204 protein-coding genes, 1 tRNA gene, 1 pseudogene and 1 riboswitch (2 of these 207 only partly in view) are annotated in these 230,686 nt (G+C 71.0%); of the genes and pseudogenes, 139 read left to right on the top strand and 67 right to left on the bottom strand.

Annotated features, from left to right (window positions below; translation table 11 throughout):
* The 12 genes from IF04_RS35830 to IF04_RS0118915 form a co-directional block, all read left to right on the top strand.
* Positions 1–105, top strand: partial view of a conjugal transfer protein gene (locus IF04_RS35830; RefSeq protein WP_078600465.1) — the 3' end only. The gene continues 1,443 nt to the left of window position 1, outside the view; 105 of the gene's 1,548 nt are visible here — the last part of the coding sequence; the start codon falls outside the window, past its left edge; the stop codon is at positions 103–105.
* An 81-nt stretch (positions 106–186) separates the two neighbouring features.
* The gene (locus IF04_RS0118965; RefSeq protein WP_030258718.1) at positions 187–447 is read left to right on the top strand and encodes a TrbC/VirB2 family protein; all 261 of its coding nucleotides are present in this window, start codon (positions 187–189) and stop codon (positions 445–447) included.
* A gap of 65 nt (positions 448–512) precedes the next feature.
* On the top strand, positions 513–1,049 hold the full coding sequence (locus IF04_RS0118960) for a hypothetical protein (protein ID WP_245654437.1): 537 nt from the start codon (positions 513–515) through the stop codon (positions 1,047–1,049).
* A 7-nt stretch (positions 1,050–1,056) separates the two neighbouring features.
* Entirely contained in the window at positions 1,057–4,041 is a 2,985-nt protein-coding gene (locus tag IF04_RS0118955; protein WP_030258716.1) for an ATP-binding protein, read from the top strand.
* A gap of 32 nt (positions 4,042–4,073) precedes the next feature.
* Positions 4,074–4,712, top strand: coding sequence for a hypothetical protein (locus tag IF04_RS36665; RefSeq protein WP_157847679.1), 639 nt, complete (start codon positions 4,074–4,076; stop codon positions 4,710–4,712).
* Positions 4,713–4,800: 88 nt separating this feature from the next.
* Positions 4,801–6,948, top strand: a complete 2,148-nt coding sequence (locus IF04_RS0118945; protein WP_157847678.1) for a hypothetical protein — start codon at positions 4,801–4,803, stop codon at positions 6,946–6,948.
* 69 nt (positions 6,949–7,017) lie between these two features.
* A complete protein-coding gene (locus IF04_RS0118940; protein ID WP_030258704.1) occupies positions 7,018–7,647 on the top strand; it encodes a hypothetical protein in 630 nt (209 codons plus the stop codon).
* 133 nt (positions 7,648–7,780) lie between these two features.
* Positions 7,781–8,392, top strand: a complete 612-nt coding sequence (locus IF04_RS0118935) for a hypothetical protein (protein ID WP_030258701.1) — start codon at positions 7,781–7,783, stop codon at positions 8,390–8,392.
* On the top strand, positions 8,389–9,387 hold the full coding sequence (locus tag IF04_RS0118930) for a hypothetical protein (protein ID WP_051831363.1): 999 nt from the start codon (positions 8,389–8,391) through the stop codon (positions 9,385–9,387). Before IF04_RS0118935 ends, IF04_RS0118930 begins: the two co-directional genes overlap by 4 nt.
* Before the next feature lie 97 nt (positions 9,388–9,484).
* On the top strand, positions 9,485–10,027 hold the full coding sequence (locus IF04_RS0118925; RefSeq protein WP_245654436.1) for a hypothetical protein: 543 nt from the start codon (positions 9,485–9,487) through the stop codon (positions 10,025–10,027).
* A 274-nt stretch (positions 10,028–10,301) separates the two neighbouring features.
* Complete coding sequence (locus IF04_RS0118920; RefSeq protein ID WP_051831362.1) at positions 10,302–11,720, top strand: WhiB family transcriptional regulator; 1,419 nt, start codon at positions 10,302–10,304, stop codon at positions 11,718–11,720.
* 216 nt (positions 11,721–11,936) lie between these two features.
* On the top strand, positions 11,937–12,200 hold the full coding sequence (locus IF04_RS0118915) for a hypothetical protein (protein ID WP_030258693.1): 264 nt from the start codon (positions 11,937–11,939) through the stop codon (positions 12,198–12,200).
* Positions 12,201–12,224: 24 nt separating this feature from the next.
* Here the strand turns inward: IF04_RS0118915 and IF04_RS0118910 are convergent, their stop codons facing one another.
* Both IF04_RS0118910 and IF04_RS0118905 read right to left on the bottom strand, forming a co-directional pair.
* Positions 12,225–13,682, bottom strand: a complete 1,458-nt coding sequence (locus IF04_RS0118910) for a peptidoglycan D,D-transpeptidase FtsI family protein (RefSeq protein WP_030258691.1) — start codon at positions 13,680–13,682, stop codon at positions 12,225–12,227.
* A complete protein-coding gene (locus tag IF04_RS0118905) occupies positions 13,679–15,118 on the bottom strand; it encodes an FtsW/RodA/SpoVE family cell cycle protein (protein WP_051831361.1) in 1,440 nt (479 codons plus the stop codon). Before IF04_RS0118905 ends, IF04_RS0118910 begins: the two co-directional genes overlap by 4 nt.
* A gap of 183 nt (positions 15,119–15,301) precedes the next feature.
* Here IF04_RS0118905 and IF04_RS0118900 point away from each other — a divergent pair, with 183 nt between their 5' ends.
* The 8 genes from IF04_RS0118900 (at position 15,302) to IF04_RS0118865 (ending at position 23,451) form a co-directional block, all read left to right on the top strand.
* Positions 15,302–16,588, top strand: a complete 1,287-nt coding sequence (locus IF04_RS0118900) for a cytochrome P450 (RefSeq protein ID WP_030258686.1) — start codon at positions 15,302–15,304, stop codon at positions 16,586–16,588.
* Positions 16,589–16,696: 108 nt separating this feature from the next.
* Positions 16,697–17,470, top strand: coding sequence for a FadR/GntR family transcriptional regulator (locus IF04_RS0118895; RefSeq protein WP_030258684.1), 774 nt, complete (start codon positions 16,697–16,699; stop codon positions 17,468–17,470).
* A 114-nt stretch (positions 17,471–17,584) separates the two neighbouring features.
* A complete protein-coding gene (locus tag IF04_RS0118890) occupies positions 17,585–18,364 on the top strand; it encodes a (Fe-S)-binding protein (protein WP_030258681.1) in 780 nt (259 codons plus the stop codon).
* Positions 18,361–19,920, top strand: a complete 1,560-nt coding sequence (locus IF04_RS0118885; RefSeq protein ID WP_030258679.1) for a lactate utilization protein B — start codon at positions 18,361–18,363, stop codon at positions 19,918–19,920. Before IF04_RS0118890 ends, IF04_RS0118885 begins: the two co-directional genes overlap by 4 nt.
* Positions 19,917–20,552 carry a LutC/YkgG family protein gene (locus tag IF04_RS0118880; RefSeq protein ID WP_030258677.1) on the top strand — a complete coding sequence of 212 codons (636 nt, stop codon included), beginning with the start codon at positions 19,917–19,919 and terminating at the stop codon, positions 20,550–20,552. Before IF04_RS0118885 ends, IF04_RS0118880 begins: the two co-directional genes overlap by 4 nt.
* A 59-nt stretch (positions 20,553–20,611) precedes the next feature.
* Positions 20,612–21,730, top strand: a complete 1,119-nt coding sequence (locus tag IF04_RS0118875; RefSeq protein ID WP_030258675.1) for a hypothetical protein — start codon at positions 20,612–20,614, stop codon at positions 21,728–21,730.
* A gap of 8 nt (positions 21,731–21,738) precedes the next feature.
* Entirely contained in the window at positions 21,739–22,926 is a 1,188-nt protein-coding gene (locus IF04_RS0118870; RefSeq protein ID WP_157847677.1) for a hypothetical protein, read from the top strand.
* A 51-nt stretch (positions 22,927–22,977) separates the two neighbouring features.
* Positions 22,978–23,451 carry an MSMEG_6728 family protein gene (locus IF04_RS0118865; RefSeq protein WP_030258669.1) on the top strand — a complete coding sequence of 158 codons (474 nt, stop codon included), beginning with the start codon at positions 22,978–22,980 and terminating at the stop codon, positions 23,449–23,451.
* 20 nt (positions 23,452–23,471) lie between these two features.
* Here the strand turns inward: IF04_RS0118865 and IF04_RS0118860 are convergent, their stop codons facing one another.
* A complete protein-coding gene (locus tag IF04_RS0118860; RefSeq protein ID WP_030258665.1) occupies positions 23,472–25,583 on the bottom strand; it encodes a restriction endonuclease in 2,112 nt (703 codons plus the stop codon).
* Between the two features lie 1,229 nt (positions 25,584–26,812).
* On the opposite strand from IF04_RS0118860, the gene IF04_RS35820 reads away from it, so the two are divergent.
* From IF04_RS35820 to IF04_RS0118855, 4 genes are all read left to right on the top strand, one after another.
* The gene (locus IF04_RS35820) at positions 26,813–28,114 is read left to right on the top strand and encodes an RNA-directed DNA polymerase (protein WP_245654435.1); all 1,302 of its coding nucleotides are present in this window, start codon (positions 26,813–26,815) and stop codon (positions 28,112–28,114) included.
* A 91-nt stretch (positions 28,115–28,205) separates the two neighbouring features.
* Entirely contained in the window at positions 28,206–28,913 is a 708-nt protein-coding gene (locus tag IF04_RS36660; RefSeq protein WP_051831377.1) for an SMODS-associated NUDIX domain-containing protein, read from the top strand.
* 462 nt (positions 28,914–29,375) lie between these two features.
* The gene (locus IF04_RS40405; RefSeq protein ID WP_157847676.1) at positions 29,376–31,673 is read left to right on the top strand and encodes a zinc-ribbon domain-containing protein; all 2,298 of its coding nucleotides are present in this window, start codon (positions 29,376–29,378) and stop codon (positions 31,671–31,673) included.
* 141 nt (positions 31,674–31,814) lie between these two features.
* Positions 31,815–32,081, top strand: a complete 267-nt coding sequence (locus IF04_RS0118855) for a hypothetical protein (protein WP_030258662.1) — start codon at positions 31,815–31,817, stop codon at positions 32,079–32,081.
* Between the two features lie 8 nt (positions 32,082–32,089).
* On the opposite strand, the gene IF04_RS38775 is transcribed toward IF04_RS0118855, so the two are convergent.
* The 3 genes from IF04_RS38775 to IF04_RS0118840 form a co-directional block, all read right to left on the bottom strand.
* Positions 32,090–32,242: a hypothetical protein gene (locus tag IF04_RS38775; protein WP_157847675.1), complete on the bottom strand. Its 153-nt coding sequence runs from the start codon at positions 32,240–32,242 to the stop codon at positions 32,090–32,092.
* 105 nt (positions 32,243–32,347) lie between these two features.
* Complete coding sequence (locus IF04_RS35815) at positions 32,348–32,560, bottom strand: LexA family protein (RefSeq protein WP_037959894.1); 213 nt, start codon at positions 32,558–32,560, stop codon at positions 32,348–32,350.
* Positions 32,557–32,796 carry a hypothetical protein gene (locus IF04_RS0118840; RefSeq protein WP_030258657.1) on the bottom strand — a complete coding sequence of 80 codons (240 nt, stop codon included), beginning with the start codon at positions 32,794–32,796 and terminating at the stop codon, positions 32,557–32,559. Before IF04_RS0118840 ends, IF04_RS35815 begins: the two co-directional genes overlap by 4 nt.
* A 104-nt stretch (positions 32,797–32,900) precedes the next feature.
* On the opposite strand from IF04_RS0118840, the gene IF04_RS0118835 reads away from it, so the two are divergent.
* Positions 32,901–33,362, top strand: coding sequence for a GntR family transcriptional regulator (locus tag IF04_RS0118835; protein ID WP_245654434.1), 462 nt, complete (start codon positions 32,901–32,903; stop codon positions 33,360–33,362).
* 9 nt (positions 33,363–33,371) lie between these two features.
* Positions 33,372–33,938, top strand: a complete 567-nt coding sequence (locus IF04_RS0118830) for an HD domain-containing protein (RefSeq protein WP_030258651.1) — start codon at positions 33,372–33,374, stop codon at positions 33,936–33,938.
* Here IF04_RS0118830 and IF04_RS0118825 read toward each other — a convergent pair.
* Positions 33,926–34,399 (bottom strand): NUDIX hydrolase, encoded by a 474-nt coding sequence (locus IF04_RS0118825; protein WP_030258649.1) that lies wholly within the window; start codon positions 34,397–34,399, stop codon positions 33,926–33,928. The two genes, IF04_RS0118830 and IF04_RS0118825, sit on opposite strands and share 13 nt — an antisense overlap.
* Positions 34,396–35,166 (bottom strand): helix-turn-helix domain-containing protein, encoded by a 771-nt coding sequence (locus IF04_RS0118820; RefSeq protein ID WP_030258646.1) that lies wholly within the window; start codon positions 35,164–35,166, stop codon positions 34,396–34,398. Before IF04_RS0118820 ends, IF04_RS0118825 begins: the two co-directional genes overlap by 4 nt.
* A gap of 751 nt (positions 35,167–35,917) precedes the next feature.
* On the opposite strand from IF04_RS0118820, the gene IF04_RS0118815 reads away from it, so the two are divergent.
* The 15 genes from IF04_RS0118815 (at position 35,918) to IF04_RS0118745 (ending at position 48,374) form a co-directional block, all read left to right on the top strand.
* Complete coding sequence (locus IF04_RS0118815; RefSeq protein WP_030258643.1) at positions 35,918–36,175, top strand: DUF6284 family protein; 258 nt, start codon at positions 35,918–35,920, stop codon at positions 36,173–36,175.
* Between the two features lie 2 nt (positions 36,176–36,177).
* Complete coding sequence (locus IF04_RS0118810; protein WP_030258640.1) at positions 36,178–36,618, top strand: Pycsar system effector family protein; 441 nt, start codon at positions 36,178–36,180, stop codon at positions 36,616–36,618.
* Positions 36,615–37,151 (top strand): hypothetical protein, encoded by a 537-nt coding sequence (locus IF04_RS0118805; protein WP_030258637.1) that lies wholly within the window; start codon positions 36,615–36,617, stop codon positions 37,149–37,151. Before IF04_RS0118810 ends, IF04_RS0118805 begins: the two co-directional genes overlap by 4 nt.
* Entirely contained in the window at positions 37,148–38,158 is a 1,011-nt protein-coding gene (locus IF04_RS0118800) for a hypothetical protein (RefSeq protein ID WP_030258634.1), read from the top strand. The genes IF04_RS0118805 and IF04_RS0118800 overlap by 4 nt, the downstream gene beginning before the upstream one ends.
* Positions 38,158–38,526, top strand: a complete 369-nt coding sequence (locus tag IF04_RS0118795) for an RRQRL motif-containing zinc-binding protein (RefSeq protein WP_030258631.1) — start codon at positions 38,158–38,160, stop codon at positions 38,524–38,526. Before IF04_RS0118800 ends, IF04_RS0118795 begins: the two co-directional genes overlap by 1 nt.
* A gap of 11 nt (positions 38,527–38,537) precedes the next feature.
* Positions 38,538–40,424, top strand: coding sequence for a hypothetical protein (locus IF04_RS38340; RefSeq protein ID WP_030258627.1), 1,887 nt, complete (start codon positions 38,538–38,540; stop codon positions 40,422–40,424).
* A 104-nt stretch (positions 40,425–40,528) separates the two neighbouring features.
* Entirely contained in the window at positions 40,529–42,724 is a 2,196-nt protein-coding gene (locus tag IF04_RS0118785; RefSeq protein ID WP_030258623.1) for a hypothetical protein, read from the top strand.
* Positions 42,725–42,951: 227 nt separating this feature from the next.
* Positions 42,952–43,146, top strand: a complete 195-nt coding sequence (locus tag IF04_RS0118780) for a hypothetical protein (protein ID WP_030258619.1) — start codon at positions 42,952–42,954, stop codon at positions 43,144–43,146.
* Positions 43,147–43,173: 27 nt separating this feature from the next.
* A complete protein-coding gene (locus tag IF04_RS0118775) occupies positions 43,174–43,644 on the top strand; it encodes a hypothetical protein (RefSeq protein WP_051831359.1) in 471 nt (156 codons plus the stop codon).
* 10 nt (positions 43,645–43,654) lie between these two features.
* Positions 43,655–43,957 carry a hypothetical protein gene (locus IF04_RS0118770; protein WP_030258612.1) on the top strand — a complete coding sequence of 101 codons (303 nt, stop codon included), beginning with the start codon at positions 43,655–43,657 and terminating at the stop codon, positions 43,955–43,957.
* Between the two features lie 83 nt (positions 43,958–44,040).
* Positions 44,041–44,967 (top strand): bifunctional DNA primase/polymerase, encoded by a 927-nt coding sequence (locus tag IF04_RS0118765; RefSeq protein WP_030258609.1) that lies wholly within the window; start codon positions 44,041–44,043, stop codon positions 44,965–44,967.
* Positions 44,964–45,332, top strand: coding sequence for a hypothetical protein (locus IF04_RS38770; protein WP_157847674.1), 369 nt, complete (start codon positions 44,964–44,966; stop codon positions 45,330–45,332). The genes IF04_RS0118765 and IF04_RS38770 overlap by 4 nt, the downstream gene beginning before the upstream one ends.
* A complete protein-coding gene (locus IF04_RS0118755; RefSeq protein WP_030258601.1) occupies positions 45,329–46,576 on the top strand; it encodes a DUF3631 domain-containing protein in 1,248 nt (415 codons plus the stop codon). Before IF04_RS38770 ends, IF04_RS0118755 begins: the two co-directional genes overlap by 4 nt.
* Before the next feature lie 143 nt (positions 46,577–46,719).
* A complete protein-coding gene (locus IF04_RS0118750; RefSeq protein WP_030258598.1) occupies positions 46,720–46,914 on the top strand; it encodes a helix-turn-helix transcriptional regulator in 195 nt (64 codons plus the stop codon).
* Between the two features lie 5 nt (positions 46,915–46,919).
* Complete coding sequence (locus IF04_RS0118745) at positions 46,920–48,374, top strand: tyrosine-type recombinase/integrase (protein ID WP_211259832.1); 1,455 nt, start codon at positions 46,920–46,922, stop codon at positions 48,372–48,374.
* A 134-nt stretch (positions 48,375–48,508) separates the two neighbouring features.
* Here the strand turns inward: IF04_RS0118745 and IF04_RS0118740 are convergent.
* Positions 48,509–48,580: transfer RNA gene (locus IF04_RS0118740), tRNA-Arg, on the bottom strand.
* Positions 48,581–48,778: 198 nt separating this feature from the next.
* Here IF04_RS0118740 and IF04_RS0118735 point away from each other — a divergent pair.
* The 25 genes from IF04_RS0118735 (at position 48,779) to IF04_RS0118615 (ending at position 75,351) form a co-directional block, all read left to right on the top strand.
* A complete protein-coding gene (locus IF04_RS0118735) occupies positions 48,779–49,240 on the top strand; it encodes a response regulator (protein ID WP_037959890.1) in 462 nt (153 codons plus the stop codon).
* Positions 49,241–49,379: 139 nt separating this feature from the next.
* Complete coding sequence (nrtL, locus tag IF04_RS0118730) at positions 49,380–50,423, top strand: ArgS-related anticodon-binding protein NrtL (RefSeq protein ID WP_030258591.1); 1,044 nt, start codon at positions 49,380–49,382, stop codon at positions 50,421–50,423.
* A 25-nt stretch (positions 50,424–50,448) separates the two neighbouring features.
* Positions 50,449–51,840 (top strand): diaminopimelate decarboxylase, encoded by a 1,392-nt coding sequence (gene lysA / locus IF04_RS0118725; RefSeq protein WP_030258587.1) that lies wholly within the window; start codon positions 50,449–50,451, stop codon positions 51,838–51,840.
* Positions 51,841–51,960: 120 nt separating this feature from the next.
* Positions 51,961–53,253 (top strand): homoserine dehydrogenase, encoded by a 1,293-nt coding sequence (locus IF04_RS0118720; RefSeq protein ID WP_030258583.1) that lies wholly within the window; start codon positions 51,961–51,963, stop codon positions 53,251–53,253.
* An 8-nt stretch (positions 53,254–53,261) separates the two neighbouring features.
* Positions 53,262–54,344 carry a threonine synthase gene (gene thrC, locus IF04_RS0118715; RefSeq protein WP_030258580.1) on the top strand — a complete coding sequence of 361 codons (1,083 nt, stop codon included), beginning with the start codon at positions 53,262–53,264 and terminating at the stop codon, positions 54,342–54,344.
* Positions 54,345–54,713: 369 nt separating this feature from the next.
* Positions 54,714–55,631, top strand: coding sequence for a homoserine kinase (thrB, locus tag IF04_RS0118710; protein ID WP_030258577.1), 918 nt, complete (start codon positions 54,714–54,716; stop codon positions 55,629–55,631).
* Positions 55,632–56,013: 382 nt separating this feature from the next.
* Entirely contained in the window at positions 56,014–58,074 is a 2,061-nt protein-coding gene (gene rho, locus IF04_RS0118705; RefSeq protein ID WP_030258574.1) for a transcription termination factor Rho, read from the top strand.
* 411 nt (positions 58,075–58,485) lie between these two features.
* Positions 58,486–59,610: an LCP family protein gene (locus tag IF04_RS0118700; RefSeq protein ID WP_030258571.1), complete on the top strand. Its 1,125-nt coding sequence runs from the start codon at positions 58,486–58,488 to the stop codon at positions 59,608–59,610.
* 167 nt (positions 59,611–59,777) lie between these two features.
* Complete coding sequence (gene rpmE / locus IF04_RS0118695) at positions 59,778–60,002, top strand: 50S ribosomal protein L31 (RefSeq protein ID WP_030258568.1); 225 nt, start codon at positions 59,778–59,780, stop codon at positions 60,000–60,002.
* Between the two features lie 132 nt (positions 60,003–60,134).
* Positions 60,135–61,205: a peptide chain release factor 1 gene (gene prfA / locus IF04_RS0118690; RefSeq protein ID WP_030258566.1), complete on the top strand. Its 1,071-nt coding sequence runs from the start codon at positions 60,135–60,137 to the stop codon at positions 61,203–61,205.
* A 136-nt stretch (positions 61,206–61,341) separates the two neighbouring features.
* The gene (gene prmC / locus IF04_RS0118685) at positions 61,342–62,181 is read left to right on the top strand and encodes a peptide chain release factor N(5)-glutamine methyltransferase (RefSeq protein ID WP_030258563.1); all 840 of its coding nucleotides are present in this window, start codon (positions 61,342–61,344) and stop codon (positions 62,179–62,181) included.
* A gap of 85 nt (positions 62,182–62,266) precedes the next feature.
* Positions 62,267–62,914: an L-threonylcarbamoyladenylate synthase gene (locus tag IF04_RS0118680; RefSeq protein WP_030258559.1), complete on the top strand. Its 648-nt coding sequence runs from the start codon at positions 62,267–62,269 to the stop codon at positions 62,912–62,914.
* Positions 62,911–63,570 (top strand): arsenate reductase/protein-tyrosine-phosphatase family protein, encoded by a 660-nt coding sequence (locus IF04_RS0118675; RefSeq protein ID WP_030258556.1) that lies wholly within the window; start codon positions 62,911–62,913, stop codon positions 63,568–63,570. Before IF04_RS0118680 ends, IF04_RS0118675 begins: the two co-directional genes overlap by 4 nt.
* Positions 63,571–63,775: 205 nt before the next feature.
* On the top strand, positions 63,776–65,116 hold the full coding sequence (locus tag IF04_RS0118670) for a serine hydroxymethyltransferase (protein ID WP_030258553.1): 1,341 nt from the start codon (positions 63,776–63,778) through the stop codon (positions 65,114–65,116).
* Between the two features lie 99 nt (positions 65,117–65,215).
* Positions 65,216–66,565 carry an MraY family glycosyltransferase gene (locus tag IF04_RS0118665; protein WP_030258549.1) on the top strand — a complete coding sequence of 450 codons (1,350 nt, stop codon included), beginning with the start codon at positions 65,216–65,218 and terminating at the stop codon, positions 66,563–66,565.
* A 316-nt stretch (positions 66,566–66,881) separates the two neighbouring features.
* Positions 66,882–67,319, top strand: a complete 438-nt coding sequence (locus IF04_RS0118660; RefSeq protein ID WP_030258545.1) for a Cg1360 family ATP-synthase-associated protein — start codon at positions 66,882–66,884, stop codon at positions 67,317–67,319.
* Between the two features lie 264 nt (positions 67,320–67,583).
* Positions 67,584–68,399, top strand: a complete 816-nt coding sequence (gene atpB / locus IF04_RS0118655; protein WP_030258541.1) for a F0F1 ATP synthase subunit A — start codon at positions 67,584–67,586, stop codon at positions 68,397–68,399.
* A gap of 75 nt (positions 68,400–68,474) precedes the next feature.
* A complete protein-coding gene (gene atpE / locus IF04_RS0118650) occupies positions 68,475–68,717 on the top strand; it encodes an ATP synthase F0 subunit C (RefSeq protein WP_030258535.1) in 243 nt (80 codons plus the stop codon).
* 42 nt (positions 68,718–68,759) lie between these two features.
* The gene (locus IF04_RS0118645) at positions 68,760–69,332 is read left to right on the top strand and encodes a F0F1 ATP synthase subunit B (RefSeq protein ID WP_030258530.1); all 573 of its coding nucleotides are present in this window, start codon (positions 68,760–68,762) and stop codon (positions 69,330–69,332) included.
* Entirely contained in the window at positions 69,329–70,144 is an 816-nt protein-coding gene (locus IF04_RS0118640; protein WP_030258525.1) for a F0F1 ATP synthase subunit delta, read from the top strand. The genes IF04_RS0118645 and IF04_RS0118640 overlap by 4 nt, the downstream gene beginning before the upstream one ends.
* A 154-nt stretch (positions 70,145–70,298) precedes the next feature.
* Positions 70,299–71,888 (top strand): F0F1 ATP synthase subunit alpha, encoded by a 1,590-nt coding sequence (atpA, locus tag IF04_RS0118635; protein WP_030258522.1) that lies wholly within the window; start codon positions 70,299–70,301, stop codon positions 71,886–71,888.
* Positions 71,889–71,908: 20 nt separating this feature from the next.
* Positions 71,909–72,829 (top strand): F0F1 ATP synthase subunit gamma, encoded by a 921-nt coding sequence (locus IF04_RS0118630; RefSeq protein WP_030258520.1) that lies wholly within the window; start codon positions 71,909–71,911, stop codon positions 72,827–72,829.
* Positions 72,829–74,271, top strand: a complete 1,443-nt coding sequence (gene atpD / locus IF04_RS0118625) for a F0F1 ATP synthase subunit beta (protein WP_030258517.1) — start codon at positions 72,829–72,831, stop codon at positions 74,269–74,271. Before IF04_RS0118630 ends, atpD begins: the two co-directional genes overlap by 1 nt.
* A 109-nt stretch (positions 74,272–74,380) precedes the next feature.
* Complete coding sequence (locus tag IF04_RS0118620; protein ID WP_030258514.1) at positions 74,381–74,764, top strand: F0F1 ATP synthase subunit epsilon; 384 nt, start codon at positions 74,381–74,383, stop codon at positions 74,762–74,764.
* 119 nt (positions 74,765–74,883) lie between these two features.
* Positions 74,884–75,351, top strand: coding sequence for a DUF2550 domain-containing protein (locus IF04_RS0118615; RefSeq protein ID WP_030258508.1), 468 nt, complete (start codon positions 74,884–74,886; stop codon positions 75,349–75,351).
* 59 nt (positions 75,352–75,410) lie between these two features.
* Here IF04_RS0118615 and IF04_RS0118610 read toward each other — a convergent pair whose 3' ends face one another.
* Positions 75,411–76,115, bottom strand: coding sequence for a response regulator (locus tag IF04_RS0118610; protein ID WP_051831357.1), 705 nt, complete (start codon positions 76,113–76,115; stop codon positions 75,411–75,413).
* Positions 76,112–77,317 carry a sensor histidine kinase gene (locus tag IF04_RS0118605; RefSeq protein WP_051831356.1) on the bottom strand — a complete coding sequence of 402 codons (1,206 nt, stop codon included), beginning with the start codon at positions 77,315–77,317 and terminating at the stop codon, positions 76,112–76,114. The genes IF04_RS0118610 and IF04_RS0118605 overlap by 4 nt, the downstream gene beginning before the upstream one ends.
* A 148-nt stretch (positions 77,318–77,465) precedes the next feature.
* On the opposite strand from IF04_RS0118605, the gene IF04_RS0118600 reads away from it, so the two are divergent.
* On the top strand, positions 77,466–78,056 hold the full coding sequence (locus tag IF04_RS0118600) for a hypothetical protein (RefSeq protein WP_030258499.1): 591 nt from the start codon (positions 77,466–77,468) through the stop codon (positions 78,054–78,056).
* A gap of 20 nt (positions 78,057–78,076) precedes the next feature.
* On the opposite strand, the gene IF04_RS0118595 is transcribed toward IF04_RS0118600, so the two are convergent.
* The gene (locus tag IF04_RS0118595) at positions 78,077–78,649 is read right to left on the bottom strand and encodes a cob(I)yrinic acid a,c-diamide adenosyltransferase (protein ID WP_030258495.1); all 573 of its coding nucleotides are present in this window, start codon (positions 78,647–78,649) and stop codon (positions 78,077–78,079) included.
* Between the two features lie 332 nt (positions 78,650–78,981).
* Between IF04_RS0118595 and IF04_RS0118590 the strand changes: the two genes are divergently transcribed.
* The 3 genes from IF04_RS0118590 to IF04_RS0118580 all read left to right on the top strand — a co-directional run bounded on the left by IF04_RS0118590 (position 78,982) and on the right by IF04_RS0118580 (position 83,159).
* A complete protein-coding gene (locus tag IF04_RS0118590; protein ID WP_030258491.1) occupies positions 78,982–79,830 on the top strand; it encodes a 3-hydroxyacyl-CoA dehydrogenase family protein in 849 nt (282 codons plus the stop codon).
* A 147-nt stretch (positions 79,831–79,977) separates the two neighbouring features.
* A complete protein-coding gene (locus IF04_RS0118585) occupies positions 79,978–80,301 on the top strand; it encodes an STAS domain-containing protein (protein WP_030258489.1) in 324 nt (107 codons plus the stop codon).
* Between the two features lie 287 nt (positions 80,302–80,588).
* Positions 80,589–83,159: an ATPase AAA gene (locus IF04_RS0118580; protein WP_030258487.1), complete on the top strand. Its 2,571-nt coding sequence runs from the start codon at positions 80,589–80,591 to the stop codon at positions 83,157–83,159.
* 90 nt (positions 83,160–83,249) lie between these two features.
* On the opposite strand, the gene nucS is transcribed toward IF04_RS0118580, so the two are convergent.
* The gene (gene nucS, locus IF04_RS0118575) at positions 83,250–83,912 is read right to left on the bottom strand and encodes an endonuclease NucS (protein ID WP_030258485.1); all 663 of its coding nucleotides are present in this window, start codon (positions 83,910–83,912) and stop codon (positions 83,250–83,252) included.
* A gap of 282 nt (positions 83,913–84,194) precedes the next feature.
* Between nucS and IF04_RS0118570 the strand changes: the two genes are divergently transcribed.
* The gene (locus IF04_RS0118570) at positions 84,195–84,587 is read left to right on the top strand and encodes an SCO5389 family protein (protein WP_030258482.1); all 393 of its coding nucleotides are present in this window, start codon (positions 84,195–84,197) and stop codon (positions 84,585–84,587) included.
* A gap of 237 nt (positions 84,588–84,824) precedes the next feature.
* Here IF04_RS0118570 and IF04_RS0118565 read toward each other — a convergent pair whose 3' ends face one another.
* Entirely contained in the window at positions 84,825–85,853 is a 1,029-nt protein-coding gene (locus IF04_RS0118565) for an LLM class flavin-dependent oxidoreductase (protein WP_030258479.1), read from the bottom strand.
* 192 nt (positions 85,854–86,045) lie between these two features.
* On the opposite strand from IF04_RS0118565, the gene IF04_RS0118560 reads away from it, so the two are divergent.
* Positions 86,046–86,363 carry a hypothetical protein gene (locus IF04_RS0118560; RefSeq protein ID WP_030258476.1) on the top strand — a complete coding sequence of 106 codons (318 nt, stop codon included), beginning with the start codon at positions 86,046–86,048 and terminating at the stop codon, positions 86,361–86,363.
* A gap of 36 nt (positions 86,364–86,399) precedes the next feature.
* Here IF04_RS0118560 and IF04_RS35810 read toward each other — a convergent pair whose 3' ends face one another.
* From IF04_RS35810 to mce, 8 genes are all read right to left on the bottom strand, one after another.
* Positions 86,400–87,404: an ABC transporter permease gene (locus IF04_RS35810; RefSeq protein WP_078600453.1), complete on the bottom strand. Its 1,005-nt coding sequence runs from the start codon at positions 87,402–87,404 to the stop codon at positions 86,400–86,402.
* Positions 87,401–88,636, bottom strand: coding sequence for an ABC transporter ATP-binding protein (locus IF04_RS0118550; RefSeq protein ID WP_030258471.1), 1,236 nt, complete (start codon positions 88,634–88,636; stop codon positions 87,401–87,403). Before IF04_RS0118550 ends, IF04_RS35810 begins: the two co-directional genes overlap by 4 nt.
* Before the next feature lie 98 nt (positions 88,637–88,734).
* Positions 88,735–89,625 carry a hypothetical protein gene (locus IF04_RS0118545; protein WP_051831355.1) on the bottom strand — a complete coding sequence of 297 codons (891 nt, stop codon included), beginning with the start codon at positions 89,623–89,625 and terminating at the stop codon, positions 88,735–88,737.
* Positions 89,625–90,398, bottom strand: coding sequence for an ABC transporter permease (locus tag IF04_RS0118540; protein WP_030258465.1), 774 nt, complete (start codon positions 90,396–90,398; stop codon positions 89,625–89,627). The genes IF04_RS0118545 and IF04_RS0118540 overlap by 1 nt, the downstream gene beginning before the upstream one ends.
* A gap of 2 nt (positions 90,399–90,400) precedes the next feature.
* Positions 90,401–91,423 carry an ABC transporter ATP-binding protein gene (locus IF04_RS0118535; protein ID WP_037959881.1) on the bottom strand — a complete coding sequence of 341 codons (1,023 nt, stop codon included), beginning with the start codon at positions 91,421–91,423 and terminating at the stop codon, positions 90,401–90,403.
* Positions 91,424–91,637: 214 nt separating this feature from the next.
* Positions 91,638–92,573, bottom strand: coding sequence for a coiled-coil domain-containing protein (locus IF04_RS0118530; RefSeq protein ID WP_030258459.1), 936 nt, complete (start codon positions 92,571–92,573; stop codon positions 91,638–91,640).
* 114 nt (positions 92,574–92,687) lie between these two features.
* The gene (gene scy, locus IF04_RS0118525; protein WP_037959878.1) at positions 92,688–97,115 is read right to left on the bottom strand and encodes a polarized growth protein Scy; all 4,428 of its coding nucleotides are present in this window, start codon (positions 97,113–97,115) and stop codon (positions 92,688–92,690) included.
* A 162-nt stretch (positions 97,116–97,277) separates the two neighbouring features.
* Positions 97,278–97,706 (bottom strand): methylmalonyl-CoA epimerase, encoded by a 429-nt coding sequence (gene mce / locus IF04_RS0118520; protein WP_030258452.1) that lies wholly within the window; start codon positions 97,704–97,706, stop codon positions 97,278–97,280.
* Positions 97,707–97,842: 136 nt separating this feature from the next.
* On the opposite strand from mce, the gene IF04_RS0118515 reads away from it, so the two are divergent.
* Positions 97,843–99,048, top strand: a complete 1,206-nt coding sequence (locus IF04_RS0118515; RefSeq protein WP_030258448.1) for an acetyl-CoA C-acetyltransferase — start codon at positions 97,843–97,845, stop codon at positions 99,046–99,048.
* 41 nt (positions 99,049–99,089) lie between these two features.
* The gene (gene meaB / locus IF04_RS0118510) at positions 99,090–100,049 is read left to right on the top strand and encodes a methylmalonyl Co-A mutase-associated GTPase MeaB (protein WP_030258443.1); all 960 of its coding nucleotides are present in this window, start codon (positions 99,090–99,092) and stop codon (positions 100,047–100,049) included.
* 132 nt (positions 100,050–100,181) lie between these two features.
* Here meaB and IF04_RS0118505 read toward each other — a convergent pair whose 3' ends face one another.
* On the bottom strand, positions 100,182–100,880 hold the full coding sequence (locus IF04_RS0118505) for a PepSY domain-containing protein (RefSeq protein ID WP_030258441.1): 699 nt from the start codon (positions 100,878–100,880) through the stop codon (positions 100,182–100,184).
* A 198-nt stretch (positions 100,881–101,078) separates the two neighbouring features.
* Here IF04_RS0118505 and IF04_RS0118500 point away from each other — a divergent pair, with 198 nt between their 5' ends.
* Positions 101,079–101,741, top strand: a complete 663-nt coding sequence (locus tag IF04_RS0118500; protein WP_030258438.1) for a response regulator transcription factor — start codon at positions 101,079–101,081, stop codon at positions 101,739–101,741.
* A 4-nt stretch (positions 101,742–101,745) separates the two neighbouring features.
* Positions 101,746–103,161 (top strand): sensor histidine kinase, encoded by a 1,416-nt coding sequence (locus IF04_RS0118495; RefSeq protein ID WP_051831354.1) that lies wholly within the window; start codon positions 101,746–101,748, stop codon positions 103,159–103,161.
* 102 nt (positions 103,162–103,263) lie between these two features.
* On the opposite strand, the gene IF04_RS0118490 is transcribed toward IF04_RS0118495, so the two are convergent.
* The 4 genes from IF04_RS0118490 to IF04_RS0118475 all read right to left on the bottom strand — a co-directional run bounded on the left by IF04_RS0118490 (position 103,264) and on the right by IF04_RS0118475 (position 105,933).
* Positions 103,264–103,740, bottom strand: a complete 477-nt coding sequence (locus IF04_RS0118490; protein ID WP_030258432.1) for a MarR family winged helix-turn-helix transcriptional regulator — start codon at positions 103,738–103,740, stop codon at positions 103,264–103,266.
* A 137-nt stretch (positions 103,741–103,877) separates the two neighbouring features.
* On the bottom strand, positions 103,878–104,648 hold the full coding sequence (locus IF04_RS0118485; RefSeq protein WP_030258430.1) for an AIM24 family protein: 771 nt from the start codon (positions 104,646–104,648) through the stop codon (positions 103,878–103,880).
* On the bottom strand, positions 104,645–105,295 hold the full coding sequence (locus IF04_RS0118480) for an AIM24 family protein (protein ID WP_030258428.1): 651 nt from the start codon (positions 105,293–105,295) through the stop codon (positions 104,645–104,647). The genes IF04_RS0118485 and IF04_RS0118480 overlap by 4 nt, the downstream gene beginning before the upstream one ends.
* On the bottom strand, positions 105,295–105,933 hold the full coding sequence (locus tag IF04_RS0118475) for an AIM24 family protein (protein WP_037959875.1): 639 nt from the start codon (positions 105,931–105,933) through the stop codon (positions 105,295–105,297). Before IF04_RS0118475 ends, IF04_RS0118480 begins: the two co-directional genes overlap by 1 nt.
* Before the next feature lie 210 nt (positions 105,934–106,143).
* Here IF04_RS0118475 and IF04_RS0118470 point away from each other — a divergent pair, with 210 nt between their 5' ends.
* From IF04_RS0118470 to IF04_RS0118440, 7 genes are all read left to right on the top strand, one after another.
* Entirely contained in the window at positions 106,144–106,503 is a 360-nt protein-coding gene (locus IF04_RS0118470; protein WP_030258423.1) for a DUF3817 domain-containing protein, read from the top strand.
* On the top strand, positions 106,500–106,802 hold the full coding sequence (locus tag IF04_RS0118465) for an MTH1187 family thiamine-binding protein (protein WP_030258420.1): 303 nt from the start codon (positions 106,500–106,502) through the stop codon (positions 106,800–106,802). The genes IF04_RS0118470 and IF04_RS0118465 overlap by 4 nt, the downstream gene beginning before the upstream one ends.
* Before the next feature lie 97 nt (positions 106,803–106,899).
* On the top strand, positions 106,900–107,409 hold the full coding sequence (locus tag IF04_RS0118460; protein WP_030258416.1) for a MarR family winged helix-turn-helix transcriptional regulator: 510 nt from the start codon (positions 106,900–106,902) through the stop codon (positions 107,407–107,409).
* Positions 107,410–107,497: 88 nt separating this feature from the next.
* Positions 107,498–107,839, top strand: a complete 342-nt coding sequence (locus IF04_RS0118455; protein WP_078600481.1) for a DUF3817 domain-containing protein — start codon at positions 107,498–107,500, stop codon at positions 107,837–107,839.
* A gap of 7 nt (positions 107,840–107,846) precedes the next feature.
* A complete protein-coding gene (locus tag IF04_RS0118450; protein WP_030258409.1) occupies positions 107,847–108,920 on the top strand; it encodes an acyl-CoA dehydrogenase family protein in 1,074 nt (357 codons plus the stop codon).
* A 98-nt stretch (positions 108,921–109,018) separates the two neighbouring features.
* On the top strand, positions 109,019–110,719 hold the full coding sequence (gene icmA, locus IF04_RS0118445; RefSeq protein WP_030258407.1) for a coenzyme B12-dependent isobutyryl-CoA mutase large subunit: 1,701 nt from the start codon (positions 109,019–109,021) through the stop codon (positions 110,717–110,719).
* Between the two features lie 98 nt (positions 110,720–110,817).
* Complete coding sequence (locus IF04_RS0118440) at positions 110,818–111,927, top strand: alpha/beta fold hydrolase (RefSeq protein ID WP_030258404.1); 1,110 nt, start codon at positions 110,818–110,820, stop codon at positions 111,925–111,927.
* Between the two features lie 19 nt (positions 111,928–111,946).
* Here the strand turns inward: IF04_RS0118440 and IF04_RS0118435 are convergent, their stop codons facing one another.
* Together IF04_RS0118435 and IF04_RS0118430 are read right to left on the bottom strand one after the other, a co-directional pair.
* A complete protein-coding gene (locus IF04_RS0118435) occupies positions 111,947–113,341 on the bottom strand; it encodes a HAMP domain-containing sensor histidine kinase (RefSeq protein ID WP_030258401.1) in 1,395 nt (464 codons plus the stop codon).
* The gene (locus tag IF04_RS0118430; RefSeq protein WP_051831353.1) at positions 113,338–114,066 is read right to left on the bottom strand and encodes a response regulator transcription factor; all 729 of its coding nucleotides are present in this window, start codon (positions 114,064–114,066) and stop codon (positions 113,338–113,340) included. The genes IF04_RS0118435 and IF04_RS0118430 overlap by 4 nt, the downstream gene beginning before the upstream one ends.
* A 64-nt stretch (positions 114,067–114,130) precedes the next feature.
* Between IF04_RS0118430 and IF04_RS0118425 the strand changes: the two genes are divergently transcribed.
* Complete coding sequence (locus IF04_RS0118425; protein WP_037959873.1) at positions 114,131–115,297, top strand: UDP-N-acetylglucosamine--N-acetylmuramyl-(pentapeptide) pyrophosphoryl-undecaprenol N-acetylglucosamine transferase; 1,167 nt, start codon at positions 114,131–114,133, stop codon at positions 115,295–115,297.
* Positions 115,294–116,307 carry a GDP-mannose 4,6-dehydratase gene (locus IF04_RS0118420; RefSeq protein WP_030258392.1) on the top strand — a complete coding sequence of 338 codons (1,014 nt, stop codon included), beginning with the start codon at positions 115,294–115,296 and terminating at the stop codon, positions 116,305–116,307. Before IF04_RS0118425 ends, IF04_RS0118420 begins: the two co-directional genes overlap by 4 nt.
* A gap of 21 nt (positions 116,308–116,328) precedes the next feature.
* Here IF04_RS0118420 and IF04_RS0118415 read toward each other — a convergent pair whose 3' ends face one another.
* A complete protein-coding gene (locus IF04_RS0118415; protein ID WP_030258389.1) occupies positions 116,329–117,006 on the bottom strand; it encodes a TetR/AcrR family transcriptional regulator in 678 nt (225 codons plus the stop codon).
* Between the two features lie 359 nt (positions 117,007–117,365).
* Between IF04_RS0118415 and IF04_RS0118410 the strand changes: the two genes are divergently transcribed.
* The 4 genes from IF04_RS0118410 (at position 117,366) to IF04_RS0118395 (ending at position 121,542) form a co-directional block, all read left to right on the top strand.
* Positions 117,366–118,334: a tetratricopeptide repeat protein gene (locus IF04_RS0118410; RefSeq protein WP_030258385.1), complete on the top strand. Its 969-nt coding sequence runs from the start codon at positions 117,366–117,368 to the stop codon at positions 118,332–118,334.
* A 578-nt stretch (positions 118,335–118,912) separates the two neighbouring features.
* Positions 118,913–119,530, top strand: coding sequence for a DUF6230 family protein (locus tag IF04_RS0118405; RefSeq protein ID WP_030258381.1), 618 nt, complete (start codon positions 118,913–118,915; stop codon positions 119,528–119,530).
* 142 nt (positions 119,531–119,672) lie between these two features.
* Positions 119,673–120,269: a DUF6114 domain-containing protein gene (locus IF04_RS0118400; protein WP_030258378.1), complete on the top strand. Its 597-nt coding sequence runs from the start codon at positions 119,673–119,675 to the stop codon at positions 120,267–120,269.
* The gene (locus tag IF04_RS0118395; protein WP_030258374.1) at positions 120,259–121,542 is read left to right on the top strand and encodes a hypothetical protein; all 1,284 of its coding nucleotides are present in this window, start codon (positions 120,259–120,261) and stop codon (positions 121,540–121,542) included. Before IF04_RS0118400 ends, IF04_RS0118395 begins: the two co-directional genes overlap by 11 nt.
* A 113-nt stretch (positions 121,543–121,655) precedes the next feature.
* On the opposite strand, the gene pyk is transcribed toward IF04_RS0118395, so the two are convergent.
* From pyk to pta, 3 genes are all read right to left on the bottom strand, one after another.
* Positions 121,656–123,074, bottom strand: a complete 1,419-nt coding sequence (gene pyk / locus IF04_RS0118390; RefSeq protein WP_030258370.1) for a pyruvate kinase — start codon at positions 123,072–123,074, stop codon at positions 121,656–121,658.
* 61 nt (positions 123,075–123,135) lie between these two features.
* Entirely contained in the window at positions 123,136–124,347 is a 1,212-nt protein-coding gene (locus IF04_RS0118385; protein ID WP_030258367.1) for an acetate kinase, read from the bottom strand.
* Between the two features lie 40 nt (positions 124,348–124,387).
* Entirely contained in the window at positions 124,388–126,478 is a 2,091-nt protein-coding gene (gene pta, locus IF04_RS0118380) for a phosphate acetyltransferase (RefSeq protein ID WP_030258364.1), read from the bottom strand.
* Between the two features lie 277 nt (positions 126,479–126,755).
* On the opposite strand from pta, the gene IF04_RS0118375 reads away from it, so the two are divergent.
* A complete protein-coding gene (locus IF04_RS0118375; RefSeq protein ID WP_030258361.1) occupies positions 126,756–127,781 on the top strand; it encodes a 6-phosphofructokinase in 1,026 nt (341 codons plus the stop codon).
* A 68-nt stretch (positions 127,782–127,849) separates the two neighbouring features.
* Here the strand turns inward: IF04_RS0118375 and IF04_RS0118370 are convergent, their stop codons facing one another.
* Positions 127,850–128,551 (bottom strand): transcriptional regulator, encoded by a 702-nt coding sequence (locus tag IF04_RS0118370; RefSeq protein ID WP_030258359.1) that lies wholly within the window; start codon positions 128,549–128,551, stop codon positions 127,850–127,852.
* Positions 128,552–128,840: 289 nt separating this feature from the next.
* Between IF04_RS0118370 and IF04_RS0118365 the strand changes: the two genes are divergently transcribed.
* Positions 128,841–129,710: an AraC family transcriptional regulator gene (locus IF04_RS0118365; RefSeq protein ID WP_030258357.1), complete on the top strand. Its 870-nt coding sequence runs from the start codon at positions 128,841–128,843 to the stop codon at positions 129,708–129,710.
* Positions 129,711–129,839: 129 nt separating this feature from the next.
* On the opposite strand, the gene IF04_RS0118360 is transcribed toward IF04_RS0118365, so the two are convergent.
* The 6 genes from IF04_RS0118360 to IF04_RS0118335 all read right to left on the bottom strand — a co-directional run bounded on the left by IF04_RS0118360 (position 129,840) and on the right by IF04_RS0118335 (position 136,053).
* Entirely contained in the window at positions 129,840–130,385 is a 546-nt protein-coding gene (locus IF04_RS0118360; RefSeq protein WP_030258354.1) for a hypothetical protein, read from the bottom strand.
* Positions 130,386–130,532: 147 nt separating this feature from the next.
* Complete coding sequence (locus IF04_RS0118355; RefSeq protein WP_030258350.1) at positions 130,533–131,372, bottom strand: carbohydrate ABC transporter permease; 840 nt, start codon at positions 131,370–131,372, stop codon at positions 130,533–130,535.
* 12 nt (positions 131,373–131,384) lie between these two features.
* Positions 131,385–132,308 carry a carbohydrate ABC transporter permease gene (locus IF04_RS0118350; RefSeq protein ID WP_030258347.1) on the bottom strand — a complete coding sequence of 308 codons (924 nt, stop codon included), beginning with the start codon at positions 132,306–132,308 and terminating at the stop codon, positions 131,385–131,387.
* On the bottom strand, positions 132,305–133,639 hold the full coding sequence (locus IF04_RS0118345; protein ID WP_106975631.1) for an extracellular solute-binding protein: 1,335 nt from the start codon (positions 133,637–133,639) through the stop codon (positions 132,305–132,307). Before IF04_RS0118345 ends, IF04_RS0118350 begins: the two co-directional genes overlap by 4 nt.
* An 84-nt stretch (positions 133,640–133,723) precedes the next feature.
* Positions 133,724–134,440 carry a response regulator gene (locus IF04_RS0118340; RefSeq protein WP_051831351.1) on the bottom strand — a complete coding sequence of 239 codons (717 nt, stop codon included), beginning with the start codon at positions 134,438–134,440 and terminating at the stop codon, positions 133,724–133,726.
* Complete coding sequence (locus IF04_RS0118335; protein WP_030258338.1) at positions 134,437–136,053, bottom strand: sensor histidine kinase; 1,617 nt, start codon at positions 136,051–136,053, stop codon at positions 134,437–134,439. Before IF04_RS0118335 ends, IF04_RS0118340 begins: the two co-directional genes overlap by 4 nt.
* Before the next feature lie 152 nt (positions 136,054–136,205).
* Here IF04_RS0118335 and IF04_RS0118330 point away from each other — a divergent pair, with 152 nt between their 5' ends.
* Positions 136,206–137,627, top strand: a complete 1,422-nt coding sequence (locus IF04_RS0118330; RefSeq protein ID WP_037959869.1) for a cation:dicarboxylate symporter family transporter — start codon at positions 136,206–136,208, stop codon at positions 137,625–137,627.
* A gap of 293 nt (positions 137,628–137,920) precedes the next feature.
* On the opposite strand, the gene glgB is transcribed toward IF04_RS0118330, so the two are convergent.
* From glgB to IF04_RS0118305, 5 genes are all read right to left on the bottom strand, one after another.
* A complete protein-coding gene (gene glgB / locus IF04_RS0118325; RefSeq protein ID WP_078600451.1) occupies positions 137,921–140,668 on the bottom strand; it encodes a 1,4-alpha-glucan branching enzyme in 2,748 nt (915 codons plus the stop codon).
* Between the two features lie 52 nt (positions 140,669–140,720).
* Entirely contained in the window at positions 140,721–142,346 is a 1,626-nt protein-coding gene (locus IF04_RS0118320; protein WP_157847673.1) for a maltokinase N-terminal cap-like domain-containing protein, read from the bottom strand.
* Positions 142,347–142,728: 382 nt separating this feature from the next.
* Positions 142,729–144,432, bottom strand: a complete 1,704-nt coding sequence (gene treS, locus IF04_RS0118315) for a maltose alpha-D-glucosyltransferase (RefSeq protein WP_030258325.1) — start codon at positions 144,430–144,432, stop codon at positions 142,729–142,731.
* Positions 144,429–146,420: an alpha-1,4-glucan--maltose-1-phosphate maltosyltransferase gene (locus IF04_RS0118310; RefSeq protein ID WP_030258322.1), complete on the bottom strand. Its 1,992-nt coding sequence runs from the start codon at positions 146,418–146,420 to the stop codon at positions 144,429–144,431. The genes treS and IF04_RS0118310 overlap by 4 nt, the downstream gene beginning before the upstream one ends.
* Before the next feature lie 330 nt (positions 146,421–146,750).
* A complete protein-coding gene (locus IF04_RS0118305; RefSeq protein WP_030258320.1) occupies positions 146,751–147,980 on the bottom strand; it encodes a S8 family peptidase in 1,230 nt (409 codons plus the stop codon).
* A 417-nt stretch (positions 147,981–148,397) separates the two neighbouring features.
* On the opposite strand from IF04_RS0118305, the gene glgP reads away from it, so the two are divergent.
* Positions 148,398–151,037, top strand: coding sequence for an alpha-glucan family phosphorylase (gene glgP / locus IF04_RS0118300; RefSeq protein WP_030258316.1), 2,640 nt, complete (start codon positions 148,398–148,400; stop codon positions 151,035–151,037).
* A gap of 14 nt (positions 151,038–151,051) precedes the next feature.
* Positions 151,052–151,837, top strand: a complete 786-nt coding sequence (locus IF04_RS0118295) for an alpha/beta fold hydrolase (RefSeq protein WP_030258313.1) — start codon at positions 151,052–151,054, stop codon at positions 151,835–151,837.
* A 158-nt stretch (positions 151,838–151,995) separates the two neighbouring features.
* Here IF04_RS0118295 and IF04_RS0118290 read toward each other — a convergent pair whose 3' ends face one another.
* The 6 genes from IF04_RS0118290 to glgX all read right to left on the bottom strand — a co-directional run bounded on the left by IF04_RS0118290 (position 151,996) and on the right by glgX (position 163,098).
* Positions 151,996–153,624, bottom strand: coding sequence for a M4 family metallopeptidase (locus IF04_RS0118290; RefSeq protein WP_030258309.1), 1,629 nt, complete (start codon positions 153,622–153,624; stop codon positions 151,996–151,998).
* A gap of 221 nt (positions 153,625–153,845) precedes the next feature.
* Positions 153,846–155,834, bottom strand: a complete 1,989-nt coding sequence (locus IF04_RS0118285) for a M4 family metallopeptidase (protein ID WP_030258305.1) — start codon at positions 155,832–155,834, stop codon at positions 153,846–153,848.
* Positions 155,835–156,163: 329 nt separating this feature from the next.
* Complete coding sequence (locus tag IF04_RS0118280) at positions 156,164–157,006, bottom strand: hypothetical protein (RefSeq protein ID WP_030258302.1); 843 nt, start codon at positions 157,004–157,006, stop codon at positions 156,164–156,166.
* A 33-nt stretch (positions 157,007–157,039) separates the two neighbouring features.
* On the bottom strand, positions 157,040–158,917 hold the full coding sequence (locus IF04_RS0118275) for an ABC transporter ATP-binding protein (RefSeq protein WP_030258299.1): 1,878 nt from the start codon (positions 158,915–158,917) through the stop codon (positions 157,040–157,042).
* The gene (locus IF04_RS0118270) at positions 158,914–160,776 is read right to left on the bottom strand and encodes an ABC transporter ATP-binding protein (RefSeq protein WP_051831349.1); all 1,863 of its coding nucleotides are present in this window, start codon (positions 160,774–160,776) and stop codon (positions 158,914–158,916) included. The genes IF04_RS0118275 and IF04_RS0118270 overlap by 4 nt, the downstream gene beginning before the upstream one ends.
* A gap of 102 nt (positions 160,777–160,878) precedes the next feature.
* Positions 160,879–163,098 (bottom strand): glycogen debranching protein GlgX, encoded by a 2,220-nt coding sequence (gene glgX, locus IF04_RS0118265; protein ID WP_030258292.1) that lies wholly within the window; start codon positions 163,096–163,098, stop codon positions 160,879–160,881.
* Positions 163,099–163,263: 165 nt separating this feature from the next.
* Here glgX and IF04_RS0118260 point away from each other — a divergent pair, with 165 nt between their 5' ends.
* The 9 genes from IF04_RS0118260 (at position 163,264) to IF04_RS0118220 (ending at position 171,144) form a co-directional block, all read left to right on the top strand.
* The gene (locus IF04_RS0118260; RefSeq protein ID WP_030258290.1) at positions 163,264–164,481 is read left to right on the top strand and encodes a L,D-transpeptidase; all 1,218 of its coding nucleotides are present in this window, start codon (positions 163,264–163,266) and stop codon (positions 164,479–164,481) included.
* A gap of 225 nt (positions 164,482–164,706) precedes the next feature.
* Positions 164,707–165,933, top strand: a complete 1,227-nt coding sequence (locus IF04_RS0118255) for a L,D-transpeptidase (RefSeq protein ID WP_063829492.1) — start codon at positions 164,707–164,709, stop codon at positions 165,931–165,933.
* An 89-nt stretch (positions 165,934–166,022) separates the two neighbouring features.
* The gene (locus IF04_RS0118250) at positions 166,023–166,790 is read left to right on the top strand and encodes an enoyl-CoA hydratase/isomerase family protein (RefSeq protein WP_030258286.1); all 768 of its coding nucleotides are present in this window, start codon (positions 166,023–166,025) and stop codon (positions 166,788–166,790) included.
* Between the two features lie 276 nt (positions 166,791–167,066).
* Positions 167,067–167,615, top strand: coding sequence for an ATP-binding protein (locus IF04_RS0118245; protein ID WP_030258284.1), 549 nt, complete (start codon positions 167,067–167,069; stop codon positions 167,613–167,615).
* A gap of 384 nt (positions 167,616–167,999) precedes the next feature.
* Positions 168,000–168,386: a hypothetical protein gene (locus IF04_RS0118240; RefSeq protein ID WP_030258280.1), complete on the top strand. Its 387-nt coding sequence runs from the start codon at positions 168,000–168,002 to the stop codon at positions 168,384–168,386.
* 97 nt (positions 168,387–168,483) lie between these two features.
* Positions 168,484–169,251, top strand: a complete 768-nt coding sequence (locus tag IF04_RS0118235) for a DsbA family protein (RefSeq protein WP_030258277.1) — start codon at positions 168,484–168,486, stop codon at positions 169,249–169,251.
* A complete protein-coding gene (locus IF04_RS0118230) occupies positions 169,248–170,078 on the top strand; it encodes a cytochrome c biogenesis CcdA family protein (RefSeq protein ID WP_030258273.1) in 831 nt (276 codons plus the stop codon). The genes IF04_RS0118235 and IF04_RS0118230 overlap by 4 nt, the downstream gene beginning before the upstream one ends.
* 111 nt (positions 170,079–170,189) lie before the next feature.
* The gene (locus tag IF04_RS39105; RefSeq protein WP_169746139.1) at positions 170,190–170,354 is read left to right on the top strand and encodes a DUF5993 family protein; all 165 of its coding nucleotides are present in this window, start codon (positions 170,190–170,192) and stop codon (positions 170,352–170,354) included.
* Positions 170,355–170,424: 70 nt separating this feature from the next.
* Positions 170,425–171,144 (top strand): disulfide bond formation protein B, encoded by a 720-nt coding sequence (locus tag IF04_RS0118220; protein WP_245654432.1) that lies wholly within the window; start codon positions 170,425–170,427, stop codon positions 171,142–171,144.
* Positions 171,145–171,186: 42 nt separating this feature from the next.
* On the opposite strand, the gene IF04_RS0118215 is transcribed toward IF04_RS0118220, so the two are convergent.
* From IF04_RS0118215 to gcvT, 7 genes are all read right to left on the bottom strand, one after another.
* The gene (locus tag IF04_RS0118215; RefSeq protein WP_037959864.1) at positions 171,187–171,543 is read right to left on the bottom strand and encodes a hypothetical protein; all 357 of its coding nucleotides are present in this window, start codon (positions 171,541–171,543) and stop codon (positions 171,187–171,189) included.
* Between the two features lie 190 nt (positions 171,544–171,733).
* Positions 171,734–172,564, bottom strand: a complete 831-nt coding sequence (gene nadE / locus IF04_RS0118210; protein ID WP_030258264.1) for an ammonia-dependent NAD(+) synthetase — start codon at positions 172,562–172,564, stop codon at positions 171,734–171,736.
* A gap of 87 nt (positions 172,565–172,651) precedes the next feature.
* Positions 172,652–173,209, bottom strand: a complete 558-nt coding sequence (locus tag IF04_RS0118205) for a GH25 family lysozyme (RefSeq protein ID WP_030258263.1) — start codon at positions 173,207–173,209, stop codon at positions 172,652–172,654.
* A 473-nt stretch (positions 173,210–173,682) separates the two neighbouring features.
* A complete protein-coding gene (locus IF04_RS0118200; RefSeq protein WP_030258260.1) occupies positions 173,683–175,065 on the bottom strand; it encodes an L-serine ammonia-lyase in 1,383 nt (460 codons plus the stop codon).
* Between the two features lie 273 nt (positions 175,066–175,338).
* Positions 175,339–176,601, bottom strand: a complete 1,263-nt coding sequence (gene glyA, locus IF04_RS0118195) for a serine hydroxymethyltransferase (protein ID WP_030258256.1) — start codon at positions 176,599–176,601, stop codon at positions 175,339–175,341.
* A 64-nt stretch (positions 176,602–176,665) separates the two neighbouring features.
* Positions 176,666–177,043, bottom strand: coding sequence for a glycine cleavage system protein GcvH (gene gcvH / locus IF04_RS0118190; RefSeq protein ID WP_030258252.1), 378 nt, complete (start codon positions 177,041–177,043; stop codon positions 176,666–176,668).
* A gap of 141 nt (positions 177,044–177,184) precedes the next feature.
* Positions 177,185–178,309, bottom strand: coding sequence for a glycine cleavage system aminomethyltransferase GcvT (gene gcvT, locus IF04_RS0118185; protein WP_030258249.1), 1,125 nt, complete (start codon positions 178,307–178,309; stop codon positions 177,185–177,187).
* 151 nt (positions 178,310–178,460) lie between these two features.
* Positions 178,461–178,557: riboswitch (glycine riboswitch) on the bottom strand.
* A 211-nt stretch (positions 178,558–178,768) separates the two neighbouring features.
* Here gcvT and IF04_RS0118180 point away from each other — a divergent pair.
* From IF04_RS0118180 to IF04_RS0118135, 10 genes are all read left to right on the top strand, one after another.
* Positions 178,769–179,473: an AAA family ATPase gene (locus tag IF04_RS0118180; protein ID WP_030258246.1), complete on the top strand. Its 705-nt coding sequence runs from the start codon at positions 178,769–178,771 to the stop codon at positions 179,471–179,473.
* 118 nt (positions 179,474–179,591) lie between these two features.
* Positions 179,592–180,416, top strand: a complete 825-nt coding sequence (locus IF04_RS0118175) for an enhanced serine sensitivity protein SseB (RefSeq protein WP_051831347.1) — start codon at positions 179,592–179,594, stop codon at positions 180,414–180,416.
* 162 nt (positions 180,417–180,578) lie between these two features.
* Positions 180,579–181,367, top strand: coding sequence for an enhanced serine sensitivity protein SseB C-terminal domain-containing protein (locus tag IF04_RS0118170; protein WP_030258240.1), 789 nt, complete (start codon positions 180,579–180,581; stop codon positions 181,365–181,367).
* 405 nt (positions 181,368–181,772) lie between these two features.
* Positions 181,773–182,771, top strand: coding sequence for an ABC transporter permease (locus IF04_RS0118165; protein WP_030258236.1), 999 nt, complete (start codon positions 181,773–181,775; stop codon positions 182,769–182,771).
* 77 nt (positions 182,772–182,848) lie between these two features.
* Complete coding sequence (locus IF04_RS0118160; RefSeq protein WP_030258231.1) at positions 182,849–184,600, top strand: ABC transporter substrate-binding protein; 1,752 nt, start codon at positions 182,849–182,851, stop codon at positions 184,598–184,600.
* 71 nt (positions 184,601–184,671) lie between these two features.
* Positions 184,672–185,682, top strand: a complete 1,011-nt coding sequence (locus tag IF04_RS0118155; protein WP_030258228.1) for an ABC transporter permease — start codon at positions 184,672–184,674, stop codon at positions 185,680–185,682.
* On the top strand, positions 185,679–186,851 hold the full coding sequence (locus IF04_RS0118150; protein ID WP_425428427.1) for an ABC transporter ATP-binding protein: 1,173 nt from the start codon (positions 185,679–185,681) through the stop codon (positions 186,849–186,851). The genes IF04_RS0118155 and IF04_RS0118150 overlap by 4 nt, the downstream gene beginning before the upstream one ends.
* Positions 186,848–187,918 carry an ABC transporter ATP-binding protein gene (locus IF04_RS0118145; RefSeq protein ID WP_051831346.1) on the top strand — a complete coding sequence of 357 codons (1,071 nt, stop codon included), beginning with the start codon at positions 186,848–186,850 and terminating at the stop codon, positions 187,916–187,918. Before IF04_RS0118150 ends, IF04_RS0118145 begins: the two co-directional genes overlap by 4 nt.
* A 97-nt stretch (positions 187,919–188,015) precedes the next feature.
* Positions 188,016–188,861, top strand: a complete 846-nt coding sequence (locus IF04_RS0118140) for a thioesterase family protein (RefSeq protein WP_030258215.1) — start codon at positions 188,016–188,018, stop codon at positions 188,859–188,861.
* Between the two features lie 166 nt (positions 188,862–189,027).
* On the top strand, positions 189,028–190,197 hold the full coding sequence (locus IF04_RS0118135) for a cysteine desulfurase family protein (protein ID WP_030258209.1): 1,170 nt from the start codon (positions 189,028–189,030) through the stop codon (positions 190,195–190,197).
* 107 nt (positions 190,198–190,304) lie between these two features.
* Here the strand turns inward: IF04_RS0118135 and IF04_RS0118130 are convergent, their stop codons facing one another.
* Complete coding sequence (locus IF04_RS0118130; RefSeq protein WP_030258207.1) at positions 190,305–190,997, bottom strand: N-acetylmuramoyl-L-alanine amidase; 693 nt, start codon at positions 190,995–190,997, stop codon at positions 190,305–190,307.
* A gap of 144 nt (positions 190,998–191,141) precedes the next feature.
* Here IF04_RS0118130 and mnmA point away from each other — a divergent pair, with 144 nt between their 5' ends.
* The 3 genes from mnmA to IF04_RS0118115 all read left to right on the top strand — a co-directional run bounded on the left by mnmA (position 191,142) and on the right by IF04_RS0118115 (position 193,670).
* A complete protein-coding gene (mnmA, locus tag IF04_RS0118125) occupies positions 191,142–192,266 on the top strand; it encodes a tRNA 2-thiouridine(34) synthase MnmA (RefSeq protein ID WP_030258204.1) in 1,125 nt (374 codons plus the stop codon).
* A gap of 253 nt (positions 192,267–192,519) precedes the next feature.
* Positions 192,520–192,867 (top strand): DUF4333 domain-containing protein, encoded by a 348-nt coding sequence (locus IF04_RS36650; protein WP_030258201.1) that lies wholly within the window; start codon positions 192,520–192,522, stop codon positions 192,865–192,867.
* Between the two features lie 149 nt (positions 192,868–193,016).
* The gene (locus tag IF04_RS0118115) at positions 193,017–193,670 is read left to right on the top strand and encodes a hypothetical protein (RefSeq protein WP_030258198.1); all 654 of its coding nucleotides are present in this window, start codon (positions 193,017–193,019) and stop codon (positions 193,668–193,670) included.
* Between the two features lie 61 nt (positions 193,671–193,731).
* Here the strand turns inward: IF04_RS0118115 and IF04_RS0118110 are convergent, their stop codons facing one another.
* Both IF04_RS0118110 and IF04_RS0118105 read right to left on the bottom strand, forming a co-directional pair.
* Positions 193,732–193,932 (bottom strand): DUF397 domain-containing protein, encoded by a 201-nt coding sequence (locus IF04_RS0118110; RefSeq protein WP_030258195.1) that lies wholly within the window; start codon positions 193,930–193,932, stop codon positions 193,732–193,734.
* The gene (locus IF04_RS0118105; protein WP_030258193.1) at positions 193,929–194,744 is read right to left on the bottom strand and encodes a helix-turn-helix domain-containing protein; all 816 of its coding nucleotides are present in this window, start codon (positions 194,742–194,744) and stop codon (positions 193,929–193,931) included. The genes IF04_RS0118110 and IF04_RS0118105 overlap by 4 nt, the downstream gene beginning before the upstream one ends.
* Before the next feature lie 128 nt (positions 194,745–194,872).
* Here IF04_RS0118105 and IF04_RS0118100 point away from each other — a divergent pair, with 128 nt between their 5' ends.
* Positions 194,873–195,175: a hypothetical protein gene (locus tag IF04_RS0118100; RefSeq protein ID WP_030258191.1), complete on the top strand. Its 303-nt coding sequence runs from the start codon at positions 194,873–194,875 to the stop codon at positions 195,173–195,175.
* 30 nt (positions 195,176–195,205) lie between these two features.
* Here the strand turns inward: IF04_RS0118100 and IF04_RS0118095 are convergent, their stop codons facing one another.
* On the bottom strand, positions 195,206–195,502 hold the full coding sequence (locus IF04_RS0118095; protein ID WP_030258188.1) for a hypothetical protein: 297 nt from the start codon (positions 195,500–195,502) through the stop codon (positions 195,206–195,208).
* Between the two features lie 232 nt (positions 195,503–195,734).
* On the opposite strand from IF04_RS0118095, the gene gdhA reads away from it, so the two are divergent.
* The 10 genes from gdhA to gatB all read left to right on the top strand — a co-directional run bounded on the left by gdhA (position 195,735) and on the right by gatB (position 207,936).
* Positions 195,735–197,135: an NADP-specific glutamate dehydrogenase gene (gene gdhA, locus IF04_RS0118090; RefSeq protein WP_030258186.1), complete on the top strand. Its 1,401-nt coding sequence runs from the start codon at positions 195,735–195,737 to the stop codon at positions 197,133–197,135.
* Between the two features lie 108 nt (positions 197,136–197,243).
* Positions 197,244–197,786: an LOG family protein gene (locus IF04_RS0118085; RefSeq protein ID WP_030258183.1), complete on the top strand. Its 543-nt coding sequence runs from the start codon at positions 197,244–197,246 to the stop codon at positions 197,784–197,786.
* Between the two features lie 66 nt (positions 197,787–197,852).
* On the top strand, positions 197,853–198,542 hold the full coding sequence (locus IF04_RS0118080) for an SDR family oxidoreductase (protein ID WP_030258179.1): 690 nt from the start codon (positions 197,853–197,855) through the stop codon (positions 198,540–198,542).
* A gap of 31 nt (positions 198,543–198,573) precedes the next feature.
* A complete protein-coding gene (locus IF04_RS0118075) occupies positions 198,574–199,602 on the top strand; it encodes a methionine synthase (RefSeq protein ID WP_030258176.1) in 1,029 nt (342 codons plus the stop codon).
* A gap of 71 nt (positions 199,603–199,673) precedes the next feature.
* Positions 199,674–201,872 (top strand): NAD-dependent DNA ligase LigA, encoded by a 2,199-nt coding sequence (gene ligA, locus IF04_RS0118070; protein WP_030258172.1) that lies wholly within the window; start codon positions 199,674–199,676, stop codon positions 201,870–201,872.
* Positions 201,873–202,029: 157 nt separating this feature from the next.
* Positions 202,030–204,135 carry a putative bifunctional diguanylate cyclase/phosphodiesterase gene (locus tag IF04_RS0118065; protein ID WP_030258168.1) on the top strand — a complete coding sequence of 702 codons (2,106 nt, stop codon included), beginning with the start codon at positions 202,030–202,032 and terminating at the stop codon, positions 204,133–204,135.
* Between the two features lie 226 nt (positions 204,136–204,361).
* On the top strand, positions 204,362–204,658 hold the full coding sequence (gatC, locus tag IF04_RS0118060) for an Asp-tRNA(Asn)/Glu-tRNA(Gln) amidotransferase subunit GatC (RefSeq protein WP_030258164.1): 297 nt from the start codon (positions 204,362–204,364) through the stop codon (positions 204,656–204,658).
* A 5-nt stretch (positions 204,659–204,663) separates the two neighbouring features.
* On the top strand, positions 204,664–206,172 hold the full coding sequence (gatA, locus tag IF04_RS0118055) for an Asp-tRNA(Asn)/Glu-tRNA(Gln) amidotransferase subunit GatA (RefSeq protein WP_030258161.1): 1,509 nt from the start codon (positions 204,664–204,666) through the stop codon (positions 206,170–206,172).
* Positions 206,169–206,411: a hypothetical protein gene (locus IF04_RS0118050; protein ID WP_030258159.1), complete on the top strand. Its 243-nt coding sequence runs from the start codon at positions 206,169–206,171 to the stop codon at positions 206,409–206,411. The genes gatA and IF04_RS0118050 overlap by 4 nt, the downstream gene beginning before the upstream one ends.
* 16 nt (positions 206,412–206,427) lie before the next feature.
* Positions 206,428–207,936, top strand: a complete 1,509-nt coding sequence (gene gatB, locus IF04_RS0118045) for an Asp-tRNA(Asn)/Glu-tRNA(Gln) amidotransferase subunit GatB (RefSeq protein ID WP_030258156.1) — start codon at positions 206,428–206,430, stop codon at positions 207,934–207,936.
* Between the two features lie 72 nt (positions 207,937–208,008).
* Here gatB and IF04_RS0118040 read toward each other — a convergent pair whose 3' ends face one another.
* Complete coding sequence (locus IF04_RS0118040; RefSeq protein ID WP_030258153.1) at positions 208,009–208,842, bottom strand: NAD(P)H-binding protein; 834 nt, start codon at positions 208,840–208,842, stop codon at positions 208,009–208,011.
* An 82-nt stretch (positions 208,843–208,924) separates the two neighbouring features.
* Positions 208,925–210,010 (bottom strand): LacI family DNA-binding transcriptional regulator, encoded by a 1,086-nt coding sequence (locus tag IF04_RS0118035; RefSeq protein WP_030258150.1) that lies wholly within the window; start codon positions 210,008–210,010, stop codon positions 208,925–208,927.
* Between the two features lie 216 nt (positions 210,011–210,226).
* Here IF04_RS0118035 and IF04_RS0118030 point away from each other — a divergent pair, with 216 nt between their 5' ends.
* The 10 genes from IF04_RS0118030 (at position 210,227) to IF04_RS0117985 (ending at position 224,383) form a co-directional block, all read left to right on the top strand.
* Complete coding sequence (locus IF04_RS0118030) at positions 210,227–211,255, top strand: SIS domain-containing protein (protein ID WP_030258146.1); 1,029 nt, start codon at positions 210,227–210,229, stop codon at positions 211,253–211,255.
* 80 nt (positions 211,256–211,335) lie between these two features.
* Positions 211,336–212,145 (top strand): PfkB family carbohydrate kinase, encoded by an 810-nt coding sequence (locus tag IF04_RS0118025; protein WP_030258142.1) that lies wholly within the window; start codon positions 211,336–211,338, stop codon positions 212,143–212,145.
* 31 nt (positions 212,146–212,176) lie between these two features.
* Positions 212,177–213,508: an ABC transporter substrate-binding protein gene (locus IF04_RS0118020; RefSeq protein ID WP_051831345.1), complete on the top strand. Its 1,332-nt coding sequence runs from the start codon at positions 212,177–212,179 to the stop codon at positions 213,506–213,508.
* Between the two features lie 43 nt (positions 213,509–213,551).
* Positions 213,552–214,433, top strand: coding sequence for a carbohydrate ABC transporter permease (locus IF04_RS0118015; RefSeq protein WP_030258134.1), 882 nt, complete (start codon positions 213,552–213,554; stop codon positions 214,431–214,433).
* On the top strand, positions 214,430–215,326 hold the full coding sequence (locus IF04_RS0118010; protein WP_078600449.1) for a carbohydrate ABC transporter permease: 897 nt from the start codon (positions 214,430–214,432) through the stop codon (positions 215,324–215,326). Before IF04_RS0118015 ends, IF04_RS0118010 begins: the two co-directional genes overlap by 4 nt.
* Before the next feature lie 127 nt (positions 215,327–215,453).
* Positions 215,454–217,571: a phosphocholine-specific phospholipase C gene (locus tag IF04_RS0118005; RefSeq protein WP_030258128.1), complete on the top strand. Its 2,118-nt coding sequence runs from the start codon at positions 215,454–215,456 to the stop codon at positions 217,569–217,571.
* A gap of 212 nt (positions 217,572–217,783) precedes the next feature.
* The gene (locus tag IF04_RS0118000; protein ID WP_051831343.1) at positions 217,784–220,054 is read left to right on the top strand and encodes an MMPL family transporter; all 2,271 of its coding nucleotides are present in this window, start codon (positions 217,784–217,786) and stop codon (positions 220,052–220,054) included.
* Between the two features lie 107 nt (positions 220,055–220,161).
* Positions 220,162–220,734, top strand: a complete 573-nt coding sequence (locus IF04_RS0117995) for a hypothetical protein (RefSeq protein ID WP_030258122.1) — start codon at positions 220,162–220,164, stop codon at positions 220,732–220,734.
* Positions 220,735–220,926: 192 nt separating this feature from the next.
* A complete protein-coding gene (locus IF04_RS0117990; RefSeq protein ID WP_030258118.1) occupies positions 220,927–221,112 on the top strand; it encodes a hypothetical protein in 186 nt (61 codons plus the stop codon).
* A gap of 103 nt (positions 221,113–221,215) precedes the next feature.
* Positions 221,216–224,383 (top strand): helix-turn-helix transcriptional regulator, encoded by a 3,168-nt coding sequence (locus IF04_RS0117985; RefSeq protein WP_030258115.1) that lies wholly within the window; start codon positions 221,216–221,218, stop codon positions 224,381–224,383.
* Positions 224,384–224,411: 28 nt separating this feature from the next.
* On the opposite strand, the gene IF04_RS38765 is transcribed toward IF04_RS0117985, so the two are convergent.
* From IF04_RS38765 to IF04_RS0117970, 3 genes are all read right to left on the bottom strand, one after another.
* A complete protein-coding gene (locus IF04_RS38765) occupies positions 224,412–224,582 on the bottom strand; it encodes a DUF6191 domain-containing protein (protein WP_245654439.1) in 171 nt (56 codons plus the stop codon).
* 67 nt (positions 224,583–224,649) lie between these two features.
* Positions 224,650–225,831: a PQQ-dependent sugar dehydrogenase gene (locus tag IF04_RS0117975; protein ID WP_030258113.1), complete on the bottom strand. Its 1,182-nt coding sequence runs from the start codon at positions 225,829–225,831 to the stop codon at positions 224,650–224,652.
* A gap of 228 nt (positions 225,832–226,059) precedes the next feature.
* Positions 226,060–227,052 carry an aldo/keto reductase gene (locus tag IF04_RS0117970; protein ID WP_030258110.1) on the bottom strand — a complete coding sequence of 331 codons (993 nt, stop codon included), beginning with the start codon at positions 227,050–227,052 and terminating at the stop codon, positions 226,060–226,062.
* Between the two features lie 88 nt (positions 227,053–227,140).
* On the opposite strand from IF04_RS0117970, the gene IF04_RS0117965 reads away from it, so the two are divergent.
* Entirely contained in the window at positions 227,141–228,100 is a 960-nt protein-coding gene (locus IF04_RS0117965) for a 2-hydroxyacid dehydrogenase (protein WP_030258106.1), read from the top strand.
* A gap of 318 nt (positions 228,101–228,418) precedes the next feature.
* Positions 228,419–230,686, top strand: a pseudogene (locus tag IF04_RS35800) (putative bifunctional diguanylate cyclase/phosphodiesterase) (it continues 721 nt past the right edge of the window).

Genomic DNA, 230,686 nt, shown 5'->3' with positions numbered 1-230,686 from the left:
GACGACGCGGAGACCGAGCCGTCCACCGAGCCCACCAGCGAGCCCACCAGCAAGAGGGACAAGGAGTCCGCCGGCGGCAAGAAGCGCGCCGGCAAGGACGACTGACCCGCACACCACAGGCCGGCGCCGTGCCGTCCCGGGCCGCCGGCCGCCCGCTCTCCCCTCAGTACTTGAAAGGAACACGCCATGTATCTGGCAGCCACCACCATGAACGAGATGTTCGGCAACATCCAGGACATCCTCCGCAACGCGGGCACGATGGTCGCGGTCATCGCCCTGCTGATCCTCGGTATCCGCATGCTGCTCTCGATGAAGCGCGGCGACGGGATGCGCGAGGCGTTCCAGGGCTTCGGCATGATCGCGCTGGCCGCGCTCATCATCGGTGGCGCCACCGGCCTCGCGTCCGTACTGATCGGCCTCGGCGAGCAGATCGGCGGCAAGGGCTGACCCGTTGGGCCCCCGGGCCCGCAGGATCACCCGATTCCGACCGCCAGACCTGAGGGGAGCGGCTGATGGCGCCCGAAGCACCCGAGTCCATGGTCGCCTACGACCACACCGATCTGCTGAACCGCCCCAAGCGGATCTGGAACTGGGGCAACATCCCGCTTCCCGGTCTGCTGCTGCCCGCCCTCGGCGCGGCCTTCGGCTTCGGCCTGGTGTGGCTGATCGCGCTGCTGTCGCTGTCGGCCTTCCTCCCCTTCCTCGGCCTGTCGATGTGGACGTCGATCCTGTACTTCGGACCGCCGTTCGCCATCTACTTCATCTGGGGACGCCCGCTGCCCTCGGCGCTCACGCTGAGCCAGCAGATCGTGGTCTGGGCCGACTACTGGTTCCAGCCCAAGCGGCTGCAGGGACTCTCCGCCGACCGCGAGCCGGAGGAGCTGCACTGGCAGGTCATCCTCTGGCAGCCGGGCTCACCACGCTGGCACTCGCGTTACGACCAGGCGCGCCGGGCCGCCGCCGAGCGCGGCACCCCTTTCTCGGCTTTCTCCGCAGGCACCGCCCGCAGCACGGCGGCCGGTGGCCTGACCGACACCACCGCAGGATGACTTCTCCATGTTCATGCTGATCCTTCTGGGCGGGGCGGCCGCCTTCTTCGTGGTCGCCATGATCATGGCGGCTGCCTCCAAGGGCAAAGGCCAGGGCCAGGGCACCCGTAAGCAGGCCGCGACACAGCGCACCAAGACGGCCCGCGAAGAGCTGCGGCTCCCGTACCGCTACGCCGACGACATGATCTTCGTCCACGGCAATTCCGTGTGGACGGGGCTCGTGCTGCCCACCGCCATCGACGAGTACCTCAGCGCCGCCGAGCTGCAGTCGATGGCCGAGGGGCCGGCGCGCGGGCTGCTCAGCCTCGCGCGCGGCGACCGCAACGTGGAGTGCCACTACCGCAAGGTCTACCAGCCCATCACGGCCCTGAACTGGGCCGAGGAGCTGAACGCGGTGGCCTGGGACCCGACCGAGAACTACAAGGCGTACAACCTCCGCAAGGCGGAGTACCAGGAGCGCATCGGCGCGATGCGCGAGCGCAACATCCTGCTGGTCAAGCTCGGTTCGCTCAAGCGCGGCGACAGCGGTGTGGTCGCCGAGGAGGACGAGCCGCACGAGGACCCGGGTCTGCTGCGCGGCGTGCGCGGCGTGGCCGACCAGGCCGCGGCCACCGCCACCGGCGTGAACGACGAGTACCTCTCGCCGATGGCGCTCGCGGAGTGGACGCAGGTCGCCACCGAGGTCCACGAGAGCCTGGAGGGCCTGCACGGCACCCCGCTCACCCGCGAGGAACTGGTCTGGCTCATCCGCAAGCCGCTCCACGGCGAGCTGCCCGTGCCGCCGGAGCCGGTGCTCGGCAGCCGCGCCTGGGGCCCCGACCAGTTCGACCTGGTCGTCGACTTCTCCGGCGAGAACCGCAAGACGCACATCGTGCTGCACCAGTACGACGAGGTCACCGGCGAGCGCCAGACCAGCTACACCACCACCCTGGTCGCCGCCAACTGGCCGGCCGAGACGCGCTTCCGGCAGAGCACCGCGTGGGCCCGGTACGCCGCCCAGCACGTCGAGTTCCCCGTCGAGATCGACATGCGGTTCACCCTGATCCCGTATCCGAAGTTCAAGGACCGCGCCGACAAGATCCGCGGCAACCTCGTCGACGAGATGAACGACATGGCGAACTCCGGCCGCCAGCCGGACACCAAGCTCGCCCACCAGGTCACCCGCGCCCAGAACCTCTGCGACGACATCGACGAGCACAAGATGCCGGGCATGGAGGCGCAGATCCGCTTCACCGTCTCCGCTCCGGACGTCAAGGAGCTGGAGCGCCGCCGCCGCATCCTGGAGATGCAGTTCAAGCAGGACCTGAAGGTGACGCTGCTGCGCCCGACCCGCCAGCAGTGGCGGCTCCTGCAGTCGCAGCTGCCGGGCGACGCGCCGAAGCTGCCCATCGCGCCCTACCTGCGCCTGCAGGAGGTCGAGCAGCTCGGCGCAGGCCTGCCCACGGCCGGTACCGAGCTGGGGGACAACCCCGAGCACCGCTCCGGCAAGCGGCTCGGCTGGGTGGGGAACCTCGTCGGCTGGGCGGGCAAGATGCCCGTGCACTACTCGCTGCACGTGGGCCCGGCCCGCAACGACGGCGGTGGGCTGGCCATCGTCGGCGCGTCCGGCGGCGGCAAGTCCTCGCTGGCGCTGCAGAAGTTCTACGAGGAGTCCGAGTCCGGCGTCCGCTGCCTGGTCATCGACCCCAAGACCGACTTCGCCCAGATGTGTTACTACCTGGGCTTCGGGGCCCAGGTGAACGATCCGGGGTTCGCGGGCGACGCGGAGGCCGGCATCCTCGGCACGCCGCAGAGCCGCTTCCAGCCCGTCAACCGGGAGTTCTGGAACGAGACCGAGGTCGTCGACCTCCTCAAGGGCCAGGCCGGCGTCCTCGATCCCTGGGTGATCGCCCGGGACGTCGCCTCCGGCCGGCTGCTCGCGGAGAGCATGCTGCGCGGCTTCCTCGGCGACGAGGACTACCAGCGGGTCCGGCTGCCCGTCATCGAGGCGATGGCGACCGTCGTCGGCTGGTACAACTCCGCCGTGCGCCAGGCCGTGGAGCAGGGCATGACCGCGCGCGACGCCGCGCAGCAGGTGCCGCGCCCGACGCTGTGGCAGGTCGTGGACGAGGTCGTCCGGGCTTACGACAATGCCGTCGCCTCGGGGGACCGGGAGGCCATCAAGGACCTCAAGCTGGCCCAGATGCTGCTGACCGAGCTGCGCACCCTGCCGTACGCGCGGCTCGCCTTCGCCGAGCGGCCGCAGCCGCTGTCCAGCATGCGCAAGCGCCGCACGGTGATCACCCTGCGCGGATTCCAGTCCCCGTCGGCCACGGACCCGCGCAACTGGAACCCCGCCGAACGCCTCGCCGCCACCGCGCTGATGGCGGTCGTCGAGCTCGGCAGCCAGATGCTGGACGTCGGTTACGAGAAGAACCCGGTCACCGGCGAGGTCGGGCTGCGCCCCAAGGCGCTCTTCGTCGACGAGGCGTACGTCGTCACCGCGACCGAGAGCGGCCGCGACCTCATGCGACGGGCGCTCAAGCAGGGCCGTTCGTACCTCGCCGTCACCGTGCTGATCACCCAGCAGGCCATCGACCTGGTCCAGATCGAGGACTCCGAAGCGCGCAGCGGTGGCGCCAACCAGATCCACACCGTCTTCGCCTTCAAGCAGAAGTCCGCACAGGAGGCCGCTCTCGTGGCCCCGCTCCTCGGCCGCGCCGAGGACGACCGGAAGGTCATCGACGCCCTGCAGGACCTGCGTACCGGTGTCTGCCTGCAGCGGGACGCGGACAAGCGGGTCGGCACGGTGGCCGTCGACCTGGTCTTCCAGGAGATCCTCGCCGCCACCGACACCAACGGCACCACCCGCCCGGCCCGCCAGGGCAAGAACCCACCCCTGAGCGTGTGGGAGTGGACGTATCTGCAGGAAGCGGCGGCGGACCCGGCCGCGACGGCGCGCGCCGCGGAGCCTGCCCCCGCGGGCACGCCGGGCAGCACGTCCGCCGCCTGAGCCGGACCACCCGAACGAAAGAGGTAAGAGCCATGCGGATGAAGCGAATGCTCCTGATCGGCGCCGCTCTGACCGCCCTGACGACGGTCGCCGCCTGCGACGGAGGCGACGCGAAGAGCGGCGGCGGCACGCACAGCGGTGCGGACCAGCAGAACGAGGGAAAGCAGGACGGCGGGCTGCCCAGCGCCTCGTCGCTCAAGAAGGCACAGGAATTCCTCCAGCAGCACGTCGACTGCTCGAATCTGAGCAACGACCCCAATGACGACCGTCTCAACGACCCGTTCGTCGACGACGTGTCCGACTCGGCGTCCGCCGAGGACAAGCGGGAAGCGGCGGCCTGGACGATCCAGGAAGAGGCGGTGTGCGGCACCGACTGGACGTCCAGCTATCTGATCTACCGCCCCAAGGACATGACGGCCTTCGAGCAGGCGTACAAGAACGACCGCGAGAAGAAGGTGAAGCGCGGCGTGATCGACGCCGGGCGCACCGACGGCAAGTTCTTCATGGGCAAGGACTTCGTCGTGGATTTCGCCGGTGAGGGTTCGGGCGGCCTGGAGAAGACCGGCCTGCTGCAGCTCAACTGCGCGCCGTCCTTCGCCCCGCCGAGTGGCTACAAGAAGGAGAAGGCCCATATCTCCGGATGCGTTCTGACCAATTACGTGGAGAACTGAGCCGGCCCCGGCCGGTACCGCCCTCTTCGCTCACTCATTCTCATTCGGGGGACTCCTTATGCTTCCGCGGCGCGCCATACGCTGGCGATTGATCAAGGTCGGCACGGCCGTGCGGGCCGGCCTGTTCGTGCTGCTGGCCCTGGCGGCCGTGCTGCTGGCCACCCCCGCGCCGGCCCAGGCCATGGCGTTCGCGTGCGACATCACCGGTGACGACAGCTACCAGATGGACACGCCGGGCAACAACGGTGAAGCGCTGATGCCGGCGGTCAAGCAGTGGGACCGCAACGCGAAGCCGGACGAGGGCTCGCTGACCGAGCGGGTGCGCGGCGGCACGGTCAGCGGTTCGGTGGAAATGCCGGGCCCGGCCGCGAATTACACGCTGTACGAGCTCAACGGCATGCGCGGCCTGAACTGGTCCATGACCTTCAAGGGGAAGGGCGATGCGGCCGAGGACAACGGCGAGTGGGGCAGTGGCGCCGATGAGTGCAGCGTCATGGACTACGTCAACAACGGCATCGCCGACAGCATTTTCAACGGCACCAAGATCCTCACGCGCGCGGCCATCTCCATCAAGGAATCGGCGTCCAACCCCAGCCCGCTGGCCGGCCTTTACGAGGGCCGCGACAACGTCGTACAGACGCTGAAGAAGAACGTCCTGCGGCCCGCCGTCCCCGTCATGATCGTGCTGACCGGTCTCTGGGTGTTCGGCAAGTGGCGCAAGGGCGATATGCGCGAGGTCTGGTCGGGCGTCGCATGGGCCGGCCTCACCGTGGTCGCCGTGATGGCGTTCCTGACGGGCGGCAATTACGACAAGGTCGTCAGTACGGCCGACTCGGGTATCGCACAGGCCAATTCGCTGCTGACCGAGGCCGTGCTGTCCGGCATTTCCGGCACGATGCAGCCGCCGTGCGACCTGCCGAAGGGCGTGCACAACCGCGGTATGCGGGTGTCGAGTTGCGCCATGTACGACACCCTGGCATTCCGGCCCTGGGCCCTCGGGCAGTTCGGTGACGCGGGCAAGGACTGCATCATCGACGACAAAAAGGGCTGCACCGCCGCGGACCCCGGCGAGACCTGCGACTGGGGCAAGGGAGCGCGCTGCCAGGACCTGCGCGTCCGCCATGCCGTCGCCCAGTCCGAGACGAACAAGGACCGCGGTAAGGACCTCAATAAATTCGAGGACGACTGGACCCCGATCCGCAAGGAAGTCGCCAGCGGAGACCACGGTGACATCTTCAAGGACTGGTCGGGACAGAACGCGGGCAACCGCGTCGGCATGGCCTTCTACTCCATTGTCGCGGCGCTGATCGTGGGCCTGATGGTCATGGTGCTCAGCGTGCTGACGCTGCTCTGGCACGCCGTCACGCTGATCCTCGTCGTGCTGCTGCCCCTGGTCGCGACACTCGGTATCCATCCCTCGCAGCAAAAACTGCTCAAGGGCTGGCTGGAGACATTCATCCACAGCTTTGTGCTGCGCGCCGGATTCGGCGTCATCCTCACGGTACTTCTGGTGCTTTACCAGATGATTCTCCCCGCGCAGATCGCGCTGGGCATGCAGCTTCTGCTGCTGCTTCTGGTGACCGTCGCGGTGGTGATGATGCTCAAGAAGCTGCTGTCCGGGAACTTCAGCCCCAAGATCGCCGGGGCCGAGGACGCGCTGGGCGTCGGAGACATGGCGAACGCCGCCACCAGCAAGTTCATCGACAAGAGCCAGAGCGGCGCGGGGACCGCCGGACGCGTCGGCGGGCGGGTCGCCGGCGGCGCCGCGGGCGCCGCCACCCGGTTCGCCGACCGCAAGCTGCTCGGCGGGAAGCTGGAGAAGGGCGGCTGGACGAACCCGACCAAGCGCCAGCAGCGGCAGAACGCCTACCAGGCGGCGGAAACCAGCAAGCGGCAGGCGGCACAGCTCGACGAGCAGACGCCGAAGCCGTCCTCGCCGCAGCAGCCGACGGCACCGACGGCACCGGCGACGGAGCAGACCGGCCCGAAGAAGTCCGCCCGGCCCCGGCTGAGCAGCAGCGGCCAGCAGCCGGCGCAGCCGTCCGCACCGCAGCAGCAGTACCAGGCACCTGCCCAGCAGCCACAGCCACAGCCGCAGCCGCAGCCGCAGCCGCAGCCGCGACCGGCACCGCAGCCGCGCCAGACGCCGCCGCTGCCGCCACAGCCGCACCCGCAGCCCCAGCAGCAGCCCCCGCAGCCGCCTCCGCCCCGCTCCGACGGCCGGATCCAGCACTAGGCGTCCGCCCCGGCCCGAATGAGGCCGCCCACCGACCCCTTTCCCACCCGCGTCCCAAGGAGGAGACCGTTGCCGAGTCTGATCGCCAATCGCCGCCCGCAGGAGCTGGGTGCGGAGCTGTGGTCGCTGACCGGACTCAACTGGGACGTCGTGTGGGCGGGGCCGCCGGCCGAGGAGGCCGCACGCCGGGAGTGGTGCGCGGCGTTCGGCTGGCAGCCGCTGTGGTTCGAGGCCGGCCAGTACGTCCGGACCCGGCAGGGCGGAAAGCTGCGGCTCGGTTCGACGGCGTACGGGCGGCCGGTCACCCGCGTCGACTACACCTCGTGGGCCGTCCGGTCGACCTCCGTCGAGGAGAACGCGCAGGTGACCGAGGCACTGCTGGAGCGCTGGCCGTCCTGCCTCGCCGCCGCCACGACCGTTCTGGGGCCGCCGGTCTGGAGCGGCGCCTGGGACACGGAAGGCTTTCCGCAACTGCCGGGCCACGGCTTCGACGGCGACGGGACATGGCGACGGGAGAACCAGGACCCGCACCGCCTCGCGCTGTGGTCCTTCCGGACGCCCGGCGCCCCCCTCTTCTCCCTCCGGGCGAACCTCGGGGCGGGCGTCGCGACCGGCCAGGGTCCCGGTGAGGCGCGGATCTCTCTCGTCTGCCACGGCCCGGAGGCCCCGGACGACCAGGGACCGGGGTGGCTGCTGTGACGTACGACGGAGGGGGCCGGCCGAAGCTACCGGCCGACGGGGCCATGGTGCGAGGATCTTCCGAGCCGGGCAGAAACCGGCGAATCCGGCCGGTCCGGGCCGATGTGACGTACGAGTGGAAGGCAGTGACAGGATGCCGACGGTGACGGAGGAGCGTCCGCCGCAGGCTCTCGCCGAAGAGCTGCGCGGGCTGACCCATGTCGACTGGCCCGCGGTCTGGGCCGGTCCGCCCAACCCCGGCCAGGCGCTGGACGACTGGTGCGCGCTCTTCGGCTGGCGGCCGCTCACCGTGGAGCGCGTCCTGCGGGTGCGAACCTCGACGGGAGCGGACCTCACCCTGGAGCCCCTCGTCTCCGGCGGCTGGAGCCCCGTGCGCTCCGTGACGTTCACGGTCCGGCACCTGAACGCCGACACACAGGACGAGAACGACCTGGTACTGGAGCAGACGGCCGACGTGTGGCCGGCGTACGAGGCGGCTGCCCGCGAGGTGCTGGGCGCGCCGGAATTCTCCGGGACCTGGGACGATCCCGCCTTTCCCGAGCCGCCGAACGACCGGCACTGGCTGCCGTCGCGCGACTTCCGGCTGGGACGTCGTGACCCGTACCGGATGGCCGTGTGGAGCGCCAAGGACCCGGAGGGGCCGGTGACCGTGCTGACGGCGAAGAGCGGCGGGGTCACGCGCAGGGGAGTGGGGAAACGAGGCGTCATGATCAATGTGCACTGCTATCCGCAGGACTCGCTGTGAGCGCGCCGTACATCCCGGAGGACATCGGCAGACGCGCCCTCGGCCTGCGCGATGCGGACACCCCGGCGACCGATGAGCAGGCCGGGCGGATCGCCGACCGCATCATGACGGCGGCCGACCGGGTGGGCATGAGCGTCCCGGAGTACGTACGCGAACGCGCCCGGCGGCTGAACGTCACCCCGGAGAACCCCGACGTGAAGTCGGCCTTCTGGTCCTTCGAAGTACCGCACCCCGACCTCCCGCCGGGCAAGGCGCTGTCGAACATGTACATCGCCGAGGCCTGGGCGGAGTCCGAGAACGAGAAGGTGCCCGGGTCGGCCCGCTACCTGGAAGGGACGCGCGGCGGCCGGGCCCTCGGCAACCTCCGGCTGTGGGACACGGCGGTCCACCGGGAGCTGAACCTCCAGGGCGACGAGGGCTGGGACCTGGCGAAGTCCGCCTGGTCCACCCTCTCCCAGCGGTACGCCGAGGCGGCCAAGGGCGAGGTCGTGGTGTTCGCGCAGACGGCCTTTCCCGGCACGGTGCTGCAGACCACCGAGCTGCCCGCGCTGCGGACCAATCCCGAGGTCGGGCTGGACAACATCAAGTTCGCGTACGCGGCACCGGACGACTGGCCGCCGGTGGCGCGCGAGGAGCTGGGTACGGACGCGGTGCGCGCCCAGGCGCAGTTCGCCCTCAAGGACAAGCCGCTGCACGTCGACCCGGCGGAGTACGCGGCGAAGCCGGCCGAGGAACGGACTGCGGTACTGGGCAAGCTGTCGGCGGATGTCGCGGAGGCCGACGCGTCGCACGTACGCCTCACGCCGCCGACCGCGGGAACGGAGCTCGCCGGCGCGCAGCAGGAGGGCCCGACTGCTCCGACTCCCGTATGGCAGATGGGCTTCACGCCGCGGCCGACAGCGGCGGCGAAGGGCACCTCCGCCGCGCCGGTGGCCGCCCCGGAGCCCGCGGGGCCGGTCGTGGGCAAAGCCGTGACCGGAACGGGACTCGGATGACCCGCGGGCCGATGGGAAGCATATGAAGACCACGGAAAAGACCGTCGGAGCACTGCTTCGCCGACTGGTGCGCCAGGACCGGGAGGACCACCTCGCGGTGAAACTCCTGCCGCGCATCGTCTTCGGAATCGCCGCCGCGTTCACCCTGTTCCATGTCGCGTCCTCCAGCGTCGCCGCCTTCACCGGTGTTGCCGTGCTGCTGGCTGTCGCACTGCTCTGCTGGCTGCTGCGGCACCGGAAGCAGTTGCTCCTCGCGCTGATCGCCACCCCGGTCACCGCGGCCGTGACCGGGTACCTGACCGCGGTCGGTGATACGGCACGCGGTGTCACGGGCGATATGATCGGTGGTCAGGCGGTGTTCGGCTACTGGGCGCTGGCCGGCATGGCCCTGCTCGGCGCCTGGATGCTCAAGGAGCACCCGGGACGGCGCGGTGTCACCGTTCTGCTCGCCGACGGGGTGCTGATCATCGCGTCGTTCGTCGGAGCGCTGGTGCCGTCGGTGGCCGTGCCGATCGGTTTCCTGGGCGTACTCACCGTACTGGCGCTGCGGGGCCGGGGAATCGCGGTATTGCGTCGCCGCTTGTCGGCATGCGCGGCCTTTCTGCGACGTGTCGGAACTCACGCGCGCACCGGCGACTGAGCCCGTCGTGAGAATTCTGTTACCAATTTGTACGCAGAACTCTGATCGTTTGCAGTCGCGTTGTACTTCGGAAAGGGCATGCCCTAGAGTCCCGTCGAACATTAGATTGTTTCGGGGGATTCAACTTATGCGTACGGTCGACCGTACGGCGCCTGCTGCGCTGTCCGCGCCATCCGATGATTCGCCGGCTCTGCCGTGTCAGCGACGCTCCGACCTCTTTCACCATCCCCTCCTGGAGAATCCTCCGGTGGGGGACGGAGTTTCGCGTGCGCAGATGCGGGAATTCGAAGCGCTGGCCGCAACGGCCCGCGAGATGTGCGCCTCGTGTCCGCTGTGGGCCGAGTGCCTGCAGAGCGCCGTCGTGCATGCCGATCCTTATGGGTACGCGGCGGCCACCACCGCCGACGACCGCCGCTGGATGCGGCGTGCGCTGAAGATCGGAGACGCCGGAGGAAGCCTGCGGCCGTCGGGCACGGACCCGGGCACGCTCGGCGAACTGACGCGGGAACAGCGCCGTCATCCGGACGCCAGCCAGCGCGAAATGGCTGTTCGGCTGGGGTGCAGCCGCAGCACCGTCTCCCGTCGGCTGGCCCAGGTGAGGGCCCGGACGGACGACTTCACCCGGCGCCCGCGCCGCGGCGAAACGCCCGGGCCCGAACTCGGCGCGATACTCGACGCCTTCGACGCGCTGCAGGAACACCTGGCCGCGGACCGCGGAATATCGGTACGCGTCGGAGGGGCCCGGAGCACCCGCACCGGAGCCGCGGGAACAGACGCGGCTCTGCATTTGCGATTTCATGAAGCGAACGGGGGATTCATGTCCGGAGAGAGCGAGCGAAGAATCGCGTTCTCACTGGGAGACCCGGCGGCGGCGGTACGCCAGGCGGTGCTGTGGCCGCTGGCCCGTACGGCCGCACCCGCGCTGGCGGGCGCCGAGAATCTCGTCGCCATGCTCATCGCCGCCCCGGGCAGCGGGGTACGGCCGGAGACGCTGACCAGCGTCCGGCTGGCGCGCCGGGCCGTCGAGTCGCTGCTGCCGGACGAGCCGGAGCCGGCCGCCGACGCGGAGAGCCTGCTCCAGGGGTCGGTGTCGGTGGAGCTCGCGACGACGAACCCCATGGCCGCGCTGCGGCAGGCATTCCTCGTACCGCTGCTGCGCCACCTGGTGAGCTCGCTCGCGAACATCGAGACGGTGGGCACCATGCTCGCGGCGGTGCCCGGCGCCCAGGACGCCGTGAAGGAGATCGGGACGATACGCACCGCCCGGCAGTACCTGGAGCGCCAACTGGCCGCGGGGGGCTGGGAGGACGAAGCCGCCGGGCTTCCGGCGGCCGTGCCGTCCGGCCCCTCGGCGTCCCGGACCGCCGGTGCGGCAGACGGCGAAGTACGCACGGGCCGGGACCTGTTGCAGGCCATCCCGGCGCAGCTCCGTACCCTCAGCATCCGGGCGGCCGTCGAGCAGGCGGTGACCACCGTCCCCGAGCCCTTCACCGGGCGGGATCTGATCGAGGAGGTCGCCGCACGGAGCGGTACGACGCTGCCCGGTGAGTCCGCCAAGGCCGTGAGCAATGTACTCTCCGCCATGGTCAAGTCGGGGCGTCTGCGGCGGCTTTCCCGGGGGACGTACGTGCGTGCTCAGGGGCCGGCCGCCGATGCCGGGGCCGCCGGGGCTCCGGACACGCCCGAGACCTGAGAGCCTGTGTCATAACCCCGGCCGGGCGCCCGCCGCCTGGCACGCACTCTCGCGGCGTTGCCAAAAGGCCCTAGTAGCTCCGCTACGAGGACCTTCCGGCGCCTTGCGATAGCACGCACCAGACGACGTTCGCTGACCCGACCAGGGTTATGACACAGGCTCTGATCCGCGAGGTGGCCCGCGCCCCCGCCGGCCCGGAAGAAGGACGACTGCAGCATGAGTGAGATGGCCCAGCCCTCGGTCCCCGCCCACCCGGGCGACGCGCAAGTACGGGTGTTCTCCCCGAACGCCGGACTGATCGACGGGGTACCGATCACCGCGCCGCCGTACGGCGACATCCAGGAGGTCGTCATCTCGATCCTCCAGCAGCGGGCACAGCAGCTCGGCGGCCCGACGCCGGCGCTGATCATGGACGACCGCTTCGGCAGCCAGATCCGGCTCCTCGTCCACCCCGACGGCGCCACGGAACCGCTGGACTGACGCGCGGCGCGGACGCAACTGCCGTTACCGGTCGAGCGCCGCCTGCATCACGGCCCGGGCGACCGGGGCCGCGTTGCCGCCGCCGCTGATGTCGTCGCGGTCGGCCGCCGCGTCCTCGACGACGACGGCGACCGCGACCGCAGGGCGTTCCGCGCCGTCCGCCTGGGCCCAGGAGAGGAACCAGGCGTACGGCGTACCGGAGTTGCCGACGCCGTGCTGCGCTGTACCGGTCTTGCCGCCGACCGTCGCGCCGGGGATCGCCGCCTTCGTACCGGTGCCGCGGGTGACCACGCCGGTCATCAGCTCCCGCAGCCGCTCCGCCGTGTCCTCGCTCATCGCCCGGTGCAGCCGGCGCGGCCGGGTGCGCGCGAGGGTGTCGCCGTGTGCGTCGGTCAGCCGCTCCACCAGGTAAGGACGCCGCAGGTCACCGTGGTTGGCGACCGCGGCGGCGACCATCGCCATCTGGAGCGGGGTGGCGGCCGTGTCGTACTGGCCGATCGAGGACAGCGCGAGCTGCGCGTCGTTCATGTCCGTATCGAAGGTGCTCTCGACCACCCGGGACGGGATCGTGAGCCTGTCGTCGTTGAAGCCGAACTTCTCGGCCGTCTCCGCCATGTCGTCCAGGCCGACGTCCACGCCGAGGTGGGCGAAGACGGTGTTGCAGGAGACCTCGAACGCGCGCCGCAGACTCGCGTTCTGGCAGCCGCCCGCCTCGTTGGTGAGCCGGGTGGCGGTGCCGGGCAGGGTGTACGGGCTCGGCGTGTCCGTGGCCGTGTCCGGATCGTCCACCACGCCGTGCTCCAGCGCGGCCGCCGCGGTGACGACCTTGAAGGTCGAGCCGGGCGGATAGGTCTCCTTCAGCGCCCGGTTGAGCATCGGACGGTCGGCGGACGCGTTGAGCCGGGTCCAGGCGTCGGTGGTGCCCGAGCCGCTGCCGGACAGCTCGCCCGGGTCGTACGAGGGCGTGCTGACCAGCGCGAGGACCTTGCCGGTCGCCGGTTCCACGGCGGCCACCGCGCCCTTCTTGCCGCCCAGGCCCTCGTACGCGGCCCGCTGCAGCGCCGGGTCGATGGTGGTGACGACGTCGCCGGCGGGCTGCTGTTCGCGGGTGAGCGCGGTCCACAGGGGGAGGGGCGCGAGCCGGGGGTCGGTGCCCGAGAGGAGCTCGTCCTCGGCGTTCTCCAGCAGGGACGTGCCGTAGACCTGCGAGGCGTAGCCGGTGACCGGCGCGTACAGCGGGCCCTGGGAGTACGTACGGGCGTACCGCAGCGACCCGCCGCTGTCCCGGGAGCCGGTGACGGACCGGCCGCCGACGACGATGCTGCCGCGCGGCTGGTTGTACCGCTTGAGGTCGGCGCGGCGGTTGGCGGGGTTGTGCGCGTACTCGTCCTCGTTGAGGAGCTGGACGCGGGCGGCGTTCAGGAGCAGGAGGACGAGCAGGAGCAGGCAGAAGGCCGAGGTGCGGCGGATGTGCCGGATCACCGGGGACCACCCCCGTTCCGGCCGCCTCCGTGGCCGCTGCCGCCGCGCTCCTCCTCCGGTACCACGATCCGTGCGATGACTCCGGTGTCCGCGCGGGCCGGCCGGGGACGCCGGGCCCGGTCGCTGATGCGGATCAGCAGCGCGACCATGATCCAGTTGGTGACGACGGAGGAGCCGCCCTGCGCGAGGAACGGCATCGCCATGCCGGTCAGCGGGATCAGCCCCATCACCCCGCCCGCGATCACGAACACCTGGATGGCCAGCAGCGAGGACAGCCCGACCGCGAGCAGCCGGCCGAACGGTTCGCGGATCGCCAGGCCCGCGCGGTAACCGCGGGCGACCAGCAGGGTGTAGAGGAGGAAGAGCGCGGTCAGCCCGGCGTACCCCAGCTCCTCGCCCGCCGTGGCCAGGATGAAGTCCGACTTCATGGCGAAGCCGATGAGGGCCGAGTGGCCCTGCCCGAGCCCGGTGCCGAGCAGGCCGCCCGCGCCGAAGGCGAAGAGCGACAGGGCCAGTTGGCTCGCGCCCTCGCCCCGCTGGATGCTCGCGAAGGGATGCAGCCAGTCGGCGACCCGGCTGTGCACATGCGGTTCGAGGCTGCCGACGACGGCCGCGCCGACCGCGGCGAGCAGCAGCCCGACGGCGATCCAGCCGGTGCGCCCGGTGGCCGCGTACAGCAGCACGACGAAGACGCCGAAGAAGAGCAGCGAGGTGCCCAGGTCCCGCTCCAGGACCAGTACGGCCACGCTGACCAGCCAGATCGCGACGATGGGGCCGAGCACCCGGCCGGTGGGCAACTGGAGCCGCCACAGCCGGCGGCCGGTGTACGCCAGCGCGTGCCGGTTCGCCGCGAGGTACGCCGCGAAGAAGACGCTGATCAGGATCTTGGCGAATTCGCCGGGCTGGATGGAGAACCCGGCGAAGCGGATCCAGATCTTCGCGCCGTTCACCGCGGGGAAGAAGATCGGCACGATCATCAGGACCAGCGCGGCGGCCGCGCTGAGATACGCGTACCGCTGCAGCACCCGGTAATCGCGCAGCAGCGCCACCACCCCGATGAACAGCGCCACCCCGACCGCGGACCAGACGAGCTGGGTGGGCGCCGCCTGGTCCTTCGGGGTCTCCTGGTCGAGCCGGAAGATCAGGACCAGCCCGAGGCCGTTGAGCAGGACGGCGATGGGCAGCAGCAGCGGGTCGGCGTACGGCGCGCGGAGGCGCACGGCGAGGTGGCCGAGGAGCGCGAGCACGGCCAGCCCCGCGCCGTAGCGCGCGGCGCCGGCGGGCACGGTGCCGTGCCGGGCGAGGCCCACCTCGACGTATCCGTAGACGCTGATCAGCACGGCCGCGGCGAGCAGCAGCAGTTCGACGCCCCGGCGTCTGGGCAGCCGGAGACCGGGGGGAGGGGCGTCAGCCGTCGCGGCCGTGGTCGCGGTCATGTCAGGCAAAGTAGCAAGAGGCCGGGCGTAAGCCACCGAGGACGATCATGTTCCGGTCGCCGGGTCGGTGGTGGCAGGGGAGGCGAGTGGTACGTCCCAGACGTACCGGTCGTTTCATCTCGTTACCTGTTCGCTGCCAGGTCGCTTGGTCAGCACGGGTATCGGCCAGGCAGTATTGCGGGCATGACCAAAATCCGCTCGGGCGTCACCGCTTGGCTGGCCCGCAGATATCTCGCGCGGACTCAGAAAAAGGGCTTCGATCTATCCCGTATGCCCTTCTTGCCCGAGTCCACCCTCATGCCGCTGCGTCGCCACGGCCTTGACCCGGTGGCCGACTTGTCGGCAGTGCGGCAGAAGTCCCCGGTGAGCATGCTTCCCGTGCCGCTCGCCTCCAAGGTGTGGTTGGTCACGGGGTACGACGAGGTGAAGGAGGTGCTGGGCAAGGCCAAGGCGTTCAGTACCGATTACACCAACCTCGTCGGCAATGCCGGCGCCGACGCCGGGAAGAACCCCGGCGGCCTCGGTTTCGCCGATCCGCCGGACCACACGCGGCTGCGCCGCCTGCTGACCCCCGAATTCACCATGCGCCGGCTCGGCCGGCTCACCCCGCGCATCCACGAGATCGTCGAGGAACGGCTGGCGGAAATGGAGCGCCTCGGGCGCTCGGGCGAGCCCGTCGACATCGTCCATTCCTTTGCCCTGCCCATTCCTTCCCTGGTGATCTGCGAACTGCTGGGCGTTCCGTACGAGGACCGCGCGGACTTCGAGCGGCTGAGCGCGGCCCGCTTCGACCTTTTCAGCGGCGCGAACGCCTCGTTCGGCGCCATATCGGAATCGCTCGCCTATTTCCAGGAGATCGTCAAGAAGGAGCGCAAGGACCCCGGTGACGGCCTGCTCGGCCAGATCGTGCGGGACCACGGCGACACCGTCACCGACGACGAGCTGGCCGGTCTCGCCGACGGCGTGCTCACCGGCGGCTTCGAGACCACCGCGAGCATGCTCGCGCTCGGCGCCCTCGTCCTGCTCCGCGACCCCGACCACTTCGCGGCGCTGAAGGACGGCGACGACGCCACCGACCAGTACGTCGAGGAATTGCTGCGCTATCTCACCGTCGTCCAGGTCGCCTTTCCCCGGTTCGCCCGGGAGGACCTGGAAATCGGCGGCGTGCCGATCGCCGAGGGCGATGTCGTACTGTGCTCGCTCAGCGGCGCCGACCGGGACGGAAAGCTCGGCCCGGACATGGAGCGCTTCGACCCGCAGCGCAACGTCCCCTCGCACCTCGCGTTCGGATACGGAATCCACCGCTGCGTCGGCGCGGAACTTGCCCGGATGGAACTCCGCGCCGCCTATCCGGCACTGGTCCGGCGTTTCCCGAACATGCGCCTGGCGGTCCCGGAACAGGAACTGGCATTCCGCAAGCTGTCCATCGTCTACGGGGTGGAATCACTGCCGGTGCGGCTGCACGGCTGAGGGGGCGGCCGGCGCCGGCGAAAGCACCCGGTCCGACCACAATCACGGTGTGACCTGCCGTGTGACATAGTTTTTCGGTGAGAGCGTCGGCCGACCAGGGAGTGACGGATGGCTGTCGAGTGGCGACCCGTACGGCAGTCCCGTACGCACGAGCTCGTCCTCGAAAGCATCGAGGAGCGGGTGCTGGCCGGCGAGCTCAAGGCCGGCGACCGGCTGCCGCCCGAGCGTGAGCTCGCCCCGGTGCTCGGGGTCAGCCGCTCCGCTCTCCGCGAGGCGCTCCGCGTCCTGGAGACGATCGGCGTCCTGGTCGCCCAGGCCGGCCGCGGTCCCGACGCCGGCGCCCGCATCGTCCGGAACCCCGACGACGCGCTCGGCCGCCTCCTCCGCCTGCACTTCGCCCTCGGCAGCTACAGCCTGGAGGACGTACTGGAGGCCCGCGTCACCCTGGAACGCTCCAGCTTCCGGGCGGCGGCGGAGCACGCGACGGCGGCCGGCGCCGACGAGTCGACGGCCGGCCCGGATGAAGCGGCGGCCGGTCTCGACGAGGCGGCGAAGCTGGTCGCGCGCATGGGCGAGCCCGACGTGGGTGTCCCGGAGTTCAACGACCTGGACACCCGCTTCCACGTCCAGATCGCCCGCAGCTCCGGTAACGCTCTCACCTCCACCCTCACCTCGGCCGTCCGCGAATCCGTACGCCCGCTGATCCTGCGCGCCCTGGAGGCCGCCGAGGACTGGCCGGCCACCGCGGCCGCGCTCAATGCCGAGCACACCGAACTGCTGCGCCTGGTCCGCGCCGGCGACGGCGCCCGCGCGGCCGACCTCGCCGAACAGCACATCCGCGGCCTGCACGGAACGCTGGTGGAGCAGGACCCGGAGGACTGACGCTCGTACGCTGCCCGCCCTCCCCGAGGGCGGGTCTTTTCTTCTCGCTACTATGGTCCGACCATAAAAAGGTAGAAGGAAAGCCGAAGGAAGTAGGCCCGTACGGGAGGCACCATGCGCATCGGACTCTTCGCCACCTGCCTGGGTGACACGCTCTTCCCCGACGCGGTGCGCGCCACCGCCGTCCTGCTCGCCCGCCTCGGTCACGAGCTGGTCTTCCCGCCGGACCAGACCTGCTGCGGCCAGATGCACGTCAACACCGGTTACCAGCGCGAGCCCGTCCCCCTCGTCCGCGGCTTCGCCGAGCAGTTCGGCGACCCGTCGATCGAGGCGGTCGTCATGCCCTCCGGCTCCTGCGCCGGCTCCGTGCGCCACCAGCACGGCATCGTCGCCGAGCGCTACGGCGACGCGGCCCTCCGAGCCGGCGTAGCGGCCGTCCAGTCCAAGACGTACGAACTGTCCGAATTCCTGGTCGACGTACTGGGCGTCACCGACGTCGGGGCGTACTTCCCCCACCGGGTGACGTACCACCCCACCTGCCACTCCCTCCGGCTGCTGCGGGTCGGCGAGAAGCCGCTGCGGCTGCTGCGCGCCGTCGAGTCCATCGACCTCGTCGAGCTGCCCGAGGCCGACGCCTGCTGCGGCTTCGGCGGCACCTTCGCGGTCAAGAACGCCGACACGTCCTCGGCGATGCTCGCCGACAAGATGCGGCACGTCACCGGCACCGGAGCCGCGGTCTGCACGGCCGGCGACTCCTCCTGCCTGATGCACATCGGCGGCGGACTCTCCCGCATCAAGGCCGGCACCCGCACCCTCCACCTGGCCCAGATCCTCGCGTCCACGCGCACGTCGCCGTACGTGCTCCCGAGCACCCCGCTGGAGGCCACCCGATGAGCACCCCCACCTACCTGGGCATGCCTGCCCTCCCGCCGCGCTCCCCGTACGGCACCGGCAACCTCCGCGGCGACCGCACGTTCCCCAAGGCCGCCCACGACGAGCTGCGCAACGACCAGCTGCGCCGCAACCTCGGCAAGGCCACCCACACCATCCGCGCCAAGCGGCTCGCCGTCACCGGCGAACTCCCCGACTGGGAAGCGCTGCGGGACGCCGGCTCCGCGATCAAGACCGACACCATGAACCGCCTCCCCGAACTCCTGGAACAGCTGGAGGCGAAGGTCACCGAGGCCGGCGGCACGGTCCACTGGGCCCGCGACGGCGCCGAGGCGAACGACATCGTCACCCGCCTCGTCCAGCAGACCGGCTCCGACGAGGTCATCAAGGTCAAGTCCATGGCCACCCAGGAGATCGGCCTCAACGAACACCTCGCGGACCAGGGCATCAAGGCCCACGAGACGGACCTCGCCGAACTGATCGTCCAGCTCGCCGACGACAAGCCCTCCCACATCCTCGTCCCGGCCATCCACCGCAACCGCGACGAGATCCGCGAGATCTTCCGCGCCGGAATCCCGGGCGTCGATCCCGAACTGGACGCCGTACCGGCCCACTTGGCGGCCGCGGCCCGCACGTACCTCCGCGAGAAGTTCCTGACCACCCCCGTCGCCGTCTCCGGCGCCAACTTCGGCATCGCCGAGACCGGCACCCTCTCGGTCGTCGAGTCCGAGGGCAACGGCCGCATGTGCCTCACCCTCCCCGACACCCTGATCACCGTCATGGGCATCGAGAAGGTCCTCCCGCGCTACGCCGACCTGGAGGTCTTCCTCCAGCTCCTGCCGCGCTCCTCGACGGGCGAGCGGATGAACCCGTACACGTCCCTGTGGACGGGCGTGACGCCCGGCGACGGCCCGCAGAACTTCCACCTCGTCCTCCTCGACAACGGCCGGACGGCGGCGCTCGCCGACCGGATCGGCCGCCAGGCCCTGAACTGCATCCGCTGCTCGGCCTGCCTGAACGTCTGCCCGGTGTACGAGCGGGCGGGCGGCCACGCGTACGGCTCGACCTACCCCGGCCCGATCGGCGCCGTCCTCACGCCCCAACTGGCCGGCATGGACGCCTCCGCCGACGACCCCAACAGCTCCCTCCCGTACGCCTCCACCCTCTGCGGCGCCTGCTACGACGCCTGCCCCGTAAAGATCGACATCCCGTCCCTCCTCGTCGAACTCCGCCACCAGCACACGGAGGCGGTCGGCCGCGCGCCCGAGAAGCTGGCGATGAAGGCGGCGGCCGCGGTGATGGGCAGGCCGGGGGTGTACCGGACGGCGCAGAAGGCGGCGGGCCTGGGCCGCGCGCTGGCGGGCCGCGATGGTCAGATCTCCCACCTACCACCGCCCTTCAACGGCTGGAGCGCCAGCCGCGACACCCCCGCCCCGCCACGGCAGTCCTTCCGGGCGTGGCTGGGGTCTGCGGAGGGCGCGGAGGCGCTGCGCGCTGCGGCGGAGGAAGGCGTGCGATCCCGTACCGAAGCCGACGGCCCCGACGAGGAGGAACAGTGACAGTGACCGCCCGCGAAACGATCCTCGCCCGCATCCGCGACGCCCAGGCTCTCGCACCCGCCCCCGCCGTGGACATCCCCCGCGACTACAGAACCGACCGCACCCTCCCCGACGCCGACCGCCTCGCCCTCCTCGCCGACCGCCTGGTCGACTACAAGGCCGAGGTCCATACGTGTACGGCGGACCGCACCTCCGAGGTGATCGCCGACGTACTGCGCGAACGCGGGGTGTGCCGCCTCGGCATCCCACCCGGCCTCGACCGCACCTGGCTCTCGGCGTACGAAGGCGAGGTGCACACCGACTCCGCCGACACTCCGGCCCCCGAACTCGACGCCCTCGACGCCGTGTTGACCTCCTCCGCCGTCACCTGCGCCGAAACCGGCACCATCTTCCTCGACGCCTCCCCCGACCAGGGCCGCCGCGCCCTCACCCTCGTCCCCGACCTCCACGTGTGCGTCGTGGACCTCTCCTCCGTAACGGCCGGCGTCCCGGAGGCCGTCTCCCGCCTCACCCCGACCCGCCCCACCACCCTCATCAGCGGCCCCTCCGCCACCTCCGACGTCGAACTGGAACGGGTGGAGGGGGTACATGGGCCCCGGACCCTGGCGGTGGTGATCAGGACGGACGTCTGAGCCACGCGCCGCCCGCTCCGCGGATAAGATCGCCGCCCACAGAGGCAAGGGGGGCGGAAGTGGCGGGGGAGTGGTGGCGGCGCGGGCGGTCGTCGGTGTGGGGCGGGGCCGTCGCGATCCTGCTGGTCGCAGGCGGGCTCGGGACATGGGCCACGGGCAGCCGGCCGTTCGCGGGTGACCCGGACCGGTACTGCTGGGGCGCCTGGGAGACGGGGAGCGGGCCCGAGTTCCTGGCGGACTCGGCGGTCGAGGACGGTGGCAGCCGGACGGCGCATGAGACCGCGCCCACGCCGGAGCGGCCGCGTGGCAGCTGTACCGTCGCCCTCCGCACCGACGAGAGCAGCGGCTCGGAGACCCGGACAGAGGTCACGGTCGCGTACGGGCCGGCTCCCCGGGACGCCGCCCGGCGGATGGAGTGGATCCTCAGGTACCTCGGCGACCGCGCCGTACCGCTGCCCGACGGGCTCCCCGGAGCCACCGACGGCAGCCGCGCGCTCCTCGTCCTGCCGAAGCGCTGCGACACCCGCGACGGCCGGCCGACGGCGGTCACGCTCGACTCCGACGCCCGACGGACCTGGCACGGCGGAACGTCGCGGACCAGCGCGGGTATCGGCGGTGCCCGTTCGGCCGCCGGACTGGTCGTGGCGGCGGCCAACCGCGGGATGCAGGCGGCGGGTTGCGCGCCTCCGCGCGACCTGCGCTTCACCTCGCCCGTGCTCACGCTGCCCGAGGGCGACGAGATCGTCTTCACGCGCGCGTGCCGCATCCGGGGCATGGAGTTCGACGACGACGCGACGCAGGGCATGAGGTACCAGGTCGGAGCGGTCACCCGGGACCTCCAGTCCTGCTCGGTCGGGACCTGGGGCCGCGACGGCGGGCCCGTCCTCGACGCCCTGATGGTCGCGCAGCCGCGGCTGAACGCGCTGTTCGACGGCGCGGTGGGCGACGCCCCACCGGCGCGCGGCTGGCGCGGCACGGGCACCCTCGCCGACTCCCACCAGATCCTCCGGGCCGACTGTGCGGGCCGGCCCACGACGTTCCTGCTGCGCGCCCCGTCCTCCGGCAAGGCCGCGGCCACACCGTACTTCGCTGCCTTCGCCAACGCCGTGGCCCAGCGCCTGGGATGCGCAGCCGTCGCACCCGCCACCGACGCCGCACCCGGGGGGACCGGCCGATGACCGCCGACATGAGCAAGCAGACCGAGAGCGGCGCACCGGACGACAGCGCCCGTAGCGGCGTTCTCGGAACCGTCCCCTTCGTGCCACGTACCCCCTGGTGGCACCGGTGGCACTGGCGGCGGCTGATGCGTGGCCGGCTGCGGCCCGCGCTCGCCGCCGGGCTCGCCGGGGTACTGCTCGGCGGTACGGCCGTGGCCTGGCAGACGGACACCGGCCCGTTCGCGGGCGGGCGACGGGCGTGCTGGTCGGCGCTCGACAGCGCGGACGTATCGGCGCTGTTCGGCGGCGGTGAGGACATCGAGAGCGCCGACACGCCCCTCGCCGGCGACCCGATCGGGTCCGAGGGCCCGTCGGGCCAGTGCGTCCTGCGGTCCACCGACGGCAGCCGGGTCACCGCGCAGGTCCACGAGCTCGACACCCGCTTCGGGGGCGCGGGCGACCAGTGGGCGGACGAGTTCCTGTCCGCCCGCCTGACCCCCTTGGGCGGCGGCCTGCTGGGCATGGCGTCCGACACCCGCGCCTGGCTGGCCGTACCGGACGGCTGTACCGGCAGGTCGCAGACCGGCGACGGGCCACTGGTGATCGACGTGGCGACAGGCTGGACCTTGTACGACGACGTGGTCGACGGCACGGAGCGCGACCGGCTCGCTCGTACGGTGGTCAAGCTCGTCAACCACTACATGGCGGGCCAGGGCTGCGAAGGGACCCTCGCCGACCCGGTGCCCCGACTCCCGCGGCCGACCCGCTTCCTCGACGAGCAGCCCGACGCCTTCTGCGGCATCAAGGGGCTGCGGACGTCCGGCAAGGAGTGGGCCGCCGCGTACCGCCCGATGGTGACGCGAGGCCCGGGCCCCGTCCGCACCTGCGACCGCCACGTCTCCTTCGACCACCCCGCGCTGCGGCTGATGACCATCGAGGACCCCCGCCTCGCCGTCCTCTACCACCGCCAGGCGCTACAGAACGGCCACCGGATCAAGGCCACCCACCCGGAAGCCGGCCACGGCTTCTACCACCCCGGCTTCGCCCTCTTCCAGGCCAACTGCCAGACCGGCGACGTCACCTTCCTCATCCGCGCCGACAGCACATCCCACGCCTACATCGTCCGCACCCTCTTCCCCCGCTACGTAACCGAGGAAGCCACCCGCCTCGGCTGCGGCCCACTCCGCATCACCCTGCCCCCGGACCCGGATCGGTGACCGGCGGCCGCGCCACCCGGCGGGGGTCGGTCCCGGCGGTTACTCTCCGGCATGCAGACATTCCTGCCCTGGCCGGACTTCGCGGCCTCCGCCGCGGTCCTCGACCCGCGCCGGCTCGGCAAGCAGCGCGTGGAGGCGCTCCAGATCCTGCGGGGACTCACCGTCCCCGGCTACGGCTGGCGCCACCACCCGGCGGTCCGCATGTGGGCGGGGTACGAGGAGGCCCTCGTCCGGTACGGCCTGGAGATCTGCGGCGCATGGACCGCGTCCGGCCGCCAGGACACCTGCGCCCTGACCCTCACCCAGGACTACACCGCCCACTTCCCCGGCGCTCCGCCACGTGACTACGCCGCCCTGGCCGCCTCCCACGACCTCCCCAACTGGCTCGGCGACCCCGCCTTCCACCGGAGCCACCGGTCCTCCCTCCTCACCAAGGACCCGGACCACTACCGCCAGTACTTCCCGGACACCCCCGCCGGCCTGCCCTACGTATGGCCACGCTCCGACCGCGCCGTACAGCGGTAGAGCCTGGACACTTCGCAGTGCTAGTCCACCTCGATTCCGTACTCCTCGACCAGGTCGACCAGGCCACCCGGATAGCCCTTGCCGCCGGTCACGAAGGTCCAGTCGCCATTGGCCCGTCTCCGGAACGAACCCAGGACGAGAGCGGTCTCACCGGGGCGGCCGTCGGAGACGTCCAGTTCGTCGATCGCTGTGCCCGAGGGGTCCGACAGGCGGATCCGGGCGTCCGAGAAGCCGGACAGGTCCGCTTCGGGATTGACCTCGGGGTCGGTGGCAGCGACCAGGACGAGCCGGTCCGCCTGCGAGGGCAGCTGTTCGAAGCGCACCCACACAGCCGCTTTGTCCGGGCTGACGGCAGGCATCATCCGAACAGTGCCGTCGGGGGTACGCGGGTTGTTGAAGAAGACGAACCGGTCCTCGCTGAGGATGCGGTTCCCCTGACACACGAGCGCGCACACGTCCAGGGCCACGTCTCCGGTCCACGTCAGCCCCAGCACACTGGTCTCGTCCCTGTCGGCGTCCAGATCGGCATCCAGGTCGGTATCGGGGCCCGCGGCAGCTTCCTGCCGTTCGGGGATGCCCCCGAGGCGCCCGTTCAGGCCATGGCGGCGCAGGAGATCGACCAGTTCGGTGCCGGCGATGAGCGTCAGCGGTTTGCCGTTGGCGAAGGCGTGCGAGCCCGGCCCGAAAGCGGAGGTGGTGATCAGTACGCCCTTGTTCGCGCCGACGTCCTGCACCGTGCCGTACAGATCGCGCACCGCGCTCGGCGGCACGGTGTTGCGGTACCGCTTCACCTGCACGACGATCTTGCCGCCGCGGATCGGGTCGGGGTCCAGCGCGTCCACGTCCACACCCCCGTCACCCGACCGCTCCGTGGTGACCGCCTGCATCCCCATGGCCCGGAACAGATCCGCCACGAGCTCCTCGAACTCCAGCGGGTCCATCTCGTACAGATCCGGCTCCTCGCCGCCTCCGTGGGAGACCACACTGCCTCCGACCTCGCCGGGCAGTCGGCCGGGGCGCACCTGGGTGCGCCGCTCCGGGCGGTCCGACAGCCGGCCGCGGAGCCCGCCCACCAGGCAGTCCGGAGCGCTCACCTGTGTCAGGTTCAGCCTGGCGAAGTCGGCGCGCGGGACCGTCACCGTGGCCACGAAGACCTGCGTCCGGTGCCCGGTGGCCGGGTCGGTGTCGTCCACGAATCCGTTCAGGACGACCGAGTCCAGTACGCCGAACCGGTCGGCAGCGAAGAGATCGTGCAGCGCCAGGAGCACGCACTGTGCCAGCACGTCGCGGTACAGGCTCCGGCGTTCGACGGCCGGCCGCAGGACCTCCTTCTCCCGGTCGGCACCGGGCATGTACCTCACCAGCGATACCTCGGGGACGACCGCGTAACCGGGCAGCTCCCAGTTCAGGACGAGCTGGCGGCCGGCGGAGTCGAACGAGGCGGACACCTGACGGGGCAGCTCTGGTGGCCAGCCCTGCGAGGCGTAGAGCGCGGCGGTGAAGTACTCCACCACCGATTCCGGCTCACCCCGCTGCAGGGCGGCGGTCAGCCCCTCGACCGCGGCATTGTGCCGACGAATCGTCGCCAGCTGTTCGCCAGCCCACTCCTGATACTGCTGGTGATACACCGCAAGCTGCTGCTGCCGCTGAGCTTCCGCTGCCTGGGCCGCCCGCCAGTCGTGCTCGTACCGAGCGCGTGCCTGCTCCTGCGCCTGGCGACTCGCCCCGAATCCCCACCCGCCCTGGGATGGGGGCTGGTAGGCGTTCGGGTCCGGCATGGGTATGGGCACGCCGAGCCGGCCCGGAGCAAAAGGCTCCACCTGCTCGGGGCGGACCAGCGCGGCAGGCGTGAACGCAGGGGCGTCACACCCTGCCTTCAGGAGGTTTTTCAGAACCTCGACCCCCGCGTCCAGCTCCTCGGTACGCCGACGTGCATCGGCTTCCCGCTGCCGCCTGTAGGCCGCCTGCTGCTCCCGCTGACTGCGCGCGGCCGCCCGCTCCGCCGCTCGCTGCCGGCGCTCCTGCTCCCGCTGATGCTGTACCGAGGCGCGTTGCTGAGCCTCCTCCTGACGCCGCTGCTGACGCTGGATCTCCGCCCAGGTGCCGATCAGTCCGGCGGAACGACGGCTCATATGCGCCCTGGCCTCTCCGAGCCCCCCACAGGCTCCCCCGCGACGTGGTGCAGACCGCAACCTCGTCCCCGTTTGCCACAACCAACCCACTATGCGCGGAAGTTGATGCGACATACATACTGCACAGTTCGCGTGGGATCTACCGGAGGTGCATCACTCCGCTCGAAAAGCCACAACGATTAGCGGCAAGGGAGCGCAAGAGGGGGCGCGCGAGAGGGCGCAACGGGCCGCCGTAGAACGACGAAGGGCCGGACCCAGTACTACTGGGTCCGGCCCTTCGTCATTCGGCACTCACGCAGTTCAGCGGCTTGATCACGCTGACTCACTACGAAGTGCCCCCGGCAGGATTCGAACCTGCGCACACGGCTCCGGAGAGATTGCGCCGATCAATCTCTCTAATGCCTCTGACCTGTGGTGGAGCGTGTCACGGTGTCCGCTGCCGCACAGAGTGTGTCGGAGGTGTGTCGGACGCCTCGCGAACAGACCGCTGAACGGTCTCCTGGAGGGGGCAGCCGGCTGGTTGCCGTGACACCTGAGCCTGTTCCGGCTGCGAAAGCAGCGGTTCAGACCTGGCGACGGAGTTCTGCGAGCCCTGATCCATGCACAGTGGAGGCTGCGCCGAGGTGCTTAGAAGAGAGTGATCCACTATCCGGTAAGCAAGGCTCTGAACTGGCACTTAGCGCGCTGTGAGCGACATCTTGGTGACGACGCCACCGCGTATTCACTGGAGGGCGCGCTCCGGGCAAACGATGCAAAGAGCGAGCCACTTGACCAGTGTCCGGGGGCAAGAGGACGCGGTGCCAGGGTCCGCAGCGTCAATGAAGACGGATGCCGGCAGGCGCGATGGCGATTGCACTCGCATGACCGCTGGTTCCGGAGGCGGACGTCAGCTCACGCTGGTGGTGCGCAACGCAGCCACAGTCTGCCTGCGCCACGGTGGACTGGGGCCTTGGGCCGACATCAAGCTGCCGACTGCCCTGGGCGCTCCCATCTAGCTACGCTTGGGGTGCGAACTTTGGGGTTGTTGAGACGGGGGAAGAACACACGCGATGAGACGCCGCCGCCCTTTTTTGTCCTACCTTGATGAGGCGTGGACCCGTCTCCTCCACGGTCGAGGAAGATCAGAGATTCCTGACATCATAAATTGGGCGGATATAGAAGCATCTTGGGGAGACGTTCGCGCGAACGTAATCTCTGCGCTTCGAGAGGGGCGAGTCGGCCCCGATTATGTGGAAATCCTCGACCTGCCGAAGAATCCCGTTGCCGTGCGTCCCATTGCTCGCCTTACCGTACACGACCGGCTTGTCTACGACACTCTTGTCTTTTCTATCGCAGAATTAGTTGAGGAGCAACTTCACAGTAGCGTACATAGTGCGAGATGGGGTAATAACGGGAAGTCGTTCTGGTCGCCAGTTAACTCCTGGGTAACTATGCAGAAGCGCGGCGTGGGGTTCATGTTAAAGGCCCCGTACCGCTTGGCGCGTAGCGATGTTGTCTCTTTTTACGAGCACATAGATGTCGGCACCTTGTCGATCGATATTCAGTCCATCGGCGCCATACCGTGGGTCACGGAACATCTCATAAAGTTTCTTCGAATGTTTCAATCGTCCAGCCATGCCTGGGGAATACCTCAAGGGCCCGACTCATCGGCAATTCTGGCTAATCTATACCTGCTCCCTGTGGATGAATTTGTGCACCGGGTGGGTCTGGACTACCTGCGCTACTCAGACGACATGATGATTTTTGATACGGAAAGGGAGTCGCTGCGTAACGCTCTGCTGGAGATCAATGCGATTCTGCGATCACGCCGCTTGACCATGTCTACGACGAAGACGAACATCTATGACCCGGCACAGGCGCTGTCGCAGCTCGAAAGCCTGGAAAAAGACGCCATTAATTATGGTATTAAAATCGGCGAGCCAGATGCTGAGGAGAGGCTCTACAAGCTTTTCTTAGAAGCGACGGCGGGGGAACAAATAGACCGCGACGTGAAATTCTCACTCTTTCGCATGGGTAACGTTAAAGACGATAGGGCGTTGGGGTGGGCGCTTCGGAACCTTAAGGAAAGCCATCATCTAGCCAACGAGATTCTTAGATACTTGGGATGTTTCCCGGAAAGGCGATCGGCTATCGGTAGAGCTTACATCTCCACTATGCGCCTCGTTGAGGATCATAAATACGACAATCTTGAACAGCGTATCCTGCAGGCTGCCATACGGCAGAGGGTTCATTCCGCAAAAATCCGAGACATGGCATGGGCCATACTGCAGAACAAAAATAAACCCAGCCTACCGCGCGAGTTCGCGTCTCGGTATCTGGGGAGGGTGAGCACTATCGCCGACGGACAATTGCTGCGTCGGCAGTTCGAGAATGAGTCCGATGTGAACGTTAGGCGAGCCTTGTTGGTGGCCATGTATGAAGCTCACTCTATATCGCGCCCTCTCCTCGAAAGCCTTGCGCGTTCCTCATCACGGCTTACCTGGGTGAGCAGATACCTGCTCACGCATCCCCGCATCCCGCTGCCTCGCTAGGAGAAAAATGCTGCGACTTGCCCTGTACGGATTTGTGGCAATCTCTGCGGGAGTTGCTAGCTTCTTCATTCAGAATTCCACAATAGTCAGCATGACGACTGGCCTGAGCATTGGCCTCTTTGTTCCTGTGGTTGATGAGGTTGCACAGAACTGGGGGAATATTCGTCACCTGTGGTACTCATTGCGTTACAGAGGGCGCTCCATTAGAGTCTCAACATCCTATTTGTTCAAAATTAAAATCGACGGCAAATACCTTCTTATTCGCGGATCGAGGTACCCCAACCAATTTCAGCCCGTCGGTGGAGTGCACAAACGGTCGCCGCAGGGAAGTGCGGTTCTGGCCGATATGGGCGTAACAGATGATAATCTGATACCTCTCGATGCTGTTAGCTATGGAGATCTGCGCCTACGGGTCCCGGGTAAAAAGATCGGCCACTTCTTTAGATGGTTCGATTCAAGGTCGGGTCGTGAAGACTCGCCTTGGCGCGAATTTCAAGAAGAGTTGCTTGAGGGTGGTATTCTTCCGCAGGGCAAGTTTCCTCACATCATGCACAACTACCTGAGGCGTGAGGTAGATCGAATTCGCTACAGCGAGTGGGCGGACTCGTTGGAGATCCTGGTGCGTGACATTTATGAGCTCGTGCCCAACCAAGAACAAGAAGATGCCCTACGCCAGACTATGGTATCGGGCCATACGGACGTGATTTGGGTAACCTCGGAGCAGATCAAGCGTCGCGGCGCTATCCCAGGGCAGGCCCATACGGTCGAAGTCTCAGCGCATAGCAAAGCGGTGCTGTAGCAATTTCCGGTGAGCTCCCGCCTGGGTTCCTGTCGCTCGTGCACACAGACGCCGGAGGGATCTCCGCCAGATCCAGTCTTGCGCTTCCGAGGCCGTCGGCCGCCGCGTGTCTTCACGGTTGGCTTCCACGGGGAGGCGGTAGCGCAGTGTCGGAGTTGGCGGGGCCCGTCTTCGGGGGCAAGCGGCTGGCGCACGGCTTTGGCTGGCATAGATGCCCGCGGTCGGGTAGTAGTCACCGGGCTGCACGTAGACGGCGGCAGCAAGGGATCGGGTGCTAAGAGCATCGGTCGACTCGGGGCGGTCGGGGCTGCCGCCGGACGGTCTCGGGTACGGCCCACGCGCGCCCCGAGAAACAGGCAGTTGGGCTGCCGCCCGTGCCCGTGGACACTTCGGTGCGCTGCCCCGCTGCGAGTTGACCGGAGACTCCATTCGGTTGTCAGTGGGGCGTTGCATGATGAACCCATGAGGCCACGCACGCTGCTCGCCGACACCCTCCCAGACGTCTTCGCTGAGGCGCTGGCGGTGGTGGACCGACCTGAGTACGCGCTCGCAGCACTCGGCTCGTCGAGCAACCTGAAGGTGGTCTGGGAGTGCCGTGCCTGCCGGCATACATGGACTACCTCTCCTGCAGCCCGATCTCGCGGGACAGGCTGCCCGGCATGTGCCGTGGGGAAGAGAGGTACCAGTCGCGCTCGTGCCCCGCAGGGGAAATCTCTGGCTGATCTGTATCCGCAAGTCGCTGGGGAGTTCGTGAGCAATGCCTCCCGTCCCGGCCTGGGCCCGCTAGAGCTTCGTTGCGGGTCTGAGCAGCGTTGTATATGGCGTTGTTCCGCCTGCGACCACGAGTGGGTCGCCGCAGTGGTCGACCGCAGGAATGGGCGTGGTTGTCCAAGTTGTGCTAACGCTAAGCGCGCAATCAGACGCCGAACCGTAATCGACGGCAACAGTGCTGCGCTCAGAGCGCCCCATCTCGTGGATGAATTGGTCAGCAACCTCACGTCGCCGGGCTCTGGGCTGGAAAGTAGGCGCCCCGCGTCGGTGGATCGCTGTCTCTGGCGATGCAGTGAGTGTGCCTACGAGTGGCAGGCCACCATCGTGAATCGCGTATCCAAGAATAGCGGTTGCCCACGTTGCGCTAGAGAGAGAAACCGCGCGGCTCGCCTTACACCAAAGCCGGGCCGATCCCTATCTGACACACATCCGCACATCGCAGCGCAGTTGGTGTATACCGTTTCGCCCCTGGATATGGATGGCGCCCAACTGTCGAACGGTTCCAACGTCATGTGTCGCTGGCGATGCAATCGCGGTCATGAATGGCAGACGACCGTCGCGGCACGGACGTACAACAACTCAGGTTGTCCGCGCTGTAGAGGTTTTGGACGCTCACGTTTCGAATTGGAAGTGGCTGAACTATTGAGCTTGGGCGGCCAACTGACCGTCGAAGTAGATGTGGAGACGGTCGCCGGAGGCCGACGATGGCGGGTCGACTTACACATCGTCGAGCTATCCCTCTATATCGACTTGGATCCGGCCCGATGGCACAGCGACACTGAACGGGATGCTCGCAAGGTTGCCGCGATGAAAGAGGCCGACTATCTGCGGGTGCGACCTGCCTCTCTGCGGAAGGTTGCCGGTCAGGTCTGCTACGTACACGGGAACGACGATGGCACCGACCCTCTGTCTTGGGCGGCTGCAATAGGATCTTGGCTCGCTAGGCGTGAAGTCGCTTGGCGTAAACCTGGCCCCGATGCAGTGGGAGCGTCTTTGAATGCAGCGGCGAGGAAGTGGATCGAAGTTGCTGTCGCACGACCCCGATATTCTGCTCTAGATGCTGCGCCGCATCTAGCTGGAGAGTTCATCGAGAACTTGTCCCGACCTGACATTGACTTGCAATGGCTCTCCCCTAGTTCGAAAGATCAGGTGAGTTGGCATTGCTCAACTTGTGATTGGGCATGGACAACGTCGGTGGCCTCCCGGGCGGCAGCGAAATCCGGGTGCCCGAGATGTGCGACACGCCGCATAAGCCTTAGGCGCTCTGCCGCCAAACCAGGAAGATCGTTAGCTGAGCTCTACCCTGCTATTTCAGCAGAATTCGTTACCTGTCTCCGTGACCCAGCGAGGACACCCAACGACCTGTCCCCGTCAAGCAACTATCTCTGCTCCTGGCGCTGCGATTCTTGCGGTCATCAGTGGGAGAGTAAGCCTGCTGCGCGAATCCGTGGCAGAGGATGCGTCGTCTGCCACAGAGAGAAGGCGCGCAACGCTCGCAGTAAAGCCCCGACCGAGAAAAGCCTTGTAAAAGTCAACCCCAGCCTCGCTGAGGAGTTCATCGACTGCATAGACGCCCCCGAGCGAACGCCACACGATCTGTACGCCAACTCCAATAAAAAGTGTCGATGGCGTTGCAAATGTGGGAACGAGTGGGTCACCACTGTCGCTTCACGCATCTCAGGTACGGGGTGTGCGCTCTGCGGTCGCCTCCGTACCGCCGAAGCTCGCGCATCGGCTCGCCCCGGTGGCAGCCTAGCCGACCTATTCCCTGCGCTATCGGCTGAGGTCATCGAGAACGTAACGCAACCCCAGCGCGACCCGCGCGGCTTAAAACCAGGTAGTCACAGTCGTTGTCGTTGGCGGTGCAGTACGTGCAGCCACGAGTGGGTGACCTCTGTGAAGAATCGCACCCGCAACGGCACAGGATGTCCCTCCTGTTACAGACACCGTTCGCGATCAGGCGGCCACGTGAATGAATCTGCTTCGTGAAGGTATGGCGTCCCCTATGTGGGATCGACGCGGCGGAGGGGCGGTTCCTTGCGCTGTACCGGTGAAGGTTCCGCTATGCCCCTGGTGGTCATTGGCGGGGAGCGTGACGATGGAGGTCGGCCTCGGCGAGTGGAGGCGGCCATGGGCTGGGTGGATCCGAAGTACATCCCCGCGCTGCGTGAGGACGGGCGGTACACACGCCTGCTGAACCTGACAGAGCGCCTCTTGGCGGAGAGGGAGACGACGGTCGTCGTGCCGACGTGCGGCTCGTGCCAGAACGGACAGGTCACGGTCACCGACGCCGAGACCGGCCAGACGTACACGATCCCGTGCGAGCGATGCGACGGAACCGGCACGGTGCCCGAGTACGCCGACAACGAGGACAACGGCCGCGCCAGCGACCAATGACCCGACGCTCAGTCATCGGGCGTGGTGTTGAGGGCGCCGCACGACCAGCACTCGAACTCACCCGGCAGCTCGTAGTGCGTCGTGCTCCAGAAGCCCTTGGGCCGCCCCTGGATGACGTTGGTCTCTAAGCACCGCCAGCACTCGAACTCGAAATCCTCCATCCCCCGAGGATGGCGTCTCGCCTCTGCACCCGGTAGGGGGCTTCGGGAAAGACCGCTGCTCAAGCCCTATTGCCCCTATCGGGCGCGGCAAGGGCAATGCTGCGGTCAGCGGCCGCAGTGCGGGCAGCGGGCCCTGCGGCCGCGGGTCTCGACCAGCACGCCCTGCTCACGCATCCGGCGCAGCTGGTAGGAGACCGAGGAGGGGGAGGAGAGGCCGGCCGCGGTGGCGAGCTCGCGCATGCTGGGCGGCTCGCCGTATGCGGCGAGCCATTCGCGGGCGCTGCGGGCGATGCGCTCCTGGCGGACGGTGAGGCTCACGGTCGTCGCCCGCGCACGGCGGCTGCGCGGGCCTGCTCCTTCAGCGCCACGCGGGCCGCGGGCGTGCCCTGTGGAGTCTGCCAGTAAGGGTGGTCGGCAATGCGCCGAGAGAGCTCCAGCAGGCGCCGACGGTAGGGAGCCACCTGGGTCGTCGGCGCCGTGGCAAGCCGACCGTAGGTGAGGTACCAAGCGGTCTGGACCTCCAGGAGGTCATGGGGGAATTCGGGGCGATCCATACTCCCGATTAGATCGCTTGTTCGATTTTCGAGGCAAGGTGGACCCGCCGCACGAAGACTGCAAACGAGCGACCGTGCGAGGCTAGGCAGGCAAACTCATGTGGATGAGAGGGGACCAGATGCCGGGGGCGAGCCCGCGCGGTACGTATCTGCTGATCGCGGATGCGCTCCGCAAGGAGATCAGGGAGGGGCGCATCACCAAGGAGCTCCCGTCCGAGTCCGCCCTGATGCGTGACCACGGCGTGGCGCGCACTACCGTTCGGCGCGCCCTGGACATCTTGCAGAAGGAAGGTCTCATCCAGTCGGCGCCGGGCGTCGGCCGGGTGGTCAGCGACGGTACTGAGCGGCGCCCCTTGGTGGAACGGATGAGGGACCTGATTGCGGAGCGGGATCTCGCGGTGGGTGACGCCTTCCCGTCCGAAGCGCGGCTCTGTGAAGAGTTCGGTGTCTCTCGGACTGCCGTGCGCGCGGCTCTGTCGTCGCTGGAGGGTCAGGGCTTGCTGGAGGCCGTGCACGGTAAGGGACGCTTCGTACGCGCTCTCCCGCGTCCTGCGGTGAATTCGTAGGCTGGCTGTATGGGACTCACCGAGCGGGCATACGCGCTCTCCGAATCGCTACTCGCCGAACCTCTCCCGCGCCGATGGGCGCACTCGCTCGGAGTCGCGAAGCGCGCGGCCTCACTGCAACCGATCCTCGGCCCCGACGCTGAGCTGATGGAGGCCGCTGCGGTCCTTCACGACATCGGGTACTCGCCCTCGATCGCCACCACCGGCTTCCATCCGCTCGACGGCGCGCGCTTCCTGCGCGACCAGGAAGGGATGGACGAACGAGTCGTTCGGCTCGTGGCCCATCACTCCTGCGCGCTGCTGGAAGCTGAGGAGCGGGGGCTGCGGGAGGAGCTGGCGGGCGAGTTCGAGCTGGAGCGGCCGGACCTCGTTGACGCGCTGATCTTCTGCGACATGACGACGACACCGGACGGTGGCCACACCACATCGGCCGGTCGACTGGAGGAGATCGTGTCCCGGTACGGCCCTGACACGATCGTGGGCCGCTTCATCCAGCGGGCAGCACCGGAGATTCACGCGGCCACGGCCCGGATCGAAGAGCGTATGGCCATGGCTGGTGCAGATCAGCCGATGTAAGGCGTCGGCCGTGAGTCATCCAGGCCGTGCGTGATGCGCAGCCGCATCGAAGGGTGGATGTCGAGAGAGTCAAGGTCCGCTGGGGCAACCCAGCGGACCTCTTTGGATTCGTCGCTCGTACGCAGCGAGCCGCCCGTGGGGTGCGCGCGGAAGCAGATGGAGAACTGCTGGCGGACCTCTCCGTCGTCGTACGCCATGACGTGCCGCGGGTCGGTGTAGAGCCCGCTCACGTTATCGACAGCGACCGTGATGCCGGTCTCTTCTTCCACCTCGCGTACGACGGTGTCAGCGATCGATTCACCGATGTCGTGGCCGCCGCCGGGAAGGGCCCACAGGTCGTTGTCCGTCTTGTGGATGAGGAGCAATCGCCTGTCTGCGTCGCGGACAACCGCGGTCACTGAGGGCACGACAGAGTTCGCCTTCGGGGCGGCTGGGTCGTCGTAATAGTCGATACGGCTCATACGTGGGTCTCTGCGCAATCCGTAGGTGACGAGATCGGACGGGCGCTTTCCCACACCCGCTCGACGCTCTCGGCGTACGTGTCGAACAGCTCCCCGCCTGGGACCCGCTGAAGGTGCAGCACGGGCGCGAGGTACGCGCCGACGCCGTAGACGTGACCGTTGGCGAGCAGCTCGTTGTCGGTCCGGTAGATGGAGTTGTAGAGGGTCGTGCTGTGGAGGCGGAATTCCACGCCGGGCAGGCCGAAGAGCGCGCTGTAGTTCATCAGCGCATTGCGAATCTTGCTGGCCATAGCCCCGCCGATTCCCTCGTCGGCGCCGCGGGTCGCCACCTCGGGACTGTCCGGGTCCCCGAGCATGAAGCGGACCGGTACGCCGGCCGCCGACTTCTCCTTGACCAACCGCAGGAACGCGGGATCTTCCGTGAGCCAAAACCCGGAGTAGACCAGCACGTCGAAGTGGGTCTGAGACTTCGCGTAGAGCTGCGGCCAGAGGCTTTGCGGCACCGCCGATCGGTGGGGGTACAGCTTGACCAGCTCCGCGCCGCCGGATGCGGTCACCTCCGCCATCGTCCGCTCATCAGGCCAGAGGTAGGAGATCTCGTACCGGAGCAACGAGGCGAGCGCGTACTGGTAGCGGCGGTACGGCTTGCGGTCCGAGTTGCTGACCCAGCGCTCGACCGTCTTGCCGGCTACGCCGAGCCGTTCGGCGACTTCCTCGAAGGTGAGCCCCCGCTCGACTATCGCGCCTCGGAGTCTTTCGTTCGCCACGCTCCGCCCTTCCCCGCACTGGGACGTCCTGGGACGACTTCGACCTTAGTGAGACGTCCCTGAGCCGTCCACCAGCGCAGTCGTCTGTCTGACGCTCTGCCAGCAATCTAGAAGCACATCGAGAGAACGCCCCTTCGGGGGCAGGTCTCTTGACGGCATGAGAGATACACGTGTTACATGTATCTCGCGACGCCCTGCAGGGCCCGGAAACGGGGCCAAGCGGCTGTCGCACCTGCACGACCAATGGGGGCCACGTCCACTGGCGTGGCCTCAAGGGGCCCGGGACAGAGCGGGCCGAGGGCGCACCCGACCCTGGGCATTCGGGAGGGCTTAGACCGAAAGGTCATGTCTCCATACGCCTACAACGGGGTCATGCCGCGCTACCTGATACGGGCGCCGCACCCCCGAAGGAGACCTGTCCACGTCCGCTTCCGAACAAGGAGGCACCGTGCACAGCACACGAAGAACCTGGGCGCCGCCGTGATCGACCGGCACCGCGGCGCCTGAGCAACACCACGGTTCGCGCGAGATCACCCGTCGACGGACAACCCGGTCGCCCTTCTTCCTGCCATCGCAGCGGCTAGCGCTGCGGCCGGTTGCCTCCTCCGCCCGTCCAGGCCGCACACATGCGGGTCCGTACGGGCGGGGCTGAGGGGAGCCGGATTCACCTGCTCTAACGGCGCGCGCCCCCGGAGCTGCAACTCCGGGGGCGCTGTTCGGGCCGTTCCCATCTGCGAGAGGACCACGACCCATGAAGCACATCGTTGCTGATCAGGCGGTTGTTACCGCCGTCGCGTTCGTCGGGGAGCCGTCGGCCGCTGAGCTGGACGCGATCGAGCGCGAGATGCCCGTCATTGAGGCGGAGGTCGAGCTGCTGGACGTGCAGATCAGCCTGCTGGACCGGCCGGTGTCTGAGCTAGGCACCCGCCGTCTGCGGCGGGCCGCCAACAAGGTGCTGGCCGCCCGTGCCGAGCTGGCCAACCAGGCGGGGACGGGGGAGGCCGCGTGAGCATGCTGACCACCAACCTCACCGCGGCGCACGCCGAGGTGAAGGCGGAGATCTCGCGGACGGACAGCAAGACGGCGCTGCTGCTGGCCTTCGTCGGTGCGGTGCTCGCCGGGGCCTGGACGGTCGCCCGCGATCTGCCCCTGACCTTGCCTGCCCTGGTGGTGGGCGGTCTCGGTATGACGCTCCTGGTTGCGGCGGCCGGGCTACTGCTGCGCTCTGTACGGCCCAACATTCGCGGCCGGCACGGCTTCCCGCTGTGGGCCACCCTCACCGCGGAGGAGGTCACCACGGCTGTCGACCGGGACTTGGCCGCCGACATCGCCGGACTGTCCCGGCTCGCGGTCGCCAAGTTCACCTGCCTGCGCCGCGCGGTCGACCTCACCTGCGTCGGCGGGGCACTGCTGATCGCTGCTGTGGTGATCGCGGCAGGGGGTGCGGCATGATCCGCCTCATCACCCGAGCCCGTCTCCTGCATCTGGCAGCCGCGGTGGACGCCGCGCGCGCCCGGACCCGTGAGGTGGAGAAGCAGGCGGACGCCGCGTACGGCTCCCACATCCGGGAGACGTTCGCGCTCACGGCCCGCGCCGAGGCCGCCGAGAAGACGGCCGAGACCACCCGTCAGGAAGTCCGGTCGCTCCAGATCACGCTGGAGGACACGGCCGCCGAGCTGGCCGAGGCCCGTACCGAGCTGGCCGACATGGCGAAGCGCCTCAAGGAGCTGAGCCAGACGCCGGCGGACGCGTCCATGTGGCTGCTGCTCCACTACGGAGAGCCCCACAGCATCCACCCCGGCCAGTCGGCCGCCTTCGCCTATGTGGCCACCCTGGGAGTCCCGCTGAGCAATTGGGGACCGATGGATGAACGCCCCGTGGCGGAGGTCCGGTGGCGGTGCGTGCCGTTCATCTACGACGTCGGCCGTGACCATTTCCAGAGCGTCATCGCGCCCGCCGTCGAGCCATCAGGGGGTGCTCGGTGAACAGTGTTCAGGTGCGTTCAGCTGAGCGCGCGCTGTCGGCCGGCACGTGGCTGATCGTGGGCGGCGCGATGCTCTACTCGATCCTGACCGTAACGCCGCTGATGGCCGCCCACACGCCCAAGGCGTGGGTCTGGACTGCGCCGATCCTGCCGCTGGTGGTCGACGCGGCGGTGGTCATCGTCGTCCGGCTGGACTCGGTGCTGGCCCGCCTGGGCGGGCACGGCGGCCGGTGGCCCATCGCCCTGCGGTGGATGACCGGCGCCATGACCCTAGCCCTGAACATCGCCGACTCCGCCCTGAAAAAAGACCTGGTGGGCGTGGCCGTCCATGCGGTCGCGCCTCTCCTGCTGATCGTCACAGCCGAGACCGGACTCGCCTACCGGCGCGCCATCACCCATGCCGTGACCGCGCTGGAGGACAAGAAGCAGGCCGAGCGCGAACGCCGGGAGCAGGTCGCCCGGGAACGGGCGGAGGCCGTCCGCCGGGAGCGGGCGGAGGAGCGGGAGCATGCTGCCGCGCTGGCCCGTGAACAGCGCGAGCATGAAGCCCAGCTCGCCCGTGAACAGGCCGAGCGCGAGGAACGCCGCCGACGCGAGGAGCGCGAGCGGGCCGCCGCCCGCGAGCGGGCAGAGCGGGAGGCTCGTGAACAGCGTGAGCGCGAGCGTGAACAGCAGCGCGTCGAGCGTGAACGCCGTGAACGCGAGGCTGCCGAGCGGCGTGAACGCGAGCGGCAGGAGCGCATCGAGCGTGAACGCCGTGAACGCCAGCAGCGCGAAGAGCGGGCCGCGCGTGAACGCGACGCTCTCCTCGCCGCCGGGCCGGCCACGGAGAAGCTGCCGGAGGACCAGGCCCGGGCCACCGTGCAGGCCGCGTTCGCGGCCGAGCTGCCGGTACGGACCGCAGCCGAGCTGACCGGCTGGTCAGTGGGCTGGGTCTCCACCCGCTACCAGGAGCTGCGCGACGCGCCCCGGCCCATCAACGGCACCGCGCTCGCCGGTAGGCCCTGATGCGGTTCTACGACCCCCAGGGTCTGCGCTACGGCATCCCTACCTACCCCTTCTGGCTCGCCCCCGACGGGCTGGCCACCCGGCGGCAGCTCCGCGCTCGCGGGCTGCGGCCGGGCGGTCAGGAGGTCGCCGCGCAGATCTTGTGGCGCTCGCGCCGCTACCGCGCCGGTCTCCGCGTCGCCTATCTCTACCGCCTCGATCTGGCGCTGCCCGTCCGGCCGATGACGCCGGCGCGGTGGGCGGCGCTGGCCAAGGCGAACGCCGCCCGCCGTACCTGCCCCGAATGCGGGCGGGACGCGGGCTACCCCCTCCCCACTTCACTCGGCATGTGCCTGGCCTGCGCGGATGCTCCCGCGCGGGCCGCATAAAGGAGGCTTCGATGCCCTCAACGGCAACCGAGACCAAGCCCCCCACCACCACAACCACCCCCGAACCCGTCACGCGGCAGCAGAAGGAGCCCGTGGCTCAGACCAAGGAACCGGCCTCCGCCCCGGGGCAGACGCTGGCCGGAGTGCTGATCCCCGGCGGCGCACTGACCGGCCTGATCGGGTTCTGCTGGCTGTCCCACCAGTTCGGCCTGCCCGCCGTCCTGCTGGCCGTCGTCGCCTGCTCCGCGGTCGCCACCGCCACCCTGGTGGTGAAGACCGGTCGACGCATCCGTCGGTCCGGCACTGGCCGCCTGGGGCGGGCGTCCTCACGCTCACCCGGCACCGGACACCGCCGTCCCTCGAACTCCGGCTCTGCGGGGCGTACGTCGGGTGGGAGCGGGAGGGTTCCGGCGGCCCGCACTGGCTCCGGCTCCTCCCTGCGCAAGCCCGCCGGGGCCGCCGCGGCGGGTGGTGGCCGCATGGGCGACTCGTCGCACAAGCCGGGCGGCTCGATGGCGAAGAAGAACAGGCCGTCGACCGTCGCCCCGAACACGGCCGGCGGAAACCCCGCTCGGCTGGGGCGGAATGCGGCTGCCACCGGCGGCACCGGCCGCAGCCTCACCCCGCCCAAGACGCCGCGGACCACCGCCGGTTCCGGCGGGGGCACGTCGCCACTCAAGCGCTCCGGTGCGGCTGGTGGCGGTGGGCGGACGGGGCCGGTGGAGCGGCTGTCGCGGACGCTGCGCCGCAAGTCCCCCACCACGCCCACCTCACCGGCCGGTGCCGGAAGCTCGCGGTCGCAGTCCAGCGATGTGAAGGGCAGGCACAAGCACCGGGCGCCGTCCTCCTCGTCTCCGTCGGTGTCCAGCCGGGCGTGGAAGGCGGCCAAGGCCCTGCAAAGGGCTGTCAACCGCGACCGCACGGGCGGCAAGGACCCCAACCCCAGCAAGCTCAAGCCCCAGCCCAAGGCGAAGAAGCCGAACAAGGCTCAGGGCAGCAGGGACACGGGCCAGGGCGCCGGGGCCAAGGCCGCTCAGCGGTCGTTCGGTGCGGCGATGGGTGCCTGGCGGCGAGGCCGGTACTGGGCGGGGCGCAAGCTTCGCCAGCACACCAGCGCCCTGACCCGCCAGCGCCTGCGCAAGGCCGCCGCACCCGTCCGCGCTACCGCCCACGCGATCGCCCGGCACGGTTCGCCGCTGCTGGCCCACGCCTGGCGCCACGGCTCCCGCGCCCTGCTCAACGCCCACCTCGCGCTGGGCTCGGTGCGCTACTCCTCCATCGGCCCGAACTGGCTGCGGCCCCTGGCCCGCGTCTTCCACACCCTGACCACCCCCGCGGCCCGCGCTTTGGCCTGGGCGGGCACGTGGGGCTGGCTGAACCGCTGGATGTATCGGCACACCGGCGGCGGGAGCTCTCCCACCCCGCCGCGCCGCAAGACCCCGGTCGGCCGCCGCACCTCCGGTGTGCACCGGCCGGTGCACAGCCCCACTCGCATCATCACCGCCCCCGCAACGAAGGGAGTCCCCGTGGGCTCGATCGAACCGGCCCTGCCGCTGCAATACGCCGCCGACGCCGTGCGCACCGCCGGCGCCATGATGGTCCTCAACCCGGCCGGGAACATGGTCGGTTACGAGGCGACCATCAACAGCCTGGCGGAGATTCAGCGCGCCATCGGCGATGTGATCTCCATGGCGGCGCACTCCAGCCGGGAGAACTTCAAGGTCAACGAGGCCATCCCCGAGGCGTACGACGACACCGCCGTCTACGCGCACGCGCTCGCCGGGCGCCTGGACTCGATCCCGACCCTGTACCGGATCATCCACGCCGAGCAGATCGACAACATCGAGAACCCCACCATCCAGGGCGCCAAGTGGGACCAGTCCGCCAACTGGCAGTAACCCCCTGACCGGCTCCGCCAACACCGCAGGCCAGGCACCGACCGCCGGTGCCTGGCCTGCGGCCTTCCGGCTCACCCCGACCGATCGAACGGAGACCTCTTCTCATGCTGAGCCGTCCCAGCAATCACGAGCCGATCCCCTGGCGGCACGGCGTGGTGTCCACCCCGCTGTTCACCGCCGCCACCGTCTACGCCGGCGGCCTCGGCCTGGGCCTGGCCGCAGATGCGGGTAATGCGCTGCCGCTGGGCTGGATCGGCGTCGGCTCTCTGACCGGCATCGCCGCCGCGGCCGCCTCCCGCTTCATCCGCACCTCCGGTCAGTCGGCGTTCCGCCGTTGGTTCCACACCGGCTTCACCGCCACCTGGACCAGCGCCGCCTACGCCTGGATCAACTGGACCGCCCACGGCAGCCCCTGGACCCTCGCCTCCGCCGCGGTCGTTGGCGCCGCCACCGCCGCCCTGACGCCGTTCTACGCGATCGACCGGGGCCTACGGGCGGAGGAGATCGCCGCTCAGTGGGCCGCCGAGGCGGGCACCGGATACGGGGACCGCGCCGAGTGGGCGCGCCTGTTCGAGGAGGTCGGGGCGCGGGGTGTGGAGGTCGGCAAGAGTCAGCGCACCCGCGGCGGCTACGCCATGCCGCTGCGGCTGACCAGCACCTCTTTCGAGCAGCTGCTGACGATGCTGCCCGCGCTGGAGACCCGCAAGGGCGACATCCGCCCCGGCGCCCTTCGTCTGGTCCGCAGCGACTCCGGTCTCGCCTCGGAAGCGATGCTGCACGTCACCACCCGCAACGTGCTGGCCGAGACCATCGACCTGCCGGACGACGCCCACCCGCTGACCATCCGGGAACCGCTCACGCTGGGCTTGTTGGAGTCGGGGGAGCCGATCGAGATCCTGTTCCGCCAGGTCAGCATCATGATCGCGGGCATGAAGGGGTCGGGTAAGAGCGTCCTGCTCCACGTCATCATCTCCCTGCTGACCCGCTGCACGGATGCGGTGATCTGGATGATCGACATGGCGCAGGGCAACACCGCCAAGCGCTGGCTGCGGCCCTGGGCCCAGCAGTGGAAGGACGCCGACGGCCGCCTGATCGACCGCCCGATCCTGGACTGGGTGGCCACCGACCCGGCGGAGGCGGTACGGCTGCTGAACGCCGCACTGGCCATCACCGACGGCCGCGCGCGCCGCATGAAGGGCGGGAAGATCCAGCCCAAGGACACCGAGCCCGCCGTCATCGTGCTGTCGGACGAGAACTCGGACCTGATGGCGTGGACGCCGGAAGCTTTGAAGGCGAAGATCCGGCTGTTGAAGAAGGGACGGAAGGCCGCGGTGGACGTGGTCGATGCCGTCCAGCGCGGCACGGGCCCCAACACCGGCGGCGGCGAGGTCGATTCGCAGTACGACATCGCCATTGGCATGCGCTTCGCCAAGAAGCAGGAGGGCCAGTTCGTCTTCCCCGGCCACTACCAACAGGTCGACCTGTCCAAGCTCCCCGGCAAGGGCGCCCTCTACATCCTCGACCAGGCCCGCGCCCAGGAAGGCGGCATCGGCCCGGAGCGCGGCAAGGTCTACTTCGCCAACGACGAAGACGAGCACGCCGACGGCACCCCGCGCCACGACATCGAAGAACTCGCGGTGGCCCGCTGGGACATCCGCCCCGACCTCGACCAGGCCGCCCAGGAGGACGCCGCCCCATTCGGCTACCACGAGCGCTGGAACGACCCCGAACGGATCGCCTGGCTGCTGGACGCCCTCGGCCTGCCCACCCCGGCCGGCACCGGCACCCGCACCGCGACGGGCGGGGCCAGCGCCGCGGGCGGCAACGCCGCACCGGGACAGGCGGGGGGCATCGGGACGCTCACCCCGATGAAGCCCATCGACTACTACATCGACAAGGCCAAGAACCCGCAGGCCGAACCGCCGCAGGAACCCGCGGCCCCGGCCGCTGAGCCCTCCACCGGCGGAGGCTCGGGCGGCGGTGAGGATGACCCGCAGGTGGCCGCGGCGATCGCGCGGGCCCTGGCGGAGTTCGAGCGCATCACCGAACAGGCCGCCGAAACCGCCCCCGAGGAGGAGCCGTCCGAGGCGGCGCCGGCCGGGCCGGAGTGGCTGCCCACCGCGATCGACGCAATCGAGTCCGCCGGCGCGATGGGCATGAAGCCGGCCGCCATCGCCGAGATGGTCGGCCGGGACCGCAAGACCGTCCGCGAAGCCCTCAAGGCCGCCGCCGAACGCGGCGAACTGGTCTACCGCGACCGCGGACCGCACTCGGTCTACGTCCACCCCGACCACACCTGACACTCACACACGGTTACCGGGTAGTGGGTAGTGGGGCGCGGCACCCCACTACCCACTAACCCTGCAAATCGCTCACCTGGGGGTTCTCAACAGGCGCTCCCCAGTAGACGCCCCACTACCCACTACCCAGTACTCACTACCCACTACAGCTACACACCGTGACCACCGCGTGGGCGGCTCTTCCTCTCCGAAGGGCCGCCCACCGCCGTACCGACGGGAGTCCCCCTGTGGCCCTGACCGTCTCCGCCGCCGTCCTCTTCGGCGCCCTCACCTTCTTCCTCATCCGCGGCCGCCAGGTCGGCGCCGGCACCGCCCTCGTGCTCTTCCTCTTCGGCTTCTTCGCCGCCGAGACCGGAGCCGCCCGACCCATCTACGCCGCATGCCAGGCGATAGCCGGCGCCCTCAGCCAGCTCACCGCCTGACCCCGCCCGCCCGTTGGAGGAGGAACCGTGGACCACCCGCGCGTCTACCCGATCACCACCGCCCCCGCTCAGCAGGCTCCCGTCCCCCTCCATCAGCCCCCGGCGCTCCGGATGCCGGTGAACGAGATCCCGCCCGGCGTACAGGTGGTCACTCTGCCCGGCGGCGTCCGCACTCTCGCCTACACCGAGCCGACCACCCCGACGGCGCCCGTTGCCCTGGCCGCGCAGCCCATCCCGGCCTGGGCCAAGACCACGGCCCTGCTCGTGCCCACCACCGGCTTCGGCATTGGCGCCGCTGGAGTCGGGCTCTCCTATGCCGCACCGGGACTGATCGCCATGAGTCATGCCCTGTGGGCCGCCGTCGCCCTCATCGCCACCGGTGGCACCGCGGCTGCCGCCCTCATCCGGCGCTGCCGGCGCCCCGCACCGGCCCAGATCACGCAGAACATCACCGCCACCGGCCTCTTCGGCCGCGCCAGCGGAACCATCAACCACTGAGGAGCACCACATGCGACGCCCTCGCCTGGCCCTGCGCTACCACCCCGTCTGGTACTTCCACCCCTTCGGCGGACGGCTGATCGGCCCGCGCCCCATGCTCGGCCTGCACCGCACTCCGGACCCCAACTGCCGCACCTGCGACGGACACGGCGAAATCATGACCGGCAGCTCATATCAGCCGGAGGAGCCGGACTTCGACGACTGCCACTGTGCGCCGTACCTGCCGCTGGTGAGGATCTGGCTCCCCAAGTGGGCCGACACCACGCGCTACCGCCGCAGCAAGCACGGCTACAGCGACGAACCGCCCTTCTAGATACGCCAAGAGCGGCCCTTCACGCCAATGAAGCGGGCCGCCCTCAGCTACCAGAACTCCCCAGAGAACTGGAGGACTCCAGCATGACCCAACTCACCGCGTCCCGGCGAGCCTCCGACACCCAGAGGCACCTGCTGACCTCTGCTCTGACCGCAGCCGACCGCGGCTGGCACATCTTCCCCCTGCGGACCGGCGAGAAGGCTCCCGCCCTGCACGGTGAGGCCGCCTGCCGCCTGACCGGTGACTGCGCGGACGGGCATCGCAAGTGGGAGCAGCGCGCCAGCCTCGACCCCCACCGCATCCGTATCGCGTGGGAGACGATGCCGTGCAACATCGGCATTGCCACCGGTCCCTCTGGGTTGGTCGTCATCGACCTGGACAAGCCCAAGGACAAGAGCAGTTCGGGCACGCCTTGCGGCGTGGAGACCTTCAAGGCGCTCTGCGAGCGCGCCGGGCAGCCCGTCTCCACCACCTACCGGGTGCGGACCGCGAGCGGTGGCGAGCACTTGTACTTCACCGCCCCGGACGGTGTCCGGCTGTACAACACCGCAGGCAAGCTCGGGCCCCTGATCGACACCCGCGCCTGGGGCGGCTACGTCGTCGCCGCCGGCAGCACCGTCCACGGCGGGGCGTACGAGGTCATTGACGACGCTCCGGTCGCGCCGCTGCCCGGCTGGTTGCTCACCGCCCTCACGCCCCCGGCCCCGCGCCGCAGTCCGGTGCCGGTGACGGCCCCGCGGGATGTGCCGGCGTTCGTCGCGGCGGCGCTGCGCAACGAGACGGCCAACGTCACAAGGGCGGCAGAAGGCACGCGGAACTGGACGCTCACCCGGGCCGCCCGTGCCCTGGGCCGGTTCGTTGCCTCCGGGGACCTGCCCCGTCAGGTGGTGGAAGAGGCTCTTAAGCAGGCTGGCGAGTCGGCCGGCCTGTTGGAGCGCGAGTGCACGCCGGTCATCACCAGTGCTCTGAACTGGTCCATCGCCCACAACCCGCAAGGGAGGGGCGCATGACCGGCTCCCCGCGTCCCCGCCTTAAGAGCCCTTCTCCTGCACCGACCGGCCCCGACTCCGCCGAACCGGCCGCGGCTTCCTCCGGGCGTGGGGCGCCGAAGGGCGTCGGCCGTCAGGCCGTCCTTTCAGCTCTTCGCCCTGACCCGCACGACCTCCTCCCGGCCGAGCCGGAGCGGGTGCTGTTCGGGCTGCACATCGTCGCCCCGCCGGAATGGAGCGCCATCTGCCGTGCCACGGCCACCTGCCGCTGCGGCTACGAGCGCCAGGCCAAGGGACGCGCCGCCGTCCTGCGGCTGGTTGAGGAGTGGACCGTCCACCCCGAGCAGTGCCCGGTGAAGAACCCGAAGATGAGGAAGGCAGCATGACCACCACCCCCACCCCAGCCATCGACGGGGCCGCGCTGCTGGAGGAGATCGAAGCCTTCCACCGGCGCTTCAACGCCTTCCCCACCGAGGCCGCCTACGTCGCGGTTGCCCTGTGGGACGCCCACGCGCACCTGCTGGACTGCTTCGACTCCACCCCGCGCCTGGCCTTCCTCTCCCCGGAGCCGGGTTCGGGGAAATCGCGGGCGCTGGAGATCGTGGAAACTCTGGTGCCGCAGCCGATGGTGGCCGTCAACGCCTCCGCCGCCGCCCTCTTCCGCGCCGTCTCCGGCCTGGAGGGGCGGCCCACCATCCTCTTCGATGAGATCGACACCGTCTTCGGCCCCAAGGCCGGCGACAACGAAGAGCTGCGCGGCTTCCTCAACGCCGGGCACCGCCGCTCCGGCGTCACCTACCGGTGCGTCGGCGACGGCTCCTCCCAGAGCGTGCAGGCGTTCCCCTCGTATTGCGCGGTGGCCATGGCGGGACTGGGGTCGCTGCCGGACACGATCCTGACCCGCTCGGTCATCATCCGCATGCGCCGCCGCGCCCCCAACGAACGCGTGGAACCGTTCCGGCAGCGCATCCACGAGAAGGAAGGCCACGCCCTGCGCGACCGGCTCGGCCGCTGGGCCGACAGCGTCCGCAAGCAGGTGGAAGGCACCTGGCCCACCATCCCCGAAGGCGTCACCGACCGGCCCGCGGACGTGTGGGAGCCGCTGCTGGCGGTCGCCGACGCGGCCGGCGGCGCCTGGCCCGAGCGGGCCCGTGCCGCGTGCGTGGAGCTGGTCACCGCCGCCAAGGAGGACGACAAAGCCTCCCTCGGCATCCGGCTCCTCACCGACCTGCGCGACCAGGTGTTCTGCGGCTCCGACCGGATGCCCACCGCGGTCATCCTCGAATGCCTCAACGCCATGGAGGACGCCCCCTGGGGCGACATGAACGGCAAGCCCCTCACCTCCCGCGGCCTGTCCCGCATGCTCGGCGAGTACGTCACCGGGGACAACAAGCCCATCAAGCCTCGGCCCATCCGGACCGCGGCTGGCGTTCCGCGCGGCTACTACGCCGAGGATCTGACGGACGCCTGGACCCGCTATTGCCCCCCGCCCCCTTCAAAGTCCGCTACAGCCGCTACATCCGCTACAGCCCAGGTCAATGAGGGTGCAGATGTAGCGGATGAGCTTCCTGGTATCCGCTACATCACCGAAGAAGCCGCTACAGCCGCACTCGCAGCCCGCCCCGCGTAGCGGCAGCTATCCGCTACATCGCGCGCATCCGCTACACAAAACAGGCCCCTGACCTGCGGTGTAGCGGATGTAGCGGATGTAGCGGAGCCCTGAGAAGGAAGAAGCTCGCCCTCGGTGATCAAAAAAGAAGAGAGGACGGCTGCATGAGCGCCCGTGTGCGGGACGAGAAGATGACGATCAAAGAGATTCTCGCTGACCTCAAAGTGGCCCCGGCGACCTTTCATCGGTGGCGCCAGCTCGGGAAAGCTCCCCGCGCGATCAAGCTGCCGAACGGGGACGTGCGCATTCGCCGGTCCGAGTACGAGCGGTGGCTCGCGGAGCGGGAGGACGCTGCGTGAGCAAGGTGAACGACACCTCGACCGGGCCGACTCGCGGGTCGGCCCGGCCGGGCTTTTCCCTGGACATCAAGCTGTGGAAGGTCTCGAAGACCGGGCGAAAATCCCGTCCGTACCGCCTGCGGTGGGTGGTCGCGGGGCGAGTTCACAGCGACACATTCGCCACGTCTGCGCTCGCCGAAAGCCGGCGGTCGGAGCTGTGGCAGGCCATGAACCGACGTGGTGAGGCATTCGACGTCGAGTCCGGCTTGCCGGAGTCCGAGGTGCGCGCCGCGGCCGAGGCAGCAGAAGCGGCTGACGCCGAAGCGCCGTTGCGGTGGTTCGAGTTCTGCCGGAAGTACGTGGCCGGGCGGTGGCGTACGAGCGCGGCCAAGACCCGCGAGGGCATGGCGGACGGTCTTGCGGCTGTGGCGCTCGCCATGGTCCATCGCGGAAACGGAGTCCCGCAGGACACAGAGCTGCGGTTGGCGTTCCGCTGGGGCATCGTGCCTGCGAATGCAGGAGAGGAGCCGCCGGCCGATCTGAAGGTTGCTTACGACTGGCTCACGACGGAGGACCGGCCGGTCGCCGACCTGGTGGACGCCGAGGTTTTCGAGGACGTGCTGTACCGCCTCAGCTACCGATTGGACGGCACCCCGGCAGCGGGCGATACGTATAAGCGACGCCGCCGCGCACTGAATACCGCCCTCGAATACGCCGTAGTCGCCGGAGAGCTTCCCGAAAATCCTCTCTCCCGCGCCCGCCGGAAGCATGCGGGTTCTAATGACGTGGTCGATCGTCGCGTTCTCGTGAATGCCGTGCAGGGGCGCCAGTTGCTCACCGCCGTCTCGTACGTCGGGTCGTGGGATCGCTGTCGTGGCCGGCGGCTCGTGGCCTTTTACGCGGCTCTCTATTACGCGGGGCTGCGGCCGGCGGAGGCGGTCGGGCTGAGGTGGTCGGACTGCCACCTGCCGGAGAGGGGGTGGGGCACGCTCACGCTGCGGGAGACGCGGCCTGTCTCCGGCAAGCAGTGGACCGATTCCGGTGAGCGGCATGACCGCAGGGGCCTGAAGGCGCGGGAGGCGTCCAGCGACCGGCCAGTCCCTATCCCGCCTGTCCTCGTCGCGATCCTCCGGGCTCACCTGAAGGAGTTCGGGACAGCCAAGGAGGGGCGCGTGTTCGGGAACGAGCGTGGGGGAGTGGTCGGCTCATCGACGTACTGGCGTGTGTGGGAGGAGGCCCGGCCGTACGCCTTGCCGCCGGAGCGAGTCGATTCGCCCCTGGCCGGGCGCCCGTACGACCTGCGGCACGCGTGCATCACGCGGTGGTTGAACGCCGGCGTGCCCATTGCCGAGGTGGCTCGACGGGTCGGTAACTCGCCGGAGGTGATCCACCGTCGGTACCACGGCTGCATCGACGGTCACGAGGAAGCCGCCAACGCGAAGATTGCCAAGGCGCTGGAGGAGGAGGGCGACACAGCCTGACGAGTGTGTCGGAGGTGTGTCGCGATCACTGGGAGAGAACGAGAAAGGGCGAGAGTCAGTGAGACTGACTCTCGCCCTTTCGAAGTCGGCATCCGCCCTGGTCAGAGCTTGATTCTTGCTGTCTGACTGGCGAGTGCCCCCGGCAGGATTCGAACCTGCGCACACGGCTCCGGAGGCCGTTGCTCTATCCCCTGAGCTACGGGGGCGTGTCGGGCGCTGTGCGCTTGCGACGGGTAGAACACTACCAGCTCGGAGGGGGTGGTCATGAACGGGTTTCGGGAAGTGGTGGGTGGCCGTAGCGCATCGGGGTGGGGTGGCCCGGGTGATCGGCGAAAGGTCCCTCGCACGGGGCGGAAGTGGGGAAAACCCGGACGCAGCAGGTGGCACGCGCCTAGTCTCAATATGTGCCTGGCTTGTCCGGCCGGGTCCTTGTTGTCGACGACAACAAGGTCATCCGGCAGTTGATCAGGGTCAATCTCGAGCTGGAGGGCTTCGAGGTCGTGACCGCGGCTGATGGTGCCGAGTGCCTCGACATCGTGCACGAGGTGTGCCCCGACGTCGTGACGCTGGACGTCATGATGCCGCGGCTCAACGGACTGCGTACGGCCGAGAGGCTGCGCGCCGATCCGCGGACCAGGGAGCTCCCCATCGCCATCATCAGCGCGTGTACGCCGCTGGAGGTGGACAACGGGGAAGCCGTCGGGGTGGACGCCTTCCTCGCCAAGCCGTTCGAGCCGGTCGAGCTCATACGGACCGTGCGCCAGTTGTTGAACGGGATTCGCGGCTCCGGGCCCGGAGGCGGGCCGGCGGACGGGGCGGCCGATGCCGATCCGGATTCCGAGCCCGCCGTCCGGCCCACGGGGTGACACGGCCGGTACGGCGGGCGGTGTGAGGGGATGAGAAGCGCGGGCGAGGGGTGGGTGAGGGGCGGGAGGCGGTGCGGCGAGTGTCCGCGGTGCGAAACCCGTTCGCATACCCACCCCGGTTCTCCCATACGCTTGTCCTGTGACTCCCGCTGAGCTCTCCCGCACCGTCCTGCGCTCCGTGCGCGGGGCGCTCGAGGCGCGGGAGCTTCCGCTGGGCGAATCCGATGTGCCGGCGACGGTCGATGTGCGGGTGCCGCCCCGGCCGGGTTGTGGGGATTACGCCACGAATGTCGCGTTGCGGCTGGCCGGTCCTGCTGGGCTGTCGGCGCGTGAGGTGGCCGGGGTCGTACGGAAGCGGCTGGCTGCTGCGCCGGGGATCGCCCGGGTCGAGATCGCCGGGCCCGGTTTTTTGAACATCACGCTGGGGGGCGATGCCCCTGCCGCGGTCGTACGGGAAGTGCTGGAGGCGGGGTCGGCGTACGGTCGCCGAGCCGGCGCCGCGGACGGAAGTACCGTCGACCTCCGCCCCGCCCCCGGCCCCCGGGCCGCCGTCGTCGCCGAGGCCTTGCGGGCGATCATGGAAGCGGTGGGGGAGGGGACTGCCTCCGAGGGGGAGGTCGTCCGGCCCGTTCCCGTGAAGGACGCGGCGGGGCGGTATGCGACCGCTGAGGGGCTGGTCGCGCGGCTCGGCGTGGATGAGATGCGGTGGGTGTTGTTGTACCCCGCCGCGCACGATCATGTGCGGGTGCCGGAGCGGCCGGTGCAGCGGGAGGGCAATCCGCGGTTCCTGGTGCAGTACGCGTACGCTCGTACGTGCGCAGTGTCGCGCAACGCCCGTGACCTGGGGGTCGACGACCCGACGCCCGTCCACGACACCCCGGCCGACCACCATGCCGGTGAGTCGTACGACATCCCCCACACCCCCCTCCACGCCGCCCTCGCCGCCTACCCCGCGGTGCTCGAAGCCGCAGCTCGGTTGCGGGCGCCCGATCGGCTGGCGCGGCATCTGGAAGTGACGGCCGAGGCGTGCCTGAGCTTCCTTGCCACCTGTCCGCCGCTGCCCGTCGGAGAGCAGAAACCCATGGCCGTTCACCGCGCCCGGCTGGCCGTTGCCCAGGCCGCCGGTACGGTGCTCGCGAACGGCCTCACCCTGCTGGGCATCTCCGCACCCGAACATCTGTGAACTTCCGAGGGGATCTCCCACCGCCATGAGCCGTTCCGCGCACCCCGCAGGGCCCCGTCACGCCGACGTACTGCCCGAGGGCCACTACACCGCACCCCCCGCCGACCTGAACAGCCTCGACCCCCGGGTCTGGTCCCGTACGGTGCGCCGCGACGAAGACGGTGTCGTCTCCGTCGGCGGCATCTCCGTCGCCGATCTGAAGGAGGAGTTCGGTACTCCTGCCTACTTCCTCGACGAGGACGACTTCCGGGCGCGGTGCCGGGCGTGGAAGGACGCGTTCGGGGACGACGCCGATGTCTTCTACGCCGGGAAGGCGTTCCTGTCGCGGGCGATCGTGCGGTGGCTGTACGAGGAGGGGCTGAACCTCGACGTCTGTTCCGGGGGCGAGCTGGCCACCGCGCTGGCGGCCGGGATGCCCGCCGAGCGGATCGCGCTGCACGGCAACAACAAGAGCGAGGCGGAGATCCGGCGGGCCGTGGAGGCCGGGGTCGGGCGGATCGTGCTGGATTCGTTCCAGGAGATCGCGCGGGTTGCGCACATCGCCGATGAGCTCGGCAAGCGGCAGCCCGTACAGATCCGGGTGACGGTGGGCGTCGAGGCGCACACGCACGAGTTCATCGCGACCGCGCACGAGGACCAGAAGTTCGGGATCGCGCTGGCCGACGGGCAGGCCGCCGAGGCCGTGCGCCGGGCGCTGAAGCTCGACGGGCTGGAGCTCATCGGGATCCACTCGCACATCGGGTCGCAGATCTTCGACATGGCGGGATTCGAAGTCTCCGCGCGGCGTGTCGTGCAGCTGCTGGCAGACGTGCGTGAGGAGCACGGGGTCGAGCTGCCGGAGATCGACCTGGGCGGCGGGCTCGGCATCGCCTACACGCCGGACGACGACCCGCGGGAGCCGCACGAGATCGCCAAGGCGCTGGGCGAGATCGTCCGCCATGAGTGCGAGGCCGCGGGGCTGCGCGTGCCGCGGCTGTCCGTCGAGCCCGGGCGCGCCATCGTGGGCCCGACGGCGTTCACGCTGTACGAGGTCGGCACGGTCAAGGAGCTGGAGGGTCTGCGGACCTATGTGAGCGTCGACGGCGGGATGTCGGACAATATCCGTACGGCGCTGTACGACGCGGAGTACAGCGTGGCGCTGGTCTCGCGGGCTTCGGACGCCGCGCCGATGCTCTCGCGGGTGGTCGGCAAGCACTGCGAGAGCGGCGACATCGTCGTGCGGGACGCGTTCCTGCCGTCGGACGTCGCGCCGGGTGACCTGCTGGCGGTGCCCGCGACCGGTGCGTACTGCCGGTCGATGGCCAGCAACTACAACCACGCGCTGCGGCCGCCGGTCGTGGCGGTGCGCCAGGGCGAGGCCCGGGTGATCGTCCGCCGCGAGACGGAGGAAGATCTCCTGCGGCTCGATGTCGGATAAGTGAAATAGATGTCTCGGCATCTGGACGAAGGACAGGAATTCCCGTTCGGTGCATGAGACTGGTCCATTGCGAACACGGAAATGGCCGACGTGGCCATATCGAGGAAGAGCAGAGGTCGAATGATGCGTACGCGTCCGCTGAAGGTGGCGCTCCTGGGCTGTGGTGTGGTCGGCTCAGAGGTGACGCGCATCATGACGACGCACGCGGACGACCTCGCCGCGCGCATCGGCGCGCCCGTGGAGCTCGCGGGCATCGCGGTGCGCCGTCCCGACAAGGTGCGCGAGGGCGTGCCGGCCGAACTGATCACCACCGACGCGACCGCGCTGGTCAAGCGCGGCGACATCGATGTGGTGATCGAGGTCATCGGCGGCATCGAGCCCGCCCGGAAGCTGATCACCACCGCCTTCGAGCACGGCGCGAGCGTCGTCTCCGCGAACAAGGCGCTGGTCGCCGCGGACGGCGCCGCGCTGCACGCGGCCGCCGAGGAGCACGGCGCCGACCTGTACTACGAGGCCGCCGTGGCGGGCGCGATTCCGCTGGTCAGGCCGCTGCGCGAGTCGATGGCCGGGGACAAGGTCAACCGGGTGCTCGGCATCGTCAACGGCACGACCAACTTCATCCTCGACAAGATGGACACCAGCGGCGCCGGCTACAGCGAGGCGCTGGACGAGGCCACCGCGCTCGGGTACGCCGAGGCCGACCCGACCGCCGACGTCGAGGGCTTCGACGCCGCCGCCAAGGCCGCGATCCTCGCCGGTATCGCCTTCCACACCCGCGTGACCATCGACGACGTGCACCGCGAGGGCATCACGGAGGTCACCGCCGCCGACATTGCCTCCGCCAAGCGCATGGGCTGCACGGTCAAGCTGCTGGCGATCTGCGAGCGCGCCGCGGACGGCGAGTCGGTCACCGCGCGGGTCCACCCGGCGATGATTCCGCTGACCCACCCGCTGGCGTCCGTCCGCGAGGCGTACAACGCGGTCTTCGTGGAGTCCGACGCGGCCGGCCAGCTGATGTTCTACGGTCCGGGCGCGGGCGGCTCGCCGACCGCCTCGGCCGTCCTGGGCGACCTGGTCGCCGTGTGCCGCAACAAGCTCAGCGAGGCCACCGGGCCCGGCGAGTCCGCGTACACGCAGCTGCCGGTCAGCCCCATGGGTGAGGTCGTCACCCGCTACCACATCAGCCTCGATGTGGCCGACAAACCCGGCGTCCTGGCCCAGGTCGCCATGGTCTTCGCCGAGCATGGCGTATCGATCGATACGGTGCGCCAGCAGGGCAAGGACGGCGAGGCGTCCCTCGTCGTCGTCACCCACCGCGCCGCCGACGCCGCGCTGTCCTCGACCGTCGAGGCGCTGCGCAAGCTGGACACCGTCCGGGGCGTCGCCAGCATCATGCGGGTCGAAGGGGAGTAAAGGAACCCATGTCTGCCAATACGAGCGCCGGTACCACTCATCAGTGGCGCGGCATCATCGAGGAGTACCGCGACCGCCTGCCGGTCAAGGACACGACCGAGGTCGTCACCCTGCGCGAGGGCGGTACGCCTCTCGTGCCGGCGCAGGTGCTCTCCGAGCGCACCGGCTGTGAGGTGCACCTCAAGGTCGAGGGTGCCAACCCCACCGGTTCCTTCAAGGACCGCGGCATGACGATGGCCATCACGCGGGCCAAGGAAGAGGGTGCGCAGGCCGTCATCTGCGCCTCCACGGGCAACACTTCGGCCTCCGCCGCCGCGTATGCCGTGCGGGCCCGCATGGTCAGCGCCGTTCTCGTCCCGCAGGGCAAGATCGCGCTGGGCAAGATGGGCCAGGCCCTGGTGCACGGGGCGAAGATTCTCCAGGTCGACGGGAATTTCGACGACTGTCTGACGCTCGCCCGCGGCCTCTCGGAGAAGTACCCGGTCGCACTTGTGAACTCCGTGAACCCGGTGCGCATCGAGGGCCAGAAGACCGCGGCGTTCGAGATCGTGGACATGCTGGGCGACGCGCCCGACATCCACGTGCTGCCGGTCGGCAACGCCGGCAACATCACCGCGTACTGGAAGGGCTACAAGGAGTACGCGGCGGACGGGATCTCCTCCCGCGCGCCGCGTATGTGGGGCTTCCAGGCGTCCGGCAGCGCGCCGATCGTGCGCGGCGAGGTGGTCAAGGACCCGAGCACGATCGCCACCGCGATCCGCATCGGCAACCCGGCCTCCTGGTCCTTCGCGGAGGCCGCGCGGGACGAGTCCGGCGGCGCCATCGATGAGGTGACCGACCGTCAGATCCTCGCCGCCTACCGGCTGCTGGCCTCGCAGGAGGGCGTCTTCGTGGAGCCGGCCTCGGCCGCTTCGGTGGCCGGTCTGCTCAAGGCCGCCGAGGAGGGCAAGGTCGACCCGGGCCAGAAGATCGTCTGCACGGTGACCGGCAACGGCCTGAAGGACCCGGACTGGGCGGTGGCCGGTGCGCCGCAGCCGGTGACGGTCCCGGTCGACGCGGACGCCGCGGCGGAGCGCCTCGGCCTGGCGTAGGCCGGGCGTCCGGGCCCGCTGGGTCCAGGACAAAAATTCGGCCGGAAAGAGCCGGTCGGAACGGGTTCCGCGGGACCGGCGCGACTGTCGCACCGGTCCCGTTCCGCCCCACAGGGCAAACCCTGCAAAGGCTGCAAAGTGAGTGGTGTGGCATGAGAGGGCGCGCGACACGCATCGTGCGCCTCCCGTGCGCCCTATGTCGCCACTGAACCTTCCTTCGATAGGCTGGCAGCCAACTCCCCTCCCCGCGGCATAGTGCAGTGGTGTGCAGGGCAGGTCAGAACGGACCCCATGAGTCGATCAGGTGCCTCGGTACCGCGGCGCTTCGGGGCAGTACCGCAGTTTCACATCAAGGAGAGTCATCGAGCGATGGCCGGTCCAGCGTTCCGCGCCGCCGCCGTCCGGGTGCGCACCCCCGCCACCAGCGCCAATCTCGGTCCCGGCTTCGACGCCCTCGGCCTGTCCCTGGGTCTGTACGACGACGTCGTAGTACGCGTCGCCGACTCCGGACTGCATGTCGACATCGCGGGTGAGGGGGCCGACACCCTGCCGCGCGACGAGAGCCACCTGCTCGTACGGTCCCTGCGTACCGCCTTCGACCTGCTGGGCGGGCAGCCGCGCGGCCTCGAGGTCGTGTGCGCCAACCGCATCCCGCACGGCCGGGGCCTCGGCTCCTCCTCGGCGGCCATCTGCGCCGGCATCGTCGCCGCACGGGCGGTGACGATAGGCGGCGAGCAGAAGCTCGACGACGCCGCGCTGCTGGAACTGGCCACCGAGATCGAGGGCCACCCCGACAATGTCGCCGCCTGTCTGCTCGGCGGATTCACGCTGTCCTGGATGGACGCCGGTGCGGCGCGTGCCATCAGGATGGAGCCCGCCCGTTCCGTCGTTCCGGTGGTTTTCGTGCCCGGTAAGCCGGTGCTCACCGAAACCGCGCGCGGCCTGCTGCCGCGCACCGTGCCGCACGGGGACGCGGCGGCGAACGCCGGTCGCGCAGCGCTGCTCGTCGAGGCCCTGACCAGGCGCCCCGAGCTGCTGCTGGCGGCGACCGAGGACCGACTTCACCAGGAGTACCGCGCACCGGCCATGCCGGAGAGCCTCGCCCTGGTGAACCGACTGCGTGCGGACGGTGTCCCCGCGGTCGTCTCCGGTGCGGGCCCGACGGTGCTCGCGCTGGTCGAGGAGGGAGCGGCCGACAAGGTCGCGCGCCTGGCGGGCGAGGGATGGGCGGCCAACCGGCTGTCCCTCGACGCGGCGGGGACGAGCGTCCTGCCGCTCGCGGGGTGACCGACGGATTGCCGGTCTGAGAGAGGGGGAATGTTTGTTGGATCCGGTAGTGTTAACCTCAAGTGAGTACCCGACGCCGCAGCGGCGTGGTGCTTCGTGTCCCCAGTCGGGACCACTTTTCTTCCGGGAGCCTCCCAACCTGCTTGGAGCTACGACCTAAAGCAGAAGCGAGCACGCTCCGGAAATCGGCGTGATGTGCATGAAGCGTGACCTGCATGAATGCGCAGCATCTTTCGCGTCGGAATCATGAACTGATCTCTCCGCCGAATTCGGCGGGACCACCGCCCCGGCCCGGTCCGTGAACGTCGAGGGACCGCGGTCGGACAGCACAACCGGTCGCCGAGCCAGACAGGCCGACGCCCGCTCCAGGGAAGGACCCTTCGTGAGCGACACCACCGATCTGATGGGCGTACGCACCGATGGCAGTGCCGCAGCGCCCGCCACGGACGCTCCCGCCGCGCCTGCCACCGGGGCCGCCACTGGTGCCTCGCGGCGACGCCGTTCCGGCACCGGCCTCGAGGGCATGGTCCTGGCCGAGCTGCAGCAGGTAGCCTCCAGCCTCGGCATCAAGGGCACCGCGCGGATGCGCAAGAGCCAGCTCATCGAGGTCATCAAGGAGAAGCAGGCCGCCGGCGGAGCCGGTGCGGCCAAGGCCGCCGAGGCCCCCGCCGACGCGCCCGCAGAGACCAAGCCGAAGCGCCGGGCCACCTCCAAGGCCCGTACCGGCGAGGCGGCGGCCGAGAAGACCGCCGAGAAGCCCGCCAAGGCCGAGAAGCCCGAAAAGGCCGAGAAGGCCGCGGACACCGCCGGCCAGCAGCAGATCGAGATCCCCGGCCAGGGCGCCGGCGACGAGCAGCCGGCCGGCGAGCGCCGCCGGCGCCGCGCCACCGCCGCCGCGGGGAGCCCCGAGTCCGCCGCCGGCGAGGCCAAGGCCGAGCAGAAGACCGAGGTCAAGGACGGTCAGAAGGACGGTTCCGGCCAGGAGGGCGAGGGCCGCAAGGGCGGCGAGGGCCGTCAGGACCGCGGTGACCGCCAGGACCGTGGCGACCGTCAGGACCGTGGCCAGAAGGGCGACCGCCGCGGCGGCCGCGACCGCCGCAAGGGCAACGACGGCAACGACGGCGGCCAGCAGGGTCAGGGCCAGGGCCAGCAGGGCGGCGGCAACCGCCAGCAGGGCGGCCGTCAGGACGACTTCGACGACGAGAGCGGCGGCCGGCGCGGGCGCCGCGGCCGTTACCGGGACCGCCGTGGCCGTCGCGGCCGCGACGACTTCGGTGCCGAGCCGCAGGTCGCCGAGGACGACGTCCTGATCCCCGTCGCGGGCATCCTGGACATCCTGGACAACTACGCGTTCATCCGGACCTCCGGCTACCTGCCCGGTCCGAACGACGTGTACGTCTCCCTCGCCCAGGTCCGTAAGAACGGCCTCCGCAAGGGTGACCACGTCACCGGCGCGGTCCGCCAGCCCCGCGAGGGCGAGCGCCGCGAGAAGTTCAACGCGCTGGTGCGCCTGGACTCCGTCAACTCCGTCGCCCCCGAACAGGGCCGCGGCCGCCCGGAGTTCGGCAAGCTGACGCCCCTGTACCCGCAGGAGCGGCTGCGCCTGGAGGGCGAGGCCGGCCAGCTGACCACGCGGATCATCGACCTCGTGTCGCCGATCGGCAAGGGCCAGCGCGGTCTGATCGTGGCCCCGCCGAAGACCGGTAAGACCATGATCATGCAGGCGGTCGCCAACGCGATCACCCGCAACAACCCCGAGTGCCACCTGATGGTCGTCCTCGTCGACGAGCGTCCGGAAGAGGTCACCGACATGCAGCGGTCGGTCAAGGGCGAGGTCATCTCCTCGACCTTCGACCGCCCGGCCGAGGACCACACCACCGTCGCCGAGCTCGCCATCGAGCGTGCGAAGCGCCTGGTGGAGCTGGGCCACGACGTCGTCGTCCTGCTGGACTCCATCACCCGTCTGGGCCGCGCGTACAACCTCGCGGCGCCCGCCTCCGGCCGCATCCTGTCCGGTGGTGTCGACTCGACCGCGCTGTACCCGCCGAAGCGCTTCTTCGGTGCCGCGCGCAACATCGAGGACGGCGGCTCGCTGACCATCCTGGCCACCGCGCTGGTCGAGACCGGCTCGCGGATGGACGAGGTGATCTTCGAGGAGTTCAAGGGCACCGGCAACATGGAGCTCAAGCTCGACCGGAAGCTCGCGGACAAGCGCATCTTCCCCGCGGTGGACGTGGACGCGTCCGGTACGCGTAAGGAAGAGATCCTCATGTCCAGCGACGAGCTGGCGGTCGTGTGGAAGCTGCGCCGGGTGCTGCACGCCCTGGACCAGCAGCAGGCCATCGAGCTGCTGCTGGACAAGATGAAGCAGACGAAGTCCAACGCGGAGTTCCTGCTGCAGATCCAGAAGACGACGCCGACCCCGGGCAACGGCAACGACTGACGCCCGCCGGCACGTCCACGAGCCCTCCCCGTCACTCCGGTGGCGGGGAGGGCTTCGTCGTACCGCCGAACCGTCGTCGTACAGCCCTCGTGCGACCGCCGTGAAAATGGTGTGACGCATTCCGCGTCATGGAGGCACCCGAAGGCGCCCTCCTGAGACCTTCCGCACAGACATAAAGTCCGGTTACGTCCCGTTGCGCGGCCGATGAGCCGGACAAAAGCCCTGGTGAGCGAGGTGCGAACGGCCGTACGGCGCATCCGGCACGCCCGGCCGGCGCAGCCGTGCCCGCCCCGCCGTCTGTGCAACCCTTCCCGGATGCCTCCCGTCTGAAGGGGTGCGAGACCACCACCGGTGAGAGGACGTGACAGCCGGGGACGGCGAGGCCGGCCGAGCAAGAGGACTGAGGAGCAGATGGCGGACAGCAGCAGGGCCGCGCGGACGGCCGCGAGCCGTTCCCACGGCATACGCGCCACCGGCCGCCGGCGCAAGGGACCCACGAGGCGCCGCAGGGCGCTGACGATCACGCTGTGCGCACTGGTGAGCTGTGTGCTGCTGGCCGGCGCGGGGCTCGGATTCGTCTACTACCAGCTCAACGGCAACCTCAAGGGCGTCGACATCGACGCGGCGCTGGGCGCCGACCGTCCGGACGACGTCGACAACGGCTCGATGGACATCCTGGTGCTCGGCTCGGACTCCCGGGCCGGGGACAACGCCAAGTACGGCTCCGACGGCGGCGGCGCCCGTTCCGACACCGCGATGGTGGTGCACGTCTACAAGGGCCACAAGAAGGCCAGCGTGGTGAGCATCCCGCGGGACACCCTGATCTCGCGGCCCTCGTGCACCAAGGGCGGGCAGCAGACCCCGGCGGCGCAGCACGTCATGTTCAACACCGCGTACGAGGTCGGCGGCCCGGCCTGTGCCGTCAAGACGGTGGAGTCCATGAGCGGCATCCGTATGGACCATTTCGTCGAGGTCGACTTCAGCGGCTTCAAGAAGCTGATCACCGCCCTCGGCGGCGTCGACATCACCACGACGAAGCCCATCCACGACCCGGACAGCCACCTCGACCTGGACCCCGGTACGCACAAGCTGGACGGCGAGCAGGCTCTCGGCCTGGTCCGCACCCGGCACGGCGTGCCCGGCGGCGACGGCAGTGACCTGGGCCGCATCCAGCTGCAGCAGACCTTCATCAAGGCGCTGATGGACCAGTTCAAGCAGCTCGGTGTGCTGTCGAACCCGGCGAAGCTGTACGACATCGGGAACACCGCCACCAAGGCGATCACCACCGATACCAAGCTGAATTCGGTGAACGCGCTGGTCGACCTGGCCAAGAGCGTCGGCGGCATCGGCTCGGACCACATCAACATGGCCACGCTGCCGGTGACGTACGACCCGCAGGACCCGAACCGGGTGCTGCCGCTGGAGGCCGCGAACAAGCAGGTCTGGAAGGCGCTGCGGCACGACAGGGCCATCCCGAAGTCGGCCCTGAAGGACTCGGCGGGCGACAAGGGCGGTACGAGCAACTACGTACGGTGAAGGAGGCGGCTCCCGATGTCCGGCCCCGCGCGGGCCGGGAATATCGGGAGCCGCCCCCCGGTTTGGGGAGATGCGGCCAGTACTGGCAAACTGGACCGTCGGCCCCGGTTCACGTGACGCATCCCGCGAGCACGACCCGGTGCCCTCCCGATACATAGGAGATTCCCTTGAAGCGCGACATCCACCCGGAGTACGTCGAGACCCAGGTCAGCTGCACCTGTGGCGCCTCGTTCACCACCCGTAGCACCGTTGCCGGCGGCGCCATCCGCGCCGACGTCTGCTCCGAGTGCCACCCGTTCTACACGGGCAAGCAGAAGATCCTCGACACCGGTGGCCGCGTGGCCCGCTTCGAGGCCCGCTTCGGCAAGGCCGCCGGGTCCGCCAAGAAGTAGCGACCCACAAGGCGCCGGTTCTCGGTCGCCCCTGCGCAGGGGCGACCGGACCGGCGTTTTGCCTTCCCTTACCCGCCGGTCCGCCGGCCGCGGGCACCCCCGGTACACCCCAGCCAGCAGAGGAACACCACGATGTTCGAGGCGGTCGAGGAACTGATCGGCGAGCATGCCGACCTCGAGAAGCGGCTCGCCGACCCCGCGGTCCACGCAGACCAGCGCGAGGCGATGCGGCTCAACAAGCGTTACGCCGAGCTGACCCCGATCATCGCCACGTACCGCGCCTGGAAGCAGACCGGCGACGACATCGAGACGGCCCGGGAACTGGCCGCCGACGACCCCGACTTCGCCGACGAGGTGAAGGAGGGCGAGGTCCGCCGCGAGGAGCTCACGGACAAGCTCCGGCTGCTGCTCGTGCCGCGCGACCCCAGCGACGACAAGGACGTCATCCTCGAGGTCAAGGCCGGCGAGGGCGGCGAGGAGTCCGCGCTGTTCGCCGGCGACCTGCTGCGGATGTACCTGCGCTACGCCGAGCGGATCGGCTGGAAGACCGAGATCCTCGACGCCAACGAGTCCGACCTCGGCGGCTACAAGGACGTCCAGGTCGCCGTGAAGACCAAGGGGCAGACCGAGCCGGGCCAGGGCGTGTGGGCCCGCCTGAAGTACGAGGGCGGCGTGCACCGCGTGCAGCGCGTGCCCGCGACCGAGTCGCAGGGCCGCATCCACACCTCCGCCGCCGGCGTGCTCGTCACGCCCGAGGCCGAGGAGGTCGAGGTCGAGATCGGCCCGAACGACCTGCGGATCGACGTCTACCGCTCCTCGGGCCCCGGCGGCCAGTCGGTCAACACCACCGACTCCGCCGTGCGCATCACCCACCTGCCCACCGGCATCGTCGTCTCCTGCCAGAACGAGAAGAGCCAGCTCCAGAACAAGGAGCAGGCGCTCCGCATCCTGCGCTCCCGGCTGCTCGCGGCGGCGCAGGAGGAGGCCGAGCGCGAGGCGTCGGACGCCCGCCGCAGCCAGGTACGTACGGTCGACCGCTCCGAGCGCATCCGGACGTACAACTTCCCGGAAAACCGGATCTCCGACCACCGGGTGGGCTTCAAGGCGTACAACTTGGACCAGGTGCTCGACGGGGAGCTCGACCCGGTCATCCAGGCGTGTGTGGACGCCGACTCGGCGGCCAAGCTCGCCGCTGCCCAGTAAGCCCCGCGGCGGGCGGCCCTGCCCGCCCCGACACACCGCACGACCGAAGTACGTACCGGCTGGAGGACCAGTGCAGCAGTCTCCCGGGGGACACGGCACCCCTCAGCGGCCCGGCCGCGGGCCCAAGGCCCGGTCCGTGCTGCTCGCCGAGGTGGCCCAGGCGACCCAGCGGCTGGCCGACGCGGGCGTGCCCTCGCCCCGCTTCGACGCCGAGGAGCTCGCGGCCCACGTGCACGGCGTGAAGCGGTCCCAGCTGCACATGGTGGCGGACGCGGACTTCGACGCCCGGTACTGGGAGGCGATCGCCCACCGCGAGGCCCGCGAGCCGCTGCAGCACATCACCGGGCGCGCCTTCTTCCGGTACCTCGAACTGCACGTCGGCCCGGGGGTGTTCGTGCCCCGGCCGGAGACCGAGTCCGTGGTGGGCTGGGCGATAGACGCGGTGCGCGCGATGGACGTCGTCGAGCCGCTGATCGTGGACCTGTGCACGGGCTCCGGCGCCATCGCGCTCGCGCTCGCGCAGGAGGTGCCCCGCTCGCGGGTGCACGCCGTGGAGCTGTCCGAGGACGCCCTGGTGTGGACACGCAAGAACGTCGAGGGGTCCCGCGTCGTTCTCCACCAGGGAGACGCGCTGACCGCGCTGCCCGAGCTGGACGGCCAGGTCGACCTGGTCGTCTCGAACCCGCCGTACATCCCGCTGACCGAGTGGGAGCACGTCGCACCGGAGGCCCGCGACCACGACCCCGAGCTCGCGCTCTTCTCCGGCGAGGACGGCCTGGACACGATCCGGGGCATCGAGCGCACCGCACACCGCCTGCTGCGGCCCGGCGGCGTCGTCGTGATCGAGCACGCCGACACCCAGGGCGGCCAGGTGCCGTGGATCTTCACCGAGGAGCGCGGCTGGGCGGACGCGGCCGACCACCCCGACCTGAACAACCGGCCGCGCTTCGCGACCGCCCGCAGGGCGACGCCGTGACCGTATCCGCAGTTCCCGACCGGGCCCCGGCCGCCGCCGGGCGCCGTTCCACCCCCAACACCGTTCCGCACCAGGAGGCCCGCTAATGGCACGGCGATACGACTGCAGCGACGCGACCGACCGCGCGACCGGCCTGCGCGAGGCCGCCTCGGCGGTCCGGCGTGGGGAGCTGGTCGTGCTGCCGACCGACACCGTCTACGGGATCGGCGCCGACGCCTTCAACTCGGAGGCCGTCGGCGACCTGCTGGAGGCCAAGGGCCGCGGCCGGAACATGCCCTCGCCGGTCCTGGTCGGCTCGCCGAACACCCTGCACGGCCTGGTCACGGACTTCTCCGAGCAGGCGTGGGAGCTGGTCGACGCCTTCTGGCCGGGTGCGCTGACCCTGGTCGCGCGGCACCAGCCCTCGCTCACCTGGGATCTCGGCGAGACCGGCGGCACGGTGGCCGTGCGGATGCCGCTGCACCCCGTGGCCATCGAGCTGCTGACCGAGTTCGGCCCGATGGCCGTCTCCAGCGCCAACCTCACGGGACACCCGTCCCCGCAGGACTGCGACGCGGCCCAGGACATGCTGGGCGACTCCGTCTCCGTGTACCTGGACGGCGGGCCCACCCCCGCCGCCGTGCCGTCCTCCATCGTCGACGTCACGGGCAAGATCCCGCGGCTGCTGCGGGCCGGCGCCCTCGACGCCGACGAGCTCCGCAAGGTCGTACCCGAGCTCGAGGTGGCCAATTGATGGCCCCGCAGGGGCGTGGCATAGCGGGAACGCACGACGACTACACCTTCCGCATCCTCCACGTCAGCACCGGCAACGTCTGCCGCTCGCCGATCACCGAGCGGCTGCACCGCCATGGCCTGCAACGCAGACTCGGTACCGAGCTGACCAGCGGGATCGTGGTGGAGAGCGCCGGCACCTGGGGCCACGAGGGCGCCCCGATGGAGACCCACGCCGCCACCGTCCTGGCCGACTACGGCGCCGACCCGGCCGGCTTCATCGGCCGCGAGCTGCTGGACGAGCACGTCATCCGCGCCGACCTGGTGCTGACCGCCACCCGTGACCACCGCGCCCAGGTCATCTCCATGGGCCACTCGGCGGGCCTGCGCACCTTCACGCTCAAGGAGTTCAACCGGCTGGTGAAGGCCATAGACCCGGCCACCCTGCCCGGGCCGGACCCGGCGCTGCCGGACGGCGGCCTGGTGGCCCGTGCCCGCGCCCTGGTCGGCGCGGCCGCCGCGCTGCGCGGCTGGCTGCTCGCGCCGAACGCCGAGGCCGACGAGGTGCACGACCCCTACGGCGCGCCCATCACGTTCTTCCGCTCCATCGGCGACGAGATCAACCAGGCCCTCGACCCGGTCGTCACGGCCCTCACCGGGGTCCCCGCACGCGCCTGAGCCGCCCTCACCGCGCCTGAGCCGCCTCACCCGCCGCACGGCGCCCGAGCCGCCTCACGGCCCGCGTGGCCGCCCTGTGCCGCCCCGTGGCCGTAAGACGCCCCCGACACCCGCCCGGCCGCTCCGTCACGCCGTACACCGCGCCCGGACGCCGTTCCGCACCTACATTGGACGTACGTCCCCCGTACGAGGCCCGGAGCGAGCGATGCCAGCGACTCCCGCGTCCACCCGCAGCGCCACCCCGCACTCCCGGCCGGCCCGGCAGCAGAGCGACGGGCCGCCGGCCGCGAGCCCGCCGGGCGCCTGGAGCGGGCCCGGCTTCGAGCAGCTCCGCGCCCAGGACCCGCAGATCGCCGAGGCGCTGCTCGGCGAGAGCGCCCGGCAGGCGGCGGGCCTCCAGCTGATCGCCGCGGAGAACTTCACGTCCCCGGCCGTCCTCGCGGCGCTGGGCTCCCCGCTCGCGAACAAGTACGCCGAGGGGTATCCCGGCGCCCGCCACCACGGCGGCTGCGAAATGGTGGACTTCGCCGAGCGGACGGCCATCGAGCGCGCCAAGGCCCTCTTCGGCGCCGAGCACGCCAACGTGCAGTCCCACAGCGGCTCTTCGGCCGTACTGGCCGCCTACGCGGCCCTGCTGCGCCCCGGGGACAGCGTGCTGGCCATGTCGCTGCCGCACGGCGGTCACCTCACGCACGGCTCGCCGGCCAACTTCTCCGGACGGTGGTTCGACTTCGCCGGGTACGGCGTGGACCCGGACACCGGCCTGCTGGACTACGACCGCATCCGGCAGCTGGCGATCCGGCGCCGTCCCAAGGCCATCGTCTGCGGCTCGATCTCGTATCCGCGCCACATCGACTACGCGGCCTTCCGGGAGATCGCCGACGAGGTGGGCGCGTACCTCATCGCGGACGCCGCGCACCCGATCGGGCTGGTGGCCGGGGGAGCGGCGCCGAACCCGGTCCCGTACGCGGATGTGGTGTGCGCGACCACCCACAAGGTCCTGCGCGGCCCGCGCGGCGGCATGATCCTGTGCGGCGCGGACCTGGCCGAGCGGATCGACCGGGCGGTGTTCCCGTTCACCCAGGGCGGCGCGCAGATGCACACGGTGGCGGCGAAGGCGGTGGCGTTCGGGGAGGCCGCGACGCCCGCGTTCGCGGAGTACGCGCACCGGGTAACGGCCAACGCGCGGGCGCTCGCCGAGGCGCTGGAGGGGGAGGGCCTGACGGTCACGACCGGGGGCACCGACACCCACCTGATCACCGCCGACACCGCGCCGGTGGGCCTGGACGCGCGGACGGCGCGCGGCCGGCTGGCCGCGGCCGGCATCGTCCTGGACACCTGTGCGCTGCCCTGCCCGGCGGACGCCTCGGTACGCAGGACCGGCATCCGCCTCGGTACCGCGGCCGTTTCCACGCAGGGAATGGGGGAAGCCGAGATGGCACGTGTCGGTGCGCTGATCGGAGCGGCACTGCGGGAGGACGGCGCGGTCCGTGCCGCGACCACGGAACTGGTCCGGCACTTCCCGCCATATCCCCCGCACGCCTGAATCCGGGAACCGCTCACGCGCGAGGAACGTCCATACCTACATTCACGGCTGGGGGTCGGACACGCATATGGTGTGTGGCTGTGATGGCCAGCGATACCAATGGGGCAGCCCGTGCGTGAATACCTGCTGACGCTGTGCGTCACGGCCGCGGTCACTTACCTGCTGACCGGGCCGGTACGGAAATTCGCGATCGCGGCCGGCGCGATGCCGGAGATCCGCGCCCGTGACGTGCACCGCGAACCGACGCCGCGGCTCGGCGGCATCGCGATGTTCGGCGGTCTGTGCGCGGGTCTGCTGGTCTCGGCGCACCTGACGAACATCAAGAGCGTCTTCGAGTTCTCCAACGAGCCGCGCGCGCTGCTCTCGGGCGCCGCGCTCATCTGGATCCTCGGCGTCCTGGACGACAAGTGGGGCGTGGACGCGCTCATCAAGCTCGGCGGCCAGATGATCGCCGCGGGCGTGATGGTCCTGCAGGGTCTGACGATCCTGTGGATCCCGGTGCCCGGCATCGGCACGGTCTCGCTGACCCCCATGCAGGGCACGCTGCTCACCGTCGCGCTGGTCGTCATCACCATCAACGCGGTGAACTTCGTCGACGGCCTGGACGGCCTCGCCTCCGGCATGGTGTGCATCGCGGCCGCCGCGTTCTTCATGTACGCGTACCGCATCTGGTACGGCTACGGCCTGGAGGCGGCCGCCCCCGCCTCGCTCTTCGCGGCGATCCTGATGGGCATGTGCCTGGGCTTCCTGCCGCACAACATGCACCCGGCGCGGATCTTCATGGGCGACTCGGGCTCGATGCTGATCGGGCTGGTGCTGGCCGCGGGCGCGATCTCGGTCACCGGCCAGGTGGACCCGGACGCGATGCAGCTGTTCGCGGGCTCCGAGCGGCTCGCGGTGCACACGATGGTGCCGGTCTACATTCCGCTGCTGCTGCCGCTGACGATCATCGCGGTGCCCTTCGCCGACCTGGTCCTCGCGATCGTGCGGCGCACCTGGAACGGCCAGTCGCCGTTCACGGCCGACCGCGGCCACCTGCACCACCGGCTCCTGGAGATCGGCCACTCGCACAGCCGCGCGGTGCTGATCATGTACTTCTGGTCGGCGCTGATCGCGTTCGGCGCGGTGGCGTACTCGGTGAACAACGCCAGCGTCTGGATCGTCCTGGGCATCGTCGTGCTGAGCGCGGTGGGCCTCGGCCTCCTGCTGCTCCCGCGGTTCCGGCCGCGGGCGCCGCGCTGGGCGCACTGGATGGTGCCGCCGCGCTACCGGCGGCAGGCCGGCACGGACGTGGCGGACGGTGCGGCTGCGGAAGCCGGTCCGTCCGGTGCGGCGGCCGCGTCGGAGGAGGAGCAGCGGGAGCCGGTGCCGGCGGGGATCCACGGGGCCACCGCGATCGGCGACCGGTCCCGGTTCAGCGACTGGCGCGGGGTCGGCAGCCGGCGCTGAAGCACTGGTTCCGGAAAATTACCGGAGCTTTTTTCGAGATTATGTTCGCCACATCTAAAATCGGGCCATTCCGGCCGCATAGCACACAAAGCGGCGGCCGTCAGTGCACCAACGCGCGGGGTACTGCTCACGTGTGACAGGTAGCACACGAAGTAGGTAAAGACCTCATCAAATAGTTTGTGATACCGTTCACGAGACCCGGTGATAGAGCCGTAAGTCCCGAGTCGGACAGACCATTCGGCTCGTCAGCTCGCCGTCGTGCCGGGTCTACGCTCGTCCGCGAGCACACCTGCCCCCACCCCGCCGGAGCGCCGCTATGCAGTCACATGACGCTCGCCTGTTTCTTCGTGCCCTCGTTCCTACGCTTGTCGTCGGCGCCCTCGCTGTCGTCGTCAGTGCGCTGGTCGCCGGCGGAAAGGGCGCGATCGGTGCCGTGTTCGGTGTGGTGCTGGTGCTCTTCGTGATGGGTGTCAGCCTCGTCGTCCTGCAGCAGACCGCCAGGAAGTACCCCGGGCTGTTCCAGATGATGGGGCTCATGCTGTACGCCGTGCAGATCCTGTTCGTCGCGGTCTTCCTCATGGCGTTCAAGGACACCTCCCTTTTCGACACCAAGGCATTCGCGTTCACGCTGCTCGCGTCGACCCTTGTGTGGATCGCCGCACAGGCCCGCGCGTACATGAAGGCGAAGATTCTCTACGTCGACCCCGACTCCGCCGAAGCGAAGCGCGCGGAAACGGCGGGGTCCGCGACGTGAGACGTAGGGCCGGGATAAACGCAGCCACGCAAGCCTGCTATCGTCCGGTGCCATCTGCGGCACAGTTGGCGCAGGCGGCGCGGCTCCCGAGTCCCCCGGGGCAGGACGACCCTCTCCTGCGGCCCCCGCCTGTGACGCGAACCGGCCCAGTGCCGAAGTGCCGCCCCCAAATCCGTAAGACCAGTCCAGTGCCGTTCCGCGGATCAACGCCGCGCCGACACAACGAGGTTGCCGTACCTATGCGCCACGCTGAAGGAGCTCGCGGTGAGTGCTGACATGAATACGCTCGCCTTTAACACCGAGTGTCACCTCTTCATTCCAGGGTGTGGCTTCGAGGCTCCCGGCCTGCACTCGTTCGTCTTCGAGCCGCTCTTCTCGATCGGCAGCTTCAACTTCAACAAGCCGATGCTGCTGGCCCTGGTCAGCACCGTCGTCGTGGTGTGGTTCTTCTGGGCTGCTTTCGGCCGGGCGAAGGTCGTGCCGGGCAAGATGCAGATGATCGCCGAAGCGGGTTACGACTTCGTGCGCCGTGGGCTCGTGTACGACGCGCTCGGCAAGAAGGAGGGCGAGAAGTACGTCCCCTTCATGGTGTCGCTCTTCTTCTTCGTGTGGGTCATGAACATCTGGTCGATCATTCCGCTCGCCCAGTTCCCGGTGACATCGGTCATCGCCTTCCCCGCCGGACTCGCCATCATGGTCTGGGTCCTGTGGGTGTTCCTCACCTTCAAGAAGCAGGGCTTCGTTGGCGGCTGGAAGAACATCACCGGCTACGACAAGTCGCTCGGTGCGGTGCTGCCGCTGCTGATGGTCATCGAGTTCTTCTCGAACCTGATCATCCGCCCCTTCACCCACGCGGTCCGGCTCTTCGCGAACATGTTCGCGGGCCACATGCTGATCGTGATGTTCACCATCGCCAGCTTCTACCTGGCGAACGGCGTCGGCTTCGTCTACGCGGGCGCCTCCTTCGTGATGACCATCGTGATGACCGCCTTCGAGCTGTTCATCCAGGCCGTCCAGGCGTACGTCTTCGTGCTGCTGGCCTGCAACTACGTCCAGGGCGCGCTCGCCGAGCACCACTGAGCCCCCGTCTCCCCCAATCCACAGTCGTCCGGTGGCCAACCCCCACCGGTCCTTGAAAGAGAAGGAAGAACCGGCATGTCCGCTCTCCAGACCCTCGCCTCCGCCGAAGCGTTCACCGGCAGCGCCAGCGCGATCGGTTACGGCCTGGCCGCCATCGGCCCCGGCGTCGGCGTCGGCATCATCTTCGGTAACGGCACCCAGGCGCTGGCCCGTCAGCCCGAGGCCGCCGGCCTGATCCGCACCAACCAGATCATGGGTTTCGCCTTCTGTGAGGCGCTCGCCCTGATCGGCATCGTCATGGGCTTCGTTTACAAGTAAACCGAGCCACATCGACGAACCCCTTAGACGGAAGGCATTGATGTGAACGCCCTGGTCACCCTGGCGAATGAGGTGGAGGTTCCCCAGAACCCCCTCATTCCGCCGATCCCAGAGCTTGTCATCGGCCTGGTCGCCTTCTTCATCGTCTTCGGCTTCCTCGCCAAGAAGCTCCTCCCGAACATCAACAAGGTTCTGGACGAGCGCCGCGCGGCGATCGAAGGCGGGATGGAGAAGGCGGAGGCCGCGCAGGCCGAGGCCCAGCAGGTCCTGGAGGACTACCGGGCCCAGCTCGCCGACGCCCGCCACGAGGCCGCGCGTCTGCGCCAGGAGGCGCAGGAGCAGGGTGCCGCGCTCATCGCCGAGATGCGCGCGGAAGGCCAGCGGCAGCGCGAGGAGATCATCGCCGCCGGTCACGCCCAGATCGAGGCGGACCGGAAGCAGGCCGCGCAGGCGCTGCGTCAGGACGTGGGCAAGCTCGCCACCGACCTGGCCGGCAAGCTCGTCGGTGAGTCCCTCGAGGACCACGCCCGGCAGAGCCGCACGATCGACCGCTTCCTCGACGAGCTCGAGGCGAAGGCGGCGACCGACTCGGCGAAGGCCGAGGCCGGCCGATGAATGGAGCGAGCCGCGAGGCACTGGCCTCCGCACGCGAGCGTCTCGACGCGCTGACGGACAACGCGACCGTCGACGCGGCGAAGCTCGCCGAGGAGCTGGCTGCCGTTACCGCGCTGCTCGACCGCGAGGTGTCGCTGCGTCGGGTCCTCACCGACCCGGCGCAGGCCGGCGAGGCCAAGGCCGAGCTGGCCGGGCGCCTGCTGGGCGGCCAGGTCGGCGGCGAGACCGTTGATCTGGTCTCCGGCATGGTCCGCTCCCGCTGGTCGCAGTCGCGTGACCTGGTGGACGGCATCGAGGAGCTGGCGTACAGCGCCGACCTCGTCGCCGCGCAGCGGTCCGGTGCGCTCGACGACGTGGAGGACGAGCTGTTCCGGTTCGGCCGGATCGTGTCCTCCTCGCCCGAGCTGCGCTCCGCACTGGTCGACCGCCGGGCGGACAACGCGGCCAAGGCCGGGCTGATCCGCTCGCTGCTGGGCGGCCGCGCCAACGCGGTCACCGAGCGGCTGGTCGTCCGACTCGTCGCACAGCCGCGGGGCCGTAGCCTGGATGCAGGGCTGGACGCCCTGTCCAAGCTCGCCGCGCACCGCCGGGACCGGCTGGTCGCGGTGGTCACCTCCGCGGTGCCGATCAGCGAGACGCAGAAGCAGCGCCTGGGCGCCGCACTCGCCTCGCTGTACGGCCGGCGGGTCCACCTCAACCTCGACGTGGACCCCGAGGTCCTCGGCGGCGTGCAGGTGCGCATCGGTGACGAGGTCATCAACGGGACCATCTCCGAGCGCCTGGACGAGGCGTCGCGGCGGATGGCCGGCTGAGGCAGCCAACCAACTCAACAGCATGAGCAGCGGCCCGAGTTGGGCCGTAACGCAGGGAACAGCAACAGGGGGCGAACCCGCCCTCTGCCTGCGGCGGGGGAGCCCATGCCCCGCAACAAGACTTCGGGCCCAACAAGGAGAGCAGGGAACCCAGATGGCGGAGCTCACGATCCGGCCGGAGGAGATCCGGGACGCGCTGGAGAACTTTGTCCAGGCGTACAAGCCGGACGCGGCCTCGCGCGAGGAGGTCGGGACGGTCAGCGAGGCCGGTGACGGCATCGCGAAGGTCGAGGGACTTCCCTCGGCGATGGCGAACGAACTGCTGAAGTTCGAGGACGGCACCCTCGGCCTCGCGCTGAACCTCGAAGAGCGCGAGATCGGTGCGGTTGTCCTCGGTGAGTTCAGCGGTATCGAGGAGGGCCAGCCGGTGCAGCGCACCGGTGAGGTGCTCTCGGTCGCCGTGGGCGAGGGCTACCTCGGCCGCGTCGTCGACCCGCTGGGCAACCCGATCGACGGCCTCGGCGAGATCGAGTCCGAGGGCCGCCGCGCCCTGGAGCTGCAGGCTCCGGGCGTCATGGTCCGTAAGTCGGTCCACGAGCCGATGCAGACCGGCTACAAGGCCGTCGACTCGATGGTGCCGATCGGCCGCGGTCAGCGTCAGCTGATCATCGGCGACCGCCAGACCGGTAAGACCGCGCTGGCCGTCGACACCATCATCAACCAGCGCGACAACTGGCGCTCGGGCGACCCGAAGAAGCAGGTCCGCTGCATCTACGTCGCGGTCGGCCAGAAGGGCTCCACCATCGCGTCCGTGCGCGGCGCCCTGGAGGAGGCCGGCGCCCTGGAGTACACGACGATCGTCGCGGCTCCGGCGTCCGACCCGGCCGGCTTCAAGTACCTCGCCCCCTACACCGGCTCGGCCATCGGCCAGCACTGGATGTACCAGGGCAAGCACGTCCTGATCATCTTCGACGACCTGTCGAAGCAGGCCGACGCCTACCGTGCCGTGTCGCTGCTGCTGCGCCGTCCGCCGGGCCGTGAGGCCTACCCGGGCGACGTCTTCTACCTGCACTCGCGTCTGCTGGAGCGCTGCGCGAAGCTGTCGGACGACATGGGCGCCGGCTCGATGACCGGTCTGCCGATCGTCGAGACCAAGGCGAACGACGTGTCGGCGTTCATTCCGACCAACGTCATCTCCATCACCGACGGCCAGTGCTTCCTGGAGTCCGACCTGTTCAACGCGGGCCAGCGCCCGGCGCTGAACGTCGGTATCTCGGTCTCCCGAGTCGGTGGCTCCGCCCAGCACAAGGCCATGAAGCAGGTCTCCGGCCGCCTCCGTGTGGACCTCGCCCAGTTCCGTGAGCTGGAGGCGTTCGCCGCCTTCGGTTCCGACCTGGACGCGGCCTCCAAGGCGCAGCTGGCCCGCGGTCAGCGCATGACCGAGCTGCTCAAGCAGGGTCAGTACCAGCCGATGCCCGTCGAGGAGCAGGTCGTCTCCATCTGGGCCGGTACCACCGGCAAGATGGACGACGTCCCGGTGGAGGACATCCGCCGCTTCGAGCGCGAGCTGCTCGACTGGATGGGCCGCGAGAAGAAGGAACTGCTCACCGGCATCGTCGAGGGCGGGAAGATGTCCGACGACACCATCCAGGCCCTCACCGACTCGGTCGCCACCTTCAAGCAGCAGTTCGAGACCTCGGACGGCAAGCTGCTCGGCGAGGACGCTCCGGGCGCCGGCAAGTGACGACGGAAGGGACCTGATCCATGGGAGCCAAGCTCCGGGTCTACAAGCGTCGCATCCGCTCCGTCACCGCGACCAAGAAGATCACCAAGGCGATGGAGATGATCGCCGCCTCGCGCATCGTCAAGGCGCAGCGCCAGGTGGCGGCATCGACGCCGTACGCGAGTGAACTGACCCGCGCGGTGACGGCGGTTGCGACCGGCTCGAACACCAAGCACGCCCTGACGACCGAGGTGGAGAACCCGACCCGGGCCGCGATCCTGCTCATCACGAGCGACCGCGGTCTCGCGGGCGGCTACTCCTCCAACGCCATCAAGGCCGCCGAGCAGCTCACCGAGCGGCTCAAGGCCGAGGGCAAGGAGGTCGACGCCTACATCGTCGGCCGCAAGGGTGTGTCGTACTACGCCTTCCGCGAGCGCAAGGTCGTGGATTCGTGGACCGGCTTCACCGACAGCCCGACGTACGCGGACGCCAAGGCGGTCGCAGCGCCCCTCATCGAGGCCGTACAGCGGGACACGGCCGAGGGCGGCGTGGACGAGCTCCACATCGTCTTCACCGAGTTCGTGTCGATGATGACGCAGACGCCGGTCGACAACCGGCTGCTGCCGCTCAGCCTCGACGCTTCGGCGGACGAGCAAGAGACGTCCAAGACCGAGCTGCTGCCGCTGTTCGACTTCGAGCCGTCGGCGGAGGACGTCCTGGACGCCCTGCTGCCGCGGTACGTCGAGTCGCGCATCTACAACGCGCTGCTGCAGGCCGCCGCCTCCAAGCACGCCGCCACCCGGCGTGCGATGAAGTCGGCGACCGACAACGCGGAAGAGCTCATCAAGTCGCTCTCGCGGCTTGCCAACGCGGCCCGACAGGCCGAAATCACCCAGGAAATCAGCGAGATCGTCGGTGGCGCCAGCGCCCTGGCCGACGCGACCGCGGGGAGTGACAAGTAATGACGACCACTGTTGAGACGGCCGCCGCCACGGGCCGCGTCGCCCGGGTCATCGGCCCGGTCGTCGACGTGGAGTTCCCCGTCGACGCGATGCCGGAGATCTACAACGCGCTGACCGTCGAGGTCGCCGACCCGGCCGAGGCCGGCGCCAAGAAGACGCTGACCCTCGAGGTCGCCCAGCACCTGGGCGACGGCCTGGTCCGCGCGATCTCGATGCAGCCCACCGACGGTCTGGTCCGCCAGGCCGCGGTGACCGACACGGGCGAGGGCATCACCGTCCCCGTCGGCGACGTCACCAAGGGCAAGGTGTTCAACACCCTCGGCGAGATCCTCAACAAGCCGGAGGCGGCTTCCGAGGTCACCGAGCGCTGGCCCATCCACCGCAAGGCCCCCGGCTTCGACCAGCTCGAGTCCAAGACCGAGATGTTCGAGACCGGCGTCAAGGTCATCGACCTGCTGACCCCGTACGTCAAGGGCGGCAAGATCGGTCTGTTCGGTGGTGCCGGTGTCGGCAAGACCGTTCTGATCCAGGAAATGATCTACCGCGTCGCCAACAACCACGACGGTGTGTCGGTGTTCGCGGGCGTCGGTGAGCGTACCCGTGAGGGCAACGACCTCATCGAGGAGATGACGGAGTCCGGCGTCATCGACAAGACCGCGCTGGTCTTCGGTCAGATGGACGAGCCCCCGGGCACCCGTCTGCGGGTCGCGCTGGCCGGTCTGACGATGGCGGAGTACTTCCGTGACGTCCAGAAGCAGGACGTCCTCTTCTTCATCGACAACATCTTCCGGTACACCCAGGCGGGTTCCGAGGTGTCCACCCTGCTGGGCCGCATGCCCTCCGCGGTGGGTTACCAGCCGAACCTGGCGGACGAGATGGGCCTCCTGCAGGAGCGCATCACCTCGACCCGTGGTCACTCGATCACCTCGATGCAGGCGATCTACGTCCCCGCGGACGACCTGACCGACCCGGCGCCGGCCACCACCTTCGCGCACCTGGACGCCACGACGGTTCTGTCGCGTCCGATCTCGGAGAAGGGCATCTACCCGGCGGTGGACCCGCTGGACTCGACGTCCCGCATCCTGGACCCGCGCTACATCACGCAGGAGCACTACGACTGCGCCTCGCGTGTGAAGACGATCCTGCAGAAGTACAAGGACCTGCAGGACATCATCGCGATTCTCGGTATCGACGAGCTGGGCGAGGAGGACAAGCTCACCGTCCACCGTGCCCGTCGTATCGAGCGCTTCCTGTCGCAGAACACCCACGTGGCGAAGCAGTTCACCGGTGTCGACGGCTCCGACGTGTCGCTGGACGAGTCCATCGCCGCGTTCAACGCCATCGCCGACGGTGAGTACGACCACTTCCCCGAGCAGGCGTTCTTCATGTGCGGTGGCCTGGAGGACCTCAAGGCCAACGCCAAGGAGCTGGGCGTCTCCTGACCCCGGCTTCCGGATCCGGGGGCGGCCGTGGCCGCCCCCGGGCCCGACGCCCACTAGTATTTGACCCGACATCTGCTGTACCCGGCAGGTGGAGACCCGAGGAGCCATCGTGGCTGAGCTGCACGTCGAGTTGGTCGCCGCGGACCGTCAGGTCTGGTCCGGCGAGGCCAGCCTGGTCGTCGCGCGCACCTCGTCGGGCGACATCGGCGTCATGCCCGGTCACCAGCCGCTGCTCGGCGTGCTGGAGTCCGGTCCGGTGACGATTCGTACGACCGGCGAAAGCGGCGACGGCACGGTCGTCGCCGCGGTGCACGGCGGCTTCATCTCGTTCGCCGACAACAAGCTTTCTCTGCTCGCGGAGATCGCCGAGCTGTCGGACGAGATCGATGTCCAGCGCGCGGAGCGGGCCTTGGAGCGGGCGAAGTCGGAGGCCGACGCGGCCGCCGAGCGCCGCGCCGATGTCCGGCTGCGTGCGGTGGCAGGCGTTCACTGAACCCTGTCACAGACGAGCTTTACCCTCAGCCGCGGGCTGCGCTGGAATTCTCCAGAGCGGTCCGCGGCTGAGCCGATGCAGGTGCGTTTCCCGTATTCGAGGCGAGGAGGTCGGTGGAGATGGTCCTCGCTCTGTGTGTGAGCGCCGCGGTCGTCGTCCTGGTACTACTGGGGCTCTTCGTCTTCGGACTGCGACGGCGGCTGATCCAGCGGTCCGGCGGCACGTTCGACTGCAGCCTGCGCTGGGACGTGCCCGCCGCGGCGGCCGTCACGTCGCCGGACGGCGAGCCCAGCGGCAAAGGCTGGATCTACGGTGTGGCCCGGTACAACGGCGACCGCATCGAGTGGTTCCGGGTCTTCTCCTATGCGCCACGCCCGCGGCGCGTCCTGGAGCGGGCCTCCATCGAGGTGCTGGAGCGGCGCAGCCCGGAGGGCGAGGAAGAGCTCGCCCTGCTCTCCGACTCCCTCGTCCTCGCCTGCCGGCATCGCGGAACGCGCCTGGAGCTGGCGATGAGCGAGGACGCGCTCACCGGCTTCCTCGCGTGGCTGGAGGCGGCACCACCCGGACAGAGGGTCAACGTGGCCTGACGACTGTCCGGGTTTTGTGTTTTCCGGAGAGCTTCGTCAGGAGCGGGGCCCGGCGCGCGTCAGTGGGCACCGCGGCGGGCTGACCCGAGGCCCAGCTCCTGGGCGAGCACGGCGGCCTGTACCCGGCTGCGCAGCTCCAGCTTGCTGAGCAGCCGGCTGACGTGTGTCTTCACCGTGGCCTCCGCCATCTCCAGGCGCCCCGCGATGTCCGCGTTGGACAGCCCTTCGCCGAGACAGCCCAGCACTTCGCGCTCCCGGGGCGTGAGCACGTCGAGCGCCGCGGTGTCCGCGGCCGGGGCGGCCGTACGCGGCGCCGCGAACTCCGCGATCAGCCGCCGGGTGACGGCAGGCGCGATGATCCCTTCCCCGGCCGCGACCGTACGGACCGCCGCCAGCAGCGTCGCCGCGTCACTGGTCTTGAGCAGGAACCCGGCAGCGCCCGCCCGCAGTGCCCCGAAGACGTACTCGTCCAGGTCGAACGTGGTCAGCACCAGCACGTCGGCCAGCCCCTGCCCGGTGATCTCCCGGGTGGCCGAGACGCCGTCGAGCCGGGGCATCTGTACGTCCATGAGCACCAGGTCGGGGCGGAGCGCGGCGGCCAGCCGTACCGCCTCCTCGCCGTCGGCCGCCTCGCCCGCCACCTCGATGTCGGGCGCCGAGCGCAGGATGAGGACCAGGCCCGCGCGGACGGCCGACTGGTCCTCGGCGACCAGGACCCGGATCGGACGGTCGGTGCGGTCGGTGCGGTCGGTGCGGTCGGTCATGGAGTCTGCTCCTTCTCGTCGGCGGGCAGGGTCGCCCGTACGCGCCATACGGCACCGTCGGGTGCCGCCTCGAACGTGCCGCCCAGCAGCGCCGCCCGTTCGCCCATCCCGACCAGTCCGGAGCCGGAGCCGGGCGCGCGCGGGCCGGGATGGCGGCCGTAGGGGCTGGTGACGGCGAGGGACAGGGCGCCGTCGGACCGGCTCAGGCGTACGGTCACCTCGCCGGGCGCCGCGTGCTTGAGCGCGTTGGTCACGGACTCCTGGACGATGCGGTACGCGGCGAGCTCCACCGGCGCGGCGAGCGGCGGGCCGCCGGGCGGCCGGTCGTCCGTGAGGGCGAAGGTGAGGCCGCTGCCGGTGCCGTGGCCCCGGGCCCGCTCCAGGAGGGCGTCCAGGGCGTCGAGACGGGGCGTGGCGGCGGATGTCTCCTGGCCGCCGGCGTTCCGCAGCAGGCCGATCAGGCGGCGCATCTCCGCCAGGCCCTGCACGCTGTTCTCGCGGATGACGCCGAGCGCCTCCCGGGTGGCGGCGGGCTCGTCGAGGGCCTGCGCGGCGGTGGCGTGCAGGGCGATGGCGGAGAGGTGGTTCGCGACCATGTCGTGCAGCTCGCGGGCCATCCGGGCGCGTTCGGCGAGTACCGCCTCGCGGCGGTCCAGTTCGGCCAGCAGCGCGGTCTGTTCGGCGCGCAGCCGGGCGGCCCGGGCGGCCTCGCGGTGGTTGCGAATGATGACCGCGGTCCAGGCCGGGCCGATCGTGCCGACGCCCACGGCGACGCCGATGAGCAGCGCCTGCGGGTCGCGGAGCAGGGCGACGGGCAGCAGCGTGGCGAGGACGGTGGCCAGCACGCAGGCGCGCGGGATGCGGCGGGCCGCGGCCGGGGAGCCGTACATGACGGCCGCGTAGACCACGTCGGTGAACATCAGGACGGTGGCGATCACCGTGCCGGTGAGCACGTCGAGGGTGAGCGCGGCGACGGCGACGGCCAGTGCCGTACCGGGCGCGGTGCGGCGCAGCAGCTCGGCGCCGGCCATCGCGGCGAGGGCGAGCAGCGCGAGCCGCGCGGGCAGGCCGAACAGCGGCGGGCCGCCGTGCAGGCCCAGGAACCACAGCAGGACGCCGCCGAGCAGGCCGGAGACCGCGATGAGGACGTCGTCGCGGTGCGGGCGGCCGGGGGCGTGGAAGGGGCTCACCCGGCCATCCAACAACGCCGCGGCGCCCTGGACCTCCCCATCGGCGACGATCCGCCGCCGGCGCCGGGTACATCGAAGGATGCAGTACGGGATCGTCACGCGCGACGACGAAAGGGGCGTACGCGGCGGCGAGGCTGGAGGGGAGGGAAGGGAGCGCGCCGTGATCGTGACGCTGGTCGTGCTGTGCGAGGTCGGGTTCTGGGTGCTGCTGGCCGTGGGGCTGGCGCTGCGCTATCTGGCGCGGATGCCGCGCACCGGGGCGGCCGTACTGCTGACGGAGCCGCTGCTGGAGCTCGTACTGCTCGTCGTGACGGTGCTCGACCTGCGCAACGGTGCGCAGGCGGACTGGAAACACGGGCTGGCCGCGGTCTACATCGGCTTCACGGTGGCCTACGGCCATTACACGATCCGGTGGGCGGACGGGCAGTTCGCGTACCGCTTCGCGGGCGGCCCGAAGCCGCCGGGCCCCGGCTACGGCCGGGCGCGCGCGGTCCACGAGTGGAAGCTGTGGCTGCGCACGGTGGTGGCTGCGGCGGTGGCGGCCGGACTGCTGCAGGCCGCGGTCTGGTACGTCGGGGACGGCGACACCGCGTCCCTGCGGATGTGGCAGACCGGCGTGGCCCGCGCCGTGGGGATCCACGGGCTGATCGCCCTCACGTACACGATCTGGCCCAAGCAGCCGAAGAAGACCGGGCAGGACCCGTCCGGGGCCGTCGCGGGGGAGCGGCCCCGGACCCTGACCAAGCCCTGATCAGCGCCGGGCCCTGGCGGTCAGCGCTCGCCGCCCGGCACCCAGAGCACGTCACCGAGCTCCTTGTTCGCGGTCCGCGCGAGGATGAACAGCAGGTCGGAGAGGCGGTTGAGGTAGGTAGCGGTGAGCGCGTTCATGGTCTCGCCGTGCACCTCCAGGGCCGCCCACGTGGACCGCTCGGCACGGCGCACGACCGTGCACGCCTGGTGCAGCAGGGCCGCGCCGGGCGTGCCGCCGGGCAGGATGAAGCTGCGCAGCTTCTCCAGCGGCTCCAGGAAGCGGTCGCAGTCCGCCTCCAGCTTGTCGATGTAGCTCTGCTCGACCCGCAGCGGCGGGAACTCGGGGTTCTCCACGACCGGCGTCGAGAGGTCGGCGCCCACGTCGAAGAGGTCGTTCTGGACGCGGACGAGGACCTTGACGACCTCCTCGGAGAGGTCGCCGAGGGCGATGGCGCTGCCGATGACGGCGTTGGCCTCGTTGGCGTCGGCGTAGGCCGCGATCCGCAGATCGGTCTTGGCGGTCCGGCTCATGTCGCCGAGGGCGGTGGTGCCCTGGTCGCCGGTGCGGGTGTAGATGCGCGTCAGATTGACCATTCCGTCAGCGTAGTTATGCCCCGGCCTCCCGGAAGCCACGTGTGCCGACCGTCACGGCGAGCCGCCTACGATGCAAGTCATGGTTGAGGGTCCGCCGAGCGAACGGATCCTCAATTACGCGGTACGGGGCGTCGCATGAGGCCCCTGAGGGGCGAGCTCGTGTGATGTCCGTCATGGAAAATCAGCGCTTCGGCCCGAAGGGCCTCGTTGAGGGGCGGTGGTCGGGCGACGGGCGGGCGTGACGCGCATCTCCAAGTCTCCAAAAGGCGGCGAACGAGCGCTAACGTCGCTCGGAAGAAGCCGTGAAGTGCACAGGTGTGAGGGGTCATTCAGTGGCAAAGAAGCTCGCCGTCATCGGGGCCGGACTCATGGGGTCCGGTATCGCGCAGGTCTCCGCCCAGGCGGGCTGGGACGTGACCCTCCGGGACGTCACCGACGGCGCGCTGGCCCGCGGCAAGGCCGGTATCGAGGCGTCGTACGAGAAGTTCGTCGCCAAGGGCAAGCTGGACGCGGCCGCCGCCGAGCAGGCGCTGGCCCGCATCACCACCACCACGGATCTGGAGGCGGCGGCCGACGCCGACATCGTCGTCGAAGCCGTCTTCGAGAAGATCGAGGTCAAGCGGGAGATCTTCCAGACGCTGGACAAGCTGGTCCGCGAGGACGCGGTACTGGCCTCCAACACCTCCGCCATCCCGATCACCAAGATCGCGGCGGCCACCGCCCGCCCCGAGCGGGTCGTGGGCACGCACTTCTTCTCGCCGGTGCCGATGATGCAGCTCTGCGAGCTGGTGCGCGGTTACAAGACCAGCGACGAAACCCTCACCAAGGCACGGGAGTTCGCCGAGTCGGTCGGCAAGACCTGCATCGTCGTGAACCGTGATGTGGCCGGTTTTGTCACCACGCGCCTGATCTCCGCGCTGGTCGTCGAGGCTGCGAAGCTGTACGAGTCGGGCGTGGCCACCGCCGAGGACATCGACACCGCCTGCAAGCTGGGCTTCGGTCACGCGATGGGCCCCCTGGCCACCGCCGACCTCACCGGCGTCGACATCCTCCTGCACGCCACGGAGAACATTTACACCGAATCGCAGGACGAGAAGTTCGCGCCGCCGGAGCTCATGCGCCGCATGGTGGACGCCGGAGATATCGGCCGCAAGAGCGGGCAGGGATTCTACGAGCACTGAGGAACCGGTCCGCGGCACACCCGTTCAGCCGTCACTCCTGGGAGTGATTTCGGTATCGGTTCGCTTACAGGCGGCAACTTCGTCGCGTGAGGGGCAGTCAGTTCTGTAGACGCAAAAACATTTTTCGCATCACCACGGGGAGCGCATATGCACATCAAGGGCGACCACGCCGAGCTGGTCGTCGGGGGCCGCCTCGACGTCCGCAGCGCGGCGGACGCCCGTACGGCCCTGCACAGCGCCGTCGACTCCGGTTGCGGCGATCTCGTGCTGGACCTGACCGAGCTGGATTCCTGGGATGCCACCGGGCTCGGCGTGATCATGGGAGCGCACCGCCGCGCGGGCCGGGTGAACCGCAGGCTCGTGCTGCGCGGGGTGCCGCCCCAGATGCAGCGCCTGCTCGTGGCCACACGGTTGCACCGCATTCTGGCCATTGAGGGCGGCCTCGAAGCGGAGTCGCTGCCCCGCGTCTGAGGCCCGCGTGACCTGCGGGGGACCGCGCGGCCGCCGGTAACTGAGAGGCGCAAGCGGTACATACGGCACTGATCCTCACGAATCCGTGACGTACCGGTCAGGGCAGGGCCCCGGCGCATCGTAGATACTGTCGGAAGGCTTAATGTTCGGTTCTCGTCGCGCCCCGAGCGGCCGCGGCGGACACCGGACCAGAAGCGGCGGCCGGGGCCACCCGCCCCGGCCCGGTCGGGGAGTGCGGACGGCCGGAGGAGCAGTCGGCACGCCACGCATCTGGGGGGCTTGAGTCCATGGATCCGCACAACGGCCGGCGGCCGGAGGAGCACAGCGCGCAGGACCACCCTGCCGACCCGCTGCCGTCCGGCGCCGACAGCCCGCAGTTCGTGCCGGACGGCCCGGCCCGCACCGCGCGGCTGGTCACCGGCGACTATCTGCTGACCGTCAATCCCGTCGACGGCAGCGAGATCGAGCCCACCCCGCCGGGCGAGGAGCCGGGCACACCGCAGAAGCACTCGCCCAAGGAGCGCGCCGAGCGGGCCCGCGCGCTGAGCGCCCCGCCCGTGCCGCCCGGCGGCCTCGGCCACCCCGTGGACCGGCTCCCGCTGCTGGAGCGCCAGGAGGAGACCGAGCGGCTGACCCGGCTGCTCACCCGCGGCCGCTCCGTACGCCTCACCGGCCCCTCCGGCGCGGGCCGCACCCGGCTGCTGGACGCGGTCGCCACCGGCTGTGCCGACCTCGCGCCCGACGGCGTCGTCCGGCTCTCCGGATACCGCCGCACGGCCACCGACCTGATGTACGACCTCTTCGCCGCCGTGTACCGCGCGCCGCACTACCGCCCCGGCCGCCCCGAACTGCTCGCGGCGCTGGCCGGCGTCGGCGCCGTGGTGGTCGTGGACGACCTGGAGTTCGGCGGCGACACGCTGGAGGAGCTGCTGGGTGCCACCCCCGAGTGCGCCTTCCTGCTCTCGGCCACCCCCGACGTGCCCGCGCCCTCGGCCGCCTCGCACATCGAAGAAGTCTTCGTCTCCGGCCTCGGCCGCGCCGCCTGCCAGGAGCTGCTGGAGCGGGCGGCGGGCCGGCCGCTGACCGACGAGGAGGCCGCCTGGGCGGGCGACCTGTGGTTCGAGTCCGAGGGGCTGCCGCTGCGCTTCCTGCAGGCGGGCGCGGTCCTTCGGGAGCGCGACCGGCGGAGCGCCGAGGCGGCCGCCGACTCGGCCGCTGATGCTGCGGGGGACGGCACAGCGGACGACGCCGAGTCCTCCGACGGTACGGACGTGACCGATGACGCGGCCGTCGACGAGGGCGAGGCACAGCCACCGCTCCCCGGCATCCCCCAGGCCGCCTCCTTCGCCGCGATGATCGCGGAGCGGCTCTCGCCGGCCGCGCAGGACGCGCTGCGGCTGGCCGTCGCCCTCGGCGGCGACCTCCCGCACCCCACCCACCTGCCCGCGCTCTTCAAGGACGCCCGCGCGGACGCCGCCCTCGGCGATCTGCTGGCCTGCGGGCTGATCAGCCCGGCCGGCACCCACTACCGCCTCGCGGCGACCGTACTGGACCAGCTCACCGCCGCCGGGTACGCCGAGGGCGCGGCCGGCCACGCGCACGCGGCGGCCCAGCACTACTCCTGGTGGGCCGGGCACCACTCGGTCGCCCCCGAGCGGGCCGCCGCCGAGGCCGACGCGCTGCTCGCCGTGATGGCCCGGCTCACCGCGAGCCGGGAGTCCGGGCACGCCAGCGCCGCCGTGCTGCTCGCCCGTACGGCAGCCCCCGCGTTCGCCGCTGCCCTGCAGTGGAACGCCTGGGAGCGCAGCCTGCGGTACGGCCAGGAGGCCGCCAGGGTCGCCGGCGAGGTCGGCGAAGAGGCGTACTTCCACCACGAGTTGGGCGTCCTCGCGCTCTGCCTGGGCCACCTGGACAAGGCGCGCGCCGAGCTGGAGGCGTCCATCGGGCTGCGCGGCGCGCTCGCCGACCGGCGCGGCGCCGTCGCGGGGCGGCGCGCCCTCGCCCTGGTCGCCGACCGCACCGGCGTCCCCGTGTCCCCGGAGATCACCGCGGCCGCGGTGACGGCGGCGGGCGAGGAGATCCCGCACACGGGGACCGACGAGTCCGCCTCGCCGCCCGGCTCACCGACCGCCATCACCACGCCGATACCGCAGGTGGACGAGGTCGCGGCGACCGTGGTGACCCCCGCGGTGGTCACCGCGGCGGGTCCGGCGGGGTCGGCGGGTCCGGCGGGCGCGAAGAAGAAGCGCGCCGCGGGGTTCACCGGCGCGCGCCGCAAGCTGGCCGCGGCCGGCGCGGGCACCCTGCTGGCCGCCGTCCTCGGCACGATCGTCACGCTCGGCGCCACCTCCGGCGGCGACGCCCCGGCGGACAAGGTCAAGTCCGGCCAGTCCGCCGAGGAGAGCAAGGACAGCGACGGCCTGACCGCCGACGAGCCGACCCGCGACGCGACCGGCCCGGGCGCCTGGGACAGCAGTACGGGCACGGGGGCCGGCGTGCCCGCCACGTCCGGCAGCGCACGCCCCGACGACCCGGCCACCAGCCCGAAGCCCGGCAGCCCCGGCTCCACGCAGCCGACCGAGCCGACGGACTCGGGCAAGCCGACGGCGCCGACCGGCAAGCCGACCGGCGGCACGACCAAGCCGCCGACGAGCAAGCCCACGCCGCCGACGACACCGCCCACCGAGCCGACGGACCCGAGCATGCCGCCCCCGGACCCGGACCCGACCACCTCCGAGCCGACGCCCGGTACCTCGGATTCCCCGTCGCAGTCCGAGGGCGACCCGTCCGCGAGCAGCCCGATGAGCGACGGAACGGGCAGCGGGACCGCGTCCGACCCGGCTGAGCCGACCGCCTGACCGGCCCGTACGTCCGTACATGTAGCACCGGCCCGCCCGCGGAACGTCTCGCGGGCGGGCCGGTGCGTACGCACGGGGCGGCGGAGTGCCTCAGAACAGCCGCAGCTTGTCGTCCTCGATGCCGCGCAGCGCGTCGTAGTCCAGGACGACGCAGCCGATGCCGCGGTCGGTGGCCAGCACCCGGGCCTGCGGCTTGATCTCCTGGGCCGCGAACACGCCCTTCACCGGCGCCAAGTGCGGGTCACGGTTGAGGAGTTCGAGGTAACGGGTGAGCTGCTCGACGCCGTCGATCTCGCCGCGCCGCTTGATCTCCACGGCGACCGTCGCACCGTCCGCATCCCGGCACAGGATGTCCACCGGGCCGATCGCGGTGGGGTATTCACGCCGAATCAGGGAGTACCCCTCGCCGAGCGTGTCGATCCGGTCGGCGAGCAGCTCCTGGAGGTGTGCCTCCACGCCGTCCTTGATGAGACCCGGGTCCACGCCGAGCTCGTGGGAGGAGTCGTGCATGATCTCCTCCATCGTGATGATGAGCTTCTCGCCGCCCTTGTTCTCCACGGTCCACACGTCGCCGTCGCCGCCCTTGAGGGTGCACGGCGGGGACATCCAGTTGAGCGGTTTGTAGGCCCTGTCGTCAGCGTGGATGGAGACGCTGCCGTCTGCCTTGACCAGGATCAGACGGGGAGCGGAGGGCAGGTGGGCGGTGAGCCGGCCGGCGTAGTCCACGGAGCAGCGGGCGATGACGAGACGCATGGTGCGCCACGCTACTCGACGCCGGGTGGTCCACGCGATTCGCCCATGGGTGTACGCGGTGTACACGTATGGCGCCGGGTCCGGGCGTGGGGCGACGTTGCGGGGGAAACCAACGCAGCTCCGGCGGGTTCGCGTGGCCGGTTGTGTGCCCAATCTCCTGGTGCGGTCAAGAAAGGCGGAATACCGTTGACGCGGGGGGTCGTGACGCGGACACGCTGCGTGGCGATCCCTCGTACTGTCCCTGAGGCTCCGCCCCTTATGGAGCCGCGAGAGGAGAACCTCATGTCGCTCGACGTCTCACCGGCCCTCCTCGAACAGGCCGAGCGAGGCGAGGTCGACGAAGCCGCATTCGTCGACTGCGTCCGGACCTCTCTGCCCTATGCATGGGAGATGATCAGCTCGCTGGTGGCCCGCCTGAAGGTGGACGGCGGGGAGTTCGCCGACAACCTGACCCCGCCGCCCGACGAGCAGGCGCGCGGCCAACTGCTGCGAGCACTGGCGAGTGACGCGATACGCGGGTCGCTCGAACGGCACTTCGGCGTGCGGCTGGCGTTCCAGAACTGTCACCGGGTCGCGGTCTTCCCGCTCGACCCGTCGGCGGACGACCGCCTGGCCCGTTTCACCTCCGTGCGCGGCCAGCTGCTGAACCAGTCGCCCGAACTGCGCGACTGCTGATGGGAGTTGCCGCCGCCGACGTGCTTGGGATGTGACGCCGGAGCGGCGTCAGTACGCGAGCGGCGGCATCGGTAACGGTCCGCCGGCGGGGCTCTCGGGCCCCGTCGGCGGACGGACCGCCCGTCGGGCACATGAAGGCTCTCTCCGGACCCCCCAGCCCCCGGGGTCCTCTCGTTCACACCCCGCGCAGCGGCGCGCTCAGGGCAGTCGCACTCGCCGCGCTCAGGACAGCGGCATTCAGCGCAGCATCGGCAGTACCTCTTTGCCCAGCCGGCGGATGTTCTCCTCCGTCGTGGCGAGGTCGCCGGACCCCTCCACCAGCAGTGCGTGCCGCCTGATGCCCGTCCTCTCCGCCGTCGCGGCGAGCCGGTCCGCACAGTCCTCCGGCGTCCCGACCGGGTGCAGCCCGCAGAGCAGCTCGGTATAGGCCAGCGGGTCCCGCATGGCGCGGCGCCGGCCGTCGACCGTGACATGGGCCGCGAGCCCCTGGCGCAGCCAGCCGGGCATCGACTTCAGCAGCGTCTCCCTGGCGTCCTGCCGGGCGTCGGCGATCTGCACCACGCCCGCCGAGACATGCCCGACCGCCGCGACCTCGTCCGGATCCCGCCCCGCGGCCAGCGCCGTGCGCCGCCAGCAGTCGACCATCTCGGCCTTTTCCTCGTCCCCCGAGTGCATCCCGAGCAGCATCGGCAGGCCGCGCTCGGCCGCCAGCCGCACGGAGCGGGTGGAAGTGCAGGCCACCACGACCGGCGGGCCGTCCCGCCCGGCCGGCTCCTCGGTGGGGCGCGGCACTACCGCCACGTCCCGGAAGGCGTACCGCCCGCCGGACGCACCGACGCGCGGCTCGCGCAGCCAGCGCAGCAGCAGGTCCAGGGACTCCGGGAATCCTTCCTCGAACGCCGCGAGGCCGCACCCGAAGACCTCCAGGTCGACCCAGGGCCCGCCCCGCCCGACGCCGAGCGTGAACCGCCCGCCGGACGTCAGATGCAGCAGCGCCGCCTGCTCACCGACCGCGACCGGATGCGCGGTCGGCAGGACGCTCACGGCCGTGCCGACTCCGATGCGGTGCGTACGCCCCAGCAGCTGTGCTGCCAGGGTCACCGCCGACGGACAGATGCCGTACGGCACGAAATGGTGCTCGGCCACCCACACGTCGTCGAGCCCGGCCTCCTCGGCCACCTCGGCGGACCGGACGGCCCGGTGCAGTGTCTCCCCCTCGCCCTGGCCCGGAAACTGGGCGGCCAGGATAAAAGCCCCAACGCGCATCGCTCTTCTGCCTCCTCGCAGCCGACGCGACATCCCCCTTACAGGCAACAACGGCTGACACGTGCCAAGGGCACGGCTCCCGCCGAAGTTTCCTGATGATCGCAGCATTGCGACGGAGGGTCCGGGACTCCGGCCGGTCGTCGTAGGCTGGTGACAGCCCGTTACTCCCCCCGAGAAGTCCCGAGGTGCCCAGTGTCCCCCCGTCGAAACCGTCCGCGCGGCGGTGAGAACCTGTCGGCTCGCGTGGGTGGCCCGCGCTACGGACTGGAGCGTACGGAGGAGTGGCGCGGCGAGGAGTGGTACGTACGGCAGATCGGCGGCGGCGCGGCGGCCAAGCACTACCGCTGCCCGGGCTGTGACCAGGAGATCCCGCCCGGCGTGCCGCACGTGGTGGCCTGGCCGCAGCACAGCGACGGCGACGACCGGCGGCACTGGCACAAGGCGTGCTGGAACGCGAGGGACCGCCGGAGCGCCCGGCTCCAGCGGTCCCGTAACGCGCCCAGATACTGACCCCGGGCGCGGCGCTTTTCGGACTCCCTGCGGTGACTAGACGTCCCGATGGTGCAGCGCCACGAAGGCGCCGCCGAGGACGACGGCCGTCAGCCCCGTCACGATCCACAGCGGGTCCCAGCCCGAGGGGCCGGACGCGGCGACGGCGTTGCTGTACATCACACCGAGCTGGCTCGGGATGGAGTACTCGAACAGGAACTCCCGCAGGTCCTGCAGGCTCTCCGCCATCATGAACAGCGCCAGCACCAGCGGCAGCAGCACCAGCCCGATCATGATCGTGATGGCGCCCGCCGAGTGCCGGAGCAGCGCGCCGACGGCCAGCGCGAGCAGGCCGAGCATCGCGACGTACAGGCTCACGCCGACCGTCGCCTTGAACCACTCCGAGCCGCTCGGCGTCGCGCCGCCCTGGCCGCTGAGCAGGCCGGTCTCGATCAGCGCGACCAGCGTCGTGGTGACCGCGGTGACCACGAAGGACAGCAGGAAGAAGACGATCGCCTTCGCGGCGAGCACCCGCGCCCGGCTGGGGCAGGCGGTCAGCGTCGTACGGATCATGCCGGTGCCGTACTCGGAGGAGACGCACAGCACGCCCAGCGTGATCACGCACATCAGGCCGAGCAGCATGCCGAACATGCCGAAGCCCAGCGGCGAGGCGCCGCGCAGGTCGGTGCCGCTCGCGGAGATGCCGAAGCCGGTGAGCGTGCCGACGCCGAGCACGAGGACGATCATCACGCCGAGCGTCCACACGGTGGAGCGGACCGACTTGATCTTCGTCCACTCCGAGGCCAGCGCGTGCCCCAGGTGCGTCGGCCGCACCGGTATGGGCGAGACGTAACCGCCCCCGGAGAACTGCGCCTGCGGGGGAGCGGGGGCGTACGCGGGCTGCTGCTGGGGCTGTGCCTGCTGGGGCTGCTGTGCGGGCGCCTGCTGGGGCTGTGCGCCCGGCTGCGGTCCGCCGGCCCGCGGTCCGACGGCGTTCAGCATCATCGTGCCCTCGTCCTGGCGGGGCGGCTGCGGCTGCTGCGGCTGGTCGGGGCTGGTCATCGGGCGTCCTCGCTGTGCTGCTGGGTCGGGTCGGCGGGGGCGGCGTGCGGCTGGGGCTGTGCCTGCGGCTGCTGGGGCGGCGCCGGGGGCGCTCCGTACGGCCCGGGGACCGGCGCGCCCTGCGGCTGCGCTCCGTACGGGCCGGGCTGTCCCGCGTACGGACCGGGCGCCCCGCCCTGCGGCCCGTACGCACCGGCGTACGGATCACCCGCGTACCCCTGCGGCGGCATCCCGCCGGGCACGGCACCAGGCACCCCACCGGGCACGACGCCAGGCACAGCACCGGGCATCATGCCCGGCACTGCCTGCGGCGGCACCGCCGAGCGGTAGTCCACCGCCCCCTGCGTGAGCTGCATGTACGCCTCTTCCAGCGACGCCTGGTGCGGCGACAGCTCCCACAGCCGGACGTCCGCCTCGTGCGCCAGATCGCTGATCCGCGGCAGCGCCAGCCCGGTCACCCGCAGCGCGCCGTCCGGCTCGGGCACGACCTGGCCGCCCGCCTCGCTCAGCGCCGAGGTCAGCTTCTCGGCGAGCCCCGGCTCGGTGTCGGGCGTGCGGACGCGCGCGAAGCCGGTGGAGTTGGCCGCGATGAAGTCCTTGACGTTCATGTCGGCGAGCAGCTGGCCGCGGCCGATCACGATCAGGTGCTCGGCCGTCAGCGCCATCTCGCTCATCAGGTGCGAGGAGACGAAGACCGTACGGCCCTCCGACGCCAGCTGCTTCATCAGGTTGCGGACCCAGAGGATGCCATCCGGGTCCAGGCCGTTGACCGGCTCGTCGAAGAGCAGCACCTGAGGGTCGCCGAGCATCGCGGCGGCGATGCCGAGCCGCTGCCCCATGCCCAGCGAGAAGCCCTTGGACCGCTTCTTGGCCACGTCCTGCAGCCCGACCAGGCCCAGCACCTCGTCCACCCGGCTCGCCGGGATCCCGGAGAGCTGCGCCAGCGACAGCAGGTGCTGGCGGGCGCTGCGGCCGCCGTGCACGGCCTTCGCGTCGAGCAGCGCGCCCACCTGGCGCGGCGCGTTCGGCAGCTTGCGGAAGGGGTGGCCGCCGATCGTCACGTGCCCCGAGGTCGGGGTGTCCAGCCCCAGGATCATGCGCATGGTCGTGGACTTCCCGGACCCGTTGGGCCCCAGGAAGCCGGTGACGGTCCCCGGCCGTACTTGGAACGACAGGTTGTGCACGGCCGTCTTGGCGCCGTAGCGCTTCGTCAGGCCGACTGCCTCGATCATTCTCCGCCCCTCGCGAGATGGTGTCGGGGCACGGCATGCCGAAATGACCTCATGCCCCCGTGAGGGTTAGGAGGCTATCGAGCCATTGACGGTTCCGCTCAATCCCCGCGTGTCGGTGACCGGCGAAGACCCGCTTCGCCCCCGATGGGCGGCAGATCGTCGTACGTCCGGACCTCCGCGTCATCGTCCACATACGGGGCGAACTCCTCCTGCGGCAGCACCCGGCCCTCCGCGCGGAAGATCCGCCGCGCCTCCGACCGCACCGCGCCGTCCGCGGCGGCCCGCGTCACCCACGCCTCCGGATCGGGCCCGAGGATCCGCCGCAGCGCGGCCGACCCGGCCAGCAGCGCGGCGAGCAGCGCCGGTTGCGGCCCGGCGGGGCGCGGTCCGCCGTCCGGCCCCGCCAGCACGCCGTGCCGGCTCACGTACAGGTACGCGCCGCTCAGCCGCTCCCCGGACGGCAGCGTCATGGGGAACCGGTCGCCGGGCAGCAGGACGCGGTGGTAGTGGGCCTCCGTGGCGTCCACGACCGCCAGTTGCGCGGCGTCCAGCCACCCCGCCACGAGCGTCACTTCGGAGTGCGGGTCGGTGAACGGCGCGGCGGCCACGTAACCCGGCGTACCGATGTGCGCCGAGCTGCCCACACGGATGCCGCGCAGGCGTACCGGGACCATCGGCACGGCCGCGGGGACTTCGCGCCGGGTGAGCTTGTACGAGACCTGCGCGGGGCAGGCGTTGGAGCCGACGGCGAGGACGGGGTGGCGCTGCCCGGCGGGCGGCAGACCGCGGGCCCGCAGTACGTCGTCGAGGGTGCGGTCCGGGTCCGGGCCGAGCCGCCAGCCGCCGACCCGGTGCGGGCCGGGGACCGCGGTGAGCGGCAGCAGCGTCCCGCCGTCCAGCAGCACGGGCGCCGTCACCGGCCGCCCCGGATACGTCAGCGGCTCCAGGGCCGGAACGGGGCCGAGCCCCGGCGCACCCGTGGGCAGCACTACGCGTCCCGTTTCTTCAGGAAGAGATACCCGGCGATCAGCGCGGCGATGACCCAGAGGGCCATGATGCCGAGCCCGCCCCACGGGCCGTACGGGACGTCGTCGCCGGTGGTCACCACCTTCATGACCTTCTGGCCCGCCTGGTCGGGGAGGTACCGGCCGAGCTTCCGGGTGGCCGAGACGGCGCCGAGGATGTTGGAGATCAGGAAGAAGAACGGCATCAGGATGCCCAGCGAGAGCATCGGACTGCGCAGCACCGCGGCCACGCCCATGGAGAACAGCGTGATCAGCGTCATGTAGAGCGCGCCGCCGAAGACCGCGCGCAGCACGCCCGGGTCGCCGAGCCCCACCCGGAGGTCGGGGCCCAGCAGGGACTGGCCCACGGAGAAGGCCACGAAGCTGGTCACCAGGGACACGACGAACGCGAGCAGGGTGGCCACCGCGATCTTGCTGAAGAGGAAGGTGCCGCGCTGCGGCACGGCGGCCAGCGAGGTGCGGATCATGCCGGTGCTGTACTCGCCTCCGACCACCAGCACCCCGAAGACGATCATCGCGAGCTGGCCCAGGCCCATCCCGGCGAAGGCCGTGCTGGTGGCGTCGAAGGTGAGCCGCTCGCGGACCGGCATGGACTCGAAGTCGTTCTTGACGAGCAGACAGATCGCCGCGCCCATGACGACCGTGACGACCACGGCGATGCCCAGCGTCCACACCGTGGAGCGCACCGACCTGATCTTGGTCCATTCCGAGGTGAGGACCTGCGAGGCCACTGCCATCGTCAGCGCCCCTTCTTCCGCTGCCAGTCGGCACCCCAGGCCTCGGCAGGCTGGGGCGGCGGTGGCGGGGCCGCGTCCGGACCGGGAGCCGGTCCCGCCGGTACGGCCGGACCCGCCGTGTCCGAGTGCGCGTGGTACTCCACCGACTCCGCGGTGAGCTGCATGAACGCCTCCTCCAGTGACGCCTGTTGCGGACTGAGTTCGTGCAGCACGAGGCCGTGCCCGGCGGCCAGCTCGCCCAGGTCCCCGGCGCTCACCCCGTCGATCTCCAGCGCGCCGTCCGCGGCCGGTACGGCGGTGTGCCCGGCCGCCGCGAGCACGTCCCGCAGCCGCTCGTGCTCCGGGGAGCGCATCCGGACGTAACTCCGCGAATTGCGCCGGATGAACTCGGCCATGGAGGTGTCGGCGAGCAGCCGGCCCTGCCCGATGACGACGAGGTGGTCAGCGGTCAGCGCCATCTCGCTCATCAGGTGCGAGGAGACGAAGACCGTACGGCCCTGGGCGGCCAGACTCTTCATGAGATTGCGGATCCAGTGGATGCCCTCGGGGTCGAGACCGTTGACCGGCTCGTCGAACATCAGGATGCGCGGATCGCCGAGCAGCGCGGCGGCGATGCCGAGCCGCTGCCCCATGCCCATCGAGAACCCCTTGGCCCGCTTCTTGGCGACGGCCGTCAGCCCCACGGTGTCCAGCGCCTGATGGACGCGGGCACGCGGAATGCCGTTGCTCTGCGCCAGGCAGAGGAGGTGGTGGTACGCGCTGCGCCCGCCGTGCATGGCCTTGGCGTCGAGCAGCGCACCGATGTACTTGAGCGGGTCGCGCAGCTGGCGGTAGTGCCGGCCGTCGATCCGGACCGTCCCGGCGGTGGGGTTGTCCAGGTCGAGCATCATCCGCATGGTGGTGGACTTCCCGGCCCCGTTGGGCCCGAGAAACCCGGTGATGATCCCGGGCCGCACGGCAAAGGTCAGCCCGTCAACAGCAAGCTTCTCCCCGTACCGCTTGGTCAGCCCCTCAATCTCGATCATGCGGCCACGGTAGGCGCGCCGGCGCGCCTCCGCCCCCTGGACACACCCAATCAAGCCCGTCCGGACCTGTGAGCACGACCGGCCAAATCAAGCCCGTCCGGCGATTGAGGACGAGCGGCCGCCAGGCCGCGATACGCACCCGCACGCACGACCGCCCCGCACCACACAACGCGGCGCGGGGCGGACGGAGCGAACGGATCGGCTCGGCGCCGCGTTAGCGACCCTGCTGGGCCGGCACACCCCGGGACGACTCCTCCTCGCCCGGCGTACCCGCCGCAGCCACCGCCGCACCGGTCAACGTCGCGAGCATCTCGCGCACGTTGGTGAGCTGCGCGTTGATGGAGTCGCGACGGTTCGTCAGCGCCGCCAGCTCGCGCTCGGATTCGCTGCGGATACGGTCCGCCTTCGCGTTCGCGTCGGCCACGATGTCCTCGGCCTGGCGCTGCGCGGTCTCCACCGTCTGGCGGGCCCGGCGCTCCGCGTCCGTACGCAGCTTCTCGGCCTCCAGGCGGAGCTGCTCGGCGCGGTGCTCGATCTCCGCGAGCCGCTTCTCGGCCTTGGCCTGGCGCGAGGCGAGGTCCCGCTCGGACTGCTCGCGGCGCTTGGCGAGGTTGGTCTCGAAGTCGGCCGCGGCCTGGGCGGCCTTCGCGCGGGTCTCCTCGAAGAGGGAGTCCGCCTCCTCGCGCTTTGACTGCGCGTCCTTCTGCGCGTCGGCCCGCAGCGTCTGCGCCTCGCCCTTGGCCTTCTCGACGATCCGGGCGCCCTCGTCCTCCGCCTTGGCCTTGCGGTCGGCGGCGAACGCCTCGGCGTCGTTACGGACCTGCTGCGCGGCCGACTCGGCCAGCTCGCGGTGCTGCTCGGCGGCCCGGCGCGCTTCCTCGCGCAGATCCTTGGCCTCCTCCTCGGCGAGACGGAGGATCTTCTCGACCCGGGCACCGAGGCCCGCGTAGGACGGCTCGGCGTCGTTGACCTGGGCCTGGGCATTCTGCGTTTCGAGGTGCAGCTCCTCGATGCGCTTTTCCAGCGAGGTGATACGCGCAAGCGCGCTGTCGCGGTCGGCGACGAGCTTCGTAATGCGGTCGTCGACCTGACCGCGGTCGTACCCACGCCGCACGAGCTCGAAACCGAAGGGGGAGGAAGTGTCGCTCATGGGGTTCCTGTCGAAAGAGACCGGTGAGGTGATAAGGGGAATCCTAGGGGCCCGAGCGGCGTGTCATCGAGTCATTGACCGTTTGAAGTGGAGAATGAACCCTCATTTGAGTGGCTAAGCATCAGACTGCTTGCCACCCGAACGAGTTGCTCCCGCGCCCGCCGCGGCCTTGACGCCCCCCGAACCGGAACCCTGCCCCGAGCCGCCCTTGCCGCCGCCCGAGCCACCCGGTCCCTCGAACGACTCCAGCGCCTCCAGCACGTCCTGGACCCGCGAGATCTCGGTGTTGATGTCCTCCCGACGGCGGACCAGCACCTCCAGCTCGCGCTTCCCGTCGTCCACGATCCGCTGGGCCTCCTGCTCGGCCTCCGTACGCAGCGCCTCCGCCTCCCGTACGGCCTGCGCCTTCTTCTGCTCGGCCTCCTTGATCAGCCCCTCGGCCTTCTTCACCGCCGCGATGCGGACCTTGCTGGCCTCGCTGCTCGCGTCCGAGAGCATCTCCTTGGCCTTCTCCTCGGCCTCCACCCGCTGCGCCTCGGCCTGCGCGAGGAGCTTGTCCACCCGCTCGCCGGCGTTCTTCATCGCCTCGGCCGACTCCCGGCGGGCCCGGTCGTGCAGCTCCTCGACCTCGGCCTCGATGCGGGCCCGCAGCTCCTCGGCGCGCTCCCGGATCGCGGTCGCGTCCCCGCGTGCCTCGCTGAGCAGCGTGTCGGCGTCCGTACGGGACTTCTCCACCCGTGCGTTGCCGTCGGCGGTGGCCTCCGCGACGATCCGCTCGGCCTCCTTGCGGGCCACGCCGACCATCGTGTCGGCCTGCTCCTCGGCGGCGGTGGCGGCCTTCAGCGCCTCCTCCTGCGCCCTGGCGATCAGCTGGTCGGCCTGCTCGGCGGCGTCCGCGCGGCGCTTGGCCGCGTCCTTGCGCGCCTCGTCCAGCGTGCGCTCGGCCTCCTCCAGCGCCTCGTTGCGGAACCGCTCGGCCTCGGCCTCGGCGTCCGCCTTGACCTGGTCGGCCTCGTTACGGGTGCGCTGCGCGTGCTGCTGCGCGGAGGTAACCGTTTCGGCCGCCTCGCTGCGCATCCGGTCCGCGTCCGCCGTCGCCTCGGCGAGCATCCGGTCGGCCTGCTCGCGGGCGTCGGCCCGGGTGCGGTCCGCCTCCCGCTCCGCCGTCGCGGTGGCCTCCGCCGCCTCCGTACGCAGCCGCTCGGCCTCCGTACCGGCCTCGGAGATCAGGCTGTCGGCCTGCTCGGCGGCGTCGGCGCGGCGCTTTGCCGCGTCCTTGCGCGCCTCGTCCGCGGTCCGGTCCGCCTCCGCGCGGGCGTTCTCCAGCGCCTCGGCGGCCTCGGCGCGGAGCTGCTCGGCCTGCGCCGTGGCGTCCGCGACGAGCCGCTCGGCGTGCTCGGCGGCCTCGGCCCGCAGCCGGTCGGCGGTCTCCTGGCCCTCCCGGACGGCGCGGTCGGCGTCCGCCTGGGCCGAAGAGGTCAGCTCGGTCGCCTCGTTGACGATCCGTTCGGCCTCCGTGCGGGCCTCGGCGATCAGCCGGTCCGCCTGCTCGGCGGCCTCGGTCCGCATCCGGTTGGCGTCCTCGCGCGCCTCGGCACGGGCCCGGGCGGCGTCCTGCTCGGCGGCGGCCAGCGCGTCCGAGGCGTTCGTCCGCAGCTGCTGCGCCTTCTCCGTGGCGTCCGCGACCAGCTTCTCGGCCTGCGCGGTGGCCTCCGTCAGCAGCTCGTCCGCCTGCTCGGCGGCCTCGCTGCGGCGCTTGTTGGCGGCCTCGCGCGCCTCGTCCAGCGTGCGGTCGGCCTCCGCGCGCAGCCGCTCGGCCTCGGCGCCCGCCTCGGCCACCGTCCGTTCGGCCTCCTGCGTGGCCTCGGCCAGCAGCTCGTCGGCCTGCTCGGCGGCGTCCGCGCGGCGCTTGTCCGCGGCCTGCCGCGCCTCGTCCAGCGCGCCCCGCGCCTCCGTGCGCAGCCGCTCCGCCTCGGCGATCGCCTCCGAAACCGTGCGCTCCGCCAGCGACTTGGCGGCCTCGGCCTCCGTCTGCGCGTCCTGCCGGATACGGCCGGCGTCCTGCGAAGCGCGCTCGCGCTCGTCGTACGCGTCGGAGCGGAGCCGGTCCGCCTCCTGCTGCGCGTCCTCCTTCGTACGCTCCGCCGCGTGCTCGGCGGCGGACCGCAGCCCGGCGATCTCCTCCTCGGCCTGCTCGTGCAGCCCGGCGACCGCGTCGCGTACCTGCTGCGCGGTCTGCTCGGCGGTGGCCACCAGCTCCTCGGCGCGCCGGTCCGCCTCCTCGACCAGCCGCTCGGCCTCGGCCTGCGCCTCCGCCACCCGGTTACGGGCCGCGGCCAGCAGCTCATCGCTCTGCTCGCGGGCCGCCGTGCGCTCCTGGTGGGCCTCCTCGCGGGCCTCGCCCAGCTCCTGGTCGGCCTCCCGGCGGCGGCGCGCGGCCTCCTCCTGCGCCGCGGCCAGCGCCTCGGCGGCCTCCGCGCCCGTACGCTCGGCCGCCGCAGCGGCCTCCGCGCGCACCCGGTCGGCGGTCTCCTGCGCCTCCGACTTCAGCCGCTCGGCCTCGGCGGCCGCCTCCGCGGTCAGCCGCGTGGCGGCGGCCTCGGCCTCGGCCCGCGCCTCGGCGGCGTCCGAGGCGGCCTCGGCACGCAGCCGCTCGGCCTCCTCCTCGGCCTGCTGCTCCTTCTCCCGGCGCCGCTCGGCGGACTCCGCCTTCAGGCGGGCGGTCTCCTCCTGGGCCTCCTTGCGGAGCCGCTCGGCCTCCTCGCGGGCCTCGCGCAGCGCCGTCTCGGCCGCGGCGACCCGCTCCTCCGCCTCGCTGTGCAGCCGGTCCAGCTCAGCCTGGGCCAGCTCGCGCCGCTCGTCCGCGCTGCGCTCGGCCTCGGCCCGCAGCTCGGTGGCGGCCTCCTCGGCCTCGGCACGGGTCGCGGCCGCTGCCTCCTCGGCCGCGGCGTGCAGGTCCTCGGCCTCGCTGCGCGCCTGCTCCAGCGCCTCCTCGGCCTGCGCGCGGAGCTGCGCGGCGCGCTCGGCGGCCTCGGCGCGCAGCCGCTCGCTGTCCGCCGTCGCGCCCGAACGGGTCTCCTCCGCGTCGGACTTGGCCTTGGCCAGCAGCTCCTCGGCGGTGGCCGCGGCCTCCTCGATCTGCTGCACGGCCTCGCGGCGGGCCTCGCCGCGGATCCGCTCGCCCTCGTCGACCGCCTCGGTCCGCAGCTGCTCGGCCTCGCCGCGCAGCCGGCGCGCCTCCTCCTGCAGCTCGACGGTCTTGGCGCGGTACTCCTTGGTGTCGTCCTTGGCGGCGCCCTTGAGCTGCTGGGCGGTCTCGTGCGCCTCCTCGCGCAGCCGGTCCGCCTCGGCCTCGGCCTCCTTGCGGATCCGCTCGGCCTCCTCGGCGGCGGCCCGGGTGGTGGCCTTGGCGTCCTCCGACGCCTTGCTCACCATCTCCTCGGCGGACCGCGCGGCCTTCGCGAGCTGCGCGGCGGAGTCCTCGGCGGCCTTCGCGCGGGCCGCCTCCTGGGCCTCCGCGACCAGCCGCTCGGCCTCGGCCTTGGCGTCCGCGCGCAGCTGCTCGGCCTCGGCCTTCAGCGCCTCGGCCTCCTTGGTGGCCTCGCCGACCAGCCGGGCGATCTCCTGCTTGGCCGTACGGGTGCGCTGCTCGTTCTCCGACTCCGTCGCCGACAGCCGCTTGGCGGCGCTCGCCTCGGCCTCCTCGACCAGCTTGTCGGCCCGGGCGCGCGCCTCGCGCAGCGCCGTGTCGGCCTCCTGCAGCCGCTCCTCGGCGGTGCGGGTCAGCTCGGCGCTGCGCCGGCGGGCCTCCTCGGACTCCCCGGCCGTCGACGTACGGAGCTGCTCGGCCTGGTCGGTGGCCTCCTGGGCCTGCGTGGACGCGGCGTTCAGCAGCCGCTCGGCGTCCGTACGGGCGCGGCGCAGGATCGCGTCGGCCTCCGCGCGGGCCTGCTCGGCCTCGGCGCCCAGCCGCTCGCGGGCCTGCTCGGCCAGCCGCTGTGCCTCGGCGCGCGCCTGCGACAGCGCCTGCTCGGCCTCGGCTCTGGACTCGTCCATGAGCCGGCGGGCCTGGGCCTCGGTACGGGAGCGCAGTTGCTCGGCCCAGGCGACGTTCTCGTTGACGTGGCTCTCGACGGTCGCCCGGCGCTCGTTGAGCTCCTCGTCCAGCCGCCGGCGGCGCTCCACCGCCTCGGTGTGCAGCTCGGCTTCGAGCCGGGACTGGCGCTCGGCCTGCTCCTGCAGCAGCCGCTGGGTCTGGGCCCGGGCCTCGCGCAGCTCGCGCTCGGCGTCCGCGCGGAGCTGGTCGGCCTGCACCTGGGCGTTGCGCAGCAGTTGTTCGGCCTGGGCGCTGACGTTGTCGTACGCCGGGCGCGTCATGAGGGTACGGCGTGCCTCGTGGAGCTTGGCACGCAGAACTTCGACCTGATAGCCGAGGTCGTCGGCATGCTGGACGGCCTTGTCCCGCTCCGTCTTCAGCCGCTCCATCTCGGCCTCGAACTGCGAGAGGTGATCGTCAGCCTCGTAGCGGTCGTTGCCCCGCACTGCGCGGTCCCATCCGTCCCCTGGTCATGGTGGCGGCCGGCTCCGTCGTGCGTGGAGCTGACCCTTCCGAAGAAATGGTGTCAGATCATCGGCGGAGATTGGACCGAGCCCCGATCCGGACCCCGGCCGAAGCAGCACTCTACCGGCCGGGGAACGTGAAGGTCAGTGCTCCTGGGAGGCCGTGACCAGTTCGGTCAGCACACCATGGCAGTCCTTGGGGTGCAGGAAGGTGATCCGGGAGCCCATCGAACCGGTACGCGGCTCGTCGTAGAGCACTCGCACACCCTTCCCGCGGATGTCAGCGGCATCACCGTCCACATCGGCCGTGCCGAAGGCGATGTGGTGCACCCCCTCACCGTTCTTCTCCAGCCACTTGCCCACGGCCGAATCCTGCCGGGTCGGCTCCAGCAGCTGAAGGTACGAAGCGCCGCCGTCCGACGTATCGTTGATCTTCAGCATGGCCTCCCGTACGCCCTGCTCTTCGTTGACCTCCGAGTGGAACACCTCGAAGCCGTATGTCGCCCGGTAGAACTCGACGGTCTTGTCGAGGTCGAAGCAGGCGATCCCGATGTGGTCGATTCGCGTCAGCATGGTTCCAGTGCACCGCTCGCACGCATGATTACGCAACGTGCGCGCGATCACACCGACAGCCCGGTGACCCGGCCGGTACCGCTCAGTACATTGAGGAAAACCCTCGTTAACTTCCCTGCACAGGAAGGCCGCGCTGATGTCCTCATCGAACGGCAGCACCACCTCCGTGATCGTCGCGGGGGCCCGTACTCCCATGGGACGCCTCCTGGGGTCCCTGAAGTCCTTCTCCGGCGCCGACCTCGGAGGCTTCGCCATCAAGGCGGCACTGGACCGGGCCGGCATCGGCGGCGACCAGGTGCAGTACGTGATCATGGGCCAGGTCCTGCAGGCCGGCGCGGGCCAGATCCCCGCCCGCCAGGCGGCCGTGAAGGCGGGCATCCCGATGAACGTCCCGGCCCTGACCGTCAACAAGGTCTGTCTCTCCGGCCTGGACGCCATCGCGCTGGCCGACCAGCTCATCCGCGCGGGCGAGTTCGACGTGATCGTGGCCGGCGGCCAGGAGTCCATGACCAACGCCCCGCACCTCCTCCCGAAGTCCCGCGGCGGCTACAAGTACGGCGCCGTGGAGATGCTCGACGCCATGGCGCACGACGGGCTCACCGACTCCTTCGAGAACGTCGCGATGGGCGAGTCCACCGAGAAGCACAACACCCGCCTGGGCATCAAGCGCCCCGAGCAGGACGAGATCGCCGCGCGCTCCCACCAGCGCGCCGCCGCCGCCCAGAAGAACGGCCTGTTCGAGGCGGAGATCACCCCCATCGAGATCCCGCAGCGCAAGGGCGAGGCGGTCGTTTTCAGCCAGGACGAGGGCATCCGCGGCGAGACCACCGCCGAGTCGCTGGGCAAGCTGCGCCCGGCGTTCGCCAAGGACGGCACGATCACCGCCGGCAGCGCCTCGCAGATCTCCGACGGCGCCGCCGCCGTGGTCGTGATGAGCAAGGCCAAGGCCGAGGAGCTGGGCCTGGAGTGGATCGCGGAGATCGGCGCGCACGGCAATGTCGCGGGCCCGGACAACTCCCTGCAGTCCCAGCCCAGCAACGCGATCAACCACGCCCTCGGCAAGGAGGGCCTGAAGGTCGCCGACCTCGATCTCATCGAGATCAACGAGGCGTTCGCCGCGGTCGCCGTGCAGTCCATGAAGGACCTCGGGGTTTCGCCGGAAAAGGTGAACGTCAACGGCGGCGCCATCGCGCTCGGCCACCCGATCGGCATGTCCGGCGCCCGCATCGTCCTGCACCTCGCGCTGGAGCTGAAGCGGCGCGGCGGCGGCGTGGGCGCGGCCGCCCTGTGCGGCGGTGGCGGCCAGGGCGACGCGCTCATCGTGCGCGTGCCGGGCAAGTGACGGGTACCCGTACGGGAAGATCGAGAACGGAGCGCTGAGCAATGGCAGACGTCCCCATGCTGGTCGAGCAGGCCCGCGAGGGCCGGCCGCGCGCGGTGGCCCGGCTGATCTCGCTGGTGGAGGGGGCCTCGCCACAGCTGCGCGAGGTGATGGCCGCACTGGCGCCGCTGACGGGTCAGGCGTACGTCGTGGGCCTCACCGGCTCGCCGGGCGTGGGCAAGTCGACGTCCACCTCCGCGCTGGTCAGCGCGTACCGGAAGATCGGGAAGCGGGTCGGCGTCCTGGCCGTCGACCCGTCCTCCCCGTTCTCCGGCGGCGCGCTGCTCGGCGACCGGGTCCGGATGAGCGAGCACGCCTCCGACCCCGGTGTCTACATCCGCTCCATGGCCACCCGCGGCCACCTCGGCGGCCTCGCCTGGGCGGCGCCGCAGGCCATCCGCGTACTGGACGCGGCGGGCTGCGACGTGATCCTGGTCGAGACCGTGGGCGTCGGCCAGTCCGAGGTGGAGATCGCCTCGCAGGCGGACACCAGCATGGTGCTGCTGGCCCCCGGCATGGGCGACGGCATCCAGGCCGCCAAGGCGGGCATCCTGGAGATCGGCGACGTCTACGTCGTCAACAAGGCGGACCGGGACGGCGCGGACGCCACGGCCCGTGAGCTGAACCACATGCTGGGCCTGGGGGAGTCCCGTGCGCCCGGCGACTGGCGGCCGCCCATCGTCAAGACCGTCGCCGCCCGCGGCGAGGGCATCGACGAGGTCGTCGAGGCGCTGGAGAAGCACCGCGCCTGGATGGACGAGCACGGCGTACTCGCCGAGCGGCGCGCGTCCCGGGCCGCCCGCGAGGTCGAGACGATCGCCGTCACGACCCTCCGCGAACGCATCGGCGACCTGCACGGCGACCGCCGGCTGGGCGCCCTGGCCGACCGCATCCTGGCCGGCACGCTCGACCCGTACACCGCCGCCGACGAACTGGTGGCGGGCCTGACGGAAAAGGGCTGACGGAAAAGGCCTGACGGAACGGGCCCGACGCGACAAGAGCCGACCGGCTCCCCGGGGGGCGGGGAGCCGGTCGGCCTGGCGGGCGGCGGGGGGCGCCGCCGGTCTCGGGAAGGTCAGTCGTCCTGGGAAACGTCAGTCGTCGTCGCCGTCGTGGTCGTCGTCGCTGTGGTCGTCATGGTCGTCGTCCGACGCCGCCTTGCTGACCGCACCGCTGCCCGGGTCGACGGTCACGTGGTGCTCGGCGCCGTCCTTGGTGACCGTCTCGGCCTCCCAGACGAGCTTCTTGCCGTGGTCCGGGCCGTCCAGCTCGACCGAGACGACCGTGCCGTGCGCGGCGGCCTTCTCGGCGGCCTGAGCGATGTCCACGGAGGCGTCGTTCAGCACGGAGCGGACCCGGTTCTTGCCCTCGTCGCCGTCGTCGTCCTGGTCGACGTGCTGACCGCGCACCTCTGCCTTGTCGGCGCCCACGGTGATGTCGTGCCACTTGCCGTCCTTGCCCAGCACGTTCACGTCCCAGGCGACACCGGACTCGTCGTCGTCCAGGTCGACCTCGGTGACGGTGCCCGGCACGGCCTTCAGCGCGGCGGCCGCCGCCTGCTGCGCGGTGACCGAGGCGCCCTTCGCCTCCCGGACGTCGTCGCCGTCGCGGTCGTCGTCCTGACCCTGTGCGTTCGCGTCCGACGCCACACCGCCGGCCTGCTGGCCCTGCGCCGGCGACGAGCTCGATGCCGATGCCGTCCCGTCCTCGTTACCGATCGCGACAGCGGTCGCGGTGCCGCCGGCAATCAGGGCGGCCGCGGCGACGGTGGCGATGACGACATTGCGCTTCATGGTGAAGCCTCCAAAACGGGTTGCTGTTCGGCAGGATCACCCGGGGGCCGGGGGTCTCCCGGAGGGGGCCGGGGGTGGCCCCCAAGTGATGCCCTCACACTGCCGACCCGATCCTGAAGCCACCCTGAAGGAGCCTGAAGCCGTCTTCAGGAAACCCACCTGAAGCCGCCTTCAGCAAGCCGATGGCACCCTTGTCGCATGCGCCTGTTGATCGTGGAGGACGAGAAGCGGCTGGCCCGTTCCCTCGCCGCCGGCCTGACCGCCGAGGGATACGCCGTGGACGTCGTGCACGACGGCCTGGAAGGCCTGCACATGGCGAGCGAGGGCGCGTACGACCTCCTCGTCCTGGACATCATGCTGCCCGGCATGAACGGCTACCGCGTCTGCGGAGCCCTCCGTGCAGCCGGCAACGACGTGCCCATCCTCATGCTCACCGCCAAGGACGGCGAGTACGACGAGGCCGAGGGCCTGGACACCGGCGCCGACGACTACCTCACCAAGCCCTTCAGCTACGTCGTGCTGGTCGCCCGCGTGAAGGCGCTGCTGCGCCGCCGCGGCCGCACCGCGCTGCCCGTACTGACCGTAGGCACCCTCACCATCGACCAGGGCGCCCGCACCGTGCGCCGCGCCGACGAGGACGTGCCGCTGACCACCAAGGAGTTCGCCGTCCTGGAACAGCTCGCGCTGCGGGCCGGCGAGGTGGTCTCCAAGTCCGACATACTCGAACACGTCTGGGACTTCGCGTACGAGGGCGACCCGAACATCGTCGAGGTGTACGTGAGCGCCCTGCGCCGCAAGCTCGGCGCGGCCACGATCCAGACCGTGCGCGGCGCCGGGTACCGGATGGTGCCCGGTGTTTAAGGCCATGGGCTCCGTACGGGCCAGAGCGGCCGCGGGCGCCACGGCCGTGGTCGCCGTCTCCCTCATCGCGGTCGGCATAGCGGTCCTGCTGGTGCTGCGGACGAACCTGGCGGCCCAGGCCGACCTGCACGCCGAGGTCTCGGCCCGCGAGGTCGCCGCCGGGATCGCCACCGGCACGGCCTACCGGGACCTCGATCTGCCGGATGCCGACGAACACCCCGTGCTCGTCGACGACGAGCACGGCCGCGTGCTGGCGGCCAGTGAGGACCTCCAGGCCGTCGACGGCACGAAGGTCTCCCTGGGGGTGGCCGGCAACGGCCGCCACGACGACGATGACGACGACCGCGACACCCCCCGCCCCGGGGAGGTGGACGACGACGTCGACCTCTCCGACGGCACGGCCGACGTCGAGGGCAAGCGTGCCGACTACCGCTGGGCCGAGGTGGACGCCACCGACACCCAGGGCCGCACGGTGACCGTCATGGCCGGCACCCCGCTCGCCGCCGAGCAGGAGACCATCGGCTCGGTGCGGAACGCCATGCTCATCGGCCTGCCCCTGCTGCTCCTGGTCGTCGCGGGCGTCACCTGGCTGGTCACCCGGCGCGCGCTGCGCCCCGTCGAGGGCATCCGCAGCGAGATGGCCGCCATCACCGCCAGTACGGACCTGTCCCGGCGGGTACCGGAGCCCGCCTCCCGCGACGAGATCGCCCGGCTGGCCCGGACCACCAACGAGACGCTGGCAGCCCTGGAGGCGTCCGTCGAGCGCCAGCGCCGCTTCATCGCGGACGCCTCGCACGAGCTGCGCAGCCCCATCGCCAGCCTGCGCACCCAGCTGGAGGTCGCCCAGGCGCACCCCGAGCTGCTGGACCTGCCGGGCGCGGTGGAGGACACCGTACGGCTCCAGCACCTGGCCGCCGACCTGCTGCTGCTGGCCCGCCTGGACGCGGGGGAGCGGCCCAAGGACACCCGGATCGACCTGGGCGCGCTGGCCCGCGAGGAGCTCTCGCAGCGGGTCACCGACCGGCTGCCGGTGCGCGCCGGGGAGCTGCCGAGCGTGGAGGTGTCCGGCTCGCGCGGCCAGCTCAGCCGGATCCTGGGCAACCTCGTCGACAACGCGCAGCGGCACGCCCGTTCGCGGGTCACGGTGGACGTGCGCCGGGACGGCCGGTGGGCGGTGCTGCGGGTGGACGACGACGGTCCCGGCGTGGCCGAGGCCGACCGGGAGCGGATCTTCGAGCGGTTCGTACGGCTCGACGACGCGCGCAGCCGGGACGAGGGCGGCGCGGGCCTGGGCCTCGCCATCGCCCGGGACATCGCCGAACGGCACGGCGGCACGCTGGCCGTGCACGAGGGCGCGGCCTTCGAACTGCGGCTGCCGGTGGCTCCGGACAGCCGGGACAGCCGGGACAGCCGGGACTGACGGCCCCGGCGGTGCCGCGCGGGTGCGGCGTGTTCCCCCACCCGCGTCCCGCGCGACGTCCGGCCGGTCAGTGCGCCGGGCCCGTACTCGGATCAGTACTTGTCAGTACTTGCCGCGGTGCCCCCGCAGGTGATCCGCCACCGGCGTCAGCGAGGCACGCAGCGCGGCCAGGTCGTCCGCCGAGAACAGGTCGATGAAGTGCTTGCGCACGGAGGCCACGTGGTGCGGCGCGACCCGGCGCATGGTGTCCCAGCCCTCGTCGGTGAGGACCGCGTACAGCCCGCGCCGGTCGGACTCGCAGCTCTCGCGGCGCACCAGCCCGGCGTTCTCCATGCGGGTGATCTGGTGCGAGAGCCGGCTCTTGGACTGGAGCGTGGAGGCCGCGAGGTCGCTCATGCGCATTCTGCGCTCCTCGGCCTCGGAGAGGTTCACCAGGATCTCGTAGTCGTTGTAGGTCAGCCCGAACGGCTGGAGATCCCGCTCCAGCTGGTGCGTCAGCAGCCTGCTGACGTCGAGATGGGTGCGCCAGGCACGCTGCTCCTGGTCGGTCAGCCAGGGGGTGTCACTGTCGGTCGTCATGAATGAATTCTACCCGTGAAAGTTGAATGGTAAATTAGTCATGCCCCGTGATCGTGGCCTCACCGAGCCCTTTCCGCCGGGGGTCAGTCCAGCGGGCGGGGCTCAGACGTTCGAGGTCACCCTCCGCAGACTACCGCTCACAGCCCGAAGCGGCGCTGGAGCCCCCCGAGCGATCCCGGCAGCTGCGGCATTTGTGAGCCACCGGCTTGACCAGCGGACCCGCCCGGTACCCCGGGTTCCGCCGGCACCGTCCCCGTCGCCGCCTCCGGCATCAGCTGCTCGGTCGACTGCAGCAGCACCGTGCCGGCCCCGACGAACTCGAACTGGTGCTCCTCGCCCGAGACCCCGCCGATACCGGTGTGCGCCCGCAGGCCCCCGAGGAAGCCGCGCAGATACTGGTGATCGTAGTGATGGCACGGCGAGGGGCAGTCCGCCCAGCCCACCAGCGCCTGCGGATCGACCCGGATCGGCGGCTCCGCGAAGACCACCGGCCCGTTGGAGGCCGCGACGAATTTCCCGGTGCCGATGAGCGTCGAAAAGCCCGGCACGATCGACTGCTTCAGCGACAGGGATGGCTGAAAAGCGAGCAGGTTCCCCGAGCGGATCGTGAGATTGCCCTCCTCCAGGTCGTAAGAATTCACATCGAACGCCCGGTCCGCCAGCAGCATTTTGCCCCGCCCCTGCGCGACCACCCAGTCCGCGGCGTGCAGCGGCGAATGAAAACTGGTCCTGATGAGCCGGTCCAGCGCCCCGTGCCCGATTCCCTGGAAATCGATCTGCCCGAAATAGGCGATCATCTTTCCCTTCTGCAGGAACCACTGCCCGTCCAGCTCCACACTGAAGGCATACGGATTGACGTTGTCATCCGCGGGCAGCGAATGCACATCGTGAATGACGGGACCGCTCACAGTTTTTCCTCCGACGCCTGTACGTACACCGTGCCCTGGCCCGACAGTTCGAGTTGGAATGCCTCGCCCGAGCCGCGGCCGACCATCTCCCGCCAGCCGAGGGCCGTGGAGAGCTTGTTGCGGACGTTGCCGCGGTGGGCGACGTATGCCTGCGGGTCGACGTGGACCGGGCGGTCCTGGCGGATGGGGAGTTCGATCACGCCGCCGTGCGCCATCACCGCCACCGAGCCGTGGCCTTCGAGGGTCGTCGTGAAGAGGCCCTGGCCGGTGACCTGGCCGCGGACCATGCCCATCACGCCGCCCTGCGCGCCCATGAACATCGTGCCCTGGCGCAGCGTGCCGTCGAACGCCAGCAGCCGGTCGGCCTCGACGTAGAGGGTGTCGCCGGTCAGGTCGACTACGTGGACGTGGTGGCCGCCGTGGCCGAACATCACGGAGCCGCTGCCCTCGACGGTCATCAGCGGGGTCGCCTCGTTCGCGATCCGCCGGCCGATCATGGAGCCGATGCCGCCCTGGCCGCCCTGCATGTTGGGGGTGAAGCTGACCTCGCCCTGGTACGCGAGCATCGCGCCGCGCTGGCTGAACAGCCGCTGACCGGGTGCGACCTCGGCCCTGACCATGCGCGAGTTGAGGACCGTGAACGGCATCAGACCTCACCGCCGATGGTGTTGCGCTCGCTGGGCTGTACGTACACCAGGCCCTCGCCCTCGAAGCGGATCTGGAAGGCCTCGCCCGAGCCCTCCCCTATGAACGTGCGGAAGTTCACACCGGACTGGAAGTGCTGCCGCAGGTCGCCGGTGTGCGCGACGTACGCGCCCGGGTCGACCTGGAGCGGGGCGTCCCGCGTCACCCGCAGTACCACCGCCGGGCCGTCCGAGGTGAGCGCGGCCTGGCCGGTGCCCTCCACGGTCGTGGTGAACAGCCCGTTGCCCTGCGAGGCGCCGCGCAGTCCGGTGAAGGTGGTGCCCGTGCGCAGCGCGGCGTCCGTGCACAGCAGGTTGCTGGCCTCGACGTACAGCTTCTCGCCGTGCAGGTTCACCAGATTGATCTCGCTCGCGCGGTCCGCGAAATAGCAGGTGCCCTCGCCCTTCACCTCCATCATTTCCATCTGTTCCCCGGTCAGCCGCCGGGTCACCATGCCGCGCAGGCCCTCGCCCCCGCCGCTCATCTTCTTGAACGCCATCCGGCCGTCGTACGCGACCATCGCACCGTTCTTCGCCTTCACGGCATCGCCGGTCATGTCGACGGCGAGCACCTTGCTCCCCTGGAGCCGAAACTGAGCCACGGCACCAGACCGTAGTCCGCCGCGGCGCCGGAGGGCAGGGGACCGGGCGGGGACCGGCCGGGTGGCGGGGGCCGGATGGCGGGGCCCGGCCAAGGGTCCGGTGACAGGCCCGGCGGCGGGGGACCGCCGCGCGGCTGTCACAATGGAGCGGTGCTTGTGAATGTAGGCACAAGCTAAAGGCTGCACCCACCCCACCCGAACGAGGTTCCCGTGGACATCAAGACCGCTTCCGCCCTGCGCCGGCTCCGCCTGGTCTCCGCCCCCGAGGCCGTTTCCTTCCTGCTGCTGCTGATCTGCTCGGTCCTGAAGCGGACCACGGAGTTCAACGCGGTGCCGGTCATGGGCGCGATCCACGGCGTGCTGTTCATCCTGTACGTGATCTTCTGGCTGGACGCCTGGAACCGTACGAAGTGGTCGTTCGGCACCGCCGCGCTCTACTTCATCCTCTCCGTCCTGCCCACCGGCGGCTTCTTCGCCGAGCGGAAGCTGAAGCGCGAGGCCGAGGCGTCCGTCATCGCCGCCCGCGCGCGCAAGGAGAAGGAAGGCGTCGTGGGAGGGGCCGGCGCATGATCGTCGCATTCTCGGTGAGCCCGCTCGGCGTGGGCGAGGACGTCGGGGAGTACGTCGCCGACGCGGTACGGGTCGTCCGCGAGTCCGGGCTGCCCAACCGTACGGACGCCATGTTCACCTCCATCGAGGGCGAGTGGGACGAGGTCATGGACGTCGTCAAGCGCGCGGTCGCCGCGGTCGAAGAGCGTGCGGGCCGGGTCTCGCTCGTCCTCAAGGCCGACATCCGGCAGGGCGTGACCGACGGGCTGACCTCGAAGGTGGACACGGTCGAGCGGCATCTCGCGGAGAAGCGGGACTGACGGCCGGTGGGCGCGGGCGTGGCCGGTGACACACCGTCCGCGCCCGTTCTCTGAGACGGGGCTGACCACCATATGGGCGACCGGTAGGGTCGGATACGTGCCGAAGCCGCTCAGTCTCCCCTTCGATCCCATCGCCCGCGCCGATGAGCTGTGGCAGCGCCGGTGGGGGGCCGTCCCGGCGATGGCGGCGATCACCTCGATCATGCGGGCTCAGCAGATCCTGCTGGGCGAGGTGGACGCCGTGGTCAAGCCGTACGGCCTCACCTTCGCGCGTTACGAAGCCCTGGTGCTGCTGACCTTCTCGCAGGCCGGCGAGTTGCCGATGTCCAAGATCGGCGAACGCCTGATGGTGCATCCCACCTCGGTCACCAACACCGTCGACCGGCTGGTGAAGTCGGGTCTGGTGGCCAAGCGCCCGAACCCGAACGACGGGCGCGGCACGCTCGCGTCCATCACGGACAAGGGGCGCGAGGTGTGCGACGCGGCGACCCAGGACCTGATGGCGATGGACTTCGGGCTCGGCGCGTACGACGCCGAGGAGTGCCAGGAGATCTTCGCCCTGCTGCGCCCGCTGCGGGTGGCGGCGGCGGACTTCACGGACGAGTAAGAAGCCCGTGAATAAGGGGTCGTTAAGGGCCCCGCCGGGCGAGGGGGCGGCGAAGATCGCCCCCGCTCGTACGGTTACGCTCGTGGGCATGAAACGAAGCGTGCTGACCCGCTACCGGACGATGGCGTACGTGACGGGCGTGCTGCTGGTCCTGCTGACCCTCGGCGTGATCGCCAAGTACCTGCTGCACATCGACGGTGCGGCCGGCTTCACCAGCGTCGTCGGCATCGCCCACGGCTGGCTGTACGTCGTGTACCTGGTCTTCGCCTTCGACATGGGCTCCAAGGCCAAGATGCCGATCGGGAAACTGCTGTGGGTGCTGATCGCCGGCACGATCCCCACCGCCGCCTTCTTCGTCGAGCGCAAGGTCTCGCGCGAGCTGGAGCCGCTGATCACGGGCGACGCGGCCGCGCAGACCGCCAAGGTCTGACGCCCGCATGAGCGAGCCGTACGCCGACCACCACGACCACCCGCTGGTCGTGGCCGCGCGGCGGCTCGCCGCCGACACCCTCGCCCCGGCCGCCGAGCGCGCCGACCGCGAGGGTGTGGATCCGGCCACGATCGCCGCGGTCAAGGCGTCGGGCGTGCTCGGCGCCACCGGCCCGGCCGCGTACGGCGGGGCCGCGGCGCCCGCCCCCGTCGTCCGGGAGATCGTCGAGATCCTCGCCGGGGCCTGCTGCGCCACCTTCTTCGTCCAGGCGCAGCACCACACGCCGGTCGCGCTCCTCGCCGCCGCCCCCGAGGGCACACCCGTCCGTGAGCAGCTCTTGCGCCCGCTGTGCGACGGGACGCTGCTGGCCGGCATCGCCTTCTCCCATCTGCGGGCCTTCCCGAAGCTGCCGGTGCGCGTCACCCGGGAGCACTCGGGGTGGCGCTTCGACGGCCGGGTGCCCTGGTACACCGGCTGGGGCCTGAACGACGTCCTGCTGCTCGGCGGCGCCACCGAGGGCGGCGAGGTCGTCTTCGGTGTCGTCGAGGCCCGTGAGCAGCCCGGTCTGCGCGCCACGGAGCCGCTGGAGCTGGCCGCGCTCTCCGGGACCCGCACGGTCGGCCTGGAGCTGGACGGGCTGGTGCTGCCCGACGGCGCGGTGGCCCTCCGGCAGCCGTACGAGGAGTGGGCGGCGGCCGACCGGCCGAAGAACACCAACGTCAACCCGGCGGTACTGGGCGTCACCCGTGCCGCGCTGGACCTCCTGGACGCCTCGGGCGACGAGGCCGCGGCACGGACCGCCGGCGTGCTGCGCGAGCGGCTGGCGGCGGTCCGCAAGGACGCGTACGCGCTGCTGGACGAGGTACCGGCGCAGGAGCGCATCCCCGACCGACTGGCGGCCAAGATGCGCGCGTACGACGTACTGCGTGCGGCGACCACTGCCGCTGTCGTGGCGGGCGGGGGCCGGGCCGTGGGTCTGGACAGCCCGGCGCAGCGGCTGGCCCGTGAGGGCATGTTCCTGCTGGTCCAGGGCCAGACGGCGGACGTCAGGGACGCGCATCTGGCGGCCCTGCGCGGCTGACGTACCCGCTGCCGGAGGGGGCGCGGCGGACCGCCCTGCACAAGTACTAGGGCGTCCTAGTACTTACATTTACTAGGACGTCCAAGTAAATTGGTGGCATGGACGCTCACGCGATCGAAGAGGGCCGCCGCCGCTGGCAGGCCCGGTACGACTCCGCACGCAAGCGCGACGCGGACTTCAGTACCCTCTCGGGCGACCCGGTCGACCCGGTCTACGGCCCCCGCCCCGGCGACGCCTACGAAGGCTTCGAGCGGATCGGCTGGCCCGGCGAGTACCCCTTCACGCGCGGCCTGTACCCGACCGGCTACCGGGGCCGGACCTGGACCATCCGCCAGTTCGCGGGCTTCGGCAACGCCGAGCAGACGAACGAGCGGTACAAGATGATCCTCAAGGCGGGCGGCGGCGGCCTGTCCGTCGCCTTCGACATGCCGACCCTGATGGGCCGCGACTCCGACGACCCGCGCTCGCTCGGCGAGGTCGGCCACTGCGGCGTCGCCATCGACTCCGCCGCCGACATGGAGGTCCTCTTCAAGGACATCCCGCTCGGCGACGTCACGACCTCGATGACGATCAGCGGCCCGGCCGTCCCGGTCTTCTGCATGTACCTGGTCGCCGCCGAGCGCCAGGGCGTCGACCCCGGCGTCCTCAACGGCACGCTCCAGACCGACATCTTCAAGGAGTACATCGCGCAGAAGGAGTGGCTCTTCCAACCGGAGCCGCATCTGCGCCTGATCGGCGACCTGATGGAGCACTGCGCGCGCTCCATCCCGGACTACAAGCCGCTCTCGGTCTCCGGGTACCACATCCGCGAGGCGGGCTCGACGGCCGCGCAGGAGCTGGCGTACACCCTCGCCGACGGGTTCGGGTACGTGGAGCTGGGGCTGTCCCGCGGCCTCGACGTGAACACGTTCGCGCCCGGCCTGTCCTTCTTCTTCGACGCGCATCTCGACTTCTTCGAGGAGATCGCCAAGTTCCGCGCCGCGCGCCGGATCTGGGCCCGCTGGATGCGCGATGTGTACGGCGCGACCAGCGAGAAGGCGCAGTGGCTGCGGTTCCACACACAGACCGCGGGCGTCTCGCTGACCGCCCAGCAGCCGTACAACAACGTCGTACGGACCGCGGTCGAGGCCCTGGCCGCCGTCCTCGGCGGCACCAACTCGCTGCACACCAACGCGCTGGACGAGACCCTCGCCCTGCCCAGCGAGCAGGCCGCCGAGATCGCGCTGCGCACGCAGCAGGTGCTGATGGAGGAGACCGGCGTCGCCAACGTCGCGGACCCGCTGGGCGGTTCGTGGTACATCGAGCAGCTCACCGACCGGATCGAGGCGGACGCCGAGAAGATCTTCGACCGGATCAAGGAGCGCGGCGCCCGCGCCGTCCCCGATGGGCAGCACCTGATCGGCCCGATGACCTCCGGCATCCTGCGCGGCATCGAGGACGGCTGGTTCACCGGCGAGATCGCCGAGTCCGCCTTCCAGTACCAGCAGGCGCTGGAGAAGGGCGACAAGAAGGTCGTCGGCGTCAACTGCCACCACGGCTCGGTCACCGGCGATCTGGAGATCCTGCGGGTCAGCCACGAGGTCGAGCGCGAGCAGGTGCGCATCCTCGGCGGCCGCAAGGCGGCCCGCGACGACGCGGCGGTGCGCACCGCGCTGGACGGCATGCTGGCCGCGGCCCGCGACGGCCGCAACATGATCGAGCCCATGCTCGAAGCGGTCCGCGCGGAGGCCACCCTCGGCGAGATCTGCGACGCGCTCCGGGACGAGTGGGGCGTGTACACGGAGCCCGCGGGCTTCTAGAACTGCCTCCGGGCAGACAACGGAATCCGTGGCGTTCTTCCGGACGGCCGGGGTAGGCGGGTGCGGTCTACATCCACCTGCCCCTCCGGGAGACGTACGTGAAAAGACCCGCTCTGACCGCCGTCGGCACCGCAGCCCTCGCCACCGCCCTGCTGGCCGGCTCCGCGGTCATCAGCACGCCCGCGACCGCCGGACCCGCGCCGGAGCCGCACGCGGCCGGCCTCCACGAGGCCCGCGTCCAGGACGACTTCGACTCGCTCGGGCCCGAAGTGCAGGCCGCGAAGGTGTCCTCGGGGCGCACCGCGCACTACATCGACGAGGGACCGCGGGACGGCAAGCCCGTGCTGTTCATCGGCGGTACGGGCACCAGCGCCCGCGCCGCGCACATGACGGATTTCTTCCGCAGTACGCGCGAATCGCTGAATCTGCGGCTGATATCGGTCGAGCGGAACGGCTTTGGCGACACCGCGTACGACAAGGACCTGGGCAAGGCCGACTTCGCGAAGGACGCGCTGGACGTCCTGGACCGGATCGGCGTGCAGAAGACGAGCGTGATCGCGATCTCGGGCGGCGGGCCGTACGCCGCCGAGCTCGCGGGCCGGGCACCGCAGCGCATCGAGGCGCTGCACCTGGCCGCCGCGCTGCCCCCGTACGGCAGGACGCCGGACTACTGCGCGCTCTCCGACGAGGAGCTGGGCAAGCAGCTCGCCCCCACGATCGCCGACCCCCGCAAGTGGTGGGCGTTCCCCGACGACAGCCCGACGAAGCAGATCCCGGGCTTCGCCGACACCGCGTACGAAGAGGGCGCGCGCACCTACAACCAGCGCGGCCAGCAGGCGGACCCGGCGCCGCAGGTGCACGAGCAGAAGCTGTACTGCGAGCGGCCGGGCCCCGACCTGTCGAAGCTCACCGCGCCGGTCCTCCTCTACAGCGGCAAGAAGGACACCACCGTTCCGCCGAGCACCATCGCTACCTGGCAGCAGCACCTGCCGGGCAAGCCGGTGGTGCGCTCCTACGCCGACTCCGGGCACGACGTGCAGTACCGGCACTGGGACCAGATCCTGGTCGACCTGGCCGGGTACCCGGACCGCACGGTGATCTGCGTCAACGGCCACAGCGAGATGGCGAAGGCCGCCACGGCCGAGAAGCTGGTGGCCGGCGGGCAGGCCACGCTGGGCAGTTGCGCCTGGCAGCAGGCGGGCCACTGACGCGTCCGGCGCGGCGCCGCTAGCGCGGGAACCGCAGCCGGAACAGCGCCCCGCCGCCCGGCGCCCGCTCCGCGGTCAGCTCGGCCCGGTGCGCGCGGGCGATCTGCCGGGCCATCGCCAGGCCCAGCCCCGAGCCGGGGAGCGTGCGGGCCGCCCGGGCGCGGTAGAAGCGGTCGAAGACGTGCGGCAGGTCCTCGGCGGCGATGCCCGGGCCGTGGTCCCGGACCGTGATCTCCAGCGCGCCCGGCGGGGCGGTCAGCTCCGCCTCGACCGGGCCGCCGGGCGGCGAGAACTTGGCCGCGTTGTCGAGCAGGTTCGAGAGCAGCCGGGCCAGCCGGGCCGGTACGCCGGGCACGGAATCCGCGGCGGCGCGCGCGTCGGTCCGTACGGTGAAGGCGATCGCGGGCCAGTGTTCCCGGGCCGCGGCGGCCGCGTGCTCCAGCAGCGCGGCGGGGCGTACCTCCTCGACCAGCGGCTGCGGTTCCTCGTCGCGGGCCAGCTCGATCAGGTCGTTGACCAGCGTGGTCACCTCGCGCAGCTGGCGGCCGAGCGCCGCGGACGCCCGGTCGCGCTGGGCTTCGGTCAGCCGGTCGGCGCGGGCGAGGAGTTCGGCGTTGGTACGCAGCGCCGTCAGCGGTGTGCGCAGCTCGTGGGAGGCGTCGGCGACCAGCCGGCGCTGGGCGGTGACCGACTGCTCCAGCTCGCCGAGCATGGTGTTGAAGCTGGCCGCCAGCCGGGTCAGCTCGTCCTCGCGGCCGGGCGGCCCGGCGGGCAGTTCGATGCGGTGCCCGGCGTCGCGGGTCGCGGCGATCCGTTCCGCCGCCGCGGTCAGCCGGGCCACGGGCGCCAGGCCCGTACGGGACACCCAGTAGCCGAGCGCGGCGGCCAGCAGCACGCCCGCACCGCCCACCGCCGTCAGCATCCAGGCGGCCTGCCGCACCCCCTTCTCCACGGTGTCCGCGCGCAGCGCCACCTGCACCGCCATGCCGTCCCGGAAATGCTGGGTGAGCATCCGGGCCGGGCGGCCGTGCAGGGTGAACTCGCTGTAGTACGCGGCGTGCCGGCCGGCGGCGACCTCGCGGGTGGCGTCGGTGACCGGCAGCAGATAGGGCCGGGAGGGATCGGCGGCGGGGTCCGCGGGGACGATCTGGGAGCAGGCGGGGGCCGCCAGGTAGCGGCACTCACCGGCCACGACGCTCGGTCCCTCGCCCCGGTTCTGCTGCATGACCAGGGTCGCCGACTGGGTGAGGTTCAGCTCCAGCTGGTGGCCCATGGCGTACCGGATGATGACGAACGCGGCGGTGCACACGCCGACCGCGACCAGCGCCACGGCCGCCGAGGCGGCCAGCGCCAGCCGGGTCCGCAGCGGCCGGCGCCGCCGCCAGGGCGCGCCGAGCCCGCGGCGGCCGCTCACTCCTCACCCAGCCGGTAGCCGACACCGTGCACGGTGTGCAGCAGACGTGCCTCGCCGCCCGCCTCCAGCTTGCGCCGCAGATAACCCACGTACACCGCAAGGGAGTTGGAGGCCGGGCCGAAGTCGCGGCCCCAGACCCGCTCCAGGATCACCTCGCGCGGCATGACCTGGCCGGGGTTGCGCGCGAACAGCTCCAGCAGGGCCCACTCGGTGCGGCTGAACTCCAGCCGGCGGCCGGCCCGGCGCCCGGTGCGGGTGGCCGGATCGAGCACCAGGTCGGCGACGGTCAGCGCGGCATCCTCGGCGTTCGGCGCGGCGACGCGGCGCAGCAGGGCCCGCAGCCGGGCGGTCAGTTCGTCCAGCGCGAAGGGCTTGACGAGGTAGTCGTCGGCGCCGGCGTCCAGCCCGTCCACCCGCTCGCTCACCGCGTCCAGGGCGGTCAGGACGAGGACGGGCGTGCGGTCGCCCAGCGCGCGCAGCCGCCGGCAGACCGCGAGGCCGTCCAGTACGGGCATCATCACGTCCAGTACGAGCGCGTCCGGCTGCCACTCCGCGACCGCGCTCAGCGCGGCCAGCCCGTCGGCCGCGCCGCGTACCCGGTACCCCTCCACGGTCAGCCCGTCCTCGACGGCCGCCCGCACCTCCGCGTCGTCGTCGACGACCAGGATGCGGGGCGCGGGCGGGGCGGCGCCCGGGGGCGGCAGGGGCGATTCGGTCGGTGGCATGGCCCCAAGGCTGCCAAACGGCGCTCTTAGAACCTTCTTAGGGCGCGCGACGAGCGTGGCGGCCATGCGCACACCACTCTCCGTCGTCATCGGTGCCGGGGGCACCGGCGGCCACATCTATCCGGGGCTCGCCCTCGCCGACGCGCTGCGCCGCGCCGTGCCCGACGCGGTGATCTCCTTCGTCGGTACCGAACGCGGGCTGGAGAAGCGGCTGATCCCGCGGGCCGGGTACCGCCTGCACACCGTCGACATGATCCCCTTCGATCCGGCGCTGGGCGCCCGGCGCTATCTGCTGCCCGCGGCCCTGCTGAAGTCCGGTGCCCAGTGCCGGGCGATCCTGCGCGCGCAGGGTGCGCAGGTCGCGGTCGGCATGGGCGGTTACCCCAGCGCGCCGGTGATCGTGGGCGCCCGGCTGGCGGGGCTGCCGAGCCTGATCCACGAGTCCAACGCGGTACCGGGCCGGGCCAACACGTTCGCCGCGCGGCTCACCCCGCACATCGCCCTCGCTTTCGACCGCAGCCGGGCGCATCTGCCGGGCGGCGAGCGGGCCGAGACGGTCGGCATGCCGCTGTCCGGGCCGCTCGCCGGGCTGGACCGGGCGGCGCTGCGCGGCCCCGCCCGCCGGGCCCTGGGCGTCCCGGACGGTGCCCGGCTGCTGCTCGTCAACGGCGGCAGCCTGGGCGCGGCCCGGCTCACCGAGGCCGCCATCGGGCTCGCCGCCCGGCACCGCAACCGCCCGGACCTGCGGGTGCTGATCAAGACCGGCCCGGACGCGCTGGCCGCGGCGCGCGAGCGGCTGGTCGCCGGGGGCGGCGCGGCGGTCGCGGAGGCGGTCCCGTACCTGGACCGGATGGACCTCGCCTACGCCGCCGCCGACCTGGTGGTGTGCCGGGCCGGCTCGGCGACCGTCGCGGAGCTGGCCACGATCGGGATGCCCGCGGTCCTCGTCCCGTATCCGCACGCGCCCGGCGACCACCAGACGCACAACGCGCGGGTGCTGTCCGACGCCGGCGCGGCGCTGCTGCTGCCGGATGCCGAGACCACCGCCGAGCGCCTCGACGCTGTCGTCGGCCCGCTCCTGGACGACCCGGCCCGGCTGGCGGCGATGGGCGCCGCGGCCGACCCGGGCACCCACGCCCGCGCCGCCGACCTGCTGGCGGCGAAGGTCCTCCGGCTGGCCGGCCGGACCACCCCCGCCACACACCCGATCTCTCCGAAGGAGTACGCATGACCACGCAGCACACCCCCTACAACCCCTGGCAGGGCCGCCGGGTCCTCGTCACCGGCGCCGAGGGGTTCATCGGCTCCACACTCGTCGACCTGCTCGTCGCGCGGGGCGCGCAGGTCAGGGCGCTGGTCCACTACAAGCCGTACGCCGAGAAGGGCCACCTGGCCCGGTACCTGCGCCCGGACGGCCCGGTCGAGATGCTGGCGGGCGACATCCGCGACGCGGGCCGGGTGCGGGACGCGGTGGCCGGCTGCGACACGGTCTTCCACCTCGCCGCGCTGATCGGCATCCCGTACAGCTATGACTCGCCCGGCGCGTACGTGCAGACCAATGTGGTCGGTACGGAGAACGTGTGCGAGGCCGCCCGGCTGCACGGCGTGCGGCGGCTCGTCCACACCTCCACCAGCGAGGTGTACGGGACCGCGCGTACCGCGCCCATCGCCGAGAACCACCCGCTCCAGCCGCAGTCCCCGTACTCCGCCTCGAAGATCGGCGCCGACATGATGGCGCTGTCCCACTGGCACGCCTTCGAGCTGCCGGTCACCGTGGTCCGCCCGTTCAACACCTACGGGCCGAGGCAGTCGGCCCGCGCCGTGATCCCCACGATCCTCGCCCAACTGCACTCCGGCGCCCGCGAGATCCGGCTCGGCTCCCTCACGCCGACCCGCGACTTCACCTATGTCACGGACACCGCCGAAGGCTTTCTGGCGATGGCGGAGTGCGACCGGGCGGTGGGGGAGGTCGTCAACCTCGGTACGGGGCGGGAGATCTCCATCGGGCAGCTCGCGGAAGAGCTGATCGCGGCCTCCGGCCGGCCCGCGAAGGTGGTCGTGGACCCGGCGCGGCTGCGGCCCTCGGGCAGCGAGGTGGAGCGGCTGCTGTCGGACAACGCACGGGCCCGGGAGCTGTCCGGCTGGCAGCCGAAGGTGTCCCTGGAGGTGGGGCTGCGGCGGACCTCGGACTGGGTCGGCGGGCACCTGCACCTCTTTCCGGCGGATCGCTACCAGGTCTGAGGGCTCCGGTGCGGCCCGCGCTCAGTCCCTGCTCTCCAGCCCCCGCAGCCCCGCGAGCAGCAGCGTGGTGAAGCGGGCCGCCCAGGCCGCGTCGACCGGTTCGCCGCTGACCAGGGCGCGGTGCACCACCGCGCCCGCGATCACATCGAAGATCAGGTCCACGCTGCGGGCCGCGGCGGCCGCGCCCTCGGGGCCGCCGCCGTCCGGCGGCAGTTCGCCGCGCCGCTGCGCGCGCTGTCGGCCCTGCACCACCAGCCGCTTCTGCCGCTCCACGACGGCCTCGCGGATCCGGGTGCGCAGCGCGTCGTCCGTGGTGGACTCGGCGACCACCGCCATCAGCGCGGTCTTGGTCTCCGGGCGGGCGAGCAGCGCGGCGAACTGCAGCACCACGCCCTCGATGTCGTCCTTCAGGGAGCCCCGGTCGGGGAGCTCCAGCTCGTCGAAGAGGACCGCGACGGCGTCCAGTACCAGTTCGTTCTTGCCGGCCCAGCGGCGGTACAGCGTGGTCTTGGCGACCTTGGCGCGCGCGGCCACGTCGCCCATCGTGAGCTTCCCCCAGCCCAGCTCGACGAGCGCCGCGCGGGTGGCCTCCAGGATCGCGGCGTCGGCCGCGGCGCTGCGCGGGCGTCCCGTGCGGCCGGTGAGGCGGGCGCGCCCCTTGCGGGGGCCGGTGGGAGAGCACTGCATGCGGCCGACCATACCGGCCGGTAGGCGCGGGGCGTCCGAGACGGGTGAGAGAGATCACCAACGCGGCGGCCCCGCGCGCTTGCGGCGGCGGGGGACCGGAGAGTTACGCTACGACTCGTAGCGAAAGAGCGACGCCACACTGGCCGCGGGTGGGGACCCCGGCCGACCACAGACCGGTCCTCCTCGGGGGGACCCTCACATACCGGTCCTCCTCGGGACCACCACAGAGCTCCGTCTCCGGCCCGCTTCAGGCAATCCGGCGGGATGCGCGGCAGGGTACGGAGCTCACCTCGCGGGGTCCAGGGCCATGGGGGCCCTGGATTTTCCGCACCGCTTTCCGGAACGGCCCGCTCAGGGGGGAGGATGGGACCATGCAGCCACGCAATATGTCCATGAGTGGAGTGGTCGACCTCGCCGCGGTGAAGGCGGCCGGGGAAGCGAAGCAGAAAGCGGAACAGTCGCGCGCCGAGGCGGCGCGTACCGGCCAGGCCCCGAAGGCCGGCCGGCTCGTGGTCGACGTCGACGAGGCGGGGTTCCAGCAGGAGATCCTGCAGCGCTCCACCGAGGTCCCGGTCGTCATCGACTTCTGGGCCGAGTGGTGCGAGCCGTGCAAGCAGCTGGGCCCGCTGCTGGAGCGCCTGGCGGCGGAGTACGCCGGCAAGTTCGTGCTCGCCAAGATCGACGTAGACAGCAATCAGGCCCTTTTCCAGCAGTTCGGTGTGCAGGGCATCCCGGCGGTGTTCGCCGTCGTCGCGGGCCAGCCGATCCCGCTGTTCCAGGGTGCGGCCCCGGAGGCGCAGATCCGGCAGGTGCTGGACCAGCTCGTGCAGGCCGCGGAGCAGCAGTTCGGCATCGTCGGCGCGCCCGTCGACCCGGCGGAGCAGGGCGGCGAGGAGCCCGTCGAGGCGCCCGTCCCGGCCGGTCCGTACGACGCGCTGCTGGAGGCCGCGACCCAGGCGCTGGACTCCGGTGACCTCGGCGGCGCCATCCAGGCGTACAAGAACGTGCTCTCCGACGACCCGGCCAACCCCGAGGCGAAGCTCGGCCTCGCGCAGGCCGAGCTGCTGCACCGCGTGCAGGACCTCGACCCGCAGGCGGTGCGCAAGGAGGCGGCCGAGGGCCCGGCCGACGTGCAGGCGCAGATCCGCGCGGCCGATCTCGACCTGGTCGGCGGGCACGTGGAGGACGCCTTCGGGCGGCTGGTCGACGTCGTGAAGCGCACGGCGGGCGACGACCGCGAGGCGGCCCGGGTGCGGCTGCTGGAGCTCTTCGAGGTCATCGGCAGCGACGACCCGCGCGTCGTGAGCGCGCGTACGGCTCTGGCCCGCGTTCTCTTCTGACGACCCGCCAACTCCTCCCTCCTCAAACGGAACGGCGGCCACGTTTTACCAAAACTTGGTAAGCGTGGCCGCTGTTACTTGGAGTAAGAGCGCTGGCGTAGTTTCGCGCGCTTTGGGCGTAATTTCCGGATGTTTCTTCCGCGTTAAAGGCGACCCTGCGTACCGGGGTGGTTTCCCTCGGTACAGGGCCAGTTATTTCTCTGTTACTCGTAGGTAACGAGCCCCTTGTGCGGCGGCTCCGAATGGACCACGATCAGCCAAGCTCGGTCCGTTACTCCGCAGTCCGGTACCCAATCGGAAGCCGCGGGAGACGGGTCCCCACCGGGTGGCCGGCGGCAGTGGCGCCGGTCGGGACAGGGGGGTCTTCGCCATTCCGGCGGAGCCTGTCCAGAGAGGTTGCGCGAGAGCGTGGCCAGTGGTTGTCGCTCGGGGGTGATCGCCGGTGATTCGGAAGGTACGAACTCCGAAGCGGGCGCTCTCCTTCCCGAGGACGTAGCACTTCTCCCATCCCAGGTGCGGCCGTATCCATGACCCGAGCGGCCGGTGCCGGAGATGTACGTCCGAGAAGGAGGAAAGTCATGGAGTCCCTGGCTCGTGGCGGGACCAGATGGAAGCGGTTCGCCGTCGTCATGGTGCCGAGCGTCGCTGCGACGGCCGCGATCGGCGTGGCCCTCTCGCAGGGTGCGCTGGCCGCGTCGTTCAGCGTGTCCGGCCAGCAGTTCAAGGTGGCCACCGACCGCCTGGACGGCACCGGCTTCGTCCAGTACGGAGCCGTTGACGCCCAGAAGGGCGGCAAGCAGATCCCGGTGGCGGTCTCGGCGTTCTCCAGCGCCAAGATCAAGAACCTGTGCCAGTCGGTCGTCGTGCCCGTCCCGGTCTTCGGTGACGTGTCGATGAAGCTCCAGGCGGGTGGCGGTGACACGCCGGTCGAGGCGAAGAACCTCTACATCGACCTGGACCAGCTGGAAGCGGACGCGACCTTCAACAACATCAACATCGGTGTTGCCGCGGGTTCGACGTCCAAGGGCCCCGGCATCAAGAAGGGCGACAAGGCCGACCCCGGTTCGTTCGCCCAGGAGGCCGACACGGCCGTCCTGACCGGAGTCAAGCAGACGGCGTGGGCGACCACCGCCGGCACGTTCAAGCTCAGCGGCCTGAAGATGAAGGTCTCCGCGGGCAAGAACGAGTGCTACTGACGCACTGAGCGTGCGGGCACGGGGGACCGAACGCCAGGCCTTTTGGGGCCGCCTCCCTGTGCCCGTGCGCCGGGCGCCGACAAGCACCGAGCACCACCAGCTCACGTACCACCGAATTGCCAGTCCCGAGGAGCTGTACGAGATGAGCGCCGACACGCGACCACGGCTGAGCGAGACAATCGGCCGGCAGCGCCGTTCGTTCCGGGTTTGGCGGGGACAACGCCCGTACTGGGCCGGGTTGCTGACCCTGCTCGCCGGCATCCCGATCATGTACATCCCTTACGCGAACCTCACGATCGGTTCCCTGACCGTCCGCATGGCGACGACGGCGGGGGCGGGCTCGCTGATCATCGGCGTGCTGCTGGTCGTGCTCGGTCTGACCATGTGGTTCCAGCCCGCTTCGCGGGTGTTCGCCGGTGTCGCGGCGATCCTGCTGTCACTGGTCTCCCTGGTCGTCTCCAACTTCGGCGCCTTCCTGATCGGCTTCCTGCTGGGGCTGATCGGCGGTGCGCTGGCGGTCTCCTGGGCCCCCGGCAAGCCGGCGCCGGCCACGTCCGTCACCGAGGACACCGACGGCGGCGGGCCCGAGCACGCGGGCGACGGCTCCGACGACGGGTTCGACCCGTTCGGCGGCGGGCGGCCCGCGGCGGCCGGAGCGGGCGGTTCGCGCGGCGTACTGGACGACCTGTCAGGTAAGAGCCCGACCAACGGGACGAACGGGAGGCACCGTGCCGGGTGATGAGCTGCACGACGAGGGCGCAGCCGCCGGGGCGAGATCCGGGCGGCACGCGGCGCCGAGGAAGCCGCTGCTGACGCGGTTGCACGTGCCCGCCGGCAAGGCGATAGCCATCGCCGCCATGCCCTCCGCCGTGCTCATGGGCATGGGGCTCACGCCCCAGCTGGCCATGGCCAAGCCCAAGCCCCCGGAGAGCCCCTTCCGGGACGGTCCGTGCGTGACCGCCCCGGACAAGGTGGAGGACAAGAAGGACACCGACGCCAAGGACAAGGCGAAGGACAAGGCCGAGGACAAGGACAAGAAGGACGGCAAGGAAACCGCCGAGCCGTCCGCGAAGCCCTCGCCCTCCGGCACCGACGGCGGCAAGACGTCCGAGCCGTCCGCCGACCCGGCCGACGAGCCGTCGGACTCCGCGACGCCCTCGCCGTCCGCCTCCCCCGAGGAGGAGAAGAAGGACGGCGGCCTGCTGGGCGGCGTCGGTGACGCGCTCGGCGGTCTGCTCGGCGGCGACAAGTCCGACGAGGAGTCCACCGCCTCGCCGAGCCCGTCCCCGTCGGCGTCCGAGTCCGAGGCCGCGTCCAAGGAAGACTCCGCGGGCACGGAGGACTCCGCCACCGGCAAGGTCACCAAGCCGGTCGAGGACACCGTCGACGGCGTCAAGGACGGCGTCGGCAAGGCGGGCGAGTCGCTCTCGGGCGGCTCGAAGGCCGTCAACGACACCGTCCACGGTGCCGTCGGCACGGTCGACAACGTCCTGCCCGGCGGCGGCCTGGACGGCACGGACGCCAACGGCAAGAAGGGTTATCCCTGCGTCGTTGAGAACAAGCAGAAGGGCAAGGACGAGCAGACCCCCGTCACCCTGCCCGACGACCCCTGGCACCTGGAGTCCTCCGCGCTCACCCTGCGCGGCCTGGACTACGAGGGCGTCGTCAACGTCACCACCCAGAACGGCAGCACCAAGCAGGCCCTGAAGTTCACCGCCGACAGCGTGGACATCGGCGACCTGCACCAGATCGTCGACGACCCGACGTCCGGGAAGAAGTACCACGTCCAGGCGCGCAAGGGCTCCACGTCCACGATCCGCGGCGGCAAGGTGACGATGTACACCGAGAAGCTGCAGGGCAATCTCTTCGGCCTGATCCCGGTCACCTTCGACCCGGAGCACCCGCCGCCCATCAACACCCCGTTCGCCTACTTCACCAAGGTGAAGATCGACCAGGCGGGCCAGTTCGGCGGCAACCTGCACGTCCCGGGTCTGCAGCAGTACATGACCTGAGGCCACGCACGTTCATTATCTGAGGCCACGCACGTTCATGGCCTGAGGCCACGCACCACGAAGGCCCCGCTCCTCCGAAGAGGAGCGGGGCCTTTCGCGTACCTGCCGGAGCGTCAGCCGCCCAGGTGGTGCACCCGGACCATGTTGGTGGTGCCGGGGACGCCGGGGGGCGAACCGGCGGTGATGAGCATCGTGTCGCCCTTGTTGTAGCGCTTGAGCTTGAGCAGCTCGGCGTCGACCAGGTCGACCATCGCGTCGGTGTTGTCCACGTGCGGCACGACGAAGGTCTCCACGCCCCAGCTCAGCGAGAGCTGGTTGCGGGTGGACTCGTCGGTGGTGAAGGCCAGGATCGGCTGGGCCGCGCGATAGCGGGACAGCCGGCGGGCCGTGTCACCGGACTTGGTGAAGGCCACCAGCGCCTTGCCGTTCAGGAAGTCGGCCATCTCGGCGGCGGCACGGGCCACGGCGCCGCCCTGCGTACGCGGCTTCTTGCCCGGGACCAGCGGCTGCAGGCCCTTGGACAGCAGCTCCTCCTCGGCCGCCTCGACGATCTTCGACATCGTCTTGACGGTCTGGATCGGGTACTGGCCGACCGAGGACTCCGCGGAGAGCATGACCGCGTCCGCGCCGTCCAGGATCGCGTTGGCGACGTCGGACGCCTCGGCGCGGGTCGGGCGGGAGTTGGTGATCATCGACTCCATCATCTGGGTCGCCACGATCACCGGCTTGGCGTTCCGCCGGCACATCTCCACCAGGCGCTTCTGCACCATCGGGACCTTCTCCAGCGGGTACTCCACCGCCAGGTCACCACGGGCCACCATGACGCCGTCGAAGGAGGCGACGACCTCTTCCATGTTGGCGACGGCCTGCGGCTTCTCGACCTTGGCGATGACCGGCACCCGGCGGCCGACCTCGTCCATGACGCGGTGCACGTCCTGGACGTCCTTGGCGTCCCGCACGAAGGACAGCGCGACCAGGTCGCAGCCCATGTTCAGGGCGAACTTCAGGTCCTCGATGTCCTTCTCGGACAGCGCCGGCACGTTCACCGCGGCGCCGGGCAGGTTGATGCCCTTGTGGTCGGAGATGACGCCGCCCTCGATGACGATGCAGCGCACGCGGGGGCCGTCGACCTCGATCACCTGGAGGGCGACGTTGCCGTCGTTGATCAGTACCGGGTCGCCCTTGGAGACGTCACCGGGCAGGCCCTTGTAGGTGGTACCGCAGATGGTCTTGTCACCGGCCACGTCCTCGGTGGTGATGACGAACTCGTCGCCGCGCACCAGCTCCACCGGACCGTCGGCGAAGGTCTCCAGGCGGATCTTGGGGCCCTGGAGGTCGGCGAGCACGCCGACGGCGCGGCCGGTCTCCTCGGCGGCCTTGCGGAGCCGGTGATACCGCTCCTCGTGCTCCTCGTGGGTGCCATGGCTCATGTTGAAACGGGCCACGTTCATACCGGCCTCGATCAGCGTCTTGAGCTGATCGAAGGAGTCAACGGCAGGGCCCAGGGTGCAGACGATTTTCGAACGGCGCATGGGCTGAATCCTATCGGTTTGTTTCAGAGCGGAATATTCCACCTGGCGGAAGCGCCGAAAACTAGGCGCTGACCAGTGCGTATGTCTGGTTGGCGATCTCCAGCTCCTCGTCGGTCGGCACCACGGCGACCGCCACGCGGGCGTAATCGGGGGAAATGATCCGGGCCGCCTCGGACCGCTCGGCGTTCAGCCGCGCGTCCACGGCCAGCCCCATCTCCTCCAGGCCCAGCACCGCGGCCTCCCGCACCGGCGCCGCGTTCTCGCCGACGCCCGCGGTGAACGCCACCGCGTCGACCCGGCCCAGCACCGCGGTGTAGGCACCGATGTACTTGCGCAGCCGGTGTATGTAGATGTCGAAGGCGAGCGCCGCCCGCTTGTCGCCCTCGTCGATCCGCCGCCGGATCTCCCGCATGTCGTTGTCGCCGCAGAGCCCGATCAGACCGCTCTTCTTGTTGAGCAGGGCGTCGATCTCCTCGCTGGACATCCCCGCGTTGCGCTCCAGGTGGAAGATCACCGCCGGGTCGATGTCGCCCGAGCGGGTGCCCATGACCAGGCCCTCCAGCGGGGTCAGCCCCATCGAGGTGTCCACGCAGCGGCCGCCCGCCACCGCCGAGGCCGAGGCGCCGTTGCCCAGGTGCAGCACGATGACGTTGACGTCCTCGGGCTGCTTGCCGAGCAGCTTGGCGGTCTCGCGGGAGACGTACGCGTGCGAGGTGCCGTGGAAGCCGTACCGGCGCACGCGGTGCGCGTCCGCGGTCTCCACATCGATCGCGTACCGGGCCGCGTACTCCGGCATCGTCGAGTGGAAGGCGGTGTCGAAGACCGCGACCTGCGGCAGGTCCGGGCGGAGCCGCTGGGCGGTCCGGATGCCCGTGATGTTCGCGGGGTTGTGCAGCGGCGCCACGGGCACCAGCCGCTCGATCTCCTTCAGTACCGCGTCGTCGATGACGGTCGGCTCGGTCAGCTTCAGCCCGCCGTGCACCACCCGGTGGCCGATCGCGGCCAGCTCGGGGGAGTCCAGCCCCAGCCCGTCCGCCGACAGCTCGTCCGCGACGGCCTTCAGCGCGGCGTCGTGGTCGGCCATCCGCTCCTCGCGCTCGCGCTTCTCGCCGCCGGTCGCCAGCGGGGTGTGCACCAGCCGCGAGGCCGGCTCGCCGATCCGCTCGACCAGCCCCACGGCCAGCCGGGTGCCCCCGTTCATGTCCAGCAGCTGGTACTTCAGCGAGGAGGATCCGGAGTTCAGGACGAGGACTCGGGTGGCGTCGGCAGTCATGGAAAAGCTTTCGGTTCGGTTACGGGGCGGGGATACGGGGTCAGCGACCGGTGGGCGCGTTGCCGCCCTGGGCCTGGATGGCCGTGATCGCGACGGTGTTGACGATGTCCTGGACCAGGGCGCCGCGCGAGAGGTCGTTGACCGGCTTGCGCAGGCCCTGCAGCACCGGGCCGACGGCGACCGCGCCGGCCGACCGCTGCACGGCCTTGTAGGTGTTGTTGCCGGTGTTCAGGTCCGGGAACACCAGCACGGTGGCCCGGCCCGCGACCTCGGACTCCGGCAGCTTGGTGCGGGCGACGCTCGCGTCCACCGCGGCGTCGTACTGGATCGGGCCCTCCACCAGCAGGTCCGGGCGGCGCTCGCGGACCAGCTCGGTGGCCTTGCGCACCTTGTCCACGTCCGCGCCGGAGCCGGAGGTACCGGTGGAGTACGAGAGCATCGCGATCCGCGGCTCGACGCCGAACTGCGCGGCGGTCGCGGCGGACTGGATGGCGATGTCGGCGAGCTGCTCGGCGTTCGGGTCCGGGTTGACCGCGCAGTCGCCGTAGACCAGCACCCGGTCGGCCAGGCACATGAAGAAGACGGACGAGACGATCTGGGCGTCCGGCTTGGTCTTGATGACCTCGAAGGCGGGCCGGATGGTGGCGGCGGTGGAGTGCACGGCGCCCGACACCATGCCGTCGGCCAGGCCCTCCTGGACCATCAGCGTGCCGAAGTACGACACGTCGGCGACCACGTCGTACGCCAGCTCGTACGTCACGCCCTTGTGGGCGCGCAGCTCCGCGTACCGCTCGGCGAAGCGCTCGCGCACCGGCGCGGTCTGCGGGTCGATGATCTGCGCTTCGCCCAGGTCGATGGAGAGGTCGGCGGCGCGCTTGCGGATCGCCTCCTCCTCGCCCAGCAGCGTCAGGTCGCACACGTCCCGGCGGAGCAGCACGTCGGCGGCGCGCAGCACGCGCTCCTCGCTGCCCTCGGGCAGCACGACCCGGCGGCGCCCGGAGCGGGACCGCTCGATCAGCTCGTGCTCGAACATCATCGGGGTGACGCGGTCGGACTTCAGTACCGAGATGCGCTTGGTCAGCTCGACGGTGTCCACGTGCCGCTCGAACAGCCCGAGCGCGGTCTCGGCCTTGCGCGGCGAGGCGGCGCTCATCTTGCCCTCGATGGCGAAGAGCTCGCCGGCCGTCGGGAAGGACCCGCCGGGCACGGATATCACCGGCGTACCGGGGGCCAGCCGGGCGGCCAGCGCCATGATGTCCGGGCCCGGGCGCTCGCCGAGGGTGAGCAGCACGCCCGCGATGGGCGGGGCGCCGGCGCTGTGCGCGGCGAGCGCGCCGATGATCAGGTCGGCGCGGTCCCCGGGCGCGACCACGAGGGCGCCCTCGGTCAGCGCCTTGAGGAACGTCGGCAGCATGGCGCCGCCGAAGACGAAGTCACGGGCGTCCCGGGCGAGGCCCGAGTCGTCGCCGAGCAGCACCTCGCCGCCGAGGGTGTGCACGATCTGGGAGACGGTCGGCGCGGAGAGCGAGCTGTCCTCGGGGAGCGCGTAGCAGGGCACCGGGAGGTGCGCCGCCAGCCGCTCCACGACGGCCTCGCGGTCGGCCGGGGCCACCCGGTTCACGACCATGGCGACCACGTCGCAGCCCATGGAGTCGAAGGCGCGGTAGGCGTTGCGGGCCTCGGCCCGTACGGACTCCGGCTCCTGGTCGCGGCCCGCGACGACCGGCAGCACCGAGGCGCCGAACTCGTTCGCCAGCCGTGCGTTCAGGCTCAGCTCGTCCGGCAGATTGGTGTCGGCGTAGTCCGTGCCCAGCACGAGGACGTAGTCGTACTCCCTGGCGACGGCGTGGAAGCGGTCCACCAGCTGCGAGACCAGCTCGTCGGTGCCCCGCTCGGCCTGCAGGGTGCTCGCCGCCGCGTAGCCCATGCCGTACACCGAGTCGGCGGGCTGGGTGAGGCGGTACCGCGACCGCAGCAGGTCGAACAGGCGGTCCGGGCCGTCGTCGTGCACGAGCGGCCGGAAGACCCCGACCCGGTCGACATGGCGGGTCAGCAGCTCCATGACCCCCAGCTCGATGACCTGCCGTCCGTCGCCGCGGCCGATGCCGGTCACGTACACGCTCCGCGTCACGCGCGATCTCCGTCCTTTTCCGTTGCTCACAGGGGAAAATTACCCGTTATGGCGGGCTTGCCCCCCTTGACAATACCTGCGTCAGTGGATAGGCCGCTCTCCCAGTGTCCATGGTGCGCGCCCGTGCGCGAAGAGGGGCCGCCGAGGCGGGTGACCGCCCCTGTGCGGGGTACCCGGAGTCGGGGCAGCCGAGACGTGTGAGGGCGCCCGTCACCGGCCCGTGAAAGAATCGCACCTGCTCACCAGAACCAACATCGAGCACAGGAGACTCAGCACGATGCGTATCGGAGTCCTGACCGCGGGCGGCGACTGCCCCGGCCTCAACGCCGTGATCCGCTCTGTGGTGCACCGCGCCGTCACCGAGCACGACGACGAGGTCATCGGCTTCGAGGACGGCTTCGCTGGTCTGCTCGACGGCCGTTACCGGAAGCTCGACCTCGACGCTGTCGGCGGCATCCTCGCCCGCGGCGGCACGATCCTCGGCTCCTCCCGCCTGGAGCGCGCCCGGCTGCGCCAGGCGTGCGAGGACGCCAAGGACATGTCGAAGGAGTACGGCATCGACGTGCTCATCCCGATCGGCGGCGAGGGCACGCTCACCGCGGCCCGGATGCTCGCCGACGCCGGGCTGCCCGTGGTCGGTGTGCCCAAGACCATCGACAACGACATCTCCTCCACCGACCGCACCTTCGGCTTCGACACGGCCGTCGGCGTGGCGACCGAGGCCATCGACCGCCTGAAGACCACCGCCGAGTCGCACCAGCGCGTCATGGTCGTCGAGGTCATGGGCCGCCACGCGGGCTGGATCGCGCTGGAGTCCGGCATGGCCGGCGGTGCCCACGGCATCTGCCTGCCGGAGCGTCCCTTCGACGTGCACGACCTGGTCAAGATGGTCGAGGAGCGCTTCGCGCGGGGCAAGAAGTTCGCCGTCGTCTGCGTCGCCGAGGGCGCGCACCCCGCCGAGGGCACGATGGACTACGCCAAGGGCGAGATCGACCAGTTCGGTCACGAGCGCTTCCAGGGCATCGGCACCAAGCTCGCCGTCGAGCTGGAGAGGCGGCTCGGCAAGGAGGCCCGCCCGGTCATCCTCGGCCACGTGCAGCGCGGCGGCACCCCCACCGCGTACGACCGCGTCCTCGCCACCCGCTTCGGCTGGCACGCCGTCGAGGCCGCGCACCGCGGTGACTTCGGCAAGATGACCGCGCTGCGCGGCACGGACATCACGATGGTCCCGCTCGCCGAGGCGGTCACCCACCTGAAGACCGTGCCGGCGAACCGCATGGCCGAGGCCGAGTCGGTCTTCTGAGCCACCCGCTGTACTGAACGGCGGCCGCCGCCGGGCCCTGCGCGGGCCCGGCGTGCGGGCCCGGCCGGTCATCTCTCCCCGACCTGCTCCCAGAAATGGTCGAGCACGTCACGCACGAACTCGCGGCCCGCGTCGCTGGACTCGGCCGCGCTCTCGGTTCCGCCGCCCCAGCCCAGGGTCCCGGCCATCCGCCGGTGGTACTCCTCGAAGAGGTACTCCAGCGCCTTCTGTACCTCAGGCTTCGGCAGCCCGAGCAGCTTGCACACTGGCCGCACATACGCCTGCCAGCGCGTGGTCGCGGCACCGCGCAGCATCTCCGCCAGCTGCCCGGCCCGCCCGGTCAGCCGCACCAGCGCGGGCAGCGGAAGTCCCAGCTCGGCCTTGAGGGCGGCCGCCTGCCGGTCATTGCCCTGCCACTGCCCGGTGGCCTCGATCCGCTCGTACGCCGGGATCTCCATGCCGATCCGCAGCGCGAGGTCGTCGGCGGCGATGCCGCGGGCGATCCGGTACTCACGCAAGGTGTCGGGCGTCCCGAGCAGGTCACCGGGCGCGCACCACAACGCCCCCGCGAGCGCGTTCAGCTCGCTCTCCGTCGGCGACCCCTCACCCCGCTCCCAGGAGACGATCGTCCGTGGCTGAATCGGTTTTCCGTACGCGGCGTTGATGCCGTACGCGACATGCGCGGGCGTCATTCCGAGAGCCTCGCGCATGCGCTTGGCGGCCTGGGCGTCGAAGGGTGGGCGGCGCTCGCCCCTGTCTGGCGTGTGCACCGCCACACCGTAAGCGACCCAGATATGTCTACGCGGGTAGTTTTACCCTTCGCTTCGAAAACTCGTAGCAATCTACGGGTTGCAGAGAGTGATCTTGTAACGATGGGTGATTTTTTCACGGACGGTGACCGCTTGGCGAGAGGATTCTCAGCCAAATCCGGCCGCTTACTGAGCGCTCGCTCAGCCCTTCGCCGCCGCGCCTTCGCGCCCGACCGGACCGGGCACAGAATGTCGGGTCGGGCAGTGCGCGGTCTTCCTAACGTGAAGGACGTCAAGGAGGGAGTCCGAGTTGCTGGAGAGCCTGAACGAGGCACTGGAACACATCGAGTCGCATCTCGATCAGCAGATCGAGATGGCCGAGCCGGCACGGATCGCGATGACGTCGGAATACCACTTCCGCCGGATGTTCTCCGCGCTGGCGGGGATCCCGCTGTCGGAGTACGTCCGGCGTCGGCGGCTCACCGTCGCGGGTGCCGAGGTGCTCGCCGGCGAGCGGACGCTGCTGGAGATCGCCGTGCGGTACGGCTACGGCTCCGGCGAGGCGTTCGCGCGGGCGTTCCGGGCCATGCACGGTGTGGGCCCGGGCGAGGCCCGGCGGACCGGTGCCGCGCTGCGCTCCCAGCCGCGGATGTCCTTCCGTCTCACCGTCGAAGGGAAGAGCAGTATGCGATACCGCGTCATCGAGAAGGAAGACTTCCGGGTGGTCGGCAAGAAGGTCCGGGTCCCGCTCGTCCACGAGGGGGTGAACCCGGCGATCGCGGAGTTCATCCGCGGCATCGACCGGGAGACGATACGGCGTATCACCGCGCTCTCCGACCAGCAGCCGGAGGGGATCGTCGGGGTGAGCGACAACCTCGACCCGAGCCGGGCGGAGGGCACCGAACTCGACTACTACCACGGCGTGGTGACCGGGACGGCCGCCGTTCCGGAGGACCTCGACGCGCTCACCGTCCCCGCGGGCCCCTGGGCCGTCTTCGAGAGCTCCGGCCCGTTCCCGCAGGCGCTCCAGCACCTGTGGCGGGACGTGTTCACCCAGTGGTTCCCGTCCAATCCCTACCAGAGCCGGCCGGGGCCCGAGATCCTGCGGACCCGGCTGTCGCAGGACGGGACACAGGCGGACGCGGAACTGTGGATCCCGGTGGAGCGCACCGCGGCCTGAGCGGACAGGACGGGGCGTCCGGGGTCTTCAACTGCGGCATGGCGCACCAGCGGCTACAGCGGCCGGGCGGGCCGGTTGTCGTGTTCAGCCGGCCCGCCCGGCGGGCTTTTGTGGCCTATCCGGGGTAGGTCACAGGGCAAGGATCGTCAGCGTGCCTGCCCCCGCGCGCTCGGTGATGCCCTCCTTCAGGCACTGGAGCGTGTCGGCGGTCGGCCCGGCGAAGACCGATTTCGCGCCTTGCCCCTCGAATTCCCCCGCGGTGATCGTGCCGACGTTGGTGACCACCGTCTGGCCGGCCACGTGGGACACGGTCCGGTTGTAGGTGAAGGTACTGGTCTTGCCGGTGTTCCAGGTGATGGTCTCGGACGCGGCGCCGGCTTGGAGGGCGTCGGCGCACGACAGCGACTGCGACGCCGTGCCGGAGCTGGACCCGGAGCTGATGTCGAACTCGCTCAGCAGGTCGCAGTTGGAGTACGTCCTCGTGGCAGAGACCTTCTGCGGGGTGGGAACCAGCTTCAGACCGGGCTGGTAGGCGATGGTCTCCGTGGCTGTGCACACCACCTCGGTCCCCACGGCGTGCGCGGGGGCGGTCGCCGTGGGGACGCCGACCGCGGCGAGCAGTGCGGCGACGGCGGCCAGGCGGTACGAACGCGATAAGCGCGATGAGCGCGACATGCATGGACCTCTCGATGGAGATGGGTAATCGGAGAGGTGCTCAGTCTTGCGTGACTTTGGGGCGCTGCTGTGGAAGCCGCAGCGGGATGCGCGAAAGTGGCTCAACATGGCCCAACTCGCTTGCGGCCCAGCCCGGTTGGCTTGTTGTCAGCCCTTCACCGCCCCGCCCAGCGCGAAGCCGCCGCCCAGGCGGCGGGCGATCAGGATGTACAGAAGCAGCACCGGGGTCGAGTAGATGAGGGAGAAGGCCGCGAGCTGGCCGTAGACCACGGTCCCGCGGTTGCCGAAGAAGTCGTTGATGCTGACCGAGGCGGGCATCTGCGCGGGGTCGAGCAGGAGCATGAAGGGGACGAAGAAGTTGCCCCACATCATGACGAAGGAGTAGACGGTCACGACCGCGATGCCCGGCCCCATCAGAGGCAGGACGACGCGGAGCAGGGACTGCATGGGCGAGGCGCCGTCGGTCCAGGCCGCCTCCTCCAGCTCCTTCGGCACACCGTCCATGAAGTTCTTCATGAGCCATACGGCGAAGGGGAGTTGGGAAGCCGCGAAGAACAGGATCGTCCCGTGCATGGTGTCGATCAGTTCGACCTGGACGAACAGGGCGTACACCGGGACCATGATCGCCGTGATCGGCAGGCAGGTGGCGAAGAGGATCGTGGCCAGGAAGGCGCTGCCGGTACGGGAGCGGTAGCGGGACAGCGGGTAGGCCGCCAGGGCCGCGCAGACGATCGTCAGGAGGGTCGCTCCGCCGCACAGGATCAGGCTGTTGAGGAGCGGGGTGAAGGTCACGTCGGGGACGAGGACCGCGTCGAAGTTGCCGAAGGTGAACTCTTCGGGGATCTTCACCTTCAGGTCGGCCCGCGCGTCCAGGGAGGAGAGGACCACCCAGGCCAGGGGCAGGACGAAGGCCGCCGCGACCACCAGGAGCGCCGCGTCCGCCGCGAGCCGGCGGGTGGCGCGGCGGGCGGCCGGGGTGAGCTTCACGGAGCGGGCCACTCAGACCTCCGTGCGCAGCAGGCGCATGTAGACGAGGGAGAAGAGGGAGCCGACGAGGAGCAGGAGGAGGGCCACGGCCGTCGCGTAGCCGATCATGCTGTTCTGGAATGCCTGTTCGTACATGTACAAGGGGAGCGTCTGGCTGCGGTTGCCGGGGCCGCCGCGGGTCATCACCCAGATCAGACCGAAGACCGAGAGGGTCTGGAGGGTATTGAGCATCAGGTTGGTGCCGATGGAGCGGCGGATCATGGGCAGCGTGATGTGCCACATGCGGCGCCGGCCGCTCGCGCCGTCGACCTGCGCGGCCTCGGTGATCTCCTTGGGGATCTCGTTCAGGGCCGCCGAGTACACCAGCATCGAAAAGGCCGTGCCGCGCCAGACGTTGGCGAAGGACACCGCCAGGATCGGCAGGATGTAGAGCCAGTTCTGGGCCGGCAGGTGCAGCCAGTCGAGCACCGCGTTCAGGGTGCCCTCGCGGCGGAAGAAGGCGTAGAGGAGGAAGCCCGCCACCACCTCCGGGAGCACCCAGGCCACCACCACGATGCCGCCGGTGAGCGTGCGCACCGGCTTGGAGGCGCGCTGCATCAGGGCCGCGAGCGTCAGGCCCAGGGTGTTCTGGCCGATCAGGGACGAGACGACCGTGAAGACCAGCGTCAGCCAGACCGCGTTGAGGAAGTCCTTGTCGCCGAAGGCCTCGGCGAAGTTGTCCAGGCCGATGAAGGACGACTCCGCCTGTCCCGTCAATTGCAGGTCGGTGAAGGCGAGATAGACGCAGTAGCCGATCGGGCCCGCGAGGAAGAGCAGCAGCAGGACGACGCCGGGGGTCACCGGCAGGGCCCGCGCCAGGCTGCGGCGCGGGCGCCGGGCGGTGGCGGGGGCCGCGGTGGGCTGCTCGGCCGCGGGACGCGTACCGACGGCTCTCACTTCTTGACCACTTCGCCGTTCGTGATCGAGTCCAGCTCCTCGTCATAGGTCTTCGCCGCCTCCGCCACCGAGGTGTCGCCCGTCGTGACGCCCTCCATGGCTTCCTGGATCGCGGTGGAGACCTTCGGGTACGCGGGGTAGGCCGGCCGGTAGTGGGTGTGCGCGACCAGGTCCGTGAAGAACTTGATGCCGGGCTGCGCCTTCACGTACTGCGGGTCCTCGGCGACGTCCTTCCGGACCGCGATGCCGGAGTTGGCGATGTACCACTTCTGCGCGTTCTTCTTGGTCTGCATGGTCTTGATGAACTCGAAGGCCAGGTCCGGGTTGCCCGCCTTGGCCGGGACCGCCCACGTCCAGCCGCCCGACATGCTCACCTTTCCGGGGGCCCGGCCGTGCTGCGTGGGCATGTGCGCGAGGCCCAGCTCCTGCGACCACTCGGGCCATTCGTGGCCCGAGCCCTTGATCCAGTCCTGGGGCAGCCAGGAGCCGTCCAGGTTGATGGCGAGCTTGCCCTCGGGCAGCAGCTCGCCGCGGGCGCGGGTGCCGATGTTCGGGTCGAGCGCGTCGGAGACCTCCGGGCCGAGCTTCTCCTTGTAGACGGTCTCCACGAACTTCAGGGAGTCCTTGAAGCCCTTGCCGCCGGCGACCCACTTCTTCCGGTCCGGGTCGTACAGCGGGTCCTCGCCCGTGCCGTAGAGCAGCATCTCGAAGCCCTGCATCGTGGCCATCTCGCCCGCGGGCTTGCCGGTGTAGACGTTCAGCGGAATGACGCCGGGGACCTTCTTCTTGATGGTGCGGGCGGTTTCGAGGATGTCGTCCCAGTTCTTCGGCTGCCAGTTCGCGGGCAGGTCCGCCTTTTTGAAGATGTCCTTGCTGAACCACAGGCCGCGGGTGTCGGTGCCGTCCGGCACGCCGTACGTCTTGCCGTCCTCGCCCCTGGCCGCGGTCTTCGCGGTGTCGATGAACTGCTCCCAGTCCTGCCACTTGTCCAGGTAGGGGTCCAGCGGCTTCAGATAGCCGCTGGTGATGTCGGAGTTGATGAGGAAGGTGTCCTCGTAGACGAGGTCGGGCGCCGTCTTGGGGGAGCGAAGCATCTGCTGCAGCTTCGTGTAGTACTCGGAGTCCGGTGCCTTGATCGGCACCAGCTTCACCTTTTTGCCCGGGTGCGCCTTCTCGAATTCCTTCTTCATCCCGGCCAGGTATGTGTCCATGACCCGGATCCGGTTGTCCGTGGACTGCTTGAACGAGACCTTGACGACATCCGGGTCGCTCCCGGAGCCGCCGCCGCAGGCGGTCAGCGTGCCGGCGGCGAGCACGGCGGAGAGGAACATCAGCGGGACGGCAGGACGCACAGCAGTACCTCCAACTGGCCACGACGGGCTGCACGGTGACCGTAAGGTGACCGGTTGGTCAGGTCAATGGTCCGACCAGCGGTACCGCAACTCGGGCCGCCCGACGTGGCCGTACTGCGGTGCCCGGACCGCCCGTCCGGCGTCCACGAGATGCTCCAGGTAACGCCGCGCCGTGATGCGGGAGATGCCCACCGTCTCGGCCGCCGCGCCCGCCGACAGCCCCTCGGGGGCAGCGCGCAGCGCGTCGGTCACGGCCCGGAGCGTCGCGGGGGTCAGCCCTTTGGGCAGCGTGGCGGGGCGGGGCGCGCGCAGCGCGGCGATGGCCCGGTCCACCTCGTCCTGGCCGCTGGCCTCGCCCGCCGCCGAGCGGAAGACGGCGTAACGGGTGAGCCGGTCGCGCAGCGTGGAGAAGGTGAACGGCTTCAGCACGTACTGCACGATGCCCAGCGAGACGCCCTCGCGCACGACGGTCAGGTCCCGGGCCGAGGTGACCGCGAAGATGTCGGCCGTGTGCCCGGCCGCGCGCAGCGTCCGTACGAGCTGCAGCCCGTGCCCGTCCGGCAGGAAGAGGTCCAGCAGTACCAGGTCGACGGGGTGCTGGTCGAGGTGGCGGCGGGCCGCCGCGGCGGTGTGCACGGTGCCGGAGACGGTGAAGCCCTCGACCCGGCCGACGTACAGCGCGTGCGCGTCGGCGGCCACGGGGTCGTCCTCGACGACCAGTACCCGGAGCGGTTCTTCCGGGTGCGCGGGTCTGCGCCCGCGCTCGTCCTGTGAGGTCATGCCGGCAGCTCCGTCCGCAGTGGCAGGCGCACGGCGAACGCCGCGCCGCCCTCGGGGGCCCGCTCCAGCGTGACCGTACCGCCGTGCCGCCGCACGGTCTGCCGGACGATGGCCAGCCCGAGGCCCCGGCCGTGCACCGTAGGGCCCGCGGCCTTGGTCGTCCAGCCGCGCCGGAAGATCTCCTCGGTGCGGCCGGGGTCCACGCCGGGCCCGGAGTCGGCGACGCGCAGCAGCAGCTCGCCGTCCGTGGCGCGCACGGTGACCACGACGCGGCCCGGCTCGCCCGCCGGGCGCCCGCCCGCCGCCGCGTCGATCGCGTTGTCGATGAGATTGCCCAGTACGGTCACCAGGTCGCGGGCCGGCAGCCAGCCGGGCAGCAGCCCGTCGTCGATCCCGCTGTCCTCGGTCAGCGTGAGCTCCACGCCGTACTCGTTGGCCTGCGCGGCCTTGCCGAGCAGCAGCGCGGCCAGTACCGGCTCGCCGACCGCGCCCACCACCCGGTCGGTGAGCGCCTGCGCCAGCTCCAGCTCCGCGGTGGCGAACTCCACGGCCTCGTCCGCCCTGCCCAGCTCGATCAGCGAGACGACGGTGTGCAGCCGGTTGGCGGCCTCGTGCGCCTGGGAGCGCAGCGCCTCCGCGAAGCCGCGTACCGAGTCCAGCTCGCCGGAGAGCGCCTGCAGTTCGGTGTGGTCGCGCAGGGTGACCATCGTGCCGCGCTGCTCACCGTCGTCGACCGGTGCGGTGTTCACGACGATCACCCGGTCGGCGGTCAGGTGCAGCTCGTCCACGCGGGGCGCGGGGGAGAGCAGCGCCCCGGTGAGCGGCGCGGGCAGCCCGAGGTCCGCGACCGGGCGGCCCACCGCGTCCCCGGTGAGGCCCAGCAGCTCGCGCGCCCCGTCGTTGATCAGCGCGACCGCGCGCCGCCCGTCGAGCAGCAGCAGCCCCTCGCGTACGGCGTGCAGCGCGGCCTGGTGGTAGTCGTGCAGCCGGCTCAGCTCGGCGGCGTTCATGCCGTGCGTGTGCCGGCGCAGCCGGGCGTTGATCACGTACGTGCCGAGGCCGCCCAGGGCCAGCGCGGCGGCCGCGACGGCGATCAGCGACAGCATCTGGCGGCGCAGCCCGCCGCTGATGGTCTCGACGGTGATGCCGGAGCTGACCAGCGCGACGACCTTGCCGCCGTCCCGCACCGGCGCCACGACGCGGACGGACGGCCCCAGGGTGCCCCGGTGCGTCTCGTGGAAGACCTCGCCGCGCAGCGCCGGGCCGATGTGCCCGAGGTACTTCTTGCCGATGGCGGACGGGTTCGTATGGGTATACCGGGTCTTGTCGGTGTCCATCACCACGACGAACGCGACGCCCGCGTCCTTGCGCACCCGCTCGGTCCAGGGCTGCAGCAGCTTCGTGGGGTCCTCCGCGCGGACCGCCCGCGCGACGTAGGGGGCGTCGGCCACGGAGGTGGCGACGGCGGTGGCCTGGCGGCGCGCGGTCTCCTCGGCCTGCTCGCCGGCGGTGAAGTACGCGAAGAGGGCGCAGCCCGCCACGACGACCGCGATCAGCACGGCCTGCACGGCGAAGAGCTGCCCGGCCAGGCTGCGGGGGCGGGGGATTCGCATGTGCATAAGTTTGCCCACTGACGTTTACATGAACGAAATGCACGTAAGGGTGACGTGATCAAGAGGGGGGTGCATAGTCACCGGGACTTTGTTTTGCGTTCAAGAGCCGCAGGTCACACGCAGAACCGGACAATCGAGGACAGGAGGCAGTCGTGGCTGCAACGATCCTGCCGGGTGGCGGGACTCCCGGCGAGCCCGCCACGCCCGCACCGAAGAAGCGTGACCGGACCCATTACCTCTACATCGCCGTCATCGCCGCGGTGGTGCTCGGCATCGCCGTCGGCTTCATCGCCCCCGGCGTCGCCATGGAGCTCAAGCCGCTCGGCGAGGGCTTCGTCAACCTCATCAAGATGATGATCTCGCCGGTCATCTTCTGCACGATCGTCCTCGGTGTCGGCTCCGTCCGGAAGGCCGCCAAGGTCGGCGCGGTCGGCGGCCTGGCGCTCGGCTACTTCATGGTCATGTCGACCGTGGCGCTCGCCATCGGCCTGGTCGTCGGCAACATCCTGGAGCCCGGCTCCGGGCTGCATCTGACCGAGACGCTCCGGCACGCGGGCCAGGCGCAGACCGAGGGCGGCGGCGAGTCCAGCTCCGAGTTCGTGCTCGGCATCATCCCGACCACCCTGGTCTCCGCCTTCACCACCGGTGAGGTACTGCAGACCCTGCTGGTCGCGCTGCTGGTCGGCTTCGCGCTGCAGGCGATGGGCAAGACCGGCGAGCCGGTCCTGCGCGGCATCGGCCACCTCCAGAAGCTGGTCTTCCGCGTTCTGTCCATGATCATGTGGGCCGCGCCGGTCGGTGCCTTCGGCGCCATCGCCGCGGTGGTCGGCGAGACCGGCCTGGACGCGCTCAAGTCCCTGGCCGTCATCATGGTCGGCTTCTACGTCACGTGCCTGCTCTTCGTGATCGTCGTCCTCGGTACGCTGCTCCGCCTGATCGCCGGCGTGAACATCTTCACGCTGCTGAAGTACCTCGGCCGCGAGTTCCTGCTGATCCTCTCCACCTCCTCCTCCGAGTCGGCGCTGCCGCGCCTCATCGCGAAGATGGAGCACCTGGGCGTCAGCAAGCCGGTGGTCGGCATCACCGTCCCGACCGGCTACTCCTTCAACCTCGACGGCACCGCGATCTACCTCACGATGTCCTCGCTGTTCGTCGCCGAGGCGATGGGCGCACCGCTCTCGATCGGCCAGCAGATCTCCCTCCTGGTCTTCATGATCATCGCGTCCAAGGGCGCGGCCGGCGTCACCGGCGCGGGCCTGGCCACCCTGGCCGGCGGCCTCCAGTCGCACCGCCCCGACCTGGTCGACGGCGTCGGCCTGATCGTCGGCATCGACCGCTTCATGAGCGAGGCCCGCGCCCTCACCAACTTCGCGGGCAACGCGGTCGCCACGGTCCTGATCGGCACCTGGACCAAGGAGATCGACAAGTCCCGCGTGAGCCAGGTCCTGGCCGGCAACCTCCCGTTCGACGAAACGACCCTGGTGGACGACGGCCACGGCCCGGCGCCGGAGGCCGACGAAGTCGAGGGGGAGGTCCCGGAACCGCGCACCGACGTCAAGAAGGCCGGCGTCTGACGCGCCCCCGATGCGGGCACCAAGTTCGCGATCTTGTGCGGAATTTCTCGATTGCGTATCAGGGTGTCGCGGGCCGGAAACGAAGGCGTGGCGGGGCTGTCCCCGGACGCTGTGAAGCGGCAAAGTTTCCAGGGCCGGCGGGAAACCGCCGGTGAACGGGGGATCACGGGGGAACGGGGCCCGCCGGCGGCAGACGCCGGCGGGCCCCTTTCTTGTGCGTACGGGCAGGGGGTGCGACACCGGCCCGCAAGCACGTCCGTACGGCCGGCGGAGCGGACTCCCGGCCGGCGTCCTCAGCCCGCGGGGCGCAGCCAGACCGTGGCGAGCGGCGGGAGGACCGGCGCGATGGAGACGGCCCGGCCGTGGTACGGGACCGGTTCGGACTTCAGCGGCGCCGGGTTGGTCACGCCGCTGCCGCCGAAGCGCTCCTCGTCGGTGTTGAGCACCTCGCGCCAGGCCGGGACGTTCTCCGGCATGCCGAGGCGGTACTCGTGCCGCACCACCGGCGAGAAGTTGCAGACCGCGACCAGCGGGTCGCCGTCGGCGTCGTACCGCACGAACGAGAAGACGTTGTCCTCCCACGCCCCGCCGTCGATCCAGGCGAAGCCGCCCGGGTCGGTGTCCCGCTCCCACAGGGCCGGGGTGGCGGAGTACAGCTGGTTCAGCTCGCGGACCAGGTCCCGGACGCCGCGGTGGTCGGGCTCGGCGGAGTACGCCGGGTCCAGCAGCCACCAGTCCGGGCCGTGCCCCTCGGACCACTCCGCGCCCTGCGCGAACTCCTGGCCCATGAAGAGCAGTTGCTTGCCCGGGTGGGACCACATGAAGCCCAGGTACGCACGGTGGTTGGCGCGCTGCTGCCACCAGTCGCCGGGCATCTTGGAGACCAGCGCCCGCTTGCCGTGCACGACCTCGTCGTGGGAGATGGGGAGGACGTAGTTCTCCGAGTACGCGTACACCATCGAGAAGGTCATCTCGTTGTGGTGGTACTTGCGGTGCACCGGCTCCTTGGACATGTACTCCAGGGAGTCGTGCATCCAGCCCATGTTCCACTTCAGCCCGAAGCCCAGGCCGCCGAAGCCGCCGGGGCCGACGTGGTGGGTGGCGCGGGTGACGCCGTCCCAGGCCGTGGACTCCTCGGCGATGGTCACCACGCCGGGGCAGCGCCGGTAGACCGTGGCGTTCATCTCCTGCAGGAAGTCGACCGCGTCGAGGTTCTCCCGGCCGCCGTGCTCGTTGGGCGTCCACTCGCCGTGCTCGCGGGAGTAGTCCAGGTAGAGCATCGAGGCGACCGCGTCCACGCGCAGGCCGTCGATGTGGAATTCGGAGCACCAGTAGACGGCGTTGGCGACGAGGAAGTTACGGACTTCCGTGCGGCCGTAGTCGAATTCGAGGGTGCCCCAGTCGGGGTGCGCGGCGCGGGCCGGGTCCTCGTGCTCGTACAGCGTCCGTCCGTCGAACTCCGCGAGCGCCCAGTCGTCGCGCGGGAAGTGCGCGGGCACCCAGTCCATGATCACGCCGATGTCCGCGCGGTGCAGCGCGTCGATCAGGTACTTGAAGTCGTCGGGGGTGCCGAGCCGGGCCGTCGGCGCGTAGAAGCCGGTGACCTGGTAGCCCCAGGAGCCGCCGAAGGGGTGCTCGGCGACCGGCATCAGCTCCACGTGCGTGAAGCCCAGGTCCTTGACGTACGCGGGGAGCTGCTCGGCCAGTTCGCGGTAGGACAGGCCGGGGCGCCAGGAGGGGAGGTGCACCTCGTAGACGGAGAACGGCGAGGTGTGTACCGGGCGTTCGGCGCGGCGCGCCATCCACTCCGCGTCGCCCCACTCGTGACGTGAGACGTCGATGACCGAGGCATTGGCCGGCGGGCACTCGGTCCGCCGGGCCATCGGGTCGATGCGCAGCGTGTGGCTGCCGTCCGGGCGCGCGATGTCGAACTTGTACAGCTCGCCCTCGCCCAGCCCGGGGATGAACAGCTCCCACACGCCGCAGGAGCCCAGCGAGCGCATCGGATAGACCGTGCCGTCCCAGTAGTTCATGTTCCCGGCGACGCGGACGCCCTGCGCGTTCGGCGCCCACACCGTGAAGCGGGTGCCGGTCACGCCCTCGTGCTCCATGATCCGCGCGCCGAGCGCCTGCCACAGTTCCTCGTGCCGGCCCTCGCCGATGAGGTGCAGGTCCAGCTCGCCGATCGCGGGCAGGAAGCGGTACGGGTCGTGGACGGTGATCTCGTGCGCGTCCGGGCCCTCGCCGTAGGCGACCACCAGTTGGTAGTCGGGGATCTCCGACAGCGGCAGCACCCCGGCGAACAGGCCGTCGCCCTCGTCGCGCAGCTCGGCCCGCAGGCCCTTGGCGAGCACGGTCACCGAGGTGGCGTACGGGCGCAGCGCCCGGAAGAGCACCCCGCCGCGTACGGGATGCGCGCCGAGCAGCGAATGCGGGTCGTGGTGCGTACCGGACAGCAGCCGGCCGCGGTCGGTGTCACTCAGGGGAGACGCGGCGCGCACGCCGCCCTTGCCGGCGCTGCCGGCGCTCGGGGCGGGGGCGCCGGTGCGCGCGGCGGCAGGCTGGGGGACGGCGGTCTTGGGCACGGCGGTCCCCGTGACCTTGGGCGCGGTGGACCGAGCGGCGGTGGTCTTCTTGGCGGCCGTCGTCCTGGCCGGGGTCTTCGTGCTCTTGGCCGGCGTCTTCGCTGTCGCCTTCGCCGTCGTCTTCTTGGCGGCGGTGGTCTTCTTCGCGCCGGCCTTCTTCGGGGCGGGCTTCTTGGCGGCCGGGGCGGCCGCCTCCCCCGCTTCCGGAGCATCGGTCACCGATGCCCCGGCCGGCTTCGCGGCGCCGCGCGCCGACTTCGCGCGTGAGGTCTTCCGCGCCGGCTCCGCGGCGCGTTCGGCGGCCGCCTCCGCCTCGGGATCGGGCCCGGTGCGCTGGGCCGGCGGGGCGTCCTGCTCGTCCTCCGACCGGGCGGCCGGCAGGAAGGTGGGCGGGACGTCGGCGTCGGGCGCCGCTGCGGGGTCGGACGAGGGGCGGGACGGCGGACGGGGGGTCACGGGAGGAGCCTCCTGGCGGGGCGTTCGGGGGTTCGGGGGATCGAAGGGCGGATCACTCTGGTCGGGTGCGGTCCTCGGGCGGCGCGTAGGTCGGGAACGACGGGTCGCCCTCCTCGGGGTCCGCTTCGGCGTAGGGGTCGGGCCCCGCGCCCACGTGCGGGTCGGTCGTCAGCTGCGGGTCGGTGCCCAGGCGCGGGTCCGGGCCGGCGAGACGGCGGACGGCGGCCATCGGGATGGGCAGCCAGTCCGGCCGGTGCCGTGCCTCGTACAGCACCTCGTACACGGCCTTGTCGGTCTCGTACGCGCGCATCAGCTCCGGAACGGAGTCCGGATCCAGGCCGCCGGCCTCGGCATAGCCGCGGCAGAACGCGGTCCGTGCGCGCCGCGCCCACTCCAGCGACCAGGCGTCGCCGCCGCCGGGGCCGCTGCGCGCCGCGTAGTCGAAGGACCGGAGCATAGCGGCCACATCGCGCACCGCGGGCTGGACATCGCGCCTTTCCGCCAACGGCCGGGCCGGCTCGCCCTCGAAGTCGATGACCGACCAGCGGCCCTCGCCCGCGGAGCGCAGCGTCTGGCCCAGATGCAGGTCGCCGTGGATGCGCTGCGCGGCGAAGGTGCGGCCGTCCCGGCCGAGGGTGGTCAGCGCGTGGAAGGCGGTGCGCAGCCGGGTGCGGTACGGGCGCAGCGCCGGGACCGCGCGCGCTGCGGCGTCCAGCCGCTCGGCCATGCCGGCGGCGATCAGCTCCAGGTGGGTGCGGCGCAACTCGGTGGTGGGCAGCGTCTCGGCGAGCGCGGTGTGCACCTCGGCGGTGGCGTGGCCGAGGGCACGCGCGGAGCCGGTGAAGTCGGCGCGTACCGAGAGGGCGTTGAGCGCGAGCTGCCAGCCGTCGGCCGCGCCGTCCAGGAACGGCGTGAGCACGCCGAGAGTGATCGGTTCTGCGGCGTGGTGGCGCGGCCCTTCGGCCGCCGTCACCGGCCCCGCCGCGTCCGACTCGAACCACGCGACCGGCGGGGGCACCCGGGAGCACTTCGCGCGGGCCAGCGCCAGCGGCAGTTCCAGGTCCGGGTTGAGGCCGGGGGAGGCCCGCCGGAAGACCTTGAGGATGTAGGCGTCGCCGAAGACCACGGAGGTGTTGGACTGTTCGGTGGTCAGCGGCCGGGCGCTGAGGCCGGAGGCGAGGGACGTCTCCGGCTCGACGGTGAAGCGGAGCGCGCCGAGCTGCCCGGGCACCCGCAGCCGTTCCAGCAGCAGCGTGCACAGCCGCGGGTCCAGCAGCGCGTCGTAGACCGTGCGCCCGGCCAGCGGTCCGCCGTCCGGGCGGCCGATCAGCGCGTGGGCGAGCCGCGGCGGCAGCGTGCCGTGCACGCCGAGCAGCAGCTGGTAGCAGTCGTCGTCCTCGGGCGCCCGGGTCTTGATGCCGGGCTGCCGGGCGCGGACGAGCAGATGCAGCAGTCCGGGCGCGGCGGCACCGCCGGCGGTCCCGTCGACGGGCAGCAGCTCGGCGGCCGCGACCAGGTCGAAGCCGGTGACCGGGCGGCCCTTGCCCGCGAACCACCGCTGCCGTGGCACCCATTCGCGCAGCAAGGGGTCGAGCGAGGGCAGCAGTCCGGGTGCGGTGGTGACGGACGGCCGGTGGTGCCGGCCTTGCAGAGCACGGGTCGAGGCGGTTTCCGACATGACGTCGCGTCCTTTCCCCGGGCACACGACAGCTACGGCAAAGTGTCCCGGAATACGGCCTTTACTGTGGGGCGGTGCGGGACGTGTCGGGCGAGGATCGTCCGTACGGCAGCGGATCTGCGGCAGGTGTCCCCACGCCCGGAGGCGCGGCGCGTGGATCGTCCGGCCCGTGCGGCAGTAGGGAGACTGCCCGGGCGAAAGGTCGAAAAACACCCGAACACGCCTTGCGTGCATGTACGGGCGGGTAGCTTCGCGCCCCCGGCACGGACGGCCTGCCGGCCGGCGCGACGGGCCCGTACGCGGCGGTGCGCGGGCGCGCCGTGAGGTGCGCCCGCGCGGCACCGGCCCGAAAGCCCGGCCGGTGCCCGGAACGTCGTGCCGGCTAAGCCACCGCGTCCTTCCGCAGCCGGAACCAGTAGAAGCCGTGCCCCGCCAGCGTCAGCAGGTACGGCAGCTGGCCGATGGCCGGGAACCGCACGCCGCCGATCAGCTCGACCGGATGCCGGCCGTCGAACGCCTGCAGGTCCAGCTCGGTGGGCTGGGCGAACCGCGAGAAGTTGTGCACGCACAGGACGAGGTCGTCCTGGTACTCGCGCAGGAACGCCAGCACCGCGGGGTTGGACGAGGGCAGTTCGGTGTATGTGCCCAGGCCGAACGCGGGGTTCTGCTTGCGGATCTCGATCATGCGCCGGGTCCAGTGCAGCAGGGACGACGGCGAGGACATCGCGGCCTCGACGTTGGTCACCTGGTAGCCGTAGACCGGGTCCATGATCGTGGGCAGGAAGAGCCGCCCCGGATCGCAGGACGAGAAGCCGGCGTTGCGGTCCGGCGTCCACTGCATGGGCGTGCGCACCGCGTCCCGGTCGCCCAGCCAGATGTTGTCGCCCATGCCGATCTCGTCGCCGTAGTACAGGATCGGCGTGCCGGGCAGGGAGAGCAGCAGGGCGGTGAACAGCTCGATCTGGTTGCGGTCGTTGTCCAGCAGGGGCGCGAGGCGGCGGCGGATGCCGATGTTGGCGCGCATCCGCGGGTCCTTGGCGTACTCCGCGTACATGTAGTCGCGCTCTTCGTCCGTGACCATTTCGAGCGTGAGCTCGTCGTGGTTGCGCAGGAAGATGCCCCACTGGCAGCCGGACGGGATCGCCGGGGTCTTGGCGAGGATTTCCGAGACCGGGTAGCGGGACTCGCGGCGTACCGCCATGAAGATGCGCGGCATCACCGGGAAGTGGAACGCCATGTGGCACTCGTCGCCGCCGGTCTCCGGATCGCCGAAGTAGTCGACCACGTCCTCCGGCCACTGGTTGGCCTCGGCCAGCAGCACCGTGTCCGGGTAGTTCGCGTCGATGACGGAACGGACCCGCTTCAGGAAGGCGTGCGAGGCGGGGAGGTTCTCGCAGTTGGTGCCCTCCTCGGCGTAGAGATAGGGCACGGCGTCCAGCCGGAAGCCGTCGATGCCCAGGTCCAGCCAGAAGCGCAGCGCGGAGATCATCTCCTCCTGGACCGCCGGGTTCTCGTAGTTGAGGTCCGGCTGGTGGGAGAAGAAGCGGTGCCAGTAGTACTGCTTGCGCACCGGGTCGAAGGTCCAGTTGGATGCCTCGGTGTCGACGAAGATGATCCGGGCGTCCTGGTACTGCTTGTCGTCGTCCGCCCAGACGTAGTAGTCGCCGTACGGCCCTTGGGGGTCGGTGCGGGACTCCTGGAACCACGGGTGCTGGTCGCTGGTGTGGTTCATCACCATGTCGATGATCACCCGCATGCCGCGCTGGTGCGCGGCGTCCACGAACTCCACGAAGTCGGCGAGGTCACCGAACTCCGGCAGCACCGAGGTGTAGTCGCTGACGTCGTAACCGCCGTCCCTCAGGGGGGACTTGAAGAACGGCGGCAGCCAGAGGCAGTCGACGCCCAGCCACTGCAGATGATCCAGCTTGGCCGTCAGGCCCTTCAGGTCGCCGACGCCGTCCCCGTTGCTGTCCTGGAACGACCGCACCAGGACTTCATAGAAGACGGCCCGCTTGAACCAGTCGGGATCGCGGTCCTTGGCCGGAGTGTCCTCGAACGTGTCGGGGACGGGCTCATTGACGATCAATTGGGTGACCCTCCGATCGGTGAGGACGGTCGCAGGGACAGCACGTGCGCGGGCGCAATGCCACTGCCCGGCTCCAGGCGCACATAGTTGTCCCTGCCCCAGTGGTAGGTCTCGCCGGTGAGCTCGTCGCGCACCGGTACGGACTCGTGCCGGTCGAGGCCGAGCTCCGGCATGTCCAACGACACCGTCGCCTCGTGGGTGTGGTGCGGGTCGAGGTTCACGACCGTGAGGACCACGTCGGCGCCCTCGCGCTTGGAGTACGCAAGGACCGCGTCGTTGTCGACATGATGGAAGTGCAGGGCACGCAACTGCTGGAGTGCCGGATGACGGCGGCGCAGCCGGTTGAGTGCCGTGATGAGAGGAGCGATGCTACGGCCCTCGCGACCCGCTGTCTGCCAATCGCGGGGACGCAGCTGATACTTCTCCGAATCCAGGTACTCCTCGCTCCCGTCTCGTACAGGAGTCCCTTCGCAGAGCTCGTATCCGGCGTACACGCCCCACGTCGGGGACAGGGTCGCCGCCAGCACCGCGCGTACCTCGAAGGCCGCCCGGCCGCCGTGCTGGAGGTAGGCGTGCAGGATGTCCGGGGTGTTCACGAACAGGTTCGGCCGCATGCAGTCGGCCGATTCCCGCGACAGCTCGGTGAGGTACTCGGTCAGCTCCTGCTTGGAGTTGCGCCAGGTGAAGTACGTGTAGGACTGCTGGAAGCCGACCTGCGCGAGGGTGCGCATCATGGCGGGGCGGGTGAACGCCTCGGCCAGGAAGATGACGTCCGGATCGGTGCGGTTGATGTCCGCGATCACCTTCTCCCAGAACACCACGGGCTTGGTGTGCGGGTTATCGACCCGGAAGATCCGCACCCCCTTCTCCATCCAGAAGCGCAGCAGCCGCTCCGTCTCCTTCACCAGGCCGCGGAAGTCCGCGTCGAAGGCGATGGGGTGGATGTCCTGGTACTTCTTCGGCGGGTTCTCGGCGTACGCGATGGTGCCGTCGGCGCGGTGGTGGAACCACTCGGGATGCTTGTCCAGCCAGGGATGGTCCGGCGAACACTGCAGCGCGAAGTCCAGCGCCACCTCCATGCGCAGGTCCCGCGCGGTGCGCACGAAGTACGCGAAGTCCTCGAAGGTGCCCAGGTCCGGGTGGATGGCGTCGTGCCCGCCCTCGGCCGAGCCGATCGCCCACGGCGAGCCGACGTCGTGCGGGCCCGCGGAGAGCGCGTTGTTCGGGCCCTTGCGGTGGGTCGTGCCGATCGGGTGGATGGGCGGCAGGTAGACCACGTCGAAGCCCATCGCGGCGACCTCCGGCAGCCGCTCGGCGGCGGTCCGGAAGTTACCGCTGACCAGGGTCCCGTCGGGCGCCTCGTACGCCCCCTCCGAACGCGGGAACATCTCGTACCACGAGCCGTACAGCGCCCGGCGCCGCTCCACCAGCAGCGGCATCGGCCGGGAGGCGCTGACCAGTTCGCGCAGCGGGTGCCGGCCGAGGGTGTCCATCACCTCGGGGGTGAGCGCCGCGGCCAGCCGGGTGGCGGCCGGCAGGCTCTCGTCGCGCAGCGTGTCGGCCACCCGGAGAATCGATTCGCGCCCCGCGTTCTTCGGCACCCCCGCCGCCGCCCGTTCGTGCAGCGCCGCACCCTCGGCGAGCACCAGACCGGTGTCCTGGCCGGCCGGGATCTTGACCTGCGCCGTGCGCCGCCAGGTCGTCACCGGGTCCGACCACGCCTCCACGGTGTACGTCCAGCGGCCCTCCGCGTCCGGGGTGACCAGCGCGCCCCAGCGGTCCGTGCCCGGCGCCAGCTCCCGCATCGGCGTCCATGGGCCGCTCCGGCCGCTTGGATCGCGCAGCACGACATTGGCGGCGACCGCGTCGTGGCCTTCCCGGAAGACCGTGGCGGAGACTTCGAAGGTTTCGCCGGTCACCGCCTTGGCCGGGCGGCGCCCGCAGTCGATCTGGGGACGGACGTCCAGGACGGGAATGCGACCGATCATGGGATCACCTGAGACTTGGGACACTTTGCGGGGTGTTGTCCTTTGTATCTCCGCGGCGGGCTTACGGGTTGCGGGCATGAACGGTCCTGTCGCCTTTCACTCGGTTGGAGGTGCGCAGGGCGGGACACGCGGGGGAGGCACGCAACAAACGTTCCGCCAGAGCCTTCCCACGCTCCGCGGCCGGGCAATCCGCCCGCGGATGAACTACTCGTACGTAACACCGCACCGCGAACGAGCCGGGCGAACCGGCCGCCGCGTGGCACGCGGACAGCAGCGGACCGGCCCCGCCGACGGGCGGAGCCGGCCCTCACGGCCCTGTCCGGGGCGGTACTACCTGACCCGGAGCAGCCGGTCCGGCGAGCCCAGCCCCCCGCTCTTGACCTGCTCCTCCGAAGCGCCGTCGACCAGCGCCTTCCCGACCTCCGCCGGCTTCGCCCCCGGATGCCGCGACAGGTACAGCGCCGCGCCGCCCGCGGCGTGCGGCGCGGCCATCGAGGTGCCGGAGAGCACCTTGGCGGCCGCGTCGTCCGAGTTCCAGGCCGAGACGATCCCGACACCCGGCGCGAACAGGTCCACCGGCGGACCGAAGTTGGAGAACTCGGCGCGGGAGTCGTCGCTGCCCGTGGCGCCGACCGTGATGGCCTCCTCGACCCGGCCGGGCGAGTAGAGGGCGGCCGGCGCGTTGTTGTTCCCGGCCGCGACGGTGAACGTCACCCCGGCCTCGATCGCGTTCTTCACCGCCTGGTCCAGCTGCGGCGACAACATGCTGCCCAGGCTCAGATTGGCCACCGAGGGCCCCTTGGCGTGCTGGGCCACCCAGTCGATGCCCGCCATGACCTTCTCGGTGGTTCCCGAGCCGTCGGCGTCCAGCACCCGCACCGAGATGATGTCGGCCTTCTTGGCGACGCCGTACTTCTCACCCGCAATGGTGGCGGCCACATGGGTGCCATGGCCGTTCGCGTCGAGCGCGTCGCCGTCGTTGCCGACGAAGTCCCACCCGCTTCTGGCCCGTCCCTTGAAGTCCTCGTGGGTGGTACGCACGCCGGTGTCCAGGACGTAGACGCTGACGCCCGCGCCGCCGCCGGGCGGCATGACGTACGACTTGTTGAGCGGCAGGGTCTTCTGGTCGATCCGGTCCAGGCCCCAGGACGGCGGGTGCTTCTGCAGGGCCCCCGGCGCCTTCGCGGTGTCCGTCAGCCGTACCGTGCGGTTCTGGCTCACCGCCGCCACCGCGGGGTGCGCCGCGAGACGCCGGGCCTGGGTCGCGTTCGCCCGTATCGCGTAGCCGTTGATGGCCTTGCGGTACGTCCGGCGTATCGTCGCGCCGTACTTCGCCGCCAGCCGCTTCCCCGCCGCGGACCGCGCGTCGACCCCCCGCGCGCCCTGCTTGAAGGTGACGATGTAGCTGCTGTTGACCGCGCCGGACGCCCCCGCCCCCAGTACCCGGCCTTCGGGCGGCGCGGCGTGGGCCGGCAGCGTGGCGGCGCAGAGCAGGGCCGCCGACGCGGCGGCCGTACTCCCCGCGGCCAGCCGTCGCCGGGCTGTTCGTGTCCAGGCCATGTACGGAGTTCCCCTCTTCAACTCGACAGGCAGGCAAGGGTGTTGCGATTCCGTGGCGCCGGCAGCCGCGCCGCGCTCCACCGACGCCATCCTGCAGCCTTCCGTGGGCCCGCAGTCCGTACAAGAGAGGACGACGGGGCGGAATCGGCCATATCGGGTCGATGATGCATGGCGAAGGTTGCGGCGATTTCTGGCCGGATCCCGCACCCGGCCCGGCCACGGCCGCCCGGCGGGCACACATGGCCGGGCCCGCGGGCCCGCTCCGGCGCTGGCACCTCCGCCAAGAGACGTACGGGACGCTCTGCAAGGGGCGTATGAGAGTGCGGTCGGCGCGTGGGGCGGGCCTTTCGAGCGGTTGTGTGCAGTGCCGGGCGCGCGCTGTGGTTGCTGCGGCCCGCCCGCCGCTACGGTCGGAGCGTGAAGGCCATTCGTCGATTCACCGTGCGCCCTGTCCTTCCCCCGTCCCTACGACCGCTCAGCGAACTGGCGCGGAACCTGCGCTGGTCCTGGCACACCGAAACCCGCGAGCTCTTCCACGCCCTGGACCCCGACGGCCGGCAGCGGCCCGGCACCGACCCGGTCCAGCTCCTCGGCACAGTCACCGCCGAACGCCTGGCCGAGCTGGCCGCCGACCGCCGCTTCCTGCGCCGGCTCACCGCCTGCGCGGATGACCTGCAGGACTACCTCTCAGGCCGCCGCTGGTACCAGTCCGTCGACGGTGCCCTGCCCGAGGCCGTCGCCTACTTCTCACCGGAATTCGGCATCACCGCCGCCCTCCCGCAGTACTCCGGCGGCCTCGGCATCCTCGCCGGCGACCACCTCAAGGCCGCGTCCGACCTCGGCGTCCCGCTGATCGGCGTCGGCCTGCTCTACCGCCACGGCTACTTCCGCCAGACCCTCTCCCGCGAGGGCTGGCAGCAGGAGCACTACCCGGTCCTCGACCCCAACGAGCTGCCGCTGGAACTCCTCCGCGAGGACGACGGCAGCCCCGCCCAGGTCTCCCTCGCGCTCCCCGGCGGCCGCCGGCTGCGCTCGTACATCTGGCAGGCCCGCGTCGGCCGCGTGCCGCTCCTCCTCCTCGACTCCGACGTCGAGGAGAACGGCCCCGGCGAACGCCAGGTCACCGACCGCCTCTACGGCGGCGGCAGCGAACACCGCCTCCTCCAGGAAATGCTGCTGGGCATCGGCGGCGTACGGGCCGTCCGTACGTACTGCCGGCTCACCGGTCATCCAGCGCCCGAGGTCTTCCACACCAACGAGGGCCACGCCGGCTTCCTCGGCCTGGAACGCATCCGCGAACTGTCCGAAGAGGACGCCGGCGGGCTGGATTTCGACAGCGCCCTGGAAGCCGTACGGGCCGGTACCGTCTTCACCACCCACACCCCCGTGCCCGCCGGCATCGACCGCTTCGACCGCGAACTGGTCGCCCGGCACTTCGGCCCCGACGGCGAACTCCCCGGCATCGACGCGGCCCGCGTCCTCGGCCTGGGCATGGAGAGCTACCCCGGCGGCGAGCCCAACGTGTTCAACATGGCCGTGATGGGCCTGCGGCTGGCCCAGCGCGCCAACGGCGTCTCCACGCTGCACGGCGGCGTCAGCCGCGGAATGTTCGCCGGACTCTGGCCCGGCTTCGACCCCGACGAGGTGCCGATCACCTCCGTCACCAACGGCGTGCACGCACCCACCTGGGTCGCCCCCGAGGTCTTCCGCCTCGGCGCCCGCCAGATCGGCGCCCAGCGCACCGAGGACGCCCTCACCGTGGGCGGCTCCGAACGCTGGGACGGGGTCGCCGACATCGCCGACCCCGCCATCTGGGACCTCCGCCGCACCCTGCGCGAACAGCTCGTCACCGAAGTACGGATGCGGCTGCGCGCCTCCTGGCGGCAGCGCGGCGCCGCCACCGCCGAACTGGCCTGGATCGACGGCGTCCTCGACCCCGACGTCCTCACCATCGGTTTCGCCCGCCGGGTGCCGTCCTACAAGCGCCTCACCCTCATGCTCCGCGACCGCGACCGCCTCATGGAGCTGCTGCTCCACCCCGAGCGGCCGATCCAGATCGTGGTGGCCGGCAAGGCGCACCCCGCCGACGACAGCGGCAAGCGCCTCGTCCAGGAGCTGGTCCGCTTCGCCGACGACCCGCGCGTCCGGCACCGCATCGTCTTCCTGCCCGACTACGGCATGGCCATGGCGCAGAAGCTCTATCCGGGCTGCGACATCTGGCTGAACAACCCGCTGCGGCCCCTGGAAGCATGCGGCACCTCCGGCATGAAGGCCGCCCTGAACGGCGCCCTGAACCTCTCCGTCCTCGACGGCTGGTGGGACGAGTGGTACGAGCCGGACTTCGGCTGGTCCATCCCCACCGCCGACGGCACCGCCACCGACGACGAGCGCCGCGACGACCTCGAAGCCGCGGCCCTCTACGAACTCCTGGAGCAGCGCGTCGCGCCGCGCTTCTACGAGCGCGACGAGGCGGGCGTACCGCACCGCTGGGTCGAGATGGTCCGCCGTACGCTCGTCACCCTCGGCCCCAAGGTCCTCGCCGGCCGGATGGTCCGCGAGTACGTCGAGCGGCTCTACGCCCCCGCGGCGCACGCGCACCGCGCCCTCACCCCGGAGGCCGCGCGCGGCCTCGCGGAGTGGAAGGTCAGGGTGCGGGAGGCGTGGCCACGGGTCGCGGTGGACCACGTCGAGACCGGCAGCCCCACCACGCCCGCCAACGGCCAGGCCGAACTGGGCGGCACCCTCGCCCTGCGCGTCCGGGTCACGCTGGATCAGCTGGCCCCCGAGGACGTCGAGGTACAGCTGGTCTCCGGCCGGGTCGACGAGTCCGACCGGATCGCCGACCCGCTCACGGTCCCGCTCAAACCGGCGGGCGGCCCCGACCTGGAAGGCCGCTGGCTGTACGAGGGCCCGCTCGTCCTGGACCGCACCGGCCCCTTCGGCTACACGGTCCGCATCCTCCCCGCCCACCCCTTGCTCTCCACGCACGCCGAGATGGGCCTGATCGCCGTCCCGTCGGAGGCCACGGGCGAGGCGGCCGGGGTGCTGCTGCGGTGATACCGGGGGGCGCTGTGCACACGACCGTATGGGACGACGCGGGCGCCGGCGGGCCGCCCGCCGTCCTCGTCCACGGGATCCTCACCTGGGGCGACGACGAGCGGTACGGCTTCGCGGCACAGCGCCCGCTGGCGGCACGGCACCGGCTGCTCCTGATGGACCGCAGGGGCTACGGGCGGAGCCCCGACATCGAGCACAGCGACTGGGCGGTCGACGCCGAGGACATCATCGCTCTCCTCGGCACCGGCGCCCACCTGGTCGGACACGCGTACGGCGGCGTCAGCGCCATGGCCGCCGCCGTACACCGCCCGGACCTGGTCCGCTCCCTCACCCTGATCCAGCCGGGCGCGCTGCGGCCGGCCGAGGCGGATCCGGTGGTGGCCGCGGCCCTGGCGCGGGCCCGGGCCGCCACCGCCGCCCTCCCCGCCGGCCTCACGCCGGCGGAGTACCTGCGCGCCGCGACCGAGTCCGTCGGCATGGAGACGCCGGAGCCGACACCGGCACGGCTGCGCGCGGCGGCCACGACGATGGCCGAACGCCCGTGCTGGGACGCGGACATCCCGCTCGGCCCGCTGGCCGACGCGCCCTTCCCCAAGCTGCTGATCTCCGGCGACTGGGCGGGCGCCCCCGAGGCGTACCGCACCTACGCGGGCGAGCCGCTGATCGCGTGCGCCCGCTTCCTCGCCACCGCCCTCGACGCCGACCACCTGACCGTCCCGGGCTACTACCCGCACACCCAGCAGCCCGCACGGGTCAACGCGGCACTGGCTGACCTGTGGCAGGCCGCCCGCACAGCATGAAGGGCGGTGTCCGGAGGGATATCGGGAGCCTCCGGACACCGCCCGGCTCGTGCGGAAGGGGCGGATCACCCTGTGGACAACGTCCACGCGGCTCCCCGCCCCCCTAAGCTCCCCGGACTGTAAGGGGGGCCCAGTGGCGAAGCGTTACTTCGGCCGCGTTACTTCACCGCCACGCCCGTCCAAGCCGCCTCGACGCCCTTGACCTCGGCGCTGTCGGCGCCGAACAGGTCCGTGGCGGCCTTCACGGTCGCCTCGCGGGCGCCCTTGTAGTCGGTCGTGGAGGTCATGTACGCGGTCAGGGCCTTGTACCAGATCTTCTCGGCCTTGTCCCGGCCGATGCCCTCGACCTTGGAGCCGTCGGCGGTCGGGCTGTCGTACTTCACGCCGTCGATCTCCTTCGCGCCGCTGCCCTCGGACAGCAGGTAGAAGAAGTGGTTGGCGATGCCCGAGGAGTAGTGCACGTCGACGTCCCCGGCACCCTCCTTCCAGAAGTCCAGCGAGTTGCCGTCCTTGCTGGGCTTGTCCATGTAGCGCAGCGGCGAGCCGTCACCGTTGATGTCGATCTTCTCGCCGATGAGGTAGTCGCCGACGTCCTCGGTGTTCTTGGCGCTGAACTCCGTCGCGGTGCCGAAGATGTCGGAGGTCGCCTCGTTCAGGCCGCCGGACTCGCCGCTGTACTCCAGGTTCGCGGTGGCCGAGGTGACGCCGTGCGACATCTCGTGCGCCGCGACGTCCAGCGCGGTCAGCGGGTGGGTGTTGCCCTCGCCGTCGCCGTACGTCATGCAGAAGCAGCTGTCGTCCCAGAACGCGTTGACGTAGTTCTGGCCGTAGTGCACGCGGGAGGACGCGCCCTTGCCGTCGCCGTTGATGCCGCTGCGGCCGTGCACGTTCTTGTAGTAGTCCCAGGTGACCTGCGCGCCGTACGCCGCGTCGACGGCCGCGGTCTGCGGGTCGTCGCCCTTGCCGGTGCCCCAGGTGTCGTCGTCGTCCGTGAGCAGCTTGCCCTCGCCGCTCTCCGAGCCGCCCAGGTCGTACGTGCCGTGGCCGCCGCGGCTGTCGTCGGTCAGCTCGTAGCCGCTGCCGCCCTTCTTGGTGGCCAGCTCGACCTTGCCGCTGTACATGCTGGTGCCGGCGCCGGTCTCGATGACCTGGTGCTGGAACAGCTTCTTGCCGGTGCTGGCGTCGGTGACGACGTGCAGCTCGCTGGGGGTGCCGTCCTTCTGGACGCCCTTGACGACCGTCTCGTACGCGAGAACGGGCTTGCCGGAGGCGGCCCAGATCACCTTGTTGGGCGTCGCCGCGTCGGACTTCTTGATGCCCTCGGTCTTACCGGACACCGACTCGGCGGACGTCGCGGCCGACTTCGGGGCGATCTTCGGGGTGGTGGAGGCGACCTTGATGGTGGCCTTCGTGGCCTTGGTGGTCGACTTGATGGCGCCGCCCTTGGCCTGGTGGACGACGAGGTCGCCGCCGAGTACGGGCAGGCCGTCGTAGGTGCGCTCGTAGCGGGTGTGCGTGGTGCCGTCCGCGTCCTTGATGACGTCCTTGACGACCAGCTTCTCCTTGGCCCCGAGGCCCAGCTCCTCGGCGGTCTTCGCCTTCGTGGCCTGCGCGTCGCGCAGCAGTTCGGCGCGGTGCGAGGCGGTCATCTTCACCGGGGCGCCGGCGGCCTCCGGGGAGGCGGGGGCCGCGCCCGCCGTGCCGGTGGCGATGCCGGCCGCGAGCAGCGCGGCGGCGGCCACGGAGGCACCGGCGATACGGGTGGTACGCGATATGTGGGGGGTCACGCGTGCTCCTTCAACTTTGCCTGTGGTGGGGGGTGCAAAGCGATGCGGGTGGTACGTGCGGGGTTAGCGTGCCACCCGAACGGGCGGCTGTCACCGGCTAATTGGCGCCGCTTCGCAATTTGTTCGCAAAGAGCGCGCCCGCGTCCGCATAACGGAGGAGTGCCACCCCCGCCGAGCGGCGGGGGTGGCACTCCCTGTTGTCCGTCTGCCGGAAGACCGGGTCAGAAGGTCAGCTTCCAGCTGTTGATGTGGCCCGTGTCGCCGGAGTACACGTCCCGCACCCGCAGCTTCCAGGTGCCGGCCGCGTTCTCCGCCGAGGCGTTGACGGTGTACGTGGTCTTCACGTCCGCCGCCGAGTCCCAGGAGCTGGAGTTCTTCAGGCGGTACGCGGTGCCGTCCGGCGCGACCAGGTCGATGACCAGGTCACCGCGGTAGCTGTGCACGATGTCCACGCCGACCTTGAGCGTGCTGGGCGCCTTGCCGGTCCGGTTGACGCTGATCGACGAGGTCACCGCGGAGCCCGCGTCCGGGATCGCCACGTCGTTGGTGTTCTCGAAGACGTTGCCGCCCGGGTCGGGGTCGCCGCCGTCCCCGACGCGGCTGCCGACGTTCACCGCGGCCCAGGTGTTGGCGACCGTGTTGTAGGTCGGGGTGTCCTTGCCGAAGAGGTCGGCGGCGGCCTGCAGGGTGGCGGTGCGGGCGCCCGCGAAGTTGGTGTTGGAGCTCATGTACTGGGTGAGCGCCTTGTACCAGACCTTCTCGGCGTTGGCCCGGCCGATGCCCGGCACGGGCAGACCGTCGGAGGTCGGGCTGTCGTAGTGCACGCCGTTGATGTCCTTCGCGCCGCTGCCCTCGGACAGCAGGTAGAAGAAGTGGTTGGCGATGCCGGAGGAGTAGTGCACGTCGACGTTGCCGACACCGGAGTACCAGGAGTCCTTGGACGCGCCGTCCTTGCTGGGCTTGTCCATGTAGCGCAGCGGGGTGCCGTCACCGTTGATGTCGATCTTCTCGCCGATGAGGTAGTCGCCCGGGTCCTTGGGGTTGTTGGCGTTGAACTCGACGGCCGCCGCGAAGATGTCGGAGGTCGCCTCGTTCAGGCCGCCGGACTCACCGCTGTAGACCAGGTCGGCGGTGTTGGAGGTGACGCCGTGGGTCATCTCGTGCGCGGCCACGTCGATCGAGGTGAGCGGCGCGGCGTTGCCCGACCCGTCGCCGTAGGTCATGCAGAAGCAGCTGTCGTCCCAGAAGGCGTTGACGTAGTTGTTGCCGTAGTGGACCCGGCTGTACGCGCCGACGCCGTCGCCCTTGATGCCGCTGCGGCCGTGCACGCTCTTGTAGTAGTCCCAGGTGAGCTGGGCGCCGTACGCGGCGTCCACGCCCGCGGTCTGCACGTTCTGCGGGGTGCCGTCGCCCCAGACGTCGTCCGGGTCGGAGAAGAGCGTGCCGGTGCCGGACGAGCCGTGGTTGAGGTTGTAGGTCTTGTGGTTGCCGCGCGTGGTGTCGGTCATGGTGTACGAGGGCGCCGTGCCGATCGTCACCTGGCCGCTGTACTGGCTGTTGCCGGTGCCCTGGTCGATCTCCTGGTACTGGAACAGCTTCTCGCCGGTGGTGGCGTCGGTGATGACGTGCAGCCGGTTCGGCGTCTGGCCGTCGTCCTGCAGCCCGCCGACCACGGTCTCGTACGCGAGGACCGGCTTGCCGTCCGCCGCCCAGATCACCTTGCGGGGCTCCTTGGCGTCGGACTTCTCCGCGCCCTCCGCCTTCGACGCCTTCAGGGCCTTGGCCTCGGCGGCCGCGGGCGTCACGGCCGCCTTCGTGCCGGCCACGGCTATCCGGGCCCGGACGCCCTTGGTGACCCGCTCGACCTTGCCGGTCCTGGTCTCGTGCACGACGAGGTCGCCGCCGAGGACGGGCAGCCCCTCGTAGGTGCGCTCGTACCGGGTGTGCGTCGTGCCGTCCCGGTCCTGCTGGACGTCCCGGACGACGAGCTTCTCCTTGGCGCCGAGCTGCAGCTTCTTCGCCGTCTGCGCGGTGGTGGCGGCGGCGTCCTTCAGCAGCTCCGCACGCTGCGAGGGGGAGAGCTTGGCGGGCAGGGCGCCCGCCCGGGGCTGTGCGTGTGTGCTGCCGGGGTTGGGCGCGGCGTTGCCCGCGCCGGTCTGCACGCCGACGGCGAGGAGGGCCGTCACGGCGACGAGGGTGCCGGTGGCCATCACACGTCTGCGGCCCGTCGCGGCACGTCCATGGGGGGTGCGTCTCACGCTGGCTCCTTCTGCGGGGCCGCGGCGGTGTGGGCCACGGCCGGGGGGACCGGGCGGCGGGGTGGCCGTCCGGGCAGAACAAGTGCGTGTGGGGGGAGCGGTACGTACGTGACCGGCGCGGGCAGTGGTGCTGTGGGGACCCGCCCCGACTGCCGCGCAGCTTCCCACCCGCCGCGCCCGTTTGTCAGGATCCGTTCAAGAACATGGCCGGAAACCGTCCGTAGAGCGGCGGTTGGCGTTCGTATAGCGGTCAACCAAGGCAGAGGCCGGTCGGAGTCGGGTCAGTCGGCCTTGACGCGGACCTCGTCCCGGATGCGGCCCGCCTTGTCGGCGAATGCCTGGAGGTCGACGGAGGCCGGATCGGCCTCGGGGTCGGCGCCGTCCACCTCCATCACGCTCACCTCATGGCTCCCGTCGGCCCAGCTGCAGAAGGGCACGGTGATCTCCGTGCCGGCCTGGTCCTTGGTCATGACGCCGCAGGTCACCGGAGTGTCATCGCCCTTGGGGGTGAACTCCCGCTCCGGCACGGGCTGGGCGGCGCCCTCGCCCTCGTTCATGCCGTCGATGTTGCTGTCGAGCGCCCGGTCCGGATCGTCGATGGTCCCGTACAACCCGGTGTACGTCAGGGACTTGGTGCCGTGGGTGTACTGGCCGCCCACCGCCTTCATGCCGTGCATGCCGTTGCCGTCGTGCGGGATCTGGCGGTCGATCGTGTCGCTGATGTCCTGGGCGATCCGGTAGGTCCCGTTGTCGAGCGTCTTCGGGACGATGAGCGTGTACCGGGGCCCGGAAGGGGCGGTACTGGAGTGCGAAGCCCCCGCCCCCGGCAGGAACTCGCGCACGATGCCTCCCACGACGAAGCAGCCGACCACCACACCGATCACGATGCCGGTGATCTTTCCCGCGTTGCTCTTCTTCGGCGGCGGCCCCATGGGCGGCATTCCCCAGGGGGCGCCGGGCTGCTGGCCGTACGGCGGCTGTCCTGGATACGGAGCTTGCCCCGGGTACGGCGCCTGGCCCGGGTACGGCGCCTGTGGCGGGCCGTACTGCGGTGCGCCGTAGCCCGGCTGCGGCTGCTGCGGATACGGCGGATAGGAGGGCCCGGGAGGCGGCGGCGTGCTCATGACCAACATCATTTCACGCGCCCGGGGCGGTCCTCACTGCACCAGGCTGTCCCGCCACGCCTCGTGGAGGGAGGCGAACTCGCCCTTGTTGCCGATGAGTTCGGCAGGTGTGCCGTCCTCGACGAGGCGGCCGTGGGACATCACCAGGACGCGGTCGGCGATCTCGACCGTGGAGAGGCGGTGGGCGATGACGACGGCCGTGCGGTCGCGCAGGACGGTGTGCATGGCGCGCTGGACCGCGCGTTCGCCGGGGATGTCGAGGGAGGACGTCGCCTCGTCGAGGATCAGTACCGCCGGGTCGGCGAGGAGCGCGCGGGCGAAGCCGACGAGCTGGCGCTGGCCTGCGGAGATACGGCCGCCGCGCTTGCGGACGTCGGTGTCGTAGCCCTCGGGGAGCGCGGCGATGAAGTCATGGGCGCCGATCGCCCGCGCGGCCCGCTCGATCTCGGCGCGGGGGGCCTCGGGGCGGCCGATGGCGATGTTCTCCGCGACCGTGCCGGAGAAGAGGAACGCCTCCTGGGTGACCATGACGACCCCGCGCCGCAGCTCGGTCGTGGACAGGTCGCGCAGGTCGACACCGTCCAGCAGCACCCGGCCGCCCGTGGGGTCGTAGAAGCGGGCGAGCAGCTTGGCGAGGGTGGACTTGCCCGCGCCCGTGCTGCCGACCACCGCGACGGTCTTCCCCGCGGCGAGCGTGAGGTCGAAGCGGGGCAGCACCTCGCCGCCGGTGCGGTACGCGAAGTGCACGCCCGAGAAGGTCACTTCGCGGCCGGGGCGGCCGTCGGCGCGCTCGGGCAGCGGCACGGGCGTGGCCGGTTCCGGTACGGCGGGACGCTGGGCGAGCAGGCCCGCGACCTTCTCCAGGGACGCGGCCGCCGACTGGTAGGCGTTCAGGAACATCCCGAGGCGGTCGATCGGGTCGTAGAGGCGCCGCAGGTACAGGACGGCGGCGGCCAGTACGCCGAGGGCCAGCGAGCCGGTGGCGACGCGGGAGGCGCCCCACAGGACGATGGCGGCGACGGCGATATTGGCGGCCGTACGGGAGAGGAGGACGTACCGGGCCATCTCCAGGGTGGCGCTGCCGTTGACCCGCTCGTGGACGCGGTTGAGACGGCCGAACGCCGCGTCGTTGGGCCGCTCGCGGCGGAACGCCTGCACGGGGCGGATGCCGTTGAGCGTCTCGGCGAACTTCACGATGACCGCGGCGATCGCCGTCGAGCGGCGCGCGTAGACCCTCTTGGAGCGGCGCCGGTAGGAGCGGATGAAGAGCAGCAGCGGCCCCGCGGAGAGCACGGCCGCCGCGCCCAGGCCCCAGTCCAGGTACAGCAGCATCGCCGTGACGTAGACGATGGACAGCACGACCCCGACCAGCTCCTGCAGGCCGTCGTTGAGCAGCTCGCGCAGCGATTCCACGTCGGTCGTCGAGCGGGAGATCAGCCGTCCCGAGGTGTAGCGCTCGTGGAAGTCCAGGCTGAGCGCCTGGGCGTGCCGGAAGATCCGGCCGCGCAGGTCGCGCAGTACGTCCTGGCTGACCCGCGCGCAGGACCGCGTGAAGCCGTACTGGAGGGCGCCCGCGGCCAGCGCGCACGCCAGGTATCCGGCGCCGACGGCGAGCAGCGGGCCGTGGTCGTGCGCCCGCAGCGCGGGCACGGCGTGGTCGATGGCGTACGCGACCAGCAGCGGCCCGGCCTGCACGGCGGCCTGCTGGAGGAGGAGCAGCACGACGGTGAGCCGGCCGCGGGCCGCGTACGGGCGCAGCAGCGAGCGCAGCAGGGCGAGCGAGGCGCCCTTGGGGGTGGGCAGGACGTCCCGGTCGAAGGGGTCGCCGGCGGTGGGCGGGCCGGGCGGTGCGGCCGCGTCGGCGTCGCTGTCCTCGGGTGGCCGGCCGGCGGCGGTCGTGGTCGTGGTCATCGCTCCGTCTCCTCTGCGGTGCGGGCCGGGTCGGCGGGGCTCGGGGCGCTGGACGGGCCCGCACCGGCCGGATCGGCGCCGGACATCAGATGGGCGTACTCCGCGCTCTCGCGCAGCAGCTGCTGATGCGTGCCGACCGCGGTGATGCGGCCGCCGGAGAGCAGCGCGACCCGGTCGGCGAGCAGGACCGTGGAGGGGCGGTGCGCGACGATCAGCGCGGTCGTGGTCGCCAGCACCTCGCGCAGCGCGGCCTCCACCCGCGCCTCGGTGTGCACGTCCAGCGCGGAGAGCGGGTCGTCCAGGACGAGGAAGCGCGGGGACCCGACCACCGCGCGGGCCAGCGCGAGCCGCTGCCGCTGCCCGCCGGACAGGCTCAGCCCCTGCTCGCCGACCTGGGTGTGCTCGGCCTGCGGCAGCGCGGCGACGAACTCGTGCGCCTGGGCGACCCGCAGCGCCCGCCGCACGCCGTCCCCGTCCGCCTCCTCGCCGCCCATCAGGACGTTCTCCGCCGCGGTCGCCGAGAAGAGCGTGGGCTCCTCGAAGGCCACCGCGACCAGCGACCGCAGCTCGTCCCGCGGCAGCGTCATGATGTCGCGCCCGTCCAGGGTGATCCGCCCGCCGGTCGCGTCGTACAGCCGCGGTACCAGCGCGGTGAGCGTGGTCTTGCCGCTGCCCGTGGCGCCCACCAGGGCCATCGTCTCGCCGGGCCGGACGTGCAGGTCGACGCCGCGCAGCGTGGGCGGCGCGCCGGCGGGCGCGTCGGGGTAGCGGAACTCCACGCCGGTGAAAGCGAGGCCGTCGGGGGCCGGGGCGCCGGGGGCGGCCGGGAGTACGGACGCGTCGGCCGCATCCGCCTCCGGCACGTCCATCACCTCGAAGTACCGGTCCGCCGCGGTCGCCGATTCATTGCTGATCGCCAGCAGGAAGCCGATGGACTCCACCGGCCAGCGCAGCGCCAGCGCGGTGGACAGGAACGCCACGAGCGTGCCCGCCGACAGGTCACCGTCGGCGACCTGGACCGTACCGAGGATCAGCGCGGCCCCGATCGCGGTCTCCGGCAGGACCGTGATGACGCCCCAGATCGCGGCGAGCAGCCGGGCCTTGTGCAGCTCGGTGGCGCGCAGCTCGTGGGTGAGGGCGGTGTAGGCACGGGCCTGGGCGCGGTGCCGGCCGAACCCCTTGATGATGCGGATGCCCAGTACCGCCTCCTCGACCAGCGTGGTCAGATCGCCGACCTGGTCCTGCGAACGGCGCGCCGCGACGGAGTACTTCGCCTCGAAAACCGAGCACAGCACCACCAGCGGCACGATCGGCGCGAGCAGGACCAGCCCCAGCGACCAGCGCTGGGCCAGCAGGATGGCGCAGCCCGCGAGGATCGTGACGCCGTTGACGAACAGGAACGTCAGCGGGAACGCCAGGAACATCCGCAGCAGCTGCAGGTCGGTGGTGCCGCGCGAGAGCAACTGCCCGGTGGGCCAGCGGTCGTGGAAGGCCACCGGCAGCCGCTGGAGGTGGCGGTACAGCGCGGCGCGCATCGCCGCCTCGACGCTCGCCAGCGGGCGCGCGACCAGCCACCGGCGCAGCCCGAAGAGCCCCGCCTCGGCCAGCCCCAGGAGCAGCAGGATGCCGCCGCCCAGCCAGATGCCCGCCGCGTCCCGCTCCGCGACCGGCCCGTCCACCAGCCACTTCAGTACGAGCGGAATGAGCAGGCCCGTGCCGGACGCCAGGACGGCGACGCCCGCCGCACCGGCCAGCCGGGCCCGCACGGGGCGGACGTACGGCCACAGGCGCAGCAGCGAGCGCACGGGGGAGCGGGGAGTGGGGACGGCGGACTCGGGGCGGTGCGCGTCATCGCTCATCAGCAGTGAGCGTAGAAGTCACCACTGACAATCCTCACGCGGTTTTTTCCCGCCGCGACCCGGAACGGGCCGACCCAGGACAGGCGGACCCGGGCCGGACGGTCACCGCCCGGCCCGTAGCAGCCACACCGCCCGCCCCGGCATCTCCACCTCGGCACCCGCCTCGTACGCCGTGCCCGGCGCCGCCTCCTGGTCCTCCCGCGCGGTGTCGACGAGGAGTTCATACGTACGGGCCCACGGCGCGCCCGGAAGGGTGAAGCGGCCCGGCGCCTCCCCGGCGTGCAGCACGACGAGGAAGCTGTCGTCGGTGACCGGCAGCCCGCGCTCGTCCCGCTGCGCGATGTCCGTACCGGACAGGAACATGCTCAGGCCCGCGGCGTGCGCGTACCAGTCCGCGTCCGTCATCTCCGTCCCCGCCGGCGTGAACCACGCCAGGTCCCGCAGCCCGTCGGGCCCCTGCGGCCGCCCCGAGAAGAAGGCGCGGCGGCGCAGCACCGGGTGCGCCCGGCGCAGCGTGATCAGCCGGGCGACCAGCTCGGTCAGCGGCCGCCACTCCGGGTCGTCCGCCAGCGACCAGTCCAGCCAGCCCAGCTCGTTGTCCTGGCAGTAGCCGTTGTTGTTGCCGTGCTGGGTGCGGCCCAGCTCGTCGCCCGCGACCAGCATCGGCACGCCCGTGGAGAGCAGCAGCGTGGTGAGGAGGTTGCGCAGCTGGCGGCGGCGGAGCGCCTTGATGTCCGGGTCGTCGGTCTCGCCCTCGGCGCCGCAGTTCCACGAGCGGTTGTCGTCCGTGCCGTCGCGGTTGGCCTCGCCGTTGGCCTCGTTGTGCTTGTGTTGGTAGGACACCAGGTCGCGCAGGGTGAAGCCGTCGTGCGCCGTGATGAAGTTGACCGACGCCTGCGGGCGGCGGCCGCCCCAGGCGTACAGATCGCTGGACCCGGACAGCCGGTAGCCGAGGTCGCGGACGTCCGGGTACGCGCCGCGCCAGAAGTCGCGCACGGCGTCGCGGTACCGGTCGTTCCACTCCGTCCACAGCGGCGGGAACGCCCCGACCTGATACCCGCCCATCCCCACGTCCCACGGCTCGGCGATCAGCTTCACCCGGCGCAGCACCGGGTCCTGCGCGATCACCGCGAGGAACGGCGAGAGCATGTCCACGTCGTGCATGGACCGGGCGAGCGCCGCGGCCAGGTCGAAGCGGAAGCCGTCCACGCCCATCTCGGTGACCCAGTAGCGCAGCGAGTCGGTGATCAGGCGCAGCACGTTGGGCTGTACGACGTGCAGGGTGTTGCCGCAGCCGGTGTAGTCGGCGTACCGGCGCGGGTCCTGCTGGAGGCGGTAGTAGCCGCGGTTGTCTATGCCGCGCAGCGACAGCATCGGGCCCATCTCGTTCGCCTCGGCCGTGTGGTTGTAGACCACGTCGAGGATGACCTCGATGCCCGCGTCGTGCAGCGCGCGCACCATCCGGCGGAACTCGCCCACCTGCTGGCCGCGCGTCCCGGAAGCGGCGTACGCGGCGTGCGGTGCGAAGTAACCAATGGAGTTGTAGCCCCAGTAGTTGCGCAGGCCGCGCCGGAGCAGATGGTCCTCGTGCGCGAACTGGTGCACGGGCAGCAGCTCGACGGCGGTGACGCCGAGTCGGGTCAGATGCCCGATCGCGGCCGGGTGCGCGAGCCCGGCATACGTGCCGCGCAGCCGCTCCGGGATGTCCGGATGGCGCTTCGTGAAGCCGCGCACGTGCAGCTCGTAGATCACCGAATCGGCCCACGGCGTCTTCGGGCGGTGGTCGTCCTCCCACTCGTCACCGGACGCGTCGTCGTGCACCACCACGCCCTTGGGGACGTGCGGCGCGGAGTCCCTGTTGTCGCGCACGGTGTCCGCTATGTGCTGCTCGGGCCAGTCCCGCACATGGCCGTACACCTCCGGCGGCAGCCGGAAGTCCCCGTCGATCGCGCGCGCGTACGGATCGAGCAGCAGCTTCGCCGGATTCCAGCGGGCCCCGGTCCAGGGGTCCCAGCGGCCGTGCACGCGGTAGCCGTACCGCGTCCCCGGCAGCACGCCGGGGACGAAGCCGTGCCAGATCTCGTGCGTCAGCTCGGTGAGCGGATACCGGGTCTCGGCGCCCGCGTCGTCGAAGAGGCACACCTCCACCGACTCGGCGCCCGCCGACCACAGCGCGAAGTTCGTCCCCGCGACGCCGTCCGGGCCGCTGCGGAAGCGCGCCCCGAGGGGCTGCGGGCTCCCGGGCCGCACCGTGACCGTGCCCGGGGCCGTTCTCGCCCGGCCGTCGTCCGGCAGTGCCTCCTGCTCCAGCGCGCTCGACACGTGGCAGCCTCCCGCCGCTCGGCGACTCGATCGGGCGGTGCCCGCGCGACGTCCCGGCCGCGCGCGTGGACGTGCCCTCCCGGCGATCCATCCCTGCCCCCTTCCTTCCCCGAACTGGGCAGGACCTCACGTTTCCCCACGAAGCGAACGCTCGTTGAGACCACCGTGAGCTACCGAACCCTCAGAAACCGAGCGGCCGGGCGGCCCTGGACGGCCGCCGTACCGCTGCTCACCGGCGCCGTCCTGCTCGCCGCCTGCCAGGGGCCGGGCGGGTGGACGTCGGACGCGCCGCGCCCCGCGCACGAGGCCGTACGGGTGGTACCGGACGACGGCGCGCGCGGCGTGCGCGCGGACCACCGCATCGAGGTACGGGTACCGGACGGGCGGCTGGAACGGGTCGAGGTCACCCGGGCGGGGGACACCGGCAGCGCGCCGGTGCCCGGCCGGCTCTCCCCCGACGGGCTCGGCTGGCGCTCCGCCGGCGTCCCGCTCGCGCTCGCCTCCCGGTACACCGTCGAGGCCGTGGCGCTGGACGGGCAGGGGCGGCGCACCGCCCGGCACACCTCCTTCACCACCTACGTGCCCCGGCACCGCGTCGTCGGCTTCTTCCGGCCCGAGCACCGCTCCACCGTCGGCACCGGAATGATCGTCTCCTTCGACTTCAACCGCCCGGTGCGCGACCGCGCCGCCGTCGAGCGGGCCGTCTCCGTCACCGCACGCCCCGCCGTGCGCATCGCGCCCCACTGGTTCGGCGCGCGCCGGCTGGACTTCCGGCCCCGGGAGCGCTGGCGGCCGGGCACGGAGGTGACGATGGCGCTGCGGCTGCGGGACGTGCGTGCGGCGCCCGGGGTGTACGGGATCCAGCACAAGACCGTCCGTTTCCGGATCGGCCGGGATCAGACCAGCGTGGTTGACGCCGCCGCGCACACCATGACCGTACGGCGCGCGGGGACGCCGCCGGTGACCCTGCCGGTCACCGCGGGGGACCAGGACAATCCGACGTACAACGGCCGGATGGTGATCCTGGAACGGCATCCGATGACCCGGATGGACGGCGGAACGGTCGGCTTCGGTGGCGAGTACGACATCCCCGATGTGCCGCACGCGCTGCGACTGACCACCTCGGGGACGTTCCTGCACGGGAACTACTGGGCGCCACGGGGGACGTTCGGCGGCGCCAACACCAGCCACGGGTGCGTCGGGCTCCGCGATGAGCAGGGCGGCAGCCCGGACACCCCGGCGGGCTGGTTCTACCGCAACTCGCTGATCGGCGACGTCGTCGAGGTGATCCGCTCCCAGGACGCGACGGTGGCGCCGGACAACGGGCTCGGTGGCTGGAACATGCCGTGGGAGGAGTGGCTGCGGGGCTCCGCCGTCCGCTGAGCCGGCAGACCGCGCGGACACCGGCCGCACCGTTATCCGGCCGACTTGGCCGCCCGCGCGGCCCCTCGCGTACTTCCCGTACCACCGCCCCCACTTGGGACGAAACGGTGACATGTCCGGGGAGTCCGCCCTCGTCCCCGGTGTGGTTATCTGGCGGCAGGCGCGCGCGTGGCCCGTGCCGCGCGCCGCGGATGCGGGCCGTGCGAGGGGAAAAGAGGCCAAGTCTTGGACGTGCAGCCGATATGGGGGGCGCCGCGAGGGCGGTTTCGGCGGCGGCAGGGGGGAAGGGTCCTGCTCGCTCCGGTGCTCGGGGCGCTGATGGTGCTGGTGGCCGCGTGCGGCGGCAGCGGTGAGGGCAGGGGGGACGACGACGGCAAGGACGCCGCGTCGCAGGCGGCGGTGAAGATCTCGGTCGAGGACGGCGCCGAGGACGTCGGCACGAGCGGCGCCCTGAAGGTGACGGTGGACAAGGGCACGCTGAAGTCCGTGACGGTCAAGGACCGCAAGGGCAACACCGTCGACGGCAAGCTGTCCGAGGGCGGCAGCGTATGGAAGCCGGTACGGCACCTGAGCACGGCGACGGAGTACACCGTCGACGCCGTGGCGAAGGACTCCGAGGGCCGTGAGGCCGCCGAGCACGCCGACTTCACCACCCTGGAACCGAAGAACACCTTCACCGGTCGCTATGTGCCGGAGAACGGGCAGACGGTCGGCGTCGGCATGCCGGTCGACGTGCGCTTCACGCGCGGCATCACGAACCCGAAGGCGGTCGAGGACGCGATCAAGGTGACGGCCGAGCCGTCCGTGCCGATCGACGGCCGCTGGTTCGGCAACGACCGCCTGGAGTTCCGCCCGGAGAAGTACTGGAAGCCGGGCACGAAGGTCACGCTCTCCATGGACCTCAACGGCGTCGAGGGCCGCCCCGGGGTGTACGGGACGCAGACCAAGAAGGTCACCTTCACCGTCGGCCGCAGCCAGATCAGCACGGTGGACGCGGCATCGCACCAGATGACGGTGGTCCGCGACGGCAAGAAGATCAAGACGCTGCCGGTCACCGCGGGCGCGCCGGGCACCGAGACGTACAACGGCAAGATGGTGATCAGCGAGAAGCACCCGGTGACGCGGATGAACGGCGAGACCGTGGGCTTCGGCGGGGAGTACGACATCCCCGACGTACCGCACGCGATGCGGCTCAGCGACTCCGGCACGTTCATCCACGGCAACTACTGGTCGGGGCAGTGGACGTTCGGCAACCGCAACGCCAGCCACGGCTGCGTGGGCCTCTTCGACTACCGCGGCGGCAGCACGTCGACGCCCGCCGGCTGGTTCTACGGCAACTCCATGATCGGTGACGTGGTCGTCGTCAAGAACTCGCACGACCGCACCATCCAGCCGGAGAACGGGCTGAACGCGTGGAACATGCCGTGGGAGCAGTGGAAGGCGCCGCAGTAAGACCTTTGGCGGAGCCGCGACGGGGCGTCCGGTGCACTGTGACCAAGTGCACCGGCGCCGTCCGCGTGAACGGCTACTAACCTGCCCTCATGACTGTGAACTTCGAGGTGGCCGACGGCGTCGGCACCGTCCGTCTGGACCGTCCGCCCATGAACGCGCTGGACACCGCCACCCAGGACCGGCTGCGCGAGCTGGCCGAGGAGGCCACCCGCCGCGACGACGTCCGCGCGGTGGTGATCTGGGGCGGCGAGAAGGTGTTCGCGGCCGGCGCGGACATCAAGGAGATGCAGGTGATGGACCACGCGGCGATGGTCGCCCGGTCCAAGGCGCTGCAGGACTCCTTCACCGCCGTCGCCCGCATCCCCAAGCCCGTGGTGGCCGCGGTCACCGGGTACGCGCTCGGCGGCGGCTGCGAGCTCGCCCTCTGCGCCGACTTCCGCATCGCCGCGGAGAACGCCAAGCTCGGCCAGCCCGAGATCCTGCTCGGCCTGATCCCGGGCGCGGGCGGCACCCAGCGCCTCGCCCGCCTCATCGGCCCGTCCAAGGCCAAGGACCTGATCTTCACCGGCCGCCAGGTGAAGGCCGACGAGGCGCTCGCCCTCGGGCTGGTGGACCGGGTGGTTCCCGCCGAAGAGGTGTACGCGCAGGCGCACGCCTGGGCGGCCCGGCTCGCCGTGGGCCCGGCGATGGCGCTGCGCGCCGCGAAGGAGTCGGTGGACGCCGGTCTGGAGACCGACATCGACACCGGACTGACGATCGAACGGAACTGGTTCGCAGGCTTGTTCGCCACCGAGGACCGCGCGACGGGCATGCGCAGCTTCGTCGAGGAGGGCCCCGGCAAGGCCAAGTTCCGCTGACGCGAGCGATGTTGGCGGTACGGATGGGGTCGGGCATGCACTGCCCGTGCTCCTTGCGGGCGAATGATGCCCGGCTCAAGGGAGCCTTAAGCCGTCCCCGCGAACCGGCCCCGACGATCATCCGCGGGCGGGCAACGTCGCAGGTCAGGAAGGCTGTACTGGGGTGTTGACTGCCCTTGGCATATGTCGGCAGGGGGTGCGGGAACCGCGGATTCCGGGCGACCGATTCCAGCGGTTCCGCCCCCGTACCGTGCCGGTTGCGTCCATGATGGTGGCATGGCGGGCCTCGAAGGTACGGAGCAGCCGCGGCCGGGGACCGGCACGGCTGCCGCGCGACGGTTGCTGCCCGCCCAGGACGCGGAGGGGGAGAGGGCCAGGGTGACGGCTGCCGCTCGGGGCGACGGAGCATCCCGGACGCTCGATCTCATCGGCGATCCCGCCCATGAAGAGGTACGGCTGCCCTCGCGCCCCGAATCCGCCGCCACGGCCCGGAGATTGACGCAGTCCGTCCTGCTGAAACAGTGGTCGCTGACGCCCCAGCTCGCCGAGTACGCCGTGCTGCTCGTCTCGGAGCTGGTCGGCAACGCCGTCCGGCACACCGGCGCCCGCACGTTCGGCCTGCGGATGCTGCGCCGCCGCGGCTGGATCCGCATCGAGGTGCGCGACCCGTCCCGCGGGCTGCCCTGTCTGATGCCGGTCCACGAGCTGGACGTGAGCGGCCGCGGGCTCTTCCTGGTGGACAAGCTCTCCGACCGCTGGGGCGTGGACCTGCTGCCGCGCGGCAAGACGACGTGGTTCGAGATGCGGGTGACGGACCGCGCGTGAAACGTGACTGGGGCCCTTCCGCGGTGTCGCGGAACGGGCCCCAGTAGTCGCGCGCCGAAGGGCGGAAGGGGTGTGCCCACGGCGCCGTTACGACCTGGCCCGGGTCAATGGGGGGTCGTTGCCCCGACTATCGCAGGCGGGATGGGCGGCTGCCAAAAGGGCATAACGGGCAGTGGTGGATGTATGGGGAGTAAGTCACAGCTGATCGAAGGTGAGTTGTGCCACCGGCCTTGCAATCGCCGTGCCTGGCCGGGAATCGCTGAGTAATTACCGGAGTTCGCCGAGGGCTGTACGGGGTGCCGGGCCGGGGTCTCGGCGGTCCGTAGGATGGGCGCCGAGCCGCTCGCCGTGGGCGGCACCGGACACCGGGGAGGGAGCGGCCGCATGGGAGCGACGGGACGTGCGCACCGCTCGGCGGCCTGGACGCTGCTCCTCCTCCTGACCGTGGTCTTCGCGCCGCTGCTGTGCGGCACGTCGGGCGGCCCGGCCGCGACGCCGGCCGCCGCTCCCGTGGTGACGCCGGTCTCCGACGTCGCGCCCGCCCCCGTCGCCGCCGCCGGGCCCAAGAAGTGCGCGCCGCACGACGCGCCCGGGCAGGGCGAGACCGTGCCCGCGCCCGCGACGCACCGCGGCGAACCGCTCGCGGCGCCCGCGGTCACCCCGGTCCCGTACCTCTCCCACGACCCCGCGAGCTGCGCCCTCGCCCGGCCGCCCACCGGCCCGGCCCCCGCCACCGATCCCTGCGCCCTCCTGCCCGTACTGCGGATATAGGGCCGCCACGCGCGCACCGGTCCTCCGGACCGGCCGTCGCGCCCCGGCCGCACCACCTCGGTATCCGTATCCGCATCCGTACGTCAGGAGCACACCCATGTCCGCAACCGCTTCACCGGGCCGCCGCCTCGCGGCCGTCGGCGCGATCCTCGCCCTCATCGTCGGTCTCGTCGCCCTCGGCATCGCCGTCGGCACGGCCGTCGAGGACAGCGGCAGCAGCAAGGCCGCCGAGCCCGGCCCCGCCGCGTCCGTCGAGACCGAGGACCCCGACGGCCGCCAGAAGATGTACGACGACCTTGCGAAGCAGACCTCGCGCCGGGAGAAGGGCGACGCGCTGGCCGTCGGCCGCGCCGACGCGCCGGTCGTGCTCGTCGAGTACGCCGACTACCAGTGCGGCTTCTGCGGCCGCTTCACCCGCGAGACCCAGCCCGAACTGATCGAGAAGTACGTGGACAAGGGCGTCCTGCGCATCGAGTTCCGCAACTTCACCATCTACGGCGAGGACTCCGAGCGGGCGGCGCGCGCGTCCTGGGCCGCCGGGCAGCAGGGCAAGTTCTGGGAGCTGCACGACGCGCTGTACGCCAAGAGCCGCAAGGGCCCCGCGCTCGCCGAGGACAAGCTCGTGGAGCTGGCGCGCGACAGCGGCGTCGAGGACATCGACCGCTTCCGGCGCGACATGAAGAGCGACGAAGCGAAGAAGGCGCTGGACCGCGACCAGCAGGAGGGTTACCAGCTCGGCGTGCAGTCCACGCCGTCGTTCCTGGTCAACGGCGCGCCGATCGCCGGCGCCCAGCCCACCGCCACCTTCACGCAGGCCGTCGACGAGGCCGCCGAGCGAGCGGGCAAGGACGGGGGCGGCAAGTGACCGACATCGGCTATCTCGCCGCCTTTCTGGGCGGCGTCCTCGCCCTGGTCAGCCCCTGCAGCGCGCTACTGCTGCCGGCCTTCTTCGCGTACTCGCTCGCCACGCCCGGCCGGCTGCTCGCCCGTACCGGCGTGTTCTACCTGGGCCTGGCGGTCACGCTGGTGCCGCTCGGCGCCGCCAGCACCGCCGCGAGCCGGCTCTTCAACGGCCACCGCGACGTGCTCATCGCCGTCGGCGGCTGGGTGGTGATCGCGATGGGCGTGCTGCAGATCCTGGGGCTGGGCTTCGCGTCCCGCCGCGCGCAGTCCGCCGCGGCCCGGATCACCCCGCGCTCGGCCGTCTCGACCTTCCTGCTGGGCTGCGTCTACGGCCTGGCGGGTTTCTGCGCCGGGCCGATCCTGGGCGCGGTGCTGACGGTCACGGCGGTCAGCGGCTCGCCCGTGTACGGCGCGTCGATGCTCGCGGTGTACGCGCTGGGCATGGCGCTGCCGCTGTTCGTCCTGGCCCTGCTCTGGGACCGGTTCGAGCTCGGGCGGCGCGGCTGGCTGCGCGGCCGGGAATTCGCCGTCGGGCCGCTGCGCCTGCACACCACGTCGCTGATTTCCGGGCTGTTCTTCATCGGCATCGGAATTCTTTTCCTGGCATTCAACGGAACGAGCGCGCTGCCCGGAATCCTGGATACCGACTCCGAATTCCGGCTGGAGGAATGGGTGTCCGGCGTCGGCGCCGCCGTGCCGGATTCCGTACTGATCGCGGCGGCCGCGCTCGTGGTCGCCGCGGTGCTCGGCCGGGTCGCGCTGCGTCCGGAAAAGAAGACGAAGGACTGATCCCACCCATGGGGGATGCGTAGGGCCATTCGGCTCATATCCGGGGCGGTGGCCGGTGACCTTCCGTGGCGTACGCGGGATGGCGCCGGCCGCCCACTACGTTGCCGAGCCATGGACGCCCTCCTCTTCGCCGGTCTCTTCGCCACGCTCCTGTGCATCGTGGGCCAGCGGAGCCGGGTGGTGGTGGTCGCGGTGTGGTCGGCGATGTTCGCCGCCGTCGTGTGGCTGATGGCGCATCACGTCCCGGAAATTCTCACGCTCGGTCTCGCGCAGTGAACCGCGCCGCGCCCCGTCGGCCCTTTCCCGCCGGCGGACCGGAAACGATTGGACCGGAGTTTTCTTTGTCATGAGTGCACTGCTGACCGGGCGGATGGCGACGCCGATGAGTACGCCGGCGATTCCCGCACTCGATCCCGGGCCGCCGGGAATCATCGCCCGCGCACAGTACTTGTTCGCCTGCCTTTTCGTGACCGGCTGGGCCGGCGTCCTCTGCGCCGGGCTGTATCTGCAGTTCGCCGGCGGGGAAGCGCCGTGCCCGCTCTGCGTCGTGCAGCGGATGTTCATGGTGCTGACGCTGCTGGGCGCCGCGCACATCGTCCGGCAGGGGCTGCGCGGCGCGGTGCCGCGCCGGGACTACCTGATGGGCTGGGGGCTCGCGCTCGTCGGCTGCACGGCCGGTTCGCTGGCGGCGGGGTGGCAGGCGCTGCCGTACCTCCTGGCCGGCGGCCGGGCGCCCGGCGGCGCGGCCCATGGCGGCGCGGCGTACGGCAGCAGTGCGTACGGCGACGTGGTCCAGGGGCTGCCGGCCGGTGTCTGGGCGTGGCTGTTCTTCCAGGCGTCGGTGCTCGCGATCGGCGCCGTGCTGGTCACCTCGCACCTCACCACGGCGCGGCGGATCCCCACGCAGGGCCTGCACCGGGCGGCGGGGCAGGCCGCACTGCTCCTCGCCGGAGTGGTCATCGTGGTGAGCGCGGTGGCCGTCTTCCTCCAGGCGGGACTGCACGCCTTCCTGCCCGTCGCCCCCAGCCGCTACCAGCTCCTGTACGACCTGGGGCTGTCTGACTGAGTCCCTTGGCGAACGAGGCATCAGCCATCAATTGAGGAAGCCCTACGGCGAGCAATCGGGTCCGCGAAAGCGGCGGCGATTTAGCCGCAAAGGCTGCTGCGCGTCCGCCCGGCGTCGGCGATCGTTGCACAGCAGGCACTTGCCGTACCCCGGCGGCAGCGGGTCCTCGGGGTCGCCGTACAACGGGTCGACCGCGCCGTGCGGATGCGCGGCGCAGCCGGTCGGACTGCCGGCCGGGCCGGTGTCGGTGCCGAGCGATCCGGCGGCGGTCAGGGCGCGCCGCAGGACGTCGACCAGCTGGTCGGCGTCCTGCCGGCTGGGGGCCTTCTGCAGGCCCGAGGCGAGGTCGGCGGCGAGGGTGAGCGCGGTCTGGAGTTCGCGCAGGTCTGCGTGACTCATGCTCCGGAGCGTAGGCGCACCCACTGACAGTTGATCTTCCGATCGCACTTGGTGGCATCCCATGGGCCGATGCATGCCCGTGGGATGCCACGGATTCACGCCGTGCGGGGGAAGACCCTCTTGCGGGGGGATGACGGCCCGGTGACCCCGGTGGTCCCGTTGGTCCCGGTGACCGCGGTGCCCCCGGCGCTCAGGGCGCGATCGGCAGTTCGCGCTTGTGGGCCGTGAGGCGGTAGCGGCGCACGATCGTCTCGAACGTCTGCTCGCTGACCGGCTTGCCCTCCAGGAAGTCGTCGATGTCGTCGTACGTGACACCGAGCGCGTCCTCGTCCGCCTTGCCCGGGTCCAGCGTCTCCAGGTCGGCGGTCGGGGTCTTCCAGACCAGCTCGGCGGGGGCGCCGAGGGCCTCGGCGACTGCGCGCACCCGGCGCTTGGTCAGCCCGGTCAGCGGCACCAGGTCGGCGGCGCCGTCGCCGAACTTGGTGAAGAAGCCGGACACCGCCTCGGCGGCGTGGTCCGTGCCCACGACCAGGCCCTCCTGGGCGCCGGCCACCGCGTACTGCGCGATCATGCGCTGCCGGGCCTTGATGTTGCCCTGCACGAAGTCCTGGTGGTGGGCGTCGCGGAAGAGCGCGCCGCCCTCCAGGACCGCCGCCAGCGCCGCGTCGCTGGCCGGCTTCACATCGACGGTGAGCAGCTTGTCGGCCTTGATGAAGGAGAGCGCGAGCTGCGCGTCGTGCTCGTCGGCCTGGACGCCGTAGGGCAGCCGCATGGCGTAGAACGTCGCGTCGTGCCCCGCCTCCCGCGCCCGCTCCACCGCGAGCTGGCAGAGCCGGCCCGCGGTGGTGGAGTCCACGCCGCCGCTGATGCCGAGCACCAGGGAGCGCAGCCCCGTGCCGGTCAGCCGCTCGGTGAGGAAGGCCACCCGGCGCTCGATCTCCTCGTGCGCGTCGAAGGACGCGGACACCTGGAGATCCCGGGCGATCTCCTGCTGCAGGCTCATGGACGCCGGGTCGGTCACGGTGGCTCCTCGTGGTCTCGCTGTGCCGCCGGGGCCCGCGGAGACGCGGGCGGCACCGGCACACAGACGCGTACGTACGAGGAAACTCTATTCTTCGTTGGCCCACGCCTTGAGAGCGGCCTTGCTGGAGAACTGGCCGACGTTCTTGTCGATCGGGTTGTCGGTGTACTGGTGGAAGCGCCACTTGGCCTTGATCCGCGGGCGGCCCGCGGAGACGTAGTCCGCTATCCACAGGCCGTCGCCGGCGTAGGACGTGGTGTCGTGGTTGAGCCAGAAGTCGCGGTTGCAGTACAGGAGCACCTGGTGGCGGTCCGGGCGCAGGGCCTTCACCTCGCGGATGAACTGGTCCTTCTGCGCGTTGCTCGCGTACGTCCCGGCGCTGGTGCGCTCCCAGTCGACTATCAGGATGTCGCCCAGTCTGGAGGCGCACTTGTCGACGAAGTACCGGGCCTGCGCCGCGATGTTCCCCGGCCACAGGAAGTGGTAGAAGCCGACCACGCATCCCGCCTCGCGGGCCCGCGCCGCCTGGGAGTTCTGGTGCGGATTGATGTAGGAGCGGCCCTCGGTCGCCTTGATGAAGACGAAGTCCAGGCCCTTGGTGGAGTACGTGGGCTGGTACGAGCTGACATCGACGCCGTGCAGCATTGCAATCCTCCCGCAACCGTGCGATTACCAAGCGTCACTGCGGTCCATCATGGACATGCCCGCTGACGCAAGGTCTCAAAGGTGGAGTTGCCCTCCGACCGTGCTTCGTCGCTCCCCTCGACGTCCCCCGTGCACGACGGCTGTGCACGCTGTGTGACAAGCGCCGTCGATAACCAAACGCCGTCCGGCGTACGGGAGTTCCCCGTGAGTCATACGGATACGGGGTGTACGCCCGGGGCGCAAGCAAAAAACGACAACGGGTCCGAACCCGGGGGAGGTTCGGACCCGTCACGGGTAAAGAGGTCAGGCCGGGGGGCGGGGCGCGTAGCGCGCCACCAGCAGGCCCAGCGTTGCCAGGGCGATCAGCATCACGAGAATCACGAACGGTCGCCTGCCCCGAACTCCCCAGTGCATTCCGTGACGTGAGTCACACACGTGACTGGCGGGCGCGGACCGGTCGCCGGCCCGGCCGCTCAGCACTCGATGATGTTCACCGCGAGCCCGCCGCGGGCCGTTTCCTTGTACTTCACGGACATGTCGGCGCCGGTGTCCTTCATGGTCTTGATGACCTTGTCGAGGGAGACGTGGTGGCGGCCGTCGCCGCGGAGGGACATGCGGGCCGCGGTGACAGCCTTCGCCGAGGCCATGCCGTTGCGCTCGATGCACGGGATCTGGACCAGGCCGCCGACCGGGTCGCAGGTCAGGCCGAGGTTGTGTTCCATGCCGATCTCCGCGGCGTTCTCCACCTGCTCCGGGGAGCCGCCCAGTACCTCCGCCAGGCCGCCCGCCGCCATCGAGCAGGCCGAGCCGACCTCGCCCTGGCAGCCGACCTCGGCGCCGGAGATGGAGGCGTTCTCCTTGAAGAGCATGCCGATGGCGCCCGCGGCGAGGAGGAAGCGGACCACGCCGTCCTCGTCCGCGCCGGGCACGAAGTTCATGTAGTAGTGCAGAACGGCGGGGATGATGCCGGCCGCACCGTTGGTGGGCGCGGTCACGACCCGGCCGCCGTCCGCGTTCTCCTCGTTGACGGCCATCGCGTAGAGCGTGACCCACTCCATCGCGTGGGCCAGCGGGTCGCCCTCGGAGCGCAGCGCGCGGGCCGCGTTCGCCGCCCGGCGGCGCACCTTCAGGCCGCCCGGCAGGATGCCCTCGCGGGACAGGCCGCGGCTGACGCAGGCCTGCATGACGTGCCAGATCTCCAGCAGCCCGGCGCGGATCTCCTCCTCCGTGCGCCACGCCTTCTCGTTCTCCAGCATCAGCGCGGAGATCGACAGGCCGGTCTCCTGGGCGAGCCGCAGCAGCTCGTCACCGGTGCGGAAGGGGTACTTCAGCACGGTGTCGTCGAGCACGATGCGGTCGGCGCCGACCGCGTCCTCGTCCACGACGAAGCCGCCGCCCACCGAGTAGTACGTCTTCTCCAGCAGCGGGGCGCCGTGCTCGTCGTACGCGAAGAGGGTCATGCCGTTGGCGTGGTACGGCAGCGAGCGGCGGCGGTGCAGGATCAGCTCGGTGGACTCGTCGAAGCCGATCTCGTGCGCATCGCCTATTTCGGCGTCCAGCAGCCGCAGCCGCTTGGTGGTGCGGATGCGCTCCACCATGTCGTCGGCCTTCTCGACGTCCACGGTGCGCGGGGAGTGGCCCTCCAGGCCGAGCAGGACGGCCTTGGGGGTGCCGTGGCCGTGGCCGGTGGCGCCGAGCGAGCCGAAGAGCTCGGCCCGTACGGACGAGGTCTGCGCGAGGAGGCCGTCCTTCTTGAGGCGGCCCACGAACATCCGTGCCGCGCGCATCGGGCCGACCGTATGGGAGGAGGACGGGCCGATGCCGATGGAGAAAAGGTCGAAGACGGAGATGGCCACGGTGGCGGACTCCTTTGTCTGCTCAGGGTGGGCGAGGGGCGGGATGCGTGCCGTGGCACGCTCCGCGGGAGCAGGCCGTGAACGGCGTAGGTGGGACGTTTCTTCGCCGACTGTCGAGCCTAACGCGACAGAAGGGGCTTACCGGGCGGTCACCGGACGTCCTGTGGCGAGGCGCACACGGCGCACCCGCCACGGCGATACGGCGGCGCGCACGCCACGGGCCCGGGGACAGGGTGCCCCGGGCCCGTGAAGCCCGTACGACCGCCGGGTGTCTTACTTGCCCAGCTCGGGGTAGAGCGGGTGCTTGTCGGCCAGCGCGGTGACGCGGGCCTTGAGGGCGGCCGCGTCGTATTCCGGCATCAGCGCCAGCGCGATGATGTCGGCGACCTCGCGGAAGTCCTCGGTGGTGAAGCCGCGGGTGGCCAGCGCCGGGGTGCCGATCCGCAGGCCCGAGGTGACCATCGGGGGCCGCGGGTCGTTCGGGACGGCGTTGCGGTTGACCGTGATGCCGACCTCGTGGAGGCGGTCCTCGGCCTGCTGGCCGTCCAGCTCGGAGTCGCGCAGGTCGACCAGGACCAGGTGCACGTCCGTGCCGCCGGACAGCACGTTGACGCCCGCCGCACGCGCGTCCGCGGAGGTCAGACGCTCGGCGAGGAGCCGGGCGCCCTCGACGGTGCGCTGCTGGCGCTCCTTGAAGTCCTCCGAGGCGGCGACCTTGAAGGAGACCGCCTTGGCCGCGATCACGTGCTCCAGGGGACCGCCCTGGAAGCCCGGGAAGACCGAGGAGTTCAGCTTCTTGGCGAACTCCTTCTTGGCGAGGATGATGCCGCCGCGCGGACCGCCGAGCGTCTTGTGCGTGGTGGAGGTCACGATGTCGGCGTGCTCGACCGGGTTCGGGTGCAGACCCGCGGCGACCAGGCCCGCGAAGTGCGCCATGTCGACCCACAGGTACGCGCCGACCTCGTCGGCGATGCGCCGGAAGGCGGCGAAGTCGAGCTGCCGCGGGTACGCCGACCAGCCCGCGATGATCACCTTGGGGCGGTGCTCCTTGGCGAGCTGCTCGACCTCGGCCATGTCGACCAGGCCGTTGCCGTCCACGTGGTAGGGGACCACGTTGAACTGCTTGCCGGAGAAGTTCAGGCGCATGCCGTGGGTGAGGTGCCCGCCGTGCGCGAGGTCCAGGCCGAGGATGGTGTCGCCCGGCTTGGCCATGGCGAACAGCGCTGCCTGGTTCGCGGAGGCGCCCGAGTGCGGCTGCACGTTGGCGTACTCGGCGCCGAACAGCTCCTTGACCCGGTCGATCGCGATCTGCTCGGTGACGTCGACGTGCTCGCAGCCGCCGTAGTAGCGGCGGCCGGGGTAGCCCTCGGCGTACTTGTTGGTGAGGACCGAGCCCTGCGCCTCCATGACGGCGACCGGAGCGAAGTTCTCCGACGCGATCATCTCGAGGGTGGACTGCTGACGGTGGAGTTCGGCGTCGACAGCGGCGGCGACGTCGGGGTCGAGCTCATGGAGGGAGCTGTTGAGAAGCGACATGAGTCTTCCTGGGTGGGAGCCTCCGAGGGGTTTATGACCCCTCGGCACGGCGGGCGGGCGTAGGTCAGCCGGCGGTGAAAGCGGTGTACTCGTCGGCGGAGAGCAGGTCCTCCGGCTCGCCGCTCAGCTTCACCTTGAACAGCCAGCCGCCCTCGAAGGGGGCGGAATTCACCAGCGACGGGTCGTTCGCCACGTCCTCGTTGATCTCCGTGACCTCACCGTCGACCGGGGAGTAGAGATCGCTGACGGACTTGGTCGACTCCAGCTCGCCGCAGGACTCACCCGCGGTGACGGTGTCGCCGACCTCGGGGAGCTGGGCGTAGACGACATCGCCGAGCGCGTTGGCCGCGTGCTCGGTGATGCCGACCGTCGAGACGCCGTCCTCGGCGGCCGACAGCCACTCGTGCTCCTTGCTGTACCGGAGCTGCTGGGGGTTGCTCATGGTTCGATTCTCCTGGATGCGCGGGAATGATCGTGCAGAGGGTCTTGACAGGTGAGACGCGAACGCGTCACTTCTGCCGTCCGTACGGAACTTCTACCGTCCGCAGGGACGGGCCGGGGCGGGTTGCGCCACGCCGGGCGGCTACTTCTCCCGCTTGTAGAAGGGCAGCGCGACGACCTCGTACGGCTCGTGCTTGCCGCGGATGTCCACGGCGACGCCCTTCGTGCCCGGCTCGGCGTGCGCCGCGTCCACGTACGCCATCGCGACCGGCTTGCCGAGGGTGGGGGAGGGGGCGCCGGAGGTGACGGTGCCGATGGCGGTGCCCTCGGCGTCCACGACCGGGTAGCCCGCGCGCGGTACGCGGCGGCCCTCGGCGATCAGCCCGACCAGCTTGCGCGGCGGGTTCTGCTCGGCGCGCTCGGCGGCCGCGGCCAGCGCGTCCCGGCCCACGAAGCGGCCCTCGTTCCCGGGCTTCTCGAACTTCACGACCCGGCCCAGACCCGCGTCGAACGGCGTCAGGGAGGTGGACAGCTCGTTCCCGTACAGCGGCATGCCCGCCTCCAGGCGCAGCGTGTCGCGGCAGGACAGGCCGCAGGGGACCAGGCCCGCGTCCTTGCCCGCCTCGGTCAGCGCCTCCCAGAGGGCGACCGCGTCGGCGGGCCGCACGAACAGCTCGAAGCCGTCCTCACCGGTGTAGCCGGTCCGCGCGATCAGCGCCTCGACGCCCGCGACGGTGCCGGGCAGACCCGCGTAGTACTTCAGGCCGTCCAGGTCGGCGTCGGTGAGCGACTTCAGGATGCCGGGCGACTCGGGGCCCTGGACGGCGAGCAGCGCGTACGCGTCGCGGTCGTCCCGTACGGCGGCGTCGAAGCCGGCCTGGCGGGCGGTGAGCGCGTCCAGCACGGTCTGCGCGTTGGAGGCGTTGGCGACGACCATGTACTCCTGGTCGGCCAGCCGGTAGACGATCAGGTCGTCCAGGATGCCGCCGTCCTCCTGGCAGATCATCGTGTACCGGGCGCGGCCCGGCTTGACCGAGCCGATGTTGCCGACCAGCGCGTAGTCGAGGAGGTCGGCCGCCTGCGGGCCGGTGACGGTGATCTCGCCCATGTGGGAGAGGTCGAAGAGGCCGGCACGGGTGCGGACGGCGACGTGCTCGTCGCGCTCGCTGCCGTAACGCAGCGGCATGTCCCAGCCGGCGAAGTCGGTCATGGTCGCGCCGAGCGCGCGATGCGTGGCATCGAGCGCGGTACGACGGGGTTCACTCATGGCAGCGGGCTCCCGGAATGGACGACAGGGACGTATCGGACGTCTCCCCATCTGTCATCGGAACCTGAGAGGTTCACCGACAGCCCCCATCGGGGCTTCGGCTTGCACCTTGGGTGGGGCCGCACCCGGGCGGCCCGCTTTTCAGATCTGCCTCGTCCGCGCAGTACAGGGGCCTGAGAGATTCAAGGGAGTACTTGCTCCTTCGGCGCCCCGCCGTGGCCTGGCGGGAACTCTCCCGCGCGGATTCAAGCGGCCGGTATGCAGTTGAGCGCCGGTGTGCGGTCACGGTGCACGGTGGCGCGCACATCATTGCACGGCAGCGCCGGATAGAGGAGTCCCGGCCCGCACACCCGGCGCACCTGACGTACCTGGCGCGTCCTTGCCCCGCGCTTGAAGCTCATTACCTTTTCTTGACACTCTGCGGGTAGGGGGACACCCAGGTAATCAACGGGGAGGGCGATCACGGTGCAGAGGCAAGCCGTATGCGCGACGACGGCGGGGGTCGCGCCCGGCGCGGTGCCGCGCCGTGCCCGCGTGCCCAAGGCGGTGGTGCGTCCCGGCCGCGGCGCGCCCCTGATGGACCTGCGCGGCATGGAAGGCGAGGCGGCCGTCCGCGAGCTGGACTTCCCCGCGGGCGGTCTGGTGATCGTCTCGGGGCTGCCGGGCAGTGGCAAGAGCACGCTCATGCAACGCGTGGTGCCCGCGCTGGACGGGGCCGGTGTGCCCGTGCACCGCATCGACTCCCAGGACGTACGGGAGCGCTGGGAGGCAGGCCGCTTCGGCAGGCTGCCGTACGGCCTGGTCCGCCCGCTGGTGCGGGCCGCGCACTACCACGGCCTGCGGCAGGCGCTGCGCTCCGGCGGCAGCGTGGTCGTGCACGACTGCGGCACGCTCGCCTGGGTGCGCCGCTGGATCGCGCGCACCGCCCGGCGGGAGGGCCGTGAGCTGCATCTCGTCCTGCTCGACGTGCCACCGGCGGTGGCGCTCTCCGGGCAGCGGGCGAGGGGCCGCGGCGTCTCCGGTTACGCCTTCGGGCGGCACCGGCGCGCGGTCCGGCGGCTGCTGGCCAGGGCCCGGACGGCGCGGCTGCCGAAGGGGTTCACGGCGTCGGTGCTGCTGGACCGGCGGGCGGCGGACGCGCTGGAGCGGACGACGTTCGGCTGACGGGCCCGCCCGCTTCCGTACCCGCTGCCGTACCCGGGTGTGAGACGGCCGAGAAGAACCGGCCGGTCGGACGCTAGGGTTTTCGACCAGGCAGCGCGGTACGAAGCGGGTGGTGACCATGGACATTCCGGAGCAGAGCATCCCTGGGCAGGGCATTTCCGAACAGGGCATTCCGCAGTTGGCCTGGCCGGCCAACGAGCTGGAAGAGGTGCTCGCGGCGTCGGTGGGCCACCCCAACGCCGGCGCCCGGATCGTCGAGGTGCTCGGCCGCAGCCGGATATGGGTGCCGCTGCCCAAGGGCGGCGGCCCCGACAGCGCCGGCTTCGGCCGGCCCGGGCTGGACCTGCCCACGGTGGAGCTGCCCGACGGCATGGCGTACGTCCCCGTCTTCAGCTCCGAGCAGGAGTTCCTGCGGGTCGTCGGGGCGCACATGCCGTGCACGGTCGCGCCGGCCCGCGAGTTCGCCCGCGGCCTGCCGCCGAAGATCGGCATCGCGGTGAATCCGGACGGCACCGTCGGCGTACCGCTGCCGCCGCCCGCCGTGGCCGAGCTGTGCCGCGGTGACATGCCGCGCGAGGGCCTGCCCTCCGGCGGCCGGGTGCGGCTGTACGAGCCGGACTGGCAGGACGAGCCGGTGGACTTCCTCGCCGCGGCGGGGCTGGAGTTCTCCGCCGTCCCGTACGTGACCTCCGCCCGCCGCTGCCTCGCGAACATCGAGGGCGACGCGCCCACGCTCTTCGTCGGCGTCCAGGTCGCCGACCCGGCGGCCGCCCTCCAGGACCAGACGCAGCGGGACGGCGCGCTCGCCGCCCTGGGCCGGGCGCTCGGCGCCGTACCGGTGCCCTGGCCCGTCCAGCTCGTCATGCTGGACATCGCGCAGGACCCCGTCGTGGACTGGATGCGCGAGCGGGTCCGGCCGTTCTACGCGCAGGACCTGGGGTAACGCGAAAGAGGGCCTCGTGTCGCGCGGCGCGGCCGCGAACCGGACCGTACCGGGACGGATCGCGCGCGCCCGGCCCCGGCCGTGCGCCGGACCCGCCCTTAAGCTGGTGCAATGACCGGGCGGGCGCCACTGCGTGCCTGCCGAGAGAAGGGACGGGGACACGTGAGCGCGGGTGCGCATCAGGGAGCGGCGGCCGGCCAGGTCGAGCAGGTGCTGCAGCAGGTCTCGCCCGGCCGGTACGACGCCTATGAGGCGCTGCTGCAGGCGCTGGCCGGGGGCCAGGTGTGGATGCTGCTGTGGCAGGGCAGCGCCGGGGCCACCGATGCGCAGTACGGAAACATGGAGGTCGACGGGCTCGGCTACGCGCCGTGCGTGACCTCCCCGGCGGAGCTCGCGGCCAGCGGCTGGACCCGCGCCCACGAAGTGGTCTCCGGGCCCGAGATCGCGGCCGCGCTCTACCCCGACCGCTGGGGCCTGTGGCTGAACCCGCACGCGCCGGGCGGCGGCGTCGGCATCCCCTGGCTGGACCTGCGCCGGATCGCCGGCGGCCTGGACCGGCTGCCCGCCGGCCCCCTGCGGATCACCGAACCGGCCGTGGAGATCCCGCAGTTCTACGCCCTCCTCGGGCAGAACGCGCACCGCACCCCCGCCGTCCGCTCGCTGCGCCGCGCCTGGGTACAGCCCGCGCTCGGCGTTCCGTACCTGGCGATCGGCCTGGAGCTGTACGACACGGGCCCGGCCGCCGTGGAGTCGGTACGGCTGATGATGCAGCAGTCCATCGGCGCGGTTCCGGAGGGACTGCCTGTCTCGACGGTGGCGATGGAGGACGAATACGACCCCGTGGGCATGTGGATGCGCGCCTACGCCCGCCCCTTCTTCGACCGCGGGGCACAGGACCCCGCCGCCGCCCCGGCCGCCTCCTACGGCTACGGCTACCCCCGCCCCTACTGAGGTCACTCGCGGCTTCCATCGCGGCGTGAAAGCGTCGTCGTCCCGCACGCCGACGTGTGCCGAATTGCCCTCCTGTGTACCGTCGTTGACGTCACCGCCGGGCGGGGCTGCGAACCGCTGAGCCGTCCCGGATGTCCGTATAACGGAATGCCGTGGAGCACATCACAGTTGCGCATCCTTTCCCCGGCAGGGCTGGTGACTGATCGCGACTCGGATGAAGACTCCCGCAGCAGGGCCTGGACCCTGTGTGCGACGGGCAACTCGCCGCTGTCGCGCGGACATCCGAAAAACGCTGAGCTGCAAGACCTCCGGACGTCCGCCGGCGCGCACACCAGTGATGTGAACCGAGCCGCCGACGCGGCGGACGTGGGCCGGCCAAGCGCGGCCGAGAGGGGTCTAAGGCACGTGACCGCACCGATCGAGACCACCGGGGCGGCTGCCGAGGCGCAGCCGGAAGCGGTGCTGGAAGGCGTGCCGAGCAAGCGGATCGAAGGCCGCTCGCTCGGCCAGATCGCCTGGCTGCGCTTCAAACGCGACAAGGTCGCGGTGGCCGGCGCCATCGTTGTCATCCTTCTCGTCCTGATCGCGGCGCTCTCCCGGCCCCTGCAGTCGCTCCTCGGCCTGGACCCGAACGAGCCGAATCAGTCGCTGATCGACCCCAACACCACCCTGCCGCTCGGCGACTTCGGCGGCATGAGCGCGGACCACCCGCTCGGCGTGGACCCCAAGTTCGGCCGCGACCTGCTCGCGCGGGTCCTGGAGGGCTCCTGGGTCTCGCTGATCGTGGCGTTCGGCGCGACGCTGCTGTCGGTGGCGATCGGCACGGTCCTCGGCGTGGTGGCGGGCTACTACCGCGGCCGGGTGGACGCGGTGATCAGCCGGATGATGGACGTCTTCCTGGCGTTCCCGCTGCTGCTCTTCGCCATCGCCATCTCCGCCTCGCTGCAGGGCGGCGCCTTCGGCCTGGAGGGCCTGCCGCTGCACCTCTCGGTCCTGATCTTTGTGATCGGCTTCTTCAACTGGCCGTACATGGGCCGCATCGTGCGGGCCCAGACGCTGTCGCTGCGGGAGCGCGAATTCGTCGACGCGGCCCGGGGGATGGGCGCACGCGGACCGTTCATCCTCTTCCGGGAGCTGCTGCCGAACCTGGTGGGGCCCATCGTCGTGTACTCCACGCTGCTGATCCCCTCGAACATCCTCTTCGAGGCGGCGCTCAGCTTCCTCGGTGTCGGCATCCAGCCCCCGCAGGCCTCCTGGGGCGGAATGCTGAACCAGGCGGTCAAGTACTACGAGGTCGACCCCCAGTACATGCTCGTCCCCGGCCTCGCGATCTTCGTCACCGTACTCGCGTTCAACCTGCTCGGTGACGGCCTGAGGGACGCGCTGGACCCGCGCAGCCGCTGACACCGCTCCGGCAGCGCCCGGGCGGTCCCGGCTAGTTCCACCGAAGTTTCCGACGAACGAAGGGGAAACCGAGCATCATGCGAAGGTCAGTTCCGGTCGCGGCGATCGCGGCCATATCCAGTGCGGGCCTTTTGCTGGCCGGCTGCAGTGGCGGCAAGGACGCAAACGGAGGCGCGTCCGCGGCGAACGCCGCGACGAAGGGCATGGTCAACACCTCGGACGCGAAGGGCGGGACGGTCAACTACGCGATCAGCGACGCCCCCGAGTCCTTCGACCCGGGCAACACCTACTACGCCTTCATCTACAACTTCAGCCGTCTCTACGCGCGTCCGCTCACCACCTTCAAGCCGGCCCCCGGCGAGAAGGGCAACGAGCTCGTGCCGGACCTCGCCGAGTCGATGGGCAAGCCCTCCGACGGCGGCAAGACCTGGACGTACAAGCTCCGCAAGGGCGTGAAGTACGAGGACGGCAAGCCCGTCACCTCGCAGGACGTGAAGTACGCGGTGGAGCGCTCCAACTTCGCGCGCGACACCCTCTCGCTCGGCCCGAACTACTTCCAGCAGTTCCTGGAGAACAAGGACAAGTACAAGGGTCCGTACAAGGACAAGTCCAAGGCCGGGCTGAAGTCCATCGAGACGCCGGACGACCACACGATCGTCTTCCACCTGAAGAAGCCGTTCGCGGAGTTCGACTACCTGGTGTCCGCGCCGCAGACCGCGCCGGTCCCGCAGGCCAAGGACAAGGGCGCCGACTACACCAAGAACGTGGTCTCCAGCGGCTCGTACAAGTTCCAGAGCTACCAGGAGGGCAAGCAGCTCACCCTGGTCCGCAACCCGCAGTGGTCCGCCAAGACCGACCCGCTGCGCAAGCAGCTCCCGGACAAGATCGTCCTGAAGATGAAGGTCGCCCAGTCGACCATCGACAAGGACCTGCAGTCCGGCAACACCCATATCGACCTCGCCGGGCGCGGCGTCGACGGCCAGACCCAGGCCCAGTTGCTGACCGACCCCAAGCTCAAGGCCAACACGGACAACGCGCTCGGCCAGCGGCTGGTCTACACGGCGATCAACAGCAAGGTGAAGCCGTTCGACAAGCTCGCCTGCCGCCAGGCCGTGCAGTACGCGATCGACAAGCGCGCCGTGCAGACCTCGCTCGGCGGCCCGATCCGCGGTGACATCGCGTCCACCGTCCTGCCGACCGACATCGCCGGGTACCAGAAGTTCGACATGTACCCGCAGAAGTACGACGCCAAGGACAAGCTGGACCTGACCGAGGCGAAGAAGAAGTGGAAGGAGTGCGGGGCCGGCAGGACCGACACCACCATCCTCGCCCGCTCCGACCGCCAGGACGAGGTCGACGCGGCCACCACGGTCATCGACTCGCTGAAGAAGATCGGCATCAACGCCAAGATCCAGCAGTACCCGACGAGCAAGTACTTCTCGGACTACGCGGGCGTGCCGAAGTTCAACAAGAAGAACAACGTCGGTCTGATCATGATGCAGTGGGGCTCGGACTTCCCGACCGGCTACGGCTACCTGCAGCAGATCCTGAACGGCAAGGCGATCAGCCAGTCCGGCAACACCAACCTCTCGGAGCTGGACAACCCGGAGATCAACAAGCTGCTCGACACCGCCATCGCCAACACCGACCAGGCCGCGCGCGAGAAGGCGTACGCCGAGATCGACAAGAAGACGATGGAGCAGGCGGTGATCGTGCCGCTGACCTACTTCAAGGTGCTGATGTACCGCTCGCCGGAGGCCACGAACCTCGTGTCCACCTCGGCCTTCAGCGGTCAGTACGACTACCTCAACGTCGGCATCAAGAAGTAGCAGCCCCGGAAGGCAGGTGAAGGCATTGGTGCCCGCCGGCGGCGGCCGGCGGGCACCGACGCCGCAGTCCCGTGTTCTCGTACATCATCCGCAGGTTGATCAGCGCAGTGATCCTGCTGCTGATCGTCAGCGCGGTCACCTTCGGCATCTTCTTCCTGCTGCCGAAGCTGGCCGGGCAGTCCTCCGACCAGCTCGCGCAGCAGTACATCGGCAAGGCCCCCACCGCCGCGGACATCGCCGCGGTGAAGAAGAACCTCGGCTTGGACAAGCCGGTGTACGAGCAGTACTGGGACTTCCTCAAGGGCATCTTCGTCGGCGTCGACTACAAGTTCGGTCCCGATGTGGCGACCTGCCACCGGCCGTGTTTCGGCTACTCCTTCAAGACCCACATCGAGGTCTGGCCCGAGATCCAGTCCCGGCTCCCGGTGACGCTGTCGCTGGCCGCCGGTGCCGCCGTGATCTGGGTCGTCTCGGGCGTCGCCACCGGCGTGCTCTCGGCGCTGCGCCCCGGCTCGCTCTTCGACCGCGCGGCGATGGGCGTGGCGCTGGCCGGCGTCTCGCTCCCCATGTTCTTCACCGGCGCCCTGGCGCTGGCCCTCTTCACGTACCAATGGCCGATCTTCGAGCGCAGTGACTACGTACCGCTGCTGGAGGATCCGTTCGCCTGGGCGCGCACGCTCGTCCTGCCGTGGGTCACGCTGGCGTTCCTCTACTCGGCGCTGTACGCCCGGCTCACCCGCGCCGGCATGCTGGAGACGCTGAACGAGGACTACATCCGTACCGCACGGGCCAAGGGCCTGCGCGAGCGCAAGGTCGTCGTCCGGCACGGCCTGCGCGCCGCGCTCACCCCGATCATCACCGTCTTCGGCATGGACCTCGGCCTGCTGCTCGGCGGCGCGCTCATCACCGAGCAGGTCTTCTCCCTCCAGGGCGTGGGCGCCTTCGCCGTCCAGGCGATCACCGCCAACGACCTGCCCAACATCCTCGGCGTCACCCTGCTCGCCGCCTTCTTCATCGTCCTGTGCAACCTGGTGGTGGACGTCCTGTACGCCGCCGTCGACCCGCGGGTGAGGCTCTCGTGACCGACTCCGACGACCTGACGAAGACCACCGCGGCGACGGATGCGGCGGCCCCGGCGGCGATCGCCGAGCCGGTCGCGGAGGGCGGCGCGGCCCCCACCGCGTTCCTCGAAGTACGCGACCTGAGAGTGCACTTCCCGACCGACGACGGGGTCGTGAAGTCCGTCGACGGGCTCTCCTTCAAGCTGGAGAAGGGCAAGACGCTCGGCATCGTCGGCGAGTCCGGCTCCGGCAAGTCCGTGACCTCGCTCGCCGTGATGGGCCTGCACCGGGCCTCCCGGCAGCAGCGCAGCAAGGTGCGGATGTCCGGCGAGATCTGGTTGGACGGCCAGGAGCTGATCGGCGCCGACCCCGACGACGTACGGCGGCTGCGTGGCCGCGAGATGGCGATGATCTTCCAGGACCCGCTGTCCGCGCTGCACCCCTTCTACTCGGTCGGCCAGCAGATCGTGGAGGCGTACCGCGTCCACCACGACGTCGACAAGAAGACCGCACGCAAGCGCGCTATCGAGATGCTGGACCGGGTCGGCATCCCGCAGCCGGACAAGCGGGTGGACGACCATCCGCACCAGTTCTCCGGCGGCATGCGGCAGCGCGCGATGATCGCGATGGCGCTGGTCAACAACCCCGAGCTGCTCATCGCCGACGAGCCGACCACCGCGCTGGACGTGACCGTCCAGGCGCAGATCCTGGACCTGATCCGGGATCTGCAGAAGGAGTTCGGCTCGGCGGTCATCATCATCACCCACGACCTGGGTGTGGTCGCCGAGCTCGCGGACGACCTGCTGGTGATGTACGGCGGGCGGTGCATCGAGCGCGGCCCCGCCGAGAAGGTCTTCTACGCGCCGCAGCACCCCTACACCTGGGGCCTGCTCGGCTCGATGCCGCGCATCGACCGCGAGCAGACCGACCGCCTGATCCCGGTCAAGGGCTCCCCGCCCAGCCTGATCAACGTCCCCTCCGGCTGTGCCTTCAACCCGCGCTGCCCGTACGCGGACATCCCGAAGGACAACCTCACCCGTACCGTCCGCCCCGAGCTGCGCCAGGTCGACAATGGGGGCACCCCCGCCAATGAGGGTGTAGCCGGCGGGGGAGGCCACTTCTCCGCCTGCCACATGTCGCAGGAGGAGCGGGAGCGGATCTGGACCGAAGAGATTGCGCCGAAGCTGTGACCGAGACGACTGACGAGCAGAACACGAAGACGGCGCCGGCGGAATCCCGTGCCGCGGCGGACGGGCCCCTGCTGAAGGTGCGCGGCCTGGTCCGCCACTTCCCGATCACCAAGGGCCTGCTCAAGCGCCAGGTCGGCGCCGTACAGGCGGTCGACGGCATCGACTTCGAGGTGTACCCGGGCGAGACGCTGGGCGTGGTCGGCGAGTCCGGCTGCGGCAAGTCCACGATGGGCCGGCTGATCACCCGGCTGGACGAGCCGACCGGCGGCACCATCGAGTTCGACGGCCGGGACATCACGCATCTGTCGACCGGCGGGATGCGCCCGATGCGCCGCGACGTCCAGATGATCTTCCAGGACCCGTACGGCTCGCTGAACCCGCGGCATACCATCGGCGGCATCGTCGGCACCCCCTTCCGCCTCCAGGGCGTCGAGCCCGAGGGCGGCGTGAAGAAGGAGGTGCAGCGGCTGCTGGAGCTGGTCGGGCTGAGCCCCGAGCACTACAACCGGTACCCGCACGAGTTCTCCGGCGGCCAGCGCCAGCGCATCGGCATCGCCCGCGCCCTCGCGCTCAAGCCCAAGCTGGTCGTCGCCGACGAGCCGGTCTCCGCGCTGGACGTCTCCATCCAGGCCCAGGTCGTGAACCTGATGGACGACCTCCAGGAGGAGCTCGGCCTCACGTACGTGATCATCGCGCACGACCTGTCGGTCATCCGGCACGTCTCGGATCGGATCGCGGTGATGTACCTCGGGAAGATCGTCGAACTGGCGGACCGCGACTCGCTGTACAAGGCGCCGATGCACCCGTACACCAAGGCGCTGCTCTCCGCGGTCCCGGTACCGGACCCCAAGCGCCGCACCGAGCGGGACCGCATCCTGCTCAAGGGCGACGTCCCCTCGCCGATCAACCCGCCCTCCGGCTGCCGCTTCCGCACCCGCTGCTGGAAGGCAACGGAGGTCTGCACGACGACGGAGCCGCCGCTGGTGGCGCTGCGTACGGGGCATCAAGTGGCGTGCCATCACCCGGAGAACGCGCCGGACCAGGCCCCTGAGGACGCTCCGAAGTAGTGCGGGGTAGGGCCGCCGGGCACCGGGGCAGCAGCCCGATGCCCGGCGGTCAAGACACCTCTACCGGTCGGTAATAATTCCATGTACGGTGCACCGCATGGCAGAGGTGACCATAGGCAACAGCGAGTTCGACCGTGACACGGCGATCGTCCGCCGCTCTCCCGGCGTGTACGACGCGGAGCTCTCCGCGGGCTGGACGATCATCCACGCGGTCAACGGGGGCTACCTCCTCGCGCTCATGGGCCGCGCCCTGGGCGACGCGCTGCCGCACCCCGACCCGATGACGGTCACCGCCCACTACCTCACCGCCTCCCGGCCGGGCCCTGCCGTGATCCGCACCGAGGTCGTCCGCACCGGCCGCACGATGTCCACCGGTACCGCGACCCTCGTCCAGTTCGAGGACGACGGCACCGAGGTCGAGCGGCTGCGCGTACTGGCCGCCTACGGCGACCTCGACGCACTCCCCGACGACGTCCGCACCACCGCCAAGCCGCCCGCCATGCCGCCGCACGCCGAGTGCCTCGGCGCCGACGCCGCGCCCGGAGGCGGCCCCGCGCTCCCCGGCAGCTCGGCGATCACCGCCCGGCTCGACGTCCGCCTGGATCCCGCGACCTGCGGCTGGGCCGTCGGCGCGCCCAGCGGCAACGGCGAGATGCGCGGCTGGTTCGGCCTCGCCGACGGCCGCGACGCCGACCCGCTCTCGCTCCTCCTCACGGTCGACGCGCTGCCGCCCACCGCCTTCGAGATGGGTCTGAAGGGCTGGGTCCCCACGGTCGAGCTCACCACCCACATCCGCTGCCGCCCCGCGCCCGGCCCGCTCCGCGTCTCGATCACCACCCGCAACCTGGCCGGCGGCTTCCTGGAGGAGGACGCCGAGGTCTGGGACGCCAACGACCGCTTGGTCGCGCAGTCCCGGCAGCTGGCGCGGGCGTTGCTGGACTGACGTCCGGGGCCGGCGGTGGGGTGCCGGGCCGGGTGCGCCCGGCAGCGGTCACGGTGCGCTCGGCAGGGGTTTCGCGGCCCTCCGCAGGGTTTTTGCGGAGGGTGCCTCCGAGCGCCGGGTATGCGCTCCCGTAAGGCGCCCGGCAGCTCGTAGAATCGTGCGCACCATGGTTTACCTCGACCACGCCGCCACCACTCCGATGCTTCCGGAGGCGGTGCAGGCGATGACCGCCCAGCTGACCGTCACCGGCAATGCGTCTTCGCTGCACGCCGCCGGCCGGCGTGCCCGCCGTACCGTCGAGGAGGCCCGGGAATCCCTCGCCGCCTCGCTCGGCGCACGCCCCAGTGAGGTCGTCTTCACCGCGGGCGGCACGGAGGCCGACAACCTCGCCGTCAAGGGCCTGTACTGGGCCCGCCGGGACGCCGAGCCGTCCCGTACCCGCGTACTCGCCAGCCCCGTCGAGCACCACGCCGTGCTCGACGCGGTCGAGTGGCTCGCCGAGCACGAGGGCGCGCGCGTGGAGTGGCTGCCGGTGGACGCCCACGGGCGCGTGCATCCGGACGCCCTTCGTGCGGCGATCGCCACGGACCCCTCGGACGTCGCGCTGGTCACCGTCATGTGGGCCAACAACGAGATAGGGACCGTCCAGCCGGTCACCGAACTGGCCGCGGTGGCGCGCGAGTTCGACATCCCGATGCACGCGGACGCGGTCCAGGCGTTCGGGCAGCTGGAGGTCGACTTCGGCGCGAGCGGACTGGCCGCGATGACCGTCTCCGGGCACAAGATCGGCGGCCCGTACGGCATCGGGGCGCTGCTGCTGGGACGCGAGTACGCGCCCGTTCCCGTGCTGCACGGCGGCGGTCAGGAGCGCCACGTACGCTCCGGCACCCTCGACACGCCCGCGATCGCCGCCTTCGCGGCGGCCGGGCGGCACGCCGTCGCGCACCGGGAGGAGTTCGCGCGCGAGATCGGCGCCCTGCGCGACGAGCTGATCACGGCCGTACGGGCCGCCGCGCCCGACGCCGTCCTCGGCGGCGACCCGGACCCGGCCGGGCGCCTCCCCGCCAACGCGCACTTCTCCTTCCCCGGCTGCGAGGGCGACTCCCTGCTCCTCCTCCTGGACGCGCAGGGCATCGAGTGCTCCACCGGCTCGGCCTGCACGGCCGGCGTCGCCCAGCCCAGCCACGTCCTGCTCGCCACCGGCATGGAGCCGGACCTGGCCCGCGGCACCCTCCGCTTCTCCCTCGGCCACACCTCCACGAAGGAGGACGTAACGGCCCTGGCGGAGGCGATCGGCCCGGTGGTGGAACGGGCCAGGAGCGCGGGGCTCAGCTGACCCCGCTGTGGGCAGTCGTTCCGCTGGGGCGGAACGGGTGGGCACAGCGGAACCCCCCACCGGCGGGCAGCCGCGACGACCCGCCCCAGCCACTATGGCGCTGGCGGCTAGGCGGGGGCCTTCCCCGGGTCCCGCCCCTTCCCCGGATTCCGGGAGAGGGCCTCCCGCACAAGATCCATGTACCGGTCCCAGTCCCACAGCGTTCCCGGATCGGTGTGATCCGCCCCCGGCACCTCCACATGCCCGACGACGTGCTGCCGGTCCGCCGGAAACCCGTACCGCGCGCAGATGTCCGCCGTCAGCTGCGCCGAGCTCGCGTACATCGCGGCCGTGAAGTCCTGCGGCCGGTCGACGAAGCCCTCGTGCTCGATGCCGATGCTGCGCTCGTTGTACTCCCGGTTGCCCGCGTGAAAAGCGACATCCAGCTCGCGGACGGTCTGCGCGACATGGCCGTCCTTCCGGACGACGTAATGCGCGGCCGCGCCGTGCCCGGGATCACGGAACACCCGCAGGGCGGTCGCATAGCTGCCCTGTACGACATGGATCACCACCCGGTCGATCACATAGTCGGCCGGGCGGTCGGCCCGCCGCCAGTTCGCCCCGGACGCGGCGGACCACTGCGCACTCCGATAGTCCACCTCGCCCGGTTTGCGCGGTTTCTCCTGGCCGGGCAGCCGCCACCACCAGCGCTCCAGCTGGTCGTGCGCCGCCAGTCCCGCGGCCGCCACCGCGACCGTCCCGCCGATCAGCACCGCGCGGCGGCCGATGTTTCTGCGGGGTGTGTGATCACCGTCTCCCATGCGCTGAACAACGCTCACCACCCGGCTTACGGTTCCGCCCGGCGGTACGAGCCTTCGTTTCCACCCGGCGGCCGGGCACCGCTCGCCTCCCCTCCTGCCGGCGGTTCCGTCCAGGCCAATGGTTCCGTCTACTCTGGAAGAGCTATGACTGACGCTCCCCGCCGCCTCCGCGTGCTCGCTGCCATGTCCGGCGGTGTCGACTCCGCCGTCGCCGCCGCCCGCGCCGCCGAGGCGGGCCACGACGTGACCGGCGTACACCTCGCGCTCTCCGAGAACCCCAAGTCCTTCCGCACCGGCGCGCGCGGCTGCTGCACGATCGAGGACTCGCACGACGCCCGCCGTGCCGCCGACGTCATCGGCATCCCCTTCTACGTCTGGGACCTCGCCGAACGCTTCCGCGAGGACGTGGTGGACGACTTCGTCGCGGAGTACGAGGCGGGCCGCACCCCGAACCCCTGCCTCCGCTGCAACGAAAAGATCAAGTTCGCCGCCCTCCTCGACAAGGCCCTCGCCCTCGGCTTCGACGCGGTCTGCACCGGCCACTACGCCACGGTCGTGACCCGCGAGGACGGCACCCGCGAGCTGCACCGCGCCTCCGACATGGCCAAGGACCAGTCCTACGTCCTCGGCGTCCTGGACGAGCGCCAGCTCGCGCACGCCATGTTCCCCCTCGGCGACACGCTCACCACGAAGGCCGAGATCCGCGAAGAAGCGGCCCGCCGCGGCCTTTTCGTCGCCAAGAAGCCCGACAGCCACGACATCTGCTTCATCGCCGACGGCGACACCCAGGGCTTCCTCGCCAAGCGCCTGGGCCGCGCGGAAGGCGACATCGTCGACGAGTCCGGTACGAAGCTGGGCACGCACGAGGGCGCCTACGGCTACACCATCGGCCAGCGCAAGGGCCTCCGCATCGGCACCCCGGCCGCCGACGGCAAGCCGCGCTACGTCCTGGACATCTCCCCGGTCGACAACACGGTCACCGTCGGCCCGGCCGAGGCCCTGGACGTGACGGCCCTCACCGCCATCCGCCCCCGCTGGTGCGGCACCGCACCGGCCGGCCCCGGCACCTACACCGCCCAGCTCCGCGCCCACGGCGACGAAACCGAAGTCACCGCCGAGCCGACCGAGGACGGCCTCACGGTCACCTTCACGGAACCGGTCCGCGGCGTGGCCCCCGGCCAGGCGATCGTCCTGTACGACGGGACGCGGGTGGTGGGCTCGGCGACGATCGCCACGACCCGGCGCGCCACGGCGGGAAGCGCTCACTGAAAGGCGTCGAGGACCGTTTCGGCCGCTGAGCGTGGCCGGCGGGGCGGCAGGGCGGGACGGCAGGAGTTCGTCGGCCGCCGACGATGCCCAATCCTGTACGGCTAACGCCTCACTAACGTTCGAGAAGGACCGTCGAGCACGGAACTCACGGCTCCCATTCCTGCGTCTGGCTCGCTGCCCCCTCGTGCACGACGAAGCCGAGAGGGACAGCAGCCGGGAGAGCCCGGCCGGAACGGGAATCGAGGATCAACGTATGAAGCGCATTGTCATCGCCCTGGCCGTGGTCGCCGCACTGGCGCTGGGGGCAGGGATCTACCTGAACACGAACACCGATGGGGCGGTCCTCACCGCGAGCGGAGCGACGCATGTGGTGCCGCGCGCGGAGGTGGAGAAGCACGCGGAGGAGGACTACGGCCGCCCCTTGCGCGACGAGGCGCCGGACTCGGTGAGCTGTGAGGGCGGGCTGCAGGCGAAGAAGGCGGAGAGCGTGGATTGCACCGCCGTCTTCAAGGGCGAGCGCAAGCCGATGACCATCTCCGTGACCGGAGTGGAGGGCGACGAGGTGACCGTCGACTTCGCCGTGCTGAACAAGAGCGCCTAGGACGCGAGCGCCTGGAACGTGTCCGGTGGGCCCCGCTCACAGCCGTGTCAGCCGGGTGTTAGTGGAGCGACAGCGTCACGACAGCGGCCCCGGCCAGAGTGGGTGACGTACCGAGGAAACGACGACACCGACTGTTCCGGGGACCCGAAATGAGCTCCAGCACCACTGCCCGCACCGCTCGTCGCCGCACCGTGCGCATTGCCGCCGCGGCCGTGATCGCAGCGGCCGGCCTCACCCTGACCGCCTGCTCCGGCGCGGATGCCGCCGGCGCGAAGCCCGCGGCCCACTCGGACTCGGGCACGGCCGCCGAGGTCGGCTCCAAGGCGGGCGCTGCGGGCACTGCGGACAAGCAGGCGGGCAGCGCGCATGCCGCCACGGCGAAGACGAAGTCCCCGGTCCGCACGGTGACCCTGGTGGACGGCAGCAAAGCCGAGGTGTACCGGCTCGGCGACTCGCACTACCGCGCCAAGATCGTCAACGACGGTTCGGTCCTGGCCACGATGGAGACGGGCGAGCACGATGCCGGGCTCGACGCCAACGACATGTTCGTCGTGCTCACGCTGGGCGGCGAGGTCCACTCCTGGATGGGCGGCGGGCACCAGGGCCCCGGCACGTTCAAGCTCGCGGGCGGCTGGCGGGCCAAGGTCACGAAGGTCGGCGAACTCCGGTACCGCGCGGAGATCCTCGGCAATGAGGGTGCGGTCTACGGCACGATGGAGGCGAACCAGCACGACACCGGCCTCGACGCCAACGGCGTGTACATCGTGCTCACCGCCGGCGGCGTGATCAGCGCCCACGCGTAACCGCAGGACCGGCTGCAGGGTGGGGCGGAACGGAACCCGACGCCGCCCCACCGGTGCGCGGTCAGCCGACGCCAGGTGCGGCCTGCGCGAACGCGACGAAGTCCGCCCAGGCGCCCGGGGATACGGTGAAGTGGGGGAGTGAGGTGTCCTTGGAGTCCCGGACGTGTATTGCACGGGGGGCGGTCGCCACCTCGATGCAGGCTTCGCCCTCGCCGCCGCTGTAGCTGCTCTTGAACCAAGCCAGTTCGGCGTTCATGTTCATGCCTCTCCTGTCAGCAGACGCTGGATGAAAGCCCTCGACGCCTCGGCATCGAGAGCCTGGGCGCGGATTGTTCCGTAGCGGTGACTCAGCACGCTGACGTCGTCGGGTTCCGTGATGAAGTAACTGCCCCGCTGCCCTTCGACATAGACGATGGTGTGGTGATCCGGAGTCTCCAGCAGCGTCATCGGGCCGTCCACCCCCGCATGCGTCTCCCGCGACAGCGGCATGATCTGGAGCTGCACGTTGTGCAGTTCGGAGAGCTTGAGCAGATTCCGAAGCTGGCCCTCCCAGACGGCCTGGCCGCCCAGCTTCCGGAGCAGCGTCGACTCCTCCAGCACGAAGGTCAGTCGGCACGCGGGCGTGCGGGTGAGCAGCTTCTGTGTGGCCAGCCGGGCCTGGACGGACTGTTCGATCTCCTCGTCGGTCATGCTGGGTCTGACGGACCGGAAGACCGCCTGCGCGAACTCCTTCGTCTGCAGCAGGCCGTGCAGGAAATGCGTCGAGTAGACATGCAGGGCCAGCGCCTGGGCCTGGAGGTGGACGTACTCCTCCGCCCAGGCCGGGTGGTGTTTCTCCGACACGTCCGGGGCCAGGACACAGAGCAGGCCGTCCGCGCCCAGTACCGCATCCACCGCGTCGACATAGCCCGGCTTCGGGGGTCTTTCGCCGCGCTCGACCATCGCGATGAAGGACTCGGAGTACGGGATGAGCGCGGACAGTTCGCGGCGGGTCAGGTCGCGTTTCTCGCGCAGGTAACGGGACTGCTTGCCGAAGATCAGCAGACTGGTGGGCGGTTCTTTGGACTTGGGCATCGGGCTTCCTCCGCTGGCGCCGGTCGTACGTCGTACCGCACTGCACGGATCGCACACCCGCTGCCTGTCTCCGCACAACGAATCCGATCCAGTACGCAGAGTAACCGCGACCACTGACAATCGGCTCCATGACGGATGAAATGCCTGGTGAAGCGTCTGAAGTCCCCGCTCACTCCCTGCGGTTGCTGCCGTGGACGACCCCTGACGGCCGCCCCTGCTACCTCTCGACCGACGGCACGGGGCCCGTGTCCGCGCTCGCCGACAGCGTCGAGCAGATCCAGCTCGGGATGGGGATGGAGCTACTGCGGCACGCCCGCGCGATGCAGGCGGACTCGAAGGTCACGGACGCCGAATTCCGCTATCTGTCCCTCCGCCTGGCGGAGGCGCTGAGTGATGCGCTGCGCGTGGCGGACTGCCGTGCCCGTCGGTGATCAGAGGGCTATCGGAGGGCTATCGGAGAGTCAGCCGCCGGACAGGGCCGCGAGGCCCTTTCGAAGGTCCTCCGCGTTCATGACCGGCGTGTACTGGACTTTGGCGCCGAGTTCGAGGAAGAACGGCTCTCCGGTCTTCGGCATCTGGGACGGGTCCTGCATATCGAAGAAGATAAATGCAGTACGGAATCCATCCTGGGTGGTGAAATAGGCCGCTTCGGGGCGGAGGTTCGCCAGCGCGTTCTCGATGGTCGTCGGAAGCGTGCCGTTCTTGATGGCGTCGTTGGCCGTGCTCGTGTCGAGTTGGACCTTGAGCAGCATTCGCATGAGAAACACCTTTCCGGCCGGGCGGTGCTCCTTGAGGGGTACCGGAGGAACCCGGTCGCACATACCTCCAGCGTCGCGCTGCTCCGCCCTCGGGGCAACGCGGGAGCGGGCCCACCGGTCGTGCACCGGGAGTTCTGCTCGGGTTCCCGGAGAACCGGATACCGTGCGTGGCGGGCGGGGACATAGAGTCGCGGGGGCGACGGGACGTCAACGGCCGTCTATGGGAAGGAAAATGATCGTGACGGTGCAAGCGGATCGTACGGAGCGTACGGAGGACAAGGCCGCCGGGGATCATCGGGCCGGGCCGGCCGGCCTGTATGCCGAGCTGGTCCGGCGCAATCCCGGGGAGCCGGAATTCCACCAGGCGGCTCTGGAGGTACTGGAGACCCTCGACCCGGTGCTCGCCGTGCGCCGCGAGCTGGCCGACGCCCGCATTCTGGAGCGCGTCGTCGAGCCGGAGCGGCAGATCATGTTCCGGGTGCCGTGGACGGACGACAAGGGGCGGATCCACGTCAACCGCGGCTTCCGGGTGGAGTTCAACAGCGCCCTCGGCCCCTACAAGGGCGGCCTGCGCTTCCACTCCTCGGTCAACCTCGGCATCGTGAAGTTCCTCGGCTTCGAGCAGATCTTCAAGAATGCGCTCACCGGACTGAACATCGGCGGGGGCAAGGGCGGCAGTGACTTCGACCCGCACGGCCGGTCCGACGCCGAGGTCATGCGGTTCTGCCAGTCCTTCATGACCGAGCTGCACCGCCACCTCGGGGAGCACACCGACGTGCCGGCCGGTGACATCGGCGTCGGCGGCCGCGAGATCGGCTATCTGTTCGGCCAGTACCGGCGGATCACCAACCGCTGGGAGGCCGGCGTGCTCACCGGCAAGGGTCTGGAGTGGGGCGGCTCGCTGGTCCGTACGGAGGCCACCGGATACGGAAACGTGCTGTTCACCGCCGAGATGCTCAAGGAGCGCGGCGAGGACCTGGACGGCCGGCAGGTCGTGGTCTCCGGCTCCGGCAACGTCGCGATCTACACGATCGAGAAGGCGCAGGCCCTCGGTGCGAACGTGCTGACCTGCTCGGACTCCGGCGGCTACGTCGTGGACGAGAAGGGCATCGACCTGGAGCTGCTGAAGCAGATCAAGGAGGTCGAGCGCGGACGCATCAGCGACTACGCGGAGCGGCGCGGGTCCTCGGCGACGTACGTGCCCGGCGGGTCCGTGTGGGACGTCCCCGCCGATGTGGCGCTGCCCTCGGCCACGCAGAACGAGCTGGACGAGGAGGCAGCGCGCGTCCTGGTGCGCAACGGCGTGAAGGCGGTGTCCGAGGGCGCGAACATGCCCACCACGCCGGGTGCGGTCGCGGTGTTCCGGGAGGCCGGGGTGGCCTTCGGGCCCGGCAAGGCGGCCAACGCGGGCGGCGTCGCGACGAGCGCGCTGGAGATGCGGCAGAACTCCGCCCGGGAGTCGTGGACCTTCGAGCGTGCGGAGGGCGAGCTCGCGGCCATCATGGAGAACATCCACCGCACCTGCGCGGAGACGGCCGAGCGGTACGGGCGCCCGGGCGACTACGTCGTCGGCGCGAACATCGCCGGATTCGAGCGGGTCGCGGACGCGATGCTGGCCCAGGGCCTGATCTGACACGGCCGTGACGAGTGCGGGCGGGGCGCTGATGCGTTCCCTGCACACCCGTGACGAGTGCGGGCGGGGGGCCGTCGTGGGCCCCCTGCCCGCCCGTATCGTTGCCGTATGAACATTTGCGTCTTCTGCTCCGCCGCCGACCTCTCCGAGAGCTACACCGTCCCCGCCCGTGAATTCGCCGAGCTGATCGGCAAGGGCGGGCACGCGCTGGTCTGGGGCGGCTCGGACACCGGCCTGATGAAGGTCATGGCCGACGGCGTACAGGAGAACGGCGGCCGGCTCATCGGCATCTCCGTGGAGTTCCTGGCCCACAAGGCGCGCGCGGGCGCGGACGAGATGGTGATCACCGCGGACCTCGCCGAGCGCAAGGCGGCGCTGCTCGCCCGCGCCGACGCCATCGTGGTGATGGTCGGCGGCACCGGCACGCTGGACGAGGCCACCGAGATCCTGGAGCTGAAGAAGCACGGCCTGAACACCAAGCCCGTCGTGATCCTGAACACGAACGGCTTCTACGACGGCCTCAAGCAGCAGTTCCAGCGCATGGAGGAGGAGAACTTCCTCCCGGTCCCCCTCACCGAGCTGGCCTTCTTCGCGGAGGACGGCGTGGGCGCGCTGGCCTACCTGGAGGAGCAGGCGGGCGTACAGGGCTGAGCGCCGGGGGCCGGGCGGTCGCCCCGTACGTCCGCCTTGTACATACCTGTCGTTAGGATCGCCCCCATGGGTACGCACTTGATCACCGGCGCAGGATCGGGCATCGGGACGGCGGTCGCGCGGCGGCTGGCCGATCGGGGGGAGGAGCTGTGGCTGCTCGCCCGGGACGCGGGGCGGGCCAAGGAGCTGGCCGCGCAGTTCCCCGGGGCGCGCACGGTCGTCGGTGACCTCGGCGTCCCCGAGAAGCTCGCCTGGGCGCTCGGCCACCAGACGCTGCCCGACCGGCTGGACTCCGTCCTGCACATCGCGGGCGTCGTCGAGCTGGGCGCGGTCGCCGACCTGCCCGCCAAGAGCTGGCAGCGCCAGCTCACCGCCAACCTGGTTGCGCCGGCCGAGCTGACCCGCCTCTTCCTGCCGCAGCTCCGGCTCGCGCAGGGCCACGTGGTCTTCGTCAACTCCGGCGCGGGGCTGCGCGCGAACCCGCAGTGGGGCGCGTACGCGGCCAGCAAGCACGGCCTGAAGGCGCTGGCGGACGCGCTGCGCGCCGAGGAGCACGACAACGGGGTCCGTGTCACCTCCGTCTACCCGGGGCGCACAGCGACCGCCATGCAGGCCACCGTGCACCAGCAGGAGGGCAAGGAGTACGACCCGTCGCGCTGGATCGACCCCGAGTCGATCGCGACCACGGTCCTCACCGCCCTCGACCTCCCCAGGGACGCCGAGATCACCGACCTGTCGGTGCGCCCGGGAAGCTGAAGCCCCGCTCCGGCCGCATAGGGTCGGACGCGTGAGCGACAAGACCACTAACCCCTGGGGCGCCCGCGCGGCCACCGGTATCGGGTCGATGCCCGGTGGCGACGCGCGGGAGGCCGCGAAGACCGTCACCGGATCTCTCGACCGGCTGCCGTACCTGCCCGAGCTGCCCGCCCGAGGGCCCGGTGCCGACATGATCGGCCGGACCGCCGGGCTGCTCGTCGAGGTGTACGCGCATGTGGAGCCCAGCGGCTGGCGGATCAGCGACCGGCCGGGCCGGGACACCCGCCGCGCCCGGTCCTGGCTCGGCGAGGACCTCGACGCGCTGGAGGAGTTCACGCAGGGGTACGAGGGTGCCCTGAAGGTCTCGGCCGTCGGCCCGTGGACGCTGGCCGCCTCCCTGGAGCTGCGCAACGGGGAGGCCGCGCTGAGCGACCCCGGTGCCTGCCGGGACCTGGCCGCCTCGCTGGCGGAAGGGCTGCGCGGGCATCTGGCGGACGTACGGCGGCGGGTTCCGGGCGCGCGGATCGCGCTCCAGCTGGACGAGCCCTCGCTGACCTCCGTACTGCGCGGCAGCGTGAAGTCCGCGAGCGGGTACCGCACCCACCGGGCTGTGGACCGCGCCGTCGTCGAGGGCGCGCTCCGCGACATCATCGAAGCGGCGAGCCCCGCACAGGACGACCGTACGCCCGTGATCGTCCACTCCTGCGCCCCCGACGTCCCCTTCGCGCTGCTGCGCCGGGCCGGCGCCACGGGCATCGCGTGCGACTTCTCACTGCTCACCGAGCGTGATGACGAGGCGATCGGCGAGGCCGTCGAGGGCGGTACGACGCTCTTCGCCGGCGTCGTGCCGGGCACCGACGGCCCATTGTCAGACCCTGCCGGTAGCGTCATGGGTGTCAGGACGCTGTGGCGCAGGCTGGGGCTGAATCCGGGGACTCTCAGCGAGTCCGTGGTGATCACTCCCGCGTGCGGGCTCGCGGGCGCTTCGCCCGACTATGCCCGTAAGGTGCTCGCCCATTGCGTCCGGGCGGCGGGATCGCTCGCGGACAACCCTGAGTGAGCGCACTCAAGGACACGGGAGGACAGACGGTGGCCGGCGAAGAGCAGACCGGACAGGCGGCGGACGAGGCGGTGGACGACGCGGCGGGAGCCGGCGTGCCCTCGGAGGCGCGCGAGCGGCACCAGCGGCTCGCGGAGGAGATCGAGGAGCACCGCTTCCGGTATTACGTCAAGGACGCCCCGGTCGTCAGCGACGCGGAGTTCGACAAGCTGCTGCGCTCCCTGGAGGCGCTGGAGGAGGAGCATCCGCAGCTGCGGACGCCCGACTCGCCCACGCAGAAGGTCGCGGGGTCGTACGAGACGGAGTTCACGGAGGTCGCCCACCGCGAGCGGATGCTCTCGCTGGACAACGCCTTCGACGACGAGGAGCTGGCCGCCTGGGCGGAGCGGCTGGCGACGGAGCTCGGCGGCGACCCGAAGTCGGCGGGGTACCACTTCCTGTGCGAGCTCAAGGTCGACGGCCTCGCGGTCAACCTCACGTACGAGCACGGCAGGCTGACCCGCGCCGCCACCCGCGGCGACGGCCGCACGGGCGAGGACATCACGCCCAATGTGCGGACGATCGCGGACATCCCCGACCGGCTCAAGGGCGACCGCATCCCGGAGCTGGTGGAGATCCGCGGCGAGGTCTTCTTCCCGATGGAGGCGTTCGAGCAGCTCAACGCCCGTCTGGTGGCGGACGGCAAGCCCCCGTTCGCCAACCCGCGCAATGCCGCGGCCGGTTCGCTGCGCCAGAAGGACCCCAAGGTCACGGCGACGCGCCCGCTGCACATGGTGGTGCACGGCATCGGCGCCCGTGAGGGCCTCGACATCGACCGCCAGTCGGAGGCGTACGACCTGCTGCGCGAGTGGGGTCTGCCGACCGCCAAGCACAACAAGGTCGTCGACTCGCTCGCCGCGGTGCGGGAGTTCATCGCGTACTACGGCGACCACCGGCACGACGTCGAGCACGAGATCGACGGCGTCGTCGTCAAGCTCGACGAGATCCGGCTGCAGGGCCGCCTCGGGGCGACCTCGCGCGCGCCGCGCTGGGCGATCGCGTGGAAGTACCCCCCGGAGGAGGTCAACACCAAGCTGCTGGACATCCGGGTGGGTGTCGGCCGGACGGGCCGGGTGACGCCGTACGCCGTGGTCGAGCCGATCATGGTGGCCGGCTCCGAGGTCGAGTTCGCCACGCTGCACAACCAGGACGTGGTCAAGGCCAAGGGCGTCTTCATCGGCGACACGGTCGTGCTGCGCAAGGCGGGCGATGTGATCCCCGAGATCCTCGGGCCGGTGGCGGACCTGCGGGACGGCAGCGAGCGGGAGTTCGTGATGCCGGCCGAGTGCCCCGAGTGCGGGACGGCGCTGCAGCCCGCCAAGGAGGGCGACATCGACCTGCGCTGCCCGAACGCGCGGAGCTGTCCGGCCCAGTTGCGCGAGCGGCTCTTCTATCTCGCGGGCCGCAAGAGCCTGGACATCGAGAACTTCGGATACGTCGCGGCGACGGCGCTCACCCAGCCGCTGGAGCCGGCCGAACCGCCGCTGAAGGACGAGGGCGACCTCTTCGGTCTCTCCATCGAGCAGCTGCTGCCCATCAAGTCGTACGTCCTCGACCCGGACAGCGGTCTGCCCAAGCGGGACCCGAAGACCGGCGAGGAGAAGGTCGTCACGTTCTTCGCCAATCAGAAGGGCGAGCCGAAGAAGAACGCCCTGGCGATGCTGGAGAACATCCAGGCGGCCAAGGAGCGCCCGCTGGCCCGCATCCTGACGGGCCTTTCGATCCGGCACGTGGGCCCGGTCGCGGCGCAGGCGCTGGCCATGGAGTTCCGTTCGCTGGACCGGATCCGGGAGGCGAGCGAGGAGGAACTGGCAGCGGTCGAGGGCGTCGGCGGCACCATCGCCGCCTCGCTCAAGCAGTGGTTCGAGGAGGAGTGGCACCGCGACATCGTGGACAAGTGGCGTGCCGCCGGGGTCCGGATGGAGGAGGAGAGCACCGGCGACGAAGGCCCGAGGCCGCTGGAGGGCGTCACCGTCGTCGTAACGGGAACACTTCAATCACACACCAGAGATGGCGCGAAGGAAGCGCTGCAACGCCTTGGAGCGAAAGTGACCGGATCTGTCTCGAAGAAGACCGGTTTCGTCGTTGTAGGCGACAATCCTGGTTCGAAATATGACAAGGCTATGCAGTTGAAGGTACCTGTGCTGGACGATGACGGCTTCGCGGTACTGCTCGCAGAAGGCCCCGACGCCGCCCGCGCGGTAGCGGTCACACCGCCGGAGGAGGAGTGAGCAAGTCACTTCTTCGGCGCATACCAGACGCTTACGGGTGGTCGGGTCGCATTCGGGCAACCGCTGCCGATCGCTGCCCGTGCGGGCCTTCTGCGGCCTACTGTTGAGGGGTGCGCCTGCCGTGGCGCGGGCACAGCCGGCTGTGAGAGGTATCGGAATGGAACCGACCGACAGCGCCGCTCCGGCGTCGCGGCTCCGGCGGCTCGTCATGCCCGCGTTGCCCGCGGCTGTGGTTCTGACGGCCGCCCTGGTGTTCGTGACGGGCGTGATCATGACGATCGGAGCCGGCGCCGCGCTCTTCCCGCGCGGCGCCGTCGGCTGGTCGCTGGCCGTCCTCACCGGCGTGATCGTCGGGCATCTCGTCGCCATCGGCCGGGACCGCTGGTCCGGCGGCACCGGCTCCGGTGCCGCACTGGCCCTGGCGGTCCTGCTGCTGTACGGCTGGGTGCCCGCCCTGCTCATCAGCCTGTCCGTGGTCGTGCTGGTCGGCGCGGCGCGCCGGCAGCGCTGGCGGCAGGCGGCGGTGCACGGCGCGATCGACGTCCTCGGCCTGGGCGCCGCGGCGCTGGGCCTCGCCGCGTTCGGCATCACGCCCAGCGTGGCCGACCCCGGCCGGCCCGGGGAATGGGACCTGTCCGTACTGCCGCCGATCCTCGGATCGGCGCTGGTGTATCTGGCCGTCACCCGCGCGCTGCTGTGGTTCCTGATGGGCTCGCGCAACGGCCGGCTGCCGTCCATCGCGCGCCGCGCGGTGACCCGGCAGGCCCTGGTCGGCATCGCGCTCGTGGGCATAGCCCCGCTGATCGTGGTGGTCGCCGAGCACTCCCCGCTGCTGCTGCCGCTCTTCGCCGTACCGCTCATCGCGCTGGACTCCACGCTGTGGATCGCGCGGGCCCGCGCCGAGGAGCAGCTCCGCGACCCGCTGACCGGCCTGCCGAACCGGCAGTGGCTGCTGGAGCGGACCTGGAGCGCGCTCGACGACGCCGAGCGCGTCGGCTCGCGCGCCGCCCTCGTACTGATCGATCTCGACCGTTTCCGGTCGGTCAACGACACCCTCGGACACCTCGCCGGTGACCGCCTGCTGCTCCAGATCGCCGAGCGGCTGCGGCACGCCCTGCCCCGCGGAGCGGAGGCCGCGCGGCTGGGCGGCGACGAGTTCGCGGTGCTGCTGCCCACCGCCGACTCCCTCACCAGCGCGCAGCGGGTGGCCCGTTCGCTTGTCGCCGCGCTGGGCTCGCCCCTCGATCTGGACGGGCTGACGCTGGTGCTCGAGGCGAGCGCCGGCGTCGCGGTCTATCCGGACCACGCGCTGGACGCGGAGGGTCTGCTGCGCCGCGCGGACGTCGCGATGTACCAGGCGAAGCGGGACCGCAGCGGCGTGGAGGTCTACGAAGCCAAGCGCGACGGCAACACCCCCGACCGCCTCGGCCTCCTCGGCGACCTGCGCCGGGCGCTGGACGCGGGCGAGGTCGAGCTGCACTACCAGCCCAAGGTCCGCTTCGACGGTCAGGTGGCCGGTCTCGAGGCGCTGGTGCGCTGGGTGCACCCGGACCGCGGGAGAGTCCCTCCGGACGAGTTCATCGCCATCGCCGAGTCCTCCGGGCTGATGCCGCGGCTGACCGAGTACGTACTGGAGACCGCGCTCGGCCAGGTGGCGCGCTGGCGCGCGGACGGGCTGGAGGTCCCGGTCGCGGTGAACGTCTCGCCGCGGGACGTGCACACCCCCGGGTTCGCCGGTGCGGTGGCCGCGCGGCTGGCGCGGCACCAGGTACCGCCGGGCGCGCTCCAGCTGGAGATCACCGAGCATGTGCTGCTGGAGGACCCGCAGCGCGCCGCCGACACGCTGAACGGCCTGACCGGGCACGGCGTGAAGATGTCGCTCGACGACTTCGGTACGGGGTACAGCTCGCTGGTGCATCTGCGGCGGCTGCCCGTCAGCGAGCTGAAGATCGACCGCTCGTTCGTGGCGCGGCTCGCGGTGGACACCGAGGACGCCGAGATCGTCCGCTGCACGCTCGACCTCGCGCACTCCCTCGGCCTGCTCGTCGTCGCGGAGGGCGTCGAGGACGACGAGACCTGGGAGCGGCTGCGCGACCTGGGCTGCGACGCGGTACAGGGCTGGCTGGTGGCGGCCGCGATGCCGCCGGACGAGACGACGGCTTGGCTGCGGGCGCGGGAGCACGGCGGCTGGCGCCGTGAGTCGGAAGGCGCGCCTTCCGACTCGGAGGGGGCCGATCGGGCCTCCGGCCAGGTCGTGAAGTAGGGCCGCGCGACCCCTGCCGGGGTGAGTTCCGGTCGGTTTGACGGCTGCGGGCCGTCGGCGGGTGGAGCGCCCTCCGGGCGCTGTCCTCAAACTCCCCCAGCTACCGCTGGGAGGTGCCCCCAGACGGGCTGTTCTTCACCCTGTTCTTAACCGTTTCGCGGTCAGGACTCCCGGAGCCATAGGATTGGGGCGGAAACTCCACCGGAAACCAGCAGAGGATCGCTGCATGCCTGGCATCACGCGCGAGGAGGTCGCCCACCTCGCACGGCTGGCACGTCTGGAGCTGAAGGACGAAGAGCTCGACCACTTCGCCGGACAGCTCGACGACATCATCGGCGCGGTAGCCCGCGTCTCCGAGGTCGCCGACCAAGACGTTCCGCCGACCTCCCACCCGCTGCCCCTGACGAACGTCATGCGGGCGGACGAGGTCCGTCCGTCGCTCACCCCCGAGCAGGCGCTCTCCGGCGCCCCCGCCCAGGAGCAGCAGCGATTCAAGGTGCCGCAGATTCTGGGGGAGGAGTGACCGAGATGGCGCAGACCGCAGCACACGAACTGATCAAGCTGACCGCCGCCGAGACCGCAGCGAAGATCGCGGCCGGTGAGGTCACCGCCGTCCAGGTCACCGAGGCCCACCTGGCCCGGATCGAGGCCGTGGACGAGAAGGTGCACGCTTTCCTCCACGTCGACCGGGAGGGCGCGCTCGCCCAGGCCCGCGCCGTGGACGCCAAGCGCGAGCGCGGCGAGAAGCTCGGCCCGCTGGCCGGCGTCCCGCTCGCCCTGAAGGACATCTTCACGACCGAGGGCGTCCCGACCACCGTCGGCTCCAAGATCCTCGAAGGCTGGCTCCCGCCGTACGACGCGACGGTGACCCAGCGCCTCAAGGCCGCCGACGTCGTCATCCTCGGCAAGACCAACATGGACGAGTTCGCCATGGGGTCCAGCACCGAGAACAGCGCGTACGGCCCGACGGGCAACCCGTGGGACCTGACCCGCATCCCCGGCGGCTCCGGCGGCGGTTCGTCCGCGGCCCTGGCCTCGTACGAGGCGCCGCTGGCGATCGGTACGGACACCGGCGGTTCCATCCGCCAGCCCGCGGCCGTCACCGGCACGGTCGGCGTGAAGCCGACGTACGGCGGCGTCTCCCGGTACGGCATGGTCGCGTTCTCGTCCTCCCTCGACCAGGGCGGCCCCTGCGCCCGTACGGTCCTGGACGCGGCGCTGCTGCACGAGGCGATCGCTGGCCACGACCCGCTCGACTCCACCTCCATCGACGCGCCGGTCCCGGCGGTCGTCGAGGCCGCGCGCAACGGCTCCGTACAGGGCATGCGCGTCGGCGTGGTGAAGCAGTTCCGCGGCGAGGGCTACCAGGACGGCGTCATCCAGCGGTTCGACGAGTCCGTCGCGCTGATGAAGGAGCTGGGCGCCGAGATCGTCGAGCTGGACTGCCCGTCCTTCGACCTGGCGCTGGCGGCGTACTACCTCATCGCGCCCTCGGAGTGCTCCTCCAACCTGGCCCGCTTCGACGCCATGCGGTACGGCCTGCGGGTCGGCGACGACGGCACGAAGTCGGCCGAGGACGTCACGGCCCTGACCCGCGAGGCCGGCTTCGGCCCCGAGGTCAAGCGCCGGATCATGCTCGGTACGTACGCGCTCAGCTCCGGCTACTACGACGCGTACTACGGCTCCGCGCAGAAGGTGCGGACCCTGATCACCCGCGAGTTCGAGGCGGCCTTCGAGCAGGTCGACGTGATCGTCTCGCCGACCACGCCCACCACCGCCTTCCCGATCGGCGAGCGTGCCGACGACCCGATGGCGATGTACCTCGCGGACGTGTGCACGCTCCCCGTGAACCTGGCGGGCAACGCGGCCATGTCGCTGCCCTGCGGCCTGGCTCCCGAGGACGGGCTGCCCGTTGGCCTGCAGATCATCGCCCCCACCATGAAGGACGACCGGCTGTACAAGGTCGGTGCCGCCGTCGAGGCCGCCTTCGTGGAAAAGTGGGGCCACCCGCTGCTGGAGGAGGCACCGTCACTGTGAGCGCCATCACCAAGAAGGCCAAGAACTTCAAGAAGTCCAAGTCGGGTCTGTACCTGTCCATGGGCACCACCGCTTTCGGCGCGCTGAGCGTCGCCAAGCAGGCGAAGCTGGCCCGGCAGGAGAACGACACGCTGCGGCTGATCGACGCGGCCGTCTCGGCCGCGGCGATCGTCACCGGCCTGGCGATCCTCTACCGGGAACTGAAGCACCTGGGCGACGACGACGTCCTGCTGGGCTGAGAGGGATTGTTTCACCGTGACTGTCACTGACCTGGTCTCGTACGAGGACGCCCTCGCGACGTACGAGCCCGTCATGGGTCTCGAGGTGCACGTCGAGCTCGGCACCAAGACCAAGATGTTCTGCGGGTGTTCGACGGCGCTCGGCGCCGACGCCAACACCCAGACCTGCCCCACCTGCCTGGGGCTGCCCGGCTCCCTCCCGGTCGTCAACGCGATCGGCGTGGAGTCCGCCATCAAGATCGGCCTCGCGCTGAACTGCTCGATCGCCGAGTGGTGCCGCTTCGCCCGGAAGAACTACTTCTATCCGGACATGCCGAAGAACTTCCAGACCTCCCAGTACGACGAGCCGATCGCCTTCGACGGCTACCTCGACGTGCAGCTGGAGGACGGCGAGGTCTTCCGCGTGGAGATCGAGCGCGCCCACATGGAGGAGGACACCGGCAAGTCCACGCACGTGGGCGGCGCGACGGGCCGTATCCACGGCGCCTCGCACTCCCTGCTGGACTACAACCGCGCCGGCATCCCGCTCATCGAGATCGTCACCAAGCCCATCAAGGGCGCGGGCGAGCGGGCCCCCGAGGTCGCCAAGGCGTACGTCGCCGAACTGCGCGAGCTCATCAAGGCGCTCGGCGTCTCCGAGGCCCGCATGGAGATGGGCCAGATGCGCTGCGACGTGAATCTCTCGCTGATGCCCAAGGGCAGCGAGAAGTTCGGCACGCGCTCGGAGACCAAGAACGTCAACTCCCTGCGCAGCGTCGAGCGTGCGGCCCGGTTCGAGATCCAGCGGCACGCCGCGGTGCTCTCCTCCGGCGGCACGATCATCCAGGAGACCCGCCACTTCCACGAGGAGGACGGCTCCACGACGTCCGGCCGCGTGAAGGAGGAGGCGGAGGACTACCGGTACTTCCCGGAGCCCGACCTGGTGCCGGTGGCCCCGTCCCGTGAGTGGGTCGAGGAGCTGCGCAAGGGGCTGCCCGAGCTGCCGCGCCTGCGCCGTAACCGGCTGCGCGAGGAGTGGGGCGTCTCCGAGCACGACATGCAGTCGATCCTCAACGCCGGTGCGGTCGACCTGATCGTCGCCACCACGGAGGCCGGCGCGGATGCCGCGGCCGCCCGTAAGTGGTGGATGGGCGAGCTGGCCCGCCGCGCCAACGAGGACGGCGTCGACCTCGACGCGCTGCCCATCACGCCGGAGCAGGTCGCCCGGGTCGCCGCGCTGGTCGCCGAGGGCTCCCTCAACGACAAGCTGGCCCGCCAGACCATCGAGGGCGTACTGGCCGGCGAGGGCACCCCGGACGAGGTCGTCGAGAAGCGCGGCCTGAAGGTCGTCTCCGACGAGGGCGCGCTGGGCAAGGCCGTCGACGAGGCGATCGAGTCCAACGCCGCCATCGCCGACAAGATCCGCGGCGGCAAGGTCGCCGCGGCGGGCGCGCTGGTGGGTGCCGTCATGAAGGCCACCCGCGGCCAGGCCGACGCGGCCCGCGTCCGCGAGCTCATCCTGGAGAAGCTGGGCGTGGAGGGCTGATCCTGGCCCCCACTGTCACGAGGGGCGGCGCACCTACGGGTGCGCCGCCCCTTCGTACATGGGGGAGGGATATCAGCGGAACGCGGCGACGTTCTCCTTGGCCCACTGCTCGAACGTCCTCGCAGGAGCGCCGGTGACCTGCGACACCGTGTCGCGCACCCGGAGCAGCTCGTCGTTGACGTCCCCGCCCGTCAGGTCGAGTATCGCGTCCGCGGTCCCGGCCGGCATGAAGGACGCCATGTGCCGGTGGGCCTCCTCCCGGCTGATCTCGTCGAGGGACACCTCCTGCCCCAGGGCCGCGCCGATGGCTTCGACCTGTTGCCGGGGCGTGACCCGGGCCGGTCCGGTGAGTGCGTACGTCAGCCCTCGGTGCCCCGGTTCGGTCAGCGCCGCCCTGGCCACCGCCGCGATGTCGGCAGGGTGGATGGCGGGCAGTCCGATGTCCGCGTACGGCGCCCGGACCGACCGGTGCGCGCGAATCGACGCCGCCCACCACAGGGTGTTCGAGGCGAACTGCGTCGGCCGCAGGATCGTCCAGGCCATGCCGCTGTCCTGGAGCAGCCGCTCGACCGCCAGGTTCTCGCCGGCGGGAGCCAGGTGGGGATGGGTCTGCACGGTCATGGAGGACACGAGGACCACGTGTTCGACGCCTGCTTGCCGGGCGGCCGCGAGCACGTCCGCGTCCGCACCCATGCCCGGTACCAGGAACAGCGAACGCACCCCGTCCAGTGACGCCTTCAGTGCGGCCGGCTGAGCCAGATCCCCCTCAACGGCTTCGACGTCCGCGGGGAACGAGGCCCGCGCCGCGTCCCGGGTCAGCCCGCGCACGGGGCCGGCACCGGCCACTCGCAGCTCCCGCAGCAGAGCGCTCCCGATGTTTCCGGTCGCACCGGTCACAAGGATCATCGTTGCCTTCTCCTGTCGCCAGCCGGTGACCGTTGTTGTCGATCACTCGTGCCGCACGCTAGAACCTCAACTCGGCTTGAGGTCAAGTTCCGCTGCGCGGCGGGGCGATCGACTCCCGTTCGATGAACTCCGTGTCCAGGACGATGTGTTCCGGGGCGTGGGCGGTGCCTTCGATGCGGGTGATGAGGGAGTGGACCGCGCGGGCGCCGAGTTCCTGGACGGGCTGGGCCACGACGCTGATGCGGGGGCGGACGGCGCGGGCCCAGTCGGTGTCGTCGAAGGTGACGACGGAGAGGTGCTCGGGGACGCGGAGGCCGTGGTCGCGGGCGGCGGAGAGGACACCGAGGGCGATCATGCTGTCGGTGGCGAAGACGGCGGTGGGGGGCTCGGGGAGGGACAGCAGCTCGGCGGTGAGGTCGGCCGGGTCCTCGCGGTGGAAGGTACCGGTACGGAGGTAGGTGTCGGTGTCGGTGAGGCCCGCCTCGCGGAGTGCGGTGCGGTAGCCCTCGATGCGTTCCAGGCCGGTGGAGACCGGGTCGGACGATGCGGCGCCCGCGCCGTCCACGGGGGCGGTGCCCAGCAGGCTGACCAGGGCGATGCGGCGGTGGCCCGCGGCGAGGAGGCGGCGGACCGCGTCCTGGGCGGCGCCGTGGTTGTCGACGGTGACGGAGTCCGCGGGCAGGCCCGGGGCCTGGCGGTCGAGGAGGACGACGGGGCAGCCGGCGGCGTGTGCGGCCGCCAGGTGGGCCGTTTCGGTGGTGGCGGCCGGGGCGACGATCAGCCCGTCGACGTGCTTGTCGCGGAGCATCTTCACCGCGGCGCGCTCGGCGGCGACGTCCTCGTCGGTGTTGGCGAGCAGGACCTGGTACCCGGCGGCGCGGGCCGCGTCGGTGATGCCGCGGGTGACGCCCGCGAAGAACGGGTTCTGGATGTCGGCGACGATCGCACCGAGCGTGTGCGTACGTCCCGTGATCATGGAGCGGGCGAGCTGGTTGGCGCGGTAGCCGAGCTTCTCGGCCGCGGCCCGCACGCGTTCGCGGGCGTCCGGGCTGACCGAGCCGTAGCCGGCGAGCGCGCGGGAGGCGGTGGAGCGGGACACGCCCGCCTCGCGCGCGACGTCGGGGAGGGTCGCGGGGCGGCCTGCGGGCTTGCGTCGGTTCGTCGTCATGGCGTCGTCAGGCTATCGGGTCGCGACAGGGGATTGACGGCGGGGAGTTGGCGGTGGGAAGGTTCCCAACACCGCGAGTGAGAACGTTCTCAATGCCGGCTCGACGTCGGATTGAGAACGTTCTCAACGGTGCGGCCGTCCCGGGCCCCGCACGGCACCGCCCGCACGGCGTCGCTCGCACCGCCCCGCCCCCCAACCGCTCAGGAAAGGACCCGCGTGACTACCGCATCCCTGCCCCTCAAGCCGATCACCGAGGACTTCAAGGAGGCCGTGTCCTTCGCGCTCAGCCAGAACGAGGCCGCGCGCGCGTTCGTCGACGAGGTCGTCGCGGGCGGGCTGCGCAACGTCTTCCTCGTCGGCTGCGGCGGCTCACTCACCGCCGCCTACCCGGCGCACTTCCTGCTGGAGACCCGGGCCTCGTTCCCCGTCTTCCACATGAACAGCGACGAGTTCAACCTGCGCCGCCCCGCACTGCTCGGCGAGGGCTCGCTCGTCCTGGTGTCCTCGCACACCGGCACCACCAAGGAGACCGTCGCGGCCGCCGAGTACGCCCGCAGCGCCGGTGCCAAGGTCGCCGCCCTCACCCGCAGCGCCGACAGCCCCCTCGCGAAGGCCGCGCACGCCGCCTTCACGTACCGCAGCGAGGACACCGTCGTCGCACCCAAGGGCGTGCTGTTCGGGCAGCTCGTGTACGCGCTGCTGGAGAAGACCGGTGCCGAGGGTGACTACGCGGCGCTCCGCACGGCGTACGAGGCGCTGCCCGAGGCGCTGTACAAGTCGCAGGAGGAGGGCGAGGAGCTGGCCGCCTCGATCGCCACCGCACTGGCCGACGAGGACGTGACGTACGTACTGTCCGCCGGCCCCAACTACGGGGCGGGGTACGGCTTCACGATGTGCTACCTGATGGAGATGCAGTGGAAGCACGGCGGCACCTACAACGCCGGTGAGTTCTTCCACGGCGCCTTCGAGGTGGTCACCGAGGAGCAGCCGGTGATCCTCTTCCTCGGCGAGGACGCCACCCGGCCGATGGCCGAGCGCGCCAAGACGTTCCTGGACAAGTACACCAAGAAGGCGCACTACGTGGACTCGCGGATCTTCTCGCTGCCCGGCGTCCCCGAGGCGGTGCGCGGCGACATCACGCCGATCGCGCTGGACGTCTTCGGCACCCGGCTCGCCCGCCACTACGAGTCGGTGCGCGGCCACGACCTGGACAAGCGCCGCTACATGTTCCAGGTCGAGTACTGATCCCGGACACCCCGCGCACGACCCGGCCCGGTGCGGTGCCGCACCGGGCCGCCCCGTACCCGCTCCCGTAAGGAATCCCCATGCGCATCTGCGGAGTCGGTGACAATGTCGTCGACCGCTATCCCCAGCGCGGCCTGATGTACCCGGGCGGCAACGCGCTCAACGTGGCCGTGCACGCCGCCCGGCTCGGCGCCGACGCCGGGTATCTGGGCGTCACCGGCACCGACGAGGCCGGCTCGCACATACGGGCCGCGCTCGCCGCCGAGGGCGTCCGCACCGACCGGGCCCGTACCGCGGAGGGGCCCAACGCGTACGCGACCGTGCACCTCGACGCGGACGGCAACCGCAGCTTCGGCGAGTGCGACGAGACCGTCTCGGTCTTCGCGCCGGACGCCGCCGACCTGGCCTGGCTGGCCGGCTTCGACCTGCTGCACACCGGCGACTGCAGCCGCCTGGAGCCGCATCTGCCCGCGCTCGCCGCGGCCTGCCCGGTCAGCTTCGACTTCTCCGACCGGCCCTGGTCCTACGCCGCGCCGCTGCTGCCGCAGGTGCACGCCGCCGTCTTCTCCCGGCCGGACGCCGGGGACGAGGAGGCGGACGAACTCGCCGACCGCGTCCGCCGGGCCGGTCCGAAGCTGGCCGTGGTGACGCGCGGGGCCGGTGGGGCGCTGGTGTCGTACGAGGGGACGGTGCACCACCAGAGCGTCGTCCCGGTCGCGGCCACCGACACCCTCGGCGCCGGCGACTCCTTCATCGCGGCCCTCCTCGTGGCCCTGTGGCAGGGCAGCCCCCTGGCCGACGCCGCCGCCCGCGCCGCGCGCTACGCGGCCGAGGTCTGCACCCTCCCCGGCGCCTTCGGCCACCCCCTCGCCCTCCCCGCCCGCCTCTGACCGTCCGCCTCCCACCGCCAGGAGAGAGCCGATGCGCCGCACCCCTGCAGCCGCCGCCGGCTGCCTGCTCGCCGTACTGCTGATGCTGCTCAGCGGCTGCGGCCAGGCCCCCGTACGGGCCACCGCCAACGACTTCCGCCTCGCCGGGAAGCCCCACGGCCATCTGACCGTCCTGGAGAAGTGGGCGGACCCGGAGTACGCCCCGTACTTCAAGGCGGCGGCGCGGGAGTACGAGAGGCGCAACCCCGGCGTGACGATCGACCTCCAGGCCGTCGGCGACCAGCCCTACAAGGACCGGATCGCGGTGCTCGCCGCCTCCCGCGAGCTGCCGGACATCTACTTCGCCTGGCCGGGGCGGTACGCGCAGAAGTTCGCCGACGGGCGGCTCGCCGCCGACCTCACCGGGCAGCTCCGCGGCACCCGTTGGGGCAACACCTTCGAGCCCGACGCGCTGGATGCCTTCACCTTCGGCGGACGGACGTACGGCGTGCCGCTGAACATGGACGCCAAGGTCTTCGCGTACAACGAGAAGATCTTCGCGAAGGCCGGGGTGGAGCGCGTCCCGCGGACCTTCCCCGAACTGCTCACTGCCTGCGACCGGATCAAGAAGGCCGGCTACACGCCGCTGGCCTTCGGCAACCAGTACGGCTGGCCGGCCGGGCACCTGCTGACCCAGTTCAACGCCATGGAAGTGCCGGCCGACGTGCTGGCCAGGGACTACGACGGCGCCGAAGGTGCCTTCACCCATCCCGGGTACGCACGGGCACTGGAGGACCTGGCCCGGCTGCGGCAGCGGTGCATGCCGCCCGGCGGCACCAGCATCAGCCACGAGTCGGCGCAGGCCCGGATGCTGCTGGGCAAGGCCGCCATGCAGTACCTGGAGACGCTGGAGTTCTCGTACCTGGACGAGAGCGGGGGCGCACCGAAGGAGTTCGCGGAGAACTGGAACTTCTTCGCGATGCCCGAGATCCCGGGCGCGAAGGGCTCGCCGCGCGCCGTCGCAGGCGGCACGGACGGCCTGCTGGTCTCCAACACCTCGCCGAACAAGGCGCTCGCCGTGGACTTCCTGAAGTTCCTCACCAGCCGCGAGCAGGCCCGGAAGCTGGTGCGCGAACTGGGCTGGCTGAGCGCCGTGAAGGGCACGGCGGACGCCGCGCGGCTGCCCGGGCTGGCCGGCGCGCAGCGGACCGTGGCGAGCCACGAGATGTCGGTCTGGCTCGACACCCGCGCCGACGACAAGATCGTCAACCCCTATCTGGCGGCCGCCGACTCCGTGCTCGGCGGGAACGCCACCCCGGAACAGGCCATGAAGACCGTGCGCCGGGGCGCCGAGAATGCCCGCCGCTTCGGCGTCCGACCCTGACACCCCCCACTCGCCCCCGACCGCCCCCGAAGGAGGTGCACCAGTGACACGACGCCGCATCCGGCACGCCTTCTATGTCGCCCCCGCGCTCGCGCTGATCGCGTTGTTCGTCTACTACCCGATCGTCGAGAACGTCCGGCTCAGCCTCTTCAAGTTCAGCGTCTTCCGGCCCGGCATGCGCTACGTCGGCCTGGAGAACTACCGGCAGGCCTTCCAGGACCCGGTCTTCTGGCACGCGCTGCTCAACAACGTCTTCTACGCGGTCACCTCGGTCGTCTTCCAGGTCGGCGCGGCGCTCGTGCTCGCCGCGGTACTGGAGGAGCTGATCGGGCGGCGGCTGCGCGGGGTGCTGCGCGCCGTGTACTTCATCCCGGCGGCCGTCTCCATGACCGTCGCGGGCCTGCTCTTCCAGTTCCTGTACCAGCCGGACGCGGGCCTGGTGAACAGCGCCCTGGACGCGGTCGGGCTCGGCGGCCTCCAGCACGACTGGCTGGGCGATGCCGCCACCTCCATCTGGGGCGTCATCAACATGAGCCAGTGGCAGTCGTTCGGGTACACGACGATGCTGCTGACCGTCGCGGTCCAGCGCATACCCCGCGAGCTCTACGAGGCGGCGACCGTGGACGGCGCGGGGCGCATCCGCACGTTCTTCCACGTCACCGTGCCGATGGTGCGCGACATGACCACCCTGCTGATCATCCTCACCGTCTCCGGGGCCTTCCTGGTCTTCAACGAGGTGATGGTGATGACCGGCGGCGGGCCCGCCAACTCCAGCCAGGTGCTGGGGACCTGGCTGTACACCAGCGCCTTCACCGGCGACGACATGGGATACGCCGCGGCGATCGGCACGGTGATCTTCCTGATCACCTTCGCCGCCGGTGCCCTGCAGCTGCTCCACTCGCGCAGAAAGGCGGTCGCCCCATGACCCTCACCCTCGGCAGGACCGCCCGCACGGCACCGGAACCGGCCTCTTCCCCCACAGGGCGCGCCCCCGCCCGCTTCGGCCCCGTCGCCGTGCGCGTACTGGCCTACGGCGCGCTGGCCGCGCTCGCCGTCGCGGTGATCTACCCGCTGTGCTGGATGGCGCTGGCGGGCCTGAAGAGCAACGGCGAGATCTTCGCCGACCCCTGGGGGCTGCCCGCCGACCCGCACTGGTCGACGTACGCCGACGCCTGGAACCAGGGTGTGCTCGGCTATCTGGTCAACAGCGTGCTGGTGACCGCCACGAGCGTGCTGGCCGTCGTCCTCATCAGCGCCTGGGCCGCCTACGGCCTCACCCGGCTGGACATCCCCTGCTCGCAGCCGGCGCTGCTGCTGGTGCTCGGCGCGATGATGCTCTCGCCGACGGTGGCCCTCGTACCGCTCTCGCAGCTCCTCCAGGCGCTGGGCATCTACGACACGTACTGGGCGCTGATCGTCCTCTACACCGCCTTCAAGGTGCCCTTCACCACCTTCCTGATCCGCGCCTACCTGCTGGGGCAGCCGGTGGAGGTGGAGGAGGCGGCGTACATCGACGGGGCGAGCCGCTGGCAGACGTTCTGGCGGGTGGTCGTCCCGATGGCCCGCCCGATCCTCGCCTCGGCCGCCGTCCTTCAGGCGCTCTTCGCCTGGAACGAGTACGCCTTCGCGCTGGTCTTCATCACCGACGACCGGCTCAAGACGCTGCCCGTGGGCCTGGCCGACATGGCGGGGCGGCTCAACTCGAACTGGCCGATCCTCTTCGCGGGGCTGACCATCGCCGCGCTGCCGATGATCGTGGTCTTCCTGATCGGGCAGCGGCACTTCGTCCGCGGACTGGCGGCCGGCATCGGCAAGTGAGCGGACCCTTCCGTTTGCAAAGTCGTCATCCTGATACCTATCGCGGGCCACACAGGTCTTCTATCGTCCCGGACGCACCACATCAATGGGCCAACGACGGACCATTGGGGACGACTGGAGGAAGCGCGTGGCACCGGAGACAACGCGGAGACGGGTACTGGCAGTTGGCGCGGCGGCCGTGGGCGCGGCCGCCGCCGGGTCGCTGCTGCCGCCCTCGCTGCAGCAAGCGCTGGCCGCCGACGCGGCGCGGCCCGGCAGCACGGACGGCGGGCTCGACGAGATCGAGCACGTCGTCGTCCTGATGCAGGAGAACCGGTCCTTCGACCACTACTTCGGGATGCTGCGCGGCGTACGGGGCTACGCCGACCGCAACGCCATCAGGATCCCGGGCGACCGCAGCGTCTACGAGCAGCCCGCCGCGACGGGCACCGGCTCCGTGCTGCCCTTCTCCGTACGCGAGGCCGCCGAGACCCAGAAGAAGGACCTCCAGTACATCGGCGACCTGGACCACGGCTGGGACGGCGGCTTCAAGGCGTGGCACGACGGCTGGATGGACAACTGGGTCTCCGCCAAGACCGCCGCGACCATGGCGCACTACGACCGCCGGGACGTGCCGCTCCACTACGAGCTGGCCGACACCTTCACCGTCTGCGACGCGTACCACTCCTCGATCCACTCCTCCACCAGCCCCAACCGCAACCACCTGGTCAGCGGCTGGACCGGCTTCGAGCCGGGCGGCGAGCGGGCGGTCGGCAACGACGCGTACGCGGAGGACACCCACCCCGGCTACGACTGGACGACATACGCCGAGCGCCTGGAGAAGGCCGGCCACAGCTGGCAGGTCTACCAGGAGTGGGACAACTTCACCGACAACAACCTGGAGTTCTACGCGAGCTTCAAGGCCGTCGCGAAGAAGGCGCTCACCAAGGTCGGCGACCCGAAGATCCAGAACATGACGGCCTTCTACGCGAAGGTCGCCGACGCCGACGAGACGGAGCGGAAGCGGCTGCAGGGCCTGCTGGAGGAGGGCGTGCAGGCGCTCTCGCGGGCGGACCGCAGCCTGTTCGAGCGCGCGCTGCGCCGCGGCGAGCCGGGCTCGACCGCCACCGCCTTCGCTGCGGACGTCGCCGCCGGCAAGCTCCCCGAGGTCAGCTACATCGTCCCGGCCGCCGCCGACTCCGAGCACCCCGGCTCGTCCTCGCCGATCGCCAGCGCCACCCTCGTGTACAAGATCCTCGACGCCCTCGGGAAGCACCCCGAGGTCTGGCGCCGCACGGTCCTGCTGCTGACCTACGACGAGAACGACGGCTTCTTCGACCACGTCCCGCCGCCGGTGGCCCCGGCCGGCACCGACGAGGAGTACTGGGACGGGCGCCCCACCGGCCTCGGCATCCGCGTGCCGATGCTGGTGATCTCGCCCTGGACGGTCGGCGGCTACGCCTGCTCCCAGGTCTTCGACCACACCTCGATCATCCGCTTCCTGGAGCGCTGGACGGGGGTGCGCGAGCCGAACATCGGCGGCTGGCGGCGCACCGTCTGCGGCGACCTGACCAGCGCCTTCGACTTCTCGCGCAGCCGCCGGCAGCCCGCCGTCGACCAGCCGGGCCCGATCCCGCCCTTCACCGGGCGGTGGCGCCCCGAGCCGCCCGCCGAGCAGCGGCTGCCGCGGCCGGAGGAGGGCACGCGCCCGGCCCGTCCGCTGCCGTACCAGCCCGACGCGGACGGCGCCTACGACCCGGCGGCCGGGCGGTTCCGGCTGGCGCTGCGCAACAGTGGCGCGGCCAGCGCACACCTCGCGCTGTACCCGTATGCGCGGGAATACGCCACGCCCCAGCATCGTGACGTACGGGGGAAGGCCGGCTGGGACGTACCGGTCCGGGACCGGACGTACGACTTCCACCTCACCGGGCCCAACGGCTTCCGGCGGGAGTTCGCCGGGACCGCGGCGGGCGCGGCGGCCGGGCTGAAGGTGAGCGCGCACCTGGACGCCGGACGGCGGGAGATCCACCTGACGCTCGTCAACGGAGGTGACGGGGACCTGACCGTCACGCTGGCGCCGCTGGCGTACTCCGGCGCGGCGCCGCGCACGGTGAAGCTGCCCGCGGGGCGCACCCGCACGCTGGCGCACTCCGCGGACCGCGACCACGGCTGGTACGACCTAAACGTCACGGTCAGGGAGGACGAATCGTTCCGCCGCCGGCTGATGGGCCACATCGAGAACGGCGCGGAGTCGATAACGGGCTGAACCACGCGGAGGCCGATCCTTCGCTTCTTTGTTAGGAAGTACACAAAGGAGTCAAAGGATCTTCTCGGGCTGTCACTCTCGTGTGACGCGGGCCCGCCGCCCCTTCGTCGGCAGGCGGCGGGCCCGCCCCACCTCCCGCCCGTCCCGCGCTCGGCAGCACCGGTCACCCCGGAGTTCGGCGCACAAACCCCGGGAAGCAGACAAAGGCCCTCATGACCGTACTTGCCCGGTGGTGCCTGAAGCGCCGCTCCCTGGTCATCGTGCTGTGGCTCGCCGTCCTCGCGGGCGTCGTGGCGGCAGCCGGTGCGCTGGGTTCCTCGTACTCGAACAAATACGACGTTCCCGGTACGGAGTCCGGGCGCGCCGCGGAACGGATGGCGGCCGCCTTCCCCGGACAGTCCGGGGACAACGACACCCTCGTCTGGCACACCGACTCCGGGACCGTCCGCGCGGACGCGGTGCGGGACCGGATGGACCCCGCCCTGGACCGGATCGCCGAGCTGCCCGGGGTCGCCTCGGTGGAGGGCCCCGACGGCCCGGCCGGCACGAAGGCCGACGCCGCCCCGGCCGCTGACGCGGAAAAGCGCATCAGCCAGGACGGGCACACCGCCTACGCCACGGTGGTCTTCGACGCACCCGCCGACGACCTGGACCCGAAGCAGGTACAGGCCGTAGTGGACACCGCACGGGCCGCGTCCGGGGACGGCCTCGGCGTCGCGCTCGGCGGCGCCGGCGCCGGCCTCACCGAAGCGCCGCAGAGCCACCTCGCCGAGGGCCTCGGCCTGGCGGCCGCCGCCGTGGTGCTCTTCCTCGTCTTCGGGTCGCTGGCCGCGACCCTCCTGCCGATCATCACCGCGGTCGTCGCGGTCGGCACCGCGTCGGCCGGCATCAGCCTGCTCGGCCACGTCATGACCGTCGCGGACTTCGCACCCATGCTCGGCATGCTCATCGGACTCGGCGTGGGCATCGACTACGCGCTGTTCATCGTCACCCGGCACCGCAAGAACCTCCGGGCGGGGATGAGCGTCCCGGAGGCCGCGCAGAAGGCGGTGGCCGTCTCGGGACGGGCCGTGGTCTTCGCCGGGGCGACCGTCTGCATCGCCCTGCTCGGCATGCTCGTCCTGCGGCTGTCCTTCCTCAACGGCGTCGCGCTCGCCGCCTCGCTGACCGTCGTCCTCACCGTGGCCGCCTCGATCACGCTGCTGCCCGCGCTCCTGGGGCTGATCGGGACGCGCGTACTGGGGCGCCGCGAACGCGGCCGGCTCGCCGCCGACGGGCCGCGCGCCGAGCACCCCACCGGCTTCTCGGTCCGCTGGTCCCACTTCGTCGAGCGCCACCCCAAGCTGCTCGGCGGCCTCGCCGCCGCCGTCATGCTGGTCCTCGCGCTGCCCACCCTCGGACTGCACCTGGGCACCTCCGACCAGAGCACCGACCCGCGCTCCTCGACCACCCGGCAGGCGTACGACATGCTGGCCGACGGCTTCGGCCCCGGCTTCAACGGGCCGCTGACCCTGGTCGGCGACCTGGACGGCGCCGACGACAGGCTCGCCTTCGACGGCCTCCCGGACCAGCTGCGGAACACCCCCGGAGTGGCGCAGGTCAGCGGGCCGGAGTTCGACGGCAGCGGCAGCACCGGCGTGATCACGGTCGTCCCGGACAGCTCGCCGCAGTCGAAGGACACCTCCGACCTGGTCGAACGGCTGCGCACCGACGTACTGCCCGAGGCCGCCGACGCCTCCACGCTGCACGTCGACGTCGGCGGCGTCACCGCCGGCTACGACGACTTCGCCGACGTGATCGTCGGCAAGCTGCCGCTCTTCGTGGGCGTGGTCGTCTCCCTCGGGTCCGTACTGCTCCTGCTGGCCTTCCGCTCGCTCGGCATCCCGCTCAAGGCCGCCGTCATGAACGTCGCCGCGGTCGCCTCCGCCTTCGGGGTCGTCGTCGCCGTCTTCCAGTGGGGCTGGGGCAGCGAGCTGCTGGGCCTGGGCAGTGGCGGTCCGATCGAGCCGTTCCTGCCGGTGATCATGGTCTCCGTCCTCTTCGGCCTCTCCATGGACTACCAGGTCTTCCTGGTCAGCCGGATGTACGAGGAGTGGCGGCGCACACACGACAACCGCAGGTCCGTACGGGTTGGACTCGCCGAGACCGGCCGGGTGATCAACTCCGCGGCGGTCATCATGATCGCGGTGTTCTCCGCCTTCGTGCTCAGCGGCGACCGGACGATCGCGATGTTCGGCATCGGGCTGGCCGCCGCGGTCGCCCTGGACGCCTTCGTGCTGCGCACGCTCCTGGTACCGGCCCTGATGCACATGCTGGGCGGCGCGAACTGGTGGCTGCCGGGCTGGCTGGAGCGGCGCCTGCCACGCCTGAGCATCGAGCCGCCGGAGGAGTACGAGGGCGAGTACGAGGACGAGGTCCCGGACGCCGTCGTGCCCGTTCCCGCACCCCGGCACGCCGAGGACGAGCGACTGGTCCGCAGCTAGGGAAGCGGGCCGTCCGGAAGCCGTCCGGAAGCCGTTCTTCCGGTCGTCACCCGGTATTGGCCCGCTCTCTCATACGACTCTCAGACGCGGCACCTACGGTCGCGCCCATGGGTACCACGACGACCAAGAACGACACCGAGAAGACCGAGGCGGTCACCGGGGACGCGGCGGCTGACACCAAGCCCGAGGAGCGGGCCGCCGCACCCGAGGACAGCACGCCGGAGACCGCCGCCGGTACCGAGGAGACCGGCGCGGCGGAGAGCGTCACCGAGGACACGCCCGCCGCCGCGCCCGTGCGGCGCGGTATCGCGGCGGGGGCCGGCGCCGTCGCCGGTGCCGCGCTCGGCCTCGCCTCCCTGACCGGCACCTGGGCCGGCACGATCCTCGCCGAGCGGCAGACCGTCCTCGGCCAGATCAAGCTCCAGACCGGCAAGACCCAGGACCAGATCGCCGCCGTCTACACCACCCCCTGGCACACCACAGCCCTCGTCAACGGGATCTTCGCCGTGCTGGCCCTCGTGGTCACCGGCGCCGTCCTGCTCCGCCGCCCGCAGGCCGCCTGGACCCGGGCCGTCGCCTGGGGCGGCTTCGCACTCGCCGTGCTCGGCCTGGTGATCGCCGGCGGCATGTACCTCGACCTGTTCGCCTCCGCCCCGAAGCTCAGCCCCGGCGGCTCCTGAGGAGAGCCCGCATGACGGCCCACAGGAGGGGCCTTAGACCGCTGCGTGAGACAGGGCAGCGGATCTAAGGCCCCTCCGGGCGTGGAGATCGGGAAGTTGCCCGATGTGGCGCACCCCCTGAGGCGGCCAGGCTGACGACGTACCGTCAGCCGCCGTGGGAACCCGCTTCCCGCGGCCGTACCAGGAGTCGTCATGCTCTACTACGAAGTCCAGCACCGCGTGCGCGCCGAGGAGCTGCGCCGGGAGGCCGACCGCGACCGACTGGCCCGCGAGGCCGCCGAGGGACGCCGCGCCGCACGGTCCGCCGGCAACGCGTCCGAAGGGCGGGTGAGCAGGTGGGGCCGGGGTGTACGGGGGCGCCGCCGGGCCGCGGCGTAACGACGGCGCTTACGGAGCGCCTTACGGGAGCGGGCCGGTGACCTCGTACGGAGCCGGGCCCGTGACCGCAAAACTCGGTGCCGGATTGTCAGACCCCTGTGCGATGCTCTGCGACGTGGAGACCAGGTCCGTCAGTCGCGTATTCGTCGGCCGCAGCAGCGAGTTGAGCCTGCTGGGCGACGCGCTCGCGCGCACCACGGCCTCCGGCGAGCCGCAGGCGCTGCTCGTCGGCGGCGAGGCGGGCGTGGGCAAGACCCGGCTCATCGAGGAGTTCGCCGCGGCCGCCCGGGCCGCCGGCGCGCTCGTCGCCCTCGGCGGCTGCATCGAGATCGGCTCCGAGGGCCTCCCGTTCGCCCCGTTCTCCGCGATCCTGCGCACGCTGAATTCCCGCCTGCCCGAGGAGCTGGCCGCCGCCGTCGGGGGCCAGGAGGGCGAGCTGGCCCGCATCCTGCCCGAGCTCGGCGAGGCCCCGGGCGAGTCGCGCGACGACGAGCACGGCCGCGCCCGCCTCTTCGAGCTGACCGCCCGGCTGCTGGAGCGGCTCGCCCGCGGCCGCAGCCTCGTCATCATCGTCGAGGACCTGCACTGGGCCGACCGCTCCACCCGCGAGCTGCTCGGCTACCTGCTGCACACCCTCCACGACGCCGGCGTCCTGCTCGTCGCGACGTACCGCTCCGACGACATCCACCGCCGCCACCCGCTGCGCCCCTTCCTCGCCGAGGTCGACCGCATGCGCACGGTCCGGCGCGCCGAGCTGGCCCGCTTCACCCGCGACGAGGTCCGCTCCCAGATGGCCGGCATCACCGGCAGCGAGCCCGAAGAGGCCCTGGTCGAGCGGGTCTTCGAGCGCTCCGAGGGCAACGCCTTCTTCGTCGAGGAGCTGGCCTGCAGCATCCACGACGGCACGCTCCCCGGCCTCAGCGACTCCCTCCGCGACCTCCTCCTCGTGCGCGTCGAGGCGCTGCCGGAGCACACCCAACGGGTGATCCGGATGGCCGCCGAGGGCGGCTCCACCGTCGAGCACGACCTCCTCGCGGCCGTCGCCGACCTGCCGGAGGACGACCTCATCGAGGCCCTGCGCGTCGCCGTCGGCAGCAACACCCTGGTCCCCACCAGCGACGGCACGGGCTACCGCTTCCGGCACGCACTGGTCCGCGAGGCCGTCCAGGACGACCTCCTCCCCGGGGAGCGCACCCGCCTCAACCGCCGGTACGCAGAAGCCCTCGAAGCCGACCCGGGCCTGGTGCGCGCCGAGGCGTGCGCCGCCCGCCTGGCGAGTTACTGGTACCACGCCAGGGACGCCGCCAAGGCGCTGCCCGCCGTGCTCACCGCCTCGGTCACGGCCCGCCGCCGGCACGCCCACGCCGAGCAGCTGCGGCTGCTGGACCGCGCGCTGGAACTGTGGGACGAGGTGCCCAAGGACGTCCGGCTCGCGGTCCGCCCGGTGGACTGCGCCGAGGCGTATCCGGCCAGCGGCTGCGACGACGAGGCGCTGCGCTATCTGGACCTGCTCGCCGAGATCGCCGTGGCCGCCCGCCTCTCCGGCGACCGCGAGCGCGCCTACACGGTCACCAAGCGGGCGCTGCGCGCGCTCGCGGGGGAGCACGACCCGCTGCGCGAGGCGTGGTTCCTCACCCAGCGCTCCCGGCTGGCGCAGAGCACGGGCCGCGGTGACGGCTGGGAGGACCTGGGCCGCGCCCAGGAGCTGGTGCGCGGGCTGCCGCCGTCGCCGGTGCACGCCGCGGTGCTGGCGCAGGCCGCCGCCTGGGGCGCGCTGCACGCCCCGGGCCCCGACTCCTTCACCGCCGCCGAGCGGGCCGTGGAGCTCGCCTGCCTGGTCGGCGAGGAGGAGGTCGAGCTGAACGCCCGCCTCACGCTGTACGGCCTGCAGGTCTCCTCGGGCGACGTGGACGGCGGCCTGGCCGGCCTCCGCGCGGCGCTGGACCGCGCGCTGGAGCGCGGCTATTCGGCCGTCGTCGCGCGCGGCTTCACCAACCTCCCCTCGCACCTGGAGTCGGTGGGCCGCTCGGCGGAGGCGGTGGCCGCGACCGAGCGCGGGCTCGCCATGACCGAGCACTTCGGCCTGAAGGACTCCCGCAGCTGGGTCTACGGGAACCTCGCCGAAAGCCTTATGTCGCTGGGCCGCTGGACGGAGTCGGCCGCGGCCGCCGCCGACTGCCGGCGCCTCGCCCTGGGCAGCCGCACCCGCGCGCTCGCCGCCTCCCGCCACGCCGACCTGGCCCTGCTCCGCGGCGATTTCGACACCGCCGCGGAAGAACTGGCGGTGGCCCGCCGCGACTTCGGCAGCTATGAGAACCAACCGCAGTACACGATCCCCATGACCCGCTTCGCGTACGAGATCGCCGTCCACCGGGAGGGCGCGGCGGCGGCCCGGGAAGTCCTGGAGCCGTTACTGACGGCCGGGTTCCCGCTCGACACGTACAGCTTCGGCTGGCCGCTGCTGTGGCGGGCCGCCGCCGCGGAGGCGGACGCCCGCGGGCTGCCCGCCGCGGCCGCGGGATGGGACGAGATGCTCGCCCGGCTGGCGGCGGTGGCGCGGACGCTGCCCCGCCCGGTCCCGGTGTGGCAGGCGTACGGCCGGCTGACCGAGGCCGAGCTGTGCCGGGCCGAGGGGCGGCCGGCGCCGGAGCGCTGGGCCGAGGCGGTCGCCGCGCTCCGCCGCGTCGAGCGGCCGTACGAACTGGCCTGGGCGTGCCACCGCTGGGCGGAGGCGCTGCTGACCTGCGGCCCGGCCGCCCGCGAGCAGCGTGAGGCAGCCACGGCGCTGCTCGCCGAGGCACGGAACGCGGCGTGGTGGATGGGCGCGGACCCGCTGGCCCTGGAGATCGACCGGCTCGCCCAGCGGGCCCGGATCACGCTGCCGGAGGGACGAAGATCCGGCGGTCTCCCGTCGGTGCCCGCGCAGTCCGCGCCCGCGCTCGCCGGGCCCGCGCGGGCTGCTTCCGTGCTTGCCGGGCCGGCAGGGGACCGCACAGCGGAGACCGCCGCGGCGACGTCCAACGCTCCGTCCGACGCGACACCCGATACAACCCCCGACTCGCTGGGGCTCACGCCGCGCGAGCAGGACGTGCTGCGGCTGGTCGCGGTGGGGCGCAGCAACCGCCAGATAGCGGACGCGCTCTTCATCTCACCGAAGACCGCGAGCGTGCACGTCTCCAACATCCTGGCCAAGCTCGGCGTCTCGGGGCGCGGCGAGGCGGGCGCGCTGGCACACCGGCTGCGACTGTTCCCCGAGGCGGAGTCGGCCTGAGAGCCGCTGCCCGAGGCCGGCGGTCCCGTCAGGCCGCCGGGTGCGGCAGGCGTACGACCACCCGCCCGGAGGCGAGGTCGATGGGCCCGAGGCCCGGGTCGGAGTCGCCGATGTCCGCGACTACGAGCGCGAGCTTCTGCCGCTCGTCCTCGGTGTGCTTGCGGCCCGGCGCGAAGAGCTCTTCGGCGAGGTTGAACATCGCGACCCCCTGGCGTGGCGTCCTGCTCACTGCGGTCAGTGTAGGCACGCCCGCCGCAAAAAGGACATCATGTGATCTTCAGTCGCAGAATCCGGTCGTCGCCCTTTTCCGGTGTGCCCCGCTTGTCCGTCTCGTTGGTGACCAGCCACAGCCCGCCGTCCCCGGTCGGCAGGACCGTCCGCAGCCGCCCGTACTTCCCCTCCAGGAACGCCTGCGGCTTCGCCACCGGCTCCGTGCCCCGCAACGGGATCCGCCACAGCCGCTCGCCGCGCAGCCCGGCCATCCAGATCGACCCCTTGGCGTACGCGATCCCGCTGGGCGAGGCGTCCGCCGTACGCCACTGCTCGACCGGCTGTACGTGTGAGGAGTCCCCGCCGCTCCTCCCCTCGGCCTCCGGCCAGCCGTAATTCCCGTTCGGCCGGATCCGGTTCAGTTCATCCCAGGTGTTCTGGCCGAATTCCGACGCCCACAGCCGCTTGTCGGCGTCCCAGGCCAGCCCCTGGACGTTGCGGTGGCCGTACGAATAGACGACGGAGCCGGCCGAGGGGTTGCCGTGCGCCGGCTCGCCGTCCGGCGTCATCCGCAGGATCTTGCCGCCCGGGGAGTCCTTGTCCTGAGCCTGTTCGCCGTCGCCGGTCTCGCCCGTACCGGCGTACAGCATCTTGTCCGGACCGAACGCGATCCGCCCGCCGTTGTGGACATGGCCCTTGGGGATGCCTCTGAACACCGTGTCGGGGGCGCCCAGTTGATCGCCTGCCGGGCGCTTATCGTCGTACACCATGCGGGCGATGCGGTTGTCGGACGCGGTGGTGAAGTACGCGTACACGAGGTGGTCCGCGCCGAACGTCGAGGAGACCGCGAGGCCCAGCAGCCCGCCCTCGCCGTCCGGGGCCACGCCGGGCACCGAACCCACCTCGGTCTTCTTCCCGCTCTTCCCGTCCACCTTGATGATCGTCCCGGTGTCCCGCGACGCCACGAGGAGGTCACCACCGGGCAGCGCGGCCACGCCCCAGGGCGACTTCAGCCCGGTGGTCAGGGTGGCGACCACCTTCACCGAGCCCTTCGCGGGGGCGGCGGAGGGGGTACGGTGCGGCGAGCCCGACGCGCTCCCGCCGCGCGAGGGCTCTGAGGACTTCCCCGTCGTACCGCCATCGCCTGATGAGCCGCCCGAGGAGCCCCCGGAGGAGCAGCCCGCCGCCAGGAGCAGGGCGGCGGCGGTCAGCACGGCGGTCGCGGTACGGCGTGGCACGGCGGCGTTCCTCTCGTCGGCGGCAAGCACCAGCACACCACATACGCCCCGCGCCCGCGCGCCGGTTTCCGCTCCCGTTCCTCGGGTAACCCCCGGCCAGGGGGCCAAGGCCGTTCGATTCGCCCCCGTAGGCGCGCCGGGCCACCCGTGCCCGCGCCGGGCCACCCGTGCCCGCGCCGGGCCACCCCGTACCCGCGCCCCCTCAGTCCAAGTCCCCCGTACCCGCCCTCAGTCCCAAGACCCCTGTGCCGGCGGCAGTGAAGCGATCTCCGCGAGGTCGTGGTGGGTCAGCTGCACCGCGGCCGCCTTGGCGTTCTGGGCGGCCCAGCGTTCCTTCTTCGTGCCCGGTATCGGGACCACGTGGCGGCCCTGGGCCAGTACCCAGGCCAGCGCTATCTGGCCCGGCGTCACGCCGTGTCGCGCGCCCACCCGGCGCAGTCCCGCCACGACCGGCTGGTTGGCGGCCATCATCTCCGCCGTGAAGCGCGGGTGCCGGGCCCGCAGGTCCTCCGGCTCGAAGCCCTGGCCCGGTGTCAGCGTGCCGGTGAGGTAGCCGTTGCCCAGCGGCATCGCCGCGAGGAAGCCGACGCCGCGCGTCTCGCACCACGGCAGCAGCGCCTCCAGTGCGTCCGGTGACCACACCGACAGCTCCGCCTCCACGCTGCTGACCGGGAACACCTGCTGGATGCGCTCCAGTTGGCGCAGCGTGAGGTCGTGCGTACGGGCGCCGCGGCGCCGGGGGGCCCGTGCGCCCACGGCGCACAACCCCAGCGCGCGTACCTTCCCGGCCGCCACCAGCTCCGCCATCGCCCCCCAGGTCTCCTCGATGGGCACCTCGGGGTCGGAGCGGTGCAGCTGGTACAGGTCGATGTGATCGGTCTGCAGTCGGCGCAGCGAGGCGTCGCAGGCCCGCTTCACGTAACCGGGACGGCCGTTGGCGACGATGTGCTGGTCGCCGACCAGCAGCCCGACCTTGGTCGAGAGGAACGCCTGGTCCCGGCGCTGTTTCAGTGCCCGCCCCAGTACCAGTTCGTTGGTGAACGGGCCGTACATGTCGGCGGTGTCCAGCAGGGTGCAGCCCCGGTCGAGCGCGGCGTGCACGGTGCGTACCGAGCCCTCCCCGTTCTGCTGCGACGCGGTGTACCCCCAGTTCATCGGCATGCAGCCGAGCCCGATAGCGCCCACTTCGAGCGCCGCCGCGCCGATTGTCCTGCGCTCCACCTGGTCGTGCCTCCGTCCCCTCGCCCCGGTCAAGGGCGCTGACCAAACTAACGTCTGATGACGGGCACTCTTCGCATAGCCTCGGGCCATGGCTTCCGCAGACACCACTCACGCCACCGACGTCTGGCTCCCGATCCCCGCCACCGAGATCGACGGGCTCCCCGAGGACCTCTCCTACGTCCACTGGGACGCCGGCCCCGAATACCCCGCGGATCCCGCCCGCTGCGCCTTCTACGCCGTCCCTTACATGAAGCCCGCCGACCGCATCCTGAAGCCGCTCCCGGAGATGGCGAACGTGCGCGTCGTCCAGACCCTCACGGCCGGCATCGAGCACATGCTGCCCGCCGTGCCCCAGCTGCCGGCCGGCGCCCAGCTGTGCAACGCGCGCGGTCTGCACGACGCGAGCACCGCCGAGCTCGCCCTCACGCTCATTCTCGCCGCGCTCCGCGACATCCCCGCATTCGTGCGGTCCCAGGACGCGGGGGAGTGGCGGCCGGGCTTCCGTGACTCGCTGGCCGACAAGTCAGTCCTCATTGTGGGTTACGGTTCGATCGGAAGTGCTATCGAGGACCGGCTCACGCCTTTTGAGTGTGCGCGGGTGGCGCGCATTGCGCGCACCGCCCGTGACACCGTGCGCGGGCCCGTGCTTCCACTCGCGGAGTTGCCCGCCCTGTTGCCCGACGCCGACGTCGTGATCATGGCGACGCCGCTCACCGAAGACACCCGTGGCCTGGTCGGAGCCGATTTCCTGGCCCGCATGAAGGACGGCGCACTGCTCGTCAACATCGCGCGCGGGGGAGTCGTCGACACCAAGGCACTGCTCGCCGAACTGGAGTCGGGACGGCTGCGGGCAGCACTCGATGTAACCGATCCGGAACCGCTGCCTGCCACTCACCCCCTGTGGCACGCTCCCGGCGTGCTCATCACTCCGCACGTCGGTGGCCCCAGTACTGCCTTCCTGCCCCGTGCGAAGCGGCTTCTCCGTGATCAACTGCGGCTCTTCGCGGCCGGCGAGCCTCTCCGGAACGTCATCACGACTGCCGACTGACGGGTTGCGCGTAGCTCTACGGAGTCGTACGACTGCGTCCTGTGCGGCCAACTCGCCTGCCAGTCACGCTCCGTAGAGCGACTATGTCCCTGTGTGACGGAACTGGTGTATCGTCCCGAACGGGGCCCGCGCCGGGACGTGGCGGCGCGCAGCGAACGACCGGAACCTAGGGGGGCGACGGGCGATGTACGGCCGATGCACCACCGAGACGAGGACCGCTGAGCACACGCGCGTTCCGCGCGTACCCACCGCGATACGGACGCAGCGCGGGCCGTGCCCGCCACGACCAAGCCGGTGGGCCGCACGGGGGAGAGCCCGGTGACCGCCTCCGGCGCGGTGCTCGCCCCGCCGGCCCGGCCACGGCCCGCGAGCAGCCTGCCCCAGATCGTACTCGCCGTCGTCTGCGGCGGTTACGCCACGGGCGCCGCGTTCGGCTGGGGCTCGGAGAAACTGGCCCTGATCATGGGTGACTTCGGGCTCAGCGCGGCCGCCCTGGCCGCCGCGGTCTCCTGCGTGCTGTACGCCCGCAGGCACCACAGCCGCTTTCGACCCGCCTGGCTGCTCTTCGCGGCCTCCTCGGCGATGGCGGGCCTCGGCAACGGCATCTGGGGATGGTACGAGGTCGTCCTCGAAGCCCCCGTGCCCAGCCCTTCGATCGCCGACTTCTGCTTCCTGCTCTTCGCGCCGCCCGCCATCGTGGGCCTGCTCGTGCTCGCCAAGCGGCCGGTGACCCGGGCCGGCTGGGTCTGCCTGGCGCTGGACGCCTGGCTGATCGGCGGCTCGCTGCTCACCCTCTCCTGGAGCCTGGCGCTCGCGCACAACGCCCACTTCCAGGGCCAGACGGTCGCGCAGGGCGCCCTGTCGCTCGCGTACCCGCTGCTGGACATCGTCCTGGTCAGCATGGTCCTCGCGCTGCACTTCAAGCGCTCCTCGGCGCACCGCTCGGCGATCAACACCGCCATCGCGGCGCTCGCGCTGACCGTGCTGTGCGACGCGCTGTTCACCTCGCCGCTGCTCCGCGAGCACTACCGCTCCGGGCAGATCCTCGACGCCGGCTGGTTCGCCGGCTCCATGCTGCTGGCGTACGCCCCGTGGGTCGCCGCGCGCTGCGGCACGGACTCCGCGGGCGACGCCTTCACGCGCGCCACCCGGCGCGCGACCGTGCCCCCCCGGCAGCCGCCCGATCGCCGGGTCGCTCGCCGCGCTGACCCCGTACCTCGCCGCCGCCGTCTGCACCCTGGGCATCCTGCTCAACGTCCTGGACGGCCGCCGCATCGACCACGTCGTGCTCTTCACGGGCTGCACGGTCGTGCTCGCCCTGGTCGTACGCCAGGGGATCATGCTGCTGGACAACATCACCCTCACCCAGGAACTGGCCCAGAAGGAGAACCACTTCCGCTCCCTGGTGCAGGGTTCCAGCGACGTCATCATGATCGCCGCGCCGACCGGCGTACTGCGCTACGTCAGCCCCGCCGCCTCCGGCGTCTACGGCCGCGACGCCGAGGACCTGGTCGGCTCCGAGCTGGCCTCCCTGATCCACCCCGAGGACCTCGGCCGCGTGGTGCACGAAGTACGGCGATTCCTGGCCGCCGACCCCGAGGCGGAGCCCACCACCCGCATCGAGTGCCGCTTCCGCGCCGGCGGCGGCCGCCCCGGCGGCGAGGAATGGCTGAACGTCGAGTCCACGGTCAACCGCCACGAAGGCGGCCTGATCTTCAACTCCCGCGACGTCACCGAACGGGTGCGCCTCCAGGCCCAGCTCCAGCACAACGCCTCGCACGACGCACTCACCGACCTGCCCAACCGCGCGCTGTTCACCGAGCGGGTCAGCCAGGCCGTCAGCGGCCGCCGCTCCTCCGACCACGACACGGCCGTGCTCTACATCGACCTGGACGGCTTCAAGCAGGTCAACGACACCATCGGACACCAGGCCGGGGACGAGCTGCTGATTCAGGCCGCCCGCAGGCTGGCCGAATCCGTACGGGCCGGCGACATCGCCGCGCGCCTGGGCGGCGACGAATTCGCCGCGCTCATCATGGGCGACGGCAGCCGCGACCGTACGAGCCGGGAGTTCCGCGTCCACGAGATCGCCGACCGGCTGCGGATCAGGCTGTCCGAGCCGTACCGCATCGACGGCCAGGACGTCCGGGTCGCGGCCAGCATCGGCGTGGCCTTCGCCGAGCCCGGCGTCACCCCGGCCGGGCTGATGCGCAACGCCGACCTGGCGATGTACCGCGCCAAGCAGGCCGGCAAGGGCCGCGTGGAGCTGTACGCACCCCAGATGCAGGCCGACGTGGTGCGCCGCTCAGAGATCGCGACGAGGCTGCGCGCGGCGCTGCACGACGGCGAATTCGCGCTGCTCCACCAGCCCGTCGTGGAGCTCGCCAGTGGCCGGATCACGGCCGTCGCGGCCCAGGCCCGCTGGCGCTCCGCGCAGGGCATCCTCTTCACCCCCGCCGAATTCCTGCGGGTCGGCGAGCGCGGCCAGGCCGTCGCGGATGACGGCGAGCGCACCGCCGAGCTGGGGCGCTGGCAGCTGGAGGAGGCCGTCGAGCAGGCGGCGCGGCGGCACCGCGCGGGCCACGC

This window comes from Streptomyces violens (genome assembly GCF_000717745.1).
GTDB classification, from domain to species: Bacteria; Actinomycetota; Actinomycetes; order Streptomycetales; family Streptomycetaceae; genus Streptomyces; species Streptomyces violens.
This window is presented reverse-complemented; position numbering and strand designations above follow the sequence as displayed.

What these genes read in the sequence shown, in the direction of transcription:
- IF04_RS0118965 (WP_030258718.1), top strand. Translation starts at nt 187, where the DNA reads ATGTATCTGGCAGCCACCACCATGAACGAGATGTTCGGCAACATCCAG.
- IF04_RS0118960 (WP_245654437.1), top strand. Translation starts at nt 513, where the DNA reads ATGGCGCCCGAAGCACCCGAGTCCATGGTCGCCTACGACCACACCGAT.
- IF04_RS0118955 (WP_030258716.1), top strand. Translation starts at nt 1,057, where the DNA reads ATGTTCATGCTGATCCTTCTGGGCGGGGCGGCCGCCTTCTTCGTGGTC.
- IF04_RS36665 (WP_157847679.1), top strand. Translation starts at nt 4,074, where the DNA reads ATGCGGATGAAGCGAATGCTCCTGATCGGCGCCGCTCTGACCGCCCTG.
- IF04_RS0118935 (WP_030258701.1), top strand. Translation starts at nt 7,781, where the DNA reads ATGCCGACGGTGACGGAGGAGCGTCCGCCGCAGGCTCTCGCCGAAGAG.
- IF04_RS0118920 (WP_051831362.1), top strand. Translation starts at nt 10,302, where the DNA reads ATGCGGGAATTCGAAGCGCTGGCCGCAACGGCCCGCGAGATGTGCGCC.
- IF04_RS0118915 (WP_030258693.1), top strand. Translation starts at nt 11,937, where the DNA reads ATGAGTGAGATGGCCCAGCCCTCGGTCCCCGCCCACCCGGGCGACGCG.
- IF04_RS0118905 (WP_051831361.1), bottom strand. Translation starts at nt 15,118, where the DNA reads ATGACCGCGACCACGGCCGCGACGGCTGACGCCCCTCCCCCCGGTCTC.
- IF04_RS0118900 (WP_030258686.1), top strand. Translation starts at nt 15,302, where the DNA reads ATGACCAAAATCCGCTCGGGCGTCACCGCTTGGCTGGCCCGCAGATAT.
- IF04_RS0118895 (WP_030258684.1), top strand. Translation starts at nt 16,697, where the DNA reads ATGGCTGTCGAGTGGCGACCCGTACGGCAGTCCCGTACGCACGAGCTC.
- IF04_RS0118890 (WP_030258681.1), top strand. Translation starts at nt 17,585, where the DNA reads ATGCGCATCGGACTCTTCGCCACCTGCCTGGGTGACACGCTCTTCCCC.
- IF04_RS0118885 (WP_030258679.1), top strand. Translation starts at nt 18,361, where the DNA reads ATGAGCACCCCCACCTACCTGGGCATGCCTGCCCTCCCGCCGCGCTCC.
- IF04_RS0118870 (WP_157847677.1), top strand. Translation starts at nt 21,739, where the DNA reads ATGAGCAAGCAGACCGAGAGCGGCGCACCGGACGACAGCGCCCGTAGC.
- IF04_RS0118865 (WP_030258669.1), top strand. Translation starts at nt 22,978, where the DNA reads ATGCAGACATTCCTGCCCTGGCCGGACTTCGCGGCCTCCGCCGCGGTC.
- IF04_RS0118860 (WP_030258665.1), bottom strand. Translation starts at nt 25,583, where the DNA reads ATGAGCCGTCGTTCCGCCGGACTGATCGGCACCTGGGCGGAGATCCAG.
- IF04_RS36660 (WP_051831377.1), top strand. Translation starts at nt 28,206, where the DNA reads ATGACGACTGGCCTGAGCATTGGCCTCTTTGTTCCTGTGGTTGATGAG.
- IF04_RS40405 (WP_157847676.1), top strand. Translation starts at nt 29,376, where the DNA reads ATGAGGCCACGCACGCTGCTCGCCGACACCCTCCCAGACGTCTTCGCT.
- IF04_RS0118855 (WP_030258662.1), top strand. Translation starts at nt 31,815, where the DNA reads ATGGGCTGGGTGGATCCGAAGTACATCCCCGCGCTGCGTGAGGACGGG.
- IF04_RS38775 (WP_157847675.1), bottom strand. Translation starts at nt 32,242, where the DNA reads ATGGAGGATTTCGAGTTCGAGTGCTGGCGGTGCTTAGAGACCAACGTC.
- IF04_RS0118840 (WP_030258657.1), bottom strand. Translation starts at nt 32,796, where the DNA reads ATGGATCGCCCCGAATTCCCCCATGACCTCCTGGAGGTCCAGACCGCT.
- IF04_RS0118835 (WP_245654434.1), top strand. Translation starts at nt 32,901, where the DNA reads ATGAGAGGGGACCAGATGCCGGGGGCGAGCCCGCGCGGTACGTATCTG.
- IF04_RS0118830 (WP_030258651.1), top strand. Translation starts at nt 33,372, where the DNA reads ATGGGACTCACCGAGCGGGCATACGCGCTCTCCGAATCGCTACTCGCC.
- IF04_RS0118825 (WP_030258649.1), bottom strand. Translation starts at nt 34,399, where the DNA reads ATGAGCCGTATCGACTATTACGACGACCCAGCCGCCCCGAAGGCGAAC.
- IF04_RS0118815 (WP_030258643.1), top strand. Translation starts at nt 35,918, where the DNA reads ATGAAGCACATCGTTGCTGATCAGGCGGTTGTTACCGCCGTCGCGTTC.
- IF04_RS0118810 (WP_030258640.1), top strand. Translation starts at nt 36,178, where the DNA reads ATGCTGACCACCAACCTCACCGCGGCGCACGCCGAGGTGAAGGCGGAG.
- IF04_RS0118805 (WP_030258637.1), top strand. Translation starts at nt 36,615, where the DNA reads ATGATCCGCCTCATCACCCGAGCCCGTCTCCTGCATCTGGCAGCCGCG.
- IF04_RS0118795 (WP_030258631.1), top strand. Translation starts at nt 38,158, where the DNA reads ATGCGGTTCTACGACCCCCAGGGTCTGCGCTACGGCATCCCTACCTAC.
- IF04_RS38340 (WP_030258627.1), top strand. Translation starts at nt 38,538, where the DNA reads ATGCCCTCAACGGCAACCGAGACCAAGCCCCCCACCACCACAACCACC.
- IF04_RS0118785 (WP_030258623.1), top strand. Translation starts at nt 40,529, where the DNA reads ATGCTGAGCCGTCCCAGCAATCACGAGCCGATCCCCTGGCGGCACGGC.
- IF04_RS0118770 (WP_030258612.1), top strand. Translation starts at nt 43,655, where the DNA reads ATGCGACGCCCTCGCCTGGCCCTGCGCTACCACCCCGTCTGGTACTTC.
- IF04_RS0118765 (WP_030258609.1), top strand. Translation starts at nt 44,041, where the DNA reads ATGACCCAACTCACCGCGTCCCGGCGAGCCTCCGACACCCAGAGGCAC.
- IF04_RS38770 (WP_157847674.1), top strand. Translation starts at nt 44,964, where the DNA reads ATGACCGGCTCCCCGCGTCCCCGCCTTAAGAGCCCTTCTCCTGCACCG.
- IF04_RS0118755 (WP_030258601.1), top strand. Translation starts at nt 45,329, where the DNA reads ATGACCACCACCCCCACCCCAGCCATCGACGGGGCCGCGCTGCTGGAG.
- IF04_RS0118750 (WP_030258598.1), top strand. Translation starts at nt 46,720, where the DNA reads ATGAGCGCCCGTGTGCGGGACGAGAAGATGACGATCAAAGAGATTCTC.
- lysA (WP_030258587.1), top strand. Translation starts at nt 50,449, where the DNA reads ATGAGCCGTTCCGCGCACCCCGCAGGGCCCCGTCACGCCGACGTACTG.
- IF04_RS0118720 (WP_030258583.1), top strand. Translation starts at nt 51,961, where the DNA reads ATGATGCGTACGCGTCCGCTGAAGGTGGCGCTCCTGGGCTGTGGTGTG.
- thrC (WP_030258580.1), top strand. Translation starts at nt 53,262, where the DNA reads ATGTCTGCCAATACGAGCGCCGGTACCACTCATCAGTGGCGCGGCATC.
- thrB (WP_030258577.1), top strand. Translation starts at nt 54,714, where the DNA reads ATGGCCGGTCCAGCGTTCCGCGCCGCCGCCGTCCGGGTGCGCACCCCC.
- IF04_RS0118700 (WP_030258571.1), top strand. Translation starts at nt 58,486, where the DNA reads ATGGCGGACAGCAGCAGGGCCGCGCGGACGGCCGCGAGCCGTTCCCAC.
- prfA (WP_030258566.1), top strand. Translation starts at nt 60,135, where the DNA reads ATGTTCGAGGCGGTCGAGGAACTGATCGGCGAGCATGCCGACCTCGAG.
- IF04_RS0118680 (WP_030258559.1), top strand. Translation starts at nt 62,267, where the DNA reads ATGGCACGGCGATACGACTGCAGCGACGCGACCGACCGCGCGACCGGC.
- IF04_RS0118670 (WP_030258553.1), top strand. Translation starts at nt 63,776, where the DNA reads ATGCCAGCGACTCCCGCGTCCACCCGCAGCGCCACCCCGCACTCCCGG.
- IF04_RS0118665 (WP_030258549.1), top strand. Translation starts at nt 65,216, where the DNA reads ATGGGGCAGCCCGTGCGTGAATACCTGCTGACGCTGTGCGTCACGGCC.
- IF04_RS0118660 (WP_030258545.1), top strand. Translation starts at nt 66,882, where the DNA reads ATGCAGTCACATGACGCTCGCCTGTTTCTTCGTGCCCTCGTTCCTACG.
- atpE (WP_030258535.1), top strand. Translation starts at nt 68,475, where the DNA reads ATGTCCGCTCTCCAGACCCTCGCCTCCGCCGAAGCGTTCACCGGCAGC.
- IF04_RS0118640 (WP_030258525.1), top strand. Translation starts at nt 69,329, where the DNA reads ATGAATGGAGCGAGCCGCGAGGCACTGGCCTCCGCACGCGAGCGTCTC.
- atpA (WP_030258522.1), top strand. Translation starts at nt 70,299, where the DNA reads ATGGCGGAGCTCACGATCCGGCCGGAGGAGATCCGGGACGCGCTGGAG.
- IF04_RS0118630 (WP_030258520.1), top strand. Translation starts at nt 71,909, where the DNA reads ATGGGAGCCAAGCTCCGGGTCTACAAGCGTCGCATCCGCTCCGTCACC.
- atpD (WP_030258517.1), top strand. Translation starts at nt 72,829, where the DNA reads ATGACGACCACTGTTGAGACGGCCGCCGCCACGGGCCGCGTCGCCCGG.
- IF04_RS0118615 (WP_030258508.1), top strand. Translation starts at nt 74,884, where the DNA reads ATGGTCCTCGCTCTGTGTGTGAGCGCCGCGGTCGTCGTCCTGGTACTA.
- IF04_RS0118610 (WP_051831357.1), bottom strand. Translation starts at nt 76,115, where the DNA reads ATGACCGACCGCACCGACCGCACCGACCGCACCGACCGTCCGATCCGG.
- IF04_RS0118595 (WP_030258495.1), bottom strand. Translation starts at nt 78,649, where the DNA reads ATGGTCAATCTGACGCGCATCTACACCCGCACCGGCGACCAGGGCACC.
- IF04_RS0118585 (WP_030258489.1), top strand. Translation starts at nt 79,978, where the DNA reads ATGCACATCAAGGGCGACCACGCCGAGCTGGTCGTCGGGGGCCGCCTC.
- IF04_RS0118580 (WP_030258487.1), top strand. Translation starts at nt 80,589, where the DNA reads ATGGATCCGCACAACGGCCGGCGGCCGGAGGAGCACAGCGCGCAGGAC.
- nucS (WP_030258485.1), bottom strand. Translation starts at nt 83,912, where the DNA reads ATGCGTCTCGTCATCGCCCGCTGCTCCGTGGACTACGCCGGCCGGCTC.
- IF04_RS0118570 (WP_030258482.1), top strand. Translation starts at nt 84,195, where the DNA reads ATGTCGCTCGACGTCTCACCGGCCCTCCTCGAACAGGCCGAGCGAGGC.
- IF04_RS0118565 (WP_030258479.1), bottom strand. Translation starts at nt 85,853, where the DNA reads ATGCGCGTTGGGGCTTTTATCCTGGCCGCCCAGTTTCCGGGCCAGGGC.
- IF04_RS35810 (WP_078600453.1), bottom strand. Translation starts at nt 87,404, where the DNA reads ATGACCAGCCCCGACCAGCCGCAGCAGCCGCAGCCGCCCCGCCAGGAC.
- IF04_RS0118550 (WP_030258471.1), bottom strand. Translation starts at nt 88,636, where the DNA reads ATGATCGAGGCAGTCGGCCTGACGAAGCGCTACGGCGCCAAGACGGCC.
- IF04_RS0118540 (WP_030258465.1), bottom strand. Translation starts at nt 90,398, where the DNA reads ATGGCAGTGGCCTCGCAGGTCCTCACCTCGGAATGGACCAAGATCAGG.
- IF04_RS0118535 (WP_037959881.1), bottom strand. Translation starts at nt 91,423, where the DNA reads ATGATCGAGATTGAGGGGCTGACCAAGCGGTACGGGGAGAAGCTTGCT.
- IF04_RS0118530 (WP_030258459.1), bottom strand. Translation starts at nt 92,573, where the DNA reads ATGAGCGACACTTCCTCCCCCTTCGGTTTCGAGCTCGTGCGGCGTGGG.
- mce (WP_030258452.1), bottom strand. Translation starts at nt 97,706, where the DNA reads ATGCTGACGCGAATCGACCACATCGGGATCGCCTGCTTCGACCTCGAC.
- IF04_RS0118515 (WP_030258448.1), top strand. Translation starts at nt 97,843, where the DNA reads ATGTCCTCATCGAACGGCAGCACCACCTCCGTGATCGTCGCGGGGGCC.
- meaB (WP_030258443.1), top strand. Translation starts at nt 99,090, where the DNA reads ATGGCAGACGTCCCCATGCTGGTCGAGCAGGCCCGCGAGGGCCGGCCG.
- IF04_RS0118505 (WP_030258441.1), bottom strand. Translation starts at nt 100,880, where the DNA reads ATGAAGCGCAATGTCGTCATCGCCACCGTCGCCGCGGCCGCCCTGATT.
- IF04_RS0118500 (WP_030258438.1), top strand. Translation starts at nt 101,079, where the DNA reads ATGCGCCTGTTGATCGTGGAGGACGAGAAGCGGCTGGCCCGTTCCCTC.
- IF04_RS0118495 (WP_051831354.1), top strand. Translation starts at nt 101,746, where the DNA reads ATGGGCTCCGTACGGGCCAGAGCGGCCGCGGGCGCCACGGCCGTGGTC.
- IF04_RS0118490 (WP_030258432.1), bottom strand. Translation starts at nt 103,740, where the DNA reads ATGACGACCGACAGTGACACCCCCTGGCTGACCGACCAGGAGCAGCGT.
- IF04_RS0118480 (WP_030258428.1), bottom strand. Translation starts at nt 105,295, where the DNA reads ATGCCGTTCACGGTCCTCAACTCGCGCATGGTCAGGGCCGAGGTCGCA.
- IF04_RS0118465 (WP_030258420.1), top strand. Translation starts at nt 106,500, where the DNA reads ATGATCGTCGCATTCTCGGTGAGCCCGCTCGGCGTGGGCGAGGACGTC.
- IF04_RS0118455 (WP_078600481.1), top strand. Translation starts at nt 107,498, where the DNA reads ATGAAACGAAGCGTGCTGACCCGCTACCGGACGATGGCGTACGTGACG.
- IF04_RS0118450 (WP_030258409.1), top strand. Translation starts at nt 107,847, where the DNA reads ATGAGCGAGCCGTACGCCGACCACCACGACCACCCGCTGGTCGTGGCC.
- icmA (WP_030258407.1), top strand. Translation starts at nt 109,019, where the DNA reads ATGGACGCTCACGCGATCGAAGAGGGCCGCCGCCGCTGGCAGGCCCGG.
- IF04_RS0118430 (WP_051831353.1), bottom strand. Translation starts at nt 114,066, where the DNA reads ATGCCACCGACCGAATCGCCCCTGCCGCCCCCGGGCGCCGCCCCGCCC.
- IF04_RS0118425 (WP_037959873.1), top strand. Translation starts at nt 114,131, where the DNA reads ATGCGCACACCACTCTCCGTCGTCATCGGTGCCGGGGGCACCGGCGGC.
- IF04_RS0118420 (WP_030258392.1), top strand. Translation starts at nt 115,294, where the DNA reads ATGACCACGCAGCACACCCCCTACAACCCCTGGCAGGGCCGCCGGGTC.
- IF04_RS0118415 (WP_030258389.1), bottom strand. Translation starts at nt 117,006, where the DNA reads ATGGTCGGCCGCATGCAGTGCTCTCCCACCGGCCCCCGCAAGGGGCGC.
- IF04_RS0118410 (WP_030258385.1), top strand. Translation starts at nt 117,366, where the DNA reads ATGCAGCCACGCAATATGTCCATGAGTGGAGTGGTCGACCTCGCCGCG.
- IF04_RS0118405 (WP_030258381.1), top strand. Translation starts at nt 118,913, where the DNA reads ATGGAGTCCCTGGCTCGTGGCGGGACCAGATGGAAGCGGTTCGCCGTC.
- IF04_RS0118400 (WP_030258378.1), top strand. Translation starts at nt 119,673, where the DNA reads ATGAGCGCCGACACGCGACCACGGCTGAGCGAGACAATCGGCCGGCAG.
- pyk (WP_030258370.1), bottom strand. Translation starts at nt 123,074, where the DNA reads ATGCGCCGTTCGAAAATCGTCTGCACCCTGGGCCCTGCCGTTGACTCC.
- IF04_RS0118385 (WP_030258367.1), bottom strand. Translation starts at nt 124,347, where the DNA reads ATGACTGCCGACGCCACCCGAGTCCTCGTCCTGAACTCCGGATCCTCC.
- IF04_RS0118375 (WP_030258361.1), top strand. Translation starts at nt 126,756, where the DNA reads ATGCGTATCGGAGTCCTGACCGCGGGCGGCGACTGCCCCGGCCTCAAC.
- IF04_RS0118360 (WP_030258354.1), bottom strand. Translation starts at nt 130,385, where the DNA reads ATGTCGCGCTCATCGCGCTTATCGCGTTCGTACCGCCTGGCCGCCGTC.
- IF04_RS0118345 (WP_106975631.1), bottom strand. Translation starts at nt 133,639, where the DNA reads ATGTTCCTCTCCGCCGTGCTCGCCGCCGGCACGCTGACCGCCTGCGGC.
- IF04_RS0118340 (WP_051831351.1), bottom strand. Translation starts at nt 134,440, where the DNA reads ATGACCTCACAGGACGAGCGCGGGCGCAGACCCGCGCACCCGGAAGAA.
- IF04_RS0118335 (WP_030258338.1), bottom strand. Translation starts at nt 136,053, where the DNA reads ATGCGAATCCCCCGCCCCCGCAGCCTGGCCGGGCAGCTCTTCGCCGTG.
- IF04_RS0118320 (WP_157847673.1), bottom strand. Translation starts at nt 142,346, where the DNA reads ATGTCGGAAACCGCCTCGACCCGTGCTCTGCAAGGCCGGCACCACCGG.
- IF04_RS0118310 (WP_030258322.1), bottom strand. Translation starts at nt 146,420, where the DNA reads ATGATCGGTCGCATTCCCGTCCTGGACGTCCGTCCCCAGATCGACTGC.
- IF04_RS0118305 (WP_030258320.1), bottom strand. Translation starts at nt 147,980, where the DNA reads ATGGCCTGGACACGAACAGCCCGGCGACGGCTGGCCGCGGGGAGTACG.
- IF04_RS0118285 (WP_030258305.1), bottom strand. Translation starts at nt 155,834, where the DNA reads ATGGCCACCGGCACCCTCGTCGCCGTGACGGCCCTCCTCGCCGTCGGC.
- IF04_RS0118280 (WP_030258302.1), bottom strand. Translation starts at nt 157,006, where the DNA reads ATGAGCACGCCGCCGCCTCCCGGGCCCTCCTATCCGCCGTATCCGCAG.
- IF04_RS0118275 (WP_030258299.1), bottom strand. Translation starts at nt 158,917, where the DNA reads ATGACCACGACCACGACCGCCGCCGGCCGGCCACCCGAGGACAGCGAC.
- IF04_RS0118270 (WP_051831349.1), bottom strand. Translation starts at nt 160,776, where the DNA reads ATGAGCGATGACGCGCACCGCCCCGAGTCCGCCGTCCCCACTCCCCGC.
- IF04_RS0118250 (WP_030258286.1), top strand. Translation starts at nt 166,023, where the DNA reads ATGACTGTGAACTTCGAGGTGGCCGACGGCGTCGGCACCGTCCGTCTG.
- IF04_RS0118245 (WP_030258284.1), top strand. Translation starts at nt 167,067, where the DNA reads ATGGCGGGCCTCGAAGGTACGGAGCAGCCGCGGCCGGGGACCGGCACG.
- IF04_RS0118240 (WP_030258280.1), top strand. Translation starts at nt 168,000, where the DNA reads ATGGGAGCGACGGGACGTGCGCACCGCTCGGCGGCCTGGACGCTGCTC.
- IF04_RS0118235 (WP_030258277.1), top strand. Translation starts at nt 168,484, where the DNA reads ATGTCCGCAACCGCTTCACCGGGCCGCCGCCTCGCGGCCGTCGGCGCG.
- IF04_RS39105 (WP_169746139.1), top strand. Translation starts at nt 170,190, where the DNA reads ATGGACGCCCTCCTCTTCGCCGGTCTCTTCGCCACGCTCCTGTGCATC.
- IF04_RS0118220 (WP_245654432.1), top strand. Translation starts at nt 170,425, where the DNA reads ATGAGTGCACTGCTGACCGGGCGGATGGCGACGCCGATGAGTACGCCG.
- IF04_RS0118215 (WP_037959864.1), bottom strand. Translation starts at nt 171,543, where the DNA reads ATGAGTCACGCAGACCTGCGCGAACTCCAGACCGCGCTCACCCTCGCC.
- IF04_RS0118205 (WP_030258263.1), bottom strand. Translation starts at nt 173,209, where the DNA reads ATGCTGCACGGCGTCGATGTCAGCTCGTACCAGCCCACGTACTCCACC.
- glyA (WP_030258256.1), bottom strand. Translation starts at nt 176,601, where the DNA reads ATGTCGCTTCTCAACAGCTCCCTCCATGAGCTCGACCCCGACGTCGCC.
- gcvH (WP_030258252.1), bottom strand. Translation starts at nt 177,043, where the DNA reads ATGAGCAACCCCCAGCAGCTCCGGTACAGCAAGGAGCACGAGTGGCTG.
- gcvT (WP_030258249.1), bottom strand. Translation starts at nt 178,309, where the DNA reads ATGAGTGAACCCCGTCGTACCGCGCTCGATGCCACGCATCGCGCGCTC.
- IF04_RS0118175 (WP_051831347.1), top strand. Translation starts at nt 179,592, where the DNA reads ATGGACATTCCGGAGCAGAGCATCCCTGGGCAGGGCATTTCCGAACAG.
- IF04_RS0118160 (WP_030258231.1), top strand. Translation starts at nt 182,849, where the DNA reads ATGCGAAGGTCAGTTCCGGTCGCGGCGATCGCGGCCATATCCAGTGCG.
- IF04_RS0118140 (WP_030258215.1), top strand. Translation starts at nt 188,016, where the DNA reads ATGGCAGAGGTGACCATAGGCAACAGCGAGTTCGACCGTGACACGGCG.
- IF04_RS0118135 (WP_030258209.1), top strand. Translation starts at nt 189,028, where the DNA reads ATGGTTTACCTCGACCACGCCGCCACCACTCCGATGCTTCCGGAGGCG.
- IF04_RS0118130 (WP_030258207.1), bottom strand. Translation starts at nt 190,997, where the DNA reads ATGGGAGACGGTGATCACACACCCCGCAGAAACATCGGCCGCCGCGCG.
- mnmA (WP_030258204.1), top strand. Translation starts at nt 191,142, where the DNA reads ATGACTGACGCTCCCCGCCGCCTCCGCGTGCTCGCTGCCATGTCCGGC.
- IF04_RS36650 (WP_030258201.1), top strand. Translation starts at nt 192,520, where the DNA reads ATGAAGCGCATTGTCATCGCCCTGGCCGTGGTCGCCGCACTGGCGCTG.
- IF04_RS0118115 (WP_030258198.1), top strand. Translation starts at nt 193,017, where the DNA reads ATGAGCTCCAGCACCACTGCCCGCACCGCTCGTCGCCGCACCGTGCGC.
- IF04_RS0118110 (WP_030258195.1), bottom strand. Translation starts at nt 193,932, where the DNA reads ATGAACATGAACGCCGAACTGGCTTGGTTCAAGAGCAGCTACAGCGGC.
- IF04_RS0118105 (WP_030258193.1), bottom strand. Translation starts at nt 194,744, where the DNA reads ATGCCCAAGTCCAAAGAACCGCCCACCAGTCTGCTGATCTTCGGCAAG.
- IF04_RS0118100 (WP_030258191.1), top strand. Translation starts at nt 194,873, where the DNA reads ATGACGGATGAAATGCCTGGTGAAGCGTCTGAAGTCCCCGCTCACTCC.
- IF04_RS0118095 (WP_030258188.1), bottom strand. Translation starts at nt 195,502, where the DNA reads ATGCGAATGCTGCTCAAGGTCCAACTCGACACGAGCACGGCCAACGAC.
- gdhA (WP_030258186.1), top strand. Translation starts at nt 195,735, where the DNA reads ATGATCGTGACGGTGCAAGCGGATCGTACGGAGCGTACGGAGGACAAG.
- IF04_RS0118085 (WP_030258183.1), top strand. Translation starts at nt 197,244, where the DNA reads ATGAACATTTGCGTCTTCTGCTCCGCCGCCGACCTCTCCGAGAGCTAC.
- IF04_RS0118080 (WP_030258179.1), top strand. Translation starts at nt 197,853, where the DNA reads ATGGGTACGCACTTGATCACCGGCGCAGGATCGGGCATCGGGACGGCG.
- IF04_RS0118065 (WP_030258168.1), top strand. Translation starts at nt 202,030, where the DNA reads ATGGAACCGACCGACAGCGCCGCTCCGGCGTCGCGGCTCCGGCGGCTC.
- gatC (WP_030258164.1), top strand. Translation starts at nt 204,362, where the DNA reads ATGCCTGGCATCACGCGCGAGGAGGTCGCCCACCTCGCACGGCTGGCA.
- gatA (WP_030258161.1), top strand. Translation starts at nt 204,664, where the DNA reads ATGGCGCAGACCGCAGCACACGAACTGATCAAGCTGACCGCCGCCGAG.
- IF04_RS0118040 (WP_030258153.1), bottom strand. Translation starts at nt 208,842, where the DNA reads ATGATCCTTGTGACCGGTGCGACCGGAAACATCGGGAGCGCTCTGCTG.
- IF04_RS0118035 (WP_030258150.1), bottom strand. Translation starts at nt 210,010, where the DNA reads ATGACGACGAACCGACGCAAGCCCGCAGGCCGCCCCGCGACCCTCCCC.
- IF04_RS0118025 (WP_030258142.1), top strand. Translation starts at nt 211,336, where the DNA reads ATGCGCATCTGCGGAGTCGGTGACAATGTCGTCGACCGCTATCCCCAG.
- IF04_RS0118020 (WP_051831345.1), top strand. Translation starts at nt 212,177, where the DNA reads ATGCGCCGCACCCCTGCAGCCGCCGCCGGCTGCCTGCTCGCCGTACTG.
- IF04_RS0118010 (WP_078600449.1), top strand. Translation starts at nt 214,430, where the DNA reads ATGACCCTCACCCTCGGCAGGACCGCCCGCACGGCACCGGAACCGGCC.
- IF04_RS0118000 (WP_051831343.1), top strand. Translation starts at nt 217,784, where the DNA reads ATGACCGTACTTGCCCGGTGGTGCCTGAAGCGCCGCTCCCTGGTCATC.
- IF04_RS0117995 (WP_030258122.1), top strand. Translation starts at nt 220,162, where the DNA reads ATGGGTACCACGACGACCAAGAACGACACCGAGAAGACCGAGGCGGTC.
- IF04_RS0117990 (WP_030258118.1), top strand. Translation starts at nt 220,927, where the DNA reads ATGCTCTACTACGAAGTCCAGCACCGCGTGCGCGCCGAGGAGCTGCGC.
- IF04_RS0117985 (WP_030258115.1), top strand. Translation starts at nt 221,216, where the DNA reads ATGCTCTGCGACGTGGAGACCAGGTCCGTCAGTCGCGTATTCGTCGGC.
- IF04_RS38765 (WP_245654439.1), bottom strand. Translation starts at nt 224,582, where the DNA reads ATGTTCAACCTCGCCGAAGAGCTCTTCGCGCCGGGCCGCAAGCACACC.
- IF04_RS0117965 (WP_030258106.1), top strand. Translation starts at nt 227,141, where the DNA reads ATGGCTTCCGCAGACACCACTCACGCCACCGACGTCTGGCTCCCGATC.